The organism is Streptomyces sp. 3211.6 (assembly GCF_003634815.1).
Lineage (GTDB): Bacteria > Actinomycetota > Actinomycetes > Streptomycetales > Streptomycetaceae > Streptomyces > Streptomyces katrae_A.
Map to the genome: position 1 here is coordinate 950,527 of NZ_RBXC01000001.1, position 227,875 is coordinate 1,178,401.

The 227,875-nt window shown below is 74.6% G+C and carries 191 protein-coding genes and 2 pseudogenes (2 of these 193 running past the window's edge); 96 read left to right on the forward strand and 97 right to left on the reverse strand.

Features of this window, described 5'->3' with window-relative positions:
* The 3 genes from BX286_RS37375 to BX286_RS04595 all read left to right on the forward strand — a co-directional run.
* On the forward strand, positions 1-527 hold the end of the coding sequence (locus BX286_RS37375; RefSeq protein ID WP_261993358.1) for a D-alanyl-D-alanine carboxypeptidase. Its footprint begins 2,413 nt before the window's first position; the window shows 527 of its 2,940 coding nt (coding positions 2,414-2,940); the start codon falls outside the window, past its left edge; the stop codon is at positions 525-527.
* Positions 528-592: 65 nt separating this feature from the next.
* Entirely contained in the window at positions 593-1,141 is a 549-nt protein-coding gene (locus BX286_RS04590) for a YcxB family protein (RefSeq protein WP_100864708.1), read from the forward strand.
* 229 nt (positions 1,142-1,370) lie between these two features.
* Positions 1,371-2,957 carry a phospholipase gene (locus BX286_RS04595; protein WP_121014598.1) on the forward strand — a complete coding sequence of 529 codons (1,587 nt, stop codon included), beginning with the start codon at positions 1,371-1,373 and terminating at the stop codon, positions 2,955-2,957.
* Between the two features lie 18 nt (positions 2,958-2,975).
* Here BX286_RS04595 and BX286_RS04600 read toward each other — a convergent pair whose 3' ends face one another.
* From BX286_RS04600 to BX286_RS04630, 7 genes are all read right to left on the reverse strand, one after another.
* Positions 2,976-3,368: a hypothetical protein gene (locus tag BX286_RS04600; RefSeq protein WP_079424026.1), complete on the reverse strand. Its 393-nt coding sequence runs from the start codon at positions 3,366-3,368 to the stop codon at positions 2,976-2,978.
* A 323-nt stretch (positions 3,369-3,691) separates the two neighbouring features.
* Positions 3,692-4,615 (reverse strand): MurR/RpiR family transcriptional regulator, encoded by a 924-nt coding sequence (locus BX286_RS04605; RefSeq protein ID WP_079424028.1) that lies wholly within the window; start codon positions 4,613-4,615, stop codon positions 3,692-3,694.
* Between the two features lie 130 nt (positions 4,616-4,745).
* Positions 4,746-5,546 (reverse strand): hypothetical protein, encoded by an 801-nt coding sequence (locus tag BX286_RS04610; protein WP_187344089.1) that lies wholly within the window; start codon positions 5,544-5,546, stop codon positions 4,746-4,748.
* Positions 5,546-6,811 (reverse strand): VWA domain-containing protein, encoded by a 1,266-nt coding sequence (locus tag BX286_RS04615; protein ID WP_121014599.1) that lies wholly within the window; start codon positions 6,809-6,811, stop codon positions 5,546-5,548. The genes BX286_RS04610 and BX286_RS04615 overlap by 1 nt, the downstream gene beginning before the upstream one ends.
* 120 nt (positions 6,812-6,931) lie before the next feature.
* Positions 6,932-8,128, reverse strand: coding sequence for a cytochrome P450 (locus tag BX286_RS04620; protein WP_100864710.1), 1,197 nt, complete (start codon positions 8,126-8,128; stop codon positions 6,932-6,934).
* Between the two features lie 82 nt (positions 8,129-8,210).
* Positions 8,211-10,490 (reverse strand): HelD family protein, encoded by a 2,280-nt coding sequence (locus BX286_RS04625; protein ID WP_398898202.1) that lies wholly within the window; start codon positions 10,488-10,490, stop codon positions 8,211-8,213.
* 175 nt (positions 10,491-10,665) lie between these two features.
* Complete coding sequence (locus tag BX286_RS04630; protein ID WP_121014600.1) at positions 10,666-11,142, reverse strand: hypothetical protein; 477 nt, start codon at positions 11,140-11,142, stop codon at positions 10,666-10,668.
* Positions 11,143-11,614: 472 nt separating this feature from the next.
* Here BX286_RS04630 and BX286_RS04635 point away from each other — a divergent pair, with 472 nt between their 5' ends.
* Positions 11,615-13,492 (forward strand): galactose oxidase early set domain-containing protein, encoded by a 1,878-nt coding sequence (locus BX286_RS04635; RefSeq protein WP_121014601.1) that lies wholly within the window; start codon positions 11,615-11,617, stop codon positions 13,490-13,492.
* Positions 13,493-13,691: 199 nt separating this feature from the next.
* Complete coding sequence (locus tag BX286_RS04640) at positions 13,692-13,916, forward strand: acyl-CoA carboxylase subunit epsilon (protein WP_079424039.1); 225 nt, start codon at positions 13,692-13,694, stop codon at positions 13,914-13,916.
* 5 nt (positions 13,917-13,921) lie between these two features.
* Here the strand turns inward: BX286_RS04640 and BX286_RS04645 are convergent, their stop codons facing one another.
* Complete coding sequence (locus tag BX286_RS04645; RefSeq protein WP_121014602.1) at positions 13,922-15,553, reverse strand: FAD-dependent monooxygenase; 1,632 nt, start codon at positions 15,551-15,553, stop codon at positions 13,922-13,924.
* A 294-nt stretch (positions 15,554-15,847) separates the two neighbouring features.
* Between BX286_RS04645 and BX286_RS04650 the strand changes: the two genes are divergently transcribed.
* From BX286_RS04650 to BX286_RS04700, 11 genes are all read left to right on the forward strand, one after another.
* Positions 15,848-16,933, forward strand: a complete 1,086-nt coding sequence (locus BX286_RS04650) for a SchA/CurD-like domain-containing protein (RefSeq protein WP_079424043.1) — start codon at positions 15,848-15,850, stop codon at positions 16,931-16,933.
* A 117-nt stretch (positions 16,934-17,050) separates the two neighbouring features.
* Entirely contained in the window at positions 17,051-17,497 is a 447-nt protein-coding gene (locus BX286_RS04655) for a cupin domain-containing protein (protein WP_079424045.1), read from the forward strand.
* Entirely contained in the window at positions 17,494-18,765 is a 1,272-nt protein-coding gene (locus BX286_RS04660) for a beta-ketoacyl synthase (RefSeq protein ID WP_079424047.1), read from the forward strand. The genes BX286_RS04655 and BX286_RS04660 overlap by 4 nt, the downstream gene beginning before the upstream one ends.
* Positions 18,762-20,000, forward strand: coding sequence for a beta-ketoacyl synthase N-terminal-like domain-containing protein (locus BX286_RS04665; RefSeq protein WP_185117339.1), 1,239 nt, complete (start codon positions 18,762-18,764; stop codon positions 19,998-20,000). The genes BX286_RS04660 and BX286_RS04665 overlap by 4 nt, the downstream gene beginning before the upstream one ends.
* An 83-nt stretch (positions 20,001-20,083) precedes the next feature.
* A complete protein-coding gene (locus tag BX286_RS04670; protein WP_079424051.1) occupies positions 20,084-20,338 on the forward strand; it encodes an acyl carrier protein in 255 nt (84 codons plus the stop codon).
* A gap of 1 nt (position 20,339) precedes the next feature.
* Positions 20,340-20,819 (forward strand): SRPBCC family protein, encoded by a 480-nt coding sequence (locus tag BX286_RS04675; protein WP_079424053.1) that lies wholly within the window; start codon positions 20,340-20,342, stop codon positions 20,817-20,819.
* Between the two features lie 54 nt (positions 20,820-20,873).
* Complete coding sequence (locus tag BX286_RS04680) at positions 20,874-21,206, forward strand: TcmI family type II polyketide cyclase (RefSeq protein WP_079424055.1); 333 nt, start codon at positions 20,874-20,876, stop codon at positions 21,204-21,206.
* A gap of 351 nt (positions 21,207-21,557) precedes the next feature.
* The gene (locus BX286_RS04685; protein ID WP_237292599.1) at positions 21,558-23,621 is read left to right on the forward strand and encodes an RICIN domain-containing protein; all 2,064 of its coding nucleotides are present in this window, start codon (positions 21,558-21,560) and stop codon (positions 23,619-23,621) included.
* Positions 23,622-23,706: 85 nt separating this feature from the next.
* Positions 23,707-24,357, forward strand: coding sequence for a hypothetical protein (locus BX286_RS36395; protein ID WP_121014603.1), 651 nt, complete (start codon positions 23,707-23,709; stop codon positions 24,355-24,357).
* A 97-nt stretch (positions 24,358-24,454) separates the two neighbouring features.
* Positions 24,455-24,964, forward strand: a complete 510-nt coding sequence (locus BX286_RS04695; protein ID WP_121014604.1) for a mycothiol transferase — start codon at positions 24,455-24,457, stop codon at positions 24,962-24,964.
* A 108-nt stretch (positions 24,965-25,072) separates the two neighbouring features.
* Positions 25,073-25,813: an SDR family NAD(P)-dependent oxidoreductase gene (locus tag BX286_RS04700; protein ID WP_121014605.1), complete on the forward strand. Its 741-nt coding sequence runs from the start codon at positions 25,073-25,075 to the stop codon at positions 25,811-25,813.
* Positions 25,814-25,823: 10 nt separating this feature from the next.
* Here the strand turns inward: BX286_RS04700 and BX286_RS04705 are convergent, their stop codons facing one another.
* The 3 genes from BX286_RS04705 to BX286_RS04715 are packed head-to-tail and all read right to left on the reverse strand — an operon-like array spanning position 25,824 to position 28,557.
* Complete coding sequence (locus tag BX286_RS04705) at positions 25,824-26,651, reverse strand: hypothetical protein (protein WP_121014606.1); 828 nt, start codon at positions 26,649-26,651, stop codon at positions 25,824-25,826.
* Complete coding sequence (locus tag BX286_RS04710; protein WP_079424065.1) at positions 26,648-27,301, reverse strand: response regulator transcription factor; 654 nt, start codon at positions 27,299-27,301, stop codon at positions 26,648-26,650. Before BX286_RS04710 ends, BX286_RS04705 begins: the two co-directional genes overlap by 4 nt.
* A complete protein-coding gene (locus BX286_RS04715; protein WP_100864719.1) occupies positions 27,289-28,557 on the reverse strand; it encodes a sensor histidine kinase in 1,269 nt (422 codons plus the stop codon). The genes BX286_RS04710 and BX286_RS04715 overlap by 13 nt, the downstream gene beginning before the upstream one ends.
* Before the next feature lie 177 nt (positions 28,558-28,734).
* Between BX286_RS04715 and BX286_RS04720 the strand changes: the two genes are divergently transcribed.
* Positions 28,735-29,190 carry a hypothetical protein gene (locus BX286_RS04720; protein WP_079424069.1) on the forward strand — a complete coding sequence of 152 codons (456 nt, stop codon included), beginning with the start codon at positions 28,735-28,737 and terminating at the stop codon, positions 29,188-29,190.
* An 18-nt stretch (positions 29,191-29,208) separates the two neighbouring features.
* Here BX286_RS04720 and BX286_RS04725 read toward each other — a convergent pair whose 3' ends face one another.
* Positions 29,209-29,619, reverse strand: coding sequence for an organic hydroperoxide resistance protein (locus tag BX286_RS04725; RefSeq protein WP_079424070.1), 411 nt, complete (start codon positions 29,617-29,619; stop codon positions 29,209-29,211).
* A 120-nt stretch (positions 29,620-29,739) separates the two neighbouring features.
* On the opposite strand from BX286_RS04725, the gene BX286_RS04730 reads away from it, so the two are divergent.
* A complete protein-coding gene (locus tag BX286_RS04730; RefSeq protein ID WP_121014607.1) occupies positions 29,740-30,234 on the forward strand; it encodes a MarR family winged helix-turn-helix transcriptional regulator in 495 nt (164 codons plus the stop codon).
* Between the two features lie 9 nt (positions 30,235-30,243).
* Here the strand turns inward: BX286_RS04730 and BX286_RS04735 are convergent, their stop codons facing one another.
* Entirely contained in the window at positions 30,244-30,690 is a 447-nt protein-coding gene (locus BX286_RS04735) for a MarR family winged helix-turn-helix transcriptional regulator (protein ID WP_079424074.1), read from the reverse strand.
* Between the two features lie 169 nt (positions 30,691-30,859).
* On the opposite strand from BX286_RS04735, the gene BX286_RS04740 reads away from it, so the two are divergent.
* From BX286_RS04740 to BX286_RS36400, 7 genes and pseudogenes are all read left to right on the forward strand, one after another.
* A complete protein-coding gene (locus BX286_RS04740) occupies positions 30,860-32,362 on the forward strand; it encodes an MFS transporter (RefSeq protein WP_079424076.1) in 1,503 nt (500 codons plus the stop codon).
* 218 nt (positions 32,363-32,580) lie between these two features.
* Positions 32,581-33,438, forward strand: a complete 858-nt coding sequence (locus BX286_RS04745; RefSeq protein ID WP_100864721.1) for a DUF4132 domain-containing protein — start codon at positions 32,581-32,583, stop codon at positions 33,436-33,438.
* On the forward strand, positions 33,435-38,399 hold the full coding sequence (locus BX286_RS04750; protein WP_261993359.1) for a DNA-binding protein: 4,965 nt from the start codon (positions 33,435-33,437) through the stop codon (positions 38,397-38,399). Before BX286_RS04745 ends, BX286_RS04750 begins: the two co-directional genes overlap by 4 nt.
* Positions 38,400-38,528: 129 nt before the next feature.
* Complete coding sequence (locus tag BX286_RS04755) at positions 38,529-39,683, forward strand: AAA family ATPase (RefSeq protein ID WP_187344090.1); 1,155 nt, start codon at positions 38,529-38,531, stop codon at positions 39,681-39,683.
* Entirely contained in the window at positions 39,680-44,629 is a 4,950-nt protein-coding gene (locus BX286_RS04760) for a DUF5682 family protein (protein ID WP_222842051.1), read from the forward strand. The genes BX286_RS04755 and BX286_RS04760 overlap by 4 nt, the downstream gene beginning before the upstream one ends.
* On the forward strand, positions 44,626-46,875 hold the full coding sequence (locus tag BX286_RS04775) for a hypothetical protein (protein WP_187344091.1): 2,250 nt from the start codon (positions 44,626-44,628) through the stop codon (positions 46,873-46,875). The genes BX286_RS04760 and BX286_RS04775 overlap by 4 nt, the downstream gene beginning before the upstream one ends.
* Before the next feature lie 199 nt (positions 46,876-47,074).
* Positions 47,075-48,322, forward strand: a pseudogene (locus tag BX286_RS36400) (DUF6777 domain-containing protein); the annotation flags it as partial.
* Positions 48,323-48,684: 362 nt separating this feature from the next.
* Here the strand turns inward: BX286_RS36400 and BX286_RS04790 are convergent.
* The gene (locus BX286_RS04790) at positions 48,685-49,920 is read right to left on the reverse strand and encodes an erythromycin esterase family protein (RefSeq protein WP_121014610.1); all 1,236 of its coding nucleotides are present in this window, start codon (positions 49,918-49,920) and stop codon (positions 48,685-48,687) included.
* A gap of 81 nt (positions 49,921-50,001) precedes the next feature.
* On the opposite strand from BX286_RS04790, the gene BX286_RS04795 reads away from it, so the two are divergent.
* The 6 genes from BX286_RS04795 (at position 50,002) to BX286_RS04820 (ending at position 61,896) form a co-directional block, all read left to right on the forward strand.
* Positions 50,002-50,787 (forward strand): TioE family transcriptional regulator, encoded by a 786-nt coding sequence (locus tag BX286_RS04795; protein ID WP_121014611.1) that lies wholly within the window; start codon positions 50,002-50,004, stop codon positions 50,785-50,787.
* Between the two features lie 128 nt (positions 50,788-50,915).
* Positions 50,916-53,210 (forward strand): MMPL family transporter, encoded by a 2,295-nt coding sequence (locus tag BX286_RS04800; protein WP_187344093.1) that lies wholly within the window; start codon positions 50,916-50,918, stop codon positions 53,208-53,210.
* A gap of 110 nt (positions 53,211-53,320) precedes the next feature.
* Positions 53,321-58,657: a type I polyketide synthase gene (locus BX286_RS04805; protein ID WP_148710256.1), complete on the forward strand. Its 5,337-nt coding sequence runs from the start codon at positions 53,321-53,323 to the stop codon at positions 58,655-58,657.
* A 13-nt stretch (positions 58,658-58,670) separates the two neighbouring features.
* Positions 58,671-59,318 (forward strand): 4'-phosphopantetheinyl transferase superfamily protein, encoded by a 648-nt coding sequence (locus BX286_RS04810; protein WP_148710257.1) that lies wholly within the window; start codon positions 58,671-58,673, stop codon positions 59,316-59,318.
* A gap of 174 nt (positions 59,319-59,492) precedes the next feature.
* A complete protein-coding gene (locus tag BX286_RS04815) occupies positions 59,493-61,451 on the forward strand; it encodes a SpoIIE family protein phosphatase (RefSeq protein WP_121014615.1) in 1,959 nt (652 codons plus the stop codon).
* Positions 61,452-61,647: 196 nt separating this feature from the next.
* Positions 61,648-61,896 carry a response regulator transcription factor gene (locus BX286_RS04820; RefSeq protein ID WP_079424096.1) on the forward strand — a complete coding sequence of 83 codons (249 nt, stop codon included), beginning with the start codon at positions 61,648-61,650 and terminating at the stop codon, positions 61,894-61,896.
* 34 nt (positions 61,897-61,930) lie between these two features.
* Here BX286_RS04820 and BX286_RS04825 read toward each other — a convergent pair whose 3' ends face one another.
* The 5 genes from BX286_RS04825 to BX286_RS04845 all read right to left on the reverse strand — a co-directional run bounded on the left by BX286_RS04825 (position 61,931) and on the right by BX286_RS04845 (position 66,265).
* Positions 61,931-62,971 (reverse strand): serine/threonine-protein kinase, encoded by a 1,041-nt coding sequence (locus BX286_RS04825; protein ID WP_079424098.1) that lies wholly within the window; start codon positions 62,969-62,971, stop codon positions 61,931-61,933.
* A 181-nt stretch (positions 62,972-63,152) separates the two neighbouring features.
* A complete protein-coding gene (locus tag BX286_RS04830; protein WP_100864728.1) occupies positions 63,153-63,722 on the reverse strand; it encodes a hypothetical protein in 570 nt (189 codons plus the stop codon).
* Positions 63,723-63,859: 137 nt separating this feature from the next.
* Positions 63,860-64,339 (reverse strand): hypothetical protein, encoded by a 480-nt coding sequence (locus tag BX286_RS04835; protein ID WP_121014616.1) that lies wholly within the window; start codon positions 64,337-64,339, stop codon positions 63,860-63,862.
* Positions 64,340-64,446: 107 nt separating this feature from the next.
* Positions 64,447-65,040 carry a hypothetical protein gene (locus tag BX286_RS36405; protein ID WP_159036889.1) on the reverse strand — a complete coding sequence of 198 codons (594 nt, stop codon included), beginning with the start codon at positions 65,038-65,040 and terminating at the stop codon, positions 64,447-64,449.
* Positions 65,041-65,260: 220 nt separating this feature from the next.
* Complete coding sequence (locus BX286_RS04845) at positions 65,261-66,265, reverse strand: PP2C family protein-serine/threonine phosphatase (protein ID WP_121014617.1); 1,005 nt, start codon at positions 66,263-66,265, stop codon at positions 65,261-65,263.
* A gap of 143 nt (positions 66,266-66,408) precedes the next feature.
* On the opposite strand from BX286_RS04845, the gene BX286_RS04850 reads away from it, so the two are divergent.
* The 8 genes from BX286_RS04850 (at position 66,409) to BX286_RS04885 (ending at position 75,707) form a co-directional block, all read left to right on the forward strand.
* On the forward strand, positions 66,409-67,344 hold the full coding sequence (locus BX286_RS04850) for a cyclase family protein (protein WP_079424102.1): 936 nt from the start codon (positions 66,409-66,411) through the stop codon (positions 67,342-67,344).
* A 131-nt stretch (positions 67,345-67,475) separates the two neighbouring features.
* A complete protein-coding gene (locus BX286_RS04855) occupies positions 67,476-70,172 on the forward strand; it encodes a SpoIIE family protein phosphatase (protein WP_121017565.1) in 2,697 nt (898 codons plus the stop codon).
* A 96-nt stretch (positions 70,173-70,268) separates the two neighbouring features.
* Complete coding sequence (locus BX286_RS04860; protein WP_079424104.1) at positions 70,269-71,825, forward strand: sugar ABC transporter ATP-binding protein; 1,557 nt, start codon at positions 70,269-70,271, stop codon at positions 71,823-71,825.
* The gene (locus tag BX286_RS04865; RefSeq protein WP_121014618.1) at positions 71,822-72,877 is read left to right on the forward strand and encodes an ABC transporter permease; all 1,056 of its coding nucleotides are present in this window, start codon (positions 71,822-71,824) and stop codon (positions 72,875-72,877) included. The genes BX286_RS04860 and BX286_RS04865 overlap by 4 nt, the downstream gene beginning before the upstream one ends.
* An 11-nt stretch (positions 72,878-72,888) precedes the next feature.
* Entirely contained in the window at positions 72,889-74,031 is a 1,143-nt protein-coding gene (locus BX286_RS04870) for a substrate-binding domain-containing protein (RefSeq protein WP_079424106.1), read from the forward strand.
* A 114-nt stretch (positions 74,032-74,145) separates the two neighbouring features.
* Positions 74,146-74,889, forward strand: coding sequence for an HNH endonuclease family protein (locus BX286_RS04875; protein ID WP_261993360.1), 744 nt, complete (start codon positions 74,146-74,148; stop codon positions 74,887-74,889).
* Positions 74,886-75,167, forward strand: a complete 282-nt coding sequence (locus BX286_RS04880) for a hypothetical protein (protein WP_100864732.1) — start codon at positions 74,886-74,888, stop codon at positions 75,165-75,167. Before BX286_RS04875 ends, BX286_RS04880 begins: the two co-directional genes overlap by 4 nt.
* A gap of 129 nt (positions 75,168-75,296) precedes the next feature.
* The gene (locus BX286_RS04885; RefSeq protein WP_079424110.1) at positions 75,297-75,707 is read left to right on the forward strand and encodes a rodlin; all 411 of its coding nucleotides are present in this window, start codon (positions 75,297-75,299) and stop codon (positions 75,705-75,707) included.
* Between the two features lie 145 nt (positions 75,708-75,852).
* Here BX286_RS04885 and BX286_RS04890 read toward each other — a convergent pair whose 3' ends face one another.
* Positions 75,853-76,128 carry a hypothetical protein gene (locus BX286_RS04890; protein ID WP_121014619.1) on the reverse strand — a complete coding sequence of 92 codons (276 nt, stop codon included), beginning with the start codon at positions 76,126-76,128 and terminating at the stop codon, positions 75,853-75,855.
* 71 nt (positions 76,129-76,199) lie between these two features.
* Complete coding sequence (locus BX286_RS04895; protein ID WP_398897937.1) at positions 76,200-77,108, reverse strand: IS5 family transposase; 909 nt, start codon at positions 77,106-77,108, stop codon at positions 76,200-76,202.
* A 34-nt stretch (positions 77,109-77,142) separates the two neighbouring features.
* Between BX286_RS04895 and BX286_RS04900 the strand changes: the two are divergent.
* A pseudogene (locus BX286_RS04900) lies at positions 77,143-77,784 on the forward strand (chitinase); the annotation flags it as partial.
* Positions 77,785-77,789: 5 nt separating this feature from the next.
* Here the strand turns inward: BX286_RS04900 and BX286_RS04905 are convergent.
* From BX286_RS04905 to BX286_RS04915, 3 genes are all read right to left on the reverse strand, one after another.
* Positions 77,790-80,555, reverse strand: coding sequence for a helix-turn-helix transcriptional regulator (locus BX286_RS04905; RefSeq protein WP_187344094.1), 2,766 nt, complete (start codon positions 80,553-80,555; stop codon positions 77,790-77,792).
* A 256-nt stretch (positions 80,556-80,811) separates the two neighbouring features.
* Positions 80,812-82,587, reverse strand: a complete 1,776-nt coding sequence (locus BX286_RS04910; protein ID WP_187344273.1) for a S8 family serine peptidase — start codon at positions 82,585-82,587, stop codon at positions 80,812-80,814.
* Between the two features lie 438 nt (positions 82,588-83,025).
* Positions 83,026-83,772: a DUF1838 family protein gene (locus tag BX286_RS04915; protein WP_079424112.1), complete on the reverse strand. Its 747-nt coding sequence runs from the start codon at positions 83,770-83,772 to the stop codon at positions 83,026-83,028.
* Positions 83,773-83,945: 173 nt separating this feature from the next.
* Between BX286_RS04915 and BX286_RS04920 the strand changes: the two genes are divergently transcribed.
* The 3 genes from BX286_RS04920 to BX286_RS04930 all read left to right on the forward strand — a co-directional run bounded on the left by BX286_RS04920 (position 83,946) and on the right by BX286_RS04930 (position 86,328).
* Entirely contained in the window at positions 83,946-84,920 is a 975-nt protein-coding gene (locus BX286_RS04920; RefSeq protein ID WP_261993361.1) for a DUF1996 domain-containing protein, read from the forward strand.
* A gap of 83 nt (positions 84,921-85,003) precedes the next feature.
* Entirely contained in the window at positions 85,004-85,609 is a 606-nt protein-coding gene (locus BX286_RS04925) for a sigma-70 family RNA polymerase sigma factor (protein WP_100864733.1), read from the forward strand.
* Positions 85,606-86,328, forward strand: coding sequence for a zf-HC2 domain-containing protein (locus BX286_RS04930; RefSeq protein WP_079424115.1), 723 nt, complete (start codon positions 85,606-85,608; stop codon positions 86,326-86,328). The genes BX286_RS04925 and BX286_RS04930 overlap by 4 nt, the downstream gene beginning before the upstream one ends.
* Positions 86,329-86,366: 38 nt before the next feature.
* Here BX286_RS04930 and BX286_RS04935 read toward each other — a convergent pair whose 3' ends face one another.
* The 8 genes from BX286_RS04935 to BX286_RS04970 all read right to left on the reverse strand — a co-directional run bounded on the left by BX286_RS04935 (position 86,367) and on the right by BX286_RS04970 (position 94,327).
* A complete protein-coding gene (locus tag BX286_RS04935) occupies positions 86,367-87,539 on the reverse strand; it encodes an alpha/beta hydrolase (protein ID WP_121014620.1) in 1,173 nt (390 codons plus the stop codon).
* A 459-nt stretch (positions 87,540-87,998) separates the two neighbouring features.
* Positions 87,999-88,730 carry a hypothetical protein gene (locus BX286_RS04940; RefSeq protein ID WP_045948268.1) on the reverse strand — a complete coding sequence of 244 codons (732 nt, stop codon included), beginning with the start codon at positions 88,728-88,730 and terminating at the stop codon, positions 87,999-88,001.
* A 55-nt stretch (positions 88,731-88,785) separates the two neighbouring features.
* Positions 88,786-90,036, reverse strand: coding sequence for a cytochrome P450 (locus BX286_RS04945; protein WP_121014621.1), 1,251 nt, complete (start codon positions 90,034-90,036; stop codon positions 88,786-88,788).
* On the reverse strand, positions 90,033-91,262 hold the full coding sequence (locus BX286_RS04950; RefSeq protein WP_079424119.1) for a cytochrome P450: 1,230 nt from the start codon (positions 91,260-91,262) through the stop codon (positions 90,033-90,035). The genes BX286_RS04945 and BX286_RS04950 overlap by 4 nt, the downstream gene beginning before the upstream one ends.
* A 96-nt stretch (positions 91,263-91,358) precedes the next feature.
* Entirely contained in the window at positions 91,359-91,967 is a 609-nt protein-coding gene (locus BX286_RS04955) for an ATP/GTP-binding protein (RefSeq protein WP_079424120.1), read from the reverse strand.
* The gene (locus tag BX286_RS04960) at positions 91,948-92,304 is read right to left on the reverse strand and encodes a DUF742 domain-containing protein (RefSeq protein WP_100864736.1); all 357 of its coding nucleotides are present in this window, start codon (positions 92,302-92,304) and stop codon (positions 91,948-91,950) included. Before BX286_RS04960 ends, BX286_RS04955 begins: the two co-directional genes overlap by 20 nt.
* Complete coding sequence (locus BX286_RS04965; RefSeq protein ID WP_045948273.1) at positions 92,301-92,702, reverse strand: roadblock/LC7 domain-containing protein; 402 nt, start codon at positions 92,700-92,702, stop codon at positions 92,301-92,303. Before BX286_RS04965 ends, BX286_RS04960 begins: the two co-directional genes overlap by 4 nt.
* Positions 92,699-94,327, reverse strand: a complete 1,629-nt coding sequence (locus BX286_RS04970; protein ID WP_187344095.1) for an ATP-binding protein — start codon at positions 94,325-94,327, stop codon at positions 92,699-92,701. The genes BX286_RS04965 and BX286_RS04970 overlap by 4 nt, the downstream gene beginning before the upstream one ends.
* 234 nt (positions 94,328-94,561) lie before the next feature.
* Here BX286_RS04970 and BX286_RS04975 point away from each other — a divergent pair, with 234 nt between their 5' ends.
* Together BX286_RS04975 and BX286_RS04980 are read left to right on the forward strand one after the other, a co-directional pair.
* Positions 94,562-95,473: a RimK family alpha-L-glutamate ligase gene (locus BX286_RS04975; protein WP_079424125.1), complete on the forward strand. Its 912-nt coding sequence runs from the start codon at positions 94,562-94,564 to the stop codon at positions 95,471-95,473.
* Positions 95,470-96,270, forward strand: coding sequence for a RimK family alpha-L-glutamate ligase (locus BX286_RS04980; RefSeq protein WP_121014622.1), 801 nt, complete (start codon positions 95,470-95,472; stop codon positions 96,268-96,270). Before BX286_RS04975 ends, BX286_RS04980 begins: the two co-directional genes overlap by 4 nt.
* 45 nt (positions 96,271-96,315) lie before the next feature.
* On the opposite strand, the gene gap is transcribed toward BX286_RS04980, so the two are convergent.
* On the reverse strand, positions 96,316-97,311 hold the full coding sequence (gene gap / locus BX286_RS04985) for a type I glyceraldehyde-3-phosphate dehydrogenase (protein WP_079424128.1): 996 nt from the start codon (positions 97,309-97,311) through the stop codon (positions 96,316-96,318).
* A gap of 132 nt (positions 97,312-97,443) precedes the next feature.
* Entirely contained in the window at positions 97,444-98,400 is a 957-nt protein-coding gene (locus tag BX286_RS04990) for a GlxA family transcriptional regulator (protein ID WP_121014623.1), read from the reverse strand.
* Between the two features lie 154 nt (positions 98,401-98,554).
* Between BX286_RS04990 and BX286_RS04995 the strand changes: the two genes are divergently transcribed.
* Positions 98,555-99,040, forward strand: coding sequence for a hypothetical protein (locus tag BX286_RS04995; RefSeq protein ID WP_100864738.1), 486 nt, complete (start codon positions 98,555-98,557; stop codon positions 99,038-99,040).
* Here the strand turns inward: BX286_RS04995 and BX286_RS05000 are convergent.
* From BX286_RS05000 to BX286_RS05020, 5 genes are read right to left on the reverse strand one after another with little or no spacing between them, the layout of a single operon-like run.
* Positions 99,021-99,680, reverse strand: a complete 660-nt coding sequence (locus tag BX286_RS05000) for an HAD family phosphatase (RefSeq protein ID WP_261340939.1) — start codon at positions 99,678-99,680, stop codon at positions 99,021-99,023. The two genes, BX286_RS04995 and BX286_RS05000, sit on opposite strands and share 20 nt — an antisense overlap.
* Complete coding sequence (locus BX286_RS05005) at positions 99,677-100,771, reverse strand: ABC transporter ATP-binding protein (RefSeq protein WP_100864739.1); 1,095 nt, start codon at positions 100,769-100,771, stop codon at positions 99,677-99,679. Before BX286_RS05005 ends, BX286_RS05000 begins: the two co-directional genes overlap by 4 nt.
* A gap of 5 nt (positions 100,772-100,776) precedes the next feature.
* Positions 100,777-101,736, reverse strand: a complete 960-nt coding sequence (locus tag BX286_RS05010; RefSeq protein ID WP_261993362.1) for an ABC transporter permease — start codon at positions 101,734-101,736, stop codon at positions 100,777-100,779.
* Complete coding sequence (locus BX286_RS05015; RefSeq protein WP_100864740.1) at positions 101,724-102,632, reverse strand: ABC transporter permease subunit; 909 nt, start codon at positions 102,630-102,632, stop codon at positions 101,724-101,726. The genes BX286_RS05010 and BX286_RS05015 overlap by 13 nt, the downstream gene beginning before the upstream one ends.
* Entirely contained in the window at positions 102,632-103,795 is a 1,164-nt protein-coding gene (locus BX286_RS05020; RefSeq protein ID WP_100864741.1) for an ABC transporter substrate-binding protein, read from the reverse strand. Before BX286_RS05020 ends, BX286_RS05015 begins: the two co-directional genes overlap by 1 nt.
* 230 nt (positions 103,796-104,025) lie before the next feature.
* Here BX286_RS05020 and BX286_RS05025 point away from each other — a divergent pair, with 230 nt between their 5' ends.
* The 7 genes from BX286_RS05025 to BX286_RS05055 all read left to right on the forward strand — a co-directional run bounded on the left by BX286_RS05025 (position 104,026) and on the right by BX286_RS05055 (position 113,245).
* On the forward strand, positions 104,026-104,778 hold the full coding sequence (locus BX286_RS05025; RefSeq protein ID WP_100864742.1) for a GntR family transcriptional regulator: 753 nt from the start codon (positions 104,026-104,028) through the stop codon (positions 104,776-104,778).
* Positions 104,779-104,895: 117 nt separating this feature from the next.
* Positions 104,896-105,810: a LysR family transcriptional regulator gene (locus BX286_RS05030; RefSeq protein WP_121014624.1), complete on the forward strand. Its 915-nt coding sequence runs from the start codon at positions 104,896-104,898 to the stop codon at positions 105,808-105,810.
* 41 nt (positions 105,811-105,851) lie between these two features.
* Positions 105,852-106,859, forward strand: a complete 1,008-nt coding sequence (locus BX286_RS05035) for a hypothetical protein (RefSeq protein ID WP_121014625.1) — start codon at positions 105,852-105,854, stop codon at positions 106,857-106,859.
* Between the two features lie 67 nt (positions 106,860-106,926).
* Positions 106,927-107,535, forward strand: coding sequence for a DJ-1/PfpI family protein (locus tag BX286_RS05040; protein WP_079424143.1), 609 nt, complete (start codon positions 106,927-106,929; stop codon positions 107,533-107,535).
* 90 nt (positions 107,536-107,625) lie between these two features.
* Complete coding sequence (locus BX286_RS05045; protein WP_121014626.1) at positions 107,626-111,177, forward strand: AAA family ATPase; 3,552 nt, start codon at positions 107,626-107,628, stop codon at positions 111,175-111,177.
* Between the two features lie 50 nt (positions 111,178-111,227).
* Entirely contained in the window at positions 111,228-111,719 is a 492-nt protein-coding gene (locus BX286_RS05050; RefSeq protein WP_079424147.1) for an STAS domain-containing protein, read from the forward strand.
* Positions 111,720-111,790: 71 nt separating this feature from the next.
* The gene (locus BX286_RS05055) at positions 111,791-113,245 is read left to right on the forward strand and encodes a condensation domain-containing protein (RefSeq protein ID WP_079424149.1); all 1,455 of its coding nucleotides are present in this window, start codon (positions 111,791-111,793) and stop codon (positions 113,243-113,245) included.
* Here BX286_RS05055 and BX286_RS05060 read toward each other — a convergent pair.
* From BX286_RS05060 to BX286_RS05075, 4 genes are all read right to left on the reverse strand, one after another.
* On the reverse strand, positions 113,235-114,470 hold the full coding sequence (locus BX286_RS05060) for an RNA polymerase sigma factor (protein WP_079424151.1): 1,236 nt from the start codon (positions 114,468-114,470) through the stop codon (positions 113,235-113,237). The two genes, BX286_RS05055 and BX286_RS05060, sit on opposite strands and share 11 nt — an antisense overlap.
* A complete protein-coding gene (locus BX286_RS05065; protein ID WP_079424152.1) occupies positions 114,470-114,826 on the reverse strand; it encodes a YciI family protein in 357 nt (118 codons plus the stop codon). Before BX286_RS05065 ends, BX286_RS05060 begins: the two co-directional genes overlap by 1 nt.
* Before the next feature lie 140 nt (positions 114,827-114,966).
* Positions 114,967-115,587 carry a hypothetical protein gene (locus BX286_RS05070; RefSeq protein ID WP_079424154.1) on the reverse strand — a complete coding sequence of 207 codons (621 nt, stop codon included), beginning with the start codon at positions 115,585-115,587 and terminating at the stop codon, positions 114,967-114,969.
* A gap of 96 nt (positions 115,588-115,683) precedes the next feature.
* Complete coding sequence (locus BX286_RS05075) at positions 115,684-115,953, reverse strand: hypothetical protein (protein WP_079424156.1); 270 nt, start codon at positions 115,951-115,953, stop codon at positions 115,684-115,686.
* 95 nt (positions 115,954-116,048) lie between these two features.
* Here BX286_RS05075 and BX286_RS05080 point away from each other — a divergent pair, with 95 nt between their 5' ends.
* The 3 genes from BX286_RS05080 (at position 116,049) to BX286_RS05090 (ending at position 117,996) form a co-directional block, all read left to right on the forward strand.
* Positions 116,049-116,393 carry a thioredoxin family protein gene (locus tag BX286_RS05080; protein ID WP_079424158.1) on the forward strand — a complete coding sequence of 115 codons (345 nt, stop codon included), beginning with the start codon at positions 116,049-116,051 and terminating at the stop codon, positions 116,391-116,393.
* A gap of 188 nt (positions 116,394-116,581) precedes the next feature.
* Entirely contained in the window at positions 116,582-117,781 is a 1,200-nt protein-coding gene (locus tag BX286_RS05085) for a cytochrome P450 (protein WP_079424160.1), read from the forward strand.
* Positions 117,782-117,786: 5 nt separating this feature from the next.
* Positions 117,787-117,996 carry a ferredoxin gene (locus BX286_RS05090; protein WP_079424161.1) on the forward strand — a complete coding sequence of 70 codons (210 nt, stop codon included), beginning with the start codon at positions 117,787-117,789 and terminating at the stop codon, positions 117,994-117,996.
* Positions 117,997-118,061: 65 nt separating this feature from the next.
* Here the strand turns inward: BX286_RS05090 and BX286_RS05095 are convergent, their stop codons facing one another.
* A complete protein-coding gene (locus BX286_RS05095; RefSeq protein ID WP_079424163.1) occupies positions 118,062-118,265 on the reverse strand; it encodes a cold-shock protein in 204 nt (67 codons plus the stop codon).
* Positions 118,266-118,603: 338 nt separating this feature from the next.
* Between BX286_RS05095 and BX286_RS05100 the strand changes: the two genes are divergently transcribed.
* Positions 118,604-120,106, forward strand: coding sequence for a DEAD/DEAH box helicase (locus tag BX286_RS05100; RefSeq protein ID WP_079424165.1), 1,503 nt, complete (start codon positions 118,604-118,606; stop codon positions 120,104-120,106).
* A gap of 110 nt (positions 120,107-120,216) precedes the next feature.
* On the opposite strand, the gene BX286_RS05105 is transcribed toward BX286_RS05100, so the two are convergent.
* The 4 genes from BX286_RS05105 to BX286_RS05120 all read right to left on the reverse strand — a co-directional run bounded on the left by BX286_RS05105 (position 120,217) and on the right by BX286_RS05120 (position 123,796).
* Positions 120,217-121,161, reverse strand: coding sequence for a class I SAM-dependent methyltransferase (locus BX286_RS05105; protein WP_079424167.1), 945 nt, complete (start codon positions 121,159-121,161; stop codon positions 120,217-120,219).
* A 118-nt stretch (positions 121,162-121,279) separates the two neighbouring features.
* Positions 121,280-121,849: a hypothetical protein gene (locus tag BX286_RS05110; RefSeq protein WP_107438225.1), complete on the reverse strand. Its 570-nt coding sequence runs from the start codon at positions 121,847-121,849 to the stop codon at positions 121,280-121,282.
* Between the two features lie 85 nt (positions 121,850-121,934).
* A complete protein-coding gene (locus BX286_RS05115; protein ID WP_079424169.1) occupies positions 121,935-122,669 on the reverse strand; it encodes an SDR family oxidoreductase in 735 nt (244 codons plus the stop codon).
* 119 nt (positions 122,670-122,788) lie between these two features.
* On the reverse strand, positions 122,789-123,796 hold the full coding sequence (locus BX286_RS05120; protein WP_261993363.1) for an NUDIX domain-containing protein: 1,008 nt from the start codon (positions 123,794-123,796) through the stop codon (positions 122,789-122,791).
* Positions 123,797-124,591: 795 nt separating this feature from the next.
* Between BX286_RS05120 and BX286_RS05125 the strand changes: the two genes are divergently transcribed.
* The 3 genes from BX286_RS05125 (at position 124,592) to BX286_RS05135 (ending at position 130,094) form a co-directional block, all read left to right on the forward strand.
* Complete coding sequence (locus BX286_RS05125; RefSeq protein ID WP_123995862.1) at positions 124,592-125,236, forward strand: hypothetical protein; 645 nt, start codon at positions 124,592-124,594, stop codon at positions 125,234-125,236.
* 89 nt (positions 125,237-125,325) lie between these two features.
* Positions 125,326-127,155 carry an RNA ligase family protein gene (locus BX286_RS05130; RefSeq protein ID WP_121014627.1) on the forward strand — a complete coding sequence of 610 codons (1,830 nt, stop codon included), beginning with the start codon at positions 125,326-125,328 and terminating at the stop codon, positions 127,153-127,155.
* Positions 127,155-130,094 carry a poly(A) polymerase gene (locus tag BX286_RS05135; RefSeq protein WP_121014628.1) on the forward strand — a complete coding sequence of 980 codons (2,940 nt, stop codon included), beginning with the start codon at positions 127,155-127,157 and terminating at the stop codon, positions 130,092-130,094. Before BX286_RS05130 ends, BX286_RS05135 begins: the two co-directional genes overlap by 1 nt.
* Positions 130,095-130,377: 283 nt before the next feature.
* On the opposite strand, the gene BX286_RS05140 is transcribed toward BX286_RS05135, so the two are convergent.
* Together BX286_RS05140 and BX286_RS05145 are read right to left on the reverse strand one after the other, a co-directional pair.
* Entirely contained in the window at positions 130,378-131,295 is a 918-nt protein-coding gene (locus tag BX286_RS05140) for an NADP-dependent oxidoreductase (protein WP_079424180.1), read from the reverse strand.
* 140 nt (positions 131,296-131,435) lie between these two features.
* On the reverse strand, positions 131,436-132,512 hold the full coding sequence (locus tag BX286_RS05145; protein ID WP_121014629.1) for an RNA ligase (ATP): 1,077 nt from the start codon (positions 132,510-132,512) through the stop codon (positions 131,436-131,438).
* A 142-nt stretch (positions 132,513-132,654) separates the two neighbouring features.
* Between BX286_RS05145 and BX286_RS05150 the strand changes: the two genes are divergently transcribed.
* The gene (locus BX286_RS05150; RefSeq protein ID WP_079424184.1) at positions 132,655-133,395 is read left to right on the forward strand and encodes an SDR family NAD(P)-dependent oxidoreductase; all 741 of its coding nucleotides are present in this window, start codon (positions 132,655-132,657) and stop codon (positions 133,393-133,395) included.
* Positions 133,396-133,451: 56 nt separating this feature from the next.
* Here BX286_RS05150 and BX286_RS05155 read toward each other — a convergent pair whose 3' ends face one another.
* A complete protein-coding gene (locus tag BX286_RS05155) occupies positions 133,452-134,180 on the reverse strand; it encodes a peptidoglycan-binding domain-containing protein (protein ID WP_079424186.1) in 729 nt (242 codons plus the stop codon).
* Positions 134,181-134,241: 61 nt separating this feature from the next.
* Positions 134,242-135,747, reverse strand: a complete 1,506-nt coding sequence (locus tag BX286_RS05160) for an MFS transporter (RefSeq protein ID WP_121014630.1) — start codon at positions 135,745-135,747, stop codon at positions 134,242-134,244.
* Positions 135,748-136,042: 295 nt separating this feature from the next.
* Here BX286_RS05160 and BX286_RS05165 point away from each other — a divergent pair, with 295 nt between their 5' ends.
* Positions 136,043-136,471, forward strand: coding sequence for a hypothetical protein (locus BX286_RS05165; RefSeq protein WP_100864755.1), 429 nt, complete (start codon positions 136,043-136,045; stop codon positions 136,469-136,471).
* 41 nt (positions 136,472-136,512) lie between these two features.
* On the opposite strand, the gene BX286_RS05170 is transcribed toward BX286_RS05165, so the two are convergent.
* Positions 136,513-136,818 (reverse strand): hypothetical protein, encoded by a 306-nt coding sequence (locus BX286_RS05170; protein WP_121014631.1) that lies wholly within the window; start codon positions 136,816-136,818, stop codon positions 136,513-136,515.
* Between the two features lie 92 nt (positions 136,819-136,910).
* On the opposite strand from BX286_RS05170, the gene BX286_RS05175 reads away from it, so the two are divergent.
* Positions 136,911-137,366, forward strand: coding sequence for a hypothetical protein (locus BX286_RS05175; RefSeq protein ID WP_121017571.1), 456 nt, complete (start codon positions 136,911-136,913; stop codon positions 137,364-137,366).
* Positions 137,367-137,373: 7 nt separating this feature from the next.
* Here the strand turns inward: BX286_RS05175 and BX286_RS05180 are convergent, their stop codons facing one another.
* Complete coding sequence (locus tag BX286_RS05180) at positions 137,374-140,103, reverse strand: DNRLRE domain-containing protein (RefSeq protein ID WP_187344096.1); 2,730 nt, start codon at positions 140,101-140,103, stop codon at positions 137,374-137,376.
* A gap of 116 nt (positions 140,104-140,219) precedes the next feature.
* Positions 140,220-142,175 carry a glycoside hydrolase family 5 protein gene (locus BX286_RS05185; RefSeq protein WP_121014632.1) on the reverse strand — a complete coding sequence of 652 codons (1,956 nt, stop codon included), beginning with the start codon at positions 142,173-142,175 and terminating at the stop codon, positions 140,220-140,222.
* A gap of 229 nt (positions 142,176-142,404) precedes the next feature.
* Here BX286_RS05185 and BX286_RS05190 point away from each other — a divergent pair, with 229 nt between their 5' ends.
* The 3 genes from BX286_RS05190 (at position 142,405) to BX286_RS05200 (ending at position 144,142) form a co-directional block, all read left to right on the forward strand.
* Positions 142,405-142,707, forward strand: a complete 303-nt coding sequence (locus BX286_RS05190) for a hypothetical protein (protein WP_079424192.1) — start codon at positions 142,405-142,407, stop codon at positions 142,705-142,707.
* 264 nt (positions 142,708-142,971) lie between these two features.
* Positions 142,972-143,442, forward strand: a complete 471-nt coding sequence (locus BX286_RS05195; protein WP_185117335.1) for a Crp/Fnr family transcriptional regulator — start codon at positions 142,972-142,974, stop codon at positions 143,440-143,442.
* A gap of 256 nt (positions 143,443-143,698) precedes the next feature.
* Positions 143,699-144,142, forward strand: a complete 444-nt coding sequence (locus BX286_RS05200; RefSeq protein ID WP_079424193.1) for a subtilase-type protease inhibitor — start codon at positions 143,699-143,701, stop codon at positions 144,140-144,142.
* An 81-nt stretch (positions 144,143-144,223) separates the two neighbouring features.
* Here BX286_RS05200 and BX286_RS05205 read toward each other — a convergent pair whose 3' ends face one another.
* On the reverse strand, positions 144,224-145,066 hold the full coding sequence (locus BX286_RS05205) for a GNAT family N-acetyltransferase (protein WP_100864758.1): 843 nt from the start codon (positions 145,064-145,066) through the stop codon (positions 144,224-144,226).
* Between the two features lie 22 nt (positions 145,067-145,088).
* Positions 145,089-145,571 (reverse strand): hypothetical protein, encoded by a 483-nt coding sequence (locus BX286_RS05210; RefSeq protein WP_079424195.1) that lies wholly within the window; start codon positions 145,569-145,571, stop codon positions 145,089-145,091.
* Positions 145,572-145,758: 187 nt separating this feature from the next.
* Here BX286_RS05210 and BX286_RS05215 point away from each other — a divergent pair, with 187 nt between their 5' ends.
* Positions 145,759-146,481, forward strand: coding sequence for a Sir2 family NAD-dependent protein deacetylase (locus BX286_RS05215; RefSeq protein WP_079424197.1), 723 nt, complete (start codon positions 145,759-145,761; stop codon positions 146,479-146,481).
* Here the strand turns inward: BX286_RS05215 and BX286_RS05220 are convergent.
* From BX286_RS05220 to BX286_RS05260, 9 genes are all read right to left on the reverse strand, one after another.
* Positions 146,478-146,969, reverse strand: a complete 492-nt coding sequence (locus BX286_RS05220) for a VOC family protein (protein WP_121017573.1) — start codon at positions 146,967-146,969, stop codon at positions 146,478-146,480. The genes BX286_RS05215 and BX286_RS05220 overlap by 4 nt on opposite strands.
* Positions 146,970-147,099: 130 nt before the next feature.
* Positions 147,100-150,666, reverse strand: a complete 3,567-nt coding sequence (locus BX286_RS05225; RefSeq protein WP_121014633.1) for a bifunctional glycosyltransferase family 2 protein/CDP-glycerol:glycerophosphate glycerophosphotransferase — start codon at positions 150,664-150,666, stop codon at positions 147,100-147,102.
* A gap of 197 nt (positions 150,667-150,863) precedes the next feature.
* Entirely contained in the window at positions 150,864-151,238 is a 375-nt protein-coding gene (locus BX286_RS05230) for a hypothetical protein (protein ID WP_079424199.1), read from the reverse strand.
* Between the two features lie 60 nt (positions 151,239-151,298).
* Positions 151,299-151,724 carry a roadblock/LC7 domain-containing protein gene (locus tag BX286_RS05235; protein WP_121017574.1) on the reverse strand — a complete coding sequence of 142 codons (426 nt, stop codon included), beginning with the start codon at positions 151,722-151,724 and terminating at the stop codon, positions 151,299-151,301.
* 83 nt (positions 151,725-151,807) lie between these two features.
* Positions 151,808-152,593, reverse strand: coding sequence for a hypothetical protein (locus BX286_RS05240; protein ID WP_079424200.1), 786 nt, complete (start codon positions 152,591-152,593; stop codon positions 151,808-151,810).
* Complete coding sequence (locus tag BX286_RS05245) at positions 152,590-153,000, reverse strand: hypothetical protein (RefSeq protein ID WP_079424201.1); 411 nt, start codon at positions 152,998-153,000, stop codon at positions 152,590-152,592. Before BX286_RS05245 ends, BX286_RS05240 begins: the two co-directional genes overlap by 4 nt.
* 184 nt (positions 153,001-153,184) lie before the next feature.
* Positions 153,185-155,134, reverse strand: coding sequence for an APC family permease (locus BX286_RS05250; RefSeq protein ID WP_121014634.1), 1,950 nt, complete (start codon positions 155,132-155,134; stop codon positions 153,185-153,187).
* Positions 155,135-155,252: 118 nt separating this feature from the next.
* Entirely contained in the window at positions 155,253-155,708 is a 456-nt protein-coding gene (locus BX286_RS05255; RefSeq protein WP_079424204.1) for a (2Fe-2S)-binding protein, read from the reverse strand.
* Between the two features lie 18 nt (positions 155,709-155,726).
* Positions 155,727-157,973, reverse strand: a complete 2,247-nt coding sequence (locus tag BX286_RS05260) for a xanthine dehydrogenase family protein molybdopterin-binding subunit (RefSeq protein ID WP_121014635.1) — start codon at positions 157,971-157,973, stop codon at positions 155,727-155,729.
* A gap of 302 nt (positions 157,974-158,275) precedes the next feature.
* Here BX286_RS05260 and BX286_RS05265 point away from each other — a divergent pair, with 302 nt between their 5' ends.
* Complete coding sequence (locus BX286_RS05265; RefSeq protein ID WP_079424207.1) at positions 158,276-158,524, forward strand: SCO4226 family nickel-binding protein; 249 nt, start codon at positions 158,276-158,278, stop codon at positions 158,522-158,524.
* Between the two features lie 214 nt (positions 158,525-158,738).
* Positions 158,739-160,163, forward strand: a complete 1,425-nt coding sequence (locus BX286_RS05270; protein WP_079424209.1) for a PP2C family protein-serine/threonine phosphatase — start codon at positions 158,739-158,741, stop codon at positions 160,161-160,163.
* 105 nt (positions 160,164-160,268) lie between these two features.
* Here the strand turns inward: BX286_RS05270 and BX286_RS05275 are convergent, their stop codons facing one another.
* The gene (locus BX286_RS05275) at positions 160,269-161,771 is read right to left on the reverse strand and encodes a hypothetical protein (RefSeq protein WP_079424212.1); all 1,503 of its coding nucleotides are present in this window, start codon (positions 161,769-161,771) and stop codon (positions 160,269-160,271) included.
* Positions 161,772-162,003: 232 nt separating this feature from the next.
* On the opposite strand from BX286_RS05275, the gene BX286_RS05280 reads away from it, so the two are divergent.
* A complete protein-coding gene (locus tag BX286_RS05280) occupies positions 162,004-163,131 on the forward strand; it encodes an aminoglycoside phosphotransferase family protein (RefSeq protein WP_121014636.1) in 1,128 nt (375 codons plus the stop codon).
* 187 nt (positions 163,132-163,318) lie between these two features.
* Positions 163,319-165,118 (forward strand): 3-oxosteroid 1-dehydrogenase, encoded by a 1,800-nt coding sequence (kstD, locus tag BX286_RS05285; protein ID WP_121014637.1) that lies wholly within the window; start codon positions 163,319-163,321, stop codon positions 165,116-165,118.
* A gap of 37 nt (positions 165,119-165,155) precedes the next feature.
* Here the strand turns inward: kstD and BX286_RS05290 are convergent, their stop codons facing one another.
* Positions 165,156-165,656, reverse strand: a complete 501-nt coding sequence (locus tag BX286_RS05290) for a hypothetical protein (protein WP_079431558.1) — start codon at positions 165,654-165,656, stop codon at positions 165,156-165,158.
* A 326-nt stretch (positions 165,657-165,982) separates the two neighbouring features.
* On the opposite strand from BX286_RS05290, the gene BX286_RS05295 reads away from it, so the two are divergent.
* Genes BX286_RS05295 through BX286_RS05305 form a run of 3 tightly spaced genes read left to right on the forward strand, consistent with a single transcriptional unit; the run spans position 165,983 to position 168,365 of the window.
* Positions 165,983-166,600, forward strand: coding sequence for a hypothetical protein (locus BX286_RS05295; RefSeq protein ID WP_121014638.1), 618 nt, complete (start codon positions 165,983-165,985; stop codon positions 166,598-166,600).
* Between the two features lie 14 nt (positions 166,601-166,614).
* Positions 166,615-167,145 (forward strand): toxin-antitoxin system, toxin component, encoded by a 531-nt coding sequence (locus BX286_RS05300; RefSeq protein WP_079431559.1) that lies wholly within the window; start codon positions 166,615-166,617, stop codon positions 167,143-167,145.
* Positions 167,146-167,147: 2 nt separating this feature from the next.
* The gene (locus BX286_RS05305; RefSeq protein WP_121014639.1) at positions 167,148-168,365 is read left to right on the forward strand and encodes an MAB_1171c family putative transporter; all 1,218 of its coding nucleotides are present in this window, start codon (positions 167,148-167,150) and stop codon (positions 168,363-168,365) included.
* Between the two features lie 60 nt (positions 168,366-168,425).
* On the opposite strand, the gene BX286_RS05310 is transcribed toward BX286_RS05305, so the two are convergent.
* Positions 168,426-169,244, reverse strand: a complete 819-nt coding sequence (locus BX286_RS05310) for a maleylpyruvate isomerase family mycothiol-dependent enzyme (protein WP_121014640.1) — start codon at positions 169,242-169,244, stop codon at positions 168,426-168,428.
* Between the two features lie 342 nt (positions 169,245-169,586).
* Here BX286_RS05310 and BX286_RS05315 point away from each other — a divergent pair, with 342 nt between their 5' ends.
* On the forward strand, positions 169,587-170,162 hold the full coding sequence (locus tag BX286_RS05315; protein ID WP_121014641.1) for a hypothetical protein: 576 nt from the start codon (positions 169,587-169,589) through the stop codon (positions 170,160-170,162).
* Between the two features lie 156 nt (positions 170,163-170,318).
* On the opposite strand, the gene BX286_RS05320 is transcribed toward BX286_RS05315, so the two are convergent.
* The 5 genes from BX286_RS05320 to BX286_RS05340 all read right to left on the reverse strand — a co-directional run bounded on the left by BX286_RS05320 (position 170,319) and on the right by BX286_RS05340 (position 174,911).
* Positions 170,319-170,558: a DUF397 domain-containing protein gene (locus BX286_RS05320; protein WP_079424222.1), complete on the reverse strand. Its 240-nt coding sequence runs from the start codon at positions 170,556-170,558 to the stop codon at positions 170,319-170,321.
* A gap of 111 nt (positions 170,559-170,669) precedes the next feature.
* Positions 170,670-171,863, reverse strand: a complete 1,194-nt coding sequence (locus BX286_RS05325) for a thiolase domain-containing protein (protein WP_398898223.1) — start codon at positions 171,861-171,863, stop codon at positions 170,670-170,672.
* Positions 171,860-172,927: a thiolase domain-containing protein gene (locus BX286_RS05330; RefSeq protein WP_079424224.1), complete on the reverse strand. Its 1,068-nt coding sequence runs from the start codon at positions 172,925-172,927 to the stop codon at positions 171,860-171,862. Before BX286_RS05330 ends, BX286_RS05325 begins: the two co-directional genes overlap by 4 nt.
* Complete coding sequence (locus BX286_RS05335; protein ID WP_121014642.1) at positions 172,927-173,898, reverse strand: Zn-ribbon domain-containing OB-fold protein; 972 nt, start codon at positions 173,896-173,898, stop codon at positions 172,927-172,929. Before BX286_RS05335 ends, BX286_RS05330 begins: the two co-directional genes overlap by 1 nt.
* A 212-nt stretch (positions 173,899-174,110) precedes the next feature.
* A complete protein-coding gene (locus tag BX286_RS05340; RefSeq protein WP_079424228.1) occupies positions 174,111-174,911 on the reverse strand; it encodes a crotonase/enoyl-CoA hydratase family protein in 801 nt (266 codons plus the stop codon).
* A 174-nt stretch (positions 174,912-175,085) separates the two neighbouring features.
* On the opposite strand from BX286_RS05340, the gene BX286_RS05345 reads away from it, so the two are divergent.
* Entirely contained in the window at positions 175,086-176,717 is a 1,632-nt protein-coding gene (locus BX286_RS05345; protein ID WP_121014643.1) for an acyl-CoA synthetase, read from the forward strand.
* Positions 176,718-176,783: 66 nt separating this feature from the next.
* Here BX286_RS05345 and BX286_RS05350 read toward each other — a convergent pair whose 3' ends face one another.
* Positions 176,784-177,632: an alpha/beta fold hydrolase gene (locus BX286_RS05350; protein WP_100864767.1), complete on the reverse strand. Its 849-nt coding sequence runs from the start codon at positions 177,630-177,632 to the stop codon at positions 176,784-176,786.
* Between the two features lie 115 nt (positions 177,633-177,747).
* Between BX286_RS05350 and paaK the strand changes: the two genes are divergently transcribed.
* The 3 genes from paaK to BX286_RS05365 all read left to right on the forward strand — a co-directional run bounded on the left by paaK (position 177,748) and on the right by BX286_RS05365 (position 181,098).
* On the forward strand, positions 177,748-179,157 hold the full coding sequence (gene paaK, locus BX286_RS05355; RefSeq protein ID WP_261993364.1) for a phenylacetate--CoA ligase PaaK: 1,410 nt from the start codon (positions 177,748-177,750) through the stop codon (positions 179,155-179,157).
* Positions 179,158-179,316: 159 nt separating this feature from the next.
* Complete coding sequence (locus BX286_RS05360) at positions 179,317-180,171, forward strand: YhjD/YihY/BrkB family envelope integrity protein (RefSeq protein ID WP_121014644.1); 855 nt, start codon at positions 179,317-179,319, stop codon at positions 180,169-180,171.
* Positions 180,172-180,240: 69 nt separating this feature from the next.
* Positions 180,241-181,098, forward strand: coding sequence for an oxidoreductase (locus tag BX286_RS05365; protein WP_079424238.1), 858 nt, complete (start codon positions 180,241-180,243; stop codon positions 181,096-181,098).
* A 59-nt stretch (positions 181,099-181,157) separates the two neighbouring features.
* Here the strand turns inward: BX286_RS05365 and BX286_RS05370 are convergent, their stop codons facing one another.
* The 4 genes from BX286_RS05370 to BX286_RS05385 form a co-directional block, all read right to left on the reverse strand.
* Positions 181,158-182,657, reverse strand: a complete 1,500-nt coding sequence (locus BX286_RS05370) for a fatty acyl-CoA synthetase (protein WP_121014645.1) — start codon at positions 182,655-182,657, stop codon at positions 181,158-181,160.
* Between the two features lie 72 nt (positions 182,658-182,729).
* Positions 182,730-183,833 carry a calcium:proton antiporter gene (locus BX286_RS05375; RefSeq protein ID WP_100864770.1) on the reverse strand — a complete coding sequence of 368 codons (1,104 nt, stop codon included), beginning with the start codon at positions 183,831-183,833 and terminating at the stop codon, positions 182,730-182,732.
* A 129-nt stretch (positions 183,834-183,962) separates the two neighbouring features.
* Positions 183,963-185,522, reverse strand: a complete 1,560-nt coding sequence (locus BX286_RS05380) for an acyl-CoA synthetase (protein ID WP_121017576.1) — start codon at positions 185,520-185,522, stop codon at positions 183,963-183,965.
* A 5-nt stretch (positions 185,523-185,527) separates the two neighbouring features.
* The gene (locus BX286_RS05385) at positions 185,528-186,643 is read right to left on the reverse strand and encodes a nitronate monooxygenase (protein WP_079424241.1); all 1,116 of its coding nucleotides are present in this window, start codon (positions 186,641-186,643) and stop codon (positions 185,528-185,530) included.
* Positions 186,644-187,411: 768 nt separating this feature from the next.
* On the opposite strand from BX286_RS05385, the gene BX286_RS05390 reads away from it, so the two are divergent.
* Positions 187,412-189,259 carry a serine hydrolase gene (locus BX286_RS05390; protein ID WP_398898224.1) on the forward strand — a complete coding sequence of 616 codons (1,848 nt, stop codon included), beginning with the start codon at positions 187,412-187,414 and terminating at the stop codon, positions 189,257-189,259.
* Positions 189,260-189,288: 29 nt separating this feature from the next.
* On the opposite strand, the gene BX286_RS05395 is transcribed toward BX286_RS05390, so the two are convergent.
* The 6 genes from BX286_RS05395 to BX286_RS05420 all read right to left on the reverse strand — a co-directional run bounded on the left by BX286_RS05395 (position 189,289) and on the right by BX286_RS05420 (position 193,859).
* Positions 189,289-189,966, reverse strand: coding sequence for an IS5 family transposase (locus BX286_RS05395; RefSeq protein WP_237292620.1), 678 nt, complete (start codon positions 189,964-189,966; stop codon positions 189,289-189,291).
* A 278-nt stretch (positions 189,967-190,244) separates the two neighbouring features.
* Positions 190,245-190,658: a VOC family protein gene (locus BX286_RS05400; protein ID WP_079424245.1), complete on the reverse strand. Its 414-nt coding sequence runs from the start codon at positions 190,656-190,658 to the stop codon at positions 190,245-190,247.
* A gap of 219 nt (positions 190,659-190,877) precedes the next feature.
* Complete coding sequence (locus tag BX286_RS05405) at positions 190,878-192,215, reverse strand: AMP-binding protein (RefSeq protein ID WP_261993365.1); 1,338 nt, start codon at positions 192,213-192,215, stop codon at positions 190,878-190,880.
* Between the two features lie 111 nt (positions 192,216-192,326).
* Complete coding sequence (locus BX286_RS05410; protein WP_107438227.1) at positions 192,327-192,758, reverse strand: DUF6234 family protein; 432 nt, start codon at positions 192,756-192,758, stop codon at positions 192,327-192,329.
* A gap of 86 nt (positions 192,759-192,844) precedes the next feature.
* Positions 192,845-193,228, reverse strand: a complete 384-nt coding sequence (locus BX286_RS36410) for a VOC family protein (RefSeq protein ID WP_079424250.1) — start codon at positions 193,226-193,228, stop codon at positions 192,845-192,847.
* A gap of 10 nt (positions 193,229-193,238) precedes the next feature.
* The gene (locus BX286_RS05420) at positions 193,239-193,859 is read right to left on the reverse strand and encodes a TetR/AcrR family transcriptional regulator (RefSeq protein WP_079424252.1); all 621 of its coding nucleotides are present in this window, start codon (positions 193,857-193,859) and stop codon (positions 193,239-193,241) included.
* A gap of 81 nt (positions 193,860-193,940) precedes the next feature.
* Here BX286_RS05420 and BX286_RS05425 point away from each other — a divergent pair, with 81 nt between their 5' ends.
* Entirely contained in the window at positions 193,941-195,140 is a 1,200-nt protein-coding gene (locus BX286_RS05425; RefSeq protein WP_121014647.1) for an FAD-dependent monooxygenase, read from the forward strand.
* A 49-nt stretch (positions 195,141-195,189) separates the two neighbouring features.
* Positions 195,190-195,645, forward strand: a complete 456-nt coding sequence (locus BX286_RS05430) for a nitroreductase family deazaflavin-dependent oxidoreductase (RefSeq protein ID WP_237292624.1) — start codon at positions 195,190-195,192, stop codon at positions 195,643-195,645.
* 55 nt (positions 195,646-195,700) lie between these two features.
* Here BX286_RS05430 and BX286_RS05435 read toward each other — a convergent pair whose 3' ends face one another.
* From BX286_RS05435 to BX286_RS05445, 3 genes are read right to left on the reverse strand one after another with little or no spacing between them, the layout of a single operon-like run.
* Complete coding sequence (locus BX286_RS05435) at positions 195,701-197,281, reverse strand: NAD(P)/FAD-dependent oxidoreductase (RefSeq protein WP_100864774.1); 1,581 nt, start codon at positions 197,279-197,281, stop codon at positions 195,701-195,703.
* Positions 197,278-200,067: a serine/threonine-protein kinase gene (locus BX286_RS05440; RefSeq protein ID WP_121014648.1), complete on the reverse strand. Its 2,790-nt coding sequence runs from the start codon at positions 200,065-200,067 to the stop codon at positions 197,278-197,280. Before BX286_RS05440 ends, BX286_RS05435 begins: the two co-directional genes overlap by 4 nt.
* On the reverse strand, positions 200,049-201,002 hold the full coding sequence (locus BX286_RS05445; RefSeq protein ID WP_121014649.1) for an oxygenase MpaB family protein: 954 nt from the start codon (positions 201,000-201,002) through the stop codon (positions 200,049-200,051). Before BX286_RS05445 ends, BX286_RS05440 begins: the two co-directional genes overlap by 19 nt.
* Positions 201,003-201,285: 283 nt before the next feature.
* Between BX286_RS05445 and BX286_RS05450 the strand changes: the two genes are divergently transcribed.
* The 5 genes from BX286_RS05450 (at position 201,286) to BX286_RS05470 (ending at position 206,000) form a co-directional block, all read left to right on the forward strand.
* Entirely contained in the window at positions 201,286-201,693 is a 408-nt protein-coding gene (locus BX286_RS05450) for an SAV_915 family protein (protein WP_100864777.1), read from the forward strand.
* Positions 201,694-201,709: 16 nt separating this feature from the next.
* A complete protein-coding gene (gene lysA / locus BX286_RS05455; RefSeq protein WP_121014650.1) occupies positions 201,710-203,044 on the forward strand; it encodes a diaminopimelate decarboxylase in 1,335 nt (444 codons plus the stop codon).
* A gap of 680 nt (positions 203,045-203,724) precedes the next feature.
* Positions 203,725-204,162, forward strand: a complete 438-nt coding sequence (locus BX286_RS05460; protein WP_100864778.1) for a hypothetical protein — start codon at positions 203,725-203,727, stop codon at positions 204,160-204,162.
* Positions 204,162-205,523, forward strand: a complete 1,362-nt coding sequence (locus tag BX286_RS05465; protein ID WP_121014652.1) for a hypothetical protein — start codon at positions 204,162-204,164, stop codon at positions 205,521-205,523. Before BX286_RS05460 ends, BX286_RS05465 begins: the two co-directional genes overlap by 1 nt.
* A gap of 3 nt (positions 205,524-205,526) precedes the next feature.
* Positions 205,527-206,000, forward strand: a complete 474-nt coding sequence (locus tag BX286_RS05470; RefSeq protein WP_079424267.1) for a hypothetical protein — start codon at positions 205,527-205,529, stop codon at positions 205,998-206,000.
* A gap of 8 nt (positions 206,001-206,008) precedes the next feature.
* Here the strand turns inward: BX286_RS05470 and BX286_RS05475 are convergent, their stop codons facing one another.
* Positions 206,009-207,199, reverse strand: a complete 1,191-nt coding sequence (locus BX286_RS05475; RefSeq protein WP_121014653.1) for an acyl-CoA dehydrogenase family protein — start codon at positions 207,197-207,199, stop codon at positions 206,009-206,011.
* Between the two features lie 302 nt (positions 207,200-207,501).
* Here BX286_RS05475 and BX286_RS05480 point away from each other — a divergent pair, with 302 nt between their 5' ends.
* Positions 207,502-207,873, forward strand: a complete 372-nt coding sequence (locus BX286_RS05480; RefSeq protein WP_121014654.1) for a hypothetical protein — start codon at positions 207,502-207,504, stop codon at positions 207,871-207,873.
* 62 nt (positions 207,874-207,935) lie between these two features.
* Here the strand turns inward: BX286_RS05480 and BX286_RS05485 are convergent, their stop codons facing one another.
* Both BX286_RS05485 and BX286_RS05490 read right to left on the reverse strand, forming a co-directional pair.
* Positions 207,936-208,772, reverse strand: a complete 837-nt coding sequence (locus BX286_RS05485) for a class II fructose-bisphosphate aldolase (protein WP_121014655.1) — start codon at positions 208,770-208,772, stop codon at positions 207,936-207,938.
* Positions 208,769-209,671: an SIS domain-containing protein gene (locus BX286_RS05490; protein WP_121014656.1), complete on the reverse strand. Its 903-nt coding sequence runs from the start codon at positions 209,669-209,671 to the stop codon at positions 208,769-208,771. Before BX286_RS05490 ends, BX286_RS05485 begins: the two co-directional genes overlap by 4 nt.
* A gap of 214 nt (positions 209,672-209,885) precedes the next feature.
* On the opposite strand from BX286_RS05490, the gene BX286_RS05495 reads away from it, so the two are divergent.
* The 4 genes from BX286_RS05495 (at position 209,886) to BX286_RS05510 (ending at position 212,956) form a co-directional block, all read left to right on the forward strand.
* Entirely contained in the window at positions 209,886-210,665 is a 780-nt protein-coding gene (locus tag BX286_RS05495; RefSeq protein WP_121014657.1) for a DeoR/GlpR family DNA-binding transcription regulator, read from the forward strand.
* Positions 210,666-210,737: 72 nt separating this feature from the next.
* Positions 210,738-211,196: a MarR family winged helix-turn-helix transcriptional regulator gene (locus BX286_RS05500; protein WP_237292627.1), complete on the forward strand. Its 459-nt coding sequence runs from the start codon at positions 210,738-210,740 to the stop codon at positions 211,194-211,196.
* A gap of 26 nt (positions 211,197-211,222) precedes the next feature.
* A complete protein-coding gene (locus tag BX286_RS05505; RefSeq protein WP_121017578.1) occupies positions 211,223-212,668 on the forward strand; it encodes an MFS transporter in 1,446 nt (481 codons plus the stop codon).
* A gap of 30 nt (positions 212,669-212,698) precedes the next feature.
* Positions 212,699-212,956 carry a DUF1330 domain-containing protein gene (locus tag BX286_RS05510; protein ID WP_121017579.1) on the forward strand — a complete coding sequence of 86 codons (258 nt, stop codon included), beginning with the start codon at positions 212,699-212,701 and terminating at the stop codon, positions 212,954-212,956.
* 2,184 nt (positions 212,957-215,140) lie between these two features.
* Here the strand turns inward: BX286_RS05510 and BX286_RS05525 are convergent.
* From BX286_RS05525 to tdh, 3 genes are all read right to left on the reverse strand, one after another.
* Positions 215,141-216,055 (reverse strand): LysR family transcriptional regulator, encoded by a 915-nt coding sequence (locus BX286_RS05525; RefSeq protein ID WP_121014659.1) that lies wholly within the window; start codon positions 216,053-216,055, stop codon positions 215,141-215,143.
* Positions 216,056-216,067: 12 nt separating this feature from the next.
* Positions 216,068-217,276, reverse strand: a complete 1,209-nt coding sequence (locus BX286_RS05530; protein ID WP_079424282.1) for a glycine C-acetyltransferase — start codon at positions 217,274-217,276, stop codon at positions 216,068-216,070.
* Positions 217,277-217,508: 232 nt separating this feature from the next.
* Positions 217,509-218,537 carry an L-threonine 3-dehydrogenase gene (tdh, locus tag BX286_RS05535; protein WP_079424284.1) on the reverse strand — a complete coding sequence of 343 codons (1,029 nt, stop codon included), beginning with the start codon at positions 218,535-218,537 and terminating at the stop codon, positions 217,509-217,511.
* Positions 218,538-218,766: 229 nt separating this feature from the next.
* Between tdh and BX286_RS05540 the strand changes: the two genes are divergently transcribed.
* Positions 218,767-219,678 (forward strand): alpha/beta hydrolase fold domain-containing protein, encoded by a 912-nt coding sequence (locus tag BX286_RS05540; RefSeq protein ID WP_079424285.1) that lies wholly within the window; start codon positions 218,767-218,769, stop codon positions 219,676-219,678.
* A 91-nt stretch (positions 219,679-219,769) separates the two neighbouring features.
* Here the strand turns inward: BX286_RS05540 and BX286_RS05545 are convergent, their stop codons facing one another.
* Positions 219,770-220,498 (reverse strand): class I SAM-dependent methyltransferase, encoded by a 729-nt coding sequence (locus tag BX286_RS05545; RefSeq protein ID WP_079424287.1) that lies wholly within the window; start codon positions 220,496-220,498, stop codon positions 219,770-219,772.
* Positions 220,499-220,614: 116 nt separating this feature from the next.
* The gene (locus BX286_RS05550) at positions 220,615-221,526 is read right to left on the reverse strand and encodes a LysR family transcriptional regulator (RefSeq protein WP_121014660.1); all 912 of its coding nucleotides are present in this window, start codon (positions 221,524-221,526) and stop codon (positions 220,615-220,617) included.
* Positions 221,527-221,741: 215 nt separating this feature from the next.
* Between BX286_RS05550 and BX286_RS05555 the strand changes: the two genes are divergently transcribed.
* From BX286_RS05555 to BX286_RS05565, 3 genes are all read left to right on the forward strand, one after another.
* Positions 221,742-223,154: an MFS transporter gene (locus BX286_RS05555; protein WP_261993616.1), complete on the forward strand. Its 1,413-nt coding sequence runs from the start codon at positions 221,742-221,744 to the stop codon at positions 223,152-223,154.
* A 4-nt stretch (positions 223,155-223,158) separates the two neighbouring features.
* Complete coding sequence (locus BX286_RS05560; RefSeq protein ID WP_121014661.1) at positions 223,159-225,276, forward strand: GAF domain-containing SpoIIE family protein phosphatase; 2,118 nt, start codon at positions 223,159-223,161, stop codon at positions 225,274-225,276.
* A gap of 278 nt (positions 225,277-225,554) precedes the next feature.
* Positions 225,555-226,964 carry an APC family permease gene (locus BX286_RS05565; protein WP_079424293.1) on the forward strand — a complete coding sequence of 470 codons (1,410 nt, stop codon included), beginning with the start codon at positions 225,555-225,557 and terminating at the stop codon, positions 226,962-226,964.
* 74 nt (positions 226,965-227,038) lie between these two features.
* Here BX286_RS05565 and BX286_RS05570 read toward each other — a convergent pair whose 3' ends face one another.
* Positions 227,039-227,875, reverse strand: the 3' portion of a protein-coding gene (locus BX286_RS05570) for a glycoside hydrolase family 15 protein (RefSeq protein WP_079424295.1). Its footprint extends 951 nt past the window's final position; only the last 837 of its 1,788 coding nucleotides appear in the window; its start codon lies beyond the right edge, outside the window; its stop codon occupies positions 227,039-227,041.

Genomic DNA, 227,875 nt, shown 5'->3' on the forward strand with positions numbered 1-227,875 from the left:
TGCTGTGGGTCAAGGGGCTGGGCAACAAGGGCATCAAGACCGGTTCCAGCACGGCCGCGGGCGGCACGCTGGTATGGGCCGCGGACAAGGCGGTCGGTGGCGAGACCCCGCTGGTCATCGGCGCGCTGATGGACCAGCACGCACCCCCTCCGGACCCCTATGCCGGCAAGAGCCTCGCCCTGGTGCTGGAGAACAGCCGCAAGGTCATCGAGGCCGTCCGCAAGGCCCTCGCCGCCACTCCCGTGATCCACAAGGGGCAGACGGTCGGCCACGTCTCCGACGGGCTCGGGGGCCGGACCCCGCTCGTCGCGACGAAGGACCTCTCGGTGATCGGGGTACCGGGCCAGCGGCTGCGGCTCACGCTCGGCACGGCCGGCGGGAAGCCCGTTCCGCACGAGGCCCCGGCGGGCACCGAGGTGGGTGTGCTGACCGTGGGAGACGGTCCGGGCGCGAAGACGGTCCCGGTCGCGGTGGGCACGGAGCTCGCGGAGCCCTCGTTCGGCACCCGGGTGACCCGGCTCTCCTGACGCCCCGTTCCCTCCCGCCGGACCCGTATCCGGCGGGAGGGAACGGAACGCTATGCTCCGCCCTTGTGAACGACAACGGCATAGACCTGCGCCCGGACGCCCGGTCCGCGGGCGGCGAAGTCCTGCGGTACAGGGGACGGGTGGAGAAGAACGAGCTGCGCGCGGCGCTCAAGGCGGCGGGGGTGCTGCGCCGGACGCGGTTGATCGCTGCCGTCGGGGCGCTCGCCATCGCGCTGCTGGGCGTGCGGATCACCGCCGACGGCGCATCGGTCCGCTTCGTCTACGTGGCCGCGGCGGCCGTGTACGGCACGGTGTTCTGCCTGCTGATGCCCCGCCGGATCGTCTCCCGTGCGTTCAAGTCCGCCCAGGCCCATGGGGAGAGGGAGTGTGCCGTGGACGACGACGGCATCACCGTCTTCTGCGCCGAGGGCGAGCAGGCGCGCATGTCCTGGGACCAGCTGCAGCGGTTCCACGAGACGCCCGACATCTACGCCCTCGTGGGCAGGACCGGCCGGAAGACCTGCTTCTTCGTCCTGCCCAAGAGGCTGATGACCGCGCCCGGCCAGGTCGAACTGGTCGGCGCCCTGCTCGACTCACGGCTGCGGCGCGCCTGACGAAGCCGACTCCACCGGCGGGATCCGGACACACGGGTCCCGCCGGGCGCCCCGCGCCTTCCCGATCGGCGTCCTCGGCAGCCGGGAGGGTGTGGCCGGAAGCAGACCAGGGTGGATGAACAGGACCTTACGGGCTGGTAACTTGCGCGAGTTGATCAAGGCCGGAGCGCGGCTCCCTCCCGGTGCCGTGCCTTCCGGTCCGAGCCACCCCCCTTACCTAGGAACCACATTGGCACGCACCGTCCGCACGACGGCCCTCTCGCTCGCGCTCCCCTTCGCCCTGCTCACCGCCACCCCGGCCTTCGCCGACTCCCCCACCCCGCACCTGGACTCGGTCGAGCAGGCCGTGCGCCAGTCCTCGCCCGGCCTCGAGGGCTCGGTCTGGGAGCGCACCTCGGGCAACCGCCTCGGCGCCTCCGCGCCCGGCGGCTCCGACTGGCTGCTCCAGACGCCCGGCTGCTGGGGCGACCCCTCCTGCGCCGACCGCCCGGGCTCGCGCCGGCTGCTCGAGAAGATGCGCGAGGACATCGGCAGGGCGAAGCAGAGCGTGGACATATCCACGCTGGCGCCGTTCCCCAACGGGGCCTTCCAGGACGCGATCGTGGCGGGCCTGAAGGAATCGGTGCGGCAGGGCAACCGCCTCCAGGTGCGGATCCTGGTCGGCGCGGCGCCCGTCTACCACGCCAACGTGATCCCGTCCTCCTACCGTGACGAGCTGATCGGCAAGCTGGGTCCGGCGGCCGCGAGCGTCACCCTCAACGTGGCGTCGATGACGACGTCCAAGACCGGGTTCTCCTGGAACCACTCCAAGCTCGTCGTGGTCGACGGCGGCACGGTGATCACCGGTGGCATCAACAGCTGGAAGGACGACTACCTCGACACCGCGCACCCGGTGAACGACGTCGACCTGGCGCTGTCGGGCCCCGCGGCGGGCTCCGCCGGCCGCTACCTCGACACGCTGTGGGACTGGACCTGCCGCAACAAGAGCAGCTGGTCCACGGTCTGGTTCGCGTCCTCGAACGACGCGGGCTGCATGCCCACCCTCCCCCGGCCCGCCGCCCCGGCCGGCGGCGGCGACGTCCCGGCCCTCGCGGTCGGCGGCCTGGGCGTGGGCATCCGCCAGAGCGACCCGGCCTCGGCGTTCAGCCCCGTCCTGCCGGCTGCGTCCGACACGAAGTGCGGCATCGGGGTGCACGACTACACCAACGCCGACCGGGACTACGACACGGTCAACCCGGAGGAGAGCGCCCTGCGCGCGCTGGTCGCGAGCGCGACCAGCCATGTCGAGATCTCCCAGCAGGACCTGCACGCGACCTGCCCGCCGCTGCCCCGCTACGACGTCCGCCTCTACGACACCCTGGCCGCGAAGCTGGCCGCCGGGGTCAAGGTGCGCATCGTCGTCAGCGACCCGGCCAACCGCGGTGCGGTCGGCAGCGGCGGCTACTCGCAGATCAAGTCCCTCAACGAGGTGAGCGACGCGCTGCGCGGCCGGCTGACCGCGCTGACCGGCGACGAGGGCAGGTCCAGGGCCGCGATGTGCCAGAACCTCCAGCTGGCGACCTTCCGCGCCTCGGACAAGCCGACGTGGGCGGACGGCAACCCGTACGCCCAGCACCACAAGCTGGTCTCGGTGGACGACGCGGCCTTCTACGTCGGTTCGAAGAACCTGTACCCGTCCTGGCTCCAGGACTTCGGCTACGTCGTCGAGAGCCCGTCGGCCGCGCGCCAGGTGGCGGACTCGCTGCTGGCGCCGCAGTGGAAGTACTCGCAGGCGACCGCGACGTACGACTACGCGCGCGGCACCTGCCAGAACTGACGCCCCGCGGGCCTCGGGTCAGCGCCTGCGCTGGCCCGGGGTGCCCGCCGCGAGCAGCAGCGCCTCGGAGACCAGGCGCGCGCCCCGGGAGAGCCGGCCGAGCTGTTCGAGCTCGATGGCGTACATCCGGATGGTGTTCTCGATGACCGACTCGGCGATACCCATGGCCGGCAGTTCGGCCCGGCTGGTGTGCAGGGCCACGCGGACCGCGCGCATCTCGTGCTGGAGCTGGAGCTGTACGTGCCGGGCGAGCAGGGCGTGGTGACGGGTCAGCGTCAGGTAGCTGCCGTAGCGGGCCGGGAGGAGGTCCCGCAGCCAGCGCGTGGCGCTGCGTTCCCAGTCGTGCGTGCCGGGGGCCTTGACCTGGAGGGGCCAGTCCGGGCTGCGCGTGAGGGTGGCCGTCTGGGGCATCTCGTCACTTCCGAGGGGTGTGGAACTCTGATCGAGAGACTGCTGAGGGGGGCGGCCTCGGCCCAGGGGTTGACCGAGGCCGCCAGGGGCGCTCCTCCGGGGATCCGTATGCCCTGACCCGACACCCGGTCCCGCCGTGAGGAGGTCCGGCGTAGGGGGTGTCCGTTCGAGGCGGGCGCGGGGAACGTCCGCCTTGGCGTCTGAGGGATCCGGAGCGCCTGCGTCAGTAAACATATATACCGTCGAGTAAGCAAGAGTATGAAAAATTTCATGCATGCCCGAGCAGTGAATATCTCCGCTTCACACCGGGTGAAAAATCACCCCTACAGGAAGAAACCGTGCTGGTCGGCGGCCTGCTCGTACTGTTCGAGCCGAGCCTGGGTCCTTTCGGGGTCGGCGTCCGCCATGGCCTGGAGCAGGGCCGCGGAGAGCATCCCGGGGGCCGCGTAGGAGTCGAAGACCAGCCGTGAGCCGGTGCCGGCCGTCAGCACCACGTCGGCCTCCTCGACCAGCGGGCCCACCGTGGGGTCCGTGATCAGGACCACGCTCAGCCCGGTGCTGCGGGCCGCCCGCAGCGCGGCCAGGGTCTCGTTGGCGTGCCGGGGCATGGCGAAGGCCAGCACCCAGCTGCCGCCCGCCGCCCGTGACTGGAGCAGGGCGTCGTAGGCCACGCTGCCGCCCCGGGTCACCAGGCGCACGTCGGGGTGGATGCGGCGGGCCGCGTAGGCGAAGTACTCGGCGAGGGAGACGGAGATCCGCAGCCCCAGCACGGTCAGCGGGACGGAGCGGGCCAGCTCGCGGCCGATGCCGAGCACCTGGTTGGTGTCGGCGAGCAGGCGCCGGACGTTCTCCAGGTTCTCGATCTCGGCGTCGACGGCGGCCTGGAGCTCGTTGTGGCGGATCTGCTCGCGGGTGTCGGCGGTGCCCCCGGCCACGGCGCTCAGCGCCATCGGCTGGAGCACCTCGCGCAGGGCCGGATAGCCGCTGAAGCCCAGGGAGGCGGCGAACCGGGTCACGGAGGGCTGGCTGACCCCGACCCGCTCGGCGAGTTCCGTGATGGACAGGAACGCCGCCTCGGTGAGGTGGTCGATCAGGTACTGGGCGATCCGCCGCTGGCCCGGGGAGAGCCGGCGGCCGTCGAAGAGCGCGAGGAGCCGGTCCGCCGGCGGTTTCTCCCGCTCCTGGGGCGGGCTCTGGCTGGGCGTGATCGCGGCCGCCTGCGCGCGTGCCTGCTGCCCCGATGACACCGGCGGCCTCCTTCTCACGTCACTCTTCCTCCAACATAGCCCACGCTCCGTGGCCGGATGATCGTCCGGCACGGCACGGGGCACCCCGCGGGTGCGCCGCACCGGTACGCGGTACCGGTGCGGCGCACGTTCAGCCCTGCGGCCGGGCCGGACGGCCCGAACCCCTGGTCAGGGTGTAGCCGTAGATGCCCGCCAGGGCACCGAGCACCCCGCCGGCGGCGGTCCACAGCCAGCGGTCGGACCACCAGCCGCCGGACCAGCCGCCCTCCGGCGCGCGCGCCTCGCGCTGCTGCTCCGAGGCGCCCCCGATGCCCGGGACCAGCGGCTCGCCCAGGGCGGCGTCCACCGCCTGCGCCCCGCCGGTGTCCTTCACCTCGGCCTCGACCTGTGCCTTCACGGGCAGGCCGTGGTCGTCCTCGGGCACGCCGACGACCGTCAGGCGGACGTAGTAGCTGCCCGGCAGCGGGTCGTTCGACCAGGGCTCGGCCCCGGAGCGGACCGTGCGCAGGGTGCAGGAGAGCTCCGCGGTGGCGGCCTCCTTGGCCACCGCCACGTGCTGGTTGCCGTACGTGCAGGGCTGGCGGCGGCGCAGGCCGTCGTACAGGTCGAGCTGCCAGGTCTGCGCGCCGTGCCGGGACGCGGACTCGGGGAGGGTCACCGTGGCCCGTACGGTGAGCCGGTTGCCGGTGTCGGCGGGCACCGCCCAGTACAGGTAGTCGCCGGTGGACGCCGAGGCGGTGGCCTTCTGGCCGGGCCGGAACAGGGCCGCGGTACGGAAGCCGGTGCCGGCCTCGGTGGGCGCGGAGCCGTCCTTGCCGGTGGCCTTGCCCGCGCTGGGCGCGGGGCTCGGGGCGGCGACGGCTGCGGCCGCCGGGGCCAGGAGGGCCGCGCCCACGAAGAGGGCGGCGGCCAGGGTGCGTACGGTACGCATCAGTTGGTCCTCCAGACGGAGATGCGCCAGCGCGAGATCCAGCCCCAGACCAGTCCGGCGAGCAGGCCGGTGAGGACCAGCAGGCCGAGCAGCCACCAGCCGCGGCCGAGGCCGAAGGAGGCGACGTCGGAGCCCTCGTCGGGGCCGTCGACCAGGTCGACGGTCAGCTCGACGGGCATGCCGGGGGCGGTCTTGACGGCCGGTCCGGCGGAGAAGGAGTTGCTGACCTGGAGGCAGACGGTCTCGGGCTTGTCCTCCTCGTCGCCGTCCGCTTCGGCCTTGGGGTAGCGCAGGCCGGTGGAGATCACGTCGGTGCGGCCGTCGCCGGCCTCGGAACCGCGGACGATCTCCCGGCCGTGCACGGTGGTCGCGCGCAGCAGGACCCCGTAGTCGTTGTTGACGGCCCGGTCGGCGCCGATGCTCACCGAGGCGCGCAGCTCCTGGCCGGGATGGACGTCGACCTTGTACCAGCGGTGCTCGCCGAAGGTCTCGCGGTCGCTGTAGAGGCCGGCCTTCAGCGCCGGGGCGTTCTCGCAGCTCTTGGCGCCCTCCGTGGCCACCGGGGTGGCGACGGGGTCGGCGGCCCGGGTGACGAGCTGTCTGACCCTGCCGGAGAGTTCGGCGGTGTGCGCCACGGAGGTGTAGGTGCCTCCCGTGGCCTCGGCGATGCAGGTCAGCTGAGCGCGGGTCTTGGCGTCGGGGACGAGGCCGAGGGTGTCCACGACGAGGTGGATGCCCTTGGCGGCGATGTCACGGGCCACCTCGCAGGGGTCGAGCGGGGCGCAGGTGTCCTCGCCGTCGGTGATGAGCACGATGCGGCGGGTGGCGTTGCCGCCGTCCAGGTCCTGGGCGGCGGCCTGGAGGGCCGGGCCGATGGGCGTCCAGCCGGTGGGGGCGAGGGTGGCGACGGCGGTCTTGGCCTCGGTGCGGTCGACCGTGCCGACGGGGTAGAGCTGCTTGGTGTCCTTGCAGCCGAGCGCCCGGTCCTCGCCGGGGTAGGTGGCGCCCAGGGTCCTTATGCCCAGGCGGACTTCTTGGGGTACCGCGTCCAGGACCTCGTTGAAGGCCTGCTTGGCCGCGGCCATGCGGGACTGGCCGTCTATGTCGTTGGCGCGCATGGAGCCGCTGACGTCGAGCACGAGCTCGACCTTGGGCGGCTCCTTGGCCGGCCCGTCGGCAGCGGCGGCGGTCTGCGGGAAGAGCCCCGCGGTCAAGGCGACGAACAGGCCGCAGGCCCCGGCCGCCAGCCGTTTTCTTGTGATCATCGCCGGATCGTATTGAGGATCGGCGGGGCAGTCCAAACCGTGCGCCGGTGACCGCCGGTGACCGGCGGTCCGCCCCCGCCGGGCGGGGCGGCCGGGCCGGGGCGGAGTCCTGACGGTGGGCTACCAGCGCACCGGGAGGCGGCTCACCCCGTGCATCAGAGCGCCGGGGAGCCATTCCAGCGGGCCGCCGTCCGGGTCCACTGCCAGGTCGGGGAAGCGTTCCAGCAGGCCGCGGACGGCGATGCGGCCCTCCATCCGGGCCAGGGGGGCTCCGATGCAGAAGTGCAGGCCGTGCCCGAAGGCCAGGTGGCCGCCCGCGGGGCGGCGGATGTCGAACACGTCCGGCTCGGGGAAGCGTTCGGGGTCGCGGTCGGCGCCGGCCAGCGAGATCAGTACGGCCTGGCCGGCGGGGATGACCACGCCGCCGATCTCCACGTCCTCGCCGGTGTAGCGGTAGGTGGTGTTCTGCACCGGGCCGTCGTAGCGGAGCATCTCCTCGATGGCCCCGCCGAGCAGTCCGTCGTAGTCGGCGCGCAGGGCGGCCAGCTGGTCGGGGTGGGCGAGGAGGGCCCGTACGCCGTTGGATATGAGGTTGACGGTGGTCTCGTGCCCGGCGACCAGCAGCAGGAAGGCCATGCCGATCAGTTCGTCCGGGGACAGCGAGTCGCCGTCCTCGTCGCGGGTGCGGATCAGCGCGCTGAGCAGGTCCTCGCCGGGGGACTCGGCCTTGGCCTTGACGAGCTCCGCGAGGTAGACGCTGAGCTGCTGGTGGGCACTGTTGTCCAGGGCGCCGGGCTTGGGGGCGACGACCTCCTGGGACCACTCGCGGAAGCGCTCGCGGTCGAGGTCGGGGACGCCGAGCAGTTCGCAGATGACCGTCATGGGCAGCGGGAAGGCCAGGTCCCGGATCAGGTCGCCGGCCCGTTCGGGGCGGGCGGCCATGGCGTCCAGCAGTCCGTCGGTGATCTGCTGGACGCGGGGCCGCATCGCCTCCACCCGGCGGGCGGTGAACTCCCGGGCGACCAGGCGGCGCAGCCGGGTGTGGTGGGGCGGGTCGGACTCGAGCATGTTCGCGTTGGCGGCGGTGGGCTCGATCCCCGGGAAGAGGTCCGTGGCGTGCCAGTCCTTGAGCAGGCCCGGGTGGGTCAGCGCGGCGCGGGCCTCCTCGTAGCGGACGACGAGCCAGTACGGCTCGTTCAGGCGCGTGTTCGGGCCGCTGACCAGGTGCACCGGTCCCGCCTCGCGCAGCCGCGCGAAGAAGGAGTGCGGGTCGGCGTCGAAGTCCGGGCTGAGGGGGATGATGTCGGATACAGGCATCTCGCCACAGTACGACGGCCAACTCGCCCTCCGCCCAGGCGAATCCGGCCACTCGCCCCCGCGAGTGGCCGGTCCTCGACGGTCAGGCCGCGTGCTCCCCGAGCCCGGCCGGGAGCCGGCCGGTGTGGACGACACCCAGGTGCTGGGTGGCGCGGGTGAGGGCGACGTAGAGGTCGCTCGGCGGGAACTGCGCGGGCTCGGCCACGATCACCGTGTCGAACTCCAGGCCCTTGGCCTGGCGCGGGTCCAGCAGGACCACGGGCCGGGTGAGGTCGGGCTCCTCCCCCGCCCGTACGCCGGGCAGCGCGGCGGCCAGCCGGGGGTGCAGGGGTCGCGGGGCGATGACTGCGAGCCGTCCCTCGGCGGGGGCGGTCTCGCGCACGGCCTCGGCGACGGCCGCGGGGAGGTCGGCGCTCTCGCGCACCCGGGGCCGTGCGCCGGTGGAGCGCACCGAGCGGGGCGGTTCGAAGCCGGGGTGGTGGTGGCGCAGCACGGCGGCGGCGACCTCCATGATCTCGGCCGGGGTGCGGTAGTTGACGCCGAGCCGGACGCGCTCGAAGCGGTCGCCCACGTACGGGTCGAGGATCCGCTTCCAGGAGCCGCAGCCCGCCTCGTCACCGGTCTGCGCGGGGTCGCCGACGAGGGTCATGGAGCGGGTGGGGCAGCGACGCATCAGCAGCCGCCAGGCCATCTCGGACAGTTCCTGCGCCTCGTCGACGATGACGTGCCCGAAGGCCCAGGTCCGGTCGGCGGCGGCGCGTTCGGCGGTGGTGCGGTGGTCGGCCTCCTCGTGCCGTTCGGCCATCCGCTCGGCGTCGATGACGTCGTGGGCGGCGAGGTACTCGTTCTCCATGTCCTCGAACTCGTAGGACTCCGAGCCCAGGGAGAGGTCGAGGACGCCCTGGGCGTAGGCGATGCGCTCCAACCGGTCGCGTTCGGCGGCGGCCCGCTCGGCGCTGTCGTCGACGCCGAGGAGTTCGGCGGCCTCGTCGAGGAGCGGGACGTCGGCGGGGGTCCAGTCTTCGGCGGCGCCGGCGGGGCGCCGGATCAGGGCGGCGTCCTCCTCGGACAGGTGGGTGGGGTCGGCGAGGAAGTCGGAGACCAGCTGCCGGGGGGTCAGGCGGGGCCAGAGGGTGTCGATGGCGGCGTGCACGCCGGCGCTGGTGGCGATCTCCTTGCCGAGCTGGGCGACGTCGTCCGGGCCGAGGAGGTTGGGGCCGCCGTAGGGGTCGGCGCCGAGCCGGTCGGCGAGCTGTTCGGTGAGGGCGTCGATGACGGAGAAGGCGAAGTAGGGGCGGGCCAGGTTGTGGGGCAGGCCGGTGCCGCGGGCCCGGTCGCGGGCGGCGTGGGCCATGGTGCGGTCCAGCAGGAGCGTGCCGTAGTCGTCGTGGTCGATCTCCAGGGCGGGCTCGGGGACGAGGTCGTGGTCCTCGCCGCTGCCCGCGGGGACGCCCTCGGGGAGGGTCTGCCGGTCGGCGACGGCCCGGGCGAGGACATCGGCCATGGCGGCGCGGCCCTTGACCTGGGCGGCGCCGGGACGGTCCGTGCCGGTGGCGTGGACGCCGGGGAACAGGTCGCCGGGGGCGGCCAGGAGCACGCCGGTCTCGCCGAGGGAGGGCAGGACCTCGCCGATGTAGCCGAGGAAGGCCGGGTTGGGGCCGACGATGAGCACCCCGCGCTTGCCGAGGAGCTCGCGCTGGGCGTAGAGGAGGTAGGCGGCGCGGTGCAGGGCCACGGCGGTCTTGCCGGTGCCGGGGCCGCCTTCGACGACCAGGACGCCCTGGTGGGGGGAGCGGATGATGCGGTCCTGCTCGGCCTGGATGGTCTGCACGATGTCGTGCATGCGGCCGGTGCGGGCGGCGTCGAGCGCGGCGAGGAGCACGGCGTCGGCGTCGGCGCCCTCGTAGCCGGTGCGTTCGGTGTCGGCGAGGTCCAGGATCTCGTCGTGCAGGGCGGTGACCTCCCGGCCCCGCGTGGTGATGTGGCGCCGGCGGCGCAGGCCCATGGGGACGTGGCCGGTCGCGAGGTAGAAGGGGCGGGCGGCGGCGGCGCGCCAGTCGAGGACGAGGGGGGTGCGCTCGGTGTCGTCCCGTCTGATTCCGATCCGGCCGATGTGGTGGTCGCGGCCGTCGGAGAACTCGAGGCGGCCGAAACAAAGGCCGTGCTCGGCGGCGTTCAGCGCGGAAAGCAGTCCGGACTGCTCGGCGACCATCACATCGCGTTCCAGCCGTGCCTGCAATCCGTTGCCGCTCTCGGCGAGGGCGCCCTGGACGGCGCGTTCGGCCTTGTCCCGCAGGTCTTCGAGGCGCGCGTAGAGCATGTCGATGAATTGCTGCTCGCTCTGGAATTCCTTGTTTGACAATTTCGCTCCCTGCGCGATACGATGCCCCTGCAAAGCTTCCTCACGCCCACTTTCAAGTCTAGGCGTGAATCATCGAATATACGCAGACGCACGCCCCGGACGTCAATTCGTCCGGGGCGTTTTCCGTATTCCCGCAGGTCTCCCCGGCCTGGGGGAGGGGCCCTGCGGGAGGGGGTCAGCGGAGGTCGAAGCTGACCGAGGAGGCCTTGTCGTTCATGCCGTCGCCGACGTAGGCGTTGTAGCCGTAGTAGGTCTGGTGGGCACCCCGGAAGTCGTTGTGCTCCCAGAGGGTGATCGGGCAGGTGATGCCCTGGGCCGAGCTCACTGTGTCGTTCCACCCCCACTGGGAGAGGTTGTTGAACTCCGGGTAGCGCCAGTTGCAGCCGACGCTGCCGCGGAAGGTGAACTCGCTGCCGCCCGAGTTGGCGTCGCTCCAGATCTTGCCGAGGTCCTTGTACTCGGCCTGCGCGCCCAGTTCGGTGGCCTGGGCCTTCGTGGCGAAGCAGCCGCCCTCGCCGGTGTCGACGACGTAGGTGCAGAACTTCGGGGCCTTGGGGGCGGGCTGGGGGCTCGCGGCGGAGGCCGGCGTGGCGGCCGCGGCCAGCACGAGGGCCGCGGCGGCGAGGGCGAGGGAGGACCGGATCATGCGCATGGCTGCTGCTCCTCATATCGGTGCATACGAAGGTGCAAGGGATGGATAGTGCGCTCGGTTCACCGGGGGAACTTTGGGAACTGAAGCGCGACAGCAGCCAACAACCCGCCATAACCACCCGTCCAGGGCACGCAGTTGCCCATGGCATGTTTCGTACGGCGCGTTGCGCGCACCGGGTCCGCCGGCGGCTGGCGCGATCACGGCGCGCGGCGGAGGGCCCGGGCCGGGGTGCGGGCGGGCGCCGGGCAGCGGCGGTTGGTGCGGCCGGGGCGCGGGTGGCCGAAGCCGCCCGCACCCGCCGCACCGGGGCCCGTCCGGCCGAATGTCCCGATACGGGCGAACGGCGCCGGCGGGGGCACCCGTACGAGGCAGGGGGTTCGTGTCATATGAGGCGATATGCCGTTTATCTTCTAGCATGGCGGTCCTCCCGCGCCCTCACGTCCCGGGCGTCGCACACCGAGGAGCGCGTCCCATGTCCCGAACAGCCCGCCGGTCCGCCGCCGCCTCCGCCGCCCTGTCGGCCGCGCTGGCCGCCGCCCTGGCCGCGAGCGCGTTCCTCTCCGCGCCGGCCGCCTCGGCCCACGGGGCCGGGCCCGGAACCGAGCCCGGCCAGGGCCACGGCCAGGGCCATGAGCACGCCGACGCCACCACCGACGCCGAAGCCGCCTTCATCGGCGCCGACCACGCCCGGGCCCACGCCGAACGGCGCAGCGCCGCCGCCGGGGCCGCCGAGTACCCGCAGGCCACCCGCACCGCGAGCCTCGCCGCGCTGACCAGGTCCCAGGCCACGGCCAACAAGGCTTTCTCCGCGGCCCGGGACGGCCGGTTCGCGGAGTTCTTCCCCTCCCCCGACTTCGGCGTCCACGTCGCCCAGCTCCCCACCGGCAAGGTGCTGCTCTTCTCCTTCGAACGGGTCGAAGTCAACCCCACCAAGGAGACCGGCCCCACCGACCGCATCGGCCGGACCAACGCGGGCCGCGCCTTCCTGTGGGACCCGGCCAGGGGGACGGGGGCTCGGGCCTTCAAGGAGGTCCGCCCGCCCACCGTGCTGATGCCGGACGGTACCTACGTCCCGCGCCCGGCGCCGTTCTTCTGCGCGGGGCACGCCTTCCTGCCCAACGGGATGCTGGCGGTCTTCGGCGGCAACGCGGGCGGCAAGGGCGGCAGCGGGGCGAAGCTGTCCTTCGTGTTCGACCCGTGGACCGAGACCTGGTTCCGCAACCGGGACATGTCCGTGGGCCGCTGGTACCCGTCGGTGGTCACCGGCGCCGACGGCCGCCAGACCATCATGTCGGGCCAGTCCGAGCGCGGTACCGGCACCCCCACCCCGGTGGTGGAGCGGTTCCCGGCGAAGGGGCTGCCGGTGCCGTGGCGGACGTACGACATCCCGGCGGGCATGGCCGTGGAGCGGTTCCGGGCGGACGCGCCCTTCCGCAACGACTACCCGCACCTGTTCTCGCTGCGCGACGGCATGATCTACGGGCTGGGCCGCGACGCCGACCAGCAGTGGCTCTTCGACCCGGTTGCGGAGAACCGCACCGCCCTGCCCCGGCGCCCGGCGGACTTCCGGGGCTACGGCTCGGCCGTACCTCTCCCGGCGGGCCTGCGCGGCCCGGACTCGGTCCTCGTCCTCGGCGGCGACCCGCACGACCCGAACACCTACAAGCTGTCGGGCGGACGCTGGAGCACCGAGCGGCCCCGGGCCTTCGGCCGCACCCAGGACGACACCCTGATCCTCCCGGACGCCACCCTGCTCACCGTCAACGGAGCCCTGAGCACCCGCGACTACGGCCACGGCCCGTTCAACCCGAAGGCCGACCTCAAGTACCGGCAGACGGAACTGCGCGACGCCCGCGGCCGCTGGCGGCTGGGCCCGGCCCAGCGGCTGCCGCGCGGGTACCACTCCAACGCGCTGGTGATGCCGGACGGGCGGGTGATGGTGACCGGCGACGAGCTCCAGCAGATCGCCAACGACCCCGACATCCGCGACGCGATGGACGGCAGCATCGAGATCTACGAGCCCGCCTACCTCCACCAGGGCGGCACCCGCCCGGCCCTGGACCGGGTCCCCGGGGGCGAACTCGCGCACGACGCCCTCTTCGAGGTCCGCAGCCGGACCGCCTCCGCCGTCCGCCGGGCCGTCCTGCTGGCGCCGACGACGGTCACCCACGCCGTGAACACCAGCCAGCGGCACCTGGAGCTCGCGGTCACCACGGTCCGGGGCGAGACGATGACCCTGCGCGCCCCGCGCAGCGCGGCCGACGCCCCGCCCGGCTACTACATGCTCTTCCTGCTGGACGGGCGCGGGGTGCCCAGCACCGCCCGATGGGTGAAGCTGGGCCACCGGTAGACCTCCGGTAGACCACGGGAAGGCCACCGGCAGACGGCCGCCCCGCCACCGTCCGGCCGCATCGCCCGGACGGCTGTGGACAACCGCCGTCCGGCGCGACACGCCCACGTTCGGCCCCGTAGCGTCGTCAGCGTCGGGCCCACAGGCCCGGCGGGCCCGGTCGGGCGAGGGGGAAACCTCCTGCTGAGAGGCCGTCACCATGCGAAGCGAAGACGCGATATCCAGCCTGCTCCGGGTCCACCGGGGCACCGCAGGCCCCGAGGAACTGGCCGCGATCACGGTCGTGGTCGCCTGCCTCGCGGGCCGGACCGGCCGGCGACCGGCCTCCCCGGCGCACGCCCCGGGGCACGCCACGGCGCACCGCCGCCCGCAGCCGCGGCCCGGGGGCCACGGCTGCTGGGCCGGGTGCTGGGCCTGCCGCTGAGCGGCCTAGGCGCGCCGCAGCACCCGGGTCAGCGCGTCCAGGAGCTCTCCGCGCGGATCCGCGCAGGCACCCTCCGCGCGCCAGGCGACGAACCCGTCCGGGCGGACGAGGACCGCTCCGTCGGCGGACAGTTCGTGGAGCTCCGCCCAGTCGGAACCGTCCGGCTGGACCAGGTCGGCGTCCGGGGCGGAGCCGACGGTGTAGGCGTCCAGGCGTGCGCCGAGCTCCCGCGCGACGTGGCCGGCGGCCTCCTTCCAGGGCGTGCCCGGGCTGCTGAGCAGCACGAAGGAGGTCTCGTACAGGTCGAGCAGGGAGACCCGCTGCCCGGCCCTCGTCAGCCACATGTGCGGGGCGCGGGTGCCGACGTCGCCCTTGAGGCGCATGGTCTCGGGGATGATCGGCCGGTCCGGGTCGCCGCCGACGACGGCGCCCTCGGGGTAGCAGTAGCCCATGGCGGTGGTGAGCACCCCGCTGCCCGGGCCGCCGCCCATGGTGGGCGGCGGCACGTACCCGGGGTGGCTGTGTTCGGCCGAGCGGGCGGAGGCACGTTCGCTGGTGGCCCGGGCGACGGGGAGCCGCTCGTCCTCGTAGGTGTGCAGCAGGCCGGGTCCGGCGGAGCCGTTCAGCACGGCGGCGATCTTCCAGGCCAGGTTGTGCGCGTCCTGGATGCCGGTGTTGGAGCCGAAGGCGCCGGTCGGGGACATCTCGTGCGCGGCGTCGCCGACGACGAAGACCCGGCCGACGGAGTACTGCTGCGCGACGCGCTCGGCGGCGTGCCAGGGGGCCTTGCCGCCGATCTCCACGTCCAGGTCCGGCACGCCGATGGCATTGCGGATCTGGGCGATGCAGCGCTCCTCGGTGAAGTCCTCCAGCGTCTCGCCGGTCTCCGGGTGCCAGGGGGCGTGGAAGACCCACTGGGTCTCGTTGTCCACCGGCAGGAGCGCGCCGTCGGCCCCCGGGCGCATCAGGTAGCAGACGATGAAGCGCAGGTCGCCCAGGAGGCCTGCGAGCTGCTCGGAGCGGAAGACGATGCTGACGTTGTGGAACAGCTCGCCGCTGCCGGCCTGCCGGATGCCCAGGGCCTCGCGGACGGGGCTGCGCGGCCCGTCGGCGGCGATCAGGTAGTCGGCGCGGACGGTGATGTGCTCGCCGGTTTCCCGGTTCTTCACCAGGGCGCTGACGCCCTCGGCGTCCTGGTCGAAGCTCATCAGCTCGGTGGAGAAGCGTACGTCGGCGCCCTGGGCGCGGCTCTGCGCGGCCAGGACCGGCTCGATGTTGTTCTGGCTGCACAGGCACCAGCCGGTGGGGCTGAACCGGGCGAGCGCCCCGGTGGGGTCGACGGCCTTGATGAGCCACTTGTGCTCGCCGCCGATCAGCGCCTGGGTCTGCAGAATGCCCTGGTTGGCCTCCAGGGCGGAGGCCTCCTTGCGGATGGCGGGTTCGACCCCGGCCGTCCGGAACAGCTCCATCGTTCGGGCGTTGATCCCGCGTCCGCGCGGGTGGACGGAGGTTCCGGCGTGCTTCTCGACCACCATGTGCCTGATGCCGTGGCGGCTCAGGAACAGCGAGGTGGAGAGGCCCACGAGGGAACCGCCCACGACGAGGACCGGTACGCGGACATCGGCATGCTCTTCCATCGGCTGCGGGCTCCTGTTTCGTGTGGGGGAAGTGCAAGGGGCAGTCGACGGCTTATGCCCCCGATCAGCCTTCTTGCCCGGGCGAGTCGCGTCTTGTCACCCGCTTGATCCGGAGATGTCGCGATCCGTACCCGGGCGGATGACGATGAGCGACAGCGGCGGCCCCTCCCGTCCGGACCGTCCGCGTCCGGTGACCGCGGGCCACGGGGCCCCGTGCGGCCGGGCAGTTGCCGCCGAATGACGCAGGGGAGCGCGTGCGCGCCGGCGTCCGTGCCCCCACGAAGGAGTGAGCAGATGACAACCACCCTGTCCGAACGGGTGTCGCAGTCCGCGTTCGACGGCTCGATGCTCCGGGTCGTCCTGCTGATGGACCTCCACGAGGGCGCCCAGCAGCGGTTCTTCGAGGCCTACGAGCGGCTGCGGCACGACATCGCCTCGGTGCCCGGGCATCTGGGCGACCAGCTCTGCCAGTCCTTCGAGAACCCCTCGCAGTGGCTGATCACCAGCGAGTGGGAGAGCGCGCCGCAGTACCTCGCCTGGGTCAACAGCGAGGAGCACGCCGAGCAGGTCAAGCCACTGGGCGCCTGCGCCCGCTCGATGCGCCCGCTGAAGTTCACGGTGCTGCGCGAGACCGGCCGGCGCTACGACGCCCCGCAGGCGGGGTTCGGCGGCCGGCTGCAGGAGGCGCCGCGGCTCGGTGAGGGCATCGTCCGGCACGCGCTGACCTTCACGGTCAAGCCGGGCAGCGAGGAGAAGGTCGCCGAGCTGCTGTCCTCGTACTCCTCCCCGGCCGCCCGTGTCGACGACCACACCCGGCTGCTGCGGACCTCCCTGTTCATGCACGGCAACCGGGTGGTGCGGGCCGTGGAGGTGAAGGGCGACCTCACGGCCGCGCTGCGGCACGTCGCGGAGCAGCCCGAGGTGCGGGCCGTGGAACAGGCCATCAACCCGTACCTGGAGCAGGACCGGGACCTGACCGACCCGGAGTCCGCCCGGATGTTCTTCATGCGCGCGGGCCTGCCGGCCGTCCACCACGTCGCCGCGCACGGCCCGCAGCCCGACCGGATCACCCGGCACGCGCTGTTCTACCCGGCCAAGCCGGGCTGCGGCCCGCTCGTGGCCCGGTTCCTCGCCCGCCAGGACGAGGAGGCCGCGAAGATCCCCACCAGTCCCGTGCTGAGCAGCAGCATCTTCCAGCGGGACGACGTCGTGGTCCGCCTTCTCGACGTCAGCGGGCCGGCCGACGGCCGCTTCGCGGGCGGCTTCGGACTGGACGGCCCGCGCGGCGCGGCGGTGCTGGACCGGATGCTGGCCGGCGCTCCGCACGCCCCGTACCCCATGGACCTGATCACCGACCGCCGGGCTCCGGCGCAGTCCTGAACCGGCCGGGCGGCGGCACCCCGCGCGGGTGCTCGCCCCGGCGCCGTGCACCACCCCCACCCCCACCCCCACCGGCAGCCCGTGAGAGGGCTCCGGTCCGCCAGGAGGAAGTCCGCTGTGACCAAACATCACCCGCGCATCGTCGACCTCAGCGAGACCCAGCCCAACCGCAGGCGCGGAGGTGACCTGCGCGCCGTCCTCACCCCGACCTCGGTGGGCTCGACCAGCGGTTTCATGGGGCTGGCGGTGATGGCCCCGGGCGAGTCGATCGCGGAGCACTACCATCCGTACTCCGAGGAGTTCGTGTACGTGGTCGCCGGAACGCTCGAGGTCGACCTCGACGGGGAGACCCACCCGCTGCGCACGGACCAGGGGCTGCTGGTCCCGCTGAACATGCGCCACCGGTTCCGCAACGTCGGCGGCACCGAGGCACGGATGGTCTTCCACCTCGGTCCCCTCGCCCCCGATCCGAAGCTCGGGCACGTGGACACGGAGGAGGCCCCGAACCCGGACGCCACCGCCTGGGCGGAGCGCCCTCCGGAGCGGACGGGGGCCGTCTCGTGACCGGCCGGCGGGTGGCCGTCACGGGGGTGGGGGTGGTGGCCCCCGGCGGCATCGGCGCCCCCGCCTTCTGGGACCTGCTGTCCAACGGCCGTACGGCGACCAGGGGCATCACCCTCTTCGACCCGGACGGGTTCCGCTCCCGGATAGCCGCCGAGGTCGACTTCGACCCTTCCGAGCACGGTTTCACCGAGGACGAGGCGGCGCGGGCGGACCGGTACATCCAGTTCGCCCTGGTCGCGGCCCGCGAGGCGGTGGCCGACTCCGGCCTGGAGCTGGACGGCGAGAGCGCCTGGCGCACCGGCGTGTCCCTGGGCACGGCGGTCGGCGGCACCACCCGGCTGGAGCACGACTACGTGGACGTGAGCCAGCGGGGCGCGTGGTGGGACGTGGACCACCGCCTCTCCTCCCCCTTCCTGCACCGGGCCTTCACCCCCGCCACCCTCGCCTCGGCGGTGGCGGAGCAGACCGGGGCGCGCGGTCCCGTGCAGACCGTGTCCACCGGCTGCACCTCCGGGCTCGACGCCGTCGGGTACGCGGTGCACTCCATCCAGGAGGGCCGGATGGACGTCTGCATCGCGGGTGCCTCCGACTCCCCCGTCTCCCCCATCACCGTGGCCTGCTTCGACGCCATCAAGGCGACCTCGGCGAACAACGAGGACCCGGCGCACGCCTCGCGGCCCTTCGACGCCGACCGGGACGGTTTCGTCCTCGGCGAGGGCGGGGCCGTGCTGGTCCTGGAGGAGCTGGAGCGGGCGCGGGCCCGCGGCGCGCGGATCTACTGCGAGATCGGCGGCTACGCCACCTTCGGCAACGCCCACCACATGACCGGGCTGACCGCCGAGGGCCTGGAGATGGCCCGGGCGATCGAGACGGCGCTGGCCCAGGCCCGGGTCGACGCCCGGGAGATCGACTACGTCAACGCGCACGGCTCCGGCACCAAGCAGAACGACCGCCACGAGACGGCGGCCGTGAAGCGGGTGCTCGGGGACCACGCCTACAAGACGCCGATGACCTCCATCAAGTCCATGGTGGGGCACTCGCTCGGCGCCATCGGGGCGATCGAACTCGCGGCCTGCGTCCTGGCGATGACCCATCACGTGGTGCCGCCGACCGCGAACTACGAGACCCCCGACCCGGAATGCGACCTGGACTACGTGCCGCGCACCGCGCGCAGGCACACCCTGCGCAACGTGCTGTCGGTGGGGAGCGGCTTCGGCGGCTTCCAGTCCGCCGTGGTCCTGACCCAGCCCAAGGAGGTACGCGCGTGAAGAGCCGTACTGCCGGTCCCGTGGCGGCCGTCACCGGTATCGGGGTGGTCGCGCCGAACGGGATCGGCGCGGAGGCCTTCTGGAAGGCCACCCAGGCCGGGGCCAGCGTCCTGGACCGGGTGACCCGGCAGGGCTGCGAGCACCTTCCGGTGCGGGTGGCGGGCGAGGTGCGGGGTTTCGACCCGGGCTCGCTGGTGGAAGAGCGGTTCCTGGTCCAGACGGACCGCTTCAGCCACTACGCGCTGGCCGCGGCCGACCTCGCGCTGGAGCACGCCCGGCTGGGCCGGGCCGACTACGAGGACGACCCGTACGCGGTGGGCGTGGTGACGGCGGCCGGCTCGGGCGGCGGCGAGTTCGGGCAGCGCGAGCTGCAGCGGCTGTGGGGGCAGGGCCCCCGCTACGTCGGCCCGTACCAGTCGATCGCCTGGTTCTACGCGGCCAGCACCGGCCAGATCTCCATCCGGCGGGGGTTCAAGGGCCCGTGCGGGGTGGTGGCGAGCGACGAGGCGGGTGGGCTGGACGCCTTCGCGCACGCCGTACGGGCCATCCGGCAGGGCAGCCGGGCGATGCTCGTCGGCGCGACGGAGGCCCCTCTCGCCCCCTACTCGGTGGTCTGCCAGGTGGGGTACGAGGGGCTGAGCACCGCGGACGACCCGGAGCGCGCCTACCGCCCCTTCACGGCGAAGGCCTGCGGGTTCGTCCCGGCCGAGGGCGGTGCGATGTTCACCGTCGAGGAGGCGGCGACGGCCGCGCGGCGGGGGGCGCCCGTCCGGGCCCTGGTGGCCGGGCACTGCGCCACCTTCACCCCGCCGGGCCGCCCGGGCGACTCCGAAGGGCTGGCGCATGCCGTCCGCGGTGCGCTGCGGGAGGCGGGCTGCGCTCCGGAGGAGGTGGACGTGGTCTTCGCGGACGCCCTGGGCACGCCCGAGGCGGACGCGGCCGAGGCCGCGGCGCTGCGGTCGGCGCTGGGGGCCCACGGGTCGAAGGTGCCGGTGACGGCGCCCAAGTCCGGTACCGGGCGGGCGTACTGCGCGGCCGGGACCCTGGACGCGGCCGCCGCGGTCCTGGCGCTGGAGCACGGCGTCGTGCCGCCCACGCCGAACGTCTTCGACGTCTGCCACGACCTCGACGTGGTCACCGGCAGCGCCCGCGTCGCCCCCCTGCGGACCGCGCTCGTCCTGAGCCGCGGCCGGATGGGGTCCAACGCGGCACTCGTCCTGCGCAAGGGGCCTTGAGTCCGGCGCGCAGTGATCCGTACCCGGTTCCTCAGGGCCGCGCGGGCGACCGGCCGGCGCGGAAGCAGGAGAGAGAAGGCACGATGTCCGACCGACTGACCATGGAAGAGCTGGCGACCCTGATGAAGGGCGCCGGCATCACCGTCGACCCCGCCGAGCTGACGAGCCGTCCGGACTCGCGGTTCGACGACTACGGCCTGGATTCGCTGGGCCTGCTCGGGATCGTGGGCGAGCTGGAGAACCGGCGCGGCCGGGCGCTTCCCGCGGACGCCGACCGCTGCAAGAGCCCGCGCGAGTTCGTCGACCTCGTCAACAACAGCCTCATGACAGGAGCCTGAGATGCCCGGTCACACCGACAACGAGATCACCGTCAAGGCGCCCGTGGACGTCGTCTGGGACGTCACGAACGACCTGCCGAACTGGCCCGAGCTGTTCAGCGAGTACGCCTCCGTCGAGATCCTGGAGCAGGCGGGGAACACCACCCGGTTCCGCCTGGCCATGCACCCCGACGAGAACGGGGTGGTGTGGAGCTGGGTCTCGGAGCGGACGGTGGACCGCGCGGGGCTCACGGTGAAGGCGCGCCGGGTGGAGACCGGCCCGTTCGCGCACATGAACATCCACTGGGAGTACGGCGAGGTGCCGGGCGGGACCCGGATGCGGTGGGTGCAGGACTTCGCGATGAAGCCGGACGCGCCGATCGACGACGCGGGGATGACCGACCGCATCAACAAGAACTCCAAGATCCAGATGGAGTTGATCCGGGACAAGATCGAGCGGGCGCACCGGGCGAAGGCCAAGTCGCCGGCGGGCCGGCCCTGATCCCCCCTCCCCCGCGTCGTCCCCCTCCCCGCCCCACCCGAAAGGCGACCCTCGATGCACCAAGCCCTCATCGTGGCCCGGATGGCGCCCGGTTCCGCGCCCGACATCGCCCGCCTGTTCGCCGCCTCGGACGCCGGCGAGCTGCCGCACCTGGTCGGCGTCCGGCGGCGCAGCCTCTTCCAGTTCGGGGAGGTGTACATGCACCTGGTCGAGTGCGACAGCGATCCCGGTCCGGCCATCGCGAAGGTCGTCGGGCACCCGGAGTTCCGTGACCTGAGCGACCGGCTCCAGGCGTACGTCAGCCCGCACGACCCGGAGACCTGGCGGAGCCCCAAGGACGCGATGGCCCACCGCTTCTACCTCTGGGAGCGGGACGCCGCCCGGTAGTCCGTACGGGTGCCCAAGCCTGCGCCGCTCCGCCGGGCGGCCTGGGCACCCACGGCCTGTGACGGGAGGAATTCGGCAGGTAGTTTTTGAATGAATACCTGACTGAATTGCCGTCAACAAGGTTCCACCTGTTATCTCGATTTTATAACGACCTCCCTTTATTGGCCTGGACCTTTTCCGCGCGACGCGCGTAACTCCCCTATTTTCAAAGCAACTTGACAGTTCATCAAATCCGGCCCGAAGGTAACGGATAGATTTCCCGGGCCCGGCTCCCGTTTGTCCGAATTCTCCACGGCGCTCGTCTGGCACGCTTCTGCGCACCCACTCCCCTGACCAGGACTTGAGGTGCGCATGACAGCACGACCCAAGGGCCGGCGCCGCCGGACCGACCAACGCCGCACACCGCGGAAGCTGATACTCCTGACCGCCGCGGCGGCGTCGGCGGCGCTGCTCGCGGGCGGTCTCGCCTACTCCCGCCTCGCCCCCGACGCCGGGGCGAGCACCCCCGCACTGGCCGGAGCCCCGGCCGCCGCCGCGGAGCCGGCCGCCGCACCGGCCCGCGACCAGGACCCGGCCCCGCTCGCGCAGAAGCCCGCGAACGAGGACGCCAAGGGCATGGTCTACGACGGCCTCGACACCGCCCCCAAGGGCGACCGCTGCGCCGGCGTCTACCGCACCCAGTCCGGCCTGTGCACCCACGGCCCCGACGCCCCGCCCAAGGGCGTCGACGTCAAGGCCGATGTCCCGCCCGTGGTCAACTCCAAGGCCGCGGCGGCCGATCCGGCCGCCCCCGCCTCCGCCGACCCGGCCGCCACGGACGGCGGCGGGCGTCCTCAGGACGCGCCCGCCGCCGACGCCCGCAGCCTCGCGCCGAGCGCCAAGGCCCCGGCCGCGCCGTCCGGCGGCCAGGCGGTCGCCACCGGCCCGGCCGGACAGACCGTCCAGTGCGACGGCGACGGCAGCACCGGCAACCGCATCCAGGTCGTCTACGCGCACGGCCCCGGCCGCGACCGCTACGCCGAGTACGCGGCCTCGTTCCGCAAGTGGGCCGTGGACGCCGACATGATCTACGCGGCCAGCGCCAAGGAGACCGGCGGCATCCGCCACATCCGCTACGTGACGGCCGCCGACTGCACCCCGTCGGTACTGGACATCGAGCTCCCGGACTCCGCGCTCGCGGAGTTCAGCGCCACCAACAACGCGCTGGCCGGCAAGGGGCTGAACCGTCGCGACCGCAAGTACATGATCTTCGCGGACACCCAGGTCTACTGCGGCATCGGCACCTTCAACGGCGACGAGCGCCACGGCCAGGACAACCTCAGCAACTTCGGCCCCTCCTACGGCCGTACCGACTCCGGCTGCTGGGGCGGCCACACCGCCGCGCACGAACTCGGCCACAACCTGGGCGCGGTCAACAACAGCGCGCCCAACACCAGCCGGGGCGCGCACTGCACGGACGAGTACGACGTCATGTGCTACTCGGACACGCCGTACTACCCGCAGATGCGCTACGTCTGCAACAACCAGGCGAAGGAGAACATCCTCGACTGCAACCACGACGACTACTTCCACACCAGCCCGCAGCCCGGCAGCTACCTGGCCACGCACTGGAACATCGCCGACAACCAGTTCCTGATGCGCACGGAGGGCGGGGACGGCACCGACCCGAACCCGGGGCCCTCCCCGAAGCCCACGCCTTCGCCCACCAAGAAGCCCTCGGGCGGACCGGTGGTGACGGCCGGACAGATCCAGCCGGACTCCGTGGTCCTGAGCTGGCCCCAGGTCGAGGGGGCCGCCTGGTACCAGGTCCTGCTCGACGACAGGCACCTGACGTGGGTCCAGTCCACCTCCCTGCGCGTCTACAACCTCCGCCCCGGCACCGCGTACACGGCGGCCGTCTCGGTCCGCGACACCTCGGGCCGTGACAGCGGCCCCGGCAAGGCCACGTCCTTCCGCACGGCCGACTCCGGCGGCGGCGCCACGACCACCCCGGGCACCCGCTACGTGCTCGGCAACGGCAGCAGCGGCATGGCCGCCGAACTGTGGGGCGGCCGCACCGCCGACGGGACGGTCCTGGTCGGCGGCCGGTCCAACGGCTACGCGCAGCAGCAGTGGTACTTCGACGACGCCGGCAGCGGCCTCGTGCGGATCCGCTCGGCGGTCTCCGGCAAGTGCCTGCAGCCCGGCGGTGCCCCGGCCGCGGGGATGTGGATCGCGCAGCAGCCCTGCGCGGCCGGCTCGGCCGCGCAGCGGTGGAAGCTCTCCTCGCGCGACGGCGCGGTGACCGTCTCCGACCCGAGCGGCGGGTTCGCCCTCGCGGTGAGCAACCGGCCCTATTACGGGGACTGGCTGCTCGAACTCCAGCGCGCGGACGGCCGTCCGGCGCAGGTCTGGACGGCCCGCAAGGCCGCCTGACCCCGACGACCGGCGGGCGGCCCTACTCCCCTAGGGCCGCCCGCCTTCCGTACCCCCTCCCGCACTCCACCTCATCTGGAGCACCGTGAGCACTCCGAGCACCGCCCCGGCCCGTATCCGGCGCGCCGCCCTGCCAACCCTGACCGCGCACGCCCTCACCGCCCTGGCCCTGACCGCCGTCGCCGTCGTCGTCACGGCCGGGCCCGCCGAGGCCCACGGCGACACCCTGAACGTGGTGATCACCGGGGAGCGGGCCGGGCACGTCACCGCCGACGTCACCTGGGAGAACGACGGGGACGCCGTCGAGGAGGCCGTGGCCGCCACCGTGAACGCCGTCAGCGCCGACGGCAGCCGAACCGAGGGCCCCTGGAAGCTGGTGCGCGATCCCGGCCGTGCGGCGGGCTGGACCACGGCCGAGACGCTTCCGGCCGGCACCTGGACGGTCACCGTGGAGGCGGGCTTCCCCTCCCTGGGCCGCGCCCGCAAGGAGATCGGCGTCCCGGTGACCGACCCGGCGCCCGCCCCCGCCTCCTCCGCACCCGCCTCCCCCACGGCCCCGCCTCCGGTGGTCGCGGCGGGCCCGCCCGCCCCCTCCGCCCCGCCCGCCTCCACGGCTTCGGCGGATCCGGCGCCGGGCGGCGTCTCCACCGGCTGGTGGACCACCGCCGGCGTGGCCGGGATCGCCCTGCTGGGCGCGGCGGCCGGGATCCTCCTGCGCCGCGCCCGCCGCCGCTGACGGAGTGTCGCCCCGCCCGGCAGGGCGGGGCCTTGCATGGTGGTTCCGGCAGCGGATCGCCACGGACACCGCTACGGACTACGGCTGGGGACGGCACATGAAGGCCACGGAGGTACTCGCGGACGGCTTCGGGCGGATCCGGGAGGTGGTCCACGAGACGGTGGGCGGGCTCACGGCCGAGCAGCTCAACGCCCGCCCCGACCCGGAGGCGAACTCGATCGCCTGGCTCGTGTGGCACCTGACCCGGATCCAGGACGACCACGTGGCCGGCGCCGCGGGGCAGGACCAGCTCTGGCGGTCCGCCGGCTGGGCCAACCGCTTCGCCCTGCCGCTGCCCGTCGCCGACCACGGCTACGGGCACACGGCGAAGCAGGCCGGGAGCGTCCGCGTCGACTCGGCCGAACTGCTGCTGGACTACTACGACGCCGTGCACGGGGCCTCCCTGCGCTTCGTCCGCGCTCTGGCCGCCGCCGACCTGGAGCGGATCGTCGACGAACGCTGGGACCCTCCGGTCACCCTCGGGGTCCGCCTCGTGAGCGTCCTGGCCGACGACCTCCAGCACGCGGGCCAGGCGGCCTACGTACGGGGGCTGCTGGAGCGACGCTGAGCCAGGGGCCCCGGCATGCTCCGTATTACGGAAAACACTTTCCGCGATGCGATAGGTTGTGGCTCCGGTGCGGCCCCGCACCGCTGACCCGCAGCTGGAGGAGAGAAGATGAGCGAGAGTCGCGTCGCCCTGGTCACCGGTTCTTCCTCGGGGATCGGAGCCGCCGTCGCCGAGCGGCTGGCCGCCGAGGGGATACGTGTGGTCGTCAACTCCGCGCGCAGCGCGGAAGCCGGCAAGGAGCTCGCCGCGCGGCTCCCGGACGCCGTGTACGTACAGGGGGACGTCTCCGACGCCGAGGACGCGCGGCGGATCGTGCGGACCGCGATCGAGGCCTGCGGCCGGCTGGACATCCTCGTCAACAACGCGGGCGTGACCCGCTTCATCCCGCTCGGCGACCTGGAGGCCGCCGACGCGGCGGCGTGGCGGGAGATCTTCGACGTCAACGTGATCGGGGCCTGGCAGATGATCACCGCGGCCGTCCCGCACCTGCGCGAGTCCGGTGCGGGCTGCGTCGTCAACATCTCCTCGGTGTCCGCGACCCGGGCCCTGGGGAGTTCGGTCCCCTACGCCGTGAGCAAGGCCGCCGTCAACCACATGACCCGGCTGCTCGCCTCGCAGCTGGGCCCGTCGGTCCGCGTCAACGCCGTGGCACCCGGGCTGATCGACACCCCCTGGTACGAGGGCGCCGAGGAGGTCTGGGAGAGCTCCCGCGAGTGGATCACCGAGAACACCCCGCTGCGCCGGGTGGGCACGCCCCGGGACGTGGCGGAGGCGACGCTGTACCTGGTGGACGCCGCCTACACGACGGGGGACGTGCTCACGGTCGACGGCGGGCGGCACATCGTCTGACCGGCGCGGATCAGGGTGACGCGGCGCGGGAGACCGCGCTCGCGTGGCCGGCCTCCGCGTCCAGGTCCAGGATGCGGCCGGCCGAGGGGTCGCGCAGGGCGTCCTCGGTCTCGCAACGGCCCGCGCCCGCCCGGCAGGTGACGCGGTAGCGGGTGGCCGTCGGGAGGGTGATCTCCAGACGGCCCGCGCCGACGTGGCCGGCGACCCGGTCCGGCGGGGCCGCGAAGGCGAGCTTCGCGTGACCGGAGTCGGCGCGGACGTCGGCCTGGGCGACGGCCAGCCCGGAGGCGTCCAGGGTGCCCGAGCCGACCCGGGCCCGCAGGGGGCCGCGCAGAGCGGCGAGGACCAGGGCGCCCGATCCCATGTCGGCGTCGACGGTGCCGGCGAGGCCGCTGACGGTGACCCGGCCGGAGCCGCCGGAGACCCTGACCGGCATCCCGGTGGGCACGGTCACCGCGAGACGGACCGAGCACCCGGTGCCGCTGGTGATCCCGAAGTCGCCCTCGGGGCAGCGCGGGGTCAGCTTCAGGGTGTCGCCGAGCCAGCTCTCCTCGACGGCCGGCTTGCTCCAGGACCAGGTCATGTCGGCCCGGTAACCGACCGCCCCGTCCCCGCGCGGGGTGATCGTCACGTCCGACTCGCCGCCGACGACCTCCAGCGCGCCCACGGTCCGCCCGGCACTGCCGCCTGTCACCGTGGCGCTCTGCGCGCCGACGTCCGCCCGTACCTGCCAGCCGGCCGCCGCCACCACGAGGACGGCGCTCAGCGCCGCGGCCGTGTACCAGGCCAGGCGCGGTCCGCTCCCGGCGCCGGCGGCCGGGCCGTTGGGGCCGCTCACGAGGCACCGTCCAGGAACCGCAGGACGGCGAGGACCCGCCGGTGGGCCTCCGCGGCCGGGGGCAGGTCGAGCTTGGCGAAGATGTTGTTGATGTGCTTGGCCACAGCGCTCTCGCTCACCACGAGCCCGTCCGCGATCCCCGCGTTGGAGCGGCCCTCGGCCATCAGGGCCAGGACCTCGCGCTCGCGCGGGGTGAGCCGCTCCAGGGGGTCCGGTCCGCCGCGCCTGAGCAGCAGCTGGGCCACGACCTGCGGGTCGAGGGCGGTGCCGCCGGCCGCGACGCGGCGCAGGGCGTCGATGAACTCCTCGACGTCGGCGACGCGCTGCTTGAGCAGATAGCCGATGCCCGCGCCGCTCCGGGAGGACAGCAGGTCGGCCGCGTAGCGCTCCTCCACGAACTGGGAGAGCAGCAGCACGGCCGTGCCCGGGCTCTGACTGCGGATCATCAGGGCGGCCCGGACGCCCTCGTCGGTGAATCCGGGCGGCATCCGGACGTCGACGAGGGCGAGGTCGGGCCGGTGCTCCTCGACGGCGGCGAGCAGTCCCTCGGCGTCGCCGGTCTCGGCGGCCACCTCGAATCCGGCCATTTCCAGGACTTTGACAAGACCTATGCGCAGGAGGACGGAGTCCTCGGCGATCACAGCCCGCACGGCAGCTCCACGGTGACGACGGTCGGGCCCCCTTCGGGGCTGTTGATCAGAATGGTTCCGTCGACCGACCCTACGCGTTTGCGCAGGCCGGTCAGGCCGGTGCCGCCGGCCGGGTCCGCGCCGCCCACCCCGTCGTCGGTGACGACGACGCGCAGCAGGTCGCCGCGGCGGCCGCCCGGGACCCGGGCGACGGTGACCGAACAGCGGTCGGCGCGGGCGTGCTTGGCGACGTTGGCAAGGGCCTCGGAGACGACGAAGTAGGCGACGGCCTCGATGGTGGGGCCGGGACGTTCGGCGAGGTCCACGGTGAGTTCGACGGGCAGCGGGGCGCGGGCGGCGATCCCGGAGAGCGCGGCGTCGAGGCCGCGGTCCTCCAGGACGGCCGGGTGCAGGCCCCGTACGAGGTTGCTGAGTTCCTCGATGGCCTCCTTCGCCTCGCGGTGGGCCTCGTCGATGACGGCCTTGGCCTCGGGCGGGAGTCCGGGGAGGGTGGCACGGGCGATGCCGAGGTTCATGGCGAGGGAGACGAGGCGCTGTTGCGCGCCGTCGTGGAGGTCGCGTTCGATGCGGCGGCGTTCGATGTCGGCTGCGTCGAGCACTCCGGCACGGCTCTCGGCGAGGTCCTCGACGCGCCGCTGGAGCTCGCGGGCCCGGTTGGGGCCGAGGAGGGAGGCGGCGGCGAGGGCGTCGAGCCGGGTCAGGAGCGCGGCCATCCAGGGTGCGGCGAGCAGCACGAGGACGCCGCCGGCGGTGAGGAGGTCGTACTGGCGGGTCCAGCCGAAGTCGGGGAGTTCGCCGTCGGAGGGGAGCATCCAGACCCAGGCGTACGCGGAGGCCGCGGCCAGGCCGCCGGCCCAGGTGAGCACGAGCGCGGCTGCGCCGAGGGCGGCGAGCGGGCTGACGGCGAGGTGGTAGGCGTACTGGCGCCGGGTGGCTTCGGAGCGCAGCCGTTCGGCCAGTCCGCGGACGGTCCGCCAGGGGTGGGTGTGGACGACGGGCGGCACGTCGAGTCCGAGCAGGACCCGGAAGCGGCTGCGCTGGAGCCCGGTCAGCAGCGGGCAGAGCAGGAGGGCGAGCAGGAGCGGGAGGCCGCTGCGGGCGGGGGTCGCGGTCAGCAGGAGGAATCCGGTGGCGACCGGCAGCGCGGGCGGGATCGCCGCGACGCTGAAAGCCGTGTTGCGCCAGGCCCAGGCCGACCACGGGGTGTGCCCCGCGATCCAGGTGTACGAGCGCTTCAGCGCGCTCCAAGTTGCCATACCCGTACGGTAATCGCACAGGTCAGGGTGGCCGCCACCCCCCTGGTGCCCGGTGGGGGGTGTAGCTGGTGCCACCCCCGGTTCGGACGATGGGGCTAGTGATCGTGAGGGCGCGGGCGGACACAGTGGTGGTGTGCCCGGCGGACGGACCGCCGGCCCGGAAGGAGACCCGCCGCCATGGCCCTCGCCGCCCCGCAGTTCCAGGTCCGCCGCCCCGCCGCCGCCCTGCGCACGGCGGCCGGCCGGCCGCGGTCCGGGTGGGCGGGCCGGGGGCTGCCCCGCCCCGCGACGGTGTTCACCGGGTGCGGGCTGGCGCTGCTGCCGTGGATGGTGGTGCTGGCGCAGACGATGCCGCGGACGGCCGGGGTGTCCCACTGGTCCACCGCCTGGATAGGCCTGGACGCGATGCTCGCGGCCGGGCTGACGGGGACGGGCCTGCTGCTGCGCACGGGCGATCCGCGGGTGGCGCCGGTGGCGGCGGCGACGGCGGCGCTGCTGGCGATGGACGCCTGGTTCGACGTCACGACCTCTCTGGGGACCGGCGAGCAGGGGCTGGCGCTGCTGCTGGCGGCCGGGGCGGAGCTGCCGCTGGCGGTGGCCTGCGCGGTGGTGGCCGCGCGGCGCACCGCCTGAGCGGCTCGGGCGGGCCGGTTACTCGATGACGAGCTCGACGGGGATGTTGCCGCGGGTGGCCTTGGAGTACGGGCAGACCTCGTGCGCCTGCTTGACGAGCAGGGCGCCGGTCTCGCCCTCCAGGGACTCGGGGAGCTCGATGCGCAGGGTGACGGCGAGGCCGAAGCCGGTCGCGTCCTGGCCGATGGAGGCCTCGGCGGTGACGGAGATGTCACCGGTGTCCACCTTGGCCTGACGGCCGACCAGGCCCAGCGCGCTGGCGAAGCAGGCGGCGTACCCGGCGGCGAAGAGCTGCTCGGGGTTGGTGCCCTGGCCGTTGCCGCCGAGCGCCGGGGGCATGGCGAGCGCGAGGTCGATCTGGCCGTCGGAGCTGACGGCGCGGCCCTCGCGGCCGTTGGCGGTGGCGACGGCGGTGTACAGCGCGTCCATCGGGAGGTCCTTTCAGAGGGGCGGGGCGGCCGGCGGCCGGCCCTCGACCACAAATAGAGCACACAATTCAGTTGTGCACAACTCAATCGCTTACAAGGCGGCTCGGGTAGACTGGCGCCCATGACGGAGCAGCCCATGACCGAGCCCGGCGACACCCTCCGCGACCAGGACTTCCTCCGCCTCGACGGGCAGATCTGCTTCGCGCTGGGCGCCGCGAACCGCGCCTTCGGCGGGCTCTACCGGGTCATCCTCAAGGACCTGGAGCTGACCTACCCCCAGTACCTGGTGATGCTGGTGCTCTGGGAGCACGGGACGATGCCGGTCAAGCAGCTGGGGCAGCACCTGCGGCTCGACTCCGGCACCCTCTCCCCCCTGCTCAAGCGGCTGGAGGCGGCCGGACTGGTCCGCCGCGAGCGCAGCACGCAGGACGAGCGGTCCGTGCACGCGGTGCTCACGGAGCGGGGCGCGGCCCTGCGGGAGCGCGCCGCGGAGGTGCCGCGCAGGATCGCGCGGGCCACCGGGTTCGAGCTCGCCGAGATCCGCGAGCTGCAAGAACGCCTGGGCCGCCTGACGGCCGCCCTGGACGCGGCCGTGGACTCCGTCGCCCAGGACTGAGCCGCGGCCTCAGGCCTCCGGCCGGCGCTCCATCGCCGGGCGCAGGCGCTCCAGCAGGGCGTAGAGGGTCGCACCCTCCGTCTCGTCCAGGGTGTCCAGCGCCCCGTGCGTGGCCTGCATCTCCTCGCGCACCCGCCGCATGGTCTCGCGGCCCTCGTCGGTCGCGACGACGTTCTTGACCCGGCGGTCCCTCGGCTCGGGCTCGCGCCGCACCAGCCCGCGCGCCTCCAGCCGGTCCACGATCCCCGTGACGTTCGAGGCGTCACAGGCGAGCAGGGAGGCCAGGCCGCGCATGGGCACCGGGCCGTCGAGCTGGGCCAGGACCTTGGCCTGGGTGGAGGTCAGCCCGTACCGGGCGGCCGCGGCGGCGAAGTCCCGCCACTGGGCCGTGCCGATGGCGGCGAGCAGTTCCAGCAGTTCCAGCTTGGCGGGGCGGTGCGTCGCGGTGGTGCTCATGGCTCGGACCCTACTCGAGGATCGTTGACATTATCAACCTTTTACTTGACCACCTTAAGCATCTCTGGCTACCTTCGGGGAAGTACTTGATGACATGAAACATCTGCGTCCTCAAACAACCGGGCGCAGGATTCCGAAGCACCGAAGCACTGAGAAGGTCCCCGCAGCCATGAGCTCCGCCGCATCCGCCCCCGCAGAAGGCAGGAGCAGGAACGAGACGGTCATCGTCTTCGCCCTGAGCCTCGCCGCCATGGTCGTGTCGATGATGCAGACCCTGCCCGTACCGATCCTGGGCCTGATCCGCAACGACCTCGGCACCACCACCGCCAACGTCAGCTGGGTGACCACCGCCACCCTGCTGTCCGCCGCGGTCTTCACCCCGCTGCTCGGCCGCTTCGGCGACCAGCACGGCAAGAAGCCCACCCTGGTGGCCGTCCTCGGCGTGATGGTCGCGGGTTCCGTGGTCGCGGCGCTCGCGAGCTCGCTGCCCCTGCTGATCCTGGGCCGGGTGCTCCAGGGCTCCGCCACCGCCATCTTCCCGCTGGCCCTCTCCGTCCTGCGCGAGGAGGTCCGCCCGCAGAAGCTGCCCGGCGCGATGGCGCTGGTCAGCGGCACCCTCGCGTTCGGCAGCGGCCTGGCGCTGGTCGCCACCGGCCTGCTGACCTCCGGCGAGAACGCCGACTACCGCAACGCCTTCTGGATGGCCACCGGCTTCGCCACGCTGGCCCTGCTCGCCGTCGTCTTCCTGGTCCCGGCGACCCGTCACAAGACCGGCGGCCGCACCGACTTCCTCGGGGCGCTGACCCTCGGCATCGCCCTGCTGCTGCTCCTGCTGCCCATCTCCCAGGGCCACGAGTGGGGCTGGTCCTCCGCCCGCACCCTGGGCAGCTTCGCCGGCGCCGCCGTCATGACGGCCGTCTGGGTCCTGGTCGAGCGCAAGGTCGCCGAACCGCTCGTCGACATGAAGATGTTCGTGCACCGCCCGGTGCTGATGGCCAACCTGGCCGGCATCCTCGTCGGGTTCGGCATGTTCGCGAACTTCCTCGGCGTCTCCTACCTGGTCCAGATGCCGCAGAAGCTCACCGGCTACGGCTTCGACGCCTCCATCCTGCGCGCCTCCGTCCAGTTCCTGCTGCCCGGCGCCATCGTCTCCCTGCTCGCCTCCCCCGTGGGCGGCCAGCTGGTGCGCCACCGCGGGCCGCGCCTGGCCCTCGCCGTCGCCGCCGCGCTCGGCGCCGCCGGCTTCGGGTGGCTGGCTCTCGACCACGGCCACACCGCCTCCGTGATCGGCGCGGGCGTCGTCGTCGGCGCGGCCGTCAGCTTCGGCTACGCGGCCATGCCCGCGGTGATCATGTCGAGCGTCCCGCACCACCAGAGCGGCATCGCCAACGGCATCAACTCCATCTCCCGCTCCACCGGCAGCGCGATCGGCAGCGCCATCGTCACCACGATCCTGGCGTCCAAGACGATCGAGCACCTTCCCAAGGGAGTTCCACCGCTGCCCGCCGAGTCCGGGTTCACCCTCACCTTCTGGATCGGTGCCGCCGCGTTCGCGCTGGTCGCCGTTATCAGCTGGCTAGGGCTGCGCTCCGGCCACGGCCCGCGCGTCGTCGGAGGGGCCGCCGCCAGCGCCGCTCCGCAGAAGGCCGCGGAGACCGCCTCCGCCCGCTGACCCCCCTACGCCCCGCCCGCTGACCCCGGTCCCGCACGGACCGGGGGCAGCGGCGTTTCCGGCCCGGAACGCCACTCGGCGACGGGGGGGTGCACACCCGCGGCGAGGCGTTGTCAGTGGGGCTCGCTAGTCTCCCGACATACCACAGCCCAGCAGGCGTTGAAGCCTTCCTCCGGGCTGCGCAAGACGGTTTCCGGACAGGCGGAGGGGCACGGCTGATGGCTTGGCTGGCGTTGGACGAGGGGTACGAGGTCTCCCTCGTGGAAGGGCGGGTCGCCGTACGGCGGCCCGCGGGGCGGCAGTTGAAGACGGTCCCCAAGGCGCTGCGCGACCACCCCGAGGTGGACCGGCTGCGCCGGCTCGCCGAATGGCTCGACCGGCACGAGGCCGCCTGCGTGGCCCAGGTGGACGCCTGGATGGTCTCCTCGCTGCCCGTGCCCACCGCCCTCCTGGCCCGGGTCTGGCGCGACGAGGCCTGGCAGGCCGCCCTGCGCGACCTGGCCGTCGTCGGTGACGCCGACCCCGACGAGGTGGGCTTCCTGCGCGACGCCACCGACGCCGGCGAGCTCAAGGTGGTCAACCTCGACGGCGAGACCGTACGCCTCTCCCCGTGCACGGTGACCCTGCCGCACCCGGTGCTGCTGCCCGACCTGGACGACGTACGGGAGTTCGCGGCCGAGCTGGACATCACCCAGCGCGTGGAGCAGATCCACCGGGCGACCTGGACCCGGCCCGAGGAGGTCAAGGCCTCCGCCACCGAGGTACGGGACTACGCGGGCGGCAAGTTCCCCTCCCGGTTCAGCCTCGCGGCCCGCGCCACCGGCCTCGGCTACCGCGTCTCCGGCGGCTACGCCACCTGCCGGGTCCGCGACACCGGGCGGGCGGTGGAGGCGGCCGTGTGGATCGGCGAGCCCTACTGGGAGGACGAGTCGGAGACCGGCGCCCTGAGCTGGCACGACGAGGAGGGCCGGGCCGTCCGGCTCGGCGAGGTCGGACCGGTGGCCTGGTCCGAGGGGATGCGGATGGCCGCGGCGCTGTACGCCGGGCGCAAGATCGAGGAGGGCGGGAACGCATGAGCACCGACACCACCGAGGCACTGGCCGGTACGGACACCGGCGAGGGGAGCACGAGCGCCGGACTCCTCGCCGCCGGCGCGGTCCTGCCCGCCGGCACCGCCGACGCGGGCCCCGGGGCCGTCCCGCTGACCGCCCGGACGTACCGTCACCCGGCGCTCGGGGACGAGCGGGTCGTCGTCCGGCTGGCCGCGGCCGAGCTGGGCGCCGCCGAAGACCTCGCCGCGGGCTTCCTGGGCCTGATACCGGACGCCGAGCCCGCCGTCGTCGGCCTCGGCCGCCGGCAGGCGCTCGGCTTCCCCGAGTGGGTGCTCGTGCACCACCCCGACGACGGGCACCACGCCCTCGCCCTGGTCCCGGAGCTGGACCGGCTGGCCCGGCAGGCGAAGACCAAGCCCAAAGCCGCCCTCGACGCCTGCACCGAGATCGCCGAGCGGCTCGCCGCCTCCCTCCCGCACTTCCTGCCCGTCTTCCACGAGCAGGCCGCGCGCGTCTTCCTCGCCGTCGAGAACACCACGTACGCGGCCCAGCTGTTCGGCCGGGCCCGGGCCGCCGAGGCCCGCTACGGCCTGGCCGTCGACGAGGACCGCCTCGACGCCGTCTTCCTGGAGTTCGCCCTGGCCGGCGCCCTGCCGGTGAAGGTGCTCACCGGCTACGGCAAGGAGCTCGCCCAGCGGGTCTCCCCCGCCGAGGCCTTCACCCGCTTCCGCCGCCTGTGCGTCCGCCGCACCTCGGGCGGGCTCCCGCCGTCCGCGCAGGCCACGACCGAGCTGCGGCGCCTGGCCCGAGCGGCCGGGCTGAAGGGCAACCTGCCCGAGCAGGAATACCTGGCCGAGCTGCTGCCGCTGCCCGCCACCCTGCGGGCGGCGGCCGGCTGGTGGAAGTCCCACCGCGCCGCGCTCATCGCCCTGGCCCGGCGGGTGCCGTCCGTACGGGGTACCCTGCTCGGCATGGTGCCGGGCGGTACCGGTGAGGCGGGCGAACTGTCCGTGATGTGGCTGGAGGTGCTGGAGGAGTCCGGCGCCACCGCCGGACTGGCCGACGACACCGTGCCCGAGGAGCAGCGCTCCCCCGACGGCACCGCGGGCTGGCTGGAGCGCTTCCAGACCGCCCGGTACGCCGGCTGGGGCAACCCGCCCGCCGTGCCGGCCCTGCTGGAGCTCGTCACCCGCTGCGCCGGCCGGCTGCGCGCCGAACTGGCCCTGCCGGGCCGCGAGCAGGGCCTGCGCCTGGGCCTCCAGGACGTGAACCTGCTCGACCTGCTGCTCTCCCTCGGGCTTCCGGTCGCCGACCCCGAGGACGGCCCCCGGGCCCTGATGGGCCTGGAGGAGTGGAACCGGTCCGCCGAGCCGCGCGACCTGGTGGCGCTGTGCGCCGACGAGCGGCTGCGCCCCGCCTTCCTGCGCACCCTCAACCGGTTCAACAGCCACATGTCGGGCGGCCGCGAGACCGTGCGCCGGCTCGCCGTCACCCCCGGCAGCAGCCCGCTGATCGCCGAGTGGGTCCGCGAGGTGGCCGCCGAGTCCACGGCCTCGGCCCTGCCCGACCTGCCCGAGGCGATCCGCCGGCTGACCTGGCTGCCCGCCGAAGCCCTGGCGCTGGCCCCGGAGGAGGTGGGCAGGGCCGCCGCCGCCGACCTGGGCAAGGTCCTCGCCCGCACCCTGCGCGGCGGCCTGTTCGAGGAACTGGTCTGGCCGGCCTGGGAGAGCGCCGTCCGCGAGCTGACGCCCGGCCGCGGCCGCGGCCACCTGACCGTGATGGACGCCTGGCCGTACGTCATCGTCGCCAACTCCACGCAGGTGCGGGTCCTCGACGCCGACTCCACCGTGCTCACGCACGACCTGCGGGTACCCTCCGGCAACCACCGCCAGACCGGCTTCCACTACACCGACGGCGACCTGCTCGTCTTCTGGGCCACCTACAACGGCCCCGTCGAGGGCTATTGGCTGAGCGCCCCCGACGACGTGCTCACCCTGGACTCCTCGGCCACGTACTGGCAGATGCGCTCCGGGCACGCCTCGCTGCCGCTGGCCGGCGGCGGCCGCACCACCGGCCTCGGCGTGCTGCACCGCGGCGACAGCCGGATCCCGGCCGAACGGCCCGTCATCTCCGACGGGACCTCGTACTGGGCCTGGGACGGCGACGGCGAGCCCGGCGGCCGGGGCTGGGCCGAGTACGACCCTGCCACCGGGGCGACGGGACGTCGCTCGATGCCGGCCTTCCTCTCCGAAGCCCTGCGCGACCACCCCGGCGGCAGCAGCCTGCCCGACAACGTCGGCCAGAACTGGCTGCGGCCGGCGCCCGCCGTCGAGGGCTCCGTCCTGGGCACCTCCGAAGACGGCCTGCTGGGCTGGCGCGCCGTGCGCGTGCCCGGCCGGGGCTGGCACGGCTCCGACACCACCGGCGGCCGGGTCACCGTCCCCGAGGGCGGCGCCAGGCCGGAAGCGGCGGTCCGCCTGCCCGGCGACGAGCGGCCCCGCGCCGTGACGAGCGACTGGCGGACCCTGTCCCTGCGCGACCCCGAGGGAGCCGTCACCGCCCGGGTCACGGCGAGCCACCACGGCGCCCCGCTCGCCGCCGGCGGCGCGGAACTCCCGCCGCTCACCCACTGGTACTGCCTGCGCCCCCGCGACCCCGAGGGCTCGGCGGCGCTGCGCGCACTGGACGGCGCGGCCGCCGGAGCGCTGCTGAAGGCGGCCGGGGAGGCGGAGAAGCGCGAGGAGCTGCCCGCGCTGGTGCGCTCCGCCCTGCCCGCGGTCGGCGAGCCCGTGCTGATCGCCGGGGTGGTCGACGCGGTCCGCGCCGCGCTGGTCCAGCGCAAGGCCCTGGCCGGGGTCGCGCAGTCGCTGGCCGGCCGCCCGGCGGCCCCGCCGCGGCCGCGCGCCGTGCGCGGACCCTCCGACCAGCTGCTCGACGCCGCCCTGCACGGGCTGACGGGCAACCCCTACCACCGCTACCTCGGCGGGGACCTCGACGCGACGTTCGTGCTGCTGCGGACGCTGGGGACGGCCGTCGCCGACACCGCCGCCGAGGCGGTGCCCGGACGGCTGCACGTGGACCTGCCGAAGCTGGCGCAGTCCTCGTTCCCCTGGGCGGGGCTGCTCCTGGAGGCACCCGCCGCGGTCGCGTACCGCGCGGTCGTCACCGGCACCACCGAGGAGCAGCGGGCCGACCTGTGCCGGGCGCTGTCCGAGGTGGAGGCGCTCGGCCTGGCCTCGGCCGAGACCTCCGCCGCCCGGTGGCGGCGCCTGACGGTACGGATCGACACCGGCCACCTGCTGGGCGCCGACGGCCGGGAGCGGGGCAAGGGCGGCCGGCACCGCGCGGTGGTGCCGCTCGGCGGCGGGGCGGTGCTCGCGCTGAACGAGCAGACCCGGGAGTACGAGCGGGCGCGCGAGTTCGACGCGCTGCTGCACGACCCGGCCGGCGCCTTCGCGGTGCCCGCGCCCTACACCGGCGCCGGCGAGGCGGTGACGGTCGGCGACCGCGAGCGCGGGGCCGGCTGGCTGGCGGCGTTCCTGAAGGAGGCCACCGAGCGCGGCCCGGCGCCGTGGTTCCCGGAGGCGGCCGAGGAGTTCGGCCGGCTGACCGGCGTGTCGGCGGCCATGGCCCGTCTGGTGCTGGCGGGGCTGCCGTACGTGGACACCCACGACCGCAATTTCCTGCCCGCCGAGCTGCGCGGGGTCCTCGGGGTCAAGGCCGCGGACGCGGCGCCCGCCCGCAACGACCTCCGGGACCTCTCCCCCGAGGTGCGGCGCGAGCTGGTCGCGGCACTGCTGCCCGCCGACCCGGCGCGGCTGTGGACGCACGGACCGGACGCGGAGGCCGCCGCGCGGGTGTGGAACCGGCGCGCGGGCCGCCGTACGCCGGTGCCCGAGTGGCTGCTCGCCGACGCCGCCAAGGAGGTCCGCCCGGCGTGGTCGGCGCACCGGGCGCTGCCCGCGCTGCTGGACGCGGCGGCGTCCCCGGTGCTGTCCGCCGACACCGCCTGGACCGTCAAGGGGAACCGCGCCGAGCCCGTGGTCCCGGGCGGGCACCCCTTCGACACGGCCGTGCTCACGGCGTCGGTGGGCTTCGCGGCCTGGCTCGCGCACCGGCTGCCCGCCGGGCACCCCGTACGGTCCTGCCTGCCGCCGGCGCTGACGGCCGTACGGCAGCGGCTGGCCTCGCCGGACCTGCTGCTGAGCGTCGGGCACTACGTGAGCCTGCCCGACTTCCGCAAGGCGGCCGGCACCCCGACCGAGACCGCGGAGGGGTACGAGCGGTACGGCGCGGTGGTACTGCCCACGCACGGCGGCCACCCCCTGCCCGCGCTGCGCACGGCGCTGCTGGACTCGACCGGGTCCGACCCGTACCTGCCGCTGCTGCGCGGCACCGAACAGCTGCCCTCCTCGGCGGAGACGGCGCTGCGCCTGGCCCACGACCCGGGCTTCGCGGCGCTGCTCGCCGACCCGGGGGCGCCGGTGGCGGGCGCGGTGGACGTGGAGGGCACCTGGTGGCCGCAGGACCCGGGCCGCAGCGTCCCGGAGCTGGTGGCGGAGGTGTCCGCGGAGTACGGGCTCGGCGCGGACGCGGCCGTCCTGTACCTGGCGCTGCTCGCGATGCCCGACCCGACCGACCGGAACACGGCCCGCTGGACGGGCTGGAAGCCGGCCCGGCTGAAGGCCGCCCGCGCGGAGCTGGCCGCCACGGACCTGGTGGTGTCGGCCACCCGCGGCCGGGCCGGGCGCTCCCTGTTCCTGCCCGGCCCGTGGGCCGAGCCGGACTCGCCCGCGCTGCCCGTCGAGCAGTGGAAGCTGCCGATGTACGGCGTGGCTCCGGGCGGCCGGCCGGTGCTGGGCCTGCTGGTGCCCGCCGAGCCGGCCGCGGAGCTGTACCGCCGGGCGTGGGCGCGGGTCCGCGAGGGCGACGTGCCGCGCTTCGAGGAGCTCAAGGTGAAGCGCACCACGGGCCGGCGGCGCTGAGCCGCCGCCCGTGACCGGCCCCGGCGGGGGCGCGGGCCCTGACCGGCCCCGCCCCCGCCGGGCCCCTCCTTCCTTTCCGTACGGCGGAAGCCTCCGTACGGCTGAAGCCGAGAACACGAGGACTTGACCATGACCATGACCGAACCGTCCGCACCCGCACGGCAGGTCGTGCCTGCCGAGGAGCGGTACGCCGCCGAACTGGCCTTCCTCGCCGCCCAGGACACCGGCCCCCGTCCTCCGGGCTGGGCGCTGACCCCGCGCGCGGTGGTCACCTTCGTGTGCGGCAGCGACGGCGAGGAGCTGGCCCTGCCCAAGCGGCGCGGCGGGATGCCGTCGAAGCTGGTGATCGCGCCGAAGTTCGTCGGCGAACGCGCCCTGGTGGAACGCTGCGTGGTGACCCTGGCCGGTGAGCGGGGGCTGCTGCTCACGGGTGAGCCGGGCACCGCCAAGTCGATGCTGTCCGAGCTGCTGTCGGCCGCCGTGTGCGGCACCAGCGCGCTCACCGTGCAGGGTACGGCGGGCACCACCGAGGACGCCTTCCGCTACGGCTGGAACTACGCCCTGCTGCTGGCGCAGGGCCCGACCCGGCAGGCCCTGGTCGACTCCCCCGTGCTGGCGGCGATGCGCACGGGGCGGGTGGTACGGGTCGAGGAGATCACCCGCTGTCTGCCCGAGGTGCAGGACGCGCTGGTGTCGATCCTGTCCGACCGGCGGGTGAGCGTGCCCGAGCTGACGGCGACGGAGGACTCGGTGGTCTCGGCGGCCCCCGGCTTCACCGTCATCGCCACCGCCAACCTGCGCGACCGGGGCGTCTCGGAGATGTCGGCGGCGCTCAAGCGGCGCTTCAACTTCGAGACGGTCGGCCCGATCTCGGACCCGGACGCGGAGGCCGCGCTGATCCGCCGGCAGGCCGTGGCCGCGGTGGAGCGGGCCGGGGCGGCATTCGGGGTGGACGACAGCGTGCTCGACGCACTCGTCACCGTCTTCCGGGACCTGCGCTCGGGGCGCAGCGCGGAGGGCTGGGACGTGGAACGGCCCGGAACGGTCATGTCCACGGCGGAGGCGGTGCAGGTGGCGGCCTCGCTGGGGGTCGCGGCCGCGTACCTGCCGGGCGGTGACGTGCTGGACCTGCTGCCGGGGCACCTGCTGGGCGTCGTCCGCAAGGACGACCCGGCCGACCACGGGCGGCTGCTGGGCTACTGGGACGGCCCGGTGCGCCGCCGGGCCGAGGACGGCTCGGCGATGTGGCGCCGGCTCTGGGACCTGCGCGGGAGCCTGCGTTGACGCTCGCCGCTGATCCACGGAAGGCCGTGGAGGCCCTGGCCGCCTCGCGCACGCCGTACCTGCTGGGCGTACGGCACCACAGCCCCGCGCTGGCCGCGGTGGTTCCGGCGCTGCTGGACGCCGCGGACCCGGAGGTGGTCTGCGTGGAACTGCCGGCCGACTTCCAGCCGTGGCTGCGCCACCTGGCCGACCCGGAGACCGTCGCCCCGGTGGCCCTGGCGGGCCTCGGCCGCGAGGGCCGGCTGGCCTTCTACCCGTTCGCGGACTTCTCCCCGGAACTGGCGGCCCTCCGCTGGGCGCGGGAGCACGGCGTGGAGGTCCTGTGCTGCGACCTCCCCCTGTCGGACGGGGGCTGGTCCCTGACGGCGGCGGCTGGCCCGGGCCCCGGCGGGGCCGACGGGCCGGGTGCGGACCGTGCCGACGGGCCCGCCGAGGCCGCCGCAGGGCGCCGGGCGGAGCCTGCCTCCGCGTCGGCTCCTGCCGCGACCGGACCAGGTGCCGACCGTGGCAACGAGCCCGCCGAGGCCGTCGTCACGCGCGGCACGGGCCCTGCCGACGGGCCGGATGCCGACCTTGCCGACGGGCCCGCCGAGGCCGCCGCCGGGTGCGGTGCGGACCCTGCCGAGGCGCCGGGTACCGACCCTGCCGACGGGCCCGCCGGTGACGCCGTCCGGCGCCGGACGGAGCCTGCCGCCGCGTCGGCTTCGGCTGCGACCGGACCAGGTGCCGACCGTGGCAACGGGCCCACCGAGGCCGTCGTCGGGCGCGGCTCGGAGCCTGCCGACGAGCCGGGTGCGGACCTGACCGGACCCGCCGGCGGGCCCCGGGCGGGGGACGCCCCGGCGGAGGCGGACGTGCCGAGCGGCCGGGACGGTGCCGCTGTGGGGCGGCGGTCGTACGCGGAGGCGCTCGCCGCGTCCGGGTCCGGGCGCGACGGGGACGACATGTGGGACCGGGCCGTGGAGGTCCTGGCCCCGGGCTGCTCCCCGGAGGCCGTGCGCCGCGCCGCGCTCGGCGTCGGCTGGGCCCTGCGCGCCGACGCGGGCACCGTCCCGGCGACGGACCTGGCGCGGGAGTCGCACATGCGCGACGTCCTCTCGGCGGCCGGCGAGGGCGGCCGCCGGGTGGCGGCGGTGATCGGCGCCTTCCACGCCCCGGCACTGCTGACGGGCACCCCGGTACCAGGACCGCGCAGGGGTGGGGCCGAGGCCCGACCCGAGGCCGGGGCCGGATCAGAGGCCGGGGCCGGATCAGAGGCCGAGGCCGGATCAGAGGCCGAGGCCCAGGCCAAGGCCGACGCCCAGACAGAGACCATGCCTTGGACCGAGACTGGACCCCGGGGCGGGACCGGGCCCCAGGCCAAGGCTGACGGCCAGACACGGGCTGACGCCCAGACAGAGAGCGGATCTCGGAGCGAGACCGGACCCCGGACCGAGGCCGGAGGCCAGACAGAGGACGGACCCCAGACGGAGGCCAGCGGCAAGGCCGGTAGCGATGGCGGGGTCGGTAGTGGCTCCGGCGGCTCGATCCGGGTGGGAGCCGAAGCTCCGGCCGGAGACGGTTCCGGCGCTGCCGGGGGCCGAGGCGGTACCGGGTCCGCGTCCGAGCCGGGTGACGGGGCCGAGGGCGGAAGCCGGGCGGCCGGGGCCCGTGCGGGCGTTCGGGCCCGGGGCGTCGCCGGGTCCGCGCGGCCGGGGGCCGGGGACGGGGTGGTGACCTCGTTCGTCGCGTACTCCTACGATCTGCTCGACTCCCGCTCCGGCTATCCCGCCGGGATCCGGGATCCGCTGTGGCAGCAGGCCGTCTTCGAGGCCGGCGGGGATCCGGTGCGGCTGCGGGAGGCGGCCTCGGCCGCGCTCACGCGGCTGTGCCGGGAGCTGCGCCGGGCCGGGCACACCGCCGGGACCGGGGAGGCCGCCGAGACCCTGCGGCTCGCCTGCGATCTGGCAGGGCTGCGCGGGCTCCCCGCACCCGGCCGGGGCGAACTCCTCGAGGCCGTCACCACGGTGCTCGGGCAGGGCGAACCCCTCGGCCGGGGGCGGGCGCTGGCCCGCGCCCTGGAGGCCGTCTTCGTGGGAACGGGCCGCGGCCGGACCACTCCGCACGCCCCGCGCTCCGGTCTCGGCCCCTCCGTGGAGGCGGAGTTGGCGGGCCTGCGGCTGCCGTCCCCCGAGGACCCGGCGCCGCGCGAGGTACGCCTCGACCCCCTGCGCTCCGAGCTCGACGGGCGCCGCGAGGTGCTGCTCCGGCGCCTGCTGGTCTGCGGGGTCTCGTACGGCGAGCCCGTGGACGTCGCCGTCACCGGCGACGGCACCGCCCTGGGCAGCAAGTGGCGGTTGTCCTGGACCCCTTCGGTACCGGCCCGCCTGGACCTGGCGGGGGTCCGCGGCGTCACCGCCGCCCAGGCGGCCGCGGGTACGCTGCGCGACACCGCACGCCGCGAGGCCGCCGAGGGCGGCCCGACTGCCGCCCAGGTACTGGCCGGGCTGGAGGCCGCCGCACGCTGCGACCTGCCCGAACTGGTCGACGTACGGCTGGAGGAGGCGGCCGCCGTGCTGCCTCAGACCGCCGGGGTGGCGGAACTCCTGGGGGCCGTCGACCTGTTGGAGGGGCTGCGGCGCGGCCACCTGCCCGGCGCCTCCGCCGGGGCCCGGGCCGTCGCCGAGGCGCTGGCCGGCGATCTGCTGGACACCGCCGTACGGTCGCTGCCCGGCCTCGCGGGCAGCGACGACCCCGCCGACGCGGCCGCCCTGGTGGCCCTCTCCGACCGGGCCGCGGCCCGCCGGCTGGGGGTGCGGATGGACGCCGCCCTGGCGGAACTCGCGGAGGGCGGGAGCCCGTTGATGCGGGGGGCGGCGCTGGCCGTACGGGTGCTGCTGGACCTGGACCCGGCCGCCGGGCTGGGTGCCCGCGCCGCCGCCTGGGTGGACGGGGCCGCCACGGCCGACGGGCGGCGCACCCTGGCCCGCCGGATCGCCGGGCTGCTGACCGCGGCCGGGCCGCTGCTGGAGACCTCCCCCGCCGCGCTGACCCCGCTGCTGGACCGGGTGGACGGCCTGGCCGACGAGGCCTTCCTGCAGCGGCTGCCCGCGCTGCGGGCCGGGTTCGACACGCTGTCCCCGGCCGCGCGGGACCGGCTGCTGGACACGGTCACCGAGCGCCTCGGCGACCGGCTCGACCTGACCCTCGACGCACCGGCCGCCCTGCTCGCCCTCTGGGCCGCCGCCGACGCGGCGGGGCTGGGAGCCCTCAAGGAACTCCCGCTGCCCACCCGTTCGACCCAACCGACGGCCTCGACCGCCGACGGCACTCCCCCGACCTGCCCGGACCCGAGCAGTCCGACCGCGGGAGCGGAGGCGCACGCGCCCGCGGCGCAGCCGACCGCGACCGGCGCCGCGGCAGCGACGGCCACCGACCCCGCGGACGCAACCCCCACCCGTACGGGTGAGCAGACCGGCACGGCCGCCGCCGAAGGGGCAGCCCACCCGGGCAGGCCCGAGCCAGACGGGCCGGCCGCCGGAGCGGCGGCCTCACCGCAACCGGAGCACCCGACGGGCACCAACCCCGGAGACGCGGCCCCCACCGGTACAGCTGAGCAGCAGACCAGTACGGCGGCCGCCGGAGGGGCAGCGCACCCGGATTCGGGCGCGGTGGACTCCATCGATCCGGCGCAACCAGGCGGCGCGATCCCCCGAGCAGCGACGCCCGGACACCCGCAGCGACCCTCCCGGACGGCCGGGGGAGCCGTGGCCCGCAGCCGTGCGGCGCGGCCGACGGGTACGGCCGCGCAGGCGGCGGCCCTTGAAGGGGCCGGCTCCGGCGACGGGCAGCGGCTGACGGCCGCCGACCGGTGGCGGCTGCTGCTGGGGCGCCAGCGTGACCGGCTGCCCGCAGGGGCGCACCGTTACGCCCGCGCCCTCGACGAGCTGTACGGCGCGGGGCGCGGCGAGGGCTCCGGGGACGTCGGCCGGTCCGGGCCCGGCGGCGGGGACGGGCCGTCCTTCCCGACGGCCCGGGAGTGGTCGCAGGAGCTGGAGTCGCTGTTCGGTGCCGACGTACGGGAGGAGGTGCTCGCGGACGCGGCGGGCGCGGGCCGTACCGACGTACTGGCCCAGCTCGACCCGGCGTCCGTGCGGCCCTCCGTGGAACTGCTGACCTCCGTGCTCTCCCTGGCCGGCGGCATGCCCGAGCAGCAACTCGCCCGGCTGCGGCCGCTGGTGAAGCGGCTGGTCGACGAGCTGGCGGCGCAACTGGCCACCCGGATGCGACCGGCCCTGTCGGGCCTGTCCACCCCGCGCCCGACCCGGCGCCCCGGCGGCCGGCTCGACCTGGCACGCACCCTGCGGGCCAACCTGGCGCACACGCGGCGCCTCGACGACGGACGGGTGGTCGTGGTCCCGCAGCGGCCGGTGTTCAGCACCCGCGCGTCCCGTGAGGCGGACTGGCGGCTGATCCTGGTGGTGGACGTCTCCGGCTCGATGGAGGCCTCCGTGGTCTGGTCGGCGCTGACGGCGGCCGTGCTGGGCGGGGTTCCGACCCTGTCCACGCACTTCCTGGCCTTCTCCACCCAGGTCGTGGACCTGACCGGCCGGGTCGCCGACCCGCTCTCCCTCCTGCTGGAGGTCCGCGTCGGGGGCGGTACCCACATCGCGGCGGGCCTCGCGCACGCCCGGACCCTGATCACGGTGCCGAGCCGCACCCTGGTCGTGGTGGTCAGCGACTTCGAGGAAGGCGCCCCGGTCGGGGGCCTGCTCGGGGAGGTCCGTGCGCTGGCCGCGTCCGGAGCCCATCTGCTGGGCTGCGCCGCGCTCGACGATTCCGGCGCGCCCCGGTACTCGGTCCCGGTGGCGCGGCAACTCGTCGCGGCCGGGATGCCGGTGGCCGCGCTCAGCCCTCTCGCCCTGGCCCGCTGGGTGGGCGACCGACTCCGTGGGGAGGCCCGATGACCAGCCCGCTGTTGCCGCCCGTCGCCGCCGAGGTGACGGCGGAGGCCGTGGAGGCCCTGAGCGCCCGGCTGCGCAAGAAGCTCGACGCGGCCGTGGAGGGCTGCCGGGACGGTGCGGAGGCCGGGGCGGACGGGAGCGTCGTCGTCTCCTTCGGCGAGGACGCGGTGGTGACGCTGCGCCCGGGGCCCTCGGGGGCGGTCGCGGAGGCCGGGCAGGCCGCCTGCACCTGCCTCCTGGCGCCGCGCTGTCTGCACCGCGCGGCGGTCCTGGCCGCGTGCCCGGTGGCGGACCCGCTGCCATGGCCCGGGCCGGGCGAGGACGCAGGGGTGTCGGCCTCATGGTCGGAGGCGGGGTCCGGGCCCGGCGGGGCATCCGGCCCGGACCCGGACCCCGGGGCCGGACCGTTGCCCGCCGGCACGGTCGCCGCTGCCGGGCGGGAGGCCACCACGGCCGAGGGCCCCGCCCCGCATGCGGACGCGCTGCCTCCGGGCCACGGCACTGCGGCCGCCGGACCCGCCGGCACGCCGGGAATGGCCGCAAGGACCGGCCCGGCCGGAAACGGCCTCCCGGGTGGCGCCGGAGCCGCCGAGCAGCCCGATGCCACCGGACGGCCCCACACCCCAGGCCCAGCCGGGACCGAAGGCACAGCCGGGGATACAGGCACAGGCGCCCCAGGCACCGGGGCCGGCGCCGGGGCCACAGCCACAGGCACCGCCGGCGCAGGCACCGCCGGCGCCGGTATCACCAGCCCAGGCAGCCCCGGCGCCGCCCCTAGGGCCGCCGAGGCCAGGGCCGTCGTGGGTGGGGCGGGTCGGGGTGGGGGCGCGCCTAGTGCCGCGCAGGTGCGGGCCGGGGCCGGGTTGTGGGCCGTGGGGGCCGAGGCGCTGGCGGCCGGGGTGGCCGCCGGGGGTGCCGTCGTGCAGGCCGAGTTGCTGCGGGCCGCGCACACCGCGCGCGTGGCCGGGCTGCCCGGTGCCGAGGCCGCCGCGCTGCGGGTGGTGCGGGGGCTGCGGGCCGCGCGGGAGCGCAGGGCCGGGGAGCGGCTGGCCGACCTGGCCGCCGCCTTCGAATCGCTGCTGCGCACCGCCGCGCTGCTGGCGGCCGGTACGGGCGGCCCCGGGCTGACCGGGAGCGGCCGCCGCGCCTACGCGTCGGGAGGCAGCCTGAGGGTGCACGGCCTGTGCCGGGAACCCGTGCTGACCGCGACCGGCTACGGGGGCGTGGTCACCCACCTCCTCGGTGCGGACGGCGTGCCCTACTCGCTGTCGGACGTCCGTCCCGGCGGACTCGCCCGCGCCAGGGGTGCGGGGGCCGCGTCCGTGGCCCTCGGCGGCGGGGTCCTCGATCATGCCGGCCTCGCGCGCGGCGGCCTGCGCATCGCCGGGGCGACGGTCTCCGCCGACGGGCGGCTCGGCGCGGGGCGCGGGGTCCGGGCCACGCCCGTGCCGGGCCTCTCCTGGGACCGGGAGCCGGTCGCCGCGCTGTTCGCCCGCCCGGCGGCCGAGGCCGTCGCCGGGCTGCTCGCGCAGGACGCCGAACCCGGCCTGCTGGGCTGCGCCGTCCGGGTGGAGGGCGCGGCCGGCGACCACGTCCTCGCACGGGAGCTGTCGCCCGACGGCACGGTACGGGCGGACGCGCCGCTGCTGCGGCTGCTCCCCGCGCACCCGCACCCGGAGCTGGCGCACACCGCGAACCTGCGCCGGCTGGCCGGCTGGCCGGGGCTGGCGCTGCGGGTCCTGGGCCGCCCGGACCCGGACCGGGCTGCCACGCTGCGGCCGCTCGCGGTGGGGCCGGTGCCCGGGGCGGGGTACACGCTGCGGCTGCCGCCCGAGTGGCGGGACCGGGCCGACCTCGGCTACGACCGCCTCCAGGGCGGCCACGTCACCGGCGAGGCCCCCGCCGCCGCGCCGGGCCCCGTCGCACCGGGTCCGGATCCGCTGGCCGACTCGCCCCTGTGGCGGGTACGGCGGCTGCTGGAGGCCGGGGTCGCGGGCGGCCGCCGTGCGGTGGCGGAGTCGGCGCGGTCGCCCGAGCCGGAGGCCGAGTACGGGCCGTTGCGCCGGGCCGGCTTCACGGCGGCGGCCGGCCTGGCCGCCGCCCTCGTCGCGGAGGCGGACCGGCGGCCCCGGGACGCCTTCGGCCGGCTCACCGACCCGTCGGCCGACGGGTACGCGTGGGCCTGGCTGGCGGCCTCGGCGCACCTGACGGCGGCGCGGCGGTCGTTGGTGGCCGCCTCCTGGGCGTAGGCCGACGTGGGCCCGGCGTGGGCCCGGCGTAGGCCCGGCGTAGGCCCGGCGTGGGCCCGGCGTAGGCCGTTCGGCTTGCGGACCCCATGGGGCCGGGGGACACAATGGGCCCTAACGGTGTGAAACTCGGATGAAATTGCATAAAAAATGCACACCGTTCGAGTTTCACGTTCCTGCGCCCGCCCGGTGGGAGGGGAATGTGAGTTCCGAACCGCTGTCAGAGCGTCCCACCGGCCCGCCCTCCGGCCCCCTCTCCGGGCGCCCGTCCGGAGACCAGGGCGGTCCACCGCCACCGCCCCCGCCCTCGGGCGGCGGCCCGCCGTCGGGTCCCGGCGGACCGCCGCCGTCCTCCGGCGGGGACGGCCACCGCCCCTGGTGGCGGTCCGTGCCGCGGATCGCGGCGATCACCGCCGCCGTCGTCGTCGCCGTGGTCCTGGCCGTGGTCCTCGGCCGCCCCGGCAGCCAGACGGCCTCGGCCGGGGAGGTCATCCTCCAGCCCACGGACGACGCGGGCGTGGACCCCTACACCCCGTCGACCGCGAACACCACCTCCGCCCTGCCCGCGGCGGCCCCCAGCACGGCTCCCGCCAAGCGGGACAACATCGCCAGCGTGGCGGGCTCGGAGCCGGGCCTCTACGGCGGCACCCGCAACACCGCCAGCTGCGACGTGGAGAAGCAGGTCCGCTACCTGTCGGCCGACCCCGCCAGGAACCGTGCCTTCGCCTCGGTCGTGGGCGTGCAGGAGTCCTCGGTCCCGAGCTATCTGCGGTCGCTCACGCCCGTGCAGCTGCGTTCGGACACCCGCGTGACCAACCACGGCTACCGCAACGGCGTCGCCACCAGCTACCAGTCCGTGCTGCAGGCGGGCACGGCCGTGCTGGTGGACAAGTACGGGGAGCCGAAGGTGCGCTGCGCCTGCGGCAACCCGCTGAGCCGGGTGGTCCCGCAGCAGGGCACGCCGCGGCAGAAGGGGCCCAGCTGGCCCGGGTACCAGCCGCAGAACGTGGTGGTCGTCAACCGCTCGACCACGGTGATCAACGTCTTCGTCATCTACGACCCCAAGGACAAGCAGTGGGTCCACCGGTACACGGGTGACCAGGTCCACCACGACAAGCCGGCCCCTCCCCCGCCCCGGCACTGGCCGACGAGCCCGCCGCCCCCGCCGACGACCTACACCCCGGGGACCCAGACGCCCTGGACGCACACCCCCGGAACGCAGACACCCGGAACGCAGACGCCCGGGACGCAGTCCCCGGGCACCAGGACGCCGACCACCGAGTCCCCGGGCACGAAGTCCCCGGGCACCACGCCCCCGGCGACGCAGACCCCGGGCGTGAAGCCGCCGACGACCACCCCGACCGGCACGCCCACGACCACCCCGACCGGGGCGACCCAGACCCCCGCCACGCCGACGCCCACGACCCCCTCGCCGGCGAGCGAGACCCCGGCCACCCTCACGCCCACTCCGACCCCCACCGCCGAAGCGACGCCGACCCCGACCCCGACGCCCCCCTCGGCGACCGTGACCCCGTCCACCGAACGGACGGTCACCCGGCCGCCGACCACTCAGCCGCCGACCACTCAGGCGCCGACGACCCGGGCGCCGTCCACCCCGCCGCCGGTCACCGAGAAGCCCGCGGTACCGCCCCCGGAACCGACCCAGGCACCCGTCACCCCGCCGCCGCCCACCCGGGCACCGGAACCCCCCGCGCCTCCCACCGAGGCCCCGCCCCCACCGACCGAGCGGCCCGCTGAACCGCCCGCCCCCGACCAGAACCAGCAGAACCAGAACCAGAACCAGCCCGGGTACTAGCCCGGCCGTCCGACCTCCCGCCGGGGCCCGGCCTCCGGCGGGAGGTCGCGTACGTACACGAGCCCGTCGACCGACGTCAGGTGCGCCGGGTCCAGCGGCGCGTAGCCGAACCAGGGCGAGACGCGCCGTGCGGGCGGCGTGCCACCGAGGGCGGCGGCCAGCCCGCGGGTGTCGACGAGAGGGCGGTCCTCCGGCAGCGCGTGCAGCAGCCCCTCCACCGTGTCCTGGGGCGGGGTGTCCACCCCGTGGTGCCGGATCGTGCCGACGGCCGTGGAGACGAAGGCGTACTCCCGGCCGAGGCGGGCGTCCACCAGCGCACCGGCGCTCCACCACTCCATCGGTGCCCCGCCCATCCGCATGCTGCTCTTCTCCCGCTGGAGGTGGGCGTTGTGCGCGAAGACCAGGACCGGCCCCCGCTCGGTGAGGGCGAGGAGGTTGTCGGCCATCATCCGGTCGCGTACCCCCGACAGCCGGGCCCAGCGCAGCGGCGAGCGGTCGGCCGTCCAGTGGTGGTAGTGCAGCAGGCCGGTGGCGGTGCGCCCGTACAGGCGCGCCCGCTCCCAGTCCTCCCTCGAGGTGTCGGAGATCAGCTGCGGGGCCTGCTCGTCGAGCAGCTCCACCAGGTCGTCGGCGAGCAGCCGCAGCTCCCGGGCCGCGGCGGAGCGCCCCACGGACAGCGCCGGGTCCCACATCACGCCCTCGTCGGTCCACGGTCCGTCGGCGTCGAGCAGGCGGTCGAGCGCGTCGGCGTCGCAGGGGAGCAGCGAGGGATCGACCGATGCCGCGAGGAGGCCGTGGAGGGCGGTGAGGGCCTGCCGGGGGCTCTCGGCCGAGGTGATCTCCAGCGGGCCGTCGATGCCGGCGAAGCGCAGGCGGCCGGCGGCGGGCCGGGCGGCGTTGTACTGGCGCATCCAGCGCACGAGCTCGCGGTTGGCGGCGGAGGCGCCGAGCCCGTGGCTGAAGCCCTGCTCCATGACCGCGTCGAGGGTGCCCTCGCCGGTGGCGAGGTAGTCGTCCACGACCAGGCCCCGCAGGCAGTCGCTCTCGATCGCGACCGTCCGGTAGCCCTCCTCCTCGATCAGCCGGCGGAAGAGGTCGTTGCGCAGTTCGAGGAGGGCGTCCTCGCCGTGGGTGGGCTCGCCCAGGGCGAGCACACGGGGCCGGGTCCCGAGCAGTTCCATGAGGGCGGCGGCGTCGAGCGTACGGGTGGTGTCCTTGATGTCGATTGCCATGCCTTCAACGCTATCGTTGAACCTTCGGTGGAAACTTTTGCCAAGCCTCTGCCCGCTACCACCGCAGGTATCGTCGGTCCTGTGGAAGAGAACCTTCAAAGGGGCAGGAAGCTCAGGCCGGTCGACCTGGCGCGGGCGCACGGTCTGTCCACGCAGGCCGTCAGGAACTACGAGGAGGCCGGGGTCCTGCCGCCCGCCGCCCGCGGCGGCAACGGCTACCGCGCCTACACCGCGAGGCACGCCCTGGCCCTGGCCGCGTTCCTGGCGCTGGTGCCCGGCCACGGCCACGCGACGGCGACGGCGGTGATGCGGGCGGTGAACCGGGAAGCCGTGGACGAGGCCTTCCGCCTCATCGACCTGAGCCATGCCCAGCTGGCGGAGGACCGGCGCACGCTCGAAGCCGTGGAGCGGGCCCTGCGCGACCTGGCTCCCCCGCCCGGCGCGGAGACGGGTACAGGCACAGACAAAGGCGGGGGCGCGGACACGGCGCCGGAGGCCGGGGGGAGGGCCGGCGGGGCCGGCGGCCGGTTCATCGGCTCCCTCGCGCGGGAGCTCGGGGTCCGGCCCGCGACCCTGCGCAAGTGGGAGGCGGCCGGGCTGGTGCGCCCGCCCCGCGATCCGCTGACCGGGTACCGCCGCTACGACGCGGCCGCCGTGCGCGACGCCCGGCTCGCCCACCAACTGCGGCGGGGCGGCTACCTGCTGGAGCAGATCGCCCCGCTGGCCGAGCAGGTACGGGCGGCGGGCGGGCTGGAACCGCTGGAGGCCGCCCTCGGCAGCTGGCGGGCCCGGCTGTCGGCCCGCGGACGGGCCCTGCTGGCGGGGGCCGCGGAGCTTGAGGCGTACCTCCGGGAGCCTGTCAAGTAACGAACAGCCGGGGCTACGGGCCCCGCCCCTCCCCCGGGCACGGTGGAAGTCCACCGCCCCGCGCACCGTCGGGTGCCGGAGCACCCGTCCGGACCGGAGGCATCATGTTCCGTCGTGCGGGGGACCGCGTGACCCGCCGTCCCCGACTCGTGCTCCTCGCCGCGCTGGCCTTCCTCGTCCTGTCCGCCGTGTTCGGCGCGGGAGCGGCCGGCCGGCTGAAGAGCCAGGGCTACGACGATCCGCGCTCCGAGTCCAGCCGCGCCGCCCGGCTCCTGGCCGAGCACGCGGGGGCCGAACCGAATCTGGTCCTCGTCGCACGGGCCCGTACCGGCTCCGTCGACGACCCGGCGGCCCGCCGCGCGGGCGAGGCCCTGACCGCGCGGCTCGCCGCCGAACCGCACGTGAGCGGGGTGACCTCGTACTGGTCCGCGGCTCCCGGGGCCGCGCAGCTGCGCGGCCGGGACGGGGGCGCGGCCATGCTGGTGGCGCATCTGGACGGCGAGGGCGAGCAGCTGGGCGAGCGCGCCAGGCGGCTGGGCGAGGAACTGGGCACCGGCACCCCGGACGGCGGCGCCGGACAGGTCCTGGCCGTGCACGTCGGCGGTGCGGCCATGGTCGACGCCGAACTCCAGGACATCTCGGAGTCCGATCTGAAGCGGGCCGAGGCCGTCGTCCTGCCGGGCACCCTGGTGCTGCTGGTGCTGGTCTTCGGCAGTGTGGTGGCCGCGGCGCTGCCGCTGCTGATCGGGGTGCTGGCCATCGCCGGGACCCTGCTCGTGCTGAGCCTGCTGGGCGGCGTCACGGACGTGTCCGTGTTCGCCCTGAACCTCACCACGGCGCTCGGCCTGGGGCTGGGCATCGACTACGGGCTGCTGGTCGTCTCCCGGTTCCGCGAGGAGCTGGCCGCCGGACACCTCCCGCGCGAGGCCGCCGTGCGGACCGTGCGGACGGCCGGGCACACCATCGGGTTCAGCGCCGCGACGGTCGCCGCCGCCCTGGCCACCCTGCTGGTCTTCCCCCCTTACTTCCTGCGCTCCTTCGCGTACGCGGGCATCGCCGTGGTGGCCATCGCGGCGGTCAGCGCCGTGACCGTGCTGCCCGCGCTGCTGACGCTGCTCGGCGAACGGGTCAACGCCTGGCCCGTGCCCTGGCGCCGGCGGGCCCGCAGCGGCTCGGGCTCGCGGCTGTGGGAGGGGCTTGCGCGGATCGTCGTACGGCGGCCGCTGCTGGCGGCGCTGCCGGTGATCGGCCTGCTGCTGGTCCTCGCCGCGCCGTTCGCGCACGCCGGTTTCGCCACCCCGGACGACCGGGCGCTGCCGGTGAGTTCGTCCAGCCGGCGGACCGGCGACCTGGTGCGCGAGGAGTTCGACCCGGCGGGCGCGGGCCCGCTCACGGTGGTGCTGACGGGCGCGGTGTCCGCGTCGGAGCGGGCCGACTACGCCCTGAGGCTGTCGCAGCTGCCGCAGGTGGCCCGGGTGACCGGGCCCGGCGTGGGCTTCCGGCAGGGCCTGCCGGAGCCGGCACCCGGGCCCGCCCCGCAGGCCGCCCCGCAGTCTTCCCCTCAGGACGCCCCGGCCGGGGCGGGCTCCGACGGCACCGGCCCGGAGCGGCTTTCCGTGGTGCCGCTGGGCGATCCCCGGTCGAGCGCCGCGCAGCGGCTCGTGCACGAGGTCCGGGCCACTCCGGCCCCGGCCGGCGCGACCGTCCTCGTCGGCGGGCCGAGTGCGGTCCTGGTCGACGCCAAGGCCACGGTGGGGGCGCGGCTCCCGCTGGCGCTGTACCTGATCGCCCTCACCACCTTCGTCCTGCTGCTCGGCTTCACCCGGAGCCTGCTGCTGCCGCTGAAGGCGATCGCGCTGAACGCCCTGAGCCTCGCCGCCGTCCTCGGCGCGATGGTCTGGGTCTTCCAGTCGGGCCATCTGCGCGACCTGCTGGGCTTCACCCCCGGGCCGCTCAGCACGACCATGCCGGTCCTGCTGTTCTGCATCGTCTTCGGGCTGTCGGTGGACTACGAGGTGTTCGTGCTCGCGCGCATCAAGGAGGCGCACGAGGCGGGCGAGGACAACCCCACGTCGATCGTCTCGGGCATCTCCCGCACCGGCGGCATCGTGACGACCGCGGGCGCCCTGCTCGCGTTCACCCTGCTGAGCTTCGGCACCTCGCAGGTCTCCCTCCTGCAGTTCTTCGGCATCGGCGCCGGCCTCGGCGTCCTCCTCGACGCCACCCTGGTGCGGGGCGTCCTGGTACCGGCGCTGATGCGCCTGGCGGGCTCCTGGAACTGGTGGGCGCCCTGGCCGCTGACCGGCGCGCAGCCGGCGCCCCGGCCCCCGCCGCCCCGTCCCGCGCCGCCCCCTCCGGCCGGCATCTGCCCCACCCGGGCGGTACTGGCGCCGCCCCCGGCCCCGGCCCCCGCGCCGCCCTGACCCCGGCGCGCCCCGCCCCGTTCCCCCCGACCCGTTCCCCCTCGACCCGTTCCCCCGACCCGTCCCCCCTCCCCCGTCACCACGACACGGAAGACCGAAGGAAGACCCTCATGACCGACATCGCCATCACCGGACTCGGCTGCCGCTTCCCGGGCGCCCGCGACACCCGCGCCTACTGGAAGCTCCTGATGAGCGCAGAGCGCCAGTTCTCCCCCGTCCCGGCGGAGCGCTGGAACCACGGGACCTTCCACGAGCCCGGCAACCACTCGGCCACGCACGCCGCCTACACCGACCAGGTCGCCTTCCTGGACGGCGTGGACCGCTTCGACGCCCTCCACTACGGGGTGCCCCCCGCGCGCGCCCGGGCCATGGACCCGCAGCACCGGCTGATGCTCGACGTCACCCGCGAGGCGCTCGAGGACGCGGGGATGGGGCGCGGCGACTTCGACCGGGAGAACACCGGCGTCTTCTTCGGCATCTCGGTCTCCGACTACAAGGACCTGATGGCGGCCCCGCTGCGCGCGATCTCCCTGGCCGAGCAGGAGGGGGCCGCGGACGGCTCCTTCGACCGCGACGCCGCCCGGGAGCAGGCCCAGCGGTTCGGCACCGTGCAGTCCTTCACGCTGCCCGGGAGCCTGCTCAACATGGCCTCCGGCACGGTGAGCCGGCAGTTCGACCTCGGTGGCCCCAGCTTCGCCGTCGACGCCGCCTGCTCCGGCTCGCTCGTCGCCCTCGACCAGGCGATCGCCCAGCTGCACCGGGGCGCCTGCCGGATCGCCGTCGTCGGCGGCGTGTACCTCAACCTCACGCCCGACAGCCTGATCGGCTTCTCCCGGCTGCGCGCGCTGTCCGCGGCCGGGGTGTGCCGCCCGTTCGACGCGGAGGCCGACGGCTTCGTCCTCGGCGAGGGCGCCGGCACGGTCGTCATCCGGCCGCTCGCCGACGCGCTCGCCGCCGGGGACCGCGTCTACGCCGTGATCAGGGGCATCGGCTCCGCCAACGACGGGGCCTCCCCCGGCCCGCTGGTGCCCACGGCCGAGGGCCAGCTGCGCGCCATGCGCCGCGCGTACGAGGACGCCGGGGTCCCGCCGTCCTCCGTCGGCTTCCTGGAGGCCCACGGCACCGGCACCGCCGCGGGCGACCGCGCCGAGATCGAGGCACTGCGGCGGCTGCGCACCGAGTGGCCGGACGACGACCCGAGCCTGTGCTACCTCGGCTCGGGCAAGGCCCTCATCGGGCACTCGCTGTCGGCGGCGGGCATCGCGGGCCTGATCAAGACGGCCCTGGTGGTCCACCACCGCACGATCGTGCCGCAGCCGCGCACCGCCCCGCACCCGGAACTGGGCGTCGCCGCGGCCGGCCTGCGCTTCGCCGAGGCCCCGCGGCCGTGGGCGGACGGGAACGCCCCGCTGCGGGCGGCCGTGAGCTCCTTCGGCTTCGGCGGCACCAACGTCCACGTGGTGCTGGAGGAGCGGCCCGCGCCGGCGCCGGCCGGCCCGCCTCCGGAGCCCCCCTTTCACGGCGCCGGCACGCCCCAGCTGGTCCTCCTCTCGGCCGGCAGCCCCCGCCTGCTGGACCGGCACATCGGCGACGTGCTCGGCGCCCTCGAGGCACTCGACCCGGCGGACCGGCCCCCGCTGGGGGCGCTGGCCCACACCCTGGGCGGGCGTCAGCCGCTGAAGACGCGCCTGGCGATCGTGGCCGCCGACACGGAGGAGTTCACGGAGCGGCTGCGCCGGGCCCGCCGGCAGCTGGAGGACGGCGCCCGGGGTGACCTCGGCGACGACGCCTTCGCCGCCGAGGCCCCGCTGCCGGCCGCGCAGCGCCGCATCGCCCTGCTCTACCCCGGCCAGGGCAGCCAGCGGCCGGGCATGATGCGCGACCTCTACGAGCGGTACGCCGGGTTCCGTACGGCCGTCGACGCCCTGGGCGCGGTGGCCGGACCGGACACGGCCGCCCTGCTGTACGGGACGGGCTCCGCCCGCGGCCAGGCTGAGGAGGCCATGCGGCGGCTCACCGCCACCGAGGTCTGCCAGCCGGTGCTGGGCACCGTCCAGGTCGCCGCCACCCGCTTCCTCGCCGACTGCGGCATCACCCCGGACCTCACCCTCGGCCACAGCGTCGGGGAGTTCGCGGCGGCGGCCGCCGCAGGGGCGCTGACCGGCGAGGACACCGTACGGCTGCTGGCCGGGCGGGGCGCGGCCCTGGGGCGGGCGGCGAAGAACGGCCCGCCGGGCGGGATGCTCGCCGTGCAGACGGACGAGGAGACCTGCCGGCGGCTGGTCGAGGGGATCGACGGCGTGTGGCCGGCCTGCTTCAACGAGCAGCGCCAGATCGTGGTCAGCGGCACCGCGGAGGGCCTGGCCGCCCTGCGGGAGGCCTGTGCCGGGGCCGGAGTGGTCACGGTGGCGCTGGAGGTGGCGGGGGCCTTCCATTCCCCGCTGCTGGCCCCGGCCGAGGAGGAGGTGCGCACGCTCCTCGCCGCCCGGCGGATCGTCGCTCCCGTGGTGCCGTTCGTCTCGTCGGTGAACGGGGAACGGTGTGCGGACCCCGCCGCGCTGCGCGGGCTGTGGGCCCGGCACGCGTCCGCGCCGGTCCGCTTCGGCGACGCGGTCCGCACCGCCTACGAGCAGGGTGCGCGCGTGTTCCTCCAGGTCAACGGCGGGAGCTCGCTGCTCACCCCGGTACGCCGCACCCTCTACCACCACGACGACGTGCACCTCTTCGCCGCCGACGCGGTGGAACGGGAGGACGGCCGCGGCTTCGTCCGGACCCTGGCCCGGCTCGCGGTCCTGGGCGCCCCCGTCGACCCGCGGGGCCTGGTACCGGCCGAGCACCGCCGGCTGCTGGACCTGCCGCCGGCGGAGCTGGACACCCAGTCCTACTGGGTACCGGGCAAGCGCCCAGCCCCGGCGGGACGCGCCACGGCCCGGCCCGTCGCGCCCACGGAGCCTCCGTCGGACGACACCGCGGACGAACTCCTGCGCATGATCCGCCACCAGGCGGCCCTCCTCACCCACCTCACGAACGCCCTCCCGTCCCCCCGCCCGGCTCCCGCACAAACACCCCCGGACCCCGCCCCCGCGACTGTCACGGCCCCGTCCGACACGACCCAGGCCGACACGGCCCAGGCCGAGGCAGGCCAGGCCGAGGCAGGCCCGGCCAGCGCAGGCCCGGCTGAGGTAGGCCCGGCTGAGGCAGGCCCGGCCGTGGACGCCACGGCCGGTGCCACCCCGCCAGCGGACGCTCAGGCAGCAGCCGCGCCGGTAGTGGACCCCCGCGCCGCGGACGCCCGGGCCGGTCGGGCCCCGGCCGCCACCGGCCTCGCCGGTCCTCCGCCGGCAGCACCGGACCCGGCCGGCGCTGCCCCGCAAGGCCCGGCCCTGACCTCGGCGACCGCCCCCGAACCCACGGTCCCCACCCGGACAACCCCCGCCGCTCGGCTCACGGTGCCGGCACGGGGCGGCGTCGGGGCGGCGTCCGCCGACCGGGTGCCCGCCCCGCCGGCCTCCGTACCGGCTCCCGCCGGCCCGCTCGCTCCTCGCGTGCCGGCCCGCGAGGAGCCCGTGCCCGCCGCGACCGCCCCGGAGGCGTCGTCGCCGCCGGCCGGCTCCGGCGCGGCCGACACCACCCAGGCGGGCGCCGCGGCCGACGTGGTCACCGAGTCCGTGTTCGCGCACGTGGCCCGGGTCAGTGCCTTCCCCGTCAGCCATCTGCGCGGGGACCAGCTCCTGGTCGACGACCTCGGTTTCGACTCGCTGATGCTGACCGACCTGTTCACGGCCCTGGCCCGGCAGTGGCCGCAGTGGGCCCTCGACGAGAGGGCCGCCGACCGGCCGACCATCGCCGGGCTGGCCGCGCTGATCGCCGCCGCCACCCCGGTCCCCGTACCGCAGGCCGTGCCGGAGCCGGCCGCCACGGTCGCCGTACCGGAGGTCTCCCCCGAGGCCGCACCAGCCGCCGCACCGACGGGCTTCAGCCCGCCGGCCGCCCCCGCCCGGGCCGCCACCCCGGCCCCCGCACCCGGCATGTCCCCCGAGGCCGCACCGGCGGCCGTACCGGAGGTGTCTCCGGAGGCCTCCCCCGAGGCCGCGCCGGTGGCCCTCCCCGCGCCGCCCGCCGCCCCCGCGGCCGCGGCCCCCGCGGCCGGGCCGGCGCCCGGCTGCGACCCGCCGCCCGCAGGGCACTCGCTGCCCGACGCGCACACGCGGATCGAGTGCTTCCCCGAGGTCGCCCGCCACGGCGAGCGCCTCGCGCTCCTCGACCGGACGGGGCTGGCCAACCCGTACTTCCTCGTCCACGAGGGCGGCCTGACCGGCACCACCGTGGTCGACGGCCGGGAGCTCGTCTCCTTCTCCGGCTACAACTACCTCGGCATGGCCACGGACCCGCAGGTCACGGCGGCGGCCACCGAGGCCGTGGAACGCTACGGCACCTCGGTGTCCGCCAGCCGGCTGCTGTCCGGCAACCGCCCGCTCCACCTGGAGCTGGAGGCGGAACTCGCCGGTCTGCTCGGCTGCGAGGACGCCCTCGCCCTCGCCAACGGCCACGCCACGAACGTCACCGTCATCGGGCACCTCGTGGGGCCCGGGGACCTCGTGGTCCACGACGCCCTCGCCCACGACAGCATCCTGCAGGGCTGCCGGCTCTCCGGCGCCACGCGCCGGCCGTTCCCGCACGACGACGCCGCCGCCCTGGACGCCCTCCTCGCACAGATCCGCCACCAGTACCGCAGGGTGCTCGTGGTCGTCGAAGGCGTGTACAGCATGGACGGCGACATCGCCGACCTGCCCGCCCTCATCGAGGTCAAGCGCCGGCACGGCGCCCTGCTGATGGTCGACGAGGCGCACAGCATCGGGACGATCGGCCCGACCGGCGGCGGCGTCGGGGAGTACCACGGCGTCGACCGCGCGGCCGTCGACCTCTGGGCGGGCACCCTCTCCAAGGCCCTGGCCGGCTGCGGCGGCTACGTCGCGGGCACCGACCGGGTGGTCTCGTACCTGCGCTACACCGCCCCCGGGTTCGTCTACAGCGCCGGGCTGACCCCGGCCGACACCGCCGCCTCCCTGGCCGCGCTGCGCCTGCTGCGGGCCGAGCCGGAGCGGGTGGCCCGCCTGACGGCGAACGCCGCCCTGTTCACCCGTCTCGCACGGGCGGCGGGCCTCGACACCGGCGACAGCCACGACACGCCGGTCGTGCCGTGCATCATCGGGGACTCGGCCAAGACCCTGCGCCTCGCGGAGGCCCTGTTCCGGCAGGGCATCAGCGTCAACCCCATCCTCCATCCGGCCGTCCCGGAGGAGAAGGCCCGGCTGCGGTTCTTCGTCACCCGCGACCACACGCCCGAGCAGATCCGCCGGACGGTGACCGCCCTGACGCGGGAACTGCGCCGGCTCGACGCGGCGGAATCCGGCGGTGCCGCCGACGCGGCGCCGGCCGCCGCCTGACCCGGGGCCCGCCATGGACACCGTCTTCCTGCCGCTCGCCCCGGGCCGCGTGCACCACTGGGGCGGGGCCGGGCTGCTCGTGGCCCACCGCCCCGACCTCACCCACCTGCCGCTGTGCCTCTCCCCCGCCGAACAGCGGGTGGCCCGCGCGCTGCCGGCCTGGCGGCGGTCCGAGTGGATGGCGGGCCGCCTCCTCGCCAAGCGGCTGGCCGGCGAACTCCTCGGGGCGCCGGCGCGGGAGGTGGAGGTCCTGCCGAGGGACGACGGCAGCCCGCAGCTCCTCGTCGGCGGCCTGCCGCTGCCCCGCGTGCACGTCTCCATCAGCCACACCCCCGGCCACGCCGCCGCAGCGCTGGCGCGGCGGCCGGTGGGCGTGGACCTGTGCGAGACGGCCTCCGCCGCCGCCGTGCGCCGGGTCGCGGACCACGCCTTCTCCGCGGGGGAGCTCTCCCTGATCGGCCCGGACCGGGCCGAGGCGCTGGCCGGGGCGTGGGCGCTGAAGGAGGCCGCGGTCAAGGCCGACCGCAGCGGGGTGTTCGGCCCCGCGCCGCGCCGGGTCCCGCTGCTGGGGCTGCGGCCTCCCGCGCTCGGCGGGCCGCGCCGGGCGATGGCCTGGCGGACCGGGGAGGCGGTCGTGGCCCTCGTCCTCACGGGTCCGTGACACGGCGGACTCACCGGCCCGTGACGCGGCGCCCCCACCGGCCCGTGACGCGGCGCCCCCACCGGTCCCTGACACGGCGGACGGCACCGCGTTGCGTTGGTGCTCCCCGCCCCGCCGGATCATGCTTGTCAGTGGAGCACCCTGGCCGGACTAGCGAGGGCGAGATGAGCGGCGATGGCGCAACTTCCCACCTTTCCCGGTGATCGGCCGCAGGAGACGAGCGGCTCCGCCGGGGCGGCGTACACCGCCACGGCCACCATCGCCGAGGACGGCGTCGTGACCGAGTGGGGCGCAGGCGCCCGCCGGCTGCTCGGATACGCCTCCTCCGAGGTCGTGGGGCAGCCCGCGGCCCGGCTGCTGGCCGAGGACGGCGGGGCCGTCTGGGAGACCGGGCCGGGGCGGGACCGGTGGAACGGCACGGTGGCGCTGCGGCACCGGGACGGGCGGCGCGTGGAGGTGCCGTTGCTCGCGCACCGGTGGACGTCGACGGGCGGGACCGTCAAGTGGACGGTGGTGTCCGCGGTGCCGGGCGCGGCCGAGCCGTCCTGGGAGGCTCCGCTGAACGAGTGGGCGTTCGCCCAGTCGCCCTGTTTCCTGGCGGTCTTCGACGCGGACCTGCGGCTGCAGCGGGCCAACACGGGCATGCAGCGCACCCTCTCCCTCACCGAGGAGCAGATGCGCGGGCTGCGGCTGCCGGAGATCGCCCCGGACCCGGTGAGCGACGAGACGGAACGCCGGATGCGCCTGGTCGTCGAGACCGGCGAGCCGCAGCAGCTGACCGCGTTCGTCCCCCTGACGGGCGAGGGGTCCGAGCACGGCTGGGAGACCTCGCTGGCCGCGCTGCGCGACCGGGACGGGCGGGTGCGGGCGGTGTGCCTGGCCGCGCACGACCGCGGTTCGGCCGAGCACGCCCCGCACCCCGAGCACCTGCGGCTGGCCGAGGAACTGACCGACCGGCCGGCCGAGGGCGCCGCGCCGCCGGACGGGCCCGGCCGGGAGCACCGCGAGCACACCACCACGATGACGCTGCAGCGCAGCCTGCTCCCGCACACGCTGCCCCAGCAGGGGGCGCTGGAGATCGCCACCCGTTACCTGCCCGCGGGCGGTGAGGCCGGTGTGGGCGGCGACTGGTTCGACGTGATCCCGCTGTCCGGGGCGCGGGTGGCGCTGGTGGTGGGGGACGTGGTCGGGCACGGCATCCGGGCCTCCGCGACCATGGGCCGGCTGCGGACGGCCGTGCGCACCCTCGCGGACGTGGACCTGCCGCCCGACGAGCTGCTGACCCACCTGGACGACCTGATCATCCACCTGTCCGCCGACGAGGCCGATCCGGACGCGCCCGAGGAGTCCGCGGGGGGCATCGGGACGACCTGCCTGTACGTGGTCTACGACCCGGTGACCCGGCTCTGCACCGTGGCCCGGGCCGGGCACCCGCCGCCGGCCGTGGTGTCCCCGGAGGGTTCGGTGTACCTGCTCGACGTGCCGGCCGGGCCGCCGCTCGGGCTGGGGGGCCTGCCGTTCGAGACGATCGAGGTGGAGCTGCCCGAGGGCAGTCTGCTCGCCCTGTACACCGACGGGCTGCTCCAGATCCGGGAGCGCGACCTGGACGAGGCCCTGGACACCCTGTTCTCCGCGCTGACCAAGCCCGCCGCGGCGCTGGACACGGTGTGCGACCGGGTGCTGACGGCGCTGCTGACCCGCCGTCCCGAGGACGACGTGGCGCTGCTGGTGGCCCGGACCCGGGCCCTGCACACCGACAAGGTGGTGGTGTGGGACCTGCCGTCGGATCCCTCGGTCGTCGCCGACGCCCGCCGGTACACCACCGAGCAGCTGACGGCGTGGGAGCTGGACGAGGCCTCGTTCGTCGCCGAGCTGGTGGTGAGCGAGCTGGTCACCAATGCCATCCGCTACGGCCGGCCGCCCATCCAGCTGCGCCTGATCCACGAGAACGACACGCTGATCTGCGAGGTCTCCGACGCGAGCAGTACGGCCCCGCACATGCGGCGGGCCCGGACCTTCGACGAGGGAGGGCGGGGGCTGCTGCTGGTGGCCCAGCTGGCCGAGCGCTGGGGCACGCGGCACGCCCCCACCGGCAAGACCATCTGGGCCGAGCAGTCCCTCGTGGGGTTCTGAGGGAGGGGGTGGTGCGGCTCCGGGTTCCGTGTTCCGGTTCCCTGTGACGCGGCTGTGACAGTCGACGGACAACTCCATGAAGTGGCGCCCGCAAGCTCTTTAACAGGGACATACAGCGACATTCCGATATATGTCCCTCTGCTTCCAAGGGTGTGAGCAGCAGCGATGACCGAGCCGACACGGCGGAGGAAATCCCATGAGCCTCACCCTCGTCCTGGAGCACGTCGAAGCCCCCTCGACCTCGAACTCGGCCTCCACCTCTCTCGCCCCGCGTGAGCAGGAGGCGCTGCGCCACATCGCCGCCGGGTGCACCTACCTCCAGGCCGCCCGGCACATGGGTCTCTCCAAGCACACCGTCGACGCCTACCTGCGCCGCATCCGCGCCAAGTTCGGTGTCAACACCACGGCCGAGCTGACCCGCCTGGCCATCTCGCTGGGCCTCTGACCCACAGGGCACCGGCCCCCCCGGTCTCCCGGCCCTACGGCCCGTACGGCATCGCGCCGTACGGGCCGTCGTGCTGTGCGCGGAAGACGGGCAGGGCCCAGGCCGGGGGCTCCTGCGGCGGCTCGGGGATCACGCAGACCTCGGTGGGCGGGTGCCCGGGCCCGGGCTCGGCGTCGACGCGGCGGGCGGGGGTGCCGGTGGCGGCGCGCAGGGCGGCGACGAACTCCAGGCAGGTGTCGTAGCGGTCCTCGGGCACCTTCGCCAGGCCCTTGGCCAGCACCTCGTCGACGGCGGGCGCGATGTCCGGCCGTTTCCCGGTGAGCGGCGGGGGCTGGTCGTACTGGTGCGCCCACAGCAGCGCGGTCGGATCGGTGTCGCGTCCGAAGGGCGGCCCGCCCGCGAGGGTTTCGTAGACCACGCAGGCCAGGCTGTAGAGGTCGCACCTGCCGTCCACCGGGCGGCCGGAGATCTGCTCGGGTGCCATGTAGTCGACCGTGCCGACGAACTCCCCGGCGGTGGTGAAACCGGTGGGTGACAGCGCCTTCTTCGTGAGTCCGAAGTCGGTGAGGTAGATGTGCTCGGGGTGGTCGCTGTCGGTGCCCGCGGCGACCAGGACGTTGCCGGGCTTGACGTCCCGGTGGACGAGGTCGTGGCGGTGGGCCGCGTCGAGCGCGGAGGCCAGCTGGCCGACGATCCGCAGGGCGGTGGCGACGGGGAGCGGTCCCTCCCGGTCCAGCAGGGCCCGCAGGTCCAGGCCGGCGACGTAGCGCATGGCGATGTAGAGGACGCCGTCGGTCTCGCCGGCTTCGAAGACGGGCACGATGTGGGGGTGGTCGATGGAGGCGGCCACCCGTGATTCGTGGGTGAAGCGGCGCCGGAAGGTCTCGTCGCGGGCGCGTTCGGGGGCGATCAGCTTGAGCGCGACCGTGCGATCCAGCCGCAGGTCCCTGGCCTGGTAGACGACGGCCATGCCACCGCGGCCGATCATGCGCTCGACCAGGTAGCCGGCGATCTGCCGGCCGATGAGCCCGGAGGCCCGGCCCGCGTACAGGTGCAGATTGGATGCCGTGCCCATCAGGCGCCGCCCTCACCCGGCCGCCGCGGTCGCGCTGGGGGCGCGGCGGGCCGCTCTTCGTCATCGAAAGTCTATCGAGTGGTGCTCCGGGGTGCCCCTCGTCGTCGGGGGGCGCCCTACGCACGGGACGTCCTCCGGGGCGGGTGCTCCGGAGGACGTCCGAGGGTGCTTCGGCCCGGGGTCAGTCGGAGCCGCCGTTGCCGCCGCGGCCGCCGGACCCGCTGCTCTCGCAGCCGACGCCGATGCAGATGCCGCCGTTGCCGCCCCGGCCGCCGTCGCCGCCGTCGCCCCCGGGAGGGGCGTCGCCGCCGTTGCCGCCGTTGCCGCCGTTGGCGCTGCCGCGGCAGACGCCGGCGCAGATGCCGCCCTTGCCGCCGTCGGTGCCGTTGCCGCCGGCCGTTCCGGTGGTGCCGTCTCCGCCGTTGGCGCTGCCGTTGCAGAGGCCGGCGCAGACGCCGCCGTTGCTTCCGTTGGTGCCGTTGACGGTGCCGTTGCAGCGGCCGGCGCAGACGTTGTCGCCGACGCGGACGCTGCCGTTGCCGATCTTGACCCCGCCGGTGCCGGTGCCGGAGCCGCCGAAGATCTTCCCGACCGGGCTGCCGGAGCCGGAGCCGTGGTGTGCGAGGACCTGGGCCGGCTGGACCGCCGGGGCGGCCGGGGCGGCGGAGGCGATCGGTGCGAGGGCTCCGGCGCCGAGGAGGGTGGTGGAGACGACGAGACCGAGACGAAGCTTCCAAGAACGTACACGCATGGCATTTCTTCCTTGCTGGGGAACGGTTTCCGCTACGGCTGAGAAGTCTTTTTCCATCGGGATGCGCAGGGCGCCCCGGCCGTTTCGGGCCGGGGCGCCCGGGAGCCTTTCCGTTTCGGCTCGCCCGCCTCGACTGATCAGCCGGCGGAGCCGCTCATCAGGGCGAACCAGTCTCCGTCGAGGTACTGCTTCTTCCAGGTGTCGATCTGCTCGGTGGTGATCTTGTACTTGTCGGCGATCTTGTCCTTCATCGCCTTGGAGTCGTCGGCGGCCATCACCGTGAGCACGATGCGCACCTTGTCCACCACCGTCAGCTCCGACTTGGGCTTGTCGGGCAGGTCGCCGAAGCCGAGGCAAGCCGTTCCGCCGGGCTTGCCGGGCTCGCCCGGCTGGCCGGGCTGACCGCCCTTGCCGCCCTCGCCGCCCTTTCCGCCTTCGCCGCCCGCGCCGCCCGCGCCGCCCAGGACGCAGTCCGAGGTCTGCAGGCCGGGGGCCGAGGCGCTGGTGGCCGCCGGGGTGTGGGACACCGCCGCCTGCGCGGCGCAGGCCGTACCGGTGACGAGGGCCAGGGAGGCCGCGGCCAGGATGAGCGGACGCTGGAAGGGGATCGTGAACATGGGGGTTTCTCCGTTCAGAGAACGTTCGAGTCAGAGGATGGGATGGGATCGGGGGGGGGTGGGGGGGTGGAGGCCCGAGGGCCTCCACCCCGTCATGCCGGGGCCGGTCAGAAGATGCTTCCGCCGCCGGCGCCACCGCCGCCGCCGAGGCCGCCGAAGATGCCGAGGCCGCCGGTGCCGCCCTTGCCGCCGTTGCCGCCCTGGAAGACGCCGAACCCGCCGCCGCCGCCCTTGCCGCCGTTGCCGCCCTTGAGGATGCCGTCGCCGCCGCTGCCGCCGCCGCCGCCGTTCCCGCCGAAGAGGCCGGAGCCGCCCTTGCCGCCGCCGCCGCCGTTACCGCCGATGACGCCGTCGCCGCCACCGCCGCCACCGCCGCCGCCACCGCCGGAGAGGACGCCGTTGCCGCCGTTGCCGCCCTTGCCGCCGTCGCCTCCGGTGCCGAAGACGCTGCCGCCGCCGGAGCCGCCGGAGCCACCGCCGCCGCCGATCAGGCCGCCGCCGCCGTCGCCGCCGTCCCCGCCCTTGCCGCCGCCGTGGGGGAGGGCGGTGACCACGTGGGACGGAGTGGGGGCCGCCATGGCCGTCGAGGCCGGGAGAACGACGCCTCCGGTGACGATGGCCGCCGCGGCCGCCAGAGTGGCGAGACGGAATCCCCTGCGCGTCGGACGAACGGTGCCGGTGGTGTCAAACTTGCGGTTCATGACTTTCTCCTGACTGTGCCTGATATTTATCGGGGTGCCCCGCAATTTCGGGGCGGTGCGGTGAGGGGATCGATCGGGAATTCCTTCTGGAGGATTTCCTTCTCTTTCCTGTTTCCTCGTTTCCTTTCCGCTCCTCAAGTAAGCCCCAGCGGGCACGGCAGGGTCACGTTCCGGAAAGTCGGGACTTGACAGGGCCGCGGTCGGCGGATAAAAGCGGCGCTCAGCCGACCCGGTCGACCAGGACGACCGCCACGTCGTCGGCCAGGCGGCCCCGCGCATGGCGCAGCAGGGCCTGGCGCAGGCCCTCCAGGAAGGACTGCCGGGTGCGGTCGCACAGCTTCTCCATGGCCCCGGCCAGGTCGAAGAAGGCGTTGTCGCCGTCGCGGGCCTCGATGACCCCGTCGGTGTGCAGCAGCAGCGGGGGCGGGTGGCCCCGGTTGACGACCTGGACGTCGAGGGTGTCGGGGACCTGGGCCACCAGCGCGGTCACGAAGCCCTCCAGGAGGACGTCGTCCCCCTGGGCCAGGCCCGCGCCCGGGGTGGCGGCGTCCCGGCGCAGGGCCGCCCCGCAGTGCCGGACGACCTCCACCAGGTCGTCCTCGTAGTGCACGGATTCCCGGAAGGCGCCCAGGACGACGGCGGCGGCGCGCACGGCCGGCAGTCCCTTGCCGCGGACGTCCCCGACGATCAGCCGGATCCCGTACCGGGTCTGGACGGCGTCGTAGAGGTCGCCGCCGATCTGCGCGCCCGTCTCGGCGGCCAGGTACATGCTGGCGGCCCGTACGGGACCCAGCCGGGCGGGCACGGGCCGCAGCAGGACCTCCTGGGCGGCCTCGGCGATCCGGCGGACCTGTCCCAGCTCGTGGTCCCGGCGGGTCCGGACGGTGCGGCTGGTCATGACGCTGGCCGTGGTCACGAGGACGAGGGCCAGGAGGTTGGTGTAGACCTGCTGGCCGCCCCAGGCGTGGTTGTACGTGGCGGTGACGACGCTGACCGCGAGGGCCAGTCCGGCCGCCGCGAGCGTGCCCGCGGGGCCGAGGGCCACCGCAGCGAGGGCGGGGGTGGCGACCAGCAGCGGGCCGGAGTACACGGCGTGCGCGGGAGTGAGTTCGACGACGAGCACCACGAGGGCGACCGCGAAGGGGAGTGCCTGCGCGAGGGCGAAGAGGATCTGGTGGTGGCCGCCGGCTCCCGGTCCCGGGGGCGAGCGCCAGGGCGCTCTCATGTGTCCAGCCTGCCCCGCCCGGGCGTACGGCCGCCACTTCGTGCGGCGCGTCGCGCCGGACCGCCGTCCGGGGGCCCGGCGCAGGGGGTAGGGATGCGGAAACGGCCCGCCGCCGGCCCCCGCGACACCGGAGCGCCCCCCGCATGAGCACCGACCCCGCCCAGGTCCCCCGGGTCTCCCGGGAGGAGTTCGACGCCCTGTTCGCCGAGGTCCGCACCTGGGGCCGCTGGGACCCGGCCGCCCGGGGCGCCTGGAACCGGGTCACCCCCGGCCATGTGCGGCGGGCGGCGGCCCTGGTCCGCGACGGTGCGACGGTGCCGCTCGGGCGCCCGTGGGACACCCGGCCCGCCCCGGACAACCCTCGGCCGGCCCTGCACCACATGACCGACCTGGGCGACGTGGAGTCCCCGGAGCCGACCGCCCACAAGGACTTCCTCGGCGCCGACTACCACGGCAAGTCCGTCAGCCACCTCGACGCCCTGTGCCACATCGCCTACCGGGGGGAGCTCTACGGGGGCCGCCCGGCCCGCGACTCCGTCGGCTCGGGCGGCGCCCGCTTCGGCTCGGTGGCCGCCCTGGGGCCGCTCGTCACCAAGGGCGTGCTGCTGGACCTGCCCGCCGTCCTGGGGGCCGGCTGGCTGGAGCCCGGGCGGGCGGTGCGGGCGGGCGACGTGCTGGCCGCGGAACGGGCGCTCGGCGCGCAGATCGACGAGGGCTGCGCGGTGCTGCTGCGCACGGGCCGCTTCCGGCGCCGCCGGGAGCTGGGCCCGTGGGACCTCGACGCGGCGAGCGCGGGATTCCACGTGGACGCGGTGCCCCTGCTCGCCGAGCGGGGGATCAGTCTGCTGGGCTCGGACGGGGACGGCGACCTGCGCCCCTCGCCGGTCGAGGGCGTGCACTCCCCGGTCCACACCCTCGCGCTCACGGCCATGGGGGTGCCCCTGCTGGACAACCTGGACCTGGAGGGGCTGTCCGCCGCCTGCGCCGGAACCGGACGGTACGCGTTCCTGCTCGTCGTGACGCCCCTGAACGTGCCGGGCGGGACGGGGTCGCCGGTCAATCCGGTCGCCGTCCTGTGAAGGGGGAAAACACCCGGAATATACTCGAAACGCACTGATTGACGTTTCACCGCACGGACCAGAGCACACGGCACGGACCACGGCGATCATCCCTAAGCGGCCGGGTTCACCCCGGCAGGGAAGTGATGCAGATGGGGGTCACGGGAGACCAGACCGGCCCGGCACGCTCCCGTGAGCGCTTCCTGGGGGGCGAGCCGGTGGAGGACACGGTGCGCGGGCCCATTCTGAACTCCTGGCTGCGCTGCCGGCTGCTGGGGCTCTCCCCCGACGAGTCCGATCTCCCCTACCGGGAGGACTTCGATCCCGACAGCCGGCTCGTCCGGGCCGCCGGACCGGTCCTCGACGAGCTACAGCAGCGGTTCTCCGGCAGCCGGATGAACATCTCGGTGACCGACGCGGACGGCATGGTGCTGCAGCGCCGCTTCGGCGAGCCCTCCCTGGTCCGGAGCCTGCCCCCCATCCAGAGCCAGCCGGGCTTCGTCTTCGCCGAGCGGTACGGCGGAACCAACGGCATCGGCCTCGCACTGGCCGAACGCCGGCCCGTGCAGGTCTACCGGGCCGAGCACTTCGCCGAGCGCGCCCAGTCGAACGCCTGTTGCGCCGCTCCCATCCGCGACCAGCTCAGCGGGCACATCGTCGGCGTGCTCTGCTTCGGCTACCCCTACGCCTACGAGCACCCGGACCTGCCGGTCCTGCTGGGCCGCGCGGTCGGCACGATCGAGCGGCGGCTGATGGCCCAGAGCGCCGAGCGCGAGCGCGGCCTGCTGCACACCTACCTCGACGCCGAACGGCTCGCCGGGACGGCCCCGGCCGGGCCCGGCGCGGCGGACGGGACGGCGGTGCCGCCCGGCCCCGCCGCACCGGGCCTGGACCCGCACGACCGGGCGGTCCTCAGGGAGCGGGCCACCGAGCTGATCTCCTCGGCCCGCCGGGGCGCCTTCGGCGTGGCCCTCCCCCACGGCGGCGAGGCCACCCTGCTCAGCCGCCCGCTCACCAGCGGCACCGGGGTGGACGGCATGGTCGTCGAGGCCGTCATCGGCGCCGGCCCGCCCGGCCCCCACGCCCCGTCCGCGTCCCCGTCCGCGTCTCCGTCCCGGCCGCCGGACGCGTTCCGCGGCCTGGTGCTGGTCGGCGAGCCCGAGGTCGGCAAGTACGCCGTCGCGGCCCGGCGGCGCCTGGAACTGCTGGCGGAGGCCAGCAGCCTCATCGGCACCACCCTGGACGTGGCCCGCACCGCCCTGGAACTCGCCGAGACGGCCGTCCCCCGGCTGGCCGACTACGTCACCGTCGACCTGCCCGAGTCCGTCCTGCACGGCGAGGAGTCCGCCGACCCGGGGGCCGAGCTGCACCGCACGGTGGTCCACGGCATCCGCGACGACTGCCCCTTCTACCCGGCCGGGCAGCACGTGCGGCTGCTCCCCGGCACCCCGCACATGCGCTGCCTGACCGGCGGGCACCCCGTCCTGGAGCCCGAGCTGGGCTCCGCGGCCGGCTGGATCGCCCAGAACCCGGAACGGGCCCGCCGGCTCCTGGAGCACGGGGTGCACTCCCTCATCGTCGTCCCGCTGCTGGCCCGCGGGGTGCTGCTGGGCATCGCGAGCTTCTACCGCTCCCAGGACCCGGCCCCGTTCGGGGACGACGACACCCGGCTCGCCGGGGAGCTCGCCGCCCGCGCCGCCCTGTGCATCGACAACGCCCGCCGCTACACCCGGGAGCACAACCTGGCCCTGGCCCTCCAGCGCAGCCTCCTGCCGCGCGGCCTGCCCGAACAGGGCGCCGTCGAGGTCGCCCACCGCTACCTGCCCGCCGAGTCCGGGGTCGGCGGCGACTGGTTCGACGTCATCCCGCTCTCCGGCACCCGGGTCGCCCTCCTCGTCGGCGACGTCGTCGGCCACGGACTGCACGCCGCCGCCACGATGGGCCGGCTGCGGACCGCCGCCCGCACCTTCGCCGAACTGGAGCTCGCCCCCGACGAGCTCCTCACCCACCTGGACAACCTCCTGGTCCGCCTGGACCGGGAGGAGGGCGGCGACGAGGCCCCGGGCAGCACGGGTGTCGTCGGGGCCACCTGCCTGTACGCGGTCTACGACCCCACCACGCGGCTGTGCACCATGGCCCGGGCGGGCCACCTCCCGCCGGCCCTGGTCCACCCCGACGGCGCCGTGACCTTCCCCGACCTGCCCGCCGGTCCCCCGCTGGGCCTGGGCGGACTGCCCTTCGAGACGGCCGAGTTCGAGCTGCCCGAGGACAGCACGCTGGTCCTCTACACCGACGGCCTCGTGGAGGACCGGCACCGCGACATCGACGTCTCCCTCGACCGGCTGCGGAGCGTCCTCGCCCACCCGGACCGGGCCCCCGAGGACACCTGCCGGGCCGTCATGGACGCCATGGCCCCCGAACACCCCGACGACGACATCGCCCTCCTCGTCGCCCGCGCCCACACCCTGCCCGCCGAGCGGATCGCCGACTGGGAACTGCCGGCGGACCCCGCCAGGGTCTGCGACGTCCGCGCCGCCGCCACCCGGCGGCTGGCCGAATGGGGGCTGGAGGAGCTCGCGTTCGCGGCCGAACTGCTGCTGAGCGAGCTGGTCACCAACGCCATCCGCTACGGGGGCGAGCCGATCCGGGTCCGCCTCATCCGCGACCGCAACCTGATCTGCGAGGTCTCCGACGGCGGCAGCACCGCCCCCCACCTGCGGCGGGCGGCCAGCACGGACGAGGGCGGCCGCGGCCTGTTCCTCGTCGCCCAGCTGGCCCAGGCCTGGGGCACCCGCTACACCCCGCGGGGCAAGGTGATCTGGGCCGAATGCGCCCTGGATGCCGCATAACGTCCGTCGTACCCCGGAATGAGCACCGACGGCCAGTAGCATCCCCCTGTCCCGCCCTCCCGTGCGGGGGTCCGAGGCCGGCCCCGGAGACGTCCCGTGCACGACGCCCATGACGAGTACGACGCCCCACCGCACCCGGACACGGAGCCGCTCGTGCGGATCCGGGGTCTGCGCAAACGGTTCGGCGGCACCCTCGCCCTGGACGGGGTGGACCTCGACCTGAACGCCGGCAGCGTCCTCGCGCTCCTCGGCCCCAACGGCGCCGGCAAGTCCACGCTCATCAAGGTGCTCGCCGGGGTCCACCGGGCCGACGCGGGCGAGGTGAGCGTCGCCGGGCACCCGCTCGGCTCCGGAGCCGCCCGCGCGGCGATGTCCTTCATCCACCAGGACCCCGGCCTGGTCGACTGGATGACCGTCGCCGAGAACACCGCCCTGGGCACCGGCTACCCGCGCCGCCTCGGCCTGATCTCCTGGCGGCGCACCCGGGAGCGGTGCGCCGACGCCCTCGCGGCCGTCGCCGGCCATCTGGACCCCGCCGCCCGCGTCGCCTCCCTCGCCCCCGCCGAACGCTCCCTGGTGGCCATCGCCCGGGCCGTCGCGCGCGACACCCGCCTCCTCGTCCTCGACGAGCCCACCGCCACCCTCCCCGCCGCCGACTGCGCCCGCCTCTTCGACGTCCTGCACGCCCTGCGCGACCGGGGCCACGGCATCCTCTACGTCACCCACCGGCTCGACGAGGTCCACCGGGTCGCCGACTGCTTCGCCGTCCTGCGCGACGGACGCACGGCCGCCCGGGGGCCCCTCGCCGGATACGACCCCGGCCGGCTGGTCCGGGACATCACGGGCGGCGCCCCGGCCGGACCCCGGCGCCCGGCCCGCACCGCGCCGCCGCCCGGGAGGCCCCCCGTCCTGCGCCTGGACGCCGTGAGCACCGAAGGCGGCGGGCCCGTCAGCCTGGAGCTGGCGGCCGGGGAGATCCTGGGCATGGTGGGGCTGACCGGCGCCGGCCACGCGCACCTGGGCCGCGCCCTCGCCGGGGTGCTGCCGCTGTCCGGCGGGCGGGTCCTGCTCGACGGGCGGCCGTACCGGCCGCGCGGACCGGCCGGGGCGGTGCGCCGGGGCGTGGGCTTCGTGGCCGCCGACCGCCAGGAGGAGGGCTGCGCCCCCGATCTGACGGTCCGGGAGAACCTCCTGGCCAACCCGAGGGCGGCCGGGGTGCCGGCCTGGCGCTGGCTGGGGCCCCGGCGCGAGCGGCGCGAGGCGGCCGCGCTGGCCGAACGGTTCGCGGTGCGCCCCCGGGACACCGAAGTGCCCGTGGCCACCCTGTCGGGCGGCAACCAGCAGAAGGTCGTCCTGGCCCGGTGGCTGCGCGGGCACCCGCGGCTGCTGGTCCTGGAGGAGCCGACCGCGAGCGTGGACGTGGGCGCCAAGGCCGCGGTCCACCGGATGCTCGACGGGGCGGCCGCCGACGGGACGGCGGTCCTGCTGGTGTCCACCGACTTCGAGGAGGTCGCGGACCTCTGCCACCGCGCGCTGGTCTTCGTCCGCGGATCGGTGGCGGCCGAGCTGTCCGGCGCCCGCCTGACCCCGGCCGGACTCACCCGCACCGCCTCGGCCATGCCCGCGATCACCGGACCTGCGGGGGCTCCGTGAGCGGCTGGTCCCCGCGCGGGCACGTCGTCGGCAGCTACGGCCTGCCGGCCCTGGGCCTCCTGCTCTTCCTGGCGTTCTCCCTCGCCCTGCCGGACACCTTCCCCACCCGGGAGAACGTGTCCTCGATCCTGTCCAACCAGTCGATCCCCGCCCTGCTCGCCCTGGGGGCCACGGTCCCGATCGCCACCGGGAAGTTCGACCTGTCCCTCGGCTACGGTCTGGGCCTGGCCCACGTCCTGGTGATGCACCTCGTCGTCGACACGGGCACGCCCTGGGCACTGGCCTGCCTGGCCGTGGTCGCGGGCGGAGCGCTGGCCGGCGCGGTCAACGGGATCGTCGTCGAGTTCGCCCGGATCGACTCCTTCATCGCCACGCTGGGCACCGGCAGCATCATGTACGCCTTCACCGGATGGCTCACCGAGGGCAGCCGCATCGTGCCCGGCCCGCAGGGACTGCCGCCCTCCTTCACCGCCCTGTACGACACCACGTTCCTCGGTCTGCCGCTGCCGGCGTTCTACGTGCTGGCCGCCGCCGTGCTGCTGTGGGCGGTGCTGGAACGGCTGCCCTTCGGCCGGTACCTGTACGTCACCGGCTCCAACCCCCGTGCCGCCGCCGTCCTGGGGATCCCCACCCGCCGGTACTCGGTCTGGGCGTTCGCCACCTCGGGCCTGGTCACGGGGGTGGCCGGGGTACTGCTCGCCGCCCAGCAGCAGACCGGGAACCCGAGCGTCGGACTGGACTACCTGCTGCCCGCGTTCGTCGGCGCCCTGCTGGGCTCCACCACCGTCAGACCCGGCCGGGCCAACGCACCCGGGACCCTGGTGGCGGTCGGGGTGCTCGCCGTCGGGCTCGCCGGGATCGGCCAGCTCGGCGCCGACTTCTGGGCCACCCCGCTGTTCAACGGCGGGACGCTGCTGCTGGCCGTCGGCCTGGCCGGGTACGCGGCGCGGCGACGGCTGCGCGCCCGCCCCGCGGCGGCCGGTCCCGCCCCTCCCGCCGATGACGGCTCCCCCCGGCCACCCGCGCACCACCAGCCCCCCGCGCATCCCTGATCAGGAGCACCGTGTACCCGAACCGCAAACGCCTCCTCGCGGCCGCGGCCCTGTGGGCCGCCGCCGCCCTCGCAGCGGGCTGCGGGGGCGGCGGCTCCGCGCACCCCTCGGCCACCGCCCCGGGCGCCCGCTGCCCGGCCGCGCTCGCCCGGGCGAAGGAGGCGGTCCGGCGGGCCGAGCAGACGGACACCGGCTGGAACGGGCCCACCACCGGCCCCGCGGCGGTCCCCGGCAAGTCCCTGGTCTACGTCGCCCAGACCATGACCAACCCCGGGGTGGCCGGGGTCGCCGAAGGGGTCCGGGAGGCCGCCGCCGCCATCGGCTGGCAGGTCCGGGTGATCGACGGGGACGGCAGCCCGGCGGGCATCCAGGCCGCGCTCAGCCAGGCGGTCACCCTGCGGCCCTCGGGCATCGTCATCGGCGGCTTCGACCCGCGGCTGACGGAGCAGCAGACGGCGCACGCGCAGGCCCAGGGCATCACGCTGATCGGCTGGCACGCGGTCGGCTCCCCCGGCCCGAGCACGGAGCCCCGGCTGTTCACCAACATCACCACCAGGGTGGAGGAGGTGGCGGGGATCAGCGCGGACTGGGTCATCGCGCGCTCCGGCGGCGCGGCCGGAGTGGTCGTCTTCACCGACGACTCCATCCCCTTCGCCCGCACCAAGGCGGAGCTGATCGGACGGCGGCTCGCCGGCTGCCCGGGCGTGGACGTGCTCGCCACGGAGAACATCCCCATCCCGGACGCCGGGCAGCGCACCCCCCAGGAGGTCTCCTCGCTCCTGGCGCGCTTCGGGGACCGGTGGACCGACTCCGTCGCCATCAACGACCTGTACTTCGCCGACGCCGCCCCCGCGCTGCGCGCCGCCGGACGCCCGGGCGGGGGGCCGCCCTTCAACATCGGTGCGGGCGACGGGGACCCGTCCGCCTTCCAGCGGATCAACAGCCACGGGTTCCAGGCGGCCACCGTCCCCGAACCGCTGTCCCAGCAGGGGTGGCAGGCCGTCGACGAGTTCAACCGCGCCTTCGCCGGGCGGCCCGCCAGCGGTTACGTCGCCCCGGTCCACGTGGTGACGGCCGGCAACAGCGGCGGGGCCGCGTCCTGGGACCCGAAGGGCTACCGGGAGGCGTACCGGAGGATCTGGCACGGCGGGTGAACAGGGGCGGGGGGCGCGGCGCCGCGTCCCGGGGCCGGTGCGGGGTTGGTTGTCCGGTTATGGGTAGTCTTCCCGGGTCGGTGTGCGGGTTCCGTCAGGGCGGGGTGGGTTGTCATGGGTCGTCAGACAGGGGTGCGCGCCGGGGCGGTGGCCGCGGTGCTGCTGCTCGGGCTGAGCGGGTGCGGCGGCCCGAAGGGCCAGGGGGACGGGAAGGCCCCGGACGGGCCGGCCGCGAGCGCGAGCCCCGCACCGTCCGCCTCCTCCGCGCCCCCGGCCGGTGACGCCAAGCCGGCCCCGGGCGACGTGCTGCCCGGCATGGTGGGCGCGGCCGTCGCGCGCGCCCAGCTGGCGGCCCTGCCGACGGGCAGGCCCGGCACGATGGCCGGGTACAGTCGCGACAAGTTCACGCACTGGGCCGAGCAGGGCGACAAGTGCGACACCCGCGAGGTCGTCCTCCAGCGCGACGGCAAGGACGTCGCCCGCGACTTCGAGTGCCGGGCCGTGAAGGGCAGCTGGAAGAGCCTGTACGACGGGGTCACCGTCAACGAGGCGTCGAAGCTGGACATCGACCACATGGTCCCGCTCGCCGAGGCCTGGCGCTCGGGCGCGGCAGCGTGGGACGCGGCCAAGCGCAAGGCCTTCGCCAACGACCTGACGCGCCCCCAGCTGCTGGCGGTCTCGGCCGCCTCCAACCGCTCCAAGGGCGACCAGAGCCCCGACCTGTGGCAGCCCTCGGACAAGTCGAGCTGGTGCCAGTACGGGCGCGCCTGGACCACCGTCAAATCCCATTACGGGCTGACCGTCACCGAAGCCGAGAGGGCCATGCTGACCACCATGATCGACACCTGCGCCGCATGACCGGCCCCCGCCAGTACCAGTGGCAGGACGAGGTCCTCGCCGGCCCCGGCGGGGCCATGACCGACGAGGTCGGCGTCATCACGGGCCCGCTGACGCTGCGCACCACCGGCGGCCCCGACGGCACGGTCCGTTTCGAGGTGCAGTACACCGACGCTGCCGAGTGGTACACCCTCACCGGCAGCCCGGCGGCGCACGGCGACCCCTACGCACTGCACATCGCGGCACTGCGGGCGATCCGCGAGGGGGGCGGCGCCGAAGCTCCCGCGCCGCCCGTCTGAGCAGCCGTCCGAGCATCCGTTCCGGACGGGCCGTTGGGCCGCTCGGGTGACGGGCGATAACCCCTGGCGCCGGGCGCAGTTGATCCAGACGTCCCGCCGGGGACAGCTCATGCGACAGAAGGATCACCAATGCTCAAGAAGTTCATGGCCACCGCTGCGGTCACCGCCTCCATCCTGGGCACGGGCGCCCTCGCGGCCTCCCCGGCGATGGCGATCGGCAACGACAACGGCGTCAACACCGTCAACGGCAACGGCTCGCAGCAGATCTACGGCAACCAGGAGACCTCGGGGGCGATGAGCCCCCAGCTCAGCGCGATCCAGGGCTCGCTGAACAAGGCCTGCGTCGCCCTGCCGGCCAAGGTCAACGTCCAGTCCGTGCTCTCCGCGGTCAACGTCGGCATCCAGGACATCGCGATCGCCTCCAACCCGCAGAACCAGCAGTGCACCGAGAACTCCACCCAGGCCAAGGGTGACGAGACCCTTTCGCACATCCTGTCCAACATCCCGATCCTGTCCGGGAACGTGTCGGCCGGCAGCTGATCCAGCGGTTCCGGAGCGGCGTGGCGACGCGGTCGCCACGCCGCTCCGGCGTTTCTCCGCGCCGCACATGAAGTTTGGTCTAGGCCGTGTTTTAGAACTCGCCGACCTGCCTGGTTGGCCGTCCGGGGAAGTCGCGGGCGGCCATTCAGACGGTGAGGTCGCGGGCGATGTCGTTGATGCTGGTCGCTGTGGTGACCTCGTGCTCGTTGCGGGTGGTATCGCGGCGGACGAACTCGTAGCCGCCTTCGTCCAGGACGGCCACGGAGGCGAACCAGACGGGGTCGTCCTCGTCGGGCTGGACGACCACGAAGGTGTTGTCGGAGTCGTTGAGGTCGCTGACCATCATGAACAGCGCGTCCTCAGAGGGGTCGTCGATGCGGTCGCCGTTCTCGCTGTCGGCGCCGTAGTACTGGGCCCCCATCGCTGCTTCTCCCTCGCGTTGTTCGCCCTGGCCGCGGTCAGCATGGCATGCGGACCGACGGCCCAGGCCAGTCACAGCCATTCACCGATGGCGGCGATCAGGACGGTTGCCTCGAAGCGGACCGCGAGCTTGTCGAACCGGGTGGCCACCGCCCGGTTGCGCTTGAGCCGATTGATCCCACACTCGACCGCGTGCCGAGCCTTGTAGTCCTCACGGTCGAAGGCCGGAGGCCGCCCGCCGGCCTTCCCCCGCCGCTTGCGGTTCGCGACCTGGTCGGCGGGCTCTGGGATGGTACAGCGGATTCCCCGTTTTCGCAGGTAGGCCCGGTTGGCGCGGGAGGAATACGCCTTGTCGCCCCGCACCCGCAGCGGGCGGACACGAGGACGGCCCGGTCCGGTGCGGGGAACCCGGATGCCTTCCAGCACGGCGGCGAACTGAGGGCTGTCACCACGCTGACCTGCGGTGACCAGCAACGACAGCGGCCGTTGACCTTGCTCGCAGGCTAGATGGATCTTCGTGGTGAAACCGCCCCGGGACCGACCCAGTCCGTGGTCTTCCGGCTCGGCGCGGGTCCCGCCGGGCGGTTCCTTCTGGGCCTGTCCGTCGCGGCGGGCACCCGCGGCGTGCTGATGGGCCCGGCAGATCGTGGAGTCGACGTTGACCTCCCACGTGATCAGCCCTGCCTCATCCGCGCGGGCTTGCAGCCTGGTCAGCAGTGCAGGCCAGGTGCCGTCACGCTGCCAGCGGCGGAAGAGCCCATAGACCGTCTGCCACGGCCCGTACTCCGACGGGAGATCCCTCCACGGAGCACCAGTCCGCACCCGCCACCGAATCCCGTCGATCAGCCTCCGCCGGCCCAACGGCGGCCGCCCCAACACCGCGACCGGCAGCAGTGGTTCCAGCACGGCCCACTGACCATCAGAAAGATCCCCTCGCCCCACACCACGATCATCACGGCGCAGGGCGAGCGACAAGCCCATTTCTAAAACACGGCCTAGACCTTGACAGGGCGAGACCCCGGGGACCGGGAACCCGTCCGGGTTCGTGGTCAGCGAGGCCCAGTTCAACCAGATGTTCCCGGACCGCAACCCCTTCTCCACCTACAACGGCCTGGTCGCGGCGCTCTCCGCATACCCCGCGTTCGCCCACACCGGGGACGACACCGTCAAGCGGCGCGAGGCGGCGGCCTTCCTCGCGAACGTCTCGCACGAGACCGGCGGGCTGGTGTACATCGTCGAGCAGAACACCGCCAACTACCCGCACTACTGCGACGCCTCCCAGCCCTACGGTTGCCCGGCCGGCCAGGCGGCGTACTACGGCCGCGGCCCCATCCAGCTCAGCTGGAACTTCAACTACAAGGCCGCCGGCGACGCCCTCGGCATCAACCTGCTCGCCAACCCCTACCTCGTCGAGCAGGACCCGGCCGTCGCGATGAAGACGGCGCTCTGGTACTGGAACTCCCAGAACGGCCCCGGCACGATGACCGCGCACGCGGCCATGGTCAACGGAGCGGGCTTCGGCGAGACCATCCGCTCCATCAACGGGGCCCTGGAGTGCAACGGCGGCAACCCGGCGCAGGTGCAGAGCCGGGTGGACAAGTACCAGGCCTTCACCCGGCTGCTGGGCGTCGCCCCGGGGGCCGGCCTGAGCTGCTGACCCCTTCAGTGGCCCCGCAGCGCGGTGGCCAGCTGGGCCCGGGAGCGGACGTCGAGCTTCTGGTAGATCCGGGTGAGCCGGGCTTCGACGGTCTTGACGCTGAGGAACAGCTTCGCGGCCGCCTCCTGGTTGCTGGCGCCCCCGCCGACCAGCAGGGCGAGGCGGGCCTCGGCGTCGGTCAGCGCCGCCGCCCCCGGGTGCGGGACGCAGGTCTCGGGGGCGTTCTCCCGGGCCAGGGCGAGCCACGGCTGCGCCCCGGCCCGTTCGAACACCTCGGCGGCGTCCCGCAGCGCGGCCCGGGCCGGCGCCCGGCGGCGGCGCCGGCGTTCCACCCGGGCCAGCGCGAGCAGCGTACGGCCCCGCTCCAGGGGCAGTCCCAGGGCCTCGAAGCGCTGGACGGTGGCCTGGAGCAGGGCGACGGCGGGCTCCGGTTCGCCCTGCGCCGACAGCGCGAGCCCCCGGGCCCGGTCCAGGGCGGCGAGCACGGGGGTGCGTCCCAGGGCGCGGGCGACGGGGGTCACCGCATCGAGGAGGGCTACGGCCCCGGCCGGGTCGTCGGCGGCGACCAGGGCCTCGGCGAGCTCCCCGTGCCAGCGCAGGATGGAGGGGTCCACCACCTGCTGGGCCTCCTCCAGCTCGGCGACCCGGCGCAGGGTGGCCACCGCCTTGGCGGCCTCGCCGGTGGCCAGTTCGACGGTGCCGAGGGCGTAGAGGCCCCGGGAGAGGAAGACCTGGTCGTGTTCCTCCTCGGAGGCGCGGATGCCGCGGCGGGCGTAGGCGGCAGCCCGCGCGAAGCTGCCGCCGGCCGCCTCGGCGGTGGCGGCGACGTACCAGGCGGGTCCCGGGGAGAGGCCCGCCTCGATGGTCAGTTCCAGGGCGCGGCGGGCGTGCGCGGCGCCCAGGACGCAGGCCCCGCGCCGCAGTTCGACCTCGGTGAGGCTGCGCAGCACCTCGAAGACGTCCTCGGCGGAGCCGGTGCGCTGGACGGCGGGCAGCAGGACGAGGAGCCGGCTGCGGGCGTCGGCGAGCCGGTCGTCGAAGAGGGCGTGGCGGACGGCGAGGTACTGGGGGGCGTTGCGCATGCCGAGGGGGACCTCGGGGGCGGGCAGGGCAAGGGCCTCGGCCAGGATGTCCTCGGCGTCGGGGTCGGCGAGGATGCGTCCCATACGGGCCCGTACGGTCAGGGCCATGGCTTCGGCGACCTGGTCTCCCCCGGCCTTGGCGAGGGCCCCGGCCTCGGCCGCGGCGTCCCGGGAGCGGACGGGGTCCCCGTCACTGAGGTTGTGCTTCCAGGCGATGCGCAGCTGTACGGCGGCCAGCAGGGAGGGGTCGTCGGCGGCGTCGGCCTCGGCGCAGGCGAAGGCGAAGGTCTCGTCGAGGGCGGCCAGGGCCTGCCCGGCGGCGTCGATCACGGCGAGCCGGGCCCGTACCCGCTGGGCGGGTGAGGCGTCCCGGGCGAGGACGGCGCGGGTGGCGCGGCGGGCGAGGTCGGCGCGGCCGGCCCAGCCGGCGTCCTCGGCGGCCGCGACGAGCCGGGCGAGTTCTTCGGCGGGCAGGTCCGCCGGGGTGCGCTCGGCGGCGAGCAGCCCGAGTTCGGCGGCCAGGGCCCGCTGGCCGCGGCGGCGGCAGGCGTCGGCGGCGCGGGTGATCTCGGCGGCGAGTTCCGCGTCGGGGGCGTCGATGGCGAGGGCGCGGTGGCGTACGGCCTGGACGGGGTCGCCGACGGCGGCGGCGAGGGCGGCGTGCCCGGCGGAGCGTTCGGGCCAGCCCGCGTCGGCGGCCAGGGCGGTGGGCAGGGCGCCGGCGGTGAAGGAGACGGCTCCGTCCTCGCCGACGGTGACCAGGGCGGCCCGTTCGGCCTCCGCGAGTTCCGCTTCGGCGTCGGGGCGGCCGGCGCGGCGCAGCAGGGCGGTGGTGGGGCGGGTGGCGAGGGCGGCGAGCAGCAGCGTGGGGCGGGTCCGGGCGGGGGCTTCGGCGAGGAGCCGGCGGGCGACCTCGCGGGCCTGGCCGGAGACGGGCAGGGGGTCGGCGTGGTGGGCGCAGCCGCCCTGGCTCCCGGCGGCTTCGGCGAGGGAGTGGCCGAGGGCGAGGGCGAGGCGGGGGTTGCCGCCGCTGGCCTGGTGGATGCGGCCGGCGAGGCGGGCGGGGAGGCCGTGGCGGAGCAGCAGTTCGGCGACCTCGTCGGCGCCGAGGGCGGGGACGCGGACGGCGGGGGCGCCGGGGCCGCAGAGGGTTTCGGCGGCGGGGGCGCCGTCCTGGGCGCGTTCGGCGACGAGCACCCGCACCCGGGGCGGGGTCAGGCGCAGGGCGAAGCGGAGCAGGTCGGCGCTCTCGGCGTCGAGCCACTGGGCGTTGTCGACGAGGAGCAGGAGGGGTCCGGGGGCGGCGAGGGTGCGCAGGACCTCGGCGAGGGCCAGGCGCAGGGCGACGTGGTCGCGTCCGGCGCGGGGTGCGTCGGTCTCGCGGCGCAGGAGGGCGATGGCGGTGCGCTGGGGTCCGGCGAGGCGGTCGAGGACGGGGCGGGGGACCCGGGCGAGGAGGGCGGCGGCGCAGGCCTCGGGTATGTGCCGGTCGGCGGCTTCGGGGGCGAGTCGCAGGACGGTCTCGCGGCGGGCTTCGGCGGCGGCCGCGACGGCGTGGGCCACCTCGGTCTTGCCGGCTCCGGCGGGGCCGGTGAGGACGGCGCGGCCGTGCGTGGTCAGCGCGCGGCCGACGGCCTCGATGAGTACGCCGTGTCCGACGTTGGTGTCAGCGTGCCCCGTCGCCGCCACGCACAGCCACCAGCCCTTCGCTCCCCGGTCCTGCCCTTCCTGTGAGAGGCGACAATACGAGGTCCGCCCCCCGGCGGACCCGGATTGTGACGCAGAATTCAGTCGGGCGACAGGAATGCGCCGCGGACCTGCCGGTACGGGAGGTATCGGCAGGTCCACGGGCTGGGTTGGTCCGTACTATCGCCCCGTCAGGCCGGAGGTGGGGGACTCCGGCGGGCGTCCGGACCGGGCAGTGGTGCGTGGGGTCCGGCGGGGATCAGAAGCCGAGGCTCCAGGAGTCGATCTTGCCGGTGTCGCCGGCCGCGTTGTCGTTCACGCGGAGCTTCCAGGTGCCGTTGGCGACCTCGGAGGAGGCGTCGACGGTGTAGGTCTGGTTGATGTTGGCGGTGCTGCCGCCGGCCCGGTTGTGCAGGGTGTACACGGTGCCGTCGGGGGCGACCAGGTCGACCTTCAGGTCACCGATGTAGGTGTGGACGATGTTCACTCCGACCTTGAGGGCGGCCGGGGCGTTGCCGGTCACACCGCTGACGGTGATCGGGCTCTCCACCGTGGTGTTGTCGCCGATCGCGAAGTCCGCGGTGTTCTCGAAGAACGGCGTGCTGGGGGTGGAGGTCACGGCGTTGACGGTCGCGGCCGCGTCGGCGAGGCCGGCGCCGCAGCCGCCGGTGCAGGTGCCGGCCAGCGGGCGGGCGCCCGCCTTGATGGCGGCCTCGACCTGCGCCGGGGTGAGGGAGGGCTTGGCGGCCACGAGGAGCGCGGCGAGGCCGGCGATGTGCGGGGCGGCCATGCTGGTTCCCTGGTACGGCTTGTAGATCTCCGCGCCGGGGGTGGTGGTGCCGTTGTTCAGGGTGGAGAGGATGCCGTTCTCCGGCGTGGTGACGGTGCCGGGGGTGTCGGTGGCGCGGCGGGTCTCACCGCCGGGGGCGGAGACGTCCACCTTGGCGCCGTAGTTGGAGTAGAAGGAGCGGTCGCCGGTGCGGTTGGTGGCGGCCACGGTGATGACGTTGTTGCAGCTGGCCGGGGTGAAGGAGCTCGCGTCGGCGTTGCTGTTGCCGGCGGCCACGACGACGGTGGTGCCGCGGGCGACGGCGGCGTTGATGGCGTTCTGGTAGCTGGCGCTGCAGGTGCCGGAGCCACCGAGGCTCATGTTGATGACCTTGGCGGGGGTGGCGTTCGCCGGGATGCCCGCGACGGTGCCGCCCGAGGCCCACGTGATGGCGTCGACGATGTCCGAGGTGGCGCCGCCGCACTTGCCGAGGACGCGGACGGGCTGGATCTTCGCGTTGTACGCGATGCCGGCGACGCCCTTGCCGTTGTTGGTGGCGGCGGCGATGGTGCCGGCCACGTGGGTGCCGTGCCAGGAGGAGTCGCTGGCCTTGGAGCCGGTGCCGCACTCGCCGGCGGCGCTCCAGTCGCCCTGGTCGGCCGGGTTGTTGTCGCGGCCGTTGCCGTCGCGGGCGGCGGTGGAGTCGGAGATGAAGTCGTAGCCGGCGACGATGTTGGGGGCGACGTCGGAGTGGGCCACGTAGCCGGTGTCGATCACGGCGACGGTGACGCCGGAGCCGGTGGTCTTGTCCCAGGCGGCGGGCACGTTCATGCCGGCGGTGGGCTCGAAGAGGTCCCACTGCTTGGCGTACTCGGTGTCGTCCGGGGTGCTCATCGCATAGGCGCGGGAGTCGGGCTCGACGTAGGCGACGTCCGGGTCGGCGCGGAACTGGTCCATCACCTTGGCGGCGTCGGCCGGGGCGGTCGCACCGCCCAGGCTGACGAGCGCGGCTCCGGTGCCCAGGCGGCGGTCGAACTTCGCCTTCTTGCCGGCCTTCTTGCCCTTGGCGCTGGCGTCGTCGGCGGCCGCGGTGTTGGAGCCGGCCTCCGGGGCGGAGGACTTGTAGCCCACGATCAGGTTCTCGACCGGGGCGGTGGCCGGGGCAGCGGGGGCCGCCGCGTTCGGGAGGGTATGGGCGGCCGGGTCGCTCGCGGGGGTCACGGCCACGGCGGCGGTGGCGGAGCCTGCGAGGAGGGTGACGGACATGGCCACGACGGATATGAGCCGTCGTCGGGGTGCGTGCACGGTGTTCCCCTTTACGGGCCGTTTCCGGGCAGGCCGGAGCGGCCGGTGTGTGCGGTGTGGGAGGTGGAACCGGCGCCGCGGGACCGGGAGGGCTGGTCATACCGCCCCGGTCGCCGCCGCGCTCCTCGTCGCCCGGCCGCAACGGCGGGGCTGGGCGACTGCGTGTACCGGCGATCCGCGCCTCCACGGACGGCTTCACACCATGTGGGGTTGGTGCGGGGGCAGTTCGGGGTGCGGAAGACCGCCGGTGGGCAGACAGTAGGCAACGCGGGGATGAACCCGATACAGGGAAAACCCTTGTCCGGACCCTGGGGAAGGCTGTGGAACCCCTGTGAAACACCTGTGCAATCTGCACGCAACGAGTGGCCGGCCGCCCCCACCGCCGGGGCGGCCGGCGGACTACTCGGGGTTGCCGCGCGGGTGGAGGGCGCGGAAGTACGTCCAGCTGGTCTCGTTCGGCTCGCTCCACTTCTCCGGGGCGTGCGCGAACTCCGGGTGCCGGCCGCCGATGTAGGCGCGGGTGCGCTCGGGGACCTCGGCGTAGGAACCGAGCTTCACGCCCCGGCAGTGGAAGGTGAGGCCGCCAGGGCGTTGCCCCTGCTCCATCCAGGGCAGCCAGGGGGACATCCGCGTCCAGGACATGGTCGCCGGGACGCTCGGCGCCCCGCCTGAGAGGGCCTCGGCGGGGGCGAAGAACTGGAAGAGCTCCAGGGCCCGGTAGGTGTCGTCGGCGGAGTTCAGCGGGTAGAGCGCGACCGGCAGCGGGGAGGGGTAGGCGAGGGGGATCTCCAGGCTGAAGCAGACCTGGCCGCCGAGTTCGGTCCGGGGGACGGGGAAGGGCCGCAGGCGCAGGTTGGCCGGGTCGTTCCAGACGTGGACCACGGGCTTTTCCTGCCAGGTCTCCAGGATCTCCCGAGTGGCGGGGTCGAGGTAGAAGGCGGCCTCGCGCGAGAGCAGCCGGTAGCCGCCCTCCTCCTCGTCGGCCAGGAGCCGGGAGACGTTGACCCCTTCGAAGCCGAAGAGGCGCCGGTAGGGCTCGCCCGGGGCCCAGGAGTGGACGTCGCCGCTCCACCAGTAGACGACCTCCTCTCCGTCGAGGGAGGCCCGGGTGCGGGCGAAGTCGCGCAGCAGGTCGTCCGGTGTCATACCGAGAACTCTGTCCGCAGGGATCCGGCCGGGCAAGCACCCCGCGCGCCAACTCCCGTACGCCGCTTCGCGCCCGCCGTCCCGACCTACGAGGGAAGGGGGCGCGGCTCGTACGCTCGCCCGGTTGACGGTTGTACGAACCACCGGCGACCGTGACCGCCATGGGGAACCCCTTGGGGAAAGTACACCGGCTTCCGCTGCTGCTGGCCTGCCTGGTGCTCGGCCTCGGACTCACCGCCGCGGTCCTGGGCGCCTCACGGGCGGCGGCGCCCGCCTCCGTCGCGGGCCCGTACGTGGACCTGCGCCGCGTGCCGCCCGGACCCGCCGGACCGGCGCCCGGGCCGGGGGCCTCCACCGGCACGGTGGAGGTGGAGTGCGGGCGCAACGAGGAAGGGCACTGGAACGAGGACAACCTGGTGGTCTCGCCGGGGGTGCGGGCCGGCGCCCACCACACGCACGCGTACGTGGGGAACCTGTCCACGGACGCCCTGTCCACCGACGCCTCGCTGGCCGCCGCCGCGACGAGCTGTACGGGCGGCGACCGCTCCGTGTACTACTGGCCGGTGCTGCGCCGCACGGACCGGTCCGGGAGCGGACCGCACGAGGGGGCAGCCGGGCACGGCAACGCGGGCGAGATCCTGCGGGAGGCCTCGGTGCGGGTGGAGTTCCGGGGGAGCCCCGTGAGCGAGGTGGTGGCGATGCCCCGGTTCCTGCGGGCGATCACCGGCGACGCCGTCGCGTACACGGCGGGCGGGGGCGCCGGGGTCCGGGCCCGCTGGGGCTGTTCGGGCCTGCCGGACCGGTCCACCACCGGCTACCCGCGCTGTCCGGCGGGCCAGCTGGTCACCCGTACGCTGGTCTTCCCCAGCTGCTGGAACGGCCTGGACACCGCCGCCCCGGACCACCGCTCCCACCTGGCGTTCCCGGCCGCCTCCGGGGTCTGCCCGCAGGGCACCTTCCCGGTGCCCGAGCTGCGGGTCTCCCTGGCGTACGCGGTGGCGCCGGGGGTGCCGCTGGCGCTGGACTCCTTCCCCGAGCAGCGGCACAGCCCGCTCACCGACCACGCGATGTTCGTGAACGTGATGACGGACCCGCGGATGGAGGAGGTCGTCGCCTGCCTCAACGAGGGCCGCGCCTGCCGGATGTGAGTGACGCAGGTCACGTGAACCGCCGCCGCGTCCGGGGCGTGTTCCGACCGCACCAGGAGGCACGAGGCGGACGGAGAGCGTGAATGGCCGGACCACTGTGGCCCCGCGCGCGGCGGGGCTCGACCGACGAGGCTCTGATCAGGGCGGTCTACGAGGAACACGGCAACGCCCTGCTCGCGTACGCCACGCGGCTCACCGGCGACCGGGCCGCCGCCGAGGACGTCGTCCAGGAGACCCTGATCCGGGCCTGGCGGCATTCCGACGCGCTGGTCAACGGGAAGGGCTCGGTGCGCGGCTGGCTGCTCACGGTGGCCCGGAACATCATCACCGACCGGTACCGGGCCCGGGCGGCCCGGCCGCCGGAGGTCTCCGGTACGGCGGCCGCTCCCCCCGTGGCGGGCGACCACGCGGACTCCGTGGTGGACACGATGACGGTCCTGGGCGCCCTGGACCGGCTCTCGCCGGAACACCGGGACGTGCTCACGGAGTTGTACTACCGCCAGCACAGCGTGGCCGAGGCCGCCGACCGCCTGGGCATTCCGGCGGGCACGGTGAAGTCGCGCTCGCACTATGCGCTCAAGGCCCTGCGCGCGGTGTTCACGGACGGCGGCGCCGAGGAGTTCGGCGGGAACAGACGATCAGGCCGGCCGCCCCAGCAGCCCGGCGGACTGCGGGAGGTGGTGGCGTGAACGCGCGGCAGCACGAGGAGGAGCTGCTCGGACCGTACGTGCTCGGTGTCCTGGACGAGGAGGACGTACGGCGCGTCGAGGAGCATGTCGGCGACTGCACGGGGTGCCGGGAGGAGGTGGCCGCGTTGCGCGAGATGGAGAGCGTCCTGGGCGAGGTGCCCGAGGAGGCGTTCCTCGACGGGCCCCCGCAGGGCGGCGACCTGCTGCTCCAGCGGACCCTGCGGCAGGTGCGCGGCGAGCGGGCGGCCCGGACCCGGTGGCGGGGCGCGGTGGCGGGACTGGCGGCGGCCGCCTCGCTGGCGGCCGTGTTCTGGGCCGGGGCCCGGCTCGGCGGGGACGCCGGCAGTACGGCCGCGCTGCCCCCGCCGCCGTCGCCGAGCGCGTCGGCGCCGCCGTCGCCGCCGGCCGGGACCAGGGTGGCGTCGGCGACGGATCCGGGCACCGGGGCGCGGATGACCGTGCAGGTGACCCCGGCGGCCAGGTGGGTCCGGGTGCGGGCGGCGGTGACCGGGGTGCCGGCCGGGGAGCGGTGCCGCCTGGTGGTGGTCTCCCGGGACGGTACGCGGTCCACGGCGGGCGGCTGGGTCGTGGGCACGGCGGAGCACGGCGAGGGCAAGGGAGCGGCCCTGGACGGCTCGGCGGCCGTGGACCCGTCGGACGTGAGGGCGGTGCTGGTGGAGAACGAGTCGGGGCGGACGTTCGTGTCCGTGCCGGTGTGAGGACGGGGCCCCGCTGGAGCGGGGCCCCGTACGGGTCGTCAGGGGTTGTGGAAGCGGACCTCGGGGGCGTCGGCGCGGGGGCCGTCCAGGACCGGCCGGGGCTGCCCCTTGAGGTGCTGGTCGAAGAAGGCCGCGACGTAGGTCCGGGTCAGCTCCAGGGTGCGGGCGCCGGGCAGCGGCGCCTCGGGGTGGGGCACGCCGAGCTGGTCGCGCAGCACCGGGTAGTCGGTGGGGCCGAAGTGGTCGGTGCCGTCGATGGTGATCCAGCGCTTCCAGCCGTGGAGGTGCGGCCACGCCCCCGACCAGTTCCCGCCGGTTTCCTGGCTGGGGGCGCTGGCGGCCGAACCGAACAGCATGAACGGGCGCCCGCCGGTCCCGGCGGCGGGATAGGGCACGGGCAGGCCGCCGTCCATGTCGGCGCCCGCGCGAATCCGCTGGTCGGCGGCCATGGCCGCGAGGGCGGCGCCGCCGCCGATGGAGTGGCCGGCCATGGCGATGCGGCCCCTGTCGATCAAGCCGGCGTGGCGCCAGGCGGGGTGGCGGCCGGTGAGCCGGTCGAGGAGGAAGGAGACGTCCTTGGCCCGGGTGCCGGTGACGGCCTCCCGGCCGCCGGGGCCCTGGGCCTGGTCGCAGGCCAGGCAGGTCAGGATCCGGCCGCCGGGGAAGGCGGTGGCGGCGCTCTCGTAGGCGTGGTCGACGGCGGCGACGACGTAGCCCCGGGAGGCCAGGTCCTCGGCGAGCGAGGTGAGGGTGGCGCGCGGGACGGTGAAGCCGGGCGAGAGCACGATCAGCGGGTAGCGGCCGTCGACGGGCCGGGCGCCGACGCGGGCGTGGGCCCGGGTGGCGGCGAAGGCGGCGGGGTCGACGATCGTGTCGAGGCCCTTGTCGGCGAGGATCAGCCGGGCCTCCTCGGTGCTCATGTAGGGCGCCGGGTTGCGGCCGGTGCCGCGCTGCGCGGGATAGCGCAGGGTGACCATCAGCTCGCGGGGGCCGGTGTGCGCCCACGGGTCGGTGCGGCTGCGGTCCACGAGGTGGAGGTCCTCCGAGCCGACGGCGTAGCGGCCGGTGGGGGCCGGGAGTTCGGGCCCGGCGGTGCGGGCGTCCACGGCGGCCGCGGGCGCGGCGGAGGCGGCGGAGGCCGCCAGGAGCGGGGCGGGGAGCAGGAGGGCGAGTAAGGCTGCGGCGGCCGCGGTGCGGCGTCTGGTGATCATGCCGGGGAGCCTAGGCGGCCGGCGGGCGCGGCTCGTCGGCACGGAGGCGGAGGCCCCCTCCTCCTGCGGTCGCAGCCGGCGTCACCGGGAAGTCGTACGGTGTGCCGCCGACCGGCCCGGACATGGTGACGGGGCCCGGGAATATGTCCAATTCCCGGGCCCCTGTGTGCCACCCAATTGCGCACACCGGCGGCGTTTAAGAGCGGGGATCATCTTGAGGCCGACGTGTTCTGCCTTTGAACTACCGCGCCATGGCAGAGGCGCAGGAGGGACTTGAACCCCCATCCGTCGGTGATCGTCCCTGCTCGGTCGATCCGGTGTTCGGCAGCGAATGCTGAGACTGGAGCGATAGTCTGAGATTCAAGGGGCTGCACTCGGGCCGGCCCCTGTTTCAGCTTCAACTTCGGTTTCAGCTTGCGCTCTCGCGCACCCCCTGCGCTACAGGGGGCGTTCCGGGGGCTACCTGAACAGGTAGCCGAACACCGCGTCCCCGACCCGCTGGTCGGTGACCTCGGTGCCGTTGGCCTCCTCGCGGGCGAACTTCACGGCCTGCTGGAGCCGTTCCACCCGGTCGAGGAGTTCGTTGACGCGGCGGGCCGGCAGGGCGCCGGAGAACTTCACCGTGGTCCAGTAGCCGACCGCGACGTCCTCGTAGTACACCTCGACCTGCGCCGGGTGCTTCTCCGTCGCCTCCGCCTTCACGTGGTTGCGCGGCACCTTCTTGGTGCGGATGGTGCGCACGGGTTCCGTCTTCCAGGAGTCCGTGGAGGGGTCGAGGTTCCAGGACTCCGAGGCGTCCAGGACCGGCAGCTTGCGCACGAAGGTGTGCAGGTCGGTCAGCTGCTTCTCCAGGAAGAGCAGGTAGGGCACCGGCACCTGGGCGAGCAGCACGTTGCCGTCGACGACGACGTCGGCGGCCGCGGTGCGGTTCGCCCAGTCCTTGGTCGCCGTCACGTCGAACAGGCGGGTCAGGGTGGTGGCCGTCGCCCGCAGCACGTCCTCCGCCTTGACCTGGACCCGGGTGGACTCGGGCGGCAGCTGCTCGCCCTCCTCGTCCTTGGGCTGGTACGTCCGCGAGATGCCGGCCAGCAGGGCGGGCTTCTGCACGTCGTGGTGAGCCTGCGAAAGCTCCTGGAGGGACTTGGACTTGACGCCCTTTTCGACTGCGATGATCTGATTCAGCTTCGGCACGCGATCAACCTACCAACGGCTCCGGTACGACTGCCATTCGATATTCCTCCGCCGGTCAGGGGTGCAGGCGTACGGGGAGTTCGAAGAGGTCGTTCTGGGTCAGGACCGGCTTGTTGCGCAATTGCGCGCGCGGGACGGCGAGGGACAGGTGCGGGAAGCGGGCGTAGAGGGCCGGGAGGGCCACGCCGGCTTCCAGGCGGGAGAGGGCCGCGCCGGGGCAGACGTGGGGGCCGTGGCCGAAGGAGATGTGGCGGTTGGGCGTGCGGGTGACGTCGAAGGCGCCCGCCGTCTCCCCGTGGCGGGCCTCGTCGCGGCCGAGGGCGCCGAAGGAGACGATCAGGCCCTCGCCCTTCGGCAGGATCCGGTCCCCGACCTCGATGTCCTCGGTGGCGAAGCGGATCAGGACGTGGGAGGTGGGGGTGGCCCAGCGCAGGGTCTCCTCGATGACGTTCTCCCAGGGGACCTCGCCCGCGAGGACGAGGGCGCGCTGCTCGGGATGGGTCTCCAGGGCGACGACGGCGTTGACGATCAGGCTGATGGTGGTCTCGTGGCCGGCGGCGACCATCAGCTGGAGGGTGTTGGTGATCTCCTCCGTGCTCAGGTGGTCGCCGTCCTCGGAGGCCGCGATGAGCGCGCTGGTGAGGTCGTCGCCGGGGTTGGCGCGCTTGGACTCGACGATCCGGGAGAAGAGGGCGCCGAGGTCCGCCATCATCTGCGGGACTTCCGCGGGAAGGGTCTGGGTGGAGAAGAACTTCTCGAACAGGGCCTTCAGACGCGGGTGTTCGGCGGGGTCCACGCCCATCAGCTCGCTGATCACGTTCATCGGCAGCGGGTAGGCGAAGGCGGCCTTCAGGTCGACGGTCTCCCCCGCGGGCAGGCCCGCCAGCTTGTCCAGGGCCTCGGTGGTGAGGGCCTCGATGCCGGCGCGGAGCCTTTCGACGCGGCGGGCGGTGAGGGCCTGGGCGACGAGGCCGCGCAGGCGGCGGTGCTCGTCGCCGTCGACGGTGAGCATCGAGCGGCCGGGGTTGGCCAGACCGATCAGCGGCCAGTCCAGGGGGATCTCCCCGCGCTGCCAGGCGCCCCACACGTCGATGTCCTTGACGACCCGGGGGTCGGTGAGCAGGGCGCGGGCCTCGGCGTGGTGGGTGACGGCGTACACGCCGACTCCGCCGGGGAGGACGACGCGCACCAGCGGGCCGGCGGCGCGCAGGGCGGCGCTCTCGGCGTCGAGGTCGGTGACGAGGGGGTCGAGGGTGATCGGGGCGGCGGCGGGGACGGCGCCGGTGTGGTCGATCGGGCAGCTCATCGGATGGCTCCAAGCGCGGGGGTGGGGGTGTAGGTCACGGGGAGCGCGGTCAGGCCGCGCAGCCAGGGCGAGGGGCGCCGGGTCAGTTCGGCGGCCGGTCCGGCGAGGTCGACGTCGGGGAGGCGGTCGAGGAGGACCTCGATGCCGGTCCGGGCGATGACCTCGGCGACCTCCTGGGCCGGGAAGGGGCAGCGGTGTTCGCCGTGGCCGAAGGAGAAGAAGGCGTTGTTCCCGCCGGTGAGGGCGCCCGTGTCGGCGCGTACGTGCGGGTCGCCGTTGGCGGCGGCCAGGCCCAGCAGGACCAGGTCGCCGCGGGCGATGGTGCGGCCGCCCAGCTTGGTGTCGCGGGTGGTCCAGCGTCCGGCGACGTTCTGGGTCGGGGTGTCCTCCCAGAGCACTTCGTTCATGGCCTCGCCGACGCTGTGGCGGCCGCCGGCGAGGGAGGCGGCGAAGCGGTCGTCGGTGAGCATCAGGCGCAGCGAGTTGCCGATCCAGTCGGCGGTGGGCTGGTGTCCGGCGGCCATCATCACCATCAGGTCCTGGGCCACCTCGACGAGGGTGAACCCGGCGGTGTTGGCGAGCATCCGGGAGGCGACGTCGGGGCCGGGGGCCTCGGCCTTGGCGGCGAGCAGCGCGTACATGGACTCGCCGAGGTGGCGCTGGCCCTCCAGGGCCCCCTCCCGGCCGTTGATCATGTCGTTCATGGCGGTGACGAGGCCGGGGCCCTGTGCGTCGGGGAAGCCGTAGATGCGGGCGAGGACGCGCAGCGGCAGCAGCATGGCGTACTCGCCGACGATGTCGCAGGAGCCCTTGCCGCAGAGTCCGTCGATCAGCTCGTCGGCGAAGCGTTCGGCGTGGCCCCTGAGTTCGAAGGGGTCGACGGATTCGAGGGCCGCGCTGATGACGGCGGCTCGCTCGCGGTGGCGTTCGCCGGTGGTGTAGAGGACGGAGCCCTGCTTGCGGCCGATCATCGGCAGGAGCGGCCAGTCCGCGGGGATGCGGTCCCACTGGTTCCACAGGCCGGAGTCGCGGGAGAAGAGCAGCGGGTCGCTGGTGACCTGGTGCAGTTCGCGGTAGCCGAGGACCAGCCAGGCCGGGACGTCCCCGTCGAGCACGACGGGGGCGACGGCGCCGTGGTCGCGGCGCATCTCCCGGTAGAGCTCGGCGGGGTCGCTCTGGAAGCGGGGTCCGCCGAGGTAGACGGGCTGGGGCTCGGGGCTGGTCACTGCGGGGGCTCCGGGAGGGTGCGGGGGACGGCCCTCGGTGGAGGGCTCTGGTCTCGGGGGCTCGGGGGGCTCGGAGGCTCGGAGGCTCGGGGGCTGTTACGAGAGGGGCTGGAGGCTGCGGAGGTGCTGGAGGTGCTGGACGAGGGAGATGAGCACCTGCTTGCTGGACTCGCGGGAGCGGGCGTCGCACAACAGCAGCGGGACCTCGGGCGGCAGGTCGAGGGCGGTGCGGATCTGGTCGGGGGTGTGGGCGGGCCCGCCGAAGTCGTTGCAGGCGACGACGAAGGGCGTGCCGTGGTGTTCGAGGCGGTCGATGGCGTACCAGGAGTCCGCGAGCCGCCGGGTGTCGACGAGGACGACCGCGCCGAGGGTGCCGGAGAACAGGCGGTCCCACAGGAACCAGAACCGCTCCTGGCCGGGGGCGCCGAACAGGTAGAGCACGTTGCGGGCGTCGAGGGTGATCCGGCCGAAGTCGAAGGCGACGGTGGTGGAGGTCTTCCTGGCGATGCCCTCGGTGTGGTCGACGGCCTCGCCGGCCTGGGTCATCGTCTCCTCGGTGTTCAGCGGGCGGATCTCGCTGACCGAGCGGACCATGGTGGTCTTGCCGACGCCGAAGCCGCCCACGATCACGATCTTCAGGCCGTTGTCGGCGGTCGTGCTGAGTGCCTGCCGGGGCGCGCCCGGGTCAGAGGTTGCGGAGTCCAACGAGCACCTGCTCCAGGAGTTCGGGTTCGGGAAGGCGGTACGCCGTGGCCCGCGGGTGCCGGGCGCTGACGCGGCCGGCGGCCAGGAGGTCGGCGAGCAGGATCCGTGTGATCGACACCGGCAGGCCTAGTTCGGCCGCCACCTCCACGACGGCGGTGGGGTGGCGGCACATCCGCAGGATGGCCGCGTGTTCCGACTGCATCCCGGGGACGGGGTCGCATTCGGCGACGATGAGGGTCACCAGGTCGAGGGCGTCGCCGCCGGAGCGGCTGCGGCCGCCGGTGAGGGTGTAGAGCCGGTCCGGGGAGTCGTCCCGGCCCGGCCGGACGGGGCTCAACCCCGGGGCCTGGCGGTCAGATGCTCGCTCAGCTGCTCCACCAGTTCGGACATGTTGTGGCCGACGAGTCCGGCGTCGGCGTCCTCGGCCGCGACGAGGGCGAGGTGGGCGCCCTCGCCGGCCTCGACGATGAAGAGGATCCCGCCGTAGAACTCGGCCATGGCGGAGCGGACTCCGCCGGTTCCGTCGCCGAACTCGATGGAGGCTCCGTGCGAGAGGCTCTGGATACCGGCGGCGATGGCGGCGAGCTGGTCGGCCTGGTCGACGGAGAGCTCGGGGGTGCGGCACAGCTTGAGGCCGTCGCGGGAGAGCACGAGGGCGTGCCGGGCGCCGGGGGTGCGCTCCAGGAGTCCTTCCAGGAGCCAGCTGAGCTTCTCGTCGGTGGTGGAGCCGGTCATCTCGTGTCGCCTTCCGGGTGCGGGGGATTCGTGGGCCGCTGCCGCGCCGGCGCGTCGCGCACGGCCTGGCGGAAGCTGCCGAAGCGGGCGGCGGACCGGGACGCGCCGGTGGGGGCGCTCTGGGTGCGGGGCGCCGGTGACGCGGCGTCGGGCCCTTCGGGGTGGGCGGCGGCCATGGCGCGGCCGCGCCGTCGCTGGGGCAGTCCGCTCTCGCCGAGGACCGGGGCCGGGCCGGCGTGTCCGGGGTCGTGGGGGCCGGCGGGGCCGCCAGGCGATGCTCCGGCCTCCGGGCGCGGGGCGGGCGCGGGGGCCGCCGGCGCGGGGGCGCGGTCCGCTGCGGGGGCGCGGCCCGGTGCGAGGGCGCGGTCCGGTCCGGCGGTGGGGGCCGGTCCCGCCGTCGGGGCCGCGAGGAGCGGCGGGGCCGGGACGGGTTCGGCCGGGGCGTGGCTGATCAGCTCCTCCGGGATCCTCATCAGCGCGCCGGTGCCGCCGCGCGCGGAGGGGCGGAAGGAGACGGTCAGGCCGTGCTTGCGGGCGAGGCGGCCGACGACGGCCAGGCCGAGGCGGGTGCCGGAGAGCCCGGCGAGGTCCAGGGTCTCGGCGCCGACGGCCTGTTCGGCGCGGCGCAGCTGGAGCTCGCTCATGACGAGGCCGCTGTCCTCGACGGTGATGACGATCCCGGCCGGGACCTCCTCCACGTAGACGTGGACCTCGGCGGTGGGCGGGGAGAAGTTCGCGGCGTTGTCGAGGAGCTCGGCGAGGGCGTGCATGACGCCCTCGGCGGCGTGCCCGGCGACGGCGGCCGTGCTGGTGGAGTGCAGCCGGACGCGCTGGTAGCCGCCGATGCGGCCCATGGCGCCGCGCAGGATCGACTCCATGACGATGGGCTTGGCCCAGCGGCGGCCCGAGCGGGCGCCGGTGAGGACGGCGATGGAGTCGGCGAGGCGGCCGGCCTGGGCGGTGCGGTGGTCGAGGTGCAGGAGGTCGCCCAGGACCTCCTCGTCGGCGTGCTTGTGTTCCATCTCGCGCAGGTCGGCGAGCATTCCGGTGGCCAGGGCCTGCATCCGGCCGGCCGCGTTGGCGGCGGCGGCCATGGCGGCGGCCCGGCCCGACTGGGCGCGCCGCAGTTCCTCGCCCAGCCGCTCGCGGGTGGCCTGCTGGGCGGCGGCCAGGTGGTCGAGTTCGGCGGCGTGGGCGGCGGTGAGCCGGGCCGCGTCGGCGGTGCGGGCCGCCGTCAGCCGGTCTGTCTCGGCCGCGTGCCCGGCGGTGAGCCGGGCGATCTGGGCGCTGTGGTCCGCGGTGAGCCGGGCGAGTTCGGCGGAGAGGTCCGCGCTCTCGCGGGCCGCGTCGGCGGTCAGCCGGGCGATGTACGCGTCACGGGTGGTGACTTCCCCGGCGAGGAGGGCCAGGCTGCCGCGCAGCTGCCGGGTGGTGCGTGCCCACCAGGTCACGGCGTAGGCGGCGAGGGCCAGCAGCAGGGTGCCGAAGGCGGCGAACCAGGCCAGTGGGAGGCGTACCCCCGACGGTGCCGCGGCCACCGCCGCCGCGGAGATGGTGCCCGCGGCCACCGCCGTGACCAGCAGGGCGAGCGCGGAGGGGCGGAGGGGAGAGGGCGACGCCGTCATCAATCAGAGCCTCAAGAAAGGGGCGTATACGGAAGTGAGGGTTCCTGCGGCAACGAGGCATCACTATAAGAGGATTGGTGATCGTTTAGGAAAGCCCCTGACAAAGATCACGCTGTGTAGCGCCCACTAAGGTGGCTTCTGGAGCGGTTTCGGGGCTATGCCGTGGCATCCTGTGACGTCACAACTCGCCGGACGGGACCGACGGCGGACGTCCGGCGAATATGGGGAAGATCCATGAGGCTCTGCTTCCTGGTGGAGGAGCACTACCGGCATGACGGCATGCCGAACGAGGTGATCCGTCAGCTGACCGCGTGGGGCCACCGGGTGGACGTCGTGCGGCCCGGCGGCTCACTGCTGCGCATGACCGACCTGGTGCGGGCGGGCACGCACGACGCCTGGGTGCTCAAGACCGTCTCGGGAGGGCCCGGGCTCACCCTCCTGGAGGCCGCGGCCGCCGCCGGGGTGACCACCGTCAACGACGCCCGCTCGATCCGCGGCGTCCGGGACAAGGCGCTCGCCGCCGCCCTCGGCAGCGCGCGGGGGCTCCCCCTGCCGCCCACGTACGCGGTGGCCCGCCCCGAACTCCTGGCGGAGATACCGGACGAGCGCTACCCGCTCGTGGTCAAACCGGCCGACGGCAGCTCCGGCCGGGGGGTGCACCTGGTGCCCTCGCCGGACCGGCTCGCGGCGCTGCTCCCCGAACTCGCGGGCGAGGGCGTGCTCATCGCCCAGCCCTACGTCCCGAACCCCGGGACCGACATCAAGGTGTACTGCGTGAACGGGGAGCTGCACGCCACCGAGCGCTGCTCCCCCCTGCACCCCGACGCCGCCGTCCGCGAGCGCCGGGTGCCGCTGCCGGCCGAGGTCGCGGGGATCGCCGCCCGGGTGGGCGAGGTGTACGGGCTGGACCTGTACGGGGTGGACGTGCTGCTGGGCCCCGACGGGCCGGTCGTGGTCGACGTCAACGACTTCCCGAGCTTCCGGCAGGTTCCGGACGCGGCGGCCCGGGTGGCGGGAGCCGTCCTGGACCTGGCCCGCGCGGGCGGCGGCCGGGCGTCCGCGCCGCTGTGCCCGCCGGCCCGGCCGTACTCCCTGCCGGTGGCCATCCCGGCGCAGGCGTCGGCGCGGGCGGGGGACGGCGCGTGAGGATCGGCCTGATCACCCCGGACCCCGGGCACCCGCTGCTGGCGGCCACCGCCGCACTGCTCGGCGGACGGCACGAGGTGGAGGTGCTGCACCCCGGGGCGGGCGCCGCCGCGGCCCCCGCAGCGACCGCCGACGTGTACCTGCTCAAGGCCCGGACCCCGGCGGCGCTGGAACTCGCCCGCGCGCTGGAGGACGCGGGCGCGCCGGTGCTGAACTCCGCCGCCGCCACCGAGCGCTGCCAGGACCGCACCGGCATGGCCGAACTGGCCCGGGGGGCCGGGCTCCCGTTCGCGGCCACCCGCACCTTCGCCTCCCTGTCGCTCCTCGGGTCCGCCGCGGACCTGGGGTGGCCGCTGGTGGCCAAGAGCCGGCGCAGCCGCAAGGACGACCTGGTGGTCCGCCTCGACGGCCCCGGAGCGCTGCGGGAGCTGGAACCGCGCTGGGGCGGGGAGCCGGTGATCACGCAGGCGTTCGCACCGAACGACGGCTGGGACCACAAGCTGTGGGTGGTCGGGGACGAGGTCTTCGCCGGCCTGCGCCGCTCCGAACTCGCCGTCCGCGGCGAGGAGCCGGCCCGGAGCCCGGACCGGCTGCCGGACGGCTGGGCCGCGCTGGCCCTGCGCGTGGGCGAGGTCTTCGGGCTGGACGTGTACGGGGTGGACGTCATCGCGACCGGCGACGGGCCCCTCATCGTCGACGTCAACGCCTTCCCCGGCATCCGCGGCCAGGCCGGCGCCCCCGAGGCCCTTGCCGCCCTGGCCCTGAGCCGGGCCGCCACGGCCGCGCGGCATACCTGACGTGAACCTGCCCCGGTCCTGGACGGAGGACCGGGGCAGGAGGTCTCAGCCCGCCAGCAGGGTGAGGGTGTCGATCACGCGGTTCGAGAAGCCCCACTCGTTGTCGTACCAGGCGACCACCTTGACGTGGCGGCCGTCGACGCGGGTGAGCTCCGAGTCGAAGATGGAGGAGGCGGGGTTGCCGGTGATGTCGGAGGACACCAGCGGGTCCTCCGAGTACTCGAGCACCCCGGCCAGCGGGCCCTCGGCGGCGGCGCGGTAGGCCGCCAGCACCTCGTCGCGGGTGACGTCCCGGGAGACCGTCGTGTTCAGTTCGACGATCGAGCCGACCGGGACGGGCACGCGGATCGAGTCGCCCGACAGCTTCCCGTCGAGGTTGGGGAGCACGAGGCCGATCGCCTTGGCCGCGCCGGTCGTGGTCGGCACGATGTTCACGGCGGCGGCGCGGGCCCGGCGCGGGTCGCGGTGCGGGCCGTCCTGGAGAGCCTGCTCCTGGGTGTAGGCGTGCACGGTCGTCATGAACCCGTGCTCGATGCCGGCCAGTTCGTCCAGGACGGAGGCCAGGGGCGCGAGCGCGTTCGTCGTGCACGAGGCGTTCGAGACGATGGTGTGGAGCTCGGGGTCGTAGGCGCCGGTGTTCACGCCGTACGCGAGCGTCACGTCCGCGCCGTCCGAGGGGGCGCTGACGAGCACCTTCTTCGCGCCCGCCTTGATGTGGGCGCGGGCGGCCCCGGCGGAGGTGAAGCGGCCGGTGGCCTCCAGCACGATGTCGACGCCGAGTTCGGCCCAGGGCAGCCGCTCCGGCTCGCGCTCGGCGAGGACGGCGATGCGCCGGCCGTCGACCACGAGGGTGGTGCCGTCGACCGTCACCGGGCGGCCGAGCCGGCCGGCCGTGGAGTCGTAGGCGAGCAGCCGCGCGAGGGTGGCCGGCTCCGTGAGGTCGTTGACGGCCACGACCTCCAGGTCGCTGTCGCGTTCGAGCAGCGCGCGCAGCACGTTGCGTCCGATGCGGCCGAATCCGTTGATGGCGATGCGAGTCATGAGCGGTGTCCCCTTCTGTTCGTCCCCAGGTTCGCTCCCGCCACCCGCCCACGACAGTGGCGAGATCGCCACGGTTCGCAAGTATCTCGCCATCTCGCCGTCTCGCCCACCCGTCGGCCGGCGTCGCGCGGGCTACTCGCCCCGGGTGAAGGTGCGCCGGTACTCGGTGGGGGTGGTGCCGAGGATCCGCTGGAAGTGCTGGCGCAGGTTCGCGCCGGTGCCCAGGCCCACGTCGGCGGCGATCTGCTCGACGCTCCGCTCGGAGCGCTCCAGCAGCTCGCGGGCCACGTCGACCCGGGCCCGCATGACCCACTGCATCGGCGTGTACCCCGTGTCCTGGGCGAAGCGCCGCGAGAAGGTACGGGGCGACACGGCCGCGTGCTGGGCGAGCACGTCGAGGGTCAGGGGCTCGCCCAGCCGGTGCAGCGCCCATTCACGGGTGGCGGAGAACCGCTCCCCCAGCGGCTCCGGCACGCTGCGCGGCAGGTACTGCGCCTGGCCTCCGCTGCGGTACGGGGCCGCCACCAGACGCCGGGCCGCGTGGTTGGCGGCGGCGACGCCGAGGTCGCGGCGCAGGATGTGCAGGCACAGGTCGATGCCCGAGGCGGCGCCGGCCGAGGTCAGGACGCTGCCCTCGTCAACGAACAGCACGTTCTCGTCGAGCCGGACGAGGGGGTGTTTCGCCGTCAGCGCCCGGGTGTAGTGCCAGTGGGTGGTGGCGCGCTTGCCGTCGAGCAGCCCGGTGGCGGCGAGCGCGAAGGCGCCCGTCGAGATCGCGGCGAGGCGGGCGCCCCGGCCGTGGGCGGCGGTCAGCGCCTCGACGACCTCGCGCGGCGGGTCGTCCCGGTCGGGGAAACGGTAGCCGGGGACGAAGACGATGTCGGCCCATTCGAGCGCCTCCAGGCCGTGGGAGACGTGGTAGGACAGGCCGTCGCCACCGGTGACCAGCCCGGGGGCCGCCCCGCACACCCGGACCTCGTACGGCATGCTCGCGCGGGTGCTGAAGACCTGCGCGGGGATCCCGACGTCGAGCGGTTTGGCGCCTTCGAGGACGAGGACGGCGACGCGGTGGAGGCGGGATCGGGGCACGTCGCAGAGCGTACGCGGGACGAAACCCGGGTGCGTGCCGTGCCCGTGGGGTCGCCGCTGCGGGGGCCGGGCCGGGCGCCCGGGCGGCGGCCGTGTCCGCCCCCCGGGACGGGGTGGTCGACCGGCCCCGCGCCCGCTCCCATACTTGGGGCTCATGAGAGGGAAGGACAAGGACACCGCGCGCAGCAGCCCGCTGGTGCCCGCCGCCGTGGCGGCCGAGATCGCACGGCACGACTGGGCGTCCGTCGAGTGTGGCTGCGGCCGTTCGGCGGGCCATCTGGAGGACACCCTGTGGCATGCCGCCGAGGGGCATCCGGCGGCCTTCCACGCCCTGGAGGGGCATGTCTTCGCCCGGTCCAGACTCTGCCCGCCCGCCCCTGCGGCCTGTGCGGTCCTGATGGCCGTCTGGTCGGCCGGACCGCCCCGGCTGGCGACCCGTGAGGCCCTGCTGCGGACCCTGCTCGCGCTGCTGACCACCCTGGACGACGGATCCGCGTACGAGGCGGGGCTCTACGGGCAGTGCGCCGCCTTCGTCCGGGCCGGCCTGCCGGGGCTGCGCGGCGGGCTGGCGGGCCGGCCCGGCAGCGTGAGCGCCGCCTACGCCGACGGGATCCGGGACATCATCGGGCTGTGCGCCTGAGCCCGCGCAGCAGCTCCGGGGTGACCTCCTCCAGGGAGGACGCGAAGGTGCGCGCCGCCGAGCGGGGGACGTCCAGCAGGGAGGGCACGACCAGGACCGGGCAGCCCGCGGCCTCGGCGGAGGCCGCGCCGTCCGGGGAGTCCTCCACCGCGACGCACTCCCCCGGCTCCAGCCCGAGGCGGCCGGCCGCCTCGCGGTAGGGGTCGGGGTGCGGCTTGGTGCGTACGGTGTCGTCGGCGGAGAGGGTGAAGGCGAACGGGACGTGCGCCAGCGCGCCCCCCACCACCTGGTCGACGACCTTCCGGGGCGAGGCGCTGACCAGGGCGAAGGGCACGCCCTGGTCCTGAAGGGCGGTCAGCAGGCGCTGCGCGCCGGGCCGGACGGGAGCGCCGGCCGCGACCCGGCCGTGGAAGCCCTCGGTGAGCTCGTCCGCCACCGCCCGGGCGTCGGCGGCGCCGGTGATCCGTACGAGGTGGGCGGCGGTGTCGGCGACCGCGCGGCCGACGACCTCGGGGGCGTCGGCCTGACCGAGCCGGTGACCGAGGCGGTCCGCGACCTCCTCGGTGGTCTCCCACCACAGCACCTCGGTGTCCACGAGGGTGCCGTCCATGTCGAAGAGGACGGCGGCGGGTCCGCTCACGCCGCCCTCGCCACGACGAGCACGGGACGCTCGGCCATGGCGACGGTGGCCCGTGCGCCGGGGGTGAGCCCGCCCGCGTCCCGGGAGGGGACGTCGGCCTTGACCCGGGTGCCTCCGGGCAGGTCGAGGTGGAGGCGGGTGACGGCACCGAAGAACGAGGCGGAGGTGACGGTGGCGTCGCCTTCCTCGTCGGCGGTGACGGTGAGGTTCTCGGGGCGGACCAGCACCTCGACGTCGGAGCCGGAGGGGACCGGCCCGTCGACGGGCAGCCGGGTGCCGGCGACCTCCACCCGGCCGTCGCCGGTGAGGCGGCCCGGGAGCCGGTTCATGGTGCCGACGAACTCGGCGACGAAGGGCGTGGCGGGCCGCTCGTAGAGCTCGGCGGGGGCGGCGCACTGCTCCAGCTTCCCGGCGTTGAGGACGGCGACCCGGTCGGCCATGGACAGGGCCTCCTCCTGGTCGTGGGTGACGAACACGGTGGTGATGCCGAGGGAGAGCTGGAGCCGGCGGATCTCCTCGCGCAGGTTGGCCCGTACCTTGGCGTCCAGGGCGGAGAGGGGTTCGTCGAGCAGGAGCACGCGCGGGCGCAGGGCCAGGGCGCGGGCGAGGGCCACGCGCTGCTGCTGGCCGCCGGACATCTGGTGCGGGTAGCGGGCGCCGTGGTCGGGCAGGCCGACCAGGTCGAGGAGTTCGGCGGCGCGCTCGCGGCGGCGGGCCGCTGGGACGCCCCGTACGCGCAGGCCGAAGGCGACGTTCTCGCGGGCGTTGAGGTGGGGGAAGAGGCTGTACGACTGGAAGACCATCCCGGCGTCGCGGCGGTTGGCCGGGACCCGGGTGATGTCCTCGCCGTCGACCAGCACGTCGCCGGAGTCGGGGTGTTCGAAGCCCGCGAGGACGCGCAGCGCGGTGGTCTTGCCGCAGCCCGACGGGCCGAGCAGGGCGAGGAGTTCGCCGGGCTCGACGGTCAGGTCGAGCCCGTCGAGGGCGGTGGTGGGGCCGAACGCGCGGCGCAGGCCGCGGAATTCGACGCGGGCGCCCCCGGTGGCGGCGGACTCGGCCGGCTTCCCGGCCTCGGTCAGGGTGGTGGACATGCGGGTCAGGACTCCTTGCGGGAGGTGGCGGGGGCGGAGGCCGTGGTGGACGGCGCGGTACCGGCCCGCGAGAGGACGAGCAGCAGCAGCCAGGTGATGAGGAGGCTGAGGATGGAGACGGCCACCGACATCCGGGCCTGGGCGCCGGAGATGGAGACGATCCACACCGCGAAGGGCCGGAACCCCAGCAGGGAGGCGATGGTGAACTCGCCGAGGACCAGCGCCAGGGTGAGGAAGGCCGCCCCGGCGAGGGAGGTCCGCAGGTTCGGCAGCAGCACCCGCCACACCACGTACGGCCAGCTCGCGCCGCAGCTGCGGGCGGCCTCGACCAGGGTGGGCACGTCCACGGCGCGCAGGCCCGCGTCGAGCGAGCGGTGGACGAAGGGCAGCGCGAGCACGGTGTACGCGAGGACCAGCACGACGGGGAACCGCTCGTCCTGGACGGCGATGAAGGTCTGGTAGAGCGGGGTCCGCGAGAGGTGCTCCGGCCCCCAGCGCAGCACGGTGGTGATCCCGGTGACCAGCGCGATCGGCGGAACCACCAGCGGCAGCATGCAGACCACCTCGACCACGGGCCGCAGCCTGGGCGAGCCGATGCGGACGGCGATCAGCGCGGGCACGGCCAGCAGGAGGGACAGCACGATGGTGGCGGCGGCCAGGCCGAGCGAGAGCAGCAGGCTCTGGGAGAACCCGTCGGCGCCGAGCAGTTCGGTGTAGGCCTCGAAGGTGACGCCCTGGCCGGGGACGTGCACGGTGAACACGAAGGAGGCCAGGAGCGGGAGCAGGAAGTACGCGCCGGCGAGGGCGAGCACGGCGCCGCGCCACACGCGGGGGCGCGGACGGCGGCGGACCGCTTCCCCCGCGCGGGCGGCGGGTGCCTCCCGCACGGCCGCGGGGACGGTCTCGGCCGTCTCGGCCGTCTCGGCGGACTCGGCGGTTTCGGCGGTCTCGGTCATCGCAGCCATCGGGCGCTCCGTCGCTGGAGGGGCAGGTAGACCGCCATGACCAGGCCGGCGATCAGGATCATGTCGAGGCCGAGGGCGAGCGCCACGTTCTCCTGGCCGGTCAGCACGTTGCCGGAGAGGGCGTCCGCGATCTTCAGGGTGACCAGCGGTACCGAGCCGCCGACGAGGGCGGCCGCCGTGGCGTGGGCCGCGAAGGCGGTGCCGAAGAGCAGGACGAACCCGCCGAGCAGGGAGGGCGCGAGCACCGGCAGGCCGACGTGGCGCCAGAACTGCAGTGCGGTGGCCCCGTTGTTCTGGGCGGCCTCGCGCCACTGGGGGCGCAGCCCGTCCAGGGCGGGGACGGTGACCAGCACCATCAGCGGGACCAGGAAGTACAGGTAGACCACGGTGAGGCCGGTGAAGGAGTACAGGTCCCAGCCCAGGCCGGTGAGGTCGGCGAGCTGGGTGACCACACCGGAGATGCCGGCGGTGGCGATGAACGCGAAGGCCAGCGGGACTCCGCCGAAGTTGGCGAGGACGCCGGAGGCGGTCAGGGCCGCCGAGCGCAGGGCGGCGGAGCGTGAGGTGACCAGCGCCTGGGCGATCAGCACGCCGAGGAGGGTGGCGATGAGGGCGGTCAGGGCGGAGAGCTGGACGCTGCCGGTCAGGGAGCCGAGGTAGGGGCCCTGGAGGGAGCGGGCCAGGTGCTCGCCGGTGACCCGGGTGGCGCCGGTGTCGGGGTCGGTGCGGGTGACCGCGCCGAAGGCGATGGCGCCGAGCGGGATGCCGAAGCAGAGCCCGGTGAAGACGAGGAGGGGGAGGGCGGCGAGCCAGGTGCGCGGGCCGCGCCGCCGGCGGCGGGGGGTGGTGCCGCCGGCGGTTCCCTCACGGTGAGGGGTGGTGGTGGGTGCGGACATCAGCTGAGGGCCTTGTCCCACTTCTCGGCGAGGACGGCCTTGGCCTTGTCGAGCTCGGTCGAGGCCGGGAAGGACGGGGTGCCCTGGACCTGGGGGAGCTTGGTGACGGCGTCCTTGTCGGCGGTGCCGGCCTGGGTCATGTCCGGGAGCAGGACGGGGCGGGCGTGGCCCCCCAGCCAGATGTTCTGGCCCTGGGTGCTGTAGAGGAACTCCATCCACAGGCGGGCGGCCGCCGGGTTGGGTGCGTCCTTGTTGATGGCCTGGGAGTAGAACTGGGCGTAGACGCCGTCGGCGGGGACGACGGTCTTCCAGTCGACGCCCTTGCCCTTGAACTGCTCGGCGTAGCCGGCGTTGAGGTAGTCCCAGTCGATCGAGATGGGGGTCTCGCCCTTCTCGACGGTGGCCGGGGTGGACTCGACGGGGATGAAGTTGCCGCTCTTGCGGAGCTGGCCGAAGAAGTCGATGCCGGGCTGGATGTCGGCGAAGGAGCCCTTGTTGGCGAGGGCGGCCGCGTAGACGCCGCCGAAGGCGGAGCCGGACTTGGTCGGGTTGCCGTTGAGGGCGACCTTGCCCTTGTACTCGGGCTTGAGGAGGTCGGCGAAGGTCTGCGGGCAGGTGGGGATCTTCGCGGCGTCGCAGCCGATGGAGACGTAGCCGCCGTAGTCGTTGTACCAGCGGCCGTCCGCGTCCTTCTGGGAGGCGGGGATCTTGTCCCAGGCGGTGACCTTGTAGGGGGCGAAGAGGTTCTCGCCGGCTCCGCTGCGGGCGAAGGCGATGCCGAGGTCGAGGACGTCGGGGGCGCGCTTCTGGCCCTTGCGGGACTTGACGGCGGCGATCTCGTCGGCGCTGGTGGCGTCCGGGTTCTCGCTGGAGACCTTGATCTTCGGGTACTTGGCCTGGAAGGCCTTGAGCATCTCGCCGTAGTTCGCCCAGTCCGGCGGCAGGGCGATCACGTTGAGCTGGCCCTCCTTCTCGGCGGCCGCGACGAGGGCGTCCATGCCGCCGAGGTCGGCCGCGGAGGCTGCGGTGGCCGGCTGGGCCTTGCCCTTGGCGCCGTCACCGGCGGCGGGCTGGTCGGGGGCGGCGCCACACGCGCCGAGGGTGGCGAGGGCGGCGGCGCTGAGCAGGACGGCCGCACCGCGACGGGCGGAGGAACGGAACACGGTCTCTCCCGGAGACGAAGGGGGTTCACTTGCCAGGCGTCACTTGTCTGAACAAGTTGGCCCCAGTTCGCCCGGGCCGGCTGTACGGACGGTGAACGGCGCCTGGACCGTGGAGCACGGCTCGAAGAAAACACGAGATTGACCGAAAGAAGTCGTGACAGAACCTGCTGGAATGATCATGAGTGGCGTTGCGGGAGGATCCGCACCAGGGCGAGCGGGGGACGAACGGCATGGGCACGGTCCGGTATCTGGAGATCGCGGAGGAGCTGCGCCGGGAGATCCTGTCCGGCGCCTACCCGGTGGGCGCCCGGCTGCCCTCGGAGAGCGAGCTGGCGGCGCGGTTCTCCGCCTCGCGCGGCACGGTCCGCCAGGCGGTCGCCGGTCTGGCCGCCGACGGGCTGGTCGGCTCCAGCCAGGGGGCCCGCAGGATCGTCCTGCGCCACGAGCGCCGGCACAGCTTCGGGGAGCTGAACAGCTTCGCGCAGTGGGCCGAGGGGATCGGCCACGAGGCCCGCAGCCGCTTCCTGTCGCGGGCCCGGCGGCCCGCGACGGCCGAGGAGGCGGAACGGCTCGCGCTGGCACCGGGCACGGAGGTCCTGGCCGTGCTGCGGCTGCGGCTGCTGGACGGGGAGCCCGTGATGGTGGAGCGGACCGCCTACGCGGACTGGGTCGCGGAGGCCGTGGAGGCCATGCCGGAGGACTGCCGGTCGGTGATGGACGGCCTGGCGGCGGACTGCGGGGTCGTGGCCCACTACGGCGAGCACCTGATCGACGCGCTCGCCGCGGGCAGCGAGGACGCCCGGCTGCTGGAAGTCCGGCGCGGCAGCCCGCTGCTGCGCCAACGTCATGTATCGGCCACGCGTACGGGCCGCCCCATCGAGTGGTCCGACGACCGCTACCGGGCCGGAAGCGTCACGTTCAGTGTGAGCAACTCGGCGGTAACCGCCCCGCTGGAGCGGCACCCGGGCGGCGGGGAGCGCTGAGCCGCCCTCCGGCTGCCCGGAATGCAGGCCGCACCGCTGTAGGGTCCCAGCGCGGGCGCCCGGCCCCTTGGCCGGCCCCGAGCCCCGAGCCCCAACCCCCAGCCCCGAGGAACACCCTTGATCGATGTGCACCGGCTGCGCGTCCTGCGGGCCGTGGCGGACCACGGCAGTTTCAACCGGGCCGCAGCGACCCTGCGGCTGACCCCCTCGGCGGTCTCCCAGCACATCGCCGCGCTGGAGCGCGGCCTCGGCCACCCGGTGGCCGAGCGCAGCACGCGCGGGGTCACCCTGACCGAGGCCGGCCGGCTGCTGGTGGAGACGGCCGAGACCGTCACCGCCGAACTGGACAGGGTCCGCGCGCGCATCGACCGGCTGGCCGCCGGCCGGCCGCGGCTGACCGTGGCCACCTTCACCAGTGGGGGCCGCCACCTGCTGCCGGGTGCCCTGTCCGCCTTCGTGCACGCGCACCCGGAGGTGGAGCTGACGGTGCTGGAGGCCGAGCCGGAGGCCTCGCTCCCGATGGTGCGGGCCGGTGCGGCGGACCTGGCGCTGGCCTACCACTTCGACGGCCCGCTGCCCTCCGGAACCGGGCTGTCCTGGCTGCCGCTCCTGGAGGACCCGCTGTACGCGGTCCTGCCCGCCGGGCACCGGCTGGCGGAGCGGGAGGCCCTGGAGCCGGCCGAACTGGCGGCCGACCGCTGGGTGCTGGGCTGTATGAAGACGGAGGCCTTCCTGCGCCGCTACGCGGACCGGGCCGGGTTCGACCTGCGGATCGCCGCGTCCACCACCGACTACTTCTTCTCCCAGACCCTGGTCGGGGCGGGGGTGGGCGTGGCACTCGTCCCGCACATCGCCCTGGCCCCGCCCCCCGGTACGGCGGTGGTGCCCCTCGCCCCGCCCCGTCCGGCCCGCCACCTCGGCGTCGCCGCTCCGCTGCGCTCCCCGCAGCCGTACGCGACGGCCCTGGCGCGGGCCCTGCGGTCCTCGGTGGCCGGGGAGGCGGAACCGGGGACGGCGGACCCCGCCGCGTAGGAGCATGGAGCCGGCCGGGGGAAGTCGCGGAGGGGGCCGGGATGTTCGTCGCGTACGTGGCCGGGGAGGGGCGCTGGGCGCTGTGGCTGGTCTGCGCCTGCTACCTCGTGGTCGTCTACATCACCAGCCGGGGGCTGATCGCAGCCCCGCGCTACCGGCTGCTCCAGGCCCGCCTGCACGGCTGCCGGGTCCGGGCCGGGGTCTGCGCGGCCCGGGCGGCCCCGGACGGGGCGGACCCGGCCGTCCGGGCCGCCGTGCTGAAGGCGGTCACCGACCGGCTGGACCGCCTGGAGCGCAACGGGCAGGTAGCGTGGCGGCTGCTGCCCCGGCGCTGGGTCGTCGCCATCCCGCTGTCCAAACTGGCCTCCGCCTGGAGGGTGCTGCACGAGGCCGAGGCGCAGCTCCTGCGCCTGGAGGACCTTGAGGAGACCGCCCTGCGCGCCCGCGCGCTGCGGCTGCGCCTGGAGGACGGCCGGGACCCGGCCGACGAAGGCCTCGCGCGGGAACTCGCCGCACCCACCGGTGACCCGGCGGCCGGACGGGCCGCGCTGATCGCCGTCACCGAGCGGCTCGCCGAACGCGAGGACGGTGCCTTCGAGCGCGAGTACGAACTCCAGCGCATCGCCCTGTGGCTGGCCCTCATCGGCCTCGGGGCGGTGCTGCTGATCGGCCTGGTCCTCGACCACCGGCTCTCGCTCCTCCTGGGCGGCCTGGGCGGGTTCCTGTCCCCGCTGGTCGGGGTCATGCGCGCGCAGCGGCCCGCCTCCTGGGGCGTCCTCGTCCTGGCGCCGGTCGGCGGGGCCCTGGCGGCACCCGGCGGGCTGCTGCTGGTACGGATGCTCGCCGACCCCGAACTGAACCTCCTGGGGCGGGTGTTTCTGGACAATTCCTGGGGCTCCCCCGCCCGGCCCATCGCCCTGGCGATCGCGCTCCTGTTCGGCTTCTCCGGCACCCTGTTCTCCCGGCTCGCGCTCGCCGCCACCGGCCAGCTGGTGCCGGTGGCGGACCGGGGGACGGAAGGGCGCAAACAGGCCACCGGACGCGCGTGATCGCATGACGGACCGCTCGGCGGCCCGGGATCATGGAGGTCCGGCAGAACGGTCCGAAGGAGTGGTGATGCGGGTAGCGGTGGTCACGTTCGACGGGTTCAACGAGCTCGACAGCTTCATCGCCTCGGCGCTGGTCAACCGCTGCCGGCCCGACGGTCTGGAGGCCTTCATCACGACGCCGACCCCCGTGGTGACGTCGATGAACGGCGTCGAGGTGACGGGCCAGCGCCCGATGGAGTTCGTGCGGGAGGCCGAGGTCGTCCTGATCGGCAGCGGCATCAAGACCCGCGACGTGATCGCGGACGACCGGCTGCTGTCGATGCTGCCGCTCGACCCCTCGCGCCAGCTGATCGGCTCGCAGTGCTCCGGCGCGCTGGTCCTCGCCCGGCTCGGGCTCCTCGCCGGCCGGCCCGCCTGTTCGGACCTGACGACCCGCCCGTTCGTCGAGCAGCTGGGCGTCACCGTGCTGGACGAGCCCTTCCACGTCGAGGGGAACGTCGCCACGGCGGGCGGCTGCATGTCCTCGCTGTACCTGGGCGCCTGGGCCATCACCCGGACCCTGGGCGAGGAGGCCGCGCGCGCCGCCGTCGCCTACGTGGCACCGGTCGGCGAGCAGCGCGAGACCGTCGACCGCACGATGTCCGCCATCGGCGTACGGGACTCCGCCCTGCTCTGAGCCCTCGGTACGGTCAACCACCGCCACCGGTGCGCCCGTTGGGCGCCCGGCGGTCGCGGGGCCGGGGGCGCGCGGCTAGGTTCTGGCGTCATGCAACGACGACCGCTCGCCCTCGTCCTCGACGTCCTGCTCATGCTGGTGGGCGCCCTGCTCGGGATCGCGACCAACTACGCCACCAACGTGGAGGGCGAGGTGCCGCTCCCGCTGCGGCTGCTGCGCCAGTGGTCCATACCCCTGGTCGGCATCGGGCTCCTCGCCCTGGTCGGCGGCCAGTTGTGGCTGCGGTGGCTGGAACGGCGGCCGGTGGCGGCGCCCGTGACGTGGACCGCGGGGCAGCCGCCGTACCCGGGGCTGGAAGCCTTCGGGGAGGAGGACGCGGCCGTGTTCTTCGGGCGGGAGCGGGAGACCGCCGCGCTCGTGGCCCGGCTGCACCCGGCTGCCCCGGCCCGGGCGAACCGGTTCGTGACCGTGGTCGGGCCCTCCGGCTCCGGCAAGTCCTCACTGGTCCGGGCCGGGCTGCTGCCCGCCCTCACGGGACGGCGCTCGCGCTGGACCGCGTATCCGGCGATCACCCCCGGCACCGACCCGGTGGGCGCCCTGCGGCGGGCCCTGGACGGGGCCGTGGCGGACGGGCGGCCCCGGGTGCTGGTGGTGGACCAGCTCGAGGAACTGCTGACCCTGTCGGGGCCGCGCGAGCGGGCCGCCTTCGCGGCCGCGGTGCGCCGGGAACTGGCCCGGCAGCCGGGGCTCTGGCTGGTGGGCACCCTGCGCTCCGACTTCCTGACCGGGTTCCTGGAGGCGGAACTGGCCTTCCTGGTACGGGATCCGGTGGTGATCGGGGCCCTGGAGCGGGAGGCGCTGCACGAGGTCGTGGCCCGGCCGGCCGCGGCCGCCGGGGTCTCCTTCGAGGCGGGCCTGGTGTCGCGGATCGTCGACGACTGCGGGGGCGGCGACGCGCTGCCGCTGCTGGCCTTCACCCTCCAGGAGCTGTACCGGCTGGCGGGCGGCCCCGGGTCGGTGATCGGGTACGCGCACTACCGGGAGGCCGGCGGGGTCGCGGGGGCGCTCGTCGGGCAGGCCGACCGGATCCGCGCCGAGCTGCTGGGACCGGACGCGGACACCGGACCCGGGCCCGACCCGGTGGTGCGGACCCTGCTGCGGCTGGTCACGGTACGGGGCGAGGAGCCCGTCCGCAGACGGGTCCCGCGCTCCGAACTGACCGCCCCGGAGCGGGAGATCGCCGACGCCTTCGTGGCGGGCCGGCTGCTGACCTCCGACGCGGGGGTCCTGGACCTGGCCCACGAGGCCCTGCTGCGCCGCTGGCCGCCCCTGCGGCGGGCCGTCGCCGGGCACGTGGAGGAACTGCGGCAGCGCGGCGAGTGGGAACGCTGGGCCCAGGAGTGGGAGTTCGCGGGCCGCGGGGATGCCTTCCTGCTGACCGGGGAGCGGCTGGCGGCGGCCCGTGCCTGGCAGGACCGGGCTCCTGCCGGGCTGGAGGTGCCGGCGCTGGTGGCGGAGTACGTGGAGCGCAGCACGCGGGCGGACGGTGCGGCCCGGGCGCGTACGGCGGACGCGGTGGCGGCCCGGGTACTGGAGAGCCGCGAACCGGAGACGGCCGTCGCCGTCGCCCTCGCGGCGGTCACGGAGTGGGCGCCGACCCCGGCCGCCCTCCAGGCGTTGCGGACCGCACTGGACGGGTCCCTGCTGCGGGCGGTGCGCGGGGACTTCGGGGCGGCGGTGACCGGGGCGGCCTGGTCCCCCGACGGGTCGCGGCTCGCCGCCTGCGCCGGGGACGGCCGGGTGCGGGTCTGGCGGACGGACGGCCTGGACGGCGGGCCGGACGGGGGCCGTGCGGAGCCGGTCGTCCTCGACGTACCGGGCGAGTGGCCCCGTACGGTGGTCTGGTCGCCGGACGGCGCCCTGCTGGCCTGCGCCACGCGGGACGCCCGGCTCGCCGTCTGGGACACCGCCACCTGGCGCCGGGTGGCCGGTCTGCGGCTGCCCTTCCCCGGAGGCGGGCACGGGGAGGCTCCGGGCGCCCTCGCGTTCTCCCCGGACGGCCGCCGGCTGGTGTCGGCCGGGGCCGGCGGGGAGCTCCGGCTGTGGGACACCGCCTCGTTCACCCCGGCCGGAGCACTGCGGGCCCCGGCGGCCGGGACGCCGTGGAGCGCGGCCTGGTCGCCCGACGGCGGCCGGATCGCCGCCGCCGGGGAGGACGGCACCGTGCGGGTCTGGCCGGCGGGCGGCGGGGAGCCCGTGCCGTGCGGGCCCGCGCACGGGGACGCGGTGACGGCCCTGGCCTGGTCCCCCGACGGCGCCCTGCTGGCCTCCGCCTCCGCCGACCGCACGGTGGTGCTCCGGGAGCCGGGCACGGGCCGGGTGGTGCGGGCCCTGTCGAGCATGGACGGGATCGACTGCCTGGCCTGGTCCCCGGACGGGACCCGGCTCGCCGCCGGCGACCGGCACCGCAACGTGCGGATCTGGGACCTCCGGGACGGGGCCGCGGCCGACGGCGAGGCCGCCGCCCTCTGGCTCACCGGGCACCTGGACGCCGTGCACGCCGTCGCCTGGACCCCGGACGGCCGGCGGCTGGCGACCGCCTCGCGGGACCGGACCCTGGCCGTCTGGGAGCCGGCCGCGCCGCCGTCCGTGCTGCGCGGGCACACCGAGTCGGTGTGGCAGGTCGCCTGGTCGCCCGACGGCGGCCGGGTGGCCAGCAGTTCGGAGGACGGGACCGTCCGGCTGTGGCGGGCACCGGAGTTCGGGCCGCCGCAGGTCCTGGCCCCGGGGCAGTGCGGGGACCTCGCCTGGTCCCCGGACGGGTCGCTGCTCGCCGTCGGCCGTCACGACGGCGTGGCCGCGCTGTGGCACGGCGACGGCAGCCCGGCGGCCGAGCTTCCGGGCGGGCACGGCGCATGGGTGTCGTCGGTGTGCTGGTCCCCGGACGGCACCCGGGTGGCGACGGCCGCGCGTGACGGCCTCGTCCACCTCCGGGACGCCGCCGGGCGGGGTCCCACGCGGGTGCTGCGCGGGCACGGGGACTGGGTCACCGGAACGTCCTGGTCGCCGGACGGCGGCCGGCTGGCGACCTGCGGGACGGACCGTACGGTCATCGTCTGGGACACCGCGACGGGTGAGCGGCTGCGCACCCTGGAGGGTCACGAGGACCAGGTCTGGGAGGTGGCCTGGTCGCCGGACGGGCGCCTGCTGGCCACCGCTTCCCGGGACCGCACCGTCCGCCTGTGGGACCCGGACGCGGACGGACCGGCCGCGGCCCTCGCCCTGCTGGCCGGGCACGAGGACCGGGTCCAGGACATCGCCTGGTCCCCGGACGGCACCCGGCTCGCCTCCGTCTCCCGGGACCGGACGCTGCGGCTGTGGGACCCGGCGGCGGCCGCGCCCGTCGCCGTGGCCGGACTGCACGCCGACTGGGTCAACGGGGTGGCCTGGGCCCCCGGCGGCGGCCGGATCGCCACCTCCTCGCGCGACCGCACGGTCCGGCTGTGGACCCCTGTGCCCCGGGACGGCGCCGGGCCGCTGCTGCGCCTGGCGGCGGGGCGGGTCCTGCACCCGCCCACGCCGGAGCAGCGCCGCGCCCACCAGTTGCCTCCGCCCGCCCCGGTCCCACGGCCACGCGGGTGAAGTGCGCCCGGGCGCCGGTTCCCGCCCGGGGCGGGGCCCGTTGGAAGGGCGTGAACACCCCCATACACTCGATAGACGCCCACCTGACCTGCCTGGCCGGGGTCCCGGCCGCTCCCCCGCGCCCGGTCCCCCGGGGCGTCTCGCCCCGGGGCCCGTCGACCGCCCCGCCCGCTCCCGGCGACCCGCCGGGTCCGGCCGGTCCGCCGCTCCCCCGCGTGCGGTCCTCGCTCGGCGGCGGGGTCCTCTCCGTGACCCTGGCCGGGGAGTTCGACCACTACAGCTGCCTGCCCCTGCGGGCCCTGCTCGACGAGGGCGCGGCGCTCGGCGCCCGCCGTCTGGTCCTCGACGCGGCCCACGTCGCCTTCTGCGACTCCGCCCTGGCGCACCTCCTCGACCGGTGGGCCGCCGACGGCCGCACCTGGGAGCTCGCCGCCGGGTCGCGCTCCGTACGTCTGCTGCTGGACCTCTGGGACCGGCTGGGGCACGCGCCGGGACCCCCGGGCAGGACGCGGCGCGGGCTCCGGGACGGGAGCGGCGGGTGAGGGCGTCACCTCCGCGGTCCGGGTGTCGTTAGGCGCTCGGGGCTGATTCGGGGGACGAAGGGATGGCGTGAATGCGGCAGTTTCCGCTGGAGATGCACCAGGTGGCGCCGGGGCGCCTCGTCGAGTGGCGGTTGCGCTCCACGACCGCCCCGGGCGCGGCGGACCGGAGGGCTTCGTTCAATCAGGACAAGCACTTCACCGTCGCCGAGGAGAGTCGCGCCGACGGCGACCGGGTCGCGTCCTTCGTGGCCGTCACCTTCGAGATCGACGGCCCCTTGGACGAGGCGGTGCTGGCCCGGGCCCTGCTGGGCTTCGTCCAGCGGCACGAGGTGCTGCGGTGCGAGTTCCTGCGGCTGGCCGGGGAGGTGTCCTGCGCCCCCCTGCCGGCCGCCGAACTCGCCCTGGAGGCCGAGGAGGTGGCCGCGCACGGTTCGGCCGGGCGGCTGGGGGCGTTCCTGTCGGAGCGGTTCCAGCAGAGCATCGACACGCTGTCGTGGCCGCTGTTCGTGATGGGCGCGGTGGTCCGTCCCGACTCCGCGACCGTCTACCTGGCGTTCGACCACATCGTCTGCGACGGCATGTCGATGCCGGTCGTCGCCCACCAGGTGCTGACCTCCTACGAGGCGCTGCTGCGCGGCGAGGAGCCCGAGCTGCCGCCGGCGCCGAGTTACCTGGACTTCGCGGACGAGCAGCGCCGCCGCTACCTGTCCATCGACGCCGAAGACGAGCGGCTGGACTACTGGAAGTCCTTCATCGGGCGGGGCGGGGAGTTCTTCCCCCGCTGCCCGCTGGACCTGGGCGTCGAGCCGGGCCGGATGTACCCCATCGTCAACGAGGCCTCCTCGCTGCTGGACGCCGCCGAGGCCGAGGTGTTCGAGAAGGTGTGCCGGGAGACCGGGGCGAAGCCGTTCATGGGGCTGCTCGCCTCCGTCGCCGTGTGTCTGCGCGAGGCCGGCGGGCCGGGGGTGTACCGGGGGTTCATGCCGGTCAGCGAGCGGGGCCGGGAGAAGTGGACCAACTCGGTGGGCTGGTTCGTCAACACCCTGCCGATCGAGTTCGACGCCTCCCCCGGCAAGGACTTCGCCCAGGTGACGGCCGGGGTCCAGGAGGGGTTCCGGGAGATGATGCGGCACCTGGACGTGCCGTTCGTGCGGGCCTGGGAGCTGCTGGCCCCGGAGGAGTTCGCCCTGCGGTCCTGGCCGTACGCGGTGAACTTCTTCTCGTACATCGACATGCGCCGCTGTCCGGGCGCCGAGCGGCACGAGGAGTGGCGGCCGACCACGCACGTGTGGTCGGCGACCGGCAACGGGACCTGCTCGTGGTTCCAGCGGGACGCGGACGGGCTGCACATGAACTCCCTGTACGTGGACACCCCGGCCGCGCGGCGCACGATGGACGACTTCCAGGAGGCGCTGCGCCGGACGGTGCAGTGCGTCGCCCGCACGGGCGGCTTCCGCCGGCCGGTCGGGCTGACGGCCCCGCGGCGGCCTGAGCCGGATCCGCGGGCGGCACGGGTCAGGGGCTGAGGGGGCGCAGGGCGGCGGCCCGGCCCAGCAGCAGCTCCCGTTCGCGGGTGTTGCGGGTGAGGGAGGCCGCCCTCTCGAACTCGGCGCGGGCCTCGGCCGCGCGTCCGAGCCGCTCCAGAAGGTCCCCCCGTACGCTCGGCAGCAGGTGGTAGGAGCGCAGGGCGGGTTCCGCGGCGAGGGCGTCGACCAGCGGCAGGGCCGCCGCGGGGCCGTCGGCCATGGAGACGGCGACGGCCCGGTTCAGCTCGACCACCGGTGAGGGCAGCAGGAGCACGAGGCGCCCGTAGAGGGTGGCGATGGCGGTCCAGTCGGTGTCCTCGTAGCGGACGGCGGCCGCGTGGCAGCCGGCGATGGCGGCCTGGAGGGAGTAGGGGCCGCTGCCGGCGCGCTGGAGGGCGTCGACCCCGCGCCGGATGAGGAGCCGGTTCCACCGGGCGCGGTTCTGGTCGGCGAGCAGGACCGGTTCGCCGTCGGGGCCGGTGCGGGTGGCGGTGCGGGAGGCCTGGAACTCCAGCAGTGCGGCGAGCCCGTGCGCTTCGGGCTCGTCCGGCATCAGGGCGGCCAGTTGCCGGGCCAGGCGCAGCGCGTCCTCGCAGAGGGCGGGGCGCAGGAGGTCGTCGCCGGCGGTGGCCGCGTAGCCCTCGTTGAAGATCAGGTAGATGACCTCGAGGACGGAGGCCAGGCGCTGGGCCCGGTCGGCGCCGTAGGGCACCTCGAAGGGCACCCCGGCCTTGGCCAGGGCGCGTTTGGCGCGGACGACGCGCTGGGCGACGGTGGGCTCGGGGGCCAGGTAGGCGCGGGCGATCTCCTGGGTGGTGAGCCCGCCCACCAGGCGCAGCGTGAGCGCGATCCGGGCGTCGGTGGACAGGACCGGATGGCAGGCGGTGAAGACCAGCCGGAGCAGGTCGTCGTCGATGTCGTCCGGGTCGGCGGGCTCGGCCGGCGGCGGTACGTCCTCCAGGGCCCGGCCGACCTCGGCGAGCTTGCGGGCGTACGTCTCCCTGCGGCGGACGAGGTCGACGGCCCGGTGCCGGGCGGTGGCCATGAGCCAGGCACCGGGCCGGTCGGGGATCCCGGAGGCGGGCCACTGCTCGAGGGCGGCCACGAGGGCGTCCTGGGCGAGCTCCTCGGCGATGCCGACGTCCCGCACGATCCGGGTGACGCCGGCGATGATCCGCGCCGACTCCATCCTGAACACCGTCTCGACCGCCCCGGCCGTGGTCACTACATCTCCTGGATCTCGCGGACCTCGGCGCCCACGTGCCACGACGTCGGATGGGTTTCGAGGAACCGCTTGGTCCACTCCAGGGCCTCGGCCTTGTCCTTGCACTGCAGGAGGGCGTACCCGCCGACGACCTCCTTGGTCTCGGTGAAGGGACCGTCGGTGAAGCTGGTCTTCCCGCCGGACCAGTCGAGGCGGGTGCCCTGGGCGGTGGGGAGCAGTCCGGCGGTGTCGAGCATGACGCCGGCCTTGGTGACCTCCTCCAGGAGGGCGCCCATGCGCTGCTCGAACTCCGGCGGGAAGTCCTTCGGGGGGAGGTCCTGCTCGTCGATGCGGATGAGCGTCAGGAAGCGCGGCATGGTGACTCCTCGGTGGCGGTGGGCGGGGGCTCTCCCCGCCTCTCACCCCTGCGTCGAACGGAAGGGGCCCGGATCGACAGGTCCCGGGAAAATTCTTGGGGGAATCCTCCGGGCGGGCCATCGGGCGCGCGGGAGGCCCCTCAGGCGCACCAGAAGAACATCGTGTCCTGGCCGGGCCGCGCGTCCTCCTGCGCGGAGGCCCATTCCTCGGCCTCGCAGCGGATCGCCTTGAGGAAGACCTCGACGGTCTCCCGTACCTCCGGGTCCAGCCGGGCCAGCACCGCCTCGTGCGCGGCGACGAACTCGGCGGCCAGTTCGGTCGGGAAGGTGCCCATCCAGGGGGTGGAGTCACCGGCCGGCGGCAGGCGGACGGGCGGCCCGGACGTGAGGATCCGGGAGATGGCCAGGCGGTCCGGGACCCCGGCGCGCGACACCTCCTCGTCCACCGTCCAGAACCAGGACTGGCGCCGCCAGTCCCCGAGGTCGTGGGTGTCCGAGAAGTGCGCGGAGATCAGCGCGTGCAGCGCGTGGTGGTAGCCGGGGCCCTGCGCAGCGCGGACCGTGCCGTCGAGCAGCTCCTCCAGGGCCTGGGCCACGGAGACCTCGAGGTCGATGCCCTGGCTGTGCAGCCGCCCGTCCACGGTCCGGCACTTCTCCCGGACGGTGGCGAGCGTGCGCTCCTGCCCGGGTGTGCGTTCCACGGCGGTGAGCAGCCTCATCGCTTCGCGCATGCTGCCGGTGCTCATGACAAGGTGACCCACGGTCACTTCCTTCCCCAGGCGATGCTTCATGTTCTCCGAACCGGGCCCTTCCGGCGAAACCGGCGTGCTGTTCGGGCCGACTGCGGGCAAGGGGGTCTAGCGGCTGTCCCCCGACCAGTCCCAGCGGCCGGGGTCCGCGGCGCGGCGGCGGTAGTGGGCGCGGCCGCCCGGCCCGTAGCGGCCTATCTCCGTGGGCAGGCGGGCCTCTTCGGCCAGCCGGGCGGGGCTCCAGCCGGTGACGTCGAGGAGCAGCCCGTCGAGGGGGCCGCCGACGAGCTCGCCGTAGGCGCGGCCGGGGCGGGGGCCCGGATCGGGGTCGTCGTGGTCGGCGCCGTACACCCTCCGGCGCGGTGTGCTGAGGTCCATGCCCCCAGGATCACAGCCACCACTGACAACGGGCCGTCCGGCCGCTGCGCCTAGGCTGGCGGTGAGCACAGGCACGAACGAGGAGAGCGCCGCCCATGAACCGTCGGGTGCACCGGCCCCTGGAGGACCAGGAATTCGACTTCATCACCGGTATGGCGCAGGGAACACCGGTGCTGGCCTACTTCACCGGCAGCTGGCCTAAGGCCGTGGGGCCCTCGCGGGCGCTGGACGCCGTCGTGGAGGAGGTGGCGCAGGAGTACGGCGCCCGGCTGACGGTCGTCCGCACGGACATCACCCGCTGCCCGGCCACGACCCGCCGCCACGGGGTGACGGGCGCCCCGGCCGTGGTCCTGCTGCGCTCGGGGGAGGCGGTGGCGGCCCACGCGGGCCCGATGACGGCGGCGGAACTGCGCACCCTGCTGGAAGACGCCGGGGTCTAGCCGCGGGGGTCCAGCCCGGGGGGCCGGCCCCTCTGTCCCCCCCTGCCCCACTGGTCCGGTGGGCCCCGGGCGTTTCCCTGAGGGTGAACTCGGGCAGGCTGGCCGAAAGTGGCATAGGTAGGATAGGTGCCTGAGGCATGTAATGGAGCCGGCAAAACGGAACCAGCCCCTGCGAGGTGTTGTTCTCCATGTCCGAAACCCTGCCCGGTGCCCTCTCCTTCCCGCAGGACCGCACCTGCCCGTACCACCCGCCGGCCGCCTACCAGCCGCTGCGGGACACCCGGCCGCTGACCCGGGTCACCCTCTTCGACGGCCGCAGCGTGTGGATGGTCACCGGCCACGCCGAGGCGCGGGCCCTGCTGGCCGACGGGCGGCTGTCCACCGACCGCACCCACGAGGACTTCCCCCTGCCCAGCGCCCGGTTCAAGGGGATCACCCGGCAGCGGACCGCGCTGCTCGGGCAGGACGACCCCGTCCACAACACCCAGCGCCGGATGCTGATCCCGAGCTTCTCGGTCAAGCGCGCGGCGGCCCTGCGGCCCCGGATCCAGGAGACCGTGGACCGGCTGATCGACGCGATGGTGGCGAAGGGCCCGCGGGCCGAGCTGGTCGGCGCCTTCGCCCTGCCGGTGCCGTCCATGGTGATCTGCGCGCTGCTTGGGGTCCCGTACGAGGACCACGAGTTCTTCGAGGCCCAGTCGCGGCGGCTGCTGCGCGGCCCCGGACCCGCCGACGTCGAGGACGCCCGTGCGCAGCTGCAGGGCTACCTCAGGGCCCTGATCCTGCGCAAGCGCGCCGAGCCGGGCGAGGGGCTGCTGGACGAGCTGATCGGCACCCGCCTGGAGACCGGTGAGATCGACGTCGAGGAGCTGGTCTCGCTGGCGGCGATCCTGCTGATCGCCGGGCACGAGACCACCGCCAACATGATCTCCCTCGGCACCTTCACCCTGCTGCGCCACCCCGAGCAGCTCGCGGAGCTGCGGGCCGACCCCTCGCTGCTGTCGGGGGCGGTGGAGGAACTGATGCGGTTCCTGTCGATCGCGGACGGGATGCTGAGGCTGGCCACCGAGGAGATCGAGGTCGGCGGGGTCACGATCCGGCCCGGCGACGGAGTGGTCTTCTCCACGTCGGTGATCAACCGCGACGAGGCGGCGTTCCAGGACCCCGACGTGCTCGACTGGCACCGCGGGTCCAACCGCCACCTGGCGTTCGGCTTCGGCATCCACCAGTGCCTGGGCCAGAACCTGGCCCGCGCGGAGATGGAGATCGCGCTCGGCACGCTGTTCGACCGGCTGCCCGGCCTGCGGCTGGCCGCCGATCCGGAGACGATCCCGTTCAAGCCCGGGGACACCATCCAGGGCATGGTCGAGCTGCCGGTGGAGTGGTGAGCGGCATGCGCATCTCCGTGAACCGGGAGGTCTGCATCGGCGCGGGCCAGTGCGTGCTGACCGCTCCGGAGGTGTTCACCCAGGACGACGACGGGCTCAGCGAAGTGCTCCCCGGCCGCGAGGGCGGCCACGGCAGCCCGATGGTCCGGGAGGCGGCGCGGGCCTGCCCGGTCTCGGCGATCACCGTACGGGAGGACGCGCGGACCCCGGAGTGACGCGGCGGCCCCCGCCGGCCGGGCCGGCGGGGGCCGCTGTCAGGTGCGGGGTGCGCGGGGTGCGGTCAGAGCGGCCGCACCATCTCCGCCTGGGGGCCCTTGGAGCCCTGGGTGACCTCGTACTCGACGAGGGCGTTCTCGTCGAGCGACCTGTAGCCCTGCGCCTGAATGGCGGAGAAGTGCACGAAGACGTCGGGGCCGCCGTTGTCCTGCTGGATGAACCCGAACCCCTTTTCCGCGTTGAACCACTTCACGGTGCCAGTTGCCATCGGTACTGATCCTTACTCGACGTTCCACTCGGGCCGCCTGCGCGGCCGTCTCGATACTGCCCACCCGTCCCGCGCACCACACTCCGGGCGCCGCCAACCGGGGCGTTTCGAACACCCGGCCGATATGACGGGCCCCGGGACGGGCGTCCCGCCCCGCGCCCCCGCCGCCCCGGCGGGCCCGCTGGTAAAATGGGCCAGGACTTCAGGCGCGGGGCGGTTTCGCCCGGTGCGGACGCGTACGACGAGCCGGGGACCGTACCGAAGGGTACGGACCCCGGCTCGTCGCCGTGTGGGACCCGTTCCCCTGCGCGCTCGGTTCTCCTCACGGAAGGTTCTGCATGAAGAACCCGTCAGCTCACGGGCGTTTCGGCATCAAGGCCGCGGCGCCGGCAGGCTCCCGCTCCAAGGGCGGGAGCGGCGCCGGCAAGGCCCCGCGGACCCTGGGCCCGCAGGGCGAGTTCGCCATGCCCCGGACGGCCACCGCGGCCCTGCCGCCGGTGGACTCGTTCGACGAACTCGGTCTGCCCGCCGAGCTGGTGGAGACCCTGGCCGCCCAGGAGGTGCGGGAGCCCTTCCCGATCCAGGCGGCCACGCTGCCCAATTCCCTCGCCGGCCGTGACGTCCTCGGCCGGGGCCGCACCGGCTCCGGCAAGACCCTCGCCTTCGGCCTCGCCCTGCTGGCGCGCACCGCGGGCAGGCGGGCGGAGCCCAAGCGGCCGCTGGCGCTGGTGCTCGTACCCACGCGCGAGCTGGCCCAGCAGGTGACCGAGGCCCTGGCCCCCTACGCGGAGGCGCTGCAGCTGCGCATGGCCACCGTCGTCGGCGGACTGTCCATCGGCCGCCAGTCCGGAACGCTGCGCACCGGCGCCGAGGTCGTGGTGGCCACTCCGGGACGCCTGAGCGACCTGGTCAAGCGGCGCGACGTGCACCTGGAGCGGGTGCGGATCACGGTGCTGGACGAGGCGGACCAGATGTGCGACCTGGGCTTCATGCCGCAGGTCACCGAGCTCCTGGACCAGGTGCACCACGACGGGCAGCACATGCTGTTCTCGGCCACCCTGGACCGCAACGTCGACCAGCTGGTGCGCCGCTACCTGAAGGACCCGGTCTCGCACTCGGTGGACCCGCAGTCGGCGTCGGTGGGCACGATGGACCACCACGTGCTGCACATCCACGCGGCGGACAAGGTCTCGGCGGCCACCGAGATCGCGGCGCGCGAGGGCCGGGTGATCATGTTCCTGGACACCAAGCACGGTGTCGACCAGTTCGTGAAGCACCTGCGGGCCATGGGCGTACGGGCGGAGGGCCTGCACAGCGGGAAGTCCCAGCCGCAGCGCACGAAGACCCTCGGGCAGTTCAAGGACGGGCAGCTGACGGTCCTGGTCGCGACCAACGTCGCCGCGCGCGGCATCCACATCGACGACCTGGACCTCGTGGTCAACGTGGACCCGCCGGCCGACAGCAAGGACTACCTGCACCGCGGCGGGCGCACCGCCCGCGCGGGCGGGTCGGGCAAGGTCGTCACCCTGGTCACGCCCAACCAGCGGCGCGACATGGTCCGGCTGATGGCCGACGCGAAGATCCGGCCCACCATCACCCAGGTGCGCTCGGGCGAGGCGGCGCTGAGCCGGATCACCGGCGCGCGCAAGCCGTCGGGGGTGCCGCTGTCCGGGGCCCTGCCGACCGACGCCAAGGGCCGCCCGAGCGGTACGGAGCTGGGCTTCCGCGGACTCGGCACCCGCCCGGGCCGGACCGGCCGGGGCAAGGAGTCCCGCAAGACGATCGAGGCCCGCCAGGCCGCGGAGGCCCGCCGCGCGGCCCGGGTCCGCAAGGGGCTCTGACCCCGCCGGCCCGTCAGCGATACGGGGCCGCCGGCCGCGCGCGCCGTCAGCGGTGCCGGGCCGGTACGGCCCGGGGTGTCCGGCCCTGACCTGCCGGACACCCCGGCGGCTCAGCCCCGGCGGCGCCGGGCGGTGACGATCGCCCGGGTGAGCACCGGCGGGAGCACGTCCTTGGCCACCGCGCGCCAGGCGGCACCCGGCGCCGGCCGGGGGGCGGGCTTCGGAGCGGGCGGCGGGGTCACCGCCGCGACCGGCTCGGCCGGGGCGTGCAGCGGCTCGGGCGCGGACGGGGCGGCCACGCCGTGGTCGCCGATGCGCACCAGCGGGCGGCCGCATACCGTGTCCACGCCGTGCCACAGGTCGGTGCGGCCGTCCAGCCAGCCGAGCAGCGCCTTCTGGTGGGGCTCGGGGTCGTCCCAGGTCGCGTAGAGCTTCGAGGCGGACACGGCGATCACCCGCAGTCCGCCGACGGCCACCGCCTCCCAGACCGCGGCCGCGACGCCGGGGCAGTGTTCGGAGCGGTAGTCGTCGAAGACCACGACGGCCCCGGGGGCGGCGACCGCCTTCGAGGAGGCGATGTCCGTGACCACGTGCTCGTGCAGGTGGGAGGCGTCGATGTGGACGAAGCGGCAGCTGCCGTGGCGGACCCGGTCGGGCACGACGGAGGTCGGGGCCTGTATAACGGTCGGCAACTCCTCGTGGAAGGCGAGGTAGTTGGCCTCGAACCCGCGCCGGGTCAGGGTGGGGTAGGAGTCCCGCACCTCTTCGAGGTTGTCGCCGTCGGGCGCGGGCGAGTCGAAGAGGTCGACGACGGTGAACTCCTCGCCCTCCCGCAGGTACTTCGCGAGGAAGATCGCGCTCTTGCCCATGAACGCGCCCAGTTCGAGGAGGTCGCCCTTCGCCTCTCCGGTGTCGTTCTGGCGGGCCAGGAACCAGTCGAAGAGCACCTGGTCATACGCCGAGAACCAGCCCTTGACCTCGTCGAACGACCGGGGTGCGGGCGGTGCGGGCTCGGTGTCCGGGGTGGTGACGGGAGCCTGAGAAACGTGCGACACGGAGAGTCATCCTCCAGCGGAATGGCATCGGTCCAACGCTGATACCCGGCCGGGTAAAGGAGACCTTAAACCCCCGAACAGCCGTATGGCGAGCCATCCGGGGTATTGATCGTTCCGTTCAGAGGGTGGCGCGCCGGTGCAGCCGCCGGGCCGCGGCGTTGCGTACGCGGCGGGTCCGGCCGGAGGCGGCCAGCAGGGCCAGCGCCTCGTCGGAGGCGGGCGACAGGACCGCGGTGCGCTGGCACCAGTCGGAGGCGGCCTCCAGTTCGGCGGCGGACCAACTCCCGCCGCCCGCTATGGCCTTGAGCAGGGTCCACTCGCGCAGCCGGCGGGCCGGGAACGCGTGGCCCTCCAGTACGGAGCGCAGCGCGCGGGCCCAGTCGCAGAACCCGGCGTCGGGCAGCAGCCGCACGGCGCGGCGGTCGAGGTGGGTGACCACGGCGCTCTGCGCCATCACCGGGTCGGGGTCGCGCAGGACGGCGGCCACCGCCCCGGCCTCGCCCGCCACACCGGCCGCCCCGGCGGCGGCGAGCCGGTCGAGGTGGCGGGCGTAACGCCAGCGGTCCGGGGCGGGGACGCCCTGCGGCCGGCCGGCGGGCTCCCGGTGCTCCCCCGGTGCCGGCCGCGCGGCCGGCGTCCGCGGGGCGCCTCCCGGCGCCCCGCCCGTCTGTGTCTCGCTGCTCCCCATGCCCTCCATTCCACACGACCGGCCCGGCCGCGCGCGGGGCGGGGTCCGGTCCCGGCGGCGCCGTCCGGGCCCGTTGCCCGTGCCTTCAGACCTGCTCGAAGTGGAAGGACTTGATGAAGCAGTCCCGGGGCTGGCCGACGGCGAAGAACACGCAGTCCACCAGCGACTGGGCGGTGAGGGGGTCCTTCGCGGTGCGCGGGGCGTCCTCCCAGGCCGGCGACAGCGGGTCGTGGTTGTCGAAGTCCGGCGGGTAGAGGGAGATCACCCGCACGCCCCGGCCGCGCAGCCGCCGGGAGAGGGTCTCGGTGAAGCCTGCCTGGGCGCTCTTGGCGGCGTAGAAGGCGTCGTGGGCGTCGGAGCGGTGGTTCCCGTGCTCGCCGCAGCCGGAGACCATGGTGACGATGTCCGGCCGGTCCGACTCCAGCAGCAGCGGCAGGAAGGCCTTGGTGACGAGGACGGTGCCGGTGGCGCCGGAGGCGAGGGTCTCGACGACGTCCTCGTCGGAGGCGGAGAGCAGGTCCGGGCCGTGCTGGTAGCGGGCGCCGTTGTTGACCAGGACGTCGATGTGCCCGCTGCGGGCGGCGACCGCGGCGGCGAAGGCGCGTACGGACGCCGGGTCCGTGAGGTCGCAGGCGTGGGCGTGGACCCGGGCGGGGTCGTGGCCCTGCCCGATGATCTCCTCGCGGACGCGGGCGGCGGCTTCGGGGGTGCGGGCGGAGAGGTGGACCTCCGCGCCCCGCGCGGCGAAGCCGAGGGCCAGGGTCCGGCCGAAGTCCCGCCCCGCCGCGGTGATGACGACGCGATGGTGTTCGAATGCCATGTCGACGCTCCTGATGTGTGGCGGATACACATGGTCGCAGGCGCCGATCATGGGCTTCCGGGCCCCCGGCCCGGTCCGTCACCTCCGGGGTCCGCTTCGGGGGCCGCTCCGCAGGCAGCTCACCAGCGCAGGCCCTGCTCGGGGAGTTCGGCGGGCGGGGTGCGGGGCGGGACGGGCAGGCCGAGCTGGGTGCGGGCCGCGTGGACCGCCGCGATCTCCTGCGGGCCCGCCGGCCCCCAGTCGCTGAGCTCGCGCACCTGCTCCGGGGTGGCCAGCAGCCGGGCGTACGCCGGGTCCCCGGCCGGGGCGAGCCCGGTGAGGCGGGCCGCCGTGCGGGCCAGGGCGGCCCGGTCGGCGTACCGGTAGCCGAGCGGCAGCGCGGCCACGGCGGGCTCCGCCTTCGGGGCGGGCAGGTGCGCGGCGCCGGTGGCGCGGGCGACGAGCAGCAGGACCCGGCCGTCGGGGGCGAAGAGCCAGCCCGAGTGGCCGCGTACGGGCAGGTGCGCGGGGACGGGGCCGGGGTGCCAGGTGCCGTGCTGCGGGACGCGGCGGGTGCGCAGGACCCCGAGCCGGTCGAGGGCGGTGGGGGTGGTGGGGCGGCCGTCCTCCAGCAGGGCGGGCCCGGAACCGTTGATCCGGGCCCGGAGGGCGGCCAGGGCGCGGCGGGCGTCGCCCGGCTCCATCAGGGCGGGCAGGTCGGCGGGCTCGGCGAAGTCGATGCCGGTGATCTCCTGGGCGGGCAGCCGGATGGACGCGATCCGGTCGGGGCTCCAGGTGCCGCCGTCGTACACGTGCAGGATCTCGCCGGGGAAGCGCGTCTCGGGCGGGAAGCCGGCGGTACCGGCGGGGATCCAGTCCACGGCGAGCCCGCGCGGGTAGCGCCCCTCGACCCCCAGCTCCTCGCGCACCTCGCGGGCGGCGGCCGCCGCGGGGGACTCCCCCGCGTCCACCGCGCCACCGGGCAGCAACCGGTCGGGGCGGTAGTCGACGCTCTGGACGAGGACCCGCCCGTCGGTGTCGGTGACGAGGACGACCGCTCCGGTCCAGAGGGCGGCGCGCGAGGCCCCGTACTCCGCCGGGGTCATCCGGGTGCCCGTCCGTCCGGGGTCGTCGGTCAGCTGGGGCATGGGCACTCCGTTCACCGTGGGTGGGTCCACCGCCTGTGCAACAGCGGGCGCGGCCGTCGGGTTACGGCGGGCCCCGGGTGGTCGGGACCGCCCGCGCTTCACCACCCGCCATACCTTCCGGGCCTCCTTATTGCCCGATTATGTCGATCTTGATACGGTCCGTCGTGCGGGCTGGCGATGTGAAAGTCGCTGGTCCGACCACGTATGCGGCCCCGTACTCACCCCTTCGTGTGAGCGGGGGCGCCGGGCGGTGCTCCGGTACGGCAGGGTGGGCGGATGCCGTCGCGCCCCTCCCTCCCGCTCTGGGTCCCCGTCCTCATGCTGGCCGCCGGGTGTGTGACCGTACGGCCGCCGGCGCCCGTCGAGGCTCCCCGGCAGGAGCCCGCGGCGGTCCGGACGGCGTGGAGGCCCCGGCCGCCGTCGGCGCCGGACCTGCCGCTGGGGCCCGCCCCGGGCGCGGGAGGCTCCGCCCGCCGAGGAGGCGGCCCCCGCCGGGGCCCCGGAGGCGGAGACCGGGCGGCAGGCCCCGCCCGCCGCCCCGCCCCGCTCCGACGACCGTCCTCCGCGCCGCGTCTCCCCCGCCCGCACGGCCCACCGCACCCCCGCCGCGAAGCCGCGCGCCCGCAAGCCCGTGCACGACGGTTCCCGGCCCGCGCCCCGGCGTTCGTACGACATGTCCGCGCTGTGCGAGGCCGCGAAGGGCCGGGTGGACCCCGCGATCGTCGCCCTCTGCCACTAGCGCCTGTCTCCGGGCCGGGCACCGCGTTGTCGGTGGCCCCTGGCACAGTGCACCGCATGAACGAGAACATGCACGGCGCCGCGCTGATCGACCGGGTGATCGAACGGGTCCGGGAGCAGGGCTGGCCCACCTGCGAAGCCCCGGACCTCGACGAGCCGGTGCCGGTCGCGCCCGAGGTGCTCGACCGGCTGACGCTGCCCGGCGGCCGGCCGCTGCCGCCCAGCCTGCGCCGCTGGCTGGCCTTCGACGGCTCCTGGCTCGCCCGCGTCGGCTGGTACGAGGACCCGTCCGAGCCGGTCCTCGGCGACCGGGGGCTGGGGGCGACGGCGGAGTGGATGTACGGCTCCGGCGACGGCATGGCCTCCATGTTCGGCGACTTCGAGGAGCTGCTGCCCGCCGTGTGCCTGCCACTGGTCGGCGGCTGCGACTCGCGCCGCCTGCTCTACCTGGGCTCCCCGGACTCCACGGGCGAGTACCCGGTACTGGTGACCGACATCGACGACCTGCCGTACGTGGCCGTGATGTATCCCGGACTCGACGTGTACCTCGCGGACCTGGCCGAAGTCCTGGACCTGGACTCCGACACCTACACCTCGCTCGCCGGACATCCCGAGTACGCCGCGCGGATGGCCGAGCACGCGGAGAACACCGGACTCGGTGCGGACGGGCTGGAGTTCCACGAGCTCGACCTCTTCGACTGACAGCCCCCCGGCCGCACGGGAAATGGGTGGATGCCCCCGCTCCGGATACCTACAGTGACCGGACACCCGTCCCCGAGCAGGAGTCCGCCATGCGTACGCACTACCCCCGCACCGCGCACCTGCCGTGGTCCCCCGGAGCCACGGCGGACGACGTGCGCGCCCGCGGGACGGCAGCGCTGGCCGGGCGGGAGGTGGTGGTCACCGAGAAGCTCGACGGGGAGAACACCACCCTGTACGCGGACGGGCTGCACGCCCGCTCCCTGGACTCCGGCCACCACCCCTCCCGTGCCTGGGTCAAGGCCCTCCAGGGCCGGATCGGGCCGCGGATACCGGAGGGCCGGCGGATCTGCGGGGAGAACGTGTACGCCCGTCATTCGCTCGGCTACGGGGAACTCGACAGCTGGTTCTACGGGTTCTCGGTGTGGGACGGCGACCACTGCCTGGACTGGGACCGCACCGTCCGGTTCCTGCACGGTCTCGGCGTCCCCGTACCCCGGGTGCTGTGGCGCGGGACCTACGACGAACGCGCCCTGCGCCGGCTGCGGATCGACACCTCCCGGCAGGAGGGGTACGTCGTCCGTACGACGGCCGGCTTCGACCGTGCGGACTTCGGGCGGTACGTGGCCAAGTGGGTGCGCGGCGGGCACGTGCGGACCGATGCGCACTGGATGTACGCGCCCGTGGTGGTCAACGGGCTCGGCCCCGCCGCCCCGCTGTGGGCCGTCCGCTCCGGGGCGGACCCCGACGCCGGTGGGCTGCTGTCCGCTCTCGGCATGGACGCGGCGGTCCCCCCGCAGGACGAGGCGGCCGTCGCCGCGGTCACGGCCCGGCTCGACGGCGCCGGGCGCACCGGGGAGGCCCGGCTGGCCGGCGTCCTGGCCGCCGCCCTGCGCCGCGAGCCCCGGGCCACCCTCGGGGCCCGGCTCGCGGCGGGGCCGCTCGGGATGCGGACGGCGCGGCGGGTGGCGGACCTGGTGGGGCTGTACCCGGTGCTGCGCAGGCCCTTTCCGGAGGAGGAGCGGCGGGCCGGGCTGGTCCGGCTGGCCGCGGCGGCCGACCTGGGGGTGCTGCACGCCCTGGCGGCGGCCCTGCCGGAGCTGTCGGCCGGGGAGGCCGAGTGCGTGGAGTGGTCCGCGCTGTGCGCCGAGGAGGCCGGCCTGCTCGGGCCGGACCCGCTGGGCCCGCTGCGGGCCGGGATGCGCGAGGCCCTGGGCGCTCTGGACCCCGACGCCGCCGACCGCTGCTGGGCGGAGGCACGCGAGGCCTTCGGCCGGGGTGCGCTGGCCGCCGCGCACACCACCTCCGCCGCGTCTGCCACCGTCTCTGCCTCCACCGTGTCTGCCTCCGCCGCGGCCTCCGCCGCCTCGGCCGCCGTCGAGGAGGCCGTGGCCGCGACCTGGCGGTGGCGGGACGGGGCGGCGTACCCGCGGCTGGTCCAGCTGTGCGGGCCCTCGGGCAGCGGGAAGAGCACCTTCGCGCGGACCCTGACGGGGGTGGACGCGTACATCGCCCTGGACGACCTGCGCGAGGCCCGGGGTGCGCGCGCCGACCAGCGGGCCAACCCCGAGGTGCTGCGGGAGGGCCTGGACCGGCTCGACCGCGCCCTGGCCGCCGGGGGCACGGTCGTGTGGGACGCGACCTCCCTGACGGAGCAGCAGCGCGGCCTCGCCGGGGCCGTCGCACGGCGCCGGGACGCCCTGGTCACCCGGGTCGTGGCGCTGGTCGGCGAGGAGGAGCTGCGGCGGCGCAACGCGGTGCGCCCGCACCCGGTGCCGGAGCCCGTACTGGGCACGCAGCTGTGCCGGTTCAGCCCGCCCTACCCCGGGCAGGCGCACCGGACCTGGTACGTCGGGGCGGGCGGCACGGTCGAGGACACGGCTGGCTCCCTGGCGGCGACCGGTGAGGGGGAGGCGTTCTGATGCGCACCAGTGAACAGCTCTACCACCAGGTCCGCTGGGACCCCCGCTTCGATCCGGCGCGGTTCACGCTCGGGGTGCTCCAGCGCGGGGCCGCCCCCAAGCGGGTGCCGCTGCCCTCCTTCGTGCCGGGCGGGGACATCCCCTGGCACCGGGTGCTGTTCGTCGAGGCCGACGGCGAGCTGGTGTGGGACCGGGCCCGCGGGCTGGACCTGATCGACTCGACGACGGCCGGGCGGGTGCGCGGCCGCCGGGTGCTGCCCGAGCCCTTCTTCACCGCGCGGACCCCGCACGCCTGGGACCCGGCGGACGGCGCCTGGCGGCCGGTCCAGGCGGGTCCGGCCGCGTACCCGCCGGCCCGGGTGCGGCTGCTGACCTGGAACACCCTGTGGGACCGGTACGACGCCCCCCGCATCGCCACCGCCCGGCGCAGGCCGATGCTGCTGGCGGACCTGGCGGCGGCCGACGCCGATGTGATCGCCCTCCAGGAGGTGGAACCGGCCCTGCTCGCCCTGCTGCTGGCCGAGCCGTGGGTGCGGTCCGGGTACACCCTGGGCACCGATCCGGACGGCGCGGACGTGGCGGACAGCGGGCTGCTGGTGCTGAGCCGGCTTCCGGTGCGCGAGGCGGGGCTGCACGTGCTGGGCCGGCACAAGGCGGTCGCCGCCGTCGCCGTGGACACGGCCGGCGGACCCCTGGCCGTCGCCGCGACGCACCTCAGCAGCGACCACTCCGAGAACGGCGCGGGCCGCCGGGTGACCGAACTGGCCCGCCTGGCCGAGGGGCTGGGCGGGATCGGCGCGGGGCTCGCGCTGCTCGGGGACTTCAACGACGGCCGCACCGGCGCCGAGGGGCCTGCGGCCGCGCTGGGGCTGCGGGACGCCTGGGCGGAGGTGCACGGCCCCGCCGACGACACGCCCACCTTCGACCCCGGGGTCAATCCGCTGGCCGCGGTCGGCTCCCTGACGGGACGGGCGGGCCGGATCGACCGGATCCTGCTCTCCTCGGGCGCGGGCGCCCGGGTGCGGGAGGCCGCGCTGCGGGGCGACTCCCCCGCGCCGGACGGGCTGTTCCCCTCCGACCACTTCGGGGTGGAGGCCACCGTGGAGTATGGGGCGACCGACGCGGGCGACGCGCTGCCGGGCGAGGCGGCGACCACGCGGACGGCCGTGGCCTGGCTCCCGCCGCACGATCCGGCGGTCGAGGAGCTGCGCCGGGCCCACGACCCCGGGGTGGCGCGCTGGCCGGCGCACGTCAACCTGCTGTTCGGCTTCGTACCGGAGTCCTCGTTCGCGCGGGCGCTGCCCCTGCTGGCCGAAGCCGCGGCGCAGGGGCGGCCGTTCACTGCCCGGCTGGACGGCGTGCACTCCTTCGGGCGCCGCGAGGACGCCGTGCTGTGGCTGGACCCGGCGGCCGGTGAGGGCGGGGACGGCCCCTGGCAGGAGCTGCGCCGGGCCCTCGCCGACCGCTTCCCGGGCTGCCGGGGCCGCTCCACGGGATGGACCCCGCACCTGACGCTGGGCCGCAGCGGGGACCCCCGGCGCGCGGAACGGGAGTTCGCGCAGCGTCTCGGACCGGGCGGGCGGACGGCCCGCGTCGGGGAGCTGGCGGTGCTGTCGCGACGCGGGGACGGCCCGATGCGGGTCCGGGCGGTCGTGGAACTGGGCACCGGCACCTGGCGGTGGGCGGAACCGGAGGCAACGCCCGGCGAACCGGCCGACCCCCCGGAGCCGTCGCGCCCCCGAGCCCCGGAGCCCCCTCGGCCGGCGGAGTCCGGCGGTCCGGAGAACGCCCGGAAGGCTTCCGGCTCCCGGGCGGCAGGCGGCGTCGTGGGTGTGGGGGACGCTGAGCGGATCACCGCGCGGCTCGCGGGGGCGCTGTCCGGGGCGGTGGTGCGGGTGGCCGGGTCGCGGGCGATGGGGTGTGCCCCGGCGGGGGCCGACCTGGACCTGGTGGCGGTGCTGCCGGGGGCGGCCGACGCCGGGGCGGTGCGGGCACGGGTGGCGGCCGCGCTCCCGGAGGCGGAGCGGCTGCGGGAGGTGACGGGGGCGCGGGTGCCGGGGCTGCGGCTGCGTGCGTCCGGGCTCGACGTGGACCTGGTGGTGGTCGGGGCCGGCGGGCTGGATCCGGCCCGGGCCGTGGAGCGGCGGGCCGAGCTCGGCGAGGCGGCCGCGGTGGCGCTGAGCGCCGTCTCCGACGCCGAAGCCGTACGGGCGGCCGTGGGCGCGGAGCACGCCGCCTTCGCCGGGCTGGCGCGGGAGGTCAAGGCCTGGGCGCGGGCCCGGGGGCTGGACTCGGCGCCCTTCGGCGGCCTGCCCGGGCTGGCCTGGACGGTGCTGGCGGCGCGCACGGTACGGGAGGCCGCGGACCGGTCGCCCGCGGCGCTGCGGCGGGAGTTCTTCGGGACGTGGGCCGCCTGGGACTGGAGCGAGCCGGTGTCCCTGGACCCGGAGGCCGACGCCGCTCCGGGTCCGGACCCGGTCACGGTCCTGACGCCCTCGGCTCCGGTCCGCAGCTGCACCGCCCAGGTGGGGGCGGGCCTGCGGGACCTGCTGGTCCGGGAGCTGTACGAGGCCTGGGAGCGGCTGGAGGCGGAGCCGGAGGGACTGCTGCCGGCGGCCCCGCCGCACCGGCGGCACGCCGCCTGGGCGGTGGTGAGCGTACGGGCGGACACGGTGCGGGAGTTCGAGGAGCACCTGGGCCGGGCGCGGGGCCGGATGCGGGGACTGCTCGCCGCCCTGGAGGAGGCCGGGCTCCCGGAGGCCCACGCCTGGCCGCGCCCCTTCGCACGCTCCGGGACCCTGGCCCGCTACGCGGTCGGCCTGGGGTCCGCCCCGCCGGACGCCACCGCCCTGGCCGCCCTCACGGGCCCCTGGGCGGCGACCCTGCCGGGGGTGACGGTGACCCGCGCGGACGGCGGCGAGGTCCCGGACCTGCCCTGATCCGGTGGCGGCCGCACATCCGCTCCCCCGGCCCTGCGCGGGCCGGGGCCGGCGGCCGAACTCCCGGCCGTGCTGCCGTTGTTGCCGCTAGGGCCTGTCGTCAAGGTCCCGTCAGCCCCGCGACGCTCCCCCGGCTACCGCTGGGAGGTGCCCCCAGGCACGCGCTCTCGCCGCACCAGGAGCACGCACCAGACGCCGCGGGGCCGCCCTCCGGGCGACGACGGGACTTTGACGACAGGCCCTGGTGGCGTCCCGCGCGGACCCGGCCGGGGCGGCGGCACGGTCAGAGGTCGATGACGATCTTTCCGGCGGTGTGGCCGGCCTGGCTGAGGGTGAAGGCCTCGGCGAGGCCGGAGAGCGGGAAGGTCTCGGCCACCGTGACCGTCAGCCGGCCCTCGTCGGCGAGCCGGGCCAGTGCCGCAAGGTCCTCGCCGACGGGGCGGACCCACATCCACTGGCCGCCCGCCCCCAGCACCGTGTGGTCGGCGATGGAGGCGTGCCGGCCGCCGTCGGCGAGCACGGCCGTGGTGACGTCCAGCACCCCGCCGACGAAGTCGGCGACCACGCTCACGCCCTGCGGGGCCAGGGCCCGGACCCGCTCGGTGAGCCCGTCCCCGTAGGCGACGGGCTCGCAGCCCAGCTCCCGCAGCCGGTCGTGGTTGCGGGGCGAGGCGGTGCCGATGACGCGGGCGCCGAGGGCGCGGGCGATCTGCACGCCGAACGAGCCGACCCCGCCCGCGGCGCCGTGGACGAGGACGGTGTCCCCCTCGCCGGTGCCCAGGCGGGTCAGCAGCTGATAGGCGGTGAGCCCGGCCAGCGGAAGGCCGGCCGCCTGCCGCCAGTCGAGCGAGGCGGGCTTGCGCGCGAGGGCCCGTACGGGAACGGAGACGAACTCGGCGAAGGTGCCGCCGTGCACATAGTCCTTGCGGGCGTACGCGATCACCTCGTCGCCTTCCGCGAACTCGGGGACGTCGATGCCGACCCGCTCGACGGTCCCGGCCACGTCCCAGCCGGGGACCACCGGGTACACGACGTCCATGAGGCCGTCGAGACCGCCCGCCATGATCTTCCAGTCGACGGGGTTGACCCCCGCGCACCGCACGCGGACGAGGACCTCGCCGGGGGCGACCTTGGGGACCGGGAGCCTGGTCTCGGCCAGCACCTCCGGCCCGCCGTACGTCTCGTACGCCATCGCCCGCATCGTGGGCCGACCGTCCTGGGGTTCCTGTGACATGGGTGTGCCCTCTCGGTGAACCGGCGGAACCACCCCTTCCCCATCCCACCACGAACCGGGCGGCGGGCCCCGGCGCAACACGGGCGGCGCCGGAACCGGCCGCCGGCTCACTCGTACTCGGTGCCGCCCTTGCGCGTCAGGTAGGCCGGGCTGACCGCCTTGGCGATGGCCCGGCCGCCGACGACCGGGCTGTACCGCTCGGTGGCCGGCCGGATGACCACGCCCTCGCGCAGGTGCAGGCCCCGCCCGGAGACGGTCTCCCGCCCACTGGCCAGCTCCAGCACGGTCTCCAGGGCGTAGGGCCCCGTGTAGAGCCGGGGCACCAGCGGGAGTTCGCCGTCCTGCAGCACCTGCGCCGGGTCCAGCCAGCGCACCTGCCCGTCCATCTCGGCGCAGACGTCGAAGACGGCGAACCCGGGCGGGGTGTCGGCGGCCCGGGCCTGCGCCCCGTACGGCAGGTCCTGCACGCCGGCTCCGTAGACCTCGCCGAAGACGCCGACCCGGGTCGCGCCGAGCCGCTCGGCGAGCCGGGCGGCGGCCCGCTCGACGCCGTGGCCGCGGACGGCCCGCCAGTAGACGTTGCGCTCCTCCTCCTTGAGCGCCAGGCCGCGTGCGCCGAAGCCCTTGGAGGAGACGAGGACCCGGCCCTCCTCGGCCAGATAGGTGACCAGGCAGGCCGTGCCGTGAAGCTTCTCGGTCAGGACGACGGGCTCCCCCGGCTCGAAGATCCCCGGGTAGCGCTGCAGGTTCTCGATGTCCACCCAGGGCAGCAGCCCGGGCGCCGCCTCGACCTCTCCGCTCATCGACGTGGGGACCGGTGGCGACCATTTGACGATGCCCAGGGCCTCGGCGAAGTCGGTGCCCTCCTTCGCGGCCAGCTCCAGGTCCGTCCCGTCGAGCGCACGGGGCCGGCACACCAGCCCCTGCGAGAGCTCTCCGCGCAGCCGGACCGCCCGGACCCGGTCGTGGGAGCTTCCGGCCAGCCGGCCGGTGAGGCCCAGCTCCTCGATGAGGGCGGCGGGCAGGACGGCCTGTTCGGGGATGTAGAGGGCCAAGTCCCCGGTCCGGTAGGCGCCCTTGGCTACGACGGCCCGGTAGAGGCCCACCTGGGCCAGCTCCAGGGCGTCGGCGTTCGGATGCGGGTGGATGGTGAGTTCCTCCACGGTGACGCGCAGGGTGGACATGGCGGCTCCTCGGTTCGGGTCGTCGGTGTTGGTTGCCGGACCACTGTCGGGGCCGCCATTTCCGCTGGTCCACCGGATATTCGGGTGTTAGCCTGCGCCGCGCCCGGCAACCGGCCGCGGCGCAGCACGTCTTGGAGGAGCCATGGAACGCCGACCCGTCACCCTCGTCACCGGAGGCAGCCGGGGGATCGGCGCGGCCGCCTGTGTCCGGCTCGCCGCGGAGGGCCACGACCTGGTGCTGGGCTACGCGCGCGACGAGGAGGCCGCCGAAGCGGTCGCGGAGCGGGTACGGGCGGCGGGCGCGCGGTGCCTGACGGTACGGGGCGACACCTCCCGGGAGGAGGAGGTGGAACGGCTCTTCGACGTGGCCCGGGCCGAACTGGGGCCGGTCACCGGCCTGGTCAACAACGCCGGGGTGACCGGCCCGCTGGGCCGTCTCGCCGACGCCCGGACCGAGGACCTGCGCCGGGTGGTGGAGGTGAACCTGCTGGGGTACCTGCTGTGCTGCCGCCGCGCCGCCCGGGACATGGCTGAGGGCGGCGGGGCCATCGTGAACGTCTCCTCCGCGGCCGCCACCCTGGGCAGCCCGGGGGACTACGTGCACTACGCGGCGACGAAGGCGGCCGTCGACGCCCTGACCGTGGGGCTGTCGAAGGAGCTGGGGCCGGACCGCATCCGGGTCAACGCCGTGGCGCCGGGGATCATCGAGACCGACATGCACGCCGCGATGGGCGACCCGGACCGCCCCGCCCGGGCGGCCGCCACGATCCCGCTGGGGCGGCCGGGACGGCCCGAGGAGGTCGCCGGGGCCATCGCGTGGCTGCTGTCGGCGGACGCCTCGTACACGACGGGGGCGGTCCTGCGGGTCTCCGGCGGCCGCTGACCCCGGGCGCGGTACACCGAACCACCGGGCCGCGCGGGCCCGGCCGGCCCCCGGCTTCAGCCGAAGGCGGCTCGGGTCGCCGGGCCGTAGACACCGTTCGGGTCGCCCTTGATGCCGCGGTCCCGCTGGAGCTGGGAGACCCCGCGCTTGGTCTGGCCGTCGTAGACCCCGGTGATCCGCACGTACGTGAACCCCTGCCCGTAGAGCCGTTCCTGGAGCTCCCTGACCGCGGGCCCCTTGTCGCCCGGGCGCAGGGTGCCGGAGTCCGGCGGCTGGGTCGGCCGGCCGGGCGCGCCGGTCGTGGGGCTCGTCGAGGGCTTCGCGCTGGACGGGGACGCCGAGGGGCTGCGCGTCGGGGCGGAGGCCGAGGGCTTCGCCGTGGCCGCCTGGGCGCGCACCTCGGGGTCCCCGGCGCCCGGGCTGCGGGCGGGCAGCGCCGGCAGGGCCAGGTCCGGGCGGACCGGGGCCGGGTCCTGCGGTTCGGGCCCGCTCGTCAGGAACACCAGCGTTCCCGCCCCGGCGGCCAGCACCACCAGTGCGAGGACGGCCAGGGGCAGCCGGCTCCCCCGCCGTCCGGGCGCGTGACGGGCCCCGGCCGCCACCGGGACGGCCTGGGCTGCGGCCGGCACCCGTGGCAGGGGCTGCGTCGGTTCCTCCCCCGCTTCCGGGACCGTCGGCCAGGCGGGGTACGCCGGGCCGGACGGGCCCTCGGGCGCGGCGACGTAGGGGCGGACGAACAGGCGGTCGTCGGGCTCGGGCCCGCTCTCATCGGGGTGTGGGGACACGGTTGTCTCCCGGCACGGTCGGGGTCGGCGCGGCGGTGCGGCACCGGCCCCCACGCGCCGGTCAGGCCCTGCGCCGCCGCGCGGCCGGGGCCTGGCCCGCTCCCGGGGCCGGCGGAGTGAGCGGGGAGCGGACGGGTATCGGCATCTGGGGCGTCTCCGAAGTGCGGCTCAGGTGGTCGTTCTTGAGCGGACTCTGTCCGTCCGGGGCCGCTCCGGTCAAGCCGCGTGTCCGATCCGCCCCATCCATCCGTTCTCCTTCCTCCGCGCCGGGGCCCGGACCCGGGTTCGGGTTCGGGTTCGGGCCCCGGCGGAGGTGGACGGTCACCGTGAGGGCGGCGAGGAGCATCAGGGCGGCACCCGTCAGCGGGGCGGCGGGCACCGAGACGCGGTCCACGGCGAGTCCGCCGGCCAGTGCCCCCGCCGCGATGGCGAAGTTGAACATGGCCACCATCAGCGCGGACGCGGCCTCGGCGGCCCGGGGCGCGGCCCTGAGCATCCAGCCCTGGAGGCTGACGGAGACGCCCCCGTAGGCCAGGCCCCAGAGCATCAGCAGCCCGGTCCCGGCGACGGGCCCCGGCAGGACGGCCGTCAGCGCCAGCACCACCGTGAGGGTGGCGCTGACGGTGAGCAGCGTGCGGCGCGGGTCGCGCGGTCCGGCCAGGAAGTTGCCGGCGACTCCGGCGAGGCCGTAGCCGAGGAGCAGGGTGCTGACGAGACCGGTGTCGACGCCGGAGACGTCGCGTAGGAGGGGGCGGACGAAGGTGTAGGCGGCGAACTGGCCGGTGACCACCAGGAAGGTCACGGTCACCCCGGTGCGGACCCCCGCGTCTGTCCGCAGCAGGGCGGGCAGTTCGGCGAACGTGACGGGCGTGGCCGGGGGCAGGGCGGGCAGGAGCAGGAGCAGGGCGGCCAGGGTGAGCGCGCCGAGGGCGCCGACGGCCGCGAAGGCCGTCCGCCAGCCGCCGAGTTCGCCGAGGAGGGTGCCGGCGGGGACCCCGAGCACCGAGGCGGTGGGGACACCGCCGAATATCAGGGCCGTGGCCCGGCCGACCCGGTGAGCGGGGACCAGCCGGACGGCGAGGCCGCCCGCGATGGCCCAGAACCCGCCGACGCTGATGCCGACGAGCAGCCGGGCGGCCAGGACGACGGCGAAGCCGGGGGCGAGCGCGGCGGCGAGGTTGGCGGCGGCCATCAGGCCGATCAGCGCGCACAGCACCTGCCGCCGGTCGAGCCGGGCGGCGCCGACGGTGACCAGGGGCGCGCAGAAGCCGGCGACGAGCCCGGGGACGGTCACCATCAGGCCGGCGGTGCCGTCGGAGACCCGGAGGTCGGCGCCGACGGAGGTGAGCAGTCCGACGGGCAGGAGTTCGGAGGTGATCAGGCAGAAGATCGCGAGGGAGACGGCGGCGACGGCCGCCCACCCCTTCGCGGGACGGACGCCGGACCGGGGAACGCCGGGTGAGGCAACGGCGGACCGGGGAGCGCGGGTCGGGGCAACGCTGGACGGGGGAACGCTGGACGGGGGAACGCTGGACGGGGGAACGCTGGACGCGGCTGGTTCGGTCATGCTCGGCACTCCGTACGGGGTGAAGGCGGACGGACGGTTGGGGGTCCCCCCGGACGGAGTCTGGGGGAGGGGCACGGCGGCACCAGGTCCCGGGGGTCGCGCCGCCCCCGTCGCCCGCACTGCCGTGCCGTGCCGATCGCGTTCGTGCCCATTCTGCGGCCGTCCGGCCGCTTTCCGTCCGGCCTGTGGAGAATCGGTTCTCCGTGGGTGCGGGGCGGTTCCCCCGCCACTCCCGCTTCACCCGGATGCGTGACGGGCGCCACGGCTCCGGCCCGGACTACGGCATGGTGGTCGGGTGCTGTTGCGCCGGGCCGCCCTGCCCCTCTCCCTCCTGGCCCTCCTGGCGAGCGCCGGCTGTGTCTCCGTCGGCCCGGAGCACGGTGCACCGCGCCCCGCCCGGGGTTCCGCACCGCCCGCCGGGGCTCCGGACGCCGGGCGCCCCGCCCCGGCCCCGCCCGCCCGGCCCCTCCCCCTGGGCGAGGTCCCGGAGCCTTCCCCCGACCCCGACCCGGCCCCCGCCCCGGCACCCCCCGTCCGCAAGGCCCGCCCGCCCGCCCCGCGCGCGGCGAAGCCCGCCCCGCCCCGCCGCGCCAGACCCCCCAAGCCCGCGCCCCCGCGCCGCGCGATCCCTCCCGTGCCGCGCGGGGAGGAACTGTGCGAGTCCGCGGAGGGGACGCTCCCGCCGTCCATCGTCGACCTCTGCGTCCGCCAGTACGGCAGCTGACCGGCGCACGCCGGCCTGCCCGGAGGAGCGGGACCGCTGGGTCACCGACTTCCAGGAGCCGTCGGCCTCCTGAGCGCCGCGCACCGGCCGCGCACCGTCCGCCGGGCCGTCTGCCGGGCCGTCCGCAGCCGGCGCACCGCGCCGTGGCCGCGCCTGCTCCATTCGGCGCGCGGCAGCCCGGCATGCCGCCCGCCGCCGGTGATCAGGGCGTTGACCGGGGCGTGCGGGTCGGCGCCCATCCCCTTGGCGGCCAGGATCCCGACCGCGAGCGGTACGAGGGCCACGGCGAGGGCGGAGCCCGCGCAGGTCAAGCGCTGCAGGCGGGGGCGGGGGGATCGCGAGGTCATGCCGTCATTCCAGCAGCGGCCGCGCCACGGGGAATCGGCGCGGGTACTCAGGCCGTTGGACCGGGGTACTCAGGCGAGGGAGGTCGGGCGTGGTGGCGGAACCCCAGGGGCAGGGCTTCGAGCCCGCGACGGGCGACGGCGCGGAGCCGTCGGGCGCAGAGCGGGCGGCGCAGCTGCGCACCGCGTACGAGGGGCTGCTGCAGATCCGCCGCCTGCTGACGGGATCCACCTCCACGCCCGCCCCGTGGGAGCTGCGGGTGATACCGCGGGCGGTGGCCCTGGTGCTGGAGGCGGCGGGGTTCCCGCCGTCGGCGGTGGACGCCGGCGGGCGGCGCAGCCGCACGGGCTACCGGGTGGCGTCCGGGGCGCGGGGGCTGGTCGAGGTCACCTGGGCGGGCCCGCCCGGCAGCGGCGCCGCCGGGGAGGAGGCGGAGCGTCTGGCGGCGTGCGCGGCGGAGCTGGAGCGCCACGGCTGGGACTGCCTGGTCTACCGGGGTCCGCGCGGGCGCCGCTTCCTGGAAGTGGGCGCGCCCCACCCCGGAGGGTGAGGCAGGGTCAGGGCGCGCCGAAGGTGAGCGCCAGCCGCGGCGTCGCCTCGCCCGCCGCCGCCTCCGAGGGCCACAGCCACAGGGCGTCGGTCCCGGCGCTGGTCAGCGCCAGGCTGTAGGGGCCGCCCAGCGCGCCGGCCACGGCGGCGGTGTTCAGCCCGGCGGTGTGGACCGCCGAGCCGTCCGGGATCCCGGGGAACGCGCCGAGCGCCGGGGCGCCCGTGCCCGGGCGGTTGGCGTACGTGGTCCCGGCTTCCGTCCAGGCGCCGGTGACCGGTACCACCGAGACGGTGTCCGTGGTGCCGGCGCCCGCCATGGTGCTGGTCTTCACGCTGAGCGTGGCCGACTTGAGCACCTTGCCCGCCGGGGCGGCCGGCAGGTCGAAGCGCAGGTAGCTGGTGTAGAGGGAGGTCCCGCGGACGGCCAGGGAGCCGGAGGTGCCGTAGTTGGCGTCCGGGGCGCCCGCGTTGGCGTAGGTGTCCTCGGCCGCGGTGCCCTGGACGGTGGAGTCCGCCGGGGCGGAGGCGAGGGCGTAGTGGTTCTGCACCTGCGCCGCGCTCAGGACGGTCGGGTAGACGGCCGTCTCGTCCATCAGGCCGGCCCAGTGCTCGCTCGTGGGGCGGTCCGGCCAGCCGCCGAGCCCGTCGAAGCCGACGCGCCAGTAGCCCGTGTAGTTCTCGTGGGTGGTGACGTTCAGGGTGCCCCGCTGGACGCCGTCCACGTACAGGGTCATGCCGCCGGGGCCCTGGGTGGCGACGACGTGGTGCCACTTGTCGTCGTTGAAGGCGGCGGCGGTGGTGATGGTGCGGGTGGCGCCGGTGTAGACCCCGTAGACCAGCCGGCCGTCGTCGGTCATGTAGACGTGCTTGTCGTACTGGCTGCTGCCGTTGATCTGCCGGCTGCCGAAGCCGACGAGCTTGCCGCCGCGGGTGGTGTTCGTCTTGAACCAGGTCTCGATGCTGTAGGTGCTGCCCACCGTCTGGCGGCGGTCGCCGTACACGTGGGCGTCGGTGCCGTTGAAGCCGATCGCCGTGCTCGCGCCGGCCACCGCCCCGGGGCTCTGGCGCAAGGCCGGGCCGTTGTGGTGCACGCCCGCCTGGTTGCCGTCGGAGGAGTCGGCGACGTACGGCAGCACGGCGTCGTCGTAGCGCCAGTACAGCTGGGCGCCGTCCGCCCGGACCTGGTTGGCGTAGGCCTCCGGCGAGGTCGGCACGGTCACGCTCGCCGGGGCGGAGAGGGCACTGGTGTTGCCCGCCGCGTCGGTGGCCGTCACCCGGTAGGTGTACGACTGGCCGGGCTGGACGGTGGTGTCGGTCCAGGAGGCCTGCGGACGCTTGAAGAACAGCGAGTCGGCGGTGACCGTGCCGATCGGGGAGGCCGCGCCGTTGCGGTAGATCCGGTAGGTGAGTGCGCTGTCGTCCAGGTCCAGGCTGGTGCGCCAGCGCACCTGCACCTCCCCGGGCCGCACGCTCGCCGCGCCGGCCAGCGGAACCGTCGGGGCCCCCGTGTCACCGGTGGAGGAGAAGCGCGTGAGGCTCTGCTGGGCCGTCCCGTTGACGGTGGTGAACTCACCGCCCACCCACAGGTACTGCGTACCGCCCTTGGAGCCGACGGTCATCACGCGCGGCCCGATGCCCTCGCCGACGCCGTCGTTGGTGTCGGGCGCCCAGCCCAGCTTGCCGACGCTGGTGGTGGGCTGCGCCAGCAGGTGGTGGCGCTGGCCGTCGGGGTACTCGCCGACGCTGGAGCAGTCGTGCGCGTGCGAGGCGCTGTAGAGCACGTTCTGGTACGGCAGCACGGCCTGGGTGGCCCCCAGGCAGGTGTCGCGCCAGCGCTGGCCGAAGTCGGAGAGGTCGAGGGCGATGCGGCCGTCGAAGACCCCGCCGCCGGTGCCCTCGTTGGCGGTGTAGAAGCCGGTGGCGTCGGTGGCGATGTCCTTGACCACCGAGTTGGTCTCGATGAAGCCCGGGTAGCCCTTGGTGAGGGCGCCGGTGGCGGAGTCGACGACGGCCAGGGCGTGCGTGCTGGTGCCGTTGACGGTGAAGAAGTCGCCGCCGAGCAGGACGTTCCTGCCGTCCGGGGTGACCTCGACGGCACGGCCCGGCTCGTCCGCGTTCGCCGTGAAGGGGCGCAGCGCGCCGTCCGCGGCTGCGACGGCGGCGAAGCGCTGCCTGGGCTGCCCGTTGACGTTGAGGAAGTCGCCGCCCGCGTAGACGGTGTCGCCGGTGACGGCGATGGCCCGTACGGTGGCCGCGAAGGCGGGGCGGAAGGACGGCTTCACGGTGCAGGTGGCCACGTCGATGGCGGCCATGCTGGAGACCGGGGTGCCGTTGACGGCGCCGAAGTAGCCGCCCGCGTAGAGGGTCTTCTTGTCCGGGGACAGGGTGAGCGCGCGGACGGTCGCGGTGCCGCTGCCGATGGTGAAGGACAGGGTGCAGGAGGTCGGGGCGCCCGTCGCCGCGTCGAGGGCGGCGAAGTTCACCGCCGGCCGCTCACTGCCGGCCCCGCCCGCGGGCGGGCGGACGGCGGAGAAGGTCCCGCCGGCGAAGACGGTGCCCCCGGCCTCGGCGAGGGCCCAGACGATGCCGTTGGGCTGCCAGGTGGGCAGCGCGTCGGCGGTGAAGGCCACGGGCGGGGTGACGGCCGCGGCCTGCGGGGCGAGCCCGAGCCCCACGAACGCCCCCGTGCCGGCCAGGGACAGGGCGAGAGCGGCTGCCGGCCCTCTGGATCTGCGCATGAACCCCCCAGTTCGGTGTGTCCGTTGTCCGTACGGGCGCACCCTAGGTCGAATTCCCGCACCGGGCACCAGACTTGACGTATCGCATGCCGAACGGCGGCCGGGCCGGAGGGCCCTCAGCCGGCCGGCAGCGCCCGGCACAGCAGGGATGCCGGGGAGGGGCGGAAACCGGCCCGGGCGGTGAAGGCGATGCCCGCCGCGTACTCGGTGGGCAGGCACTGGCCCTTGTAGTGGCCTGAGGCGTAGTCCCCGCCCGGGTTCCCGGCCGGGCGGGCGTCGCCCCGGTCGAACCAGACCGTACGGCCGGCGCCGGCGAGGGGGACGCGGGCCGGGGCGCACAGGGCCGCCGAGACCCGGTCGCCGCGCAGGCTGTACCCGGTGAGGAACTGCCCGGCCGGGCACTGGAGCTTCGTGTAGCCGGTGGCCCAGTCCCCGCCCGCCGGGACGTACGTCTCGTCGCGGACCACGGTCTGGCCGCCGCCCGGGGCGCGCAGGTCGGAGGTGGAGCACAGCCCGCGCCCGCCGGTGTGGCTCAGGCCCGCCAGGCGCGCGCCGTCGGGGCAGACGGCCTTGCGGGCGCCGCTGTCCCAGTCCCCGGCGGCGCGGGTGAGCAGCGAGGCGTTCTGGTCCCGGTGGTCGGTGCTGAGCTGGTACCAGGCGGTGGTGGCGGGGACCGGCCCGGTGCGGCCCGCGGCCGAGACGAGCGCGGTCCAGGGGGCGGTGCGCCAGTCTGCGGGGTCGAGGACCCCTCCCCCGGACTCCGTCCGGGGGGACCCCCACCGTCGGCCGGTGTTGTCGTAGCGGAGCATCGCCCAGCTGTCGCCGCCGGGAGCGCCCTGTGCGGTGGTGCTCCAGCCGACGAGGGGCCAGTAGGCGAAGTCGGCGTCGGAGGCGGCCAGGTAGCCGGTCATGTTCTGGAACCAGGCGCGCGGGGCGGCGCCGGTCTCGTCGGCGCCGATGCCGAACTCGCTGATCCACACCGGGGCGGTGAAGTGGGCGCCCGTCTCGGCGGAGACGAAGAACGCCTGGTCGTAGAGGGTCTGTTCGAGCTCGGCCCGGCTCATGTCCTGGTAGCGGGCGTCGTGTGTCTCGCCGAGGCCGGTGGCGCCGCTGTGGTGGGGGCCGGTGTAGCCGTAGAAGTGGGCGGAGTAGACCAGCTTGTTCGAGACGACGAGGGTGTGGGAGAGGGTGCGGACGGGGGTGAGGGCGGGGCGGCCGTGCGGGAGTCCGTCGGCGGGGATGCCCGTCCAGTTGATGCCCTCGACGACGATGAGCAGGTTGGGGTTGGCCTCCGTCAGGATCCGGTCGGCGGCCTCCTCGGAGGCGGCCTGCCAGTCGTGGCCGTCGCCCAGGCCCCAGTTGGGGTCGTCCCAGGTGTCGCGGCGGACCTCGTTGTACAGGTCGGCGCCGACCACGCGGGGGTTGTCGCGGTAGCGGCGGGCGAGGAAGACCCAGTCGTCGGCCCACTGGGCGGTGGAACGGCTGCTGTTCCACCGCTCGTTGCCGTCGAGACCGCAGCACCAGCGGGTGGTTCCGGTGTGGTTGTTGAGGATGACGGCGAAGCCCGCGTCGGTGAGGGCCGAGACCACGGCGTCGTAGACCTGGAGCGGGGTGCGGCCGCGCAGCGCCGAGTTGGCGGCGACGGCCGCGTCCGGGACGGGGGCGGTGGTGTGCAGCATCTCGTTGGAGAAGGGCAGCCGGACGCTGTTCAGCCCGAGCGCGCGGAAGTCGGCCAGCAGGGCGGGCAGGGGCACCCGGTCCAGGCCGAGGGGGATGCCGTGCGAGTCCTGGCCCGCGTGGTGGTTGGCGGGGTCGGCGATGTTCCCCGAGCCGTTCCAGGAGCCCTGGGCGCCGTCCCAGTTGCCGGAGCGCAGGCGGAAGCGGTTGCCCTGGGCGTCGACGATGTACCGGCCCCGGGTCGAGAGCGGGGGCGTCCACGGCGCGGGGTCGGAGGCGGCGGGCGCCGTGGCCGGGGCGGCCGGTGCGGCGGCGAGTGCGGGGGCGGCGCCCGGCAGGACGACGCCGCCCGCCAGGAGCAGCACGATCGACAGCACCCGTACGAGGCTCTTCATCTGGCTCCCGCCCGATCCGGCCGCCCCCGTCCGGGCGGCTGCGGCGGACAAGTTACCGGCCGGTCGCTCGGGAGGGAAGGTACGGGCGCACCCCGGTCGTGGGGCGTCAACGGGGCGGGCCCGCGCGGGCCCTTCCCATGGGTGACCCCCGGCAAAACCGCCCCGGCCGGGGCCGGACCGCTCTACCGTGCCCTGAGGGGTCGGGCCGAAGGACCGGAGGGCGGGGCTGATGGACGAGGAAGAGGACATGCGGCTGGCGGAGATCACCCCGGAGATCTCCCGCCGCACGCTGGCGATGCTGCGCGGGCTCGCCGGGCTGGAGCCTGCGGAACGGGTGCCCGAGGACGCCATGGCCGTGGCCGACGCGATCCTCGCCGAGCACGGTACGGACGGGCTGAGGGTGCTGGTGATGACCCTGGCCGCCTGGGCGACGGCGCAGATCGAGAACGTGGCCGAGCTCAGCGGGCGCAGCCACGAGGCGGTGCTCGACGCGATGGAACTGGCCTGCCTGGAGGCCAACGCCGACGACTAGGGCCTACGCCCGGGAACGCGAGCCGAGGGTGTGGCGGGCGCCCGCGGCGGGCCGTGGCGCCGTGCGGCGGCCTCGCGGGGGCAGCGGCGCGAGTGCGCCCCGGGAGGACCGGGGCGCGGCCTGGCTCACGGGCCAGACGGCACCGGGGAGCGCCCGTGCCGGCGGGTCCGGGCGGCCGGTGGTCCGCCGTATGCGGCTTTCCGGCCCGGGTCGGCGACACTGGGGGGACCAGAAGGTTGCGGGGGGTCCTGAACGGAGGCCGTCGTGAGCACACCTTCCCCCATCCGGATCGCCGCCGTACTGTCCGCCGAACACCGCGGCCGGCTGATGTCCTACGCACGTGAGGTCAATTTCCCCGAGGGCGCCCGGATCTTCGAAGAGGGCGGCCGGGCGGAGGCCTTCTGGATCGTGCGCTCCGGCACGGTGACCCTGGAGGTCCCGCTGCCCTCCGGCGGCCACCGGGGTGCCGCGGCCGTCGAGAGCCTCGGCCCCGGCGAGCTCGTCGGCTGGTCCTGGCTGTTCCCGCCGTACACCTGGCAGCTGAGCGCCGAGGCCATGACCCCGGTACGGGCCTACGAGTTCGACGGGGCGGCCGTCCGGATGCTGATGGACGCCGACCCGGCCTTCGGCTCGGCCATCGGCCACTGGGTCGGGCGGATCCTCGCGGTCCGGCTCCAGCAGACCCGCACCCGCCTCCTCGACCTCTACGCCCCCCGCCCGACCGCCACCCGCTGACTCCTCGGGGCGGCCCCCGGCCCCCGGAGGCGCTTCCCACCCGTCACACCGGCCCCTCACGGGTCCCGCGCGGGGAAGGTGTTCGGCCGATTCCCGGAATCCCTCCTTCACAGGTCACGACGGCGGAGGTCGCTGCGGACTGCACTCATGCGCTCACGAACGGTGACGAGAAATGGCGGTACGAACGGGCGTTCTCACCCCGGATGGGCAAGACTCCCGTCCGCTATCCGAAACACCGACCCGAGGAGTGTTCGAAATGCGGTCCATCACCAGGAGCCTGGGACTGGCCTCCGGAGCAATGGCGCTCACCGCCCTCACCGCCCTGGCCGGGACCGGAGCCGCCGACGCGGCACCGGCCGGAACGCAGAGCCTGTACGCCCCCTCCGCACTCGTGGTCAGCGTGACGGCCGGTCAGGACGCCGTCGGCGGGACCGTACTGCGCGCGGTGACCCTCGTGTGCGCGCCGCGCCCGGGCGGAACGCACCCCTCGCCGGCCGCCGCCTGCGCCGAGCTGAAGGCGAACGGGGCGTCGCTGGACGCGCTCGCCGCTCCCCGCCCCGACTCCGCGTGCACCCGGGAGTGGAACCCGGTGACGGTCACCGCCGACGGGGTGTGGCAGGGGAAGCGGATGAGCTACACCTACACCTTCGGCAACCCCTGCGGGCTGCGCAGCAGCACCGGCGTGCTCTTCGGCATCTGAGCCCCCGCGTGGGGGTGACACCCCCGCGGACCGGCCGGGCGGCGCCGCCGACCGCCGCCCGGCCCCCGCGGCCCCGGCCCCTCAGCCCAGTTCGAGGCTGGTGACCCCGTACAGCCCGGACAGGTCCAGCTCGGGCGCCGGGCCGGTGTACATGCGGGCGGTCTCGAAGGCCGGGACCAGCCCCAGCCGGGCCGCCACGGCGGCCGCGGCCGGGTTCACGTCGGGCACGTCCACCGCAACCTCCCCGCCGGGGGCGTGCCCGGCGAGCCGCCGCACCAGGGCGGCGGCCACCTCCGGTGTGGCCGCGTACAGGGGCCCGATCCGCGCGGCGGAGCTACAGGGGCGGACCACGCCCAGGCCCTCGATCCGCCCGTCGCGGACGGCGGCGAGGGCGGTCCGGCCGGGCAGGGAGGTCCAGGCGGAGAGGAAGGCGTCGCGCGCCTCGGGGAAGAAGGACCGGTCGTAGGCGGCGAGCCGGACGAAGGGCAGCGAGGCCGCGTCCACGATCTCCACCCCCCGGTCGTCCCCGGGCTCCGGAACGCCCTGGTAGCGCATGTTCGTCCAGGCGGAACGGAACCCGGACTTGCGGTAGTTGTCCTGCTGCTCGACCACCCCGTCCAGGCCGACGAGCCGTCCGTCGAGCCGTTCCATCCCGGCCCGCCACAGCCGGATGCCGTAGCCGCGGCCGCGCACGTCGGGGCGGGCGATGTAGAAACCGATGAACCCGAAGCCGCTGCCGTAGCGCACGGCGGAGATGCAGGCGACCGGGTCCCCGTCGAGCCGTCCGACGAGGAAGCCCTCCGGGTCGGCGACCGCGAAGGCGAAACGGTCGCTGTCCCCCGGGTTCCAGCCTTCCCCGTCGGCCCAGGTGCGCAGCATCTCCATGTCGGCGGCGCTCGCGCCGGTGATCTCGAAGCGTGTCATGCCGGGTGTTCTACCCCGGATCTCACCCCGCGCAGATCACGTCGTCGAGGGTGATCGGGCGGGAGTCCGTGCGGACGTACGCGGTGAAGGTGTCGGTGACCCCGGACGGCCAGGTGGTGGTGACGGTGGCCCAGCCGACGAATGCGGACGGGGCGGCGGTGGCCTGGCCGACGGTGATGGACTGCGGGGTGCCCGGGCGGCAGAGCAGGACGTCGGTCTCCGGGAAATGCGCCTGTTTGTCCTTGAGCAGCTGCGAGACCCGGTTGACCCGGTCCTGTTCCGAGGGCCCGTGGTTGCCGTAGAAGGCCCGCAGGAAGCTGGTGATCTCCTCCGTGGTGTGCCTCTGGAGCCGGCGGGGCTGCGGATCGTCCGGGGCGTGCACCCGGAGCCGGCCGGGCTGCGGATCGGCGAGGGCGGCCGCCGGTGCCGACGACGCGACCAGGGTGATCAGGGCGGACACGGCGGCGAGCAGCAGGGCGCCGGAGCGGTGTGGGGTGAGCGTCATGTCCGGTATGTAACCGGCGGCCGGGCCCGTCTGCCGGGGGCGAGGCAGGTTCTCACTCCGGTGGGCGTGGAGATTCACCGCAGAAACGCCCCTCCGCTTGCGCCGACCGGCTCCGGGTGCCTTGCCGGGGCGGGCCCGGAGGGGAAATCGTTCGCGGGCCGGGGCGGGCGCTGTCTAGGGTCGGCGCATGGGGAAGCAGCTTGTCGCAGTGTTCAGCGGGGCCGGGATGTCCACCGATTCCGGGATTCCGGACTACCGGGGGCCGCAGGGGCTCTGGCGCCGGGATCCGGAGGCCGAGAAGCTCGTGACGTACGAGTACTACATGGCCGATCCGGACGTCCGCCGCCGCTCCTGGCTCATGCGCGCGGAGATCGGGGCCCTCGCGCCCCGGCCCAACGCGGCGCACACGGCCGTGGCGGAACTGGAGCGCGCGGGCACCCCGGTGCGGGTGATCACGCAGAACGTGGACGGGCTGCACCAGCTCGCCGGGATGCCCGGGCGCAAGGTGTTCGAGCTGCACGGGACGGCCCGGTCGGTGGTGTGCACCCGCTGCCACGCCCGCTCGGGGATGGACGAGGCCCTGGCCCGGGTCGCCGCCGGGGAGCCCGATCCGGCCTGTACGGCCTGCGGGGGGATCCTCAAGGCGGCGACCGTGATGTTCGGGGAGCGGCTGGACCCGGAGGTGCTGGCGCGGGCGGTGGCCGTGGCCAAGGGCTGCCAGGTGTTCATCGCCGTCGGGACGACCCTCCAGGTGCAGCCCGCGGCCTCGCTCGCCGGGATGGCGGCCGAGGCCGGGGCGCGGCTGATCATCGTCAACGCGGAGGAGACCCCGTACGACTCCCTGGCCGACGAGGTGATCCGCGAGCCGATCGGCACCGCCCTCCCGGCCCTCCTGGCCCGGTTCGCCTAGACGCTCTCCTCCCCGTCGGCCGCGCGCCGCATGGCCGCCACGTCGAGCTTCTTCATCTGCAACATCGCGGCGGTGGCGCGGGCCGCCCGGCCCGGGTCCGGGTCACTGATCAGGTCGATGGCGCCGGGCGGGATGACCTGCCAGGAGACCCCGAACCGGTCCTTGACCCAGCCGCAGGCCGACTCCTGCCCGCCGTCGCCGGTCAGCGCGGCGTAGTAGTAGTCCGCCTCGGCTTCGTCGGAGCAGTGGATCTGGAAGGAGATGGCCTCGGTGAAGGGGAACTGGGGGCCGCCGTTGAGTCCGATGAACCGCTGGCCGTTGATCTCGAACTCGACGACCATCACCTCCCCGGCCGGGCCCGGGCCCGCCTCGGTGTAGCGGACGGTGCGCAGGATCCGGCCGTCCTTGAAGACGGAGAGGTAGTAGTCGGCGGCGGCCTCCGCGTCGCCGTCGAACCACAGACAGGTGGTGAAGCCGTTGCTGGTCATGGCCGCTGCCTCCAGGTGGTGGGTGGGGGAAGGCCGGGCGGCCTTCCCCCACATACGGACCGGCCCCGCGCCCGGAACTCATCGGTGGGCGCGGGGCCGGTCCGTACTTTCACCCGTCCGGGCTACGCGGCTACTTCTGGAGCATCCGGTCGACGACCCGCTCGGCGGCGCGGCCGTCGTCGAGGTCGCAGAACTCGGCGCGGAACGCCTTCCGCGCCCCGGCGAACCGGGCGGCCACGGCGTCGGCGTCGCGGACGGCCTCGATCAGTGCGGCCGAGTCCTTCAGCAGCGGGCCGGGGGCCTTCTCCTCCAGATCGAAGGTGAAGCCGCGCAGGGTGTCGCGGTAGTGCTCCAGGTCGTACGTGAACAGCAGGATCGGCTTGTCGGTCAGCGCGAAGTCGAACAGCGCGGAGGAGTAGTCCGAGATCAGCACGTCGGCGACGAGCAGCAGGTCCGTGGTGTCGGGCCAGCGGGACACGTCCACGACGAACCCGTCGCGCACGCCGTCGCGGAGCTGCTCCTTCACCAGGTGGTGGCCGCGGACGAGCAGGACGTGGTCCTCGCCGAGCTCGCGGCGGGCCGCGGCCAGGTCGATGCGCAGGTCGAGCTTGTAGCCGCCGCTCCAGTCCTCGCGGTTCTCGCGCCAGGTCGGCAGGTAGAGGACGACCTTCTTGCCCTCGGGCAGGCCGAGCCGCCTGCGGACCTCGGCGATCCGCTCCGCGTCGGGACGTACCAGCGCGTCGGTGCGCGGGCTGCCGGACTCGACGACCTCGCCGTCGTAGCCGAGGGCCCGCTTGAGGATGGGGGTGGCGTACGAGCTCGGGGAGGCGAGCAGCGTCCACTGGGCGCTGTCGTGGGCCAGCCCCTCCAGCACCTCGGGGCTGGTGTAGTAGTCGTGCGTGAAGTCGTAGCCGATCTGCTTGAGCGGCGTGCCGTGCCAGGTCTGGACGACGGTCTGGCCCGGGCGGCGCCGGAAGGTCATCGGCACGCTGTCGTTGACGACGTAGTAGCGGGCGCGGGCCAGGACCTCCCAGGCCTCCAGGCTGCCGTACTGGACGGCACGGGCGGTCGGCGGGACCTCGGCGCGGCCGTCGCGGACCAGCCAGACGTGGTCCAGCTTCTCGCCCCGGCGCACGAGTTCCTCGTGGATGGCGCGGGGCGAGTCGCCCGCGCCGTTGCCGCGGAAGGTGTCGTAGACGGCCAGGTCCTTGACCGGGAGCTGCCGCTGCGCCGGGTAGGTCTCGTCGCGGGCGACGCGCTGGGCGTAGCGGGAGCGGTCGTGCGGGCTCAGCAGCGGGTCGCTGACCAGGGCCATCCGGTCGTGGTGGCGGGCCTCGACGCGCATGCGGCGGCCCAGGACCGTGACCGGGTGGGGGCCGGTGGTCAGCGCGGGGGCGATCAGCTGGACGGGGGCTCCGCGGTCGACGCCGAGCAGGCCGGCAGTGGTGCCGCCCTGGCTCACCGGGCGCAGGGTCGGCCACCAGCGGCCCTGCGGGAGGGTGGTGCGGCCGGCGTACGGCTCGGGGAGCACGGGCTCGAAGGTGGCCTCGAAGCGGTCCCCGTCGCGGGTGACGGGGTAGCTGAACTCGGTGCCGTGGTGGTCGTGCAGGACCAGCTCGTACGGCTCGTCGGCACTGTCCGCGGGGGCGCGGAAGGTGCCGCGCAGGGTCAGCGTGCCGTTCTCGGCGGAGACGGTGTCGACGAGCGGCGGGGAGGGCTGGACGGAGAGGACGAGGTGGCCGCTCTTGGCGCGCTTGGCGAAGACCGCGAGGTCGGTGTCCTCGCCGGGGAGCGGTACGGCCAGGCCCGCGAAGCCGCCGCGTTCGTCGTGGACCAGGGGGTGGCGGGTGCCGTCGGGGCGGACCACGGTCAGGGTCCAGGCTTCGGGGGTCCATTCGCCGGGAGCCCGCGTGGCAGGGGCGACGGAGCCGAGTCCGGCGAGCGGGACGACGGCGGTGAAGGGGACGCGGCCGCCGGACGCGGCGCTGCCCAGGGTGAGCGGGATATCGAGGCCCGCGCCGGTGCCTGCGTGTTCGGCGCGCAGGATGATGCCCTCGCCGGCGCCGGGGGCCAGCTCGCCGGTCAGTTCGAGGGCGTCGTCGCCGTGGGGGCGGACGTCCAGGACGCGGGCGCGGACGATCTCGACCTGGACGGTGAGGACGCCCGTGACGGTCGGCAGGATGCGGACGTCGGGGGTGGCCCAGTAGGCGGGCGGGTTCATCCCGCTGTCGTGCTCACCGCCCTTGAGGCGGGCCCGGTGCAGGCCGCCCGGGCCGGTGACGGCGATGGAGGTGGTCCATATGCCCTCGCGCCACTTGCCGCCGGACTGGAAGAGGGTGGGTTCGACGACGGCGGTGAAGCCGGCCCAGTCTGCGTGCCGCAGGGCGAGGTGGGGGGAGTTCACGGTGGCCATCGGGGAGGCCACCGTGCGGGTGGGGACGACCGTGCGGCGGCGCTTGCCCTGCTCGCGGAAGACCAGCATCTTGCGGGAGGCCAGGCGGCTCTCGGCGCCCATGTGGCCGGGGAGGGCGTAGCCGCGCAGCAGCAGCTTGCCGTCGCTCCAGGCGGCCTGCTCCAGCCGGCTGACGACGCGGCGCTCGCGCGGGCCGAGGGTCAGCAGCTTCGGGGGGACGGGCGCCTTGAGGAAGGGGTAGTCGGCCTGCGGGCGGGCCAGGCCCTTGACCGGCACGCTGTAGGAGAAGTCCCGCTGGTGGTGCAGGAGGGCGATGAACTCCTCGACGCGGCCCTCGCGGGCCAGGTAGGCCTTGAGCCGGTCGGCGACGGTGAGGTCGCTCCACGGTCCGGTGCCGATCTCGCGGATGAGGCCGCCCACCTCCTTGACGAAGGCGGCGCGGAAGTCGTCGCCGCCTTCGGCGACGTACTTGTAGATGAGCGGAAGTTCCTCACTCAGCACGTTGTGGTCGTAGTCGCGCAGGTAGCGGGCGTACTTCTCGCCCGTCTTGCCGAGCAGGGCCTCGCGGACCAGGCGGACGGAGGTCACGCGGTCGATCACGGAGACCGGGTCGGTGGAGCGCTGGGTGATGGACCGCTCGCCGGTCTCGCGGACGCGCCAGTGGTAGACGCAGTCGCTGATCACGTCGACGCTCGTGGCGAAGTAGTGCGCCGGGATGCTGACGGGGGCGTCCTCGTAGAGGATGCCCTCGGGGTACTGGAAGCCGTGCTCTTCCCAGAAGCCGCGCCGGTAGACCTTGTTCCAGGCGGTGCGGTCGGTGACCAGCGCCGGGAACTTGGAGATGTGGGTCTTCAGGCGGGTGTTCGCGAACGCGACGCGGTGGCCCCAGGACTGCTGCATGCCGACGGAGCGGAAGCGCTTGACGTTGCCCGCGGCGAAGTCGGAGCCGCTCGCGTCGAGGGCGTCGATCAGCTTCTGGTAGGCGTCCGGGGGCATGGTGTCGTCGCTGTCGACGAAGGCGACGTACTCGCTGTCCGGCGAGGCGTGCCGGAAGCCTACGTTCCGCGCGGCACCGAGGCCGGCGTTCTTCTGCAGGACGACCCGGAAGCGCTTGTCACGCTCAGCGAAGGCCTCGGCTATGACCGCACTGCTGTCCGTGGACCCGTCGTCGACGATGACGACTTCGAAGTCGTCGAACGTCTGAGCTGCAAGGGATTCCAGGCACTCGTCGAGGTAGAGCTCGACGTTGTAGGAGGGAACGACGATGCTCAGGCGCGGGGGCATGGGTGACGGGTTCTCCAGCGTTTTTATCTTTGTCGACCGGGTTGATGATCAGCCAATTACAGCATCTTACTCTGTAACAGGATGATAAAGCTGACCCATCTCGGACATATCGCTCGGTCCGCCGGGACGGGCGGCAAAGAATTCAGCCGCCCGCCACCGTGCCGTCACGGCCCTCCGCGGGCCGCCCGCCGGAGCCGTCAGACCTCCAGGCCCTCCTCGATCTTCTTCAGCTGGTGCCGGGCCATGGCCAGATTGGCCCTGTTCCGGTCGAGCGCGAGGTAGAGGAAGAAGCCCTCGCTGTTGCGGCCCTTCATCAGCCGGATCAGGTGGTACTGGCTGCCGAGAGTGATCAGGATGTCCTCGATCTCGTCCTTCAGGCCGAGCATCTCCATGGTGCGGACCTTGGCCCGCACCACGTCGGTGTTGCCGGCCGCGGCCACCGTCAGGTCCAGGTCCTTGCCGCCGCCGACGTGGCCGAGGGCCATGCCGCTGCCGTAGTCGACGAGGGCCGCGCCGATCGCGCCCTCGATGCTGGTGGTGGCTTCCTTGAGGGCGGTTTCCACGTTGGCCATGGGGGATTCCTTTGCAGTCGTTTGCTTTTTGGCTGGTTCTGGCCTGTCGGCCGGGAGCGGTCAGGGACGGTCCGGGGCCGGCACCTCGGGGCCTGACCTGCGGCCCAGGCTGTGCTCGATGAGCTCGGTTATCCGGAGGCTGGAGCGGCGCGCCTCCAGGTGGAGGCGGCCGACGTTGACGCGCGGCTCGGCGGTCAGGGTGAGGACGGCCGCCTCGCCCGCGGCGTACGTGGCGACGTAGCCGTGCTCGCCGCGTACGAGCAGTTCGCGGAAGCCGCCCTGGCCGGTGCAGTCGCTCAGCCGCTGGGCCACGCCGAGGGCGGCGGCGGTCAGCGCGGCGACGGACTCGGCTTCGGTGGTCGCGCTGTCCTGCGCCAGGACCAGGCCGTCGGCGCTCGCGGCGAGCGCCCCGCTGAGCTGGGGCACCCGGGCCCGCAGCCGCCGGAGCTCGGCGAGTATCTCGGCTTCGGCCTCGGCGGGCAGCATCACCGTGTTCATGTCGGCCTTCCTCCCTTCGGGCGGCCTCCGCTCGGAACGGTCGGCTCGCAGAACCGGTCGGAGCGGGAGCCTCACAGGCTTGCCTCCAGTGCGTCGCGTAACCGGCGGAGCAGCGCCACGTCCGGGGGTTGGGCCTGCGTCATCCAGTCGGGCAAGGGTGGGGCCGGCGCCGGGGCCGGCCGGGTGTGCGGTGTCTCGACGAGCCCGGCGGCCGCGAGTCTTCGTACGTCGAGCAGGGTGTGGAAGGCCGGCCGGCCCAGCACCCACGCCAGGTCGGCCGGGGTCCGTACGCCGTCCGCCTGGGCGAGCAGGGCCCGTTGCCGGGCGGTGACGATCTGCCCGGGCGCGGCCGGCCGGGGCACCACCGGGGCGGTGTCGAGCTGCGGGTAGGGCCACACGGCGTCGAGCAGCTCGCGGCGGCGGCGGGTCTCGCGCTCCACGGCGGCGGCCGGGACGGAGCGCATGGAGCCGATCCAGTGGGTGGCGCCGCGGCGGAAGCGGGAGGGGCCGCTGCCCGGGGAGAGGGCGAAGAAGGCGGCGTCGAATATCGCGGCCAGGTGGCAGATCTCCAGCTCGCCGCCGGCCAGGCCCCCGCTGTCCACGAGGAACCGGGCGACCTGCCGGGTGGCGCCGGCTTCGCTCAGGGCCTCGTTCCAGCGCTCGGGCGCCAGGCCCCCGCCGGTGGTGAGCAGCACGTCCAGGCCCGGCGTGGAGGGGCTCTCGGCGTGCACGATGCGGCCGTCCTCCAGGAAGAGGGTGCCGCGGTCGCGCAGCAGGGCGCCGGTGGCGCGCTCGGCGGCGAGCCGGGTCAGCAGCGGGGAGACGGCGGCGAGGCCCTGTACGGGAACGGTGGTCACCGGAGCACCAGCCCTTCGGCGAGGGCGCGGAGTCTGTGCCGGGCGAGCGCGAGGTTGCCCTCGGCGCGGTCGAGCCAGAGGTGGAGGAAGACGCTGCTGTCGAAGCTGGTCTCCACGAAGCGCAGCACGTGGTAGCCGGTGCGGGTGGTGACGATCAGGTCCTCCACGGGCGGGCCCGCCGGTCCCGCCCCGGCCGGCGCCGGCGCGGGGGCGGGCTGGGCGAAGGACTCGTACTCGGCGGCCGCCCGGGCCAGCTCGGCGGTCTCGGCGGCGGTGGTCTCGTGGTCGCCCACGGGGGACTCCCCGACGGTGCCGAGGGCCAGTCCGCTGCTCCAGTCGACCAGCGCGGCCCCCCGCGCACCCGGCAGGGCCATGGCTTCGAGCAGGCATTCGTCGATCCCGGGCACGCGGGCTCCCCTCCCGGCCGAACGCGCTGGGCACACGTTCGTCGTACGGCGTGACAGGAGGGAACTTACTCAAGTTCCACACTGCGGAAGGGGGTTCTGGCATTTTCCGCGGGAACATGCGCGGTCCGGCACGACAGCTTGGCCGGAACCCGTTCGTTTTTGATCAAGAGTGTCCCGGCGAACCCTACGGCCGGGCCGGCGCCTGCGGATGCGGATGCGGGTGGCGGGCCGACTCCAGCAGGTACGGCACGTCGATCACCGCGATGCCCGGGGTGAACAGCAGCCTCGCCTTGAGCCGCAGCGCGTTCTGGTTGTGCAGGGGCTGCTCCCACCAGTGGCCGACGACGTACTCGGGGATGACCACCGAGAGCATGTCGGTGCCTTCGGCCGCGGCCTCCTCCTCCAGGTACGCCACCACGGGTGCGACCACCTCGCGGTACGGCGAGTGCAGCACCTTCAGCGGCATGCCGGGGTCGATCTCCGCCCAGGCCTGGCGCAGCCGCTGCGCCTCCTGCTCGTCGGCGGCCACGGACAGCGCGCTGAGGGTGTCGGGCCGCAGCCCCTGGGCGTAGCCGAGGGCCTTGAGCGTCGGCGCGTGGACGTTGGCGACGAGGACGACGACGTGGTGGCGGGCCGGTTTGCGCGGCCGGTCGCCGGGTGCGACGGCCACCTGTCCGGCGACCTGGTCGTAGTGCCGGCGGACCCCTTTCATGCCGGCGAAGAGGGCGGGCATGGCGATGACGACCAGCCAGGCGCCGTGCGTGAACTTGGTGATCAGGACGATGACCAGGACCACGGCGGTCATCAGCGCGCCGACCGCGTTGATGGCGAGCCGGCGGTGGATGTGGACCCGCCCGGTGCGCGGGGTGGCCGGGTCGGCGAGGGCGCGCCGCCAGTGCCGGACCATGCCGGCCTGCGAGAGGGTGAAGGACACGAAGACGCCGATGATGTAGAGCTGGATGAGGCGGGTCAGCTGGGCGTCGAAGGCGACGATGAGGGCGATGGCGGCGAGGGCGAGCAGGACGACGCCGTTGGAGTAGACGAGCCGGTCGCCGCGGTTGTAGAGCTGGCGGGGCGCGTAGTGGTCCTTGGCGAGGATCGAGGCCAGCATCGGGAAGCCGTTGAAGGCGGTGTTGGCGGCGAGGACCAGGACGCCCGCGGTGGCGGCCTGGAGCAGGTAGAAGAGGAAGTCCAGGTCCCCGAAGGTGGCGCGGCCGATCTGGGCGAGGGCGGTGGACATAGGGGTGCCCGGGGGCAGGCCGAGTTCGGTGGGGTCGGCGGCGACGTGCACCCGGTAGGCCATGGCGAGGGCGGTGATCCCGGCGAACATGGTCACGGACAGCAAACCCATCGCGGCGAGCGTGGTCGCCGCGTTCTTCGCCTTGGGCTTCTGGAAGGCGGGCACTCCGTTGCTGATGGCCTCGACTCCGGTGAGGGCGGTACAGCCGGAGGCGAAGGCGCGCAGGGCGAGGAAGACGACGGCGATGCCGGTGTAGGTGCCGGCGGCGTCGATCGGGAGGTGGGCGGACTCGGCCCGGATGGTGGCGCCGGTGCCGATGCGGACGGCGGCGACGGCGAACATGACGTAGATGACGAGTACGAACCCGTAGGTGGGGATGGCGAAGACGCGCCCGGACTCCCGTACCCCGCGCAGGTTCATCAGCGTCAGGAGGACCACGAAGGTGACGGAGAGGGCGACCTGGTGGTCGTTGAGGGAGGGGATCGCCGAGGTGATCGCGGCGACCCCGGAGACCACGGACACGGCGACGGTCATCACGTAGTCGACGAGCAGGGCGCTGGCGGCGGTGAGGGCCGCGGTGGGGCCCAGGTTCTCGGAGCTGACGACGTAGGCACCGCCGCCGCCGGGGTAGGCGTGGCAGGTCTGCCGGTAGGAGGCGACGACGACCACCAGCAGGAAGACGATCGCGGCGGCCGCGTACCACGCGAGGTGGAGCAGCGCGACTCCGCCGAGGGCGAGGATCAGCAGGATCTCCTCGGTGGCGTAGGCCACGGAGGAGAGCGGGTCGCTGCAGAAGATGGGCAGCGCGAGCCGCTTGGGCAGCAGGGTCTCGCCCAGGCGCGCGGTGTCGAGCGGCTCACCGACCAGCAAGCGTTTCGCATTGATTCGCCTCATTCCGCGATGGATATCCACTTCCAGCGGATTTCAGACGTTCAGGGCGGGTGCTCCGCCGGGTCGGCGTCCCCCGGACGGCCCAGGGGCGATCTTGAGGGGGCGCTGCGGCCCGCGGCCGTCACATCCGGGCGGCCGCGCTGCGGATGGCCTCGCGGATGCGGAAGTAGGTGCCGCAGCGGCAGATGTTGGCGATGGCGTCGATGTCCTCGTCCGTGGGCTCGGCGGTCCGCTGGAGCAGGGCCACGGCGGCCATGATCTGCCCGGGCTGGCAGTAGCCGCACTGGGCGACGTCCTGTTCGAGCCAGGCCTCCTGGACGGGGTGGAGCCGGTCCCCGTCCGCCAGCCCCTCGATGGTGGTGACCCGCTTGCCGGCGCAGGCGGAGACCGGCACCACGCAGGGGCGGACGTCCACGCCGTCGAGGTGGCTGGTGCAGGCCTTGCAGACGTCCACCCCGCAGCCGTACTTGGGCCCGGTGATCCCGAGCAGGTCGCGGAGCACCCACAGCAGGGGGAGGTCGTCGGGCGCGTCGACGGTGACACTGCGGCCGTTGACGGTGAAGGTGTGCGAGGGCACGGCGGCGTACTCCAGGGGTCAGCGCGGGTAGGGGGTGAAGTCGACGTCGAAGTCCAGGGGGAAGCTGCGCGGCTTGGAACCGGTGGCCCGGGCCCAGGCGTTGGCGATGGCCCCCACGGCGGCGGGCAGGCCGAGCTCGCCCGCCCCGCCCGGCTCGGTTCCGGTCGCCGGGAGCACGAAGACCCGGACGTCCTTCGGGGTGTCGCGCTGCTTCGCCCAGTGGAACTGGCTGTAACTGCCTTCCAGCGGGAGCCCCTTGTCCAGGTGCAGCCCGGCGCGCAGGGTGGTGGAGATGGCGTCGGTGAGGCCGCCGATCATCTGGGCCTCCAGCCCGCGGGGGTTGACCGGCAGGCCGACGTCGACGGCGATGACCGCCCGGGTGACGCGGACGTGCTCGCGGTCGCGGGCGTCGATCTCCACCAGGCAGGCGGTGCGCGACTTGTACTCCTCGTGGAAGGCGATCCCCTGCGCGCAGCCCGCCGGGAGGGCCCGCCCCCACTGCCCCTCGGTGGCGGCCTTGTCGAGCACGGCGCGCTGGGCGTCGGTCTTGAGGAAGGTGCGGCGGAAGCGGTACGGGTCCTTGCCCGTGGCCGCGGCCAGCTCGTCGACCATGATCTCCTCGGCGCCCCGGGTGTTGGCCGAGTAGACCGAGCGCCAGGAGCCGGTGGGGATGCCGGTCGGCACCTCGTTCAGCGCCTGGGTGGTGAGCCCGAAGTGGTACGGGGACTTCACGGTGGTCAGGAACAGGGTCTGGGCGAGGGTGGCGTTGCCGATGCCGGAGGGCAGGCTCGCGGCGGTGGCGGTGATGATCTCGCCGAGGCCGTGCCGGAAGTCGGTCTCGGCGGCGACGACGCGGTGCTCGAAGCTGAGCACCTCGCCGAGCAGGTGGGTGGCCCGGATCTTGTGGTGGGTGGCGGGGCGCATCCGGCCGTGCCGGGTGTCGTCCACGCGCGTCCACATCAGCTTCACCGGGCGGCGGCAGGCCTTGGAGACGCGGGCGGCCTCCAGGGCGGCGTCGAAGAACAGGCGCCGGCCGAAGGAGCCGCCGGCCTGGACCACGTGCACCTTCACCTTGTCCAGCGGCAGCCCGAGGTCGGCGGCGATGGTCTCGCGGGCGACGATGGGGGACTTGAGGCCGGACCAGATCTCGGCGCGGTCGTCGCGGACGTCGGCGACGGCCGAGTTGGTCTCCATTGCGGCGTGGCTGACGAAGGCGAAGTCGAACTCGGCGTCCACGTACGGGGTGAGCAGGGGCGGCACCAGCAGCGGCGGGGTGGCGGCGCGGAGCTTGGCGCGGACCTGCTCGTCGGAGAGCTGGTCGGCGGGGCCGGGGCCCCACTCGACCTGGAGGGCGGCCTTGGCGTCCAGGGCCTGGCCAAACGTTTCCGCGACCACGGCGACCCCGGTGGGGACCGTCACCACGTGCAGGACCCCCGGCATGGCCTGGACGGCCGCGCGGTTGGCCACCGAGCGGACGGTACCGCCGAGGCTGGGCGGTCGGCGCACCACGCAGGGCTTGGCGCCCGGTACGTCGAGGTCGAGGGTGTAGCGCTGGGCGCCGGTGACCATGGCGCGGGCGTCGATGCGGCTGGTCGGGGTGCCGACGAGGGTGTGGCGGGCGGCCGGTTTGGGCGTGGCGCCGAGGACCACGAGCCCGGGCGCGGCGGCGGCCGCGGCGAGGCTGCCGTAGCCGGCGGTGCGCCCGTCGGCGGCCCGTACGGAGCCGCCCGCGGTGGTCAGCGCGGAGGCGGGGAGGTTCCAGCGGGCGGCGGCCGCCGCGACGAGGCGGGCCCGGGCGGTGGCGGCGCACTGGCGGACGGGCCCGTACAGGGAGCGGATGGAGTTGGAGGATCCGGTGAGCTGGTTGAACAGCAGCTCGGGGCGGGCGTCGTCCAGTTCCACCCGGACCCGCTCCAGCGGAGCGTCGAGCTCCTCCGCGACCAGCATCGCGACGGCGGTCGTCAGGCCCTGGCCGACCTCCTCGCGGGGCAGCCGGAAGCGGATGGTGCCGTCCTCCTCGACGACGAGCGCCAGGAGGGACGAGGTCGGGGCGCCGGCCAGGATGAACAGGTCCCCGAGGTCCACCAGGTCGGCCACTTCGGGCAGGCTCGGGACCACGGCGTGCGCCGGCTGCGGGGCCACGGCGTCGGCGCCGGCGCGGGTGACGAGGGCCAGGGTCGGGGCCGCGACCAGGTAGGTCAGGAAGGACCTGCGGCTGTGGCCGCTCCCGTCCCGCCCCGTCGGCGTACTGCTCTCCACTGCCATCTGGCCCGTCCCACCCTCCCCCGGCCCGCGCGAAGAAGCGGACCGCACCGGCTCGTTACCGACACGTAGGGTAGCGATCACGCGGAGGGGTGGGAAGCGGAAGTGACGCACGGGGTCCTTCGTTCGAGTGGTGCCCCTGACGGGCACCGGTCCCGGCCTCCCGTCGGCCCCGCCGGGCCGCGGGCTTCGCACATCTCGCCCGTACGATCGAGCCGCCCCGCCCGGAAGGCCGATTTCCGGCCACGGGCGGACGATGGAAGCAGCGCCGTAGGCGGTTGCGACACGTGAGGAGGTGTACGGCGATGGCCCAGTTCATGGATGTCCACCACGGTATGAAGGGCATCACCGCGGACCAGCTGATGGAAGCCCACAAAGCGGACCTCGCCATCCAGTCGGAAGAGAAGGTCACGTTCCAGCGCGCCTGGGCGGACCCCTCGTCCGGCGAGGTCTACTGCCTGTCCGAGGCCCCCTCGGCGGAGGCGGTCCAGAAGATCCACGAGCGGGCCGGGCACCCCGCCGACGAGATCCACGCGGTACCGCTGAGCGTCTGACGGGACCGAGCACCAGCACTCCGATACTGACCGGAAATGTTCGTACGGACCGGAGGCAATCGGGAGGCCTTCGGCATATGCCGTGAGCAAGAACGTTACGGATGTTGCCAAACGCCTTACAGGCCGTCTCGGGCTGTGCCACAGTCGTAACCGGTCCTTCCTTTCAGACCTGGTCGTGCCGCGCCTGTATCGCCGCGCCTGTATCGGAGTGCTCATGCCGTCCCACCTGTACGCGGACCGTTCCGCGCAGCCGCCCGAGCCGGGATCCGTGGACGCGCTGATCTCGCAGACCCGCCGACTGCGCGGCGAAGTGGACGCCGTGCGCCGCGACACCGTCGTGGACGACGACGACGCCCAGGGCCGCTGGCAGCGCGCCCTCTGCGACCTCGCCGTGCACCACCTCGACGACCTCGGACAGCACCTGGGCCAGCTCAAGGAAGGGCTGCCGCCCGCGCCCGAGCAGGTCGAACTCCCCCCGGCCCTCCCGGAGACCCCCTCCGAGGACCGCCAGACCCGCGTCGGCAGCGCCGAGTGGAACCTGCTGACGGACGAGGTCACCTGGTCCGAGGAGCTGTTCCAGATCTTCGGCCGCTCCCCCGAGGCGGGACCGCTCCCCCTCGACGAGCTGGGCTCCACCCTGTTCTCCGAGGACCAGCCGCTGCTGACCGCGATGGTCACCGACTGCCTGGTGGACGGCAAGCCGATAGACGGCGAGTTCCGCATCGTCCGGGCCGACGGCCGCGTCCGGACGCTGCACATGAGGGGCGAGCCGGTCCTCGACGCGGACGGCTGCACGGCCTCGATGTGGGCCGTGCTGCGCGACGTCAGCGAACTGCGCCGGAGCCAGCGGGCGGAGCGCGAGTCCCGTGACTCGCTCCAGCGCCAGCGGGAGATCGCGCAGACCGAGCACCGGCTGGCGGTCGAGCTGCAGGAAGCCGTGCTCCCCCCGTGGCGCGGCTCCCTGCGGTTCCCGCACGACCAGGCCGGCACGATGGACGTGGCCGCGCACTACCTGCCCTCCGCGACCAGCACCCTGATCGGCGGCGACTGGTACGACGCGCTCGAACTCCCCGACGGACGCACCCTGCTGACGGTCGGCGACCTGACCGGGCACGGGGTCAGCGCCACCTCCGGCATGGCCATGCTGCTCGGCGCCCTGCGCGGGATGGCCATGGCCGGCATCGAGCCGGGCCCGCTGATGGGCTGGCTCAACCAGCTGCTGGAGACCTCCGCGCAACCGGCCCTCGGCTCGGCCGTCTGCTGCCGTTACGACCCCGACCGCCGACTGCTCTCCTGGGCCCAGGCCGGGCATCCCGCGCCGCTGCTCTTCCGCCGCGGCCAGGGGCGGGCGCTCCAGCCGCCGGAGGGGGTCCTGCTGGGGGCCACCTCGGGGGCCGTGTACGGGCAGGCCGAGGAACTGCTCGAGCTGGGCGACGTACTCGTGCTGTACACCGACGGGCTGACGCCGCACGGCATCGGGTTCAGCCGGGCGGACCAGACGGAGCGGCTGCTGGCGCTCGCACCGCGGTTCTCCACGGCGCGCTCGGCGCGCGACTGCGTACGGATGGTGACGGAGGAGTTCGGCGAGAACGAGCGCGAGGACGACGCCTGCGTGCTGGTGGCCCGCATCGGCGGCTGACGGCCGGTCCGCACCACGGTCCGATCCGAGGGGCCGCGCCCGAGGCGCGGCCCCGTCCGCCGTCCGCTCCCGTCCCCTTCCGCCACGGCCCGCGGCACCGGCCCCCTAGACCTCCGCCCGCGCACCGCGCGCGACGCGCGGGGACGGGCTGTCGGGGAGGGCCTGCTCGATCTCCTCACGCAGGTCCTCGATGCGCCCGTAGCCCGCGTACTGGCCGGTGAGCCGGTACATCTCGCGGAGCCGGTCCCAGGTCCGGTGCGAGGAGGTCTCGTTCATCGACACCAGCGCCAGGCGGGCGTAGCGGTCGGCCTGTTCGGGGTCGTCGGCGATGAAGCAGGCCGAGGCCATCGAGATGTAGTCGAAGATCTGCGAGCGCTGGTGGCCGTCCCCGCGCAGCCGCAGCGCCTCCCGGGCGTGCCGCGCCGCGACCGGGGCGGCCGAGGCGTCGTGGTCGGCGAGCGTGCGGTAGGCCAGGGCCTGCATCCCGTGCAGGTCGGCCTCGTCGAAGTGCTGCATCCAGGACGGCGGCGGTACGTCGCCCTTGTCGGACACGAACAGCTCCTCGGCCTCGCCCAGGGTGCGGCGCATGGCCTGGCCCTTGCCCATGGCGGCCTGCGCCCAGGCCTCGATGGTGTGCAGCATGGCGCGGGTGCGCGGCAGGGTCTGGTCCCCGGAGCCGGCCTGGGCCAGCTTCATCAGGTCCAGGGCCTCGTTCGGCTTGCCCAGGTGGACCATCTGGCGGGCGGCCCGCGACAGCGCCTCGCCGGCGCGCGGGCGGTCCCCGCCCTCACGGGCCGCGTGCGCGGCGATGACGAAGTACTTCTGGGCGGTGGGTTCGAGGCCGACGTCGTGCGACATCCAGCCCGCCAGCACCGCCAGGTTGGCCGCTACCCCCCACAGCCTGCGCTGGAGGTGATCGGGGTGGTGGTAGGCGAGCATCCCGCCGACCTCGTTGAGCTGGCCCACGACGGCCTTGCGCTGGAGCCCGCCGCCTCTGGAGGCGTCCCAGGCGCGGAACACCTCGACCGAGCGCTCCAGGGCCTCGATCTCCTGGGAGCCGATGGGGGCGGCCTCGTAGCGGTCGTAGCCCGCCGGGTCGGCCTGGTAGGGGTCACCGAAGCGCTGCGAGTCCTTGGCGGTGGCGGGATCGCCTTGCAGCCAGTCGTACATGGCGTTGCTGAGGGCTGAGCCGGCGGTGAGCGCGGCGCCCGCGCCCATCAGGCCGCGACGGTTGAGCATGAGGTCCATTCCCGTGAATTCGGTGAGGACCGCGGCTGTGCGTTCGGGCGCCCAGGGCACTCCGTCGGGGTTCTCCTTCGCCCCGTCCGGCTGCCGTCTGGCGGTGCGCCGCTGTCGTACGAACCCGAGGTCCTCGATGGTCACGACACGACCGAGCCGCTCGGTGAACAGTGCTGCCAGTACCGTGGGCACCGGCTCGCGCGGGGTCTCCCCCATGTCGATCCAGCGCCGCACCCGCGAGGTGTCGGTGGCCAGTTGGTGGTGGCCCATCGCGGCCGCCTGCCGGTTGACCATCCTCGCGAGTTCGCCCTTCGACCAGCCGGCCAGGCCGAACAGGTCGTTCAGACGGGTGTTTGGACCCTTGCTCACGTCAAGCCCCCAGGTTCTCGGCTGAGTTGACAGTAACCCCCTGTCAGTTCCCCGTGGACTATTCGCCAGGGTTCGCCAGGGCACGCCCCGTGGTTCGCCACCTGCCGCCGGGTGTCAGGTAGGAATGCGCCTCCCCGACCCGGTTCACCGGCGGAACTCCCCAGGGTGAAGCACGGGATCCGGCGGGGCGGCGTACGCAACTCGTCGGCGCACGAAGGGAACCGTAAACGCCATGTACGCAGCAACGTCCTCCGTGTCCGCCCCGGTCCGCCCGCACCGCACCCTCCAGGCGGGGGGCGGCGGCATCTCCCTCGAACCCGGCCGCCAGCCCGTCCCGGCGCAGGGCGCCGTACGGGCACGGCGGATGCCGGCGGCCGGATCGCAGCCGCTGAGCGGAAGAATCGACCTGTCCGGACCGCAGGGCGCGCAGCTGCGCACCGCGCTCGCGACGGTCCAGCGGATCTGTCCGGAGTTCGCCCCGGTCCAGGTGCTGCGGCGCAGCGGCCGGTCGGTCCTCCTGGTGGGGACGACAGGACGGATGACCGCTGTCGCGAAGGTTTTACTGGACCACTCGCCCGAGTGGCGCGAGCGGTACCGGCACGAAATAGCGGCGTACCGGACCTTCGTCCGGCACCGCCCGCCGGTCCGGGTGCCCCGGCTGATCGCCGCCGACCCGGAGAACTGCGTCCTGGTCGTGGAGCGGATGGCCGGCCGGGTGGCCGCCCTCCAGCGGCATCCCGTGGAGGCACCGCCGAGGACCGACGTACGGGCGGCGCTGGCCGCGGTGTGCCGGGTCAACCAGTGGCGTCCGCCGGCCGATCTGTTCGGCCACCCGGTGGACTACGCCCGGCGGATCTCCCGGGACCACGACCTGGGGCTGCTGACCGACCGGGACTACGGCGACCTGCAGAAGCTGCTCCACGGGCTGCGGATGGCGGGCGTCCCATGGCAGTTCAACCACGGTGACGCGCTGCTGTCCAACCTGCTGCTGTCCCCGGCCGGGCCGGTGATGCTGGACTGGGAGCACGCGGGCTGGTACCTGCCGGGCTACGACCTGGCCACCCTGTGGGCGGTGCTGGGTGACGCCCCGGCGGCGCGCAGCCAGATCAGCCGGCTCGCGCAGTCGGCCGGTCCGGCGGCCCGGGACGCCTTCCTGGTCAACCTGATGCTGGTGCTGACCAGGGAGATCCGGATGTGCGAGACGGCCGTGCAGCGCTCGATGCTGGCGGCGCCCGCGACCCAGCCGCTTCCCGCGGGGGCCCTTTCCTCGGGGGAGGAGCAGCGCCTGCTGCTGCGCCGCCTCCACGACGACGCGGGCATGGCCCGCAGAGCGGTCCGGGCGGCGGTCGGCACGCGCTGACCCCTCCCGCTCCCGCCGTACCGGAATCCCGTGGTCCCCACACCTGGTGGGGACCACGGGATTCCGGCCGTTGGAGCGGATCGCCCCGGCACGCGTGCCTTGACATCACATGATCCCCCGAACACCTTTTCTGGCTCAGCATCAGGAGACCGCACCCCGCCCCTTCCCACACCACTGGAGCCCGCCCATGACCGAGGCCGTGTCCACGTCCGCAAGCGCCGACCCGGGGCGTCCCGCCCTCCCCTCCCGCCGGACGGTCCTCGCCGGGGCCGGGGCGGGGGTGCTCGCGGCCGCCGTACTGCCGGGAGCCGCCGCCCGGGCCGACGGGGCCCCGCTCGGGGAGTACGACGTCGTGGTGGTCGGCTCGGGGGCTGCGGGGATGACCGCCGCGCTGACCGCCGCCGGGCGGGGGCTGAGCGTGCTGGTGGTGGAGAAGGCCCCGGCCTTCGGCGGTTCGGCGGCGCGCTCCGGGGCCGGGATCTGGCTGCCGAACAACTCGGTGATCCTGGGCGCGGGGGTGCCGGACACCCCGGAGAAGGCGGCGCAGTACCTGTCGGCGGTGGTGGGGCCGGACGTGCCGGCCGAGCGGCAGCGGGCGTTCCTGGCCAACGGCCCGCGGATGCTGGACTTCGTCATGGCGAACAGCCCGCTGCGGTTCCGCTTCATGGACGGCTACAGCGACTACTACCCGAACCTGCCGGGCGGCCTGCCGAACGGCCGCTCCATCGAGCCGGACCAGATCGACGGGAACGTGCTGGGCGCCGAGCTGGCGCACCTGAACCCGCCGTACATGCCGGTGCCGGCCGGGATGGTGGTGTTCAGCCAGGACTACAAGTGGCTCAACCTGGCGGCGGTCACGGCGAAAGGACTCGCCGTGTCCACGGAGTGCCTGGCGCGCGGAACGAAGGCGGCGCTGCTGGGGCAGAAGCCGCTGACGATGGGCCAGGCGCTGGCCGCCGGGCTGCGGGCCGGGCTGATGCGGGCCGGGGTGCCGGTGTGGCTGAACAGTCCGCTGGTCGACCTGGTCCAGGAGGGCGGGGCGGTCACCGGGGTGGTGGTGGAGAAGGAGGGCGTGCGGGGTGTGGTCCGGGCCCGGCGGGGCGTGGTGGTCGGCTCGGGCGGCTTCGAGCACAACGCGGCGATGCGGGAGCGGTACCAGCAGCAGCCGATCGGGACCGAGTGGTCGGTGGGCGCGAAGGAGAACACCGGCGACGGGATCCTGGCGGGGCAGCGGGCGGGCGCCGCGCTGGCGTTGATGGAGGACGCCTGGTGGGGGCCTTCGATCCCGCTGCCCGGGGAGCCGTACTTCTGCCTGGCGGAGCGGACCCTGCCCGGCGGCCTGCTCGTCAACCGGGCGGGGACGCGGTTCGTGAACGAGGCGGCGCCGTACAGCGACGTGGTGCACGTGATGTACGAGAAGGACCGGGCCGCGACGGGCTCGCACATCCCGGCCTGGCTGATCGTGGACCAGAACTACCGCAACCGGTACCTGTTCAAGGACATCCTGCCGACGCTGCCCTTCCCGGACGAGTGGTACGAGGCGGGCGCCGCGAAGAAGGCCTGGACCTGGGACGCGCTGGCAGGGCAGATCGGGGTGCCGGCGGCGGCGCTGCGGGCGACGCTGAACCGCTTCAACGCCCAGGCGTGGAGCGGCTCCGACCCCGATTTCCACCGCGGGGACACGGCGTACGACCACTACTACACGGATCCGAACGTTACTCCGAACTCCTGCCTGGCACCGGTGTGGGCCCCGCCGTTCTACGCCTTCCGGATCGTGCCGGGCGACCTGGGGACCAAGGGCGGCATCGTCACCGACGCCCTGGCCCGCGCCCTGCGGGCGGACGGATCGGTGATCCCGGGCCTGTGGGCGGCGGGCAACGCGAGCGCGGCGGTGATGGGGCACAGCTACGCGGGGGCCGGGTCGACGATCGGGCCCGCGATGACCTTCGGCTACGTGGCGGCGAACGACATCGCGGACACCGCCTGACGGCGGGGCGGCTCCGGCGGGACTCCCGGCCGGGGCCCTAGCCCTGCTGGAAGAGCTCGGCGGGGAGCGGCTTCAGCAGCGCGTAGAGGTCGTCGGTGATGGGACGGTCCCAGCTGGCGATCGTCACGAGGACGTTGTCGCTGCGGTCGAACTGGACGCAGGAGATCCGGCCCTCGGAGAGCTTGACCTTGCGGACGATGAGGAGGTTGTCGCCCTGCATGACGGGGCAGTCCTCGGTGCCGGTGACCTCGACCTCCTCGTCGTTCTCCAGGGCGTCGAGCAGCTGGGCCACCTCGAACGGCACCTGACCCTCGGCGAGGTCCCGGGCCGGGGACCCCTCGGGGAGGTTGCCGATGATCATCGCGGGGCCGCGTCCGCCGAAGAGGTCGTAGCGGAGGAAGACGCCCTGGCAGCTGCCGTCGGGGGCGGGCAGCAGCCCGGCCCCGAGGTTGCCCGGCCAGTCCCCCGGGTCCATGGCCAGGACGTCGAAGTCCGGGCCGGCGGGTGTGGCGGCGCGGTGGCGGCGGAGGAAGGACATGCGGCCCATGGTACGTGGCCGCGCGGGTTTTTCCGGCCCCGGGGTGCTCCGGCCGCCTGCGCGGGGGCGGAGCGTCGCAAACGTCCCGGACCTGCGGGTATGGGGCGTCCGTCCGCCATACTCCTTACTGCCCGCCCGGCTCCGGGCCTGCTTTTTTTCCTGCCGCCACCGGCCCTCGTGGCTGTATCTTGCTGTCCGTCCCCGCCACCCGTCCGCGATCGTTTTCGAATCGGCGACTACGATCCGCAGGTGGGGATCTCGATGGCCGGGGGGCCGGCCGCCCTCCCGGGCACACAGGCGGCCTCGGACGTATGGGAGCACGACGGATGACCGTGTCTGCTGGCGATCCGCCGCTCCCCCTCGCCCTGACGCTCGAACGGATACGCAGGCGCGCCGGGGAGCGGGGACTGGACGTGGAGGCCGTCCTCGACCCGCGGGCCCTGTCGGAGCGGGCCGGTGTCCCCCTGGAGGTGACGGTGGCCCTGCTGCGCGGCGAGGAGGCCCCCGCGCCCGGGGGGATCGAGGAGCGGGTCCGGCGGCGGGCGGCGTTCCTGTACGCGGTCTCCCGCGACACCGGCGGCCGCCCCTACCGCACCGCGGACATCGCGGCCGCCATCGGCGCCCCGCCCCGCTGGGTCGACGCCCTGGTGTCCGGGCGCAAGCCGCCGCACCTGCGCCACTGCAAGGCGTTCGCCGCCTTCTTCGGCCGCGAGCCCTCCTTCCTGACGGACACCCCGGCGCAGGCCGTGAGCCGGGCCCTGCGGCCCACCCTCGAATCCCTCGACTACCGATCGGGCAACCTGATGGCCGACCTCGTGGACCAGTACGGCCTGGTCTCCGTCTCCACCCGTGGAAGACCCCTGACGCGTACGCAGGAGGCCCTGCTGCTGGGCATGATCACGGGGATGCTGTCCACCGAGCGGCACGCGGGGGTGGCCCGGTGAACCTGTCCCGTTCGATGCGCAAGCTGTGCGCCGTGCTGACCTCCTCGCTCGACCTGGAGGCGCCGGCGGATCCGCAGACCCTCTTCCGCGCCCTGTGCGACGCGATGAGCCGTACCCGCGGCGGGCGGCCCATCGTGCTGCGCTTCGAGCGCTTCCCCACCGAGCTGACCACTTCGGGCCTGTGGCTGAACATGGAGAAGTACGACATCGTGGTCGTCGAGAAGTACACGACCCCGGACCACCAACTGGTCATCCTGGGGCACGAGCTGTGGCACATGAACGCGGGCCACTGCGGTGAGCACGGCCACCGGGCGGCCGACGCCGCCCGGTCCCTGCCGGACGCCTCCTCGCTGACGTACGCGAGCGTCGCCGCGCGCTCCCACTACGAGGACGCCCAGGAGATAGAGGCCGAGCGGTTCGGCCTGATGCTCGGGGACCGGTGCCGGCCGTGGCTGGGGGGCGGCGAGCCCTCCGGTGCCGGGCGCAGGGACGGCGTGGCGGGCCGGATAGGCCACGCGCTGGGTTACCGCGGGCCGATCGGCTGACGTTGACCTCGGACAAGTTCTACATCCCCTACCTCATCCCGGCGGCGATCCTCACCCTGGCCCTGGCCATCCGCCTTCCGGTGATCATGAGGTTCTGGCGGATCGACCCGAACGTGCGCTCCCTGGGCGGCCTGCTCCTGCTGGGCTCGGCGGTCTTCTACTTCGGCCGGCCCAAGACCCTCGCCCTGCTCAACAGCTCGACGGGCGTCAGCAACTTCGCGGCGCCGCTGGTCTACTCGCTGCTGACGATGTTCTGCGCCTCCTGCCTGGTCATGGTCATCCACTGGCGCGGGGGCGACCCCCGGCGGGTGCGGCGGACCATCTGGACGATCTGGTCCGTGTACGCGTCCGTGGTCGCCGGCCTGTGGCTCACGTTCGCCTTAGCCGACGTGCCGGTGGAGCGGCTGCGGGACCTGGACACCTACTACGCCAACACCCCCTGGATGCGCGAGCACATCCTGCTGTACCTGGGGGCCCACACCGCCGCCTGCCTGATCACCGCGACGGTCATCCGGAGCTGGCTGCGCGAGGTGACGGGGTGGCTGCGCGCGGGACTGGTGTTCCTGGTCATCGGGTTCGTCCTGAACCTCGCCTACGACGCCGTGAAGCTCGTCGCGGTGGTGGCCCGCTGGACCGGGCACGACCTGGACTGGCTCAGCACGTACGTGGCCCCGCCCATCGCCTCGGTGTGCGCCCTGTTCGTCGCGGTGGGCTTCATCCTCCCGCACGCCGGCCAGGCGGCGCAGGTGCTGTGGACGGACTACCGCCAGTACCGCTCCCTCGCCCCGTTCGTGCGCGAACTGGCCGGGCTGGACACCGGTTCACTGCGGCTGCCCCGGCGGACGCCGCTGAGCCGGCGCCTGGTCCAGCGCAGGACGCTGATCAGCGACGGGCTGCTGCGGCTCCAGCCGTACATGGACCCGGGGGTCCGCGGCCGGGCCCTCGCCGAGGCGCTGGCCCGCCGCGAGACGCCCGCCCAGGCGGCGGCGACGGCCGACGCGGTGGCGGTGGTGGTGGCGGTGCGCAGCCTGCGCCGGGGCGTACCGGCGGTGGCCCTCGCGGGGGCGGGTGCGGGCGGCGGCGGACGGGGGACGGCCGCCGCCGCGCCGGAATCCGAGGGTGCCCCCGCGCCGGGAGCGGCCGAGGGCCCGGACCTGGTCGCGGTGGCCCGGGCCCTGCGCCGCTCCCCCGTCGTCGGCTCCTTCCGCGAGCGGCCCTGAAGGGGGCCGCCCGGGCTCGGTCGGGGCCGTGCGGGACGGTTCGGGGCCGTGCAGGGCCGTTCAGGCCGGGGGGACGAGGGTGAACCAGCGGTCGAGCAGGGCCGGGTCGCCGGTGACCTCCAGCGCCGTGGCGGGGATGCGCTGCCAGAGGAACAGGGTGAGGTCGGAGGCCGTGCCCGCGGCTTCGACGGCCACCGGTCCCGTCCCGCCCGGCTCCAGGCGCGCCTCGTCCCCGGCGAACTCCACCGTCCAGGACTCCGTGCCGTCGGTGCGGCGGAAGCGGTAGCGCTCGCCGGTGCCGGCCGGTGCGGGCTTCCAGCCGCGCCGGGCGGGGACCATGACCTCGAAGGTCTGGGCGACCGCGTCGGCGGCGAAGGCCGGGTCGAAGGGGGCCGGGTCGCCGGTGACGGACTCCGCGTCCCAGCGGTGGACGGCCTGTTCGATGGTCTGCACGCGCGTCCAGAACCCGCTGGTGCGCTCGGCCGACCAGCTCCACACCGGGACGTCCGGCCCCAGTTCCTCCAGCACGTGCGCCAGTTGCCGGGCGGCCTCGGCCGACCAGTCGAAGAGTTCCGCGGGGACGGGGCCGCGGTGCGGGGTCGCGTCGTGCCGGGGCCAGGCGGCCCGCACGGCCGGGTCCTCGGGGAGCTCGTAGAGGGCGGGGTCGGTGGGGTCGGGGGGTTCGGTGTGGCGGCCGCGGAGGATGTGCGTGAGGTAGCGCTGGACGCTGCCGAGGTGTCCCGCGAGGTCGGCGAGGGACCAGCCGGGGCAGGACGGCACCGGCGGGCCTTCCCGGCCGCCGTCGGCCGCCCGCCGCAGGGCCTTGTCGTAGGCCGCGGCCTCGCTGCGGAACACGCTGAGCCTGGTGGGGTGATCCATACCGCCCACTGTGCCCCGTACGGGCGGCGGTCCGGGTGAGGTTGCGCCGCGGGCGAATGCCGTCAGGGCCTGCGCGGTGTCCGCTGCCGGGGCGCCGCACGTGCGCGCGGCCGACCGGGCACGGGTGGGCAGGCCGGGGTCGCGGAGGGCCGTTCGGTGGCGGGGCCGGTTTCCCCGGTGGGGCGGGCTTCCCGGGCGTTCCGGCGCGGCGGCGGGCCGGGACCCGTCGGTGGGTTTGGGGCGGACGGCAGCGGACAGCAGCCAGGTGAGGCACCGCGACGTGCCGGTCAACGGCCGGTCCCGGGCTCCGCGCGGGGCCGTGCCCCGATCCGGAGGCGAAGGATGGACGTGAACCACGGGCACGAGGACCCCGAGCGGGACGGCGTGCCGCTCCCGGACGCGGGGGCGATGGTGGACGAACACGGCCGGCCGCCCGGGGTGCCCTCCCGGACGGGCACGGGGGCGGGCCCGGCGGCCGACCCCGCGCGGGTCGACGCGGCGCGGCTGCCCGAGGCGCCCCCGCAGGGGCCCTCGGGGGAGGCAGAGGTGAACGTGCTGGTCAGCCACTGCGACCGGGAGGGAGCCGAGGCCGTGCTGGGCGTCCTGGCGGAGGCGTTCCCCGGGATGACCCCGCCGGCCCCGGTCCCTGCGGGGGCCGCCGTGAGTCCCGTGGCGGCCCCGAACATCTGGGCGGTGACGGTGGACGTCCGCAGCCGGGTGCCGGGCGCGGGCCTGCGCGCCCGGCCGGCCTCGGCCGTGCGGGCGGAGCTGGACGGCGCCGCCGAGCCGGTCCGCCAGGTCCGCGCCGTGCTGGAGGACGCCTTCTCCGGCGAGCACCTGGGCACCGTCTCCGGGGAGCACGAGCTCCAGGTCGCCCTGCGGCTGACCGCCCGCGGCGACGCGCCCGAGCCCGCCTAGTGCTGTGACCGGAAAGGTTCACCGCCTCACGGCGCCCGGCACGGCACCTCGCTGCGTTGTCGGCCGCGCAAGTACGTCCAGTACGAGCCGCGGCCCTCCGCCTTGCGATGCACCGCACCGGACACCGCGAACCGGCAAACCTTTCCGGCCACAGCACTAGGTCAGGTCGAAGCGGCCCGCCCTGGCGCCGAGGACGAACTTGCGCCATCCGTTCGGGGCGAAGACCAGTGACGGGTCGCCCGGGCGGTCGCTGTCGCGCATCGCGATGAAGCCCTCCACGAAGGCGACCTGGAGGTCGCCCGCCCCCCGGCTGCTCGGCTGCCAGTCGGCCCCGCTGAGATCGAGCTCGGGCCTGCCCCGGTCAGCGAGGGTCCGCGTGGTCGTGCTCTCGGCCATCTGCCTGCTCCTCCCGGTACGTCGTCGTCCGGAGGCCCACAGTAGCCATCGCGGCGGGTGCCGCACAGACCACGGACCGTCACCCGTGGACGTGCGTGCCCTCCGCCCCGCTCAGGTGCCCGGCTGCTCGGCCCCGACCAGCCACATGGCGAAGAACTGCGCGCCCCCGCCGTAGGCGTGGCCCATCGCCCGGCGGGCGTCCGGGACCTGGTGTTCCCCGGCCAGCCCGCGGACCTGGAGGGCCGCCTCCGCGAAGCGGATCATGCCGGAGGCGCCGATCGGGTTGGTGGACAGCACGCCCCCGGAGGGGTTCACGGGGAGGTCGCCGTCGAGTTCGGTGACCCCGGCCTCGGTGAGCTTCCAGCCCTCGCCCTCCTGCGCGAAGCCCAGGTTCTCCAGCCACATCGGCTCGTACCAGGAGAAGGGGACGTACATCTCCACCGCGTCGATCTCGCGGCGCGGGTCGGTGATGCCGGCCTGCCGGTAGACGTCGGCGGCGCAGTCCTTCCCGGCCTGCGGGGAGACGAAGTCCTTGCCCGCGAAGAGCGTCGGCTCGCTGCGCATCGCCCCGCCGTGCACCCAGGCGGGCGGCCGGGGCGAACGGGCCGCGCCCGCCCGGTCGGTGAGCACCATCGCGCAGGCCCCGTCCGAGGACGGGCAGGTCTCGGAGTAGCGGATCGGGTCCCAGAGCATGGGCGAGGCCTGGACCTTCTCCAGGGTGATGTCGTGCTCGTGGAGGTGCGCGTACGGGTTCTTCAGGGCGTTGCGCCGGTCCTTGTAGGCGACGAGGGAGCCCACCGTGTCGGGTGCGCCGGTGCGCCGCATGTACGCGCGCACGTGCGGGGCGAAGAACCCGCCGGCGCCGGCCAGCAGCGGCTGCTGGAAGGGGACGGGGAGGGAGAGCCCCCACATGGCGTTGGACTCGGACTGCTTCTCGAAGGCCAGGGTCAGGACGGTGCGGTGCACGCGGGCGGCGACGAGGTTGGCGGCGACGAGGGCGGTGGACCCGCCGACCGACCCGGCCGTGTGCACGCGCAGCATCGGCTTGCCGACGGCGCCGAGGGCGTCGGCGAGGTAGAGCTCCGGCATCATCACGCCCTCGAAGAAGTCGGGGGCCTTGCCGATGACGACGGCGTCGATGTCCGCCCAGGTCAGTTCGGCGTCGGCGAGGGCGCGGACCGCCGCCTCGCGGACCAGGCCGGCGAGGGAGACGTCGTGGCGGGCGGCGACGTGTTTGGTCTGGCCGACGCCGATGACGGCGACGGGCTCCTTGTGCACGGATTCCACGGTGCCCGGTGTGCTCATGCGCGGTCCCCTTCCAGGACGGCGACCAGGTTCTGCTGGAGGCAGGGGCCGGAGGTGGCGTGGGCGACGGCCCGGTCGGACTCCCGGCGCTGGATCCGGGCGGCGGCCTCCCCGATGCGGATGAGGCCGGCGGCCATGACGGGGTTCGCGGCGAGGGCGCCGCCGGAGGGGTTGACCGTCACGTCCTCGCCGAGGCCGAGCGCCTTGCGCAGGACGACCTCCTGCGAGGAGAACGGCGCGTGCAGTTCCGCCGTGTCCACCGGGGCGTCGAAGAGGCCGGCGTGCTCGGCGGCGGTCCGGGTGGACGGGGAGTCGGTGAGGTCGCGCAGGCCCAGGCCGTGGGCCTCGATGCGGTGGTCGATGCCGGTGATCCAGGCGGGCCGCTCGCAGAGCCGGCGGGCGGTGTCGCCCGCGGCCAGGATGACGGCGGCCGCGCCGTCGCCGATGGGCGGGCAGTCGCCGGTGCGCAGGGGCGCCACCTGGTAGCCGCCCTGCGGGACGGCGCCGCGGAGCTGGGCGTGCGGGTTGCCGGCCGCGGCGGCCCTGCTGCGGGCGCCGATGGCGGCGAGGGCCGGCTCGTCGGTCTCCCCCGCGTCGATGAGCGCCCGGGCCTGGAGGGCGGCCAGGGCGACCGAGTCGGGCCACAGGGGGGCGAGGTAGTAGGGGTCGAGCTGGCGGGTGAGGACGTCGCGGACGGAGCCCGGGGAGGACTTCCCGTACGCGTAGACGAGCGCGGTGTCGGCCTCGCCGGTCTGGATCTTGACCCAGGCCTCGTAGAGGGCCCAGGCGCCGTCCATCTCGACGTGGGACTCGGAGATGGGGGGCCAGGCGCCCACCCCGTCGAGGGTCATGGTGAAGGAGAAGGCCCGGCCGGCGAGGTAGTCGCTGGAGCCGGAGCAGGTGAAGCCGATCTCGCCGGTCTTCAGGCCGGTGGCGGCCAGCACCTGGTGCAGGACCGGCATGACCATCTCGACTTCGCTGAGTTCGTCGCTGCGGCGCAGGTGGTCGCTCTGGGCGAAGGCGACGACGGCCACGTCGCGTGCGTGCCTGCTCTGCCTCGGCATCAGATGAGCTCCTTGTACGCGTCGTAGTCGGCGTCCGGCTCGCCGGTGGGGCGGTAGTGGTCGGGGTAGCGGCCGCCGTCGGTCCACACGGGTTCGACGCGCAGGCCCATGCGGACCTGGTCGTACGGGATGCCGCCGATCCGGCCGTGGAGGGCTAGGTCGGCGCCGTCGAGGGCGATGTGGGCGTACACGTACGGCACTTCGATGTCGAGGTTCTTCGCTTTGATGTTGACGATGCAGAAGGTGGTGACGGTACCGGCGGGGCCGACCTCCACCCGGTCGGTGGTGGCGACCCCGCAGGTGGGGCAGGCGCCGCGCGGGGGGACGTACACCTTGTGGCAGGAGGGGCAGCGCTCGCCGACGGTCCGCCGCTCGGAGAGGGCGTTGATGTAGGCGGTCTGGGCACGGCCGGGGCTGTAGGTGTAGTCCAGGCGGGCCTCGGCGACGATCCCGGTGACGGGCTCGTCGAACACCCCGTCGTGCGGGACGGCGCCGCCCTGCCGCTCTCCTTCCTCCGCTTCCTGCTCCGGCTCGAAGCAGGCGATGTCGGTGATGGCGCCGGTGCGTTCGGCCGCCCAGCGCACCCGGACGCGCATGCCGGTGCGCACGGCTTCGGGGCCGGGGGCGTCGAGGGCGTGCAGCAGGGCGGTGTCGGCGCCGTCGAGCCGGACCAGCGCCCAGGCGAAGGGGGTGGCGAGGGGCTGCTGGGGGCGCGGCTCGCCGTTCCAGGCCCAGGTGGTGACGGTCCCGGTGGGCGCGACCTCGACGAGCTCGCGCAACTCCTCGGCGGTGGCGGGGTCGTACTCGACGGGTGGCACCATCACCTGCCCGGCGGAAGTCCGGACCCCGAGGACGACGCCTTCGCGGAGCCCGGTGAGGAAGGCGCTCTGCACGGGCCCGAGGGAGCGGGTGAACGGGAACTCGACGACGAGGGGCGCACGCAGCACCTCGGGCGGGGACGCGGCTGTCATGGGTGGCCTCCGATGCTCGGAAGGTAGGGGGACGACGGAAGGGACGGGCACGGGCCGCCACCGGGGCGGGCCCGCGCCCGGGGTGCGGGGCGCAGCCCCGGGGCGGGGTGCGGGGCGCAGCCCCGGGGAACGGGGGAAGGGTGGGTGGGGGAGCAGCCCCGCAGGGCCGCGCCCACGCCGGGCAGGGCCGCGCCCACCCGGCCAGGGGCGCGTCAGGCCCGCCGGTACTCCGGGGCCCGCTTCTCCGCGAAGGCCCGCGCCCCCTCCTTCGCGTCGGCGGTGTCGAAGACGGGCCAGCCCCGCACCAGTTCGGCCGCCAGCCCCTCCGTCTCCGTCATCTCGGCCGTCTCGTAGACGGAGGCCTTCACCGCCTCCACGGCCAGCGGCCCGCACGCGTTGATCCGTTCGGCGACCTCCAGCGCCGCCTCCAGCGCCGTCCCCTCCGGCACCACCCGCCCCACGAGCCCGATCCGCTCCGCCTCCTGCGCCGAGTACGGCCGCCCGGTGAGCAGCATCTCCAGCGCGTGCGTGCGCGGGACCTGCCGGGGCAGCCGCACCGTGGAGCCGCCGATCGGGAACAGCCCTCGCCTGACCTCGAACAGCCCGAAGGTGGCCCCGGCCCCCGCGACCCGGATGTCGGTCCCCTGGAGGATCTCCGTGCCGCCCGCCACGCAGTAGCCCTCCACCGCCGCGATCACCGGCTTACGCGGCCGGTGGTGGCGGAGCATCGCCTTCCAGTGGAGGTCGGGATCGGCCTTGAGGCGGTCGCGGTACCGGTCGCCCGCCATGCCCTTCCCGGCCAGCGCCTTGAGGTCCATTCCGGCGCAGAAGTCCCCGCCCGCGCCGGTGAGGACCACCGAGCGGATCCCGTCGTCCGCGTCCGCCTCCAGCCAGCCGTCGTACAGCCCCACGAGCAGGGGAAGCGAGAGCGCGTTCTTCGCCTCCGGCCTGTTCATGGTGAGCACCAGCGTGGCGCCCTGGCGGTCCACGGTGAGGTGTTCCGTCCCACCCATTGCCGTCCTCCCGTCTCGAGACCTAGAACAGGTTGCAGGAGGGCAGGGTGCAGTACAAGGGTTTTCTGACGACCAGTCAGTTTTCTTGGCACGCGCCCTTCCCAGTTGCGCCGGGCGACGCTCTAATGACCGCCGAGCAGACCGGCCGCCCGGTCCGGGTCAGGAGGAGGAACGGTGGAGTACAACCTTGCCGACCTGTTCGAGTCGGTCGTGGACGTGGTGCCCGACCGCGAGGCGCTGGTGTACGTGGACCACCCCGGGACCGGCGCCGAGCGCCGCCTGACGTACGCGGAGCTGGACGCGGCCGCGAACCGCGTCGCACACCACCTCACGGACAGCGGCCTGACCCCCGGCGAGCACGTGGGGCTGCACCTCTACAACGGCGTCGAGTACCTCCAGACCGTCCTGGCCTGCCTGAAGGCCCGCCTGGTCCCGGTGAACGTCAACTACCGGTACGTGGAGGAGGAGCTGGTCTACCTCTACAACGACGCCGACCTGGCCGCACTCGTCTTCGAGGGCGAGTTCACCGAACGGGTCGCGGCCGCGCTCCCCCAGACGCCGAGGCTGCGCCACCTCGTCCGGGTCGGCGCCACGCCCCCCGGCGCGCCCGAGCCGGCGATCGCGCCGGTGGCGTACCGGGACGCCGAGGCGGCCGGGTCCCCCGAGCGCGCCTTCCCGCCGCGCAGCCCCGACGACCTGTTCATCATCTACACCGGCGGCACGACCGGCATGCCCAAGGGCGTGATGTGGCGGGCCGAAGACCTGTTCTTCGCCGGGCTGTTCGGCGGGGAGCCCTCGGGAGAGCCCGTCAAGCGTCCCGAGGAGCTGGCGGAGCGGGTCGCGGCGCGCGGCGCCGGTCTGACCTTCTTCCCGGCTCCCCCGCTGATGCACGGCACCTCCACCCTCACCTCGTTCATCGCCTTCAACTACGGCCAGCGGGTGGTGATCCACCGCAAGTACGCGCCGGAGGAGGTGCTGCGCACCATCGAGAAGGAGAGGGTGTCGAGCGTGTCGCTGGTGGGCGACGCGATGCTCCGGCCGCTGATCGACGCCCTCAACGGGCCGCTGAAGGGGACCGACCTGTCCTCCCTGTTCAGCGTCTCCTCCTCGGGGGCGATCATGTCGGAGTCGGTGCGCGCCGAGTTCCAGCGGCTGGTGCCGAACGTGGTGCTGCTGAACAACTTCGGTTCGTCGGAGTCGGGTTCCAACGGGCGGGCCACGGAGGACTCCGGCCCGGAGAAGGGCTTCCGCCTCCAGGTCAACGACCGTACGCAGGTGGTCGACCCGGTGACGCACGAGCCGGTGGCGGTGGGCGTGCCGGGACGGCTCGCCCAGCGCGGGCACGTTCCGCTGGGCTACTACAACGACCCGGTGAAGACCGCGGAGACCTTCTTCCGGAAGGGCTCCGAGCGCTGGGTGCTGCTGGGCGACATGGCGACGGTCGACGAGGAGGGCATCGTCACCGTCCTCGGGCGGGGCTCGCAGTGCATCAACACCGGTGGCGAGAAGGTGTATCCGGAGGAGGTCGAGCAGGCGCTGAAGTCCCATCCGGACGTGTACGACGCCCTGGTCGCGGGCGTCCCGGACCCGACCTGGGGCAACCACGTGGCCGCGGTGGTACAGGTACGCGCGGGGGCACCGGAGCCCACGCTGGAGGAGATCCAGCAGCACTGCCGCACCCGCCTGGCGGGGTACAAGATCCCGCGCCAGCTGGTGATCACCCCCGCGATCCAGCGCTCGCCGAGCGGCAAGGCGGACTACCGCTGGGCGAAGACGGTGGCCACGGAAGCAGCCACGGAAGCCTGACACCCCGAAGGCCCCGCCCGGCCGGGGTCAGGCCCGAGGGCAGGGCGGGGGGCGGGGGCGGGGCGGTCAGGTGCCTGTGGACAGGAAGTGTTCTACGCGGGCCGCGAAGCGGGGGGCGTCGTCCAGCCACGGGAAGTGCGCGGCGCCGGGCTGGACGTCGAGGACGCCGGCGGGGAAGAGCCCCGCCAGTTCCGCCGCGAGCACCGGCGGCGGGCTGCCGTCCAGCTCGCCGGCCATGACCAGCACCTCCCCCGCGAACCGCCCCAGGGCGGCGCGGGTGGCGGGCGGGTCGAAGGCCCCGTCGGCGGCGAAGGCCGCCGAGGCCTTGTCGTTGCGCTCCGCCGCCCCGGCCGCGTGAAGGGCCCGGGCTGCGTCGTCCCAGCGCCCGTGGAAGAGCGGGGCGGCGAGGTCCCTGTCCTCGGCGGCACCCTCGCCCGCCAGCAGCCTCCGCAGGGCCTCGACCGCCGAGTCGTACGGCTCGCCGGCGGGCCGCAGGCGGGCCGCGTCCAGGTGGTGTCCGGCGGTGATGTGGAGGCCGACCGCCCACGGGGTGGGGGTGACCAGGACGAGGCGTCCCACCCGCTCGGGGTGCGCGGCCGCGTACAGCATGGCGAGGTTGCCGGCCGCCGAGTGGCCGAGGAGGTCCATGCGTTCCAGGCCCAGGTGGACGCGGAGCGCCTCCACGTCCGCCACCTGGTGGTCGACGCGGTACGTGGCCTCGTCCACCGGTATCGCGGAGTCGCCCGTGCCGCGCAGGTCGAGCCGGACGAGCCGGCGCCCGGCGGTCAGTCCGCCGAGGTCGCCGAGGTAGCGGGAGGCCCGCATGGCCCCGCCGGGGAGGCAGATCAGCGGCTCGCCGTCACCCTGGACGTGGTAGGCGAGTTCGGTCCCGTCGTACGTGGTGAATACATGCATGGACCCATCCCAGCAGACGATCACTCGTTCGAGTCATTGATTTGCGGGCCGGGCTCGGGCAATCTACCGAATGAACGTTCGGTTGGGGTGGTTGGTCCTCGGTGAGGTGACGGCAATGGCGGCGCAGGCGGAACTCGGCAACGACGAAGATCAAGGACAGCTCGGGGAGATCGGGGAGATCGGAGACGTCGGAGGGCAGCCGGGGCGGCAGGACTTCGGCGAGCTGGGCGACGCGGCGGAGCGGCTCGGCCCCGACGAACTGGCGGCGCTCCAGCTCAAGCGGCTGCGGGCGACCCTGCACCGCGTCTACGACCGCGTGCCCTTCTACCGCGAGGCCTTCGACAAGGCGGGGGTACATCCCGACGACTGCCGCTCCCTGGCCGACCTGGCGCTCTTCCCGCTGACCACCAAGGCCGACCTGCGCGGGCAGTACCCCTTCGGGATGTTCGCCGTCCCCCGCAGCGACGTCCGCCGGCTGCACGCCTCCAGTGGCACCACCGGCCGGCCCACGGTGGTGGGCTACACCGACGGGGACCTCGCCGCGTGGGCCGATGTCGTCGCGCGGTCGCTGCGCGCCGCGGGCGCAAGGCCCGGCCAGATCGTGCACGTCGCCTACGGGTACGGCCTGTTCACGGGCGGCCTCGGCGCCCACTACGGGGCGGAGCGGCTGGGCTGTACGGTCGTCCCCGCTTCCGGCGGCATGACGGACCGCCAGGTCAGACTGATCCAGGACCTCCGGCCGGAGGTCATCATGGTGACCCCCTCCTACATGCTCACCCTGCTGGACGAGATGGAGCGCCAGGGCATCGACCCGCGCTCGACCTCCCTGCGCACGGGGATCTTCGGCGCGGAGCCCTGGACCGAGGAGATGCGCCGGGAGATCGAGGACCGGCTGCGCATCGACGCCGTCGACATCTACGGCCTGTCGGAGGTGATGGGGCCGGGCGTGGCGCAGGAGTTCGCCTCGCACAAGGACGGGCTGCACATCTGGGAGGACCACTTCTACCCCGAGGTGATCGACCCGCTGACGGGTGCGGTGCTGCCGGACGGCGAGCTCGGCGAGCTGGTGTTCACCTCCCTCACCAAGGAGGCCATGCCCCTGATCCGCTACCGCACCCGGGACCTGACACGGCTGCTGCCGGGGACGGCCCGGCCCGCGTTCCGCCGCATGGAGAAGGTGACGGGCCGCAGCGACGACATGATCATCGTGCGCGGGGTGAACCTCTACCCGACCCAGATCGAGGAGATACTCCTGCGCATCCCCGCCCTGGCCCCGCACTTCCAGCTGCGGCTGACCCGGCAGGGGCGGATGGACGCCCTCACGGTACGGGTGGAGGCGCGCCGGGAGGCAGACGCCGGGCAGCGCAGAGCGGCGGCCACGGAGCTGGGGCGGTCCGTCAAGGAGGGGATCGGGGTGTCCGTCGGGGTGGAGGTGGTGGAGCCGGAGAGTCTGGAGCGCTCGGTCGGCAAGATCAAGCGGATCAAGGACCTGCGCGAGGCCGGGGAGGGCTCCGGGGAACACTGAGACGCCGAAGGCCGGGACACCGAAGCCCCGGACACCACAGGCTCGCGCGGACGCGGGGTCGCGCCCGGACACGCCGGGCGGGCCGGCGGGCCACCCCTTCGGCCCCACTTCGGCGCGGCTTCCGGGACCCTCCGGGCCAGTCCGGGTAGGGGATGGGGTGTGACCTCGACCTTCCGGCAGCTGCACGACCGGTTCCTGGCCTCCCCCGCCGGGCTGGCCTGGAGCCGGGGCCGCGAGATCGAACTGATGCACCGGGCGATGGGCTTCGCCGCCCTCGGGTTCCTCACCCTCGTCCCCTTGCTGGTGGTCGTGGCGGCGGCCGCGCCCGGCAGCGGCTCGGGCTTCGGCCGCTGGCTGGGCCAGGCCCTCGGGGTCACCGCGGCCTCCCGGGCCAAGGTCGAGCTGTTGTTCGGGGCGGCCGACCTGGCGCTGGAGCGGACGACGGCCTTCGGGCTGGCCGCCCTGGCGGTGTTCGGACTGACCTTCGGCTCCGCCGTGCAGACCGGCTACGAGAAGGTGTGGGACCTGCCGACGGCCCGCTGGCACACCATGTGGCGGCATGTGGTGTGGCTGGCCCTGCTGGTCTGCTACCTGGCGCTGCTCGTCGGGATCCCGGCGCCCTCCACCAGCACGGCGGGGGCGGTCGTGGGCACCGTCAGCGACCTGGTCGGCACCTGCCTGTTCTTCTGGAGCTCCGGGCGGCTGCTGCTGGGCGGGCGGGTGCGCTGGGCCGCGCTCTTCCCCGGGGCGGTGGCCACCAGTGTCGGCCTGCTGGGCCTGCGGGTCTTCTCGCAGCTGGTCTTCTCCCCCCTGATCGCCTCGAACGCCGTCACGTACGGCCCGTTCGGCACCCTGCTGGTCGTCCAGTCCTGGCTGGTCGGTGTCGGATTCGTGGTCTACGGAGGCGCCCTGGTGGGCCGTCTGGCGCACGAGCACTTCACCCGGCGGCGACTGCGGGCCAATGGATTCCACGGTTCCGGCGAGGACCCTTCTCGTGATCCGGGACAGGAGTGAGCGCGGCGGGCGCGAGCATGGCAGGATCACGCCGACCACCCACAACACCGTTTGATATCAGGGGGATTGATGTCTGCACAGGATGCCGCCACCGGGCGGGTATGGCTGATCACCGGAGCGTCCTCGGGCTTCGGACGGACCCTCGCGGAAGCCGCGCTCGCCGCCGGGGACACGGTCGTCGCGACGGCCCGCCGGCCCGCCGCCCTCGACGACCTGGCGGCCGCCCATCCGGAGCGGCTCGTCCCCGTCACGGCGGACGTGACCGATACGGCGCGGGCCGCACAGGTCGTCGCCGAGGCCGTGGACCGGTTCGGCCGGATCGACGTCCTCGTCAACAACGCCGGCCGGGGCCTGATCGGAGCGGTCGAGGAGACCTCCGAGGCCGAGCTGCGCGATCTGATGGAGCTGCACTTCTTCGGCCCGGCCGCGCTGATCCGCGCCGTGCTGCCGCACATGCGGGAGCGCAAGTCGGGGGCGATCGTGCAGATGAGCAGCATGGGCGGCCGGCTGTCCTTCCCGGGCGTCGGCGCCTACTCGGCGACGAAGTTCGCCCTGGAGGGCCTGACCGAAGCACTGCGCGGCGAGGTCGCGCCGTTCGGGATCAAGACGCTGATCGTGGAGCCCGGAGCCTTCCGTACGGGCTTCGCGGGCGGCGCCGCGCTCCAGCAGTCGGCCGGCGTCCTGCCCGCCTACGCGGACACCGTCGGCGCCGTGCGCACCGGACTGCCCGACAGCGACGGCAAGCAGCCCGGCGACCCGGTCAAGGCCGCCGCCGCGATCCTGGCCGCCCTGGACGCGGAGGAGACCCCGCTGCGGCTGGCCCTGGGCAACGACGCCCTCGACGCGATCCTCGCCCACGCCGACGCCGCCCGCGAGGAGGCCCGCACCTGGGAACCCGTCAGCCGGGGCACCGACTTCGACGCCTGACCGCCTTCAGCAGGCCGGGCCGGCCCCGTGCGGGGCCCGGCCCGGCCTCCGGCGGAGCGTCAGGCGGCGCCGAGGCGGTCGCGGAGTTCGCGTTTGAGGATCTTCCCGCTGGCGTTGCGCGGCAGGGCTTCCACGAACAGGACCCGCTTGGGGGCCTTGAAGTGGGCGAGCCGTTCGCGGGCGTAGGCCATCAGCTCGGTCTCCGTGACCTCCCCGCGCGGCACGACGACGGCCGTGACCGCCTCGATCCACCGCTCGTCGGGGAGGCCGACGACGGCCGCCTCCGCCACGCCCGGGTGCGTGTAGAGCACGTCCTCCACCTGCCGGGAGGCGACGAGCACCCCGCCCGAGTTGATGACGTCCTTGACCCGGTCGACGACCGTGAAGTAGCCCTCGGCGTCCCGGACGGCGAGGTCACCGGAGCGGAACCAGCCGTCCCGGAAGGCCTTTCGGGTGGCTTCCGCGTCGTTCCAGTAGCCCAGGCACAGCTGCGGCGAGCGGTACACCACCTCTCCCGCCGTGCCGTCGGGGACCTCGGCGCCGTCCTCGTCGACCACCTTCGCCTCCACGTGCAGCACCGGCCGCCCGCAGGACTCCATCCGCCCCTCGTGCTCGTCCGGTCGCAGCACCGTGGCCAGCGGGCCGATCTCGCTCTGCCCGAAGCAGTTGTAGAAACCCAGCCCCGGCAGCCGCTCCCGCAGCCGCTCCAGGACCGGGACGGGCATGACCGAGGCCCCGTAGTACGCCTTGCGGAGCGCGCCGAGCTCCCGCTGCCCGAACTGCGGGTGGTTGGCGAGGGCGATCCACACCGTCGGCGGCGCGAACAGGCTGTCCGCCCGGCCCGCCTCCACCAGGTCGAAGACCTCCTCGGCGGCCGGCCCGTCCAGGACGGTGTTGTCCGCGCCCACCGCGAGGTAGGGCAGCAGGAACACGTGCATCTGCGCCGAGTGGTACAGCGGCAGCGAGTGGAGGGGGCGGTCCCCCTCGGCCAGGTCCAGGGCGGCGATCGCGCTCTCGTACTCGTGCGCCAGTGCCCGGTGCGTCATCATCGCGCCCTTGGGCAGGGCGGTGGTCCCCGAGGTGTACAGCAGCTGCACGACGGCCGAGGGGTCCGAGGAGGGTTCGTGGGGCCGGGGTTCGGCCAGCTCGGCGAGGAAGGAACCGGGGGCGTCGCGCAGCGCCCGTACGGTGTGCCCGCCGGGGACCCGGTCCGCGAGGCCGGGGTCGGCGAGGACCAGGGCGCTCGCGCAGTCGCCGAGGATGTGCGCGAGGTCGTCGCCGGTGAGGTTCTGGTTGACCGGGACGTGGGTGAGCCCGGCCCGGGCGCAGGCGAGGAAGGCGATCAGGTAGGCGTCGGAGTTGTGGGCGAAGGCCGCGACGCGCTCCCCCGCGGCCAGCCCGTACCGCTCGCGCAGCACGGCGGCGCCGGTGGAGACCGCCGCGTCGAGTTCCGCGTAGGTCCAGGTCCGCCGGCGGTAGCGCAGGGCCGTCCGGCCGGGGTGCCGCCGCGCGGCGGCCCGCAGGAGTCCGTCGACCGTGTGGTGCCGTACTGGCGTCATGGCGCGATCCTCGCCCCGCCGCGCCGCCGGGTCAAGATCGGCGCGGCGGGCGGGCGTCCGGTGCCCACGGCCCTAGGGGCTGACGGCGAGGAAGAGGTAGGCGGCGAGGAGGACGAGGTGTACCCCGCCCTGGAGGAGGGTGGCGCGGCCGGGCACGAGGGTGAGGGCGCCGACCACCACGGTCAGCGTGAGCAGCACCATGTGGGTGGGGCCGAGGCCGAGGAGCAGGGGCCCCTTCAGCCAGACGGAGGCCAGGGCGATGGCCGGGATGGTCAGGCCGATGCTGGCGATGGCGGAGCCGTAGCCCAGGTTGAGGCTGGTCTGGACGCGGTCGCGGCGTGCGGCCCGGACGGCGGCGAGGGTTTCGGGGAGCAGGACGAGCAGGGCGATGATCACACCGACGACGGCGTGGGGCAGTCCGGCGTCCGCGACACCCTTCTCGATGGTCGGGGAGACGGCCTTGGCGTTGCCGACGACCGCGACGAGGGCGACGAGCAGCAGGCCCAGGCTGGTCAGGGCGGCGCGGGCAGTGGGCGGTTCGGCGTGCTCCTCGTCGCCGCCGGGGGTCTTGGGGGTGGCCACGGGCAGGAAGTAGTCCCGGTGGCGGACCGTCTGGACGGCGATGAACAGCCCGTAGAGGGCCAGGGAGGCGACGGCGGCGAAGGTGAGCTGTGCGCTGGAGAACTCGGGGCCGGGCTTGCTGGTGGTGAAGGTCGGCAGGACCAGGCTGAGCGTGGCGAGGGTCGCGACGGTGGCCAGGGCCGCGCCGGAGCCCTCCGCGTTGAACACGGCGACCCGGTTGCGCAGGGCGCCCACGAGCAGGGACAGGCCGACGATGCCGTTGCAGGTGATCATCACGGCGGCGAAGACGGTGTCACGGGCGAGGGAGGCGGTCTTGTCGCCGCCGTCGGCCATCAGGGTGACGATGAGGGCCACTTCGATGACGGTGACGGCGACGGCGAGGACGAGCGAGCCGAAGGGCTCGCCGACCCGGTGGGCGACGACCTCGGCATGGTGGACGGCGGCGAGGACCGCACCCGCCAGGCACAGCGCGACCAGCCCCACCAGGGCCCCGGGCAGGTCGCGGCCCCAGCTGAGGACGAGCGCGACGAGTGCCGCCACGGGGACCAGGAGCGTCCAGTCGGTCAGGGGGGATCTGCGCGTAGCCGTACTCATGTCTGCCAAGTTGCCAGACCGGCCGCCCGGGTGCGGCACTAGGCGCGCGGCCGCGGCCCTGGAGTGGCACTTCTCGCGATATTCCGGATCTGTCCCACCGCTCGGCTCCCTCTCTCGTGCGCCGGTCCGTCACACCGCGCGTTCGCGGCCCTCCCAGTAGGGGTCGCGCAGGCGGCGCTTGTAGAGCTTGCCGTTGGGGTCGCGGGGCATCGTCTCGATGAAGTCGACCGACTTGGGGCGCTTGTAGCCGGCCAGCCGCCCCTCGCAGTGGCGCAGGATCTCGGCGGCCAGCTCCTCCCCCGCCTCGAAGCCCTCGGCTGGTTCGACGACGGCCTTGACCTCCTCGCCCCAGCCCTCGTGCGGGATGCCGAAGGCGGCGGCGTCCGCGACCGCCGGGTGGGTGAGGAGGGCTGACTCGATCTCGGCCGGGTAGATGTTCACCCCGCCCGAGATGATCATGTCGATCTTGCGGTCGCGGAGGAAGAGGTAGCCCTCCTCGTCGAGCAGCCCGAGGTCGCCGACGGTGAAGAAGTCGCCGATGCGGTTCTTCTTCGTCTTGCCCTCGTCCTTGTGGTAGCTGAAACCGCCGGTGTTCATCTTCAGGTAGACGGTGCCGAGCTCGCCGGCCGGCAGCCGGTTGCCGTCGTCGTCGTAGATGGCGAGCTCGCTGATCGGCCAGGCCTTGCCGACGGTTCCCGGCTTCTTCAGCCAGTCCTCGGCGGTGGCGAAGGCCCCGCCGCCCTCGCTGGCCGCGTAGTACTCCTCCACGCACCGGCCCCACCAGTCGATCATCGCCCGTTTGACGTGGTCGGGGCAGGGGGCGGCGCCGTGGATGGCGTGCCGCATGGAGGAGACGTCGTAGGCGTCCTTCGTCTCCTGCGGCAGGGCGAGCAGGCGGTGGAACTGGGTGGGCACCATGTGGGTGTGCGTGCAGGCGTGCCGGTCTATCAGCCGCAGCATCTCCTCGGGGCCCCACTTGTCCATCAGCACCAGCGGGTGGCCGATGTGCAGGGACGCGCCCGCGAACTGGAGCACGGCCGTGTGGTAGAGCGGCGAGCAGACGAGGTGGACGTTGCCGTCGAACGGACGGATCCCGAAGATGCCCAGGAACCCGCCGAGGTAGGTCTCCTCCGGGAGTTTGCCGGGCAGGGGGCGGCGGATGCCGCGCGGGCGTCCGGTGGTGCCGGAGGTGTAGTTCATGACCCAGCCGAGGGTGCGGCCGGCGGGGGGCTGCGCGCTCTGTCCGTCGAGGAGTTCGGCGTACGGGCGGAAGCCGGGGACGGCTCCGACGGCGTAGCGGTGGCCGCCGGGGAGCCCGGCCTCGTCGGCGGCGGCGGTGGCCGCCTCGGCGAAACGTTCGTGGGCGATGAGGACCTTGGCGCCCGAGTCGGAGACGATCCAGGCGATCTCGGGGCCGACGAGGTGGTGGTTGACCGGGACGAGGTAGAAGCCGGCCTGGGAGGCGGCGAGGTAGGCGGTGAAGAACTCGACGCCGTTGGGCAGGACGACGGCGAAGGCGTCACCCTTCTCCATTCCGGCGGCGCGCAGGCCGTGGACGAGGCGGTTGACGTCCGCGTGCAGCCGTCCGGCGGACCACTCCTCGCCGTCGGGGGTGACGAGGACGGTGCGTGCGGGGTCGGCGGCGGCCTGCGCCCAGAAGCCGTTGGGGGGCTGGGGCTGGTCACTCATGCGGTTCACACCTCTCGGGTCCGGCCGGCGATGCGGTTGATGCGGTCGATGGCGCGCTCGAAACCGGCGGTGAGCTCGTCGAAGACGGCCTGGACGCTGCGTTCGCTGTTCATCCGGCCGACGATCTGGCCGACGGGGGTGCCGAGCAGCGGGCGGACCTCGTACTTCTGGATCCTGGAGACGGCCTCGGCGACCAGCAGGCCCTGGAGCGGCATGGGCAGGGCGCCGGGGCCGGCCGGGTCGTCCCAGGCGTCGGTCCACTCGGTGCGCAGCTGGCGGGCGGGTTTGCCGGTGAGGGCGCGGGAGCGGACGGTGTCGCCGGAACCGGCGGCGAGGAGCTTCTCGGTGAGGGCGCGGGAGTGGAGTTCGGCCTCGGTGGTGGTCAGCCAGAGCGAGCCGAGCCAGACGCCCTGGGCGCCGAGGGCGAGTCCGGCGGCGATCTGCTCGCCGCTGCCGATGCCGCCGGCGGCGAGGACCGGGAGCGGCGCGACGGCCTCGGCGATCTCGGGGACCAGGACCATGGTGGCGATGTCCCCGGTGTGCCCGCCGGCTTCGTAGCCCTGGGCGACGACGATGTCGATGCCGGCCTCGGCGTGGCGGCGGGCGTGCTTGGCGCTGCCGGCGAGGGCGGCGACGAGGACCCCGTGGTCGTGGGCGCGCGCGATGACGTCGGCGGGCGGGGAACCGAGGGCGTTCGCCAGGAGTTTGACGGGGTAGTCGAAGGCGACGTCGAGCTGGTTGCGGGCGACCTGCTCCATCCAGCCGGTGATCCGCCAGCCGGAGGCCTCTCCCTCGGCGAGCTCGGGTACGTGGTGCTTGGCGAGGGTGTCGCGGACGAAGGCGCGGTGCCCGGCCGGGATCATCGCCTCGATGTCGGCTTCGCTGATGCCGTCGACGGCCTTCTTGGCGGGCATGACGACGTCGAGGCCGTAGGGCTTGCCGTCGGTGTGCGCCTGCATCCAGTCGAGGTCGCGCCTGAGGTCGTCGGGTGCGGTGTAGCGGACCGCCCCGAGGACGCCGAACCCGCCGGCGCGGGTGATGGCAGCGGCGACCGCCGGGAAGGGCGTGAACCCGAAGATGGCGTGCTCGACTCCCAGTTTCTTGCTGAGCTCCGTCTCCATGGGCGTGAGGATGCCGCAGCGGGGCGGCCGAGGGAAGAGATTTTCTGATGCAGTGTCAGATTCTTGCGGGCCGCCCCGTGCGGAGGGTACGCGGCGGAGGGGCAGATACCCAGTAGCGTGCGGAACGCCTGCGGCGGGCGGCGAGGGACCGGGCCCCGTGGCGGCCCGGGGCCGCGACCGCCCGGGCCGTCGGCGGACGACGGGCCCCGCACACGGCACGGGCGATGACACCGGACGGCGCGCGGCGGGCAGTTCGGAGCGGACAGGAGGCCGATCATGGCGGCAGTCACGGGGGCAGGCGCAAAGCCGGACGGACCGGCGACCGACGACACGACAGCACGGCCCGGAACCGGGAGCGGCACCCGGACGGCTCCCGCGACGGAGGCCAGGGCCGAAGCCGCGAGCGGGACCGGGACCGGGGCCGAGCCCGGGGCCGGGGCCGGGACCAGGGCCGGAGCCGGAGCCGGAGCCGGAGCCGGAGCCGGAGCCGGAGCCGGAGCCGCGGCCAACGCCGAAACCACGAGCGGGGCCAAGGCCAAGGCCAAGACCCGAGCCCAAGCCGAGGCCAGAGCCGGGAAGGGGGTCGTGGCCGGGACCAGGGCCGGGGCCGGAACCGGGACCAGGACCGGGGCCGAGGCCGGGACCAGGACCGGGGGCGGGACCGGAACCGGGGCCGACGCCGGGGCCGAGGCCGGGACCGGAACCGGGACCGGGACCGGGACCAGGACCGGGGCCGGGACCGGGACCAGGGCCGGGACCGGGACCGGGGTGGAGACCACGACCACGACCGCTACCAAGGCCACGGCCAGGTGCGGGGAGGGCCACGGGGACCCCTCCCACCCCGCGCCGGCGCTGAGCCGGCGGCGGCTCGGGGCTCGGTTGCTCGCGCTCGGCGGGGTGCTCGTGCTGCACGCGGCGCTCCCGGGCGGGTCCGCCGGGGCAGCCGAGCGGCGGGCCCTCCAGGGGCTGCGCCTGCGGTACGGGTCCGCGCGGCAGGCCGGGCTGCTGGACCGGCACCTCGAGGGCGTGGCGCAGGAGGCCCGGCGCTTCCTCGGTCCCTCCCTCGAACACCCCTACTACGCCGGCGCGGTGGTCCTCGCGGGGCGCGGCCGCACGGTCGCCCTCCACCGGGCCATGGGGGACGCCGTCCGGTACGCGGACTACGACGGGCGCACCGACCGGCCGAAGGAGTTCCCGGCCGCGGAGCGGATCGCCATGGCCGAGGACACCGTCTTCGACCTGGCCTCCCTCAGCAAGCTGTTCACCTCCATCATCGCCGTCCAGCAGATGGAGCGGGGCCGGCTGGAGCTGGAGGCCCCCGTGGACCGGTACCTGCCGGAGTTCACGGGCGGCGGCAAGGAAGCCGTCACCGTCCGGCAGCTGCTGACGCACACCTCGGGGCTCCGCTCCTGGGCGCCCTTCTACCAGGAGTCCACCCGCGAGGGGCAGTTGAGGCTGCTGTGGTCGGTGCGGCCGCAGGACACCCCCGGGACGGTGTACCGCTACTCGGACCTCAACCTCATCACGCTCCAGCTGCTCCTGGAACGGATCACCGGCCGCACTTTGGACACCCTGATCCACGACGAGATCACCGCTCCGCTCGGGATGCACCGCACTCGCTACAACCCCCCGCGCGCCTGGCGCCGTGCGATCGCCGCCACCGAGGTGCAGCGCCCGCCGTGGTCCGGCCTGGACCGGGGCCTGGTCTGGGGCGAGGTCCACGACGAGAACGCGTACGCCCTCGGCGGGGTCGCGGGCCACGCCGGGGTCTTCGGCACCGCCTGGGACCTGGCCGTCCTCTCCCGCACCCTCCTCGACGGCGGGGCCTACGCCGGACGCCGCATCCTGCGCCCCGCCTCCGTGGAACTCCTCTTCACCGACTTCAACACCGCCTTCCCCGGCGACGACCACGGCCTCGGCTTCGAGCTCTACCAGCACTGGTACATGGGCGCCATGGCCACGCCCCACTCGGCCGGCCACACCGGATTCACCGGCACCTCCCTGGTCCTCGACCCCTCCACCGACTCCTTCCTGGTCCTCCTCGGCAACTCCGTGCACCCCGTCCGCACCTGGCGGGCCGGCAGCGCGCCCCGCGTGGCCACCGGCAACCGCTTCGCCCGGGCCGTGCCGGTCCGCACGAGGCACGGCGGCCCGGCGTGGTTCTCCGGCATGGAGACCGGCGGCTCGGGCACCCTCACCCTCCCCCCGCTGACCCCCGCCACCGCCGAAGCCCGGCTGCGCTGCGCGGTCTGGTGGGACACCGTCCCCGGGGCCGGAGCCTTCCACCTGGAGGCCTCGGCGGACGGCGCCACCTGGCACCCCGTCCCCTTCTCGACGGTCCGCACCACGGGCGGCGCCCCGGAGCTGTGGCCGGAGGGCTCGGCGGGCGGCTGGTCGGGCCGCATCTGGCACCGCCTGGAGGCCCCCCTCCCCGCCTGGGCCGGCCGCCAGGTCAGACTCCGCTTCCGCCACACGGCAACGGGCCGCTACGTGGGCCGCGGCGTCTACGTGGACGTCATCCGCGTCTCCGAACCCCGAGCCCTCCTCTTCTCCGAAGACCGCCCCACGGACGCCGCCCGCCTCGAACCCACGGGCTGGACCCGCTCGTCGGACTAAGAGGGCGTCGCTGAACTCGCTCGTGGAGGTCATCCGCGGGCGAGTCGGCGAGACATGACCATGATCATGGCAAGGGAGACCACGGCCTCGTGGTGCTCGGGACGGGTCTCGTAGTCACGGACGCAGCGGCGGTGCTTGCTGATCCACGCCAAAGTGCGCTCGACTACCCAACGTCGCGGGAGCACCACGAGGCCCTTCATGTCGTCGGTGCGCTTGACTACCTCCACAGCGAGGTTCAGGACCGCCTTCGCCCAGGTCGCCAGGCGCCCTGCATATCCTCCGCCGGACCGGACCACTGTGATCGTGCTGCACGTGGAGCGTAGCGAGGCCAGCAATCGGAAGGCCGCGTCCCGGTCCTGGAGGCCGGCCATCGTGACGACCACGGCGAGCAGCAGGCCGCCCGTGTCGACTGCTATGTGCCGCTTGCGCCCGTTGACCCGCTTGCCGCCGTCGTACCCGCGACTGCTGGTACGGACCGTGTCAGCTCCGCGCACCGACTGTGAGTCGATCACCGCTGCGGTGGGCAGGGGCTTGCGGCCCTGACGTACGCGTACCTGATCGCGCAGAGCGTCGTGGAGGCGCTGCCATGATCCGTCGCGCACCCAGCGTCGGCAGATCCCGTACGCCGTCATCGGTGGCGGGAACCCGCGCGGCAACTGCCGCCACGGGATGCCGCCGCGCACGACGTAGAAGATCGCGTCGAGCACCAATCGGCGCGGATGCTTCTCCGGCCGGCCGCCTCTCTCCCCCCGTATTGGCTGGTGAAGGCAGGTGTGGCCCGACAATCGCCCACTGCTGGTCCGTCATCGACGAGGACGGGTAGGCCCGGCAGCCGGACTCGGCCGCAGCCTGGTCGCGGGCGGGGCATGACAGTTCCGACCCCCGGCCCAGCCGCTCGCCCACCGCAGCGAGGCCCGACGGCCACACGTCGGGTCTCGGGCCTCGCGACGGGGGCTCGTCGCAGACGGACCCCGCTGCGGCACCTTTACGCCGGCGCGGTACCAGCCTGCTCGCGCAGCGCCAGCCACTCCTGAAGCTCGATCAGATTCCCTTCCGGGTCCTCCAGGTACGCGACCCGTATCCGGTCGCCCATCGGGCCCGGGTCCCGGGTGAACTCCGCCCCCCGCGAGGTGAGCTCGGCATGGGCGGCGTCGAGGTCGTCCACCCGCAGCGCCACCAGCGAGCGGTATCCCTCCGGCTCCGCCCCCAACCGCCCCAGTACGCCGGCCATCTGCGCCCGATCCTGCAGCGCGATCGCGGCGTGTCCGGTATCGGGGCTGAGCTTGGCGTACGGGCCGCTCTCGGCCTCGAACTGCGGCTTGAGTCCGAGCACGTCGCGGTAGAAGCGGTAGACGGCGGGGAAGTCGGACACCAACAGGCGTATCTGGGTGAGTTCCATACTGATCTTTCTAGCCCAGTTCCGACTCCGGTTCCGGTCGATCGCGATCTTTGAGAGAGCCCCGCCGGAGTTCAACGACGCACACTAAGCGGTCTGCGCTCGGTCGCCCCTTCGTGCCCGGCTTCGAGGCATCCGGGCACATCGCCAGGAAGGGACTACGCCGAAGGCGGGAGCGATCCCGTACGGCCTCGGGCCCCGTCGCCCCCCCGTCGGGCCCCCTCAGTCCGCGTCGTTCCGGCGGCCCGTCACCACCAGGTCGCCGTCCGGGGTGCGGTGGGCGAGGTGGCCGGTGCGGAGGTAGCCGTCGGGGGTGAAGGAGCGGGCGTCGCGGTCGGGGGCGTGGTAGTAGCCGCGGACCGTGTGCGGGCCCCGGGTGAGGAGTTCGCCGGGGCCCCCGTCGGGGACGGGGGCGCCCGTGGCGTCGACCAGGCGGATCTGGTCGTCCGGGGACAGCGGGCGGCCGTGCGTGGCGAGGGCGGTGGCGGCCGGGTCGGACGGGCGGGTGAGGGTGAGGAGGCCCTCGGGCAGACCGAACACCTGCTGGACGCGGCAGCCCAGGGCCGTGCCGATCCGTTCGGCGGTGGCCCGGTCCGGGGGCGCCCCGCAGATCTGGACGAGGCGCGGCGACGCGGAACCCGCGACGGGGAGGGCGTCGAGCCATTGCCGGGCGGTGTCGGGGGTCAGCGTGGTGACGGTCACCCGTTCCCGGGCCAGGGCGGGGAGGCAGACGGCCGGGTCCGGGGTGTCGGCGAGGACCACGGTGCCGCCTGCCGAGAGGGTGCCGAGGGCGCCGGGGCCGCCGAGGGCGAGGTCGGCGTCGGCGGGCAGGGCGGCGAGGTACACGTCCTCCTCGGTGAGGGACAGCAGCTCCGCGGCGGCGGTCACCTGGTGGGCGTAGTCGTTGTGGGTCCGCGGCACGAGACCGCCGCCACCGGAGAGCAGCAGGAACGCCACCTGGCCCGCGCTCAGCGGGAGCGCCGGCTCCGGCGGGGCGTCGAGGGAGGCCAGCGGGGCGTACTGGCAGTTCGACGGGTCGGTGGTGAGGCCGCCGTACGGGGACTCCGTGCCGGGCGTCTCGTACGTGAACACCCGCCGCAGGAAGGGCCACCGGGCCGCGATGCGGGCGGCCATCGCCGTGTGGCCGAAGCCCTCGTGGGCCGAGGGGCCGACGTATCCGACGGCCTGGGTGAGCCGTACGAGCTCGGGCACCTCGGGCTCGCCGTACGAGACCGGGCAGAACACGGGGACCAGCCCGGCGCGCATCAGCGCGAACGCGGTGACGTAGAACTCCGGCACGTTCGGCAGCTGGACGACCACCCGCATCCCGGGCCGCAGCCCCCGTCCCCGGAACCCGGCGGCCATCCGGTCCGCGCGCCGGTTCAGCTGCGCGTACGTGAGCCGGGCGCCGCCGTGCACGAGCGCGGTGCGCGGCCCGTACTGGAGGGCCCAGCCGCGCAGCAGGTTGTCCAGGGTGTTGCCCTGCCAGTGGCCGGCCGCCCAGTAGTGGTCGACGAACTCCTCCGGCCAGGGCGTACAGCCGTTGAGCATCGAAGTCATGTGCGTGTCCCCTCCCCGTTGATCTTGCCCAGCCAAACCCGCGTGCCCGGGCGCGGGCAATGCGCGGTCCCGACCAGGGAGACCGGTGCGCTTCGGTGGAACGTCCAACCGTCAGTTGCACCTGCCGCTGCCGCTGTAGCAGGGCACGTACTCCGGCCCGGGGCGCGGCGCCGGGCGGGGATGGGAGCGGTCGTGGTCGTGCTGGGCGAGGACGAGCAGGGCGGCCGCCACCGCGGCCGCGAGGAGGTGCGACGCCACCGTCCAACGGGCGCGCGACACCATCGCGAGAACGGCGAGGACCAGCATGGCGACGAGGAACTGCGACATCCAGACGCGTCCCGCGAGGTCCGCGGCCTCGATCCGCTCGGGGTCGCCCTGGGCGGCCCATCCCTCCATGCCGTGCCCGAAGAGGACGAGTACGAAGACGGCCGCTTCGAGCAGCAACAGCAGGACGGCGACGGTGACGTCCGCGCCGGTGGAGGTCCTGTGGGACCAGGGCCAGTGGCGCCGTGGGCGCGGGGCGTCGAGCGGTGCGCGTGTCATGCCGCCACCCTGCCGGGGCGGCCCCCTGCCGCGCATGAGTACCGGTACTCATGACCCCCGCCGGCCCGGGTGGTGTCCCGGACGGGTCAGGCGGATTCCTGGATCAGGCAGAAGGGATGACCCGCGGGGTCGGCGTAGACGCGCCAGCCGCGGGCGGACGGGGTGGCGTCGAGGAGGGTGGCGCCCAGGGCGAGGACCTGGTGTTCGGCGGCGTCGAGGTCCGGGACGGCGAGGTCCAGGTGGGACTGCTGGGGGTGGGCGGGGTCGGGCCAGCGCGGGGGGAGGTGACCGGGGACCTGCTGGAAGGCCAGGACCGCGCCCGTGGGGGCGTGCAGGGTGGCCCAGTGGTCGTCGCAGGTCCAGCGACGGTCGGGGCGGTTGACCTCGCCGCCCAGCAACGCCCCGTAGAAACGGGCGAGTTCGAGGGGGTCGGGACAGTCCAGGACCACGCACTGCAGTTCAGCGATCATGACCGGGATCCTAAACGGCCGGCCCCAGGACGGCATCCAGCATCCGGCGGACGGTGGCGGTGAGTTCGGCCGGGTCCGGGGCGGGGCGGGCGTGGGCGAGGGCGCCGGCGAGGCGGTCGTAGAGCAGGCCGTCCGTCCAGGCGGCCAGCAGTTCGGCGCTCTCCTGCGGCTCCGGGGCGCCCAGTGCCGCCAGGACCGCGGCCGCCCGCGCCCGGACGGCGAGGCCCGCCTCCCTCAGGTCCGGCTCCAATTCCGGGTTGCGGGCCGCCTCCAGGCTCAGCTCGAAGCGGGCCAGCTGGCGTTCGCGGCCGGCCGTCAGCCAGTGGTGCAGCAGGGCGCCGAGTGCCCGGGCGGCGGCGTCGCGGTCGGCCGGCGGGCTCAGCGGGCCTTCCGAGACGTTCAGTTCGGCCAGGCGGCGGTAGCAGGCGGCGATCAGGGCGGTCCGGGTGCGGAAGTAGTACGAGGTGCTGCCCGCCGGGAGCCCGGCGGCGCCGTCGACGGCGCGGTGCGTCAGGCCTCGCAGGCCGGAGGAGGCGACGAGGCCGATGGCCGTGTCCGCGATCAGCGTCCGGCGGTCCGGGGCGGAGGCGGATGCGGATGCGGGCGCGGGTGTGGGTTCCGGGGTGGACATGCAGCCACTCTACAGCTGTAGAGTGAGCAGCGAACCCTCTACGGACGTAGAGGGTCCTTGCCGGACGCAGGAGGCCGCGCCATGTCCGTACGCCAGCGCCACGCCGTCGTCGCGGGAGCCGGGATCGGCGGTCTCACCGCCGCGCTGGCCCTGAGCCGCCAGGGATGGAAGGTCACCGTGTGCGAACGGGCCGAGGGGCCCGCCGCCGTCGGCGCCGGCATCGTCCTCGCGCCCAATGCCCTGCGCGCCTTCGAGGCCATCGGCTTCGACCCCGCCCCCGGCACGGGCAGCGCCCCCGCCATGGCGATGGGCCTGCGCCGCCCCGGCGGCGGCCGGCTCAGCCGGGCCGACCCCGCCGCCCTGGCCGCCCGCTTCGGCCGGACCCCGCTCGCCCTGCACCGGTCGGCGCTGACCGCCGCGCTGGCCGCCGGGCTCCCCGAGGGCGCCCTGCGGTACGGGGCCGCCGTCACCGCGGTGGACGAGGGCGACGGGCGCGCGGTGGTCCGTACCGCCTCCGGGGACCTCACCGCCGACGCGGTCATCGCCGCCGACGGCATCCACAGCCCGCTCCGCCGCCGGCACTTCCCCCACCACCCCGGCCTGCGCTACAGCGGCGAGACCGCCTGGCGCACCGTGCTGCCCGCCGGGGCGGCGCCCGCGGGCATCGCGGCCGCCGAGACCTGGGGGCGCGGCGAGCGCTTCGGGACGGTCCCGCTCGCCGACGGCGGGCTGTACGCCTACGCCACGGCCGTCGTCCCCGAGGGGTACCGGCCCGCCGACGTCCGCACCGAACTCCTGCGCCGCTTCGGCACCTGGCACCACCCGGTCCCCGCCCTCCTGGAGCGGATCGACCCCGGGCAGGTGCTCCAGCACGACCTGTACGACCTCGCCGCCCGGCTCCCCCGGCTGCACCACGGCCGCATCGCCTGGATCGGCGACGCCGCGCACGCCATGACCCCCAACCTCGGGCAGGGCGGCTGCCAGGCCGTCGAGGACGCCGTCGTGCTGGCCCACCTCCTCGCCGGGCCCGACGTACCGGCCGCCCTGGCCGCCTACACCCGGGCCCGGCTCGCCCGGACGGACGCCATCCGGGTCCGTGCCCGCCGGGCCGGCCGGGTCGCCGCCCTGCGGCACCCACTGGCCGTCGCGGCCCGCGACCTCGCCTTCCGCGCCGTCCCCGCCGGGGCCTCACTGCGCGCCCTGGACGACCTGTTCAACGGCTTCACCCTGCCCGGGCCGAACGGGGCGGGGGGGAATGTCCGCCGTGCCCAGGGGCGTTGAGGCTCGTTGTCGAGTTTGTCGACGTGCAATCGAAGGCAGGGAGAACGACGTGACGAGCGACATCGACTGGGACCACCCCACCGACCCCAGGCCGGGCAGCTGGCAGCTCGACCACCTCCGCCAGTACGTCGGAACGAACGGGGCCGAGGGGCACGAGTGGCGCGGCACCCGGACCCTCCTGCTCACCACCGTGGGCCGGGTCTCCGGCAACCCCGTGCGGACCCCGCTCATCTACGGCGAGGCCGACGGCCGCTACCTCCTGGTCGCCTCGAAGGGCGGCGCCCCCGAACACCCGCTGTGGTACCGGAACCTGACCGCCCACCCCGAGGTGCGCATCCAGGTCGGCCCCGACGTCATGCAGGGCACGGCGCGCACCGCGACCGCCGAGGAACAGCGCGCCTACTGGCCGGTGATGGTCAAGGAGTGGCCCGCGTACGACGAGTACCAGGCGCAGACGGACCGGGTGATCCCGATCGTGGTGATCGAGCCACACCGGGTCGACTGACGTCCGGCCGAGGTCCGGCGGCGGCTCCGGTCCGGGCGGCCGGACCCGGCCGGGGTCAGCGGTCCAGCAGCGCCATCGCCGCGTTGTGTCCCGGGATCCCGCTGACCCCGCCGCCGCGGACCGCCCCCGCCCCGCACAGCAGGACGTTGGGGTGACCGGTCTCGACGCCCCACCGGCCCGCCTCCCCGTACGGCCAGGACAGGTCGCGGTGGAAGATGTGCCCGCCGGGCAGGCGCAGTTCCTGCTCCAGGTCCAGCGGGGTCTTCGCCTCGATGCAGGGCCGGCCGTCGGCGTCGAAGGCCAGGCAGTCGGTGATCGGCTCGGCGAGGTGGGCGTCGAGCTGGGCCAGGGTGGCGGTCAGCAGGACCTCGCGGGCCTGCCGGTTGTCCTTCTCGAACAGCCGGGCCGGGGTGTGCAGTCCGAAGAGGGTCAGCGTCTGGCAGCCCTGCTCCGTCAGTTCCGGTCCGAGGATCGTGGGGTCGGTCAGCGAGTGGCAGTAGATCTCCGACGGCGGTACGGACGGCAGTTCCCCGGCGGCGGCCTCGGCGCGGGCGCGCTGCAGCTGCTCGTAGCCCTCGGCGATGTGGAAGGTGCCGGAGAAGGCCTCGCGGGGGTCCACGGAGGTGTCGCGCAGCCTGGGCAGCCGGCGCAGCAGCATGTTGACCTTGAACTGGGCGCCCTCGGGGGCCCGCAGCACCGGGTCCGGGGCCTCCCCGAGGAGTTCGGCCAGCGCCTTCGGGGAGGCGTTGACCAGGACCGTGCGCCCGACGACGCCGCCCTCGCCGTTCGCCGTCCGGAAGGTGACCTCGGCCGGGGAGGTCCCGTCGGTGTGGATGCGCAGCACCTCGTGCCCGGTGGCGATCTCCGCGCCGCCCGCGCGGGCGGCGTCGGCCAGGGCGTCCGTCAGCGCGCCCATGCCGCCGACGGGCACGTCCCAGTCGCCGGTGCCGCCGCCGATGACGTGGTAGAGGAAGCAGCGGTTCTGGGCGAGGGAGAGGTCGTGGGCGTCGGCGAAGGTGCCGATCAGGGCGTCGGTGAGGACCACGCCCCGGACCAGGTCGTCGGCGAAGCGCTCCTCCACCGCCCGGCCGAGGGGCTCCTCGAACAGCATCCGCCAGGCCTGTTCGTCGTCGATCCGGGCCCTCAGTTCCGCCCGGGTGGGCAGCGGTTCGGTGAGGGTGGGGAAGACCCGTGCGGCGAGCCGGCCGGTGGTGGCGTAGAAGGCGCGCCAGGCCTCGTACTCCCGGTCGGAGCCGGTGAGCCGCGCGAAGGATTCCCTCGTACGGTCCTCCCCGCCGCCGACGAGGAGTCCGCCGGGGCGGCCGCCGCGTTCGAAGGGCGTGTACGAGGACACCGTGCGCCGGCGCACCCGGAACCGCAGCCCCAGATCCCGGACGATCTTCCCGGGGAGCAGGGACACGAGGTAGGAGTAGCGCGAGAGCCTGGCGTCGACCCCGGCGAAGGGCCGGGTGGAGACGGCGGCGCCGCCGGTGTGCCCGAGCCGTTCCAGGACGAGGACGCTGCGGCCCGCGCGGGCCAGGTAGGCGGCGGCGACGAGGCCGTTGTGGCCGCCTCCGACGATCACCGCGTCGTACACGTCGTGCGCGAAACCCGTGGAGCCTGCGTTGACGGTCATGGCTCTTGGTAACACACCTGGCCCAGCCGCTCCAGACAGTGGGCTTCGTCGGCGTGGGCCAGGACGGTGTCCGGGTGCTCGTCGCCGAGGGAACGCTCGCGGATCCCGGACAGCTCCCGGTAGACGGGCAGTGCCAGGTCCCAGCGGCCGAGCCGGCCCAGTGCGACGGCCAGTTCGCGGCGGCTGACCAGGGTGTCCGGGTGCTCCGCGCCCAGCGCCTTGGCACGGGCCGCACCCACCTCGCGGGCTTCGGCCGCCGCCTCCTCCCAGCGGCCGAGGCGGCCCAGGTTGACGCCGAGGACGTGCCGCGCCCGCAGGGTCTCCGGGTCGGCCGCGCCGTAGGCCCGGGTGCGGTCGCGGACCAGGGCCCGGAAGAGGTCGAGGGCCTCGGCGGCGCGGCCGGTGCGGCCGAGCGCGATGCCGGTCTCGTAACGGGCGGCGAGGGCGTCGGGGTGGTCCCGGCCGAGGACGCGCTCGCGGGCGGCGGCGACCTGGCGGAACACGCTCAGTGCCTCGTTCCAGCGGCCGAGCCGGCCCAGGGCGTAGCCGACCTCGTACCGGGTCAGGAGGGTGTCGACGTGCTCGGGGCCGAGCACGTCGGTGCGGTCGGCCGCGACCGCGGCGGCGGCCTCGTGGGCCTCGGCGTGGCGGCCGAGGGCGCCGAGGGCGCAGGCCAGGTTGTGGCGGCAGCGCAGGGTGTCGGGGTGGCGCGGGCCCGTGGTGCGGATCCGGGCGGCGAGCACCGCGCGGTACCTCTCGTAGGCCTCGCCGTGGCGGCCGAGGCGGCCGAGCTCGTACGCCTCCTCCTGACGGGCGGCCAGCGTGTCGGCGTGGTCGGGGCCGAGCACCCGTGCCCGGCCCTCGGCCACGGCCGCGTACACGGCAAGGGCCTCCTCGGGCCGGCCGGCCCGGCTGAGGGCGAAGGCGCGGATGTGCCCGGCGTCGAGGGAGTCGGGCCGGCCCGGGTCGGTCGGGGCGTGGGCGGCGACGGCACCCTGCGCGTGGGCGGCGGTGAGCCGGGGGTCTTCGGCCGGGGCGGGCCGCAGGATCCGGTGCTCGGCGGAGGCTCCGGCGGTCACGGGGTACCCCTCGGCGGCGGCGAGCGGGTCCGGCCCGGGCGCGGCGGCGCCGGGACCGGCCGGCGCGGACGGATGGGCGGCCCGTCCCGGGGCGGCCCCGGCGGCTGCGCCCGAGCCGCGCTCCGGGGCCGCGGCCGGGCCGGCGGCGTGGCCGGCTCCGGGGGGTGTCGCTCCCCCGGTCCCGGCTCCCGCGGGACGGCCGGGGGCTGCCGGGTGGCCGGGCAGGGGCAGGGAGGCCGTGCCGGACGCGGGCGCGGTCGCCGTACCGGGAACGGGGCCGGTCGCCCGGTGCCCGCCCTCGGGGCCGAAGTGGCCGGCACCGGACGCGGGGTAGCCGTCGGACAAGGACCCGCCACCGGGTACGAGGTGGCCCTCGGCCGCCGGGGGCGCACCCGGAACGGCGTAGCCGCCGGACCCGGCGGTGCCGCCGCCCGGCAGCGGCAGGTGCCCGCCGGGCGCGGAAAGCCCGGCCGGCAGCAGATGGCCGGTTCCGGGCAGCACGTGGCCGGGCCCGGGCAGCACGTGGCCACCGGGCAGCGAGTGGCCGGGCCCGGGCAGCACGTGGCCTCCGGACGGCACGTGACCGGACCCGGGCAGCACGTGGCCACCGGACGACAGCGGATCGCCGGCCCCGGGCAGCACGTGGCCACCGGACGACAGCGGATCGCCGGCCCCGGGCAGCGCCTGCCCGCCGGACGGCAGCGGGCGGCGGGCCGCCGTCCAGGAGCCGGTGAGGACCGCCCACTCCCCGCTGGCCGGCCGGGCGTCGATGCCGGCCTTGCGCCCCGCGGTCATCCCCGCCGCCCACGCGGGCAGCGGAGCCTGCACGCGGGCCGCGCCGCCGGGGCCGACGCGGGCGTCGACCAGCCGCCGGTGCAGGTGGCGGGCGTCTCCGGGGCGGTCCTCGGGGCGCTTGGCCAGCAGGTCCAGCACGATCCGCTCGAAGTACTCGGGGAGCTCGGGCCGGTGGTCGCGGGGCGGCACGGGCGCGGTGTCGCGGTGGCCGACCAGCACGGACCAGGAGTCGCCCAGGTCGAAGGGCGGGGCCCCGGTGGCGATCTCGTAGAGGACGCAGCCCAGGGAGTAGAGGTCGCTGCGGTGGTCGACCTCGCCGCCCGCGATCTGTTCGGGCGACATGTAGTGCGGGGTACCCATGGCCATGCCGCCGCCGGTCAGCTTCGCGGTGAAGCCGATGTCGGCGGCCAGACGGGCGATGCCGAAGTCGCAGATCTTCACCGTGCCGTCGGTCAGCCGCATGATGTTGGCCGGCTTCAGGTCGCGGTGGACGACGCCCTGGTCGTGGGTGTAGCCGAGGGCGGCGGCCATCTGCTCGGCGATGTCGAGGACCACGTCGACGGGGAGCGGGCGCGCCTCGTTCTCCTCCATCAGCTGGCTCAGGTTGCGGCCGTCGAGGAGTTCCATGACCAGGTAGAGGGGGCCGCCCGCCGCACTGTCGTCGCCGAAGTCGTGCACGACGGTGACGCCCCGGTGCTGGAGGGAGGCGGCGACGCGCGCCTCGCGCCGGAAGCGTTCGCGCAGCACCTGGGTGAAGTGGGCGTCCTGTTCGGCGCCGACCGGCTTGAGGCACTTCACGGCGACCTGCCGGCCCAGCGACTCGTCACGGGCGCGCCACACCTCGCCCATGCCGCCGCGCCCGATCAGATCGAGTGACCGGTACCGGCCCTGGATCAGTCTGGACTCCGCCATGTCTTGAAGCCGCCCCCGTCATCGTGCCCGTCGTCGTATCGCGCCCTCCCCGGCCGGTCCAGTATGGCCGCTGACTTACGCAGTGTGTACGCGGAGGGGCGGCTCCCGGGGCCCAGTCGGCGCATCGCTCTCAAGATGTGACCTGGAGGCAGCTGCCAGCGTAGACCTGCGGGAATGGTGCGCAGCACGCGACCCGTGAGGCGCAGGCGCCGGGTGACCGTGAGGGAGGGTGGTGCGGGGCGGCCGTACAGCTGGTGCGCCCAGCCGGGGAGGGAGGCGTAGGCGAGTCCGGCGAGCGGTCGCCACAGCAGGTTTCGGCCAGGTACCAGCAGCGGCGAGACCGGCGGCGAGCGCAGGAAGTCGTCCACCGCCCGGGCGTCGGTGCCGGCGGCGAGCCGGGGGCGGATCCCCTCGAAGTACGCGGCCAGCTGCGCGGTGTCGGCGGGTACGGCGGCCGGGTCGAGGCCGACGAGACGGGCGTTGACGCGGTTTTCGTCCACGTAACGGTCGGCCTGGGCGGGAGTGAGGGGAACGCCGGACCGGCGCAGTACGTGCAGGAAGCTGTCGATCTGGGCGCAGTGCACCCACAGGAGGAGTTCGGGGTCGTCGACGGGGAACCGCTCGCCCGTGTCCGGGTCGGTGGCGGACAGCCGGCGGTGGACGGCGCGCACACGGGCTCCGGCCCGCTCGGCGGCCTCCGTGGTGCCGTAGGTGAGGGTGCCGACGAAGTCGGCGGTGCGCAGCAGCCGGCCCCAGGCGTCCTCGGCGAAGGCGGAGTTCTCCATCACCCCGCGGACGGCGCGCGGGTGGAGGGCCTGGAGGTAGAGGGCGCGGACCCCGGCGATCCACATGACCGGGTCTCCGTGGCACTGCCAGGTGACGGACCCGGGTCCGTACAGTCCCGGGTCGGCGTCCTCGTACGGGGTTCCGCTCATCGCCCGCCTCCCGCGGTGAGCCTACCCAGGCGGGCGCGGGTCCGACCGTCCCCGGCGCGGCGCGGCGCGAAACCGCCGTACGGCGGGGCGGCGGCACGGAGCCGTCGGCGGCGGGCGGGTGTCAGCGGTCCGTCAGGACCGGGCCGCCCGGCGTCAAGGTCCCGTCAGGGGCCGTCGGCGGGCGGCCGTACCCGGGGATAGCTTCGGTGGCGCGCCCCGGACCGCCTCCCCGCAGCCCGGGGCACCCTGCCCGTCCGTCATCCGTGGTTCCCCGGGAGGACCCATGTGCCTGTTCACGTACGAAGACGACCCCGAGCCCGAGGAACGCGTCCCGGCCGGACCCCTGTACGTCCCGGTCCGGCCGGGTACCGGCGAGGTGGTGGTGCGTCTCTTCCGCACTCCGCTGGGCGTGCGTACCGCCGTCGGCTTCACCCGCGCGGAGCGGCTCGTCGCCGTGCTCGGCGCGGGGCAGCCGTGGATCCGGCTCTCGGAGCCGGCGCTGCGCGCGCTGGCCGAGCCGCTGGGGGTGGCGTCGCTGACCGTCGACCCCTCCCTGACGGCGCCGGCGGCCGCCCCGGTGGGGGCCGCGGGCACGGTAGCGGCGACGGCCGCGGCAGCCGCCGCGGCCGCGGGCCCGGGGATGCGCGGGGCCGGGGCCGGGGCCCCCGGGACGTCCGCCCGGGCCGTCTGAAGGGGCGGGGACCGTCATGACCGTCGACGTACTCTCCGAGGTCGCGGCGGACGCCGACGACCTCTGCGTGTGGCCCGCCTCCACGGCCCGGCTCCCGCACGGCGGCCTGGCCGTCGGCGGGGTGTCGCTGGCCGAGGTCGCCCAGCGGTTCGACACCCCCGTCTACGTGCTGGACGAGGGTGAGGTGCGCGGCCGCTGCCGCACCTACCGGGACGCCTTCCCCGACGGCGAAGTGCTCTACGCCGCCAAGGCGTTCCTCTCCCGCGCGATGGCGCGGTGGGTGCGGGAGGAGGGGCTGGGCCTGGACGTGTGCTCCGCCGGGGAGCTGGAACTGGCCGTCACCTCGGGGTTCCCGCCCGAGCGCATCGTGCTGCACGGCAACGCCAAGTCGCCCCGGGACATCGCCGCCGCGCTGCGGCTCGGGGTGGGCAGGATCGTCATCGACAGCTCGTCCGAGATCGCCCGGATCGCGGCGGCCGTGGCCCCCAGGGGGCGCCAGCGGGTGCTGGTGCGGGTGGTGCCGGACGTGGCGGCGGGCGGCCACGAGAAGATCCGTACCGGTACGGAGGGCCAGAAGTTCGGACTGTCCGCCACCGACGGGAGCGCCCAGACGGCCGTCGTCCGGATCCTGGACCAGCCCCGGCTCGAACTCGCCGGGCTGCACTGCCACATCGGCTCCCAGATCACCACGGCCGGCGCCTACCTCACGGCGCTGGACCGCATGGTGGAGCTGACGGCCGCCGTCCGCGATGCGCACGGGGTCGTGCTGCCCGAGCTGGACCTGGGCGGCGGGCACGGCATCGCCTACCGGCCCGGTGAGCCGGCGCTGGACCTCACCGCCCTGGCGCGGGAGCTGCGCACCGCCCTGGCGGACCGCTGCGCGGCCGCCGGCCTGCCGGTGCCCCGGCTGACCGTGGAGCCGGGGCGGGCGATCGCCGGACCGGCGGGGGTGGCCCTGTACAGGGTGCTCGCCGTCAAGCGCTCCGGCGGGAAGCTGTTCGTGGCCGTGGACGGCGGAATGAGCGACAACCCGAGGCCCGCCCTGTACGGGGTGCGCTACGCACCCCGGCTGGTGGGCCGGCACTCCACGGCGGGCTCCGCCACGGCCACGGTCGTCGGCCGGCACTGCGAGGCCGGCGACGTCCTGGCCGCCGACGCCGAACTGCCGCGGGACGTCCACCCGGGCGACCTGCTGGCCGTACCCGTGGCCGGCGCCTACCAGTTGTCCATGGCCTCCGGCTACAACATGGTCGGCCGGCCGCCCGTGGTCGCGGTCCACGAGGGCGCGGCACGGGTGCTGGTGAGGCGGGAGACCCTGGAGGACTTCCGCAGCCGGGACCTCGGCGCCTGAGGCGGCCGCCCCGCCCGGACACCGGCCCCGCGGGCCCGCACCGGGGACGCCCGCGGGGCCGTTCCGCACTCCCGGGACCGACGGACACTCCCGGACGCACGTGAGCCGCCCGGTCCCGGTATCCCCACACCGGGAGCCGGACGGCTCCTGTGACGCGCGACGGGGGCCGGCACTCGGTCGCCTCGATCCGGGCCCCCCACGGGCCGGATACCGCGTCCTCGCACGGGGGCGATGCCCCGCCGTCGGCCGTACGCCGCGGAACTGCCATCCCGCTCCGTCGCCCCTCCAGTCTGGTGCCTTCCTGGACGTCCCCCTGACACCCTTGACGTGTTCCTTCCGTATGTTCACCGATCCTTGACACGCCCTTGATCTCCCCATCCGGATCGGCATCGAACGGAGCCGTGGAGGGGGCCGGGCGTGCCTGAGGGCGGAAAGAGTCCGCCCGCTTCTCGCGGATCCCGATTGTGCGGTGCGCGGCACGGGGACCGCTCCTCCGCATCCTGGTAAAGGACTCTTCCCGCCCTTCCATGGAACCACCACCACTTTGAGCCTGCCAGGGCTGCCCGCGACGAGTGGTCCGGGATCACCGGCTCCCGTCCCCGCGGTCCGCGCGTCCGGGGAGTTGATGCCCTGTCAGAGGATGCTCCGACCGCAGCAGTCGGGTGTGCGAGGCTGGGGAAATGACGTTCGAATTCGAAGCGGAATGGGCTCGGGCGAAGGGGGAGGCGGCCATGCGCCTCGCCTCGGCCGGACCACTGCCCGCACCCACACCCCAGCCGGGCCCCTCCGCGTCCCCGCACGCCGCGGCCCCCGACCTCGGCCTCGTCGACGACCCCGTGCACCGCAGGGCGTCCGGCATCCGCACGGCGAACGCCGAGGCCCGCGGCAAGTCCACCCTCGACGACGCCGAGGCCGTGGGCCGCGTGCACGCCGGCTGGGCGGCCGGGCCTGCGAGCAACGACTGCGTGGGCGCGTGGCAGCGCAGGCTCCGGGAGCTCGCGGACCTGGTCGACGGCGCGGCCGACGCCCTGACCAAGGGCGCGAACGCCATCACCGCCGAGGACCAGGCGACAGGCGCCGCGCTGCGCGCGGCCGGCGGCGTGCTGGAGGACGTCTGATGGTCTCCGTGTCCGAGCTGAAGCAGGCCGACCCGGGCAAGTGGCGCGCCGCGGCCGACGACGCGGTGAACGTGGCCAAGCAGTGCGACGGCCTGGCCACCTACGCCCGCGAGGACGTCGCCCGCACGGTGAACCGCTGCTGGGTCGGCGAATCCGGCCGCGCCGCCACGGAACGCTTCGTGAAGCACGCCGACGACTACGAGACCTCCGCACTGGCCCTGCGCGCGATGGCCAAGGTCTACGACGACCTGGCGGAGGCGATCACGGCGGCCCAGCGGGACCTGGACAGCGCCCTGGACTACGCCCGCACCCGCGACCTGAAGGTCGACGACAGCGGCCGGGTCCAGCTCTCCCACCCGGTCATGGTGCCGCCGGGCAGCACCGAACACCTCGAACCGGCCAACCACGCGCAGGGGATCATCGTCGAGGCCCTCCGCAAGGCGACCCAGGCCGACACGGAGGCGGCACGCGCCCTGCGCACCATCGAGGGCCTCACCGCGATCTCCGACCCGAAGCTGGCCAAGGAGGCCCTGACCCCCGGCTCCCCGCTCGCCGTCGCCCTGGCCCTGTCGGGCGGCATCGACGGCCTGCACCCGGTCAACGTCTCCCCGGCGCAGTTCGCGGCGGTCAACCGGGCCGCGGCCGAGACGGGGATCAGCCGGAAGCTGCTGCTGGCGATCCTGTGGCAGGAACAGCAGTGGTACCAGAACTTCAGCCCCGGCCTGAAGGGTCCACTGCCCGAGTTCGGCCGGTTCTTCGACTGGACGCTGGAGGAGTCGATCAAACCGGACAAGTCCCTGGGCATCACGCACATGAAGTCCGACACCGCACGGCAGGTGATGGAGAACCACAGGAAGGCGTTCACGCTCCCCGACGGGACGTTCCTCGGCAGTCTCGGCGACCCGGAACTCACCAAGTACATCGAGAAGAACCCCGACGAGAACATTCGCATGAGCGCCTACTACCTCGGCGACCTCCAGCGCAACGCCTACGGGGCGAGGACCGACAAGCAGCTCTTCACCCTGTACGCGGCGGACACCCCCGAGGTACGGGAGCTGAACGAGCAGTACGGTGACGAGTCGGGCAGCCGTGGTGGCGACATCAGGACCCGGGGCCGGAACTGGGACAAGGTGGAACCGCACCTGGACGACGCGATGGCCTGGTACGCGCTGACGGACGAGCAGCGGGCCACCGCTGTGCGCCAGCTGGAATCGCAGACCCCGGCCGGACACCACGTCTCCGTCGACCCGATCTACCATGAGGGCGGCGGGCCGCACACAGGAACGGGAACCGGACCCGCGCAGCCCGGCACCCCCGCCCCGAGCACGGGGCCGGCTCCCCGGCCGCCGAGGAGCAACTGACCCATGCACACACGGAAGCCCGTCCCACTGCTGCTGGTACTGCTGCTGACGCTGAGCGGCTGCGGTTTCGTCGGCGGTGACCGGGGGCCCGAGCCGCTGACGCCGATGCCGAGCCAGGTGCCGAGCGGTCCTGAGTACGTGTCGGTCGATGACGTGATCACGGCCCTCGGGAAGGGCGGCTTTGACTGCAAGGTGACCCTGCGGAACGAGAACAAGTTCGGCTCGGACGCCACCTGCGAGGTGCAGCACCGTGGGACGACCGTCTACAACGAGATCTCGGTGCTGAGCACCTCCCGGTTCAGCAGGGACGAGGTCGGCGACTCCATCGCCTCGCGGCGCAGCGCCCCGTACCAGCAGACGATCGTCGCCGCCGGCAACTGGTTCGTCAGGGTGTGGCCTGCGGACTACGCCTACGACATGGCCGCCGCACTGCCCGGCGCCGTGGTCCTGGAACCGCTTCCGAAGCAGGGGAAGTAGAAGATCCGTCAGCGGCGGACCCTCGGCATGCCCAGGCCGATCCAGGAGATGATCTCGCGCTGGATCTCGTTGTTGCCGCCGCCGAAGGTGAAGATCACGGCGCTGCGGTAGCCGCGTTCGAGTTCGCCGTGGAGGACCGCGCCCGCCGAGCCGTCCTTCAGGGCGCCCGCCGCGCCGACGACCTCCATCAGCCAGGCGTACGCGTCGCGGCGGGCCTCGGAGCCGTAGACCTTGACGGCGGAGGCGTCCTGGGGGGTGAGGGTGCCGGACTGGACGGCGTTCACCATCTGCCAGTTGAGGAGTTTCATCGCGTCCAGCCGGGTGTGGGTGCGGGCCAGGCGGGCGCGCACCCAGGGCAGGTCGATGACGCGGCGGCCGTCGGCGAGCTTGGTCTCCGCGGCCCAGCGCTGGACGTCGTGGAGGGCGCGGATGGCCATCGTGCCGTGGGCGGCGAGGGTGACGCGCTCGTGGTTGAGCTGGTTGGTGATCAGGCGCCAGCCCTTGTTCTCCTGGCCGACGCGGCGGCTCGCGGGCACGCGGATGTCCTCGTAGTAGCTGGCGGTGGTGTCGTGTGAGGCGAGGGTGTTGATGAGGGTGCAGGAGTAGCCGGGGTCGGAGGTCGGGACCAGGAGCATCGTGATGCCCTTGTGCGCGGGGGCGTCCGGGTCGGTGCGGACGGCGAGCCAGACCCAGTCGGCGGTGTCGCCGTTGGTGGTCCAGATCTTCTGGCCGTTGACCACGTAGGTGCCGGTCTCCTCGTCGCCCTCCCGGACGGCCTTGCAGGTGAGGGCGGCGAGGTCGGTGCCGGCGCCGGGCTCGCTGTAGCCGATGGCGAAGTCGATCTCGCCGGAGAGGATCCTGGGGAGGAAGTACGCCTTCTGCTCGTCGGTGCCGAACTGCATCAGGGTCGGCCCGACCGTGTTGAGCGCCATCAGCGGGAGCGGGACGACGGCCTGCGCGGCCTCGTCGAAGAAGATGAACTGGTCCATGGGCGACATGCCGCGCCCGCCGTACTCCTTCGGCCAGCCGACGCCGAGCCAGCCGTCCGCGCCGAGGCGGCGGATGGTCTCGCGGTAGAAGCGCTTCTGCGCGGCCGGGTCCTCGTAGCGGGCGTAGACGTCCTGCGGGACGAGCTCGGCGAAGTAGGCACGCAGTTCGGTGCGCAACTGCTGCTGCTCGGGCGTGTATTCGAGGTGCACGGCCCCTCCGGGATCCTCGCGGTCCAGCCGGTCGCTGCGAACGGCGGCGGTCAGAGTAGAACCCGTTACAGGAATAGGGAAGGGGCGGCGGGCGGCGGGACGACGGGACCCCCTGCCGGTCCGGGCCGGCAGGGGGCGCGGTGGGGAGCCGCCGGCTCCGCCGTTGCCGCCACCGCCGCCGCCGGGGCCGCCGGCTCCGCCGTTGCCGCCGGTGCCGGGGTTGGGCAGGCCGGTGTACTGGTCGATGTCGCTGCCCGCGCCTCCGGGGGCGCCTACGGTGGAGTTGCGGGGCCGCCCGCCCCGTGCGCGGACTGGGTGCCGCCGCCCGCGAGGCCGGAGCCTGCGGGGCCGCCGCCCTGGCCGCCGGGTTCCGCTACGAGCCCGCCGCCGTGCAGCAGGGGCCCGCCGTTGCCCGCGCCACCGCCGCCGCCGGCCACCAGGACCCGGTCGGCCGCGCCGAAGGCGCCCGTGCGCACGTCGCTGGCCCCGCCGCCGGAGCTGCCGCCTCCGTGGGCACCGCCACCGCCGGAGCCGTGGCCCCGGCCACCGGGCCGGGCGTACTCGCCGTGCCGGGAGGTGCCGGAGCTGCCGACGCCGCCGACGGTGATCTGGAGGCTCTGGCCCGGGGTGACGGCCAGGGGGGCGCGGGTCTGCTGAAGGCCGTCGGGGGGTAGGCGCGCACGGCAGGGCGCACAGCGCGGCGCCCGGCCGGAGCCGGGCGCCGCAGGGGGATGCCTCAGTTCAGGGCGGCGATCATGGCCTCGGCCGTCACGGCCATCGCCGTCCGCGCGGCGGTGAGGTAGGGGCGGGGGTCGGCCCCGGTCAGATGGGTGCGAATGGCCTCCGTCATGGCCACGTTGAGCGCGGTGCCGATGTTGACCTTGCGGATCCCGCCGGCGACCGCCGCCGCGAGCTCCCCGTCCGGCAGACCGGAGGAGCCGTGCAGCACCAGGGGCACGTCCACCGTCTTGGCCAGCCGCGCCAGCAGGGCGTGGTCGAGGGAGGCGGTCCGGCTGGTCATGGCGTGGCTGCTGCCGATGGCCACGGCCAGGGCGTCCACCCCGGAGTCGGCGACGAACCGCCGCGCCTCGTCCGGGTCGGTCCGGGCGCCCGGCGCGTGCGGGTCCAGCGGCGCGGCGCCGTTCTTGCCGCCGACCTCACCCAGCTCCGCCTCGATCCACAGCCCGTTCGCGTGCGCCCAGTCGGCGGCGGACCGGGTGGCCTCGAGGTTCTCGGCGTAGGGCAGGTGCGCGGCGTCGTACATCACGGAGCCGTACCCGGCGTCCGCGGCCTGCCGCAGCAGGTCGGGGCTCTTGACGTGGTCCAGGTGCAGCCCGACGGGCACCCGGGCGGCCTCGGCGCACGCCGCGGCCGCCCGGGTGATGGGCAGCAGGGCCCCGCCGCGGAACTTCACGGCGTTCTCGCTGAGTTGCAGGATCACGGGCAGGCCGGCCCGCTCCGCCCCCTCGACCACGGCTTCGGCGTGCTCCAGGGTGATGACGTTGAAAGCCGCGACGGCCCGTCCGGCGGCGGCCGCCTCCGCGACGAGGGTCCCTGCGGGGGCGAGGCTCATCGGACCGCCCCCTCACCGCTGGTGAGGATCACCGAACGGGTGAGGTTGCGGGGCGCGTCCGGGTCCAGCTGCCGCGCGGCGGCGACCGCCACGGCCAGGCGGTGCACCCGGACCAGTTCGGCGAGCGGGTCCAGCGTGCCGTCCACCCACTCCGCGCCCGTACCCAGGACCTGCTCGGCGATTCCTTCCGGGGTGCCGCCCAGCGACCAGGTGACGGAGCCGGGGCCGGTGACGCTGACCGGGCCGTGCCGGTACTCCATCGCCGGGTAGGCCTCGGCCCACGACAGCGAGGCCTCGCGCATCTTCAGGGCGGCCTCGTGGGCCAGGCCCACGCTCCAGCCCCGCCCGAGGAAGGTGAACTGCCCCCGGGCCTCCAGCCCGGGGGGCAGGGGCGCGGCCAGCGCGGCGCGGCCGTCGGCGACCACCTCCGGGGTGTGTGCGCCGACGTGGGCCCGCAGGAGGGTGAGGGCGGTGGTGGCGAAGCGGGTCTGGACGACGGACCGCTCGTCGGCGAAGTCCAGCACGACCAGCTCGTCGGCGAGGGTGGCCACCGGGGTGTCCGGGTCACCGACCACCGCGGTGGCCGGGATCCCGGCCTCCCGCAGCCCGGACAGCAGGTCAAGCACCTCGGTGGTGGTCCCGGAGCGGGTCAGGGCCACCACCCGGTCGTAGCGGCGGTGACGGGGGAACTCCGATGCGGGGAAGGCGTCGGTCTCCCCCTGCCCGGCCTCCTCGCGCAGGGCGGCGGCGGCCTGGGCCATGTAGTACGAGGTCCCGCACCCCACGATCGCGGTACGCTCCCCCCGGCCCGGCAGCACCGCCCGGTGGGCCGGGGCCAGTTCGGCGGCCCGTTCCCAGCTCTCGGGCTGCGTGGCCAACTCGTACGCGACGTGACTCATGCGGGCTCCCTGCGCGTTGGATGCGTCATCCTGGCGGTTCCTGCGTGCTTCCTGCGTGCTGTTACTGCATGGCGCTGCTGCGTGTTCCTGCAAGGTAGCGGCCTGTTTCACGCAACTTCAAGCATCGGCAGGGTGTTCGGCTCGGCTAATGTCGAACGACGGGGCCGGGGAAGGATGCCCCGCACGGTACGGGGGACGACACGGGAGGGGCGCCATGACCCGCACGGAGCGCTGGCAGAGACTGCTGGACCTGCTGGTGGAGCGGGACGGGCTCGAGGTGGAGGCCGCCGCCGAGGCGCTCGGCGTGTCCGCGGCCACCATCCGCCGCGACCTCGACCAGCTCGCCGAGCAGCAGCTGCTGGTGCGCACCCGCGGCGGCGCGGTGCCGCACGGGGTGTCGTACGAACTCCCCCTGCGCTACCGGACCTCACGGCGGGCCGCCGAGAAGCGGCGGATCAGCGAGGCCGTCGCGGCGCTGATCGCACCGGGCGAGGTGGTCGGCCTGACGGGCGGCACCACCACGACGGAGGTGGCCCGCGCCCTGGCGGCCCGCCCCGACCTGGCCGGCGGCTCCCCCGCCCTCACGGTGGTCACCAACGCCCTGAACATCGCGGGCGAACTGGTGATCCGGCCCCAGTTCAAGATCGTGCTGACGGGCGGGGTGGCCCGCCCGCAGTCGTACGAACTCACCGGTCCACTGGCCCAGCAGACGCTCGGTCAGCTCACCGTGGACACGGCGGTGGTCGGCGTCGACGCCTTCGACCCGGCGGACGGCGCGGCCACCCGCCACGAGGACGAGGCGGCCGTCAACAGCCTCCTGTGCGCCCGCGCGCGGCGCGTGGTGGTCGCGGCGGACTCCACGAAGCTGGGCGTCCGCGCCTTCGCCCGCATCTGCCCGACCACCACGGTCCACACCCTGGTCACGGACACGGCCCTGACGGCCCCCCTGGCGGCGGCGTTCGAGGGGGCGGGGGTCGGGCTGATACGGGTGTAGGGGGCCGTCGACCCCGCGAGGCGCCGGGGGAAGATACATAAAGGCTTCATATAAATCCGCTATGCTTCAGGCATGAGCCGCCGAGACGCCGCGCACGGCGCTTCCGATGCCATCGGGTCAGCCCTCTACGCTCTGGCCACCAGGGCCGTGAGACGTCTTCCCCGCGACATGAGCCTGACATCCGCCGCCACCTTGGCCACCCTGGACAAGACCGGCCCGCGACGGATCACCGATCTGGCGGTGGCCGAGGGCGTCACCCAGCCCGCGATGACCGTCCTGGTCCGGGTGATGGAGGAATCCGGGCTCGTCGAGCGGAAGGGCGATCCCTCCGACAAGCGGGTGACGCTGGTGTGCCTGACCGAGGCCGGCGCGTCGTACGTCCGGACGCGACGCCAGGCGGGCATCGACGCGTACGCGCGGTTGATCGACGAACTCACCGGTGACGAGGTCGAGGCCTTGGCAGCAGCCCTTCCGGCGCTGCTGCATCTGGCAGAGCTCGAAAGCCACGCCCGCGAGGAGTCGGACCGGTGACCGCGGCCCAGGGTCATGGCCAGCCCATGAGCACCGCCCTGATACGTTCCGAGGCACGTCTGCTGGTCCCCGCCCTGATGTTCATCGCCCTGGTCGTGGCGGCGGTCGCCAGCCTCGGGACACCGCTCATCACCAGCGTGGCGACCACGTTCCACGTCTCCCTCGACAGCGCGCAGTGGACGCTGACCATCGCCCTGCTGAGCGGCGCCGTCGCCACACCCGTCCTCGGCCGGCTCGGAGCCGGTCCGCACCGGCGGGCCACGATCCTCGCCACGCTGGCGATCGTCGTCGTCGGCAGTGCGCTCACCGTGCTGCCACTGCCGTTCGCCTGGCTGCTCGTGGGCAGAGCGGCCCAAGGCGTGGGACTCGGTCTCACGGCGCTGATGATGGGCGTGGCCCGCGACCACCTTCCCGAGGAGCGCAGCGCGGCCACGATCGCCCTGATCTCAGTGGTCTCCATCATCGGAGCCGGCGTCGGCTACCCGCTGGCCGCGCTGCTCGCCGAGTTCGGCGGGCTGCAGGCCGCCTACGGCCTCGGCCTGCTCGTCACCACCACCGCCTTCGTGACCGCGTGGCGCTCCGTGCCCGCAGCTCCCGAAGGCCGCTCCGCTCACGTGAACGTGGCCGGTGCACTCGTCCTGGCGGGTGGACTGCTCCTCGTCCTGTTCCTGGCCGGCGAGAGGAGCCTGTGGAGCCGGCACCTCGCCGTGGCGGTGACCCTTGCCGTCGCCGCCGTACTCCTGCTCTGCGTCTGGACCGTCTCCGAACTGCGGACCAAGACGCCCCTGGTCGACGTCCGGGCGGTACGGCACCCGGCGGTCGCCGGGGCGAACATCGCCATGTTCGTCGGCGGGAGCGGCATGTACCTCCTGCTCACGCTCATCACCCGCTACGCGCAGACGCCGCACAGCGCCGGCTACGGCTTCGGCCTGACCACCTTCGTGGCGGGGCTGGTCCTCATCCCGTTCTCCGTGCTGGGGTTCGTCGCCGGCAAGCTCACGCAGCGGGTCCGCGAACGGATCGACGGCCCGCTGCTCCTGGCCGGCAGCGCCGCCATCGTCGGCGGCGGGTTCGTCCTGTTCGCCACCGCCCGGTCCAACCTGGCCGAACTGCTCGCGGCCATGGGCGTGCTGGGCTTCGGCGTCGGCAGCTTCTCGGCCGCCATGCCCGGCGTCATCCTGGCCGTCACCCCCAAGAGCGAGACGTCGAGCGCCATGAGCTTCAACTACGTCGTCCGCAGCGTCGGGTACTCCCTGGGCAGCGCCCTCGGCGGTCTGGTCCTGGCCACCGGCACCCCCACGGGCCGCCTCTTCCCGAACGACGACGCCTACACGACCGCGGCGCTGGTCGGCGTCGCCGCGATGGCGATCACGACGATGGCCAGCCTCACCCTCGCCCGCAGACGCTCACCCGATACCAGTCCGACCACAGCCCTGCCGGACCCGGGCCGGTCGAGTCGAACCGGAAGCTGAGGATCGAAGCCGTCCGACTTCGACCGCACCATCACAGACCCTGAGAGGCTTGCTGCCTACGACAAGCTGGCCGGTCCAGCCGTCAAGGCCGCGGGCGGGCGGCTGCTCTCCCGCGGCAGCCGGGTCGTCGCACACGACGCCGGAATAGGCGAGCGCACCATCCTGGTCGAGTTCGACAGCTTCGAACAGGCAGTCGCCGCACATGCGAGTGCCGCTTACCAGGAGGCGCTGGCCGCACTTGCTGACGGCGTCGAGCGCGACTTCCGCATCATCGAGGGCCTCGACTGACGATGTCACTGACCGGAAGGGTCTTGTTATCCCGGATGCGAGATGAGTATCGGGCCATTGTCGATGATCCGGCGGCAGTGACAGCACCATGACCAGTAAGGGCATGAATTCTGAGTGCCTGTCATGGTAGCTGTCTGCGGGATCGGTGCAGCGGATGCGCTCACCGGTAGCAGCACGCTACCGGTGGCAAAAGCGCCGAAGACAACGGTCATCGCGACACGGCGCGTCCAGTTAATGCATTTCATGGCGGGTGCCCTTTCTTCACTGGCTGCTGTTCACTGGCTTGCCAAACAGTCGCTGATCCGAGGCTGATGTCAAAAGACGCGCATCTTCGTATCTTGACGAGGCGGACGCCATGCGGCATCAGGCGGCGACCGCGACCATCCTCGTACGGTGAGGCCGGGCCTCCATTCGCCAGGCCAGGGCTTTGGCCACTGCGGTGGTGCCGGAGTCCGCCGAGGAGGGGCAAGCCGGGCGAGCTCCCTCCCAGCGGCTCGGCCGCCACGGGTCGACCATAGAACGGACCGTGGAGTGGCTCGCGGGCTGCCGCCGGCACTCCCCGTTCACCCGGCCTTGGTGGCGAGATACATCCACCCCTCACAAACGCCGACCGGGGCCCGGGAGGGCGGGACCACACTCGACGGTCTCAGAGAAGGGTTGGGGCTTTCCCGTCAGTCTCATCGTCCTTCCGCGTCGGGCCACCCTGTCAAGGACGCTCCTTCGTCGCGTCGCTTCGCGATCGCCTGCGGCGACCCTTGACAGGGCGTCCCGCCACGGAAAAACGAAGACTGCCGGGAAACCCCCAAAGGAACGGGACGGACGTTCATAGGACATACGGCGGACTCAGCGACCCTTCGGGGTCGTCGGGGGCCGCCTCGCCAAGCATCCGGGCCGACGGAATTGCCATCCGGGGCCGCAATCCGCGACAGATCGCTACGCGCTCCTCATTTCTCAGCGTCCGCCGCCTGTCTGGGGTCGCTGCCCGCAGGGAAGGCCGACAGGATCGTCATCCGGGCTGGCGGGCGCATCAAATCGCTACGCGCTCCTCTGACTTCAGCGTCCGGCGACCGCCTGGGGCCGCTGCCCGCACCAAAAGCCGACGGAATTGGCATCCGAAGCCGCCAAGCGCCCCAGATCGCTACGCGCTCCTCTCTTCTCGGCGTCCGGCAGCCGCTATGGGCTGATACCTGCACCAAATGACGAACAGAGCAGCATCCGGGGCTCGCGGGCGCGTCAGATCGCTACGCGCTCCTCGAATTCCGGCGTCCGACGGCCGTCTGGGGCTGGTGACGGCACCAAAAGCCGATCCGCAGAGCATCCCGGCCCAAGACGGCCATCAGCCGCCGAGAAATGAGGAGCGCGTAGCGATCTGACGCGCCTGGGGTCGCCTGATGGCCTTCTCGTCGGCATTTCGTGCAGGCAGCAACCCCGGACGGCCGCCGGACGCCGAAAAGAGGGGAGCGCGTAGCGATTTGTCGCGCCCACCGGCCCCGGATGCCAATTCCGTCGGCTTTTGGTGCGGGCAGCGGCCCCAGACGGGTCGCGGACGCCGGAATTCGAGGAGCGCGTAGCGATTTGATGCGCCCACTGGCCCCGGATGCCGGATCCGTCGTCCTTTTCTGCGGGCAGCGGCCCCAGACGGGCGCCGGACGCTGAGAAATGAGAAGCGCGTAGCGATCTGTCGCGGATTGCGGCCCCGCACGGCAATCCTGGCGGCCCGGATGCTTGGCGAGGCGGCCCCCGGCCCCCCGGCTGGTCGCTGAGGGAGCCGGATGGTCAAGGTACGACCGTGCCCGTCCTTTTGGGGGTTTCCCGGCAGTCCTTGTCTTTCCGGGGCGGGACGCCCTGTCAAGGGTCGCCGCAGGCGATCGCGAAGCGACGCGACGAAGGAGCGCCCTTGACAGGGCGGCCCGAACCGGAAGGACAGTGGGACTGACGGGAAAGCCCCAACCCTTCTCTGAGACCGCCGAGCGGGAACCCCGCCCCTCCCACCCGTCGCCCGGCTGTCGGGTTCCGCGCCCGGGTGGTCGCTGCCGCCACACCGCGCCGCTGCTTCAGGCAGGGCCCCGGTGGTCCCCGCCCCCACGCCGCCCCTCCCCACCGGACGGTCCCGCCACCACCCCGCCGCGAGGCGGGTGGGCAATCACCGGCCCGCCCCGGCGCCTCGAGGGGGCAGAAGCCCGCCTAACACCCCGGCACCCGTTCCCCCTCCCGCGACAGGGCCGCCAGGACCGGGGCGATCAGGGGGTGGGTTTCCGCTCCGCGGCGGGTGGCGGCGAAGACGCGGCGGGTGGCGGAGGGGCCCGTGACCGGGCGGACGCGGACCTCCTTCAGGTCCATGCCGCGCAGGGCCGAGCGCGGGACCAGGGCCACCCCGGCGCCCGCGCCGACCAGGGCGGTCACCGCGCGGAAGTCGTCGGAGGAGTGCACGAACCGGGGCTGGAAGCCCGCCAGTTCGCAGGCCAGCAGTGTCACGTCGTGGCAGGGGTTGCCCGGGTACTGGCCCACCCATTCCGCGTCGGAGAGGTCCGCCAGGGCGACGGCGGGGAGGTCGGCCAGCGGGTGTCCCGCCGGCAGGACCGCGTCGAAGGGCTCGGCGTACAGCGGGATCACCGACAGGCGGCCGTCGTCGGCGCCCGGCGCGCCCCGGTACTCGACCGCCAGGGCCAGGTCGGCCTCCCCGTCGAGCAGCTGCAGCAGGCTCTGGTCGCCCTCGGCGTCGCGGACGCGGAGCCTGATGCCCGGGTACTCCCGCGAGAGACGGGCTATGGCCGGGGCCAGGACCTCGGCGATGCCGGTCGCGAAGGCGGCGACCGTGACCTCGCCGGCCGCTCCGCCCGCGTAGGCGGCGAGTTCCGCCTCGGCGCGTTCCAGCTGGGCGAGCACCTCGTGGGCGTGGGCGAGGAGGATCTCCCCGGCCGCGGTGAGCCGTACCCCGCGGCCGCTGCGGTGGAGCAGGGTGTGGCCGGTCTCCTGTTCCAGCGCGGCGAGCTGCTGGGAGACGGCGGAGGGGGTGAGGTACAGGGCTGCGGCCGCGGCGGTCACCGTACGGTGGTCCGCCACGGCCCGCAGGATGCGCAGCCGGCGGGGGTCGATCACCCCTCCATGATGTCAGCCCTGAGCAGCGGAAAGCGCCGCGCGGGCGTCCACGAAGGCGGCCACCGCGCGCTCCACGTCGGCCGTCGAGTGGGCCGCGGAGAGCTGGACGCGGATGCGTGCCTGGCCCATCGGCACGACGGGGTAGGAGAAGCCGATGACGTACACGCCGCGCTCCAGGAGCAGCTCCGCCATCCGGGCCGCCTCCGCGGCGTCTCCGATCATGACGGGGGCGATGGCGTGGTCGCCGGGCAGGATCTCGAAGCCGGCCTCGGTCATCTTCGTGCGGAACAGCTTGGTGTTGGCGGCGAGCTGGTCGCGCAGGTCACCGGCGGACTCCAGGAGGTCGAGGACCTTGAGGGAGGCGGCGGCGATGACCGGGGCGAGGGAGTTGGAGAAGAGGTACGGGCGCGAGCGCTGGCGCAGCAGCTCGACGATCTCGGCGCGGGCGGCGACGTAGCCGCCGGAGGCGCCGCCGAGGGCCTTGCCGAGGGTGCCGGTGATGATGTCGATCCGGTCCATGACGCCGTGCAGCTCGGGGGTGCCGCGGCCGCCGGGGCCGACGAAGCCGACGGCGTGGGAGTCGTCGACCATGACCATGGCGTCGTAGCGGTCGGCGAGGTCGCAGATCTCGGTGAGGGGGGCGACGTAGCCGTCCATGGAGAAGACGCCGTCGGTGACGATGAGCTTGCGGCGGGCGCCGCCCTCGGTGGCGGTCTTGAGCTGGGCTTCCAGGTCCGCCATGTCGCGGTTGGCGTAGCGGAAGCGGCGGGCCTTGGAGAGGCGGATGCCGTCGATGATGGAGGCGTGGTTGAGGGCGTCGGAGATGACCGCGTCCTCGGCGCCGAGGAGGGTCTCGAAGACGCCGCCGTTGGCGTCGAAGCAGGAGGAGTAGAGGATCGTGTCCTCCTGGCCGAGGAAGGCCGACAGGCGGGCCTCGAGCTCCTTGTGGACCTCCTGGGTTCCGCAGATGAAGCGGACCGACGCCATGCCGTAGCCCCAGCGGTCGAGGGCGTCCTTGGCGGCGGCGACGACCTCGGGGTGGTCGGCGAGGCCGAGGTAGTTGTTGGCGCAGAAGTTGAGGACCTCGCCGGGGGCGCCGCCCGCGGTGACGGCGACGGCGGCGTTCTGCGGGGTGCCGATGACGCGCTCGGGCTTGTGCAGGCCGGCGGCGCGGATCTCGGCGAGGGTGGCGCGCAGGTCCTCGCGGACGGACTCGAACATGGTCGGTTCTCCTTGTGCGGTGTGTCGTCCGGCGGACGGGAGGTGGGGCCGGGCCCCGCGGAGGGGGGAGGGTGTGCGGGGCCCGGCCCGAGGGAGATGGTCTTGTGGTTGCCCGGTCTCGGCCGCCGCGACACGCGTACCGGCGGACGGGCCTGCGGGCCGTGCGGCGCCCCCGGCGCGGGGACGCCCGGCCCGGGCCGGGCGGTGCGGACCGCCCGGCGCCGGGGTGGGGCTACTTCGTCCAGTCCAGGATGATCTTGCCGCTGCGGGCGGTGGAGGCCTCGTCGAAGGCGGCCTGGAAGTCGGTGTGCGAGTAGCGGCCGGTGATGACCGGGGTCAGGTCGAGCCCACCCTCCAGCAGCACGGTCATCGCGTACCAGGTCTCGAACATCTCGCGGCCGTAGATGCCCTTGATGGTGATCATCGAGGTGACGACCTTGGCCCAGTCGACGGGGAACTCCTGCGCGGGCAGGCCCAGCATCGCGATCTTGCCGCCGTGCGTCATGTTGTCGATCATGTCGCGCATCGCCTCGCCGCGGCCGGACATCTCCAGGCCCACGTCGAAGCCCTCGCGCAGGCCCAGGCGGGTCTGCGCCTCGGCGATGGAGGACTCGGCGACGTTGACGGCGAGGGTGGCGCCCGCCTTGCGGGCGATCTCCAGGCGCTCGGGGCTGACGTCGGTGATGACCACGTTGCGCGCGCCGGCGTGCTTGGCGACGGCGGCCGCCATGATGCCGATCGGGCCCGCGCCGGTGATCAGCACGTCCTCGCCGACCAGCGGGAAGGACAGCGCGGTGTGCACGGCGTTGCCGAACGGGTCGAAGATGGCGGCCACGTCGAGGTCGACCGGGGTGCGGTGCACCCAGACGTTCTGCGCGGGCAGGACCACGTACTCGGCGAAGGCCCCGTCGCGTCCGACGCCGAGCCCGATGGTGGAGCGGCACAGGTGGCGGCGGCCGGCCAGGCAGTTGCGGCACTTGCCGCAGACCAGGTGGCCCTCACCGCTGACCAGGGCGCCGACCTCGATGTCGCGGACGTCGGCGCCGAGGGCGGCGACCTCGCCGACGAACTCGTGGCCGAGGACGAGGGGGGTCTTGACCGCGCCCTGCGCCCAGCCGTCCCAGGCGCGGATGTGCAGGTCGGTCCCGCAGATTCCGGTGCGCAGCACCTTGATCAGCACGTCACCGGGGCCGTACTCGGGCTCGGGGACGTCCATGAGCCACAGCCCGGGTTCGGCTTTGTGCTTGACGAGTGCCTTCATGGGGGTGGCTCCAGGCGTGCGGAAGGAGGGGTTGCCGGGCTCGCTGGTGCGCGAGTGGCGTGGTGATGGGCACCAATCTGCCGATCGGTGCGGTGATCAGTCCATCGAGACTTTCTTAAGCGGGTCGACAGCGCAGCTTCACGCCTATGCTCCTCCCTGGAACGGGGCAGGGCCCGGGCCGGGACCGCCGCGGTGGTCCGGGGCCGGGGTGAAAGGGGAGGTGAGGGGCGTGCCGAGTCTGCGCAGCAGGGCGTTGTCGGCCGCACTGGTCGCGACGGGGCGGCGAAGACGGTTCGCCACCGCGGAGGCGGTACGGGCGACGGTGGCGCAGGCGGCCCGCAGGCCCGCCTCGCACCTTCCGCCGCGTTCGCTGGGGCGGGTCGCCGAGGTGTCGCGCACCTTCGTCGGCGCCTGGCCGGTGTACGACGTCTCCCCGCTCGGGCAGGAGCCCGTGGCGCGGGTGCTGTACGTGCACGGCGGGGCGTTCATCAACGAGCTGGTGCGGCCGCACTGGTCGCTGATCCGGACCCTGGTGACGCGGGCCCGCGCCCGGGTGGTGGTGCCGGCGTACGTGCTGGCTCCGCGCGGGACGGCGGACCGGACCGTGCCGGTGGCCGCGGACCTGCTGAGCGGTCTGATCGAGAGCGGCGGCGCGGGTGGGACGGTGCTGCTCGGGGACTCGGCCGGGGCCGGGATGGCGCTGGCGGCGGCGCAGCGGCTGCGGGAGCGGACCGGGGCGCAGCCGTCGCGGATCGTGCTGATCTCGCCGTGGCTGGACGTGAGCATGAGCCATCCGGGCCAGGCGGAGATCGAGCCGGCGGATCCGGTACTGGCGCGGCCGGGGCTGGCGGAGGCGGGGCGGCTGTACGCGGGGACGCTGACGGCGGACGATCCGCGGGTGAGCCCGCTGCACGGGTCGTTCGCGGGGCTGGCGCCGCTGACGGTGTTCACCGGGACCCGGGACGTGCTGAGCACGGACAGCCGGGAGCTGCTGCGCCGGGCGCGGGCGGCGGGTGCGGAGGTGGAGTGGCACGAGGAGCCGGGCATGCCGCACGGGTATCCGCTGCTGCCGGTCCCGGAGGGGCGGGCGGCCCGGGACCGGATCGTGGAGCTGGTGCGGGCGACGGCCGACGAGGAGTGATCCCGGGCCGTGTGCCGTTCCCCGGGGGGTGTCCGCGACGGGGCGCCGTCCGCCCGGAGGGCGCGGGGCGGGCGGTGCATGGCGGACACCCCTATGCGGTGCAGGTCATCAGGGAGCTGACGGGCGCGGCGCGGTAGGCCGTCCAGTAGGCCTCGTCGCGCGCGGCGTCGGCGGGCGGAGTGCGGCTGGGCTGCCAGGCGACGGTGGTGAAGCCGGCGTCGACGGCGGCCTCGGCGAAGTCGGCGTGCGCCCACTCGCGGTACTCGAAGTGGAGCGGGGGGTCGGTCAGGAACTGGGCCTTGAGCAGGGGTGCGTCTCCGTCGGGTACCCGGTCGAGGATGCGCATGCCGTACGGGGACCAGTCGACGCGCGGGTAGGCGCCGGGGTTGCGGACGAGGGAGAGCAGCCTGCCGCCGGGGCGCATGTTGGCGCGGATGCCGCGGAACATGGCGTGCAGGGCGGCCCGGTCGGGGGCGTGGCTGAACGGGTAGACGGCGGTGACCAGGTGGAACCGGCCGAGCTGGGGCATCTCGGCGGCGTCGGCGACGACGTACTCGACGGCGGCCGTGTGGCCGTCCCGGCCGCCGCTCTGGCGCTCGCGGGCCCGGCGGACGCGGTCGGGGCAGTTGTCGACGCCGACGGTCCGGCGGGCGCCGCCGCGGGCGAGGAGTGCGGCGGTTCCGCCGTGTCCGCAGGCGACGTCGAGGGTGTCGAGGTCGCGTACCCCGCCGAGGGCGTCGAGGGCGGTGCGGAGGGTGTAGGCGTCGGCCGCGGTGAAGGCGGCCCGGGGCGCGGGGTGGGTGGAGGTGTCGTCTTGCATGCCGCCATGCCTCCCCGGCGGGGGTGCGGGGGAGGCGGGCGGGGCCGGTGCGTCCCCCGTACGGGGGAGGCGTTCGGGCCAGTGCGCGGGGCGTGCGGGGCCGGGGCGGTGTCCGGTCAGCCGGCCACGAGTTCGCGGGCGCAGGCGCGCAGCCAGGCGTGCGCGGGGTCGGCGTCGTGGCGGGGGTGCCAGGCGAGGCCGAAGGGGAGCGTGGGGAGCTCCAGGGGGACTTCGAAGGTGACCAGTCCGAGCGCTTCGGCCTGGGGGGCGGTCCGGGTGGCGATGAGGCCGATCAGGTCGGTCTCGCGCAGGACGAACAGCGAGGCGGGGTAGGAGCCGATGCTGCCCACGACCCTTCGGGACAGGCCGCGTTGGGCGAGGGCGGTGTCCACGGGCCCTTCCAGCCTGCCGCGCCGCGAGACGATCAGGTGCTCCCCGGCGGCGAACCGGCGGGCGGTGAGGGGGCCGCGCAGGAGCGGGTGTCCGGGGCGGACGACGCCGAGCATCCGCTCGTCGAAGAGGTACTCGACGCGTACTTCGGGTGAACGGCTGTCGATGACGCCGAGTTCCAGGTCCGCGACGCCTTCGCGCAGGGCGGGCACGTCGACGTGGCTCTCCGAGAGGAACCGGAGTCTGACGCCGGGTGCTTCGTCGGCCATCCGCTGGAAGAGGGTGGCGCCGTAGGAGGCGGCGAAGGAGTCGTGGGCCAGGACGGTGAAGCTGCGTTCCAGGGTCCTGAGGTCGACCTCGCCGCCGGTGAGGAAGAGTGCCCGGGCCCGTTCGACGACGGAGCGGACCTCGCCCTGGAGGGAGAGGGCGTGGGGGGTGGGGACCATGGTGCGGCCGGCGCGGACGAGCACGGGGTCGCCGAGGGCCTTGCGGATCCGGCCGAGGGTGCGGCTCATGGCGGGTTCGGAGAGGTGGAGGCGGGCGGCGGCTCCGGAGACGCTGGACTCCTCGAGCAGGACGTCGAGGGCGAGGAGCAGGTTCAGGTCCAGCCCGGCCGGTCTGGATTGCGTCACGCGCATTGATCCCTTGCGGAAGTTGCACTGGAAAGCAGGTCGGTCCAACTCTACGGTGGTTGCGCGGGGTTGATCTCCAGTTGCTCTCCCCGACCACCACCACCGTCCACCGACTCCGAGGAGGAGCCGTGCTCCGCCATGCCCGTACACCGGCCGCGTCCGCACCCGGCGGTACCGCCGGCGCCACCGCCGCCACCACCGCCCCCGCGGCGGCCCCGGGACTGTCCCGTGCCGCCCTGCTCGTCCTGTGCGCCTGCGTGCTCGTCGCGCAGGGCATGGTCGCCGCGGTCAACCTGCTGATCCCGCAGCTGGCCGCCTCCACGCTGCACCCGGGCCCGGGGCAGCTGCTGTGGGCGGTCGACGCGTACGTGATCGTCTTCGCCGCCCTGCTGATCCCGGCCGGCGCCCTGGGCGACCGCTACGGCCGCAAGGGCGCGCTGCTCGCCGGTCTCGGGCTGTTCGCGGCGGGCGGGGCGCTGAGCGCGCTCGCGCGGGATCCGGCGGTGCTGATCGCCGGGCGCGGGCTGTGCGGGGCGGGGGCCGCCCTGATCATGCCCGCCACGATGTCCGTGCTGATCCACCTGACCCCGCCCGAGCGGCGCCCGCAGGCGCTGGCCACCTGGACGCTCTCCGCCGGCCTCGGGGGCCTGGCGGGCAACGTCGGCGGGGGCCTGGCCGGGGAATTCCTCACCTGGCGGGCGCTGTTCTGGGCGGTCGTGCCGCTGGCCGCGCTGCTCGCCGTCGCGGTGGCCCGTACGGTGCCGCGCACGCCGTCGCGTCCCGACGCGGCCGTCGACCCGCTGGGGGCGCTGATCCTGGCGGGGGCGCTGTTCGCCGTGGTCTACGGGATCATCGAGGGGCCCTCGTACGGCTGGTCCTCGGCCCAGGTCCTGACCGCCTTCGCGGCCGGTGCGGCGCTGCTGGCCGCGTTCACCGGCTACGCGCTGCGCGCCGCACGCCCGCTGCTGGACCCCCGGATCTTCGCCTCGCGCCGGCTGCGCGCCGGGGCGCTGGGCATCGGTGCGGCGTTCTTCGGGCTGTTCTCGCTGTTCTTCGTCAACGCCCAGTACCTGCAGTACGCGAAGGGGTTCTCGCCCGCCCAGACCGGTTTCGCGATCGTCCCGCTGACGGTCGGCATGGCGCTGGTGCCGCGCTTCGGCGCCCGGCTGCAGCAGCGGACCGGACCCCGGCTGCCGGTGGGCCTCGGGCTCGGGCTGATCGCGGGGGGCCTGCTGCTCGTGTCCACCGTCGACGCCGGGACGCCGTACGCGGTGTACGCCTGCTACCTGCTGGTGCTGTCCGTGGGGACGGGGCTGTGCGCCCCCTCGCTGACGGTGACGGTGGTCTCGTCGCTGCCGCAGCACCAGGCGGGGCTGGGGTCGGGGCTGAACACGGCGGCCCGGGAGATCGGTGCGGCGCTGGGCGTGGCGGTGGTCGGCACCGTGCTGGCCTCGCGGTTCCACGGGAACCCGGCGGTGGACCCCGTGCAGGCGGGTGCCTTCACGGATGCCATGGGGGTGGCGCTGCGCACGGTGGCGGCGGTGCTGCTGGCGGCCTCGGCGGCGGTGGTGTTCGGCTTCCGCGGCTCCGGGGAGCGCCGGAGTGCAGCGGCCGGGGGCGGGGGAGCATGCTGACCCTATGACGGCGAGACCGGGCGGCGGCGGCCCGGCGTCCGACGCCGCGGGCCGGGTGCTCGCGCGGGCGACGGTGGATGCCGTGCGGGCCCTCGGCGGCTACGCGGGCGGGGTCTACCTGCGCTCGGGGACCGGGGGGCTGCTGCGGATGGCCGCGGTGACGGGTCTGCCGGGGCCGTTGTTCCGGCCCTGGTGGCGGATCCAGGTGAACCGCCCGTACCCGGTGGCGGAGGCCTTCCGCAGCGGGCAGGCCGTGCACCTGCCGGACGGGGAGTCGGCGGTGCGCCGGTTCCCACAGCTGATGGCGGGGCTGCCGTTCCCGTTCGGGTCGCTGTACGAGCCGGTGGGGGCCGGGCCGGAGCGGTTCGGGGTGCTGCTGGTGGTGCGTCCGGCGGCGGCCGCGGTGGACGCCGGGGAGCGGCGGCTGATGCGGGAGGCCGCCATGGGGCTGGGGCGGGAGCTGGCGGGGCTGGCGGCGGCCGGGGATCCGGTGCGCTGGGAGGGGGACCCGGTGTGCGTGCCGTGGCCCGTGCCGGGCGGGGGCTCCGCGGAGGCCGTGGAGCGGCTGGCGCAGGGGGTGCTGTCGGTGGACCGGCAGGGGGTCGTCGGGTTCGCCACCGCCGCCGCCGGGGAGCTGCTCGGGCTGCCCGCGGGGCGGCTGGTGGGGCGGGGGCTGTGGGAGGCGCTGCCGTGGCTGGAGCACCCGGCGTACGAGGACCACTTCCGGGGGGCGTTCCTCTCCGGCGAGCCGGTGTTCTTCGACGCCCGGGGCGGGGCGGACGCGGATCCGCCGGCGCTGTCGGTGGGCCTGTACCCGGGGCCGTCGGGGGTGACGGTGGTCCTGGAGGCGGCCGAGCGGCCCGTGTACGCGCCCGGTGCGGCGGCCCGGCCCGGACCCGGGCCCGGGGCTCCGGCCGCGCGGGCCTCGGCCCTGTACCGGCCGGTGGCCCTGGCGATCGCGCTGACCGAGGCGATGACGGCCCGCCAGGTGTCGGCGGTGGTCACCGAGGAGCTGCTGCCCGCGTTCGGGGGCCGGCAGCTGGCGATCTACCTGCTGGACGAGCGGCACCTGCACCTCGCCTGGGAGACCGGTTTCCCCAAGGGGTTCCTGGACCGGTTCGACGGGGTCTCGCTGGACGTGCGGCTGCCGGGTGTGGAGACGCTGACCTCGGGGCGGCCGCTGTTCTTCGAGTCGATGCAGCACCTGGCGTCGGCCTATCCGGGGATCCCGCTGGACGCGGACGTCGGCGCCCGCGCGTTCCTGCCGCTGATCGCCTCGGGCCGCCCGGTGGGCTCGTGCATCCTCGGGTTCGACGCGCCGCGCGGGTTCAGTCCGGAGGAGCGTACGGTGCTCACCGCGCTGGCCGGGCTGATCGCGCAGGCCCTGGCCCGGGCGCGGCGCTACGAGAACGAGGCGGCGCTGGCCCGGGGGCTCCAGGCGGCGCTGCTGCCGCACCGGCTGCCGGTGACGGGCCGGGTGGCGACGGTGGGCCGGTACCTGCCGGGTACGGCGGGGATGGACGTGGGCGGCGACTGGTACGACGTCATCGAGGCGGCTTCGGGCCGGCTGGCGCTGGTCATCGGGGACGTCCAGGGCCACGGGGTGGCGGCGGCCGCGACGATGGGCCAGCTGCGCAGTGCCGTACGGGCGTTCACGATCAGCGGCAGCACCCCGGAGCAGGTGGTGCGGGGCACCAACCGGCTGCTGATCGACCTGGACCCGGGGCAGTTCGCCAGCTGCTGCTACGTCCTGCTCGACCCGGAGTCGGGGCGCGCCGTGGCCGCCCGGGCGGGGCATCCGCAGCCGCTGCTGCGCCACCCGGACGGCCGGGCCGAGGTGCTGGACCTGGCGGGCGGGGTGGTCCTCGGCGTCGACCCGGGCGCCGGCTACCCGGAAACGGAACTGCTGCTGGAGCCGGGTGCGGTGCTGGCCCTGTACACCGACGGGCTGGTGGAGGTGCCGGGCACGGACATCGACGAGGGCGTGGAGCGGTTGCGGTCCGCCTTGGCCGGGGCCCGTCCGGGGCCGTTGACGGAGACCGCCGACCGGCTGGTCGCGGAGGCGGACGGGGCGGCCGACCGCCCGGACGACATCGCCCTTCTTCTGGCGTCCCTGGTCTGACGCAGAGCAAAGCGGAAGGAAATTCATCCGGATCTCCGTGCGGTTCCCGCACCCCGCGCCGGGCCGGTGTTTACGCGCCCTTAACGCCTGGAACGGCGTGTCGGGCTTGCCCCGCACGATGGAATCCGTACATGGACAGCTCTTGACCTGCGGATGTCGTCGAGCTTCCATAACGGCCCGGGAGCCACACCAACGGAAGTGCCCACCACCGCCTCGGAGGCGATACCGCTCCCGCACCCCCAGCTTCTTCGCAACTGCCGATCGGAAATCCCGCACCGATGACTGAAACGATCAGCGCTCCCCAGGCGCTCGCCCCGGCCACCGGGCCCACCCCCCAGAAGCTCAAGCGCTCCATCGGCGTCGTCGGCGGGACCCTGCTCACGCTCTCGTGCGTGACGCCCGCCTCGACCCTGTTCGTCGTCGTGCCCGATCTCTTCTCCAGCCTCGGCACCTGGACCGCCCTGACCATCGCGATCGGCTCGCTGCTCTGTATCGGCGTGGCGTTCTGCTACTCGGAGCTGGGGACGCTGATCCCCAGCGCGGGCGGCGAGTACGCCATGGTCTCCACCCTCGCGGGGCGGCTCGCGGGCTGGCTGGTGTTCGTGCTGTCGCTGCTCGTGGTGATGATCGTGCCTCCGGTGATCGCCATGGGCACCGCCGACTACCTCGCCCCCGTGGTCCACATCCCGGCCCCGGTGGCCGGTGGCGCGGTGATGCTGCTCGCGACCCTCGCCGGTCTGCTGGACCTGCGGGCCAACGCCTGGATCACCGGCATCTTCCTGGTCCTCGAGGTGGTCGCGGCGGCGCTGGTGGCCGTGCTGGGCTTCGCCCACAGCGAGCGGGGCGCCGGTGCGCTGGTGCACGGCACGGTGGCCGCCGAGGGCGGCGGCACCTCCACGGTGACGGCCATGATGGTGGTCTCCGGGCTGGCGATCGCACTGTTCATCACCCAGGGCTTCTCGACGGCCGTCTACCTCTCGGAGGAGCTGGAGAAGCCGCGCCGCAACGTGCCCCGGACCGTCCTGGCCACGCTCGCCATCTCCACCGCCGTCATCCTGGTCCCGGTCATCGCGATCACCGTGGGCGCCCCGGACCTGGACGCGCTGACCTCCGGTGACCTCGGCGCGATGGTGACCGCCTGGTCGAACTCGGCCGTCGGCACCTTCGTCAGCCTCTGCGTGGCCCTCGCGATCATCAACGCCGGCATCGTCATGGTCATCCAGAACTCCCGGGTGCTGTTCGCCTCGGCCCGCGACAAGGCCTGGCCCGAGCCGGTCAACCGCGCTCTGTCCCGCCTGGGCCGCTTCGGCTCCCCCTGGGTGGCCACCCTGCTGGTCGGTCTGCCGGGCGCGGCGATGTGCTTCGTCAACCTGGACACCCTGTACGGGGTGACGGGCGTGTCGGTGACCGGCATGTACCTGCTGGTCGCGGTGGCGGCGCTGTTCAGCCGGCGCGGGGCGCACCGCGAGGCGGCCGCCTGGCGGATGCCGCTGTGGCCGGCGGTGCCGGTCGCGCTGATCGCCGTCCTCGCGTACATCCTGACCCAGCAGGAGACCCAGTACCTGCTGTGGACCGGCGGCATCACCGCCGTCGCCACCCTGTACTGGGCGCTGTACCTGCGGCCGCGCAAGGACACCCGCTGGCTGGTCAGCATCCCGGAGGACGCCGAGGAGCCGGCCGCGGCGTAGCCTCCCTGGACGCCTTCCGGGAACGGCCGGTGGGCCGCCGCACACCGCGGCGGCCCACCGGCCGTTCCCGTGCTTCAGGGGGCGTCGGCGCCCAGGGTGAGGGCGGTGTTCACCAGGCCGATGTGGCTGAAGGCCTGGGGGAAGTTGCCGAGCTGGCGCCCGCTGGCGGGGTCGTACTCCTCGGCGAGCAGGCCCACGTCGTTGCGCACGGCCAGCAGGCGTTCGAAGAGTTCCCGGGCCTCCTTGGGCCGGCCCGTCAGGTGCAGGGCGTCCGCCAGCCAGAACGAGCAGGCCAGGAAGGCCCCTTCGTCGCCGGGCAGTCCGTCGACGGAGGGGCCTTCGGTGCTGTAGCGGCGGACCAGTCCGCTGCTGCCGAGCTCGGCCCGTACGGCGTCGACGGTACCGATGACGCGCGGGTCCTCGGGCGGCAGGAAGCCGACGCGCGGGATGAGCAGGGTGGCCGCGTCGAGTTCGCGGGAGCCGTAGTACTGGGTGAAGGTGCCGCGTCCCGGGTCGTAGCCGTGCTCGCAGACGTCGCGGTGGACCTCGTCGCGCATCGCCCGCCAGCGCTCCACGTCGCCGGGCATGTGGGGGGCGGCCTCCAGGGTCCGCACGGCCCGGTCGGCGGCCACCCAGGCCATCACCTTGGAGTGGGTGAAGTGGCGGCGCGGGCCGCGCACCTCCCACAGCCCCTCGTCGGGCCGGCGCCAGTTGCGCTCCAGGAAGTCGAGCAGGGCGAGCTGGATCTTCCAGGCGTGCCGTTCCGAGGCCAGTCCGGTGGAGCGGGCCAGGTACAGGGAGTCGAGGACCTCTCCGTAGACGTCCAGCTGGAGCTGGTCGACGGCGGCGTTGCCCACGCGGACGGGCGCGGAGCCGGCGTATCCGCGCAGCCACGGGAGCTCCGTCTCGGG

What these genes read in the sequence shown, in the direction of transcription:
- BX286_RS04740 (WP_079424076.1), top strand. Translation starts at nt 30,860, where the DNA reads ATGAGCTCCGCCGCATCCGCCCCCGCAGAAGGCAGGAGCAGGAACGAG.
- BX286_RS04615 (WP_121014599.1), bottom strand. Translation starts at nt 6,811, where the DNA reads ATGATCACAAGAAAACGGCTGGCGGCCGGGGCCTGCGGCCTGTTCGTC.
- BX286_RS04830 (WP_100864728.1), bottom strand. Translation starts at nt 63,722, where the DNA reads ATGCGTGTACGTTCTTGGAAGCTTCGTCTCGGTCTCGTCGTCTCCACC.
- BX286_RS04695 (WP_121014604.1), top strand. Translation starts at nt 24,455, where the DNA reads ATGAAGGCCACGGAGGTACTCGCGGACGGCTTCGGGCGGATCCGGGAG.
- BX286_RS05095 (WP_079424163.1), bottom strand. Translation starts at nt 118,265, where the DNA reads ATGGCAACTGGCACCGTGAAGTGGTTCAACGCGGAAAAGGGGTTCGGG.
- BX286_RS05140 (WP_079424180.1), bottom strand. Translation starts at nt 131,295, where the DNA reads ATGCGGGCGATGGCGTACGAGACGTACGGCGGGCCGGAGGTGCTGGCC.
- BX286_RS05080 (WP_079424158.1), top strand. Translation starts at nt 116,049, where the DNA reads ATGAACCGTCGGGTGCACCGGCCCCTGGAGGACCAGGAATTCGACTTC.
- BX286_RS04995 (WP_100864738.1), top strand. Translation starts at nt 98,555, where the DNA reads ATGAGAGGGAAGGACAAGGACACCGCGCGCAGCAGCCCGCTGGTGCCC.
- BX286_RS04915 (WP_079424112.1), bottom strand. Translation starts at nt 83,772, where the DNA reads ATGACACCGGACGACCTGCTGCGCGACTTCGCCCGCACCCGGGCCTCC.
- BX286_RS05460 (WP_100864778.1), top strand. Translation starts at nt 203,725, where the DNA reads ATGACGTTCGAATTCGAAGCGGAATGGGCTCGGGCGAAGGGGGAGGCG.
- BX286_RS05350 (WP_100864767.1), bottom strand. Translation starts at nt 177,632, where the DNA reads ATGCATGTATTCACCACGTACGACGGGACCGAACTCGCCTACCACGTC.
- BX286_RS04600 (WP_079424026.1), bottom strand. Translation starts at nt 3,368, where the DNA reads ATGCCCCAGACGGCCACCCTCACGCGCAGCCCGGACTGGCCCCTCCAG.
- BX286_RS05500 (WP_237292627.1), top strand. Translation starts at nt 210,738, where the DNA reads ATGAGCCGCCGAGACGCCGCGCACGGCGCTTCCGATGCCATCGGGTCA.
- BX286_RS04850 (WP_079424102.1), top strand. Translation starts at nt 66,409, where the DNA reads ATGAGCACCGACCCCGCCCAGGTCCCCCGGGTCTCCCGGGAGGAGTTC.
- BX286_RS05465 (WP_121014652.1), top strand. Translation starts at nt 204,162, where the DNA reads ATGGTCTCCGTGTCCGAGCTGAAGCAGGCCGACCCGGGCAAGTGGCGC.
- BX286_RS05375 (WP_100864770.1), bottom strand. Translation starts at nt 183,833, where the DNA reads ATGAGTACGGCTACGCGCAGATCCCCCCTGACCGACTGGACGCTCCTG.
- BX286_RS05160 (WP_121014630.1), bottom strand. Translation starts at nt 135,747, where the DNA reads ATGACCGAACCAGCCGCGTCCAGCGTTCCCCCGTCCAGCGTTCCCCCG.
- BX286_RS05470 (WP_079424267.1), top strand. Translation starts at nt 205,527, where the DNA reads ATGCACACACGGAAGCCCGTCCCACTGCTGCTGGTACTGCTGCTGACG.
- BX286_RS05560 (WP_121014661.1), top strand. Translation starts at nt 223,159, where the DNA reads ATGACGGCGAGACCGGGCGGCGGCGGCCCGGCGTCCGACGCCGCGGGC.
- BX286_RS05495 (WP_121014657.1), top strand. Translation starts at nt 209,886, where the DNA reads ATGACCCGCACGGAGCGCTGGCAGAGACTGCTGGACCTGCTGGTGGAG.
- BX286_RS05090 (WP_079424161.1), top strand. Translation starts at nt 117,787, where the DNA reads ATGCGCATCTCCGTGAACCGGGAGGTCTGCATCGGCGCGGGCCAGTGC.
- BX286_RS04805 (WP_148710256.1), top strand. Translation starts at nt 53,321, where the DNA reads ATGACCGACATCGCCATCACCGGACTCGGCTGCCGCTTCCCGGGCGCC.
- BX286_RS05330 (WP_079424224.1), bottom strand. Translation starts at nt 172,927, where the DNA reads ATGCCGAGGCAGAGCAGGCACGCACGCGACGTGGCCGTCGTCGCCTTC.
- BX286_RS04910 (WP_187344273.1), bottom strand. Translation starts at nt 82,587, where the DNA reads ATGTCCGTCACCCTCCTCGCAGGCTCCGCCACCGCCGCCGTGGCCGTG.
- BX286_RS05040 (WP_079424143.1), top strand. Translation starts at nt 106,927, where the DNA reads ATGCGGGTAGCGGTGGTCACGTTCGACGGGTTCAACGAGCTCGACAGC.
- BX286_RS05340 (WP_079424228.1), bottom strand. Translation starts at nt 174,911, where the DNA reads ATGGGTGGGACGGAACACCTCACCGTGGACCGCCAGGGCGCCACGCTG.
- BX286_RS04720 (WP_079424069.1), top strand. Translation starts at nt 28,735, where the DNA reads ATGGCCCTCGCCGCCCCGCAGTTCCAGGTCCGCCGCCCCGCCGCCGCC.
- BX286_RS04820 (WP_079424096.1), top strand. Translation starts at nt 61,648, where the DNA reads ATGAGCCTCACCCTCGTCCTGGAGCACGTCGAAGCCCCCTCGACCTCG.
- BX286_RS04890 (WP_121014619.1), bottom strand. Translation starts at nt 76,128, where the DNA reads ATGGGGGCCCAGTACTACGGCGCCGACAGCGAGAACGGCGACCGCATC.
- BX286_RS05125 (WP_123995862.1), top strand. Translation starts at nt 124,592, where the DNA reads ATGAACGAGAACATGCACGGCGCCGCGCTGATCGACCGGGTGATCGAA.
- BX286_RS05170 (WP_121014631.1), bottom strand. Translation starts at nt 136,818, where the DNA reads ATGACCTCGCGATCCCCCCGCCCCCGCCTGCAGCGCTTGACCTGCGCG.
- BX286_RS36410 (WP_079424250.1), bottom strand. Translation starts at nt 193,228, where the DNA reads ATGATCGCTGAACTGCAGTGCGTGGTCCTGGACTGTCCCGACCCCCTC.
- BX286_RS05565 (WP_079424293.1), top strand. Translation starts at nt 225,555, where the DNA reads ATGACTGAAACGATCAGCGCTCCCCAGGCGCTCGCCCCGGCCACCGGG.
- BX286_RS04775 (WP_187344091.1), top strand. Translation starts at nt 44,626, where the DNA reads ATGACCAGCCCGCTGTTGCCGCCCGTCGCCGCCGAGGTGACGGCGGAG.
- BX286_RS05385 (WP_079424241.1), bottom strand. Translation starts at nt 186,643, where the DNA reads ATGGAGACGGAGCTCAGCAAGAAACTGGGAGTCGAGCACGCCATCTTC.
- BX286_RS05045 (WP_121014626.1), top strand. Translation starts at nt 107,626, where the DNA reads ATGCAACGACGACCGCTCGCCCTCGTCCTCGACGTCCTGCTCATGCTG.
- BX286_RS05190 (WP_079424192.1), top strand. Translation starts at nt 142,405, where the DNA reads ATGGACGAGGAAGAGGACATGCGGCTGGCGGAGATCACCCCGGAGATC.
- tdh (WP_079424284.1), bottom strand. Translation starts at nt 218,537, where the DNA reads ATGAAGGCACTCGTCAAGCACAAAGCCGAACCCGGGCTGTGGCTCATG.
- BX286_RS05015 (WP_100864740.1), bottom strand. Translation starts at nt 102,632, where the DNA reads ATGTCCGCACCCACCACCACCCCTCACCGTGAGGGAACCGCCGGCGGC.
- BX286_RS04680 (WP_079424055.1), top strand. Translation starts at nt 20,874, where the DNA reads ATGCACCAAGCCCTCATCGTGGCCCGGATGGCGCCCGGTTCCGCGCCC.
- lysA (WP_121014650.1), top strand. Translation starts at nt 201,710, where the DNA reads ATGACCGTCGACGTACTCTCCGAGGTCGCGGCGGACGCCGACGACCTC.
- BX286_RS04880 (WP_100864732.1), top strand. Translation starts at nt 74,886, where the DNA reads ATGACCGGCCCCCGCCAGTACCAGTGGCAGGACGAGGTCCTCGCCGGC.
- BX286_RS04670 (WP_079424051.1), top strand. Translation starts at nt 20,084, where the DNA reads ATGTCCGACCGACTGACCATGGAAGAGCTGGCGACCCTGATGAAGGGC.
- BX286_RS05035 (WP_121014625.1), top strand. Translation starts at nt 105,852, where the DNA reads ATGTTCGTCGCGTACGTGGCCGGGGAGGGGCGCTGGGCGCTGTGGCTG.
- BX286_RS05530 (WP_079424282.1), bottom strand. Translation starts at nt 217,276, where the DNA reads ATGTTCGAGTCCGTCCGCGAGGACCTGCGCGCCACCCTCGCCGAGATC.
- BX286_RS04735 (WP_079424074.1), bottom strand. Translation starts at nt 30,690, where the DNA reads ATGAGCACCACCGCGACGCACCGCCCCGCCAAGCTGGAACTGCTGGAA.
- BX286_RS05220 (WP_121017573.1), bottom strand. Translation starts at nt 146,969, where the DNA reads ATGACCAGCAACGGCTTCACCACCTGTCTGTGGTTCGACGGCGACGCG.
- paaK (WP_261993364.1), top strand. Translation starts at nt 177,748, where the DNA reads ATGGCGGCGCAGGCGGAACTCGGCAACGACGAAGATCAAGGACAGCTC.
- BX286_RS04745 (WP_100864721.1), top strand. Translation starts at nt 32,581, where the DNA reads ATGGCTTGGCTGGCGTTGGACGAGGGGTACGAGGTCTCCCTCGTGGAA.
- BX286_RS36405 (WP_159036889.1), bottom strand. Translation starts at nt 65,040, where the DNA reads ATGAACCGCAAGTTTGACACCACCGGCACCGTTCGTCCGACGCGCAGG.
- BX286_RS05130 (WP_121014627.1), top strand. Translation starts at nt 125,326, where the DNA reads ATGCGTACGCACTACCCCCGCACCGCGCACCTGCCGTGGTCCCCCGGA.
- BX286_RS04730 (WP_121014607.1), top strand. Translation starts at nt 29,740, where the DNA reads ATGACGGAGCAGCCCATGACCGAGCCCGGCGACACCCTCCGCGACCAG.
- BX286_RS05205 (WP_100864758.1), bottom strand. Translation starts at nt 145,066, where the DNA reads ATGACACGCTTCGAGATCACCGGCGCGAGCGCCGCCGACATGGAGATG.
- BX286_RS05115 (WP_079424169.1), bottom strand. Translation starts at nt 122,669, where the DNA reads ATGGCATTCGAACACCATCGCGTCGTCATCACCGCGGCGGGGCGGGAC.
- BX286_RS05405 (WP_261993365.1), bottom strand. Translation starts at nt 192,215, where the DNA reads ATGACTTCGATGCTCAACGGCTGTACGCCCTGGCCGGAGGAGTTCGTC.
- BX286_RS05365 (WP_079424238.1), top strand. Translation starts at nt 180,241, where the DNA reads ATGTCTGCACAGGATGCCGCCACCGGGCGGGTATGGCTGATCACCGGA.
- BX286_RS04825 (WP_079424098.1), bottom strand. Translation starts at nt 62,971, where the DNA reads ATGGGCACGGCATCCAATCTGCACCTGTACGCGGGCCGGGCCTCCGGG.
- BX286_RS05135 (WP_121014628.1), top strand. Translation starts at nt 127,155, where the DNA reads ATGCGCACCAGTGAACAGCTCTACCACCAGGTCCGCTGGGACCCCCGC.
- BX286_RS05100 (WP_079424165.1), top strand. Translation starts at nt 118,604, where the DNA reads ATGAAGAACCCGTCAGCTCACGGGCGTTTCGGCATCAAGGCCGCGGCG.
- BX286_RS05550 (WP_121014660.1), bottom strand. Translation starts at nt 221,526, where the DNA reads ATGCGCGTGACGCAATCCAGACCGGCCGGGCTGGACCTGAACCTGCTC.
- BX286_RS05490 (WP_121014656.1), bottom strand. Translation starts at nt 209,671, where the DNA reads ATGAGTCACGTCGCGTACGAGTTGGCCACGCAGCCCGAGAGCTGGGAA.
- BX286_RS05370 (WP_121014645.1), bottom strand. Translation starts at nt 182,657, where the DNA reads ATGACGCCAGTACGGCACCACACGGTCGACGGACTCCTGCGGGCCGCC.
- BX286_RS05435 (WP_100864774.1), bottom strand. Translation starts at nt 197,281, where the DNA reads ATGACCGTCAACGCAGGCTCCACGGGTTTCGCGCACGACGTGTACGAC.
- BX286_RS04755 (WP_187344090.1), top strand. Translation starts at nt 38,529, where the DNA reads ATGACCATGACCGAACCGTCCGCACCCGCACGGCAGGTCGTGCCTGCC.
- BX286_RS04855 (WP_121017565.1), top strand. Translation starts at nt 67,476, where the DNA reads ATGGGGGTCACGGGAGACCAGACCGGCCCGGCACGCTCCCGTGAGCGC.
- BX286_RS04715 (WP_100864719.1), bottom strand. Translation starts at nt 28,557, where the DNA reads ATGGCAACTTGGAGCGCGCTGAAGCGCTCGTACACCTGGATCGCGGGG.
- kstD (WP_121014637.1), top strand. Translation starts at nt 163,319, where the DNA reads ATGACCGAGGCCGTGTCCACGTCCGCAAGCGCCGACCCGGGGCGTCCC.
- BX286_RS05225 (WP_121014633.1), bottom strand. Translation starts at nt 150,666, where the DNA reads ATGCCCCCGCGCCTGAGCATCGTCGTTCCCTCCTACAACGTCGAGCTC.
- BX286_RS04895 (WP_398897937.1), bottom strand. Translation starts at nt 77,108, where the DNA reads ATGGGCTTGTCGCTCGCCCTGCGCCGTGATGATCGTGGTGTGGGGCGA.
- BX286_RS04875 (WP_261993360.1), top strand. Translation starts at nt 74,146, where the DNA reads ATGGGTCGTCAGACAGGGGTGCGCGCCGGGGCGGTGGCCGCGGTGCTG.
- BX286_RS04885 (WP_079424110.1), top strand. Translation starts at nt 75,297, where the DNA reads ATGCTCAAGAAGTTCATGGCCACCGCTGCGGTCACCGCCTCCATCCTG.
- BX286_RS05425 (WP_121014647.1), top strand. Translation starts at nt 193,941, where the DNA reads ATGTCCGTACGCCAGCGCCACGCCGTCGTCGCGGGAGCCGGGATCGGC.
- BX286_RS04965 (WP_045948273.1), bottom strand. Translation starts at nt 92,702, where the DNA reads ATGACCGGCTCCACCACCGACGAGAAGCTCAGCTGGCTCCTGGAAGGA.
- BX286_RS05315 (WP_121014641.1), top strand. Translation starts at nt 169,587, where the DNA reads ATGGACGTGAACCACGGGCACGAGGACCCCGAGCGGGACGGCGTGCCG.
- BX286_RS04685 (WP_237292599.1), top strand. Translation starts at nt 21,558, where the DNA reads ATGACAGCACGACCCAAGGGCCGGCGCCGCCGGACCGACCAACGCCGC.
- BX286_RS05010 (WP_261993362.1), bottom strand. Translation starts at nt 101,736, where the DNA reads ATGGCTGCGATGACCGAGACCGCCGAAACCGCCGAGTCCGCCGAGACG.
- BX286_RS04630 (WP_121014600.1), bottom strand. Translation starts at nt 11,142, where the DNA reads ATGCGCATGATCCGGTCCTCCCTCGCCCTCGCCGCCGCGGCCCTCGTG.
- BX286_RS05235 (WP_121017574.1), bottom strand. Translation starts at nt 151,724, where the DNA reads ATGCTGCCCGCCGAGGCCGAAGCCGAGATACTCGCCGAGCTCCGGCGG.
- BX286_RS05110 (WP_107438225.1), bottom strand. Translation starts at nt 121,849, where the DNA reads ATGGGGAGCAGCGAGACACAGACGGGCGGGGCGCCGGGAGGCGCCCCG.
- BX286_RS04650 (WP_079424043.1), top strand. Translation starts at nt 15,848, where the DNA reads ATGACAACCACCCTGTCCGAACGGGTGTCGCAGTCCGCGTTCGACGGC.
- BX286_RS05505 (WP_121017578.1), top strand. Translation starts at nt 211,223, where the DNA reads ATGAGCACCGCCCTGATACGTTCCGAGGCACGTCTGCTGGTCCCCGCC.
- BX286_RS04620 (WP_100864710.1), bottom strand. Translation starts at nt 8,128, where the DNA reads ATGCCTGTATCCGACATCATCCCCCTCAGCCCGGACTTCGACGCCGAC.
- BX286_RS04750 (WP_261993359.1), top strand. Translation starts at nt 33,435, where the DNA reads ATGAGCACCGACACCACCGAGGCACTGGCCGGTACGGACACCGGCGAG.
- BX286_RS04945 (WP_121014621.1), bottom strand. Translation starts at nt 90,036, where the DNA reads ATGAGCTGCCCGATCGACCACACCGGCGCCGTCCCCGCCGCCGCCCCG.
- BX286_RS05335 (WP_121014642.1), bottom strand. Translation starts at nt 173,898, where the DNA reads ATGACAGCCGCGTCCCCGCCCGAGGTGCTGCGTGCGCCCCTCGTCGTC.
- BX286_RS05085 (WP_079424160.1), top strand. Translation starts at nt 116,582, where the DNA reads ATGTCCGAAACCCTGCCCGGTGCCCTCTCCTTCCCGCAGGACCGCACC.
- BX286_RS05400 (WP_079424245.1), bottom strand. Translation starts at nt 190,658, where the DNA reads ATGGAACTCACCCAGATACGCCTGTTGGTGTCCGACTTCCCCGCCGTC.
- BX286_RS05150 (WP_079424184.1), top strand. Translation starts at nt 132,655, where the DNA reads ATGGAACGCCGACCCGTCACCCTCGTCACCGGAGGCAGCCGGGGGATC.
- BX286_RS05320 (WP_079424222.1), bottom strand. Translation starts at nt 170,558, where the DNA reads ATGGCCGAGAGCACGACCACGCGGACCCTCGCTGACCGGGGCAGGCCC.
- BX286_RS05215 (WP_079424197.1), top strand. Translation starts at nt 145,759, where the DNA reads ATGGGGAAGCAGCTTGTCGCAGTGTTCAGCGGGGCCGGGATGTCCACC.
- BX286_RS05055 (WP_079424149.1), top strand. Translation starts at nt 111,791, where the DNA reads ATGCGGCAGTTTCCGCTGGAGATGCACCAGGTGGCGCCGGGGCGCCTC.
- BX286_RS05120 (WP_261993363.1), bottom strand. Translation starts at nt 123,796, where the DNA reads ATGCCCCAGCTGACCGACGACCCCGGACGGACGGGCACCCGGATGACC.
- BX286_RS04645 (WP_121014602.1), bottom strand. Translation starts at nt 15,553, where the DNA reads ATGGAAGAGCATGCCGATGTCCGCGTACCGGTCCTCGTCGTGGGCGGT.
- BX286_RS05380 (WP_121017576.1), bottom strand. Translation starts at nt 185,522, where the DNA reads ATGAGTGACCAGCCCCAGCCCCCCAACGGCTTCTGGGCGCAGGCCGCC.
- BX286_RS05270 (WP_079424209.1), top strand. Translation starts at nt 158,739, where the DNA reads ATGCCGTCCCACCTGTACGCGGACCGTTCCGCGCAGCCGCCCGAGCCG.
- BX286_RS05450 (WP_100864777.1), top strand. Translation starts at nt 201,286, where the DNA reads ATGTGCCTGTTCACGTACGAAGACGACCCCGAGCCCGAGGAACGCGTC.
- BX286_RS04970 (WP_187344095.1), bottom strand. Translation starts at nt 94,327, where the DNA reads ATGACGGCGTCGCCCTCTCCCCTCCGCCCCTCCGCGCTCGCCCTGCTG.
- BX286_RS05210 (WP_079424195.1), bottom strand. Translation starts at nt 145,571, where the DNA reads ATGACGCTCACCCCACACCGCTCCGGCGCCCTGCTGCTCGCCGCCGTG.
- BX286_RS04815 (WP_121014615.1), top strand. Translation starts at nt 59,493, where the DNA reads ATGGCGCAACTTCCCACCTTTCCCGGTGATCGGCCGCAGGAGACGAGC.
- BX286_RS04635 (WP_121014601.1), top strand. Translation starts at nt 11,615, where the DNA reads ATGTCCCGAACAGCCCGCCGGTCCGCCGCCGCCTCCGCCGCCCTGTCG.
- BX286_RS05250 (WP_121014634.1), bottom strand. Translation starts at nt 155,134, where the DNA reads ATGAGGCGAATCAATGCGAAACGCTTGCTGGTCGGTGAGCCGCTCGAC.
- BX286_RS04725 (WP_079424070.1), bottom strand. Translation starts at nt 29,619, where the DNA reads ATGGACGCGCTGTACACCGCCGTCGCCACCGCCAACGGCCGCGAGGGC.
- BX286_RS05440 (WP_121014648.1), bottom strand. Translation starts at nt 200,067, where the DNA reads ATGGCGGAGTCCAGACTGATCCAGGGCCGGTACCGGTCACTCGATCTG.
- BX286_RS05200 (WP_079424193.1), top strand. Translation starts at nt 143,699, where the DNA reads ATGCGGTCCATCACCAGGAGCCTGGGACTGGCCTCCGGAGCAATGGCG.
- BX286_RS04610 (WP_187344089.1), bottom strand. Translation starts at nt 5,546, where the DNA reads ATGCGTACCGTACGCACCCTGGCCGCCGCCCTCTTCGTGGGCGCGGCC.
- BX286_RS04810 (WP_148710257.1), top strand. Translation starts at nt 58,671, where the DNA reads ATGGACACCGTCTTCCTGCCGCTCGCCCCGGGCCGCGTGCACCACTGG.
- BX286_RS04700 (WP_121014605.1), top strand. Translation starts at nt 25,073, where the DNA reads ATGAGCGAGAGTCGCGTCGCCCTGGTCACCGGTTCTTCCTCGGGGATC.
- BX286_RS05230 (WP_079424199.1), bottom strand. Translation starts at nt 151,238, where the DNA reads ATGGCCAACGTGGAAACCGCCCTCAAGGAAGCCACCACCAGCATCGAG.
- BX286_RS04925 (WP_100864733.1), top strand. Translation starts at nt 85,004, where the DNA reads ATGGCCGGACCACTGTGGCCCCGCGCGCGGCGGGGCTCGACCGACGAG.
- BX286_RS05300 (WP_079431559.1), top strand. Translation starts at nt 166,615, where the DNA reads ATGCGCAAGCTGTGCGCCGTGCTGACCTCCTCGCTCGACCTGGAGGCG.
- BX286_RS05485 (WP_121014655.1), bottom strand. Translation starts at nt 208,772, where the DNA reads ATGAGCCTCGCCCCCGCAGGGACCCTCGTCGCGGAGGCGGCCGCCGCC.
- BX286_RS05265 (WP_079424207.1), top strand. Translation starts at nt 158,276, where the DNA reads ATGGCCCAGTTCATGGATGTCCACCACGGTATGAAGGGCATCACCGCG.
- BX286_RS05180 (WP_187344096.1), bottom strand. Translation starts at nt 140,103, where the DNA reads ATGCGCAGATCCAGAGGGCCGGCAGCCGCTCTCGCCCTGTCCCTGGCC.
- BX286_RS05065 (WP_079424152.1), bottom strand. Translation starts at nt 114,826, where the DNA reads ATGCCGCGCTTCCTGACGCTCATCCGCATCGACGAGCAGGACCTCCCC.
- BX286_RS05025 (WP_100864742.1), top strand. Translation starts at nt 104,026, where the DNA reads ATGGGCACGGTCCGGTATCTGGAGATCGCGGAGGAGCTGCGCCGGGAG.
- BX286_RS05295 (WP_121014638.1), top strand. Translation starts at nt 165,983, where the DNA reads ATGACCGTGTCTGCTGGCGATCCGCCGCTCCCCCTCGCCCTGACGCTC.
- BX286_RS05185 (WP_121014632.1), bottom strand. Translation starts at nt 142,175, where the DNA reads ATGAAGAGCCTCGTACGGGTGCTGTCGATCGTGCTGCTCCTGGCGGGC.
- BX286_RS04935 (WP_121014620.1), bottom strand. Translation starts at nt 87,539, where the DNA reads ATGATCACCAGACGCCGCACCGCGGCCGCCGCAGCCTTACTCGCCCTC.
- BX286_RS05325 (WP_398898223.1), bottom strand. Translation starts at nt 171,863, where the DNA reads ATGAGCACACCGGGCACCGTGGAATCCGTGCACAAGGAGCCCGTCGCC.
- gap (WP_079424128.1), bottom strand. Translation starts at nt 97,311, where the DNA reads ATGACTCGCATCGCCATCAACGGATTCGGCCGCATCGGACGCAACGTG.
- BX286_RS04675 (WP_079424053.1), top strand. Translation starts at nt 20,340, where the DNA reads ATGCCCGGTCACACCGACAACGAGATCACCGTCAAGGCGCCCGTGGAC.
- BX286_RS05145 (WP_121014629.1), bottom strand. Translation starts at nt 132,512, where the DNA reads ATGTCCACCCTGCGCGTCACCGTGGAGGAACTCACCATCCACCCGCAT.
- BX286_RS04640 (WP_079424039.1), top strand. Translation starts at nt 13,692, where the DNA reads ATGCGAAGCGAAGACGCGATATCCAGCCTGCTCCGGGTCCACCGGGGC.
- BX286_RS05310 (WP_121014640.1), bottom strand. Translation starts at nt 169,244, where the DNA reads ATGGATCACCCCACCAGGCTCAGCGTGTTCCGCAGCGAGGCCGCGGCC.
- BX286_RS05445 (WP_121014649.1), bottom strand. Translation starts at nt 201,002, where the DNA reads ATGAGCGGAACCCCGTACGAGGACGCCGACCCGGGACTGTACGGACCC.
- BX286_RS05005 (WP_100864739.1), bottom strand. Translation starts at nt 100,771, where the DNA reads ATGTCCACCACCCTGACCGAGGCCGGGAAGCCGGCCGAGTCCGCCGCC.
- BX286_RS05545 (WP_079424287.1), bottom strand. Translation starts at nt 220,498, where the DNA reads ATGCAAGACGACACCTCCACCCACCCCGCGCCCCGGGCCGCCTTCACC.
- BX286_RS04845 (WP_121014617.1), bottom strand. Translation starts at nt 66,265, where the DNA reads ATGAGAGCGCCCTGGCGCTCGCCCCCGGGACCGGGAGCCGGCGGCCAC.
- BX286_RS05260 (WP_121014635.1), bottom strand. Translation starts at nt 157,973, where the DNA reads ATGGCAGTGGAGAGCAGTACGCCGACGGGGCGGGACGGGAGCGGCCAC.
- BX286_RS04975 (WP_079424125.1), top strand. Translation starts at nt 94,562, where the DNA reads ATGAGGCTCTGCTTCCTGGTGGAGGAGCACTACCGGCATGACGGCATG.
- BX286_RS05420 (WP_079424252.1), bottom strand. Translation starts at nt 193,859, where the DNA reads ATGTCCACCCCGGAACCCACACCCGCGCCCGCATCCGCATCCGCCTCC.
- BX286_RS04790 (WP_121014610.1), bottom strand. Translation starts at nt 49,920, where the DNA reads ATGGCAATCGACATCAAGGACACCACCCGTACGCTCGACGCCGCCGCC.
- BX286_RS05280 (WP_121014636.1), top strand. Translation starts at nt 162,004, where the DNA reads ATGTACGCAGCAACGTCCTCCGTGTCCGCCCCGGTCCGCCCGCACCGC.
- BX286_RS05410 (WP_107438227.1), bottom strand. Translation starts at nt 192,758, where the DNA reads ATGACACGCGCACCGCTCGACGCCCCGCGCCCACGGCGCCACTGGCCC.
- BX286_RS04835 (WP_121014616.1), bottom strand. Translation starts at nt 64,339, where the DNA reads ATGTTCACGATCCCCTTCCAGCGTCCGCTCATCCTGGCCGCGGCCTCC.
- BX286_RS05075 (WP_079424156.1), bottom strand. Translation starts at nt 115,953, where the DNA reads ATGGACCTCAGCACACCGCGCCGGAGGGTGTACGGCGCCGACCACGAC.
- BX286_RS05290 (WP_079431558.1), bottom strand. Translation starts at nt 165,656, where the DNA reads ATGTCCTTCCTCCGCCGCCACCGCGCCGCCACACCCGCCGGCCCGGAC.